The organism is Afipia massiliensis (genome assembly GCF_014203115.1).
GTDB lineage: Bacteria > Pseudomonadota > Alphaproteobacteria > Rhizobiales > Xanthobacteraceae > Afipia > Afipia massiliensis.
Genome location: NZ_JACHIJ010000002.1, coordinates 1 through 227,149, shown reverse-complemented (window position 1 = coordinate 227,149; position 227,149 = coordinate 1). Strand labels below are relative to the sequence as shown.

General features: G+C 61.3%; 225 protein-coding genes, 7 tRNA genes and 4 pseudogenes (1 of these 236 cut by a window edge). 147 read left to right on the top strand and 89 right to left on the bottom strand.

Annotated features, from left to right (window positions below; all coding sequences use genetic code 11):
- The 7 genes from sufB to HNQ36_RS05840 form a co-directional block, all read left to right on the top strand.
- Positions 1-340, top strand: partial view of a Fe-S cluster assembly protein SufB gene (sufB, locus tag HNQ36_RS05870; protein WP_184083005.1) — the end only. Its footprint begins 1,139 nt before the window's first position; only the last 340 of its 1,479 coding nucleotides appear in the window; its start codon lies beyond the left edge, outside the window; its stop codon occupies positions 338-340.
- A complete protein-coding gene (gene sufC, locus HNQ36_RS05865; RefSeq protein WP_184083003.1) occupies positions 337-1,095 on the top strand; it encodes a Fe-S cluster assembly ATPase SufC in 759 nt (252 codons plus the stop codon). Before sufB ends, sufC begins: the two co-directional genes overlap by 4 nt.
- Before the next feature lie 11 nt (positions 1,096-1,106).
- On the top strand, positions 1,107-2,432 hold the full coding sequence (gene sufD / locus HNQ36_RS05860; RefSeq protein WP_184083001.1) for a Fe-S cluster assembly protein SufD: 1,326 nt from the start codon (positions 1,107-1,109) through the stop codon (positions 2,430-2,432).
- Complete coding sequence (locus tag HNQ36_RS05855; RefSeq protein ID WP_184084072.1) at positions 2,429-3,676, top strand: cysteine desulfurase; 1,248 nt, start codon at positions 2,429-2,431, stop codon at positions 3,674-3,676. Before sufD ends, HNQ36_RS05855 begins: the two co-directional genes overlap by 4 nt.
- Positions 3,673-4,053, top strand: a complete 381-nt coding sequence (locus tag HNQ36_RS05850) for an SUF system Fe-S cluster assembly protein (RefSeq protein ID WP_184082999.1) — start codon at positions 3,673-3,675, stop codon at positions 4,051-4,053. Before HNQ36_RS05855 ends, HNQ36_RS05850 begins: the two co-directional genes overlap by 4 nt.
- A 68-nt stretch (positions 4,054-4,121) precedes the next feature.
- Positions 4,122-4,532 (top strand): HesB/IscA family protein, encoded by a 411-nt coding sequence (locus tag HNQ36_RS05845; protein ID WP_184082998.1) that lies wholly within the window; start codon positions 4,122-4,124, stop codon positions 4,530-4,532.
- 73 nt (positions 4,533-4,605) lie between these two features.
- A complete protein-coding gene (locus HNQ36_RS05840; RefSeq protein ID WP_184082996.1) occupies positions 4,606-5,100 on the top strand; it encodes a TfoX/Sxy family protein in 495 nt (164 codons plus the stop codon).
- Here HNQ36_RS05840 and HNQ36_RS05835 read toward each other — a convergent pair.
- Both HNQ36_RS05835 and HNQ36_RS05830 read right to left on the bottom strand, forming a co-directional pair.
- Positions 5,097-6,164, bottom strand: coding sequence for a diguanylate cyclase (locus HNQ36_RS05835; protein ID WP_184082994.1), 1,068 nt, complete (start codon positions 6,162-6,164; stop codon positions 5,097-5,099). The two genes, HNQ36_RS05840 and HNQ36_RS05835, sit on opposite strands and share 4 nt — an antisense overlap.
- A gap of 134 nt (positions 6,165-6,298) precedes the next feature.
- The gene (locus HNQ36_RS05830) at positions 6,299-7,714 is read right to left on the bottom strand and encodes a DEAD/DEAH box helicase (protein WP_184082993.1); all 1,416 of its coding nucleotides are present in this window, start codon (positions 7,712-7,714) and stop codon (positions 6,299-6,301) included.
- A 345-nt stretch (positions 7,715-8,059) separates the two neighbouring features.
- Here HNQ36_RS05830 and HNQ36_RS05825 point away from each other — a divergent pair, with 345 nt between their 5' ends.
- Both HNQ36_RS05825 and HNQ36_RS05820 read left to right on the top strand, forming a co-directional pair.
- On the top strand, positions 8,060-9,541 hold the full coding sequence (locus tag HNQ36_RS05825) for a caspase family protein (RefSeq protein WP_184082992.1): 1,482 nt from the start codon (positions 8,060-8,062) through the stop codon (positions 9,539-9,541).
- Positions 9,542-9,554: 13 nt separating this feature from the next.
- A pseudogene (locus HNQ36_RS05820) lies at positions 9,555-10,728 on the top strand (FAD-dependent oxidoreductase).
- Here the strand turns inward: HNQ36_RS05820 and HNQ36_RS05815 are convergent.
- From HNQ36_RS05815 to parE, 3 genes and pseudogenes are all read right to left on the bottom strand, one after another.
- Positions 10,729-11,482, bottom strand: a pseudogene (locus tag HNQ36_RS05815) (SDR family NAD(P)-dependent oxidoreductase). It lies immediately after the preceding pseudogene.
- A 60-nt stretch (positions 11,483-11,542) separates the two neighbouring features.
- Positions 11,543-11,731, bottom strand: a complete 189-nt coding sequence (locus tag HNQ36_RS05810) for a hypothetical protein (RefSeq protein WP_184082991.1) — start codon at positions 11,729-11,731, stop codon at positions 11,543-11,545.
- 49 nt (positions 11,732-11,780) lie between these two features.
- The gene (parE, locus tag HNQ36_RS05805; protein ID WP_184082990.1) at positions 11,781-13,832 is read right to left on the bottom strand and encodes a DNA topoisomerase IV subunit B; all 2,052 of its coding nucleotides are present in this window, start codon (positions 13,830-13,832) and stop codon (positions 11,781-11,783) included.
- A 173-nt stretch (positions 13,833-14,005) separates the two neighbouring features.
- Here parE and HNQ36_RS05800 point away from each other — a divergent pair, with 173 nt between their 5' ends.
- From HNQ36_RS05800 to argC, 4 genes are all read left to right on the top strand, one after another.
- The gene (locus tag HNQ36_RS05800; protein ID WP_046826419.1) at positions 14,006-14,524 is read left to right on the top strand and encodes a DedA family protein; all 519 of its coding nucleotides are present in this window, start codon (positions 14,006-14,008) and stop codon (positions 14,522-14,524) included.
- 169 nt (positions 14,525-14,693) lie between these two features.
- The gene (locus HNQ36_RS05795) at positions 14,694-15,683 is read left to right on the top strand and encodes an MBL fold metallo-hydrolase (RefSeq protein ID WP_184082989.1); all 990 of its coding nucleotides are present in this window, start codon (positions 14,694-14,696) and stop codon (positions 15,681-15,683) included.
- Positions 15,684-15,909: 226 nt separating this feature from the next.
- A complete protein-coding gene (locus HNQ36_RS05790) occupies positions 15,910-16,596 on the top strand; it encodes an FMN-binding negative transcriptional regulator (RefSeq protein ID WP_184082988.1) in 687 nt (228 codons plus the stop codon).
- The gene (gene argC, locus HNQ36_RS05785; RefSeq protein ID WP_184082986.1) at positions 16,593-17,651 is read left to right on the top strand and encodes an N-acetyl-gamma-glutamyl-phosphate reductase; all 1,059 of its coding nucleotides are present in this window, start codon (positions 16,593-16,595) and stop codon (positions 17,649-17,651) included. The genes HNQ36_RS05790 and argC overlap by 4 nt, the downstream gene beginning before the upstream one ends.
- Positions 17,652-17,732: 81 nt before the next feature.
- On the opposite strand, the gene HNQ36_RS05780 is transcribed toward argC, so the two are convergent.
- Both HNQ36_RS05780 and HNQ36_RS05775 read right to left on the bottom strand, forming a co-directional pair.
- Positions 17,733-18,131 carry an MAPEG family protein gene (locus tag HNQ36_RS05780; protein ID WP_184082984.1) on the bottom strand — a complete coding sequence of 133 codons (399 nt, stop codon included), beginning with the start codon at positions 18,129-18,131 and terminating at the stop codon, positions 17,733-17,735.
- 154 nt (positions 18,132-18,285) lie between these two features.
- Positions 18,286-20,103, bottom strand: coding sequence for a PHA/PHB synthase family protein (locus HNQ36_RS05775; RefSeq protein WP_184082982.1), 1,818 nt, complete (start codon positions 20,101-20,103; stop codon positions 18,286-18,288).
- 282 nt (positions 20,104-20,385) lie between these two features.
- Here HNQ36_RS05775 and HNQ36_RS05770 point away from each other — a divergent pair, with 282 nt between their 5' ends.
- The 7 genes from HNQ36_RS05770 (at position 20,386) to recJ (ending at position 27,756) form a co-directional block, all read left to right on the top strand.
- A complete protein-coding gene (locus tag HNQ36_RS05770; RefSeq protein ID WP_184082981.1) occupies positions 20,386-20,673 on the top strand; it encodes a hypothetical protein in 288 nt (95 codons plus the stop codon).
- Between the two features lie 220 nt (positions 20,674-20,893).
- Positions 20,894-22,111, top strand: coding sequence for an LL-diaminopimelate aminotransferase (locus HNQ36_RS05765; protein WP_024919170.1), 1,218 nt, complete (start codon positions 20,894-20,896; stop codon positions 22,109-22,111).
- Positions 22,112-22,135: 24 nt separating this feature from the next.
- Positions 22,136-23,458, top strand: a complete 1,323-nt coding sequence (locus tag HNQ36_RS05760) for a homoserine dehydrogenase (RefSeq protein ID WP_184082980.1) — start codon at positions 22,136-22,138, stop codon at positions 23,456-23,458.
- A 54-nt stretch (positions 23,459-23,512) separates the two neighbouring features.
- The gene (gene glpX / locus HNQ36_RS05755; protein WP_046826412.1) at positions 23,513-24,511 is read left to right on the top strand and encodes a class II fructose-bisphosphatase; all 999 of its coding nucleotides are present in this window, start codon (positions 23,513-23,515) and stop codon (positions 24,509-24,511) included.
- A gap of 14 nt (positions 24,512-24,525) precedes the next feature.
- Complete coding sequence (locus HNQ36_RS05750) at positions 24,526-24,975, top strand: GNAT family N-acetyltransferase (protein ID WP_184082979.1); 450 nt, start codon at positions 24,526-24,528, stop codon at positions 24,973-24,975.
- 171 nt (positions 24,976-25,146) lie between these two features.
- Positions 25,147-25,857, top strand: a complete 711-nt coding sequence (locus HNQ36_RS05745; RefSeq protein WP_184082978.1) for a haloacid dehalogenase type II — start codon at positions 25,147-25,149, stop codon at positions 25,855-25,857.
- 57 nt (positions 25,858-25,914) lie between these two features.
- A complete protein-coding gene (recJ, locus tag HNQ36_RS05740) occupies positions 25,915-27,756 on the top strand; it encodes a single-stranded-DNA-specific exonuclease RecJ (protein ID WP_184082977.1) in 1,842 nt (613 codons plus the stop codon).
- Between the two features lie 11 nt (positions 27,757-27,767).
- Here the strand turns inward: recJ and HNQ36_RS05735 are convergent, their stop codons facing one another.
- The 3 genes from HNQ36_RS05735 to efp all read right to left on the bottom strand — a co-directional run bounded on the left by HNQ36_RS05735 (position 27,768) and on the right by efp (position 31,428).
- Positions 27,768-29,006 (bottom strand): lytic murein transglycosylase, encoded by a 1,239-nt coding sequence (locus HNQ36_RS05735; RefSeq protein ID WP_184082976.1) that lies wholly within the window; start codon positions 29,004-29,006, stop codon positions 27,768-27,770.
- A gap of 99 nt (positions 29,007-29,105) precedes the next feature.
- Entirely contained in the window at positions 29,106-30,839 is a 1,734-nt protein-coding gene (locus HNQ36_RS05730) for a M23 family peptidase (protein WP_184082975.1), read from the bottom strand.
- Positions 30,840-30,861: 22 nt separating this feature from the next.
- A complete protein-coding gene (gene efp, locus HNQ36_RS05725) occupies positions 30,862-31,428 on the bottom strand; it encodes an elongation factor P (protein ID WP_019197229.1) in 567 nt (188 codons plus the stop codon).
- Between the two features lie 138 nt (positions 31,429-31,566).
- Here efp and epmA point away from each other — a divergent pair, with 138 nt between their 5' ends.
- Positions 31,567-32,619 carry an EF-P lysine aminoacylase EpmA gene (gene epmA / locus HNQ36_RS05720; RefSeq protein ID WP_184082974.1) on the top strand — a complete coding sequence of 351 codons (1,053 nt, stop codon included), beginning with the start codon at positions 31,567-31,569 and terminating at the stop codon, positions 32,617-32,619.
- The gene (locus HNQ36_RS05715; protein WP_184082973.1) at positions 32,616-33,683 is read left to right on the top strand and encodes a lysine-2,3-aminomutase-like protein; all 1,068 of its coding nucleotides are present in this window, start codon (positions 32,616-32,618) and stop codon (positions 33,681-33,683) included. Before epmA ends, HNQ36_RS05715 begins: the two co-directional genes overlap by 4 nt.
- Positions 33,684-33,688: 5 nt before the next feature.
- On the opposite strand, the gene HNQ36_RS05710 is transcribed toward HNQ36_RS05715, so the two are convergent.
- Positions 33,689-33,934: a hypothetical protein gene (locus tag HNQ36_RS05710; protein ID WP_184082972.1), complete on the bottom strand. Its 246-nt coding sequence runs from the start codon at positions 33,932-33,934 to the stop codon at positions 33,689-33,691.
- On the opposite strand from HNQ36_RS05710, the gene HNQ36_RS05705 reads away from it, so the two are divergent.
- Positions 33,933-34,193, top strand: coding sequence for a hypothetical protein (locus HNQ36_RS05705; RefSeq protein ID WP_184082971.1), 261 nt, complete (start codon positions 33,933-33,935; stop codon positions 34,191-34,193). The genes HNQ36_RS05710 and HNQ36_RS05705 overlap by 2 nt on opposite strands.
- A 17-nt stretch (positions 34,194-34,210) precedes the next feature.
- Here the strand turns inward: HNQ36_RS05705 and HNQ36_RS05700 are convergent, their stop codons facing one another.
- Positions 34,211-34,783, bottom strand: coding sequence for an HdeD family acid-resistance protein (locus HNQ36_RS05700; RefSeq protein WP_184082970.1), 573 nt, complete (start codon positions 34,781-34,783; stop codon positions 34,211-34,213).
- 87 nt (positions 34,784-34,870) lie between these two features.
- Positions 34,871-35,647 carry a cyclase family protein gene (locus HNQ36_RS05695; RefSeq protein ID WP_184082969.1) on the bottom strand — a complete coding sequence of 259 codons (777 nt, stop codon included), beginning with the start codon at positions 35,645-35,647 and terminating at the stop codon, positions 34,871-34,873.
- A gap of 281 nt (positions 35,648-35,928) precedes the next feature.
- On the opposite strand from HNQ36_RS05695, the gene HNQ36_RS05690 reads away from it, so the two are divergent.
- The 10 genes from HNQ36_RS05690 (at position 35,929) to paaE (ending at position 43,002) form a co-directional block, all read left to right on the top strand.
- Positions 35,929-36,003: transfer RNA gene (locus tag HNQ36_RS05690), tRNA-Glu, on the top strand.
- A 184-nt stretch (positions 36,004-36,187) separates the two neighbouring features.
- On the top strand, positions 36,188-37,720 hold the full coding sequence (gene amaB, locus HNQ36_RS05685) for an L-piperidine-6-carboxylate dehydrogenase (protein WP_210311939.1): 1,533 nt from the start codon (positions 36,188-36,190) through the stop codon (positions 37,718-37,720).
- Between the two features lie 101 nt (positions 37,721-37,821).
- Entirely contained in the window at positions 37,822-37,968 is a 147-nt protein-coding gene (locus HNQ36_RS05680; protein ID WP_184082968.1) for a hypothetical protein, read from the top strand.
- 23 nt (positions 37,969-37,991) lie between these two features.
- Positions 37,992-38,189: a hypothetical protein gene (locus HNQ36_RS05675; RefSeq protein WP_184082967.1), complete on the top strand. Its 198-nt coding sequence runs from the start codon at positions 37,992-37,994 to the stop codon at positions 38,187-38,189.
- Between the two features lie 54 nt (positions 38,190-38,243).
- On the top strand, positions 38,244-39,137 hold the full coding sequence (gene paaX / locus HNQ36_RS05670) for a phenylacetic acid degradation operon negative regulatory protein PaaX (protein ID WP_184082966.1): 894 nt from the start codon (positions 38,244-38,246) through the stop codon (positions 39,135-39,137).
- Positions 39,138-39,193: 56 nt separating this feature from the next.
- Complete coding sequence (paaA, locus tag HNQ36_RS05665) at positions 39,194-40,189, top strand: 1,2-phenylacetyl-CoA epoxidase subunit PaaA (protein ID WP_184082965.1); 996 nt, start codon at positions 39,194-39,196, stop codon at positions 40,187-40,189.
- A gap of 8 nt (positions 40,190-40,197) precedes the next feature.
- Positions 40,198-40,485 (top strand): 1,2-phenylacetyl-CoA epoxidase subunit PaaB, encoded by a 288-nt coding sequence (gene paaB / locus HNQ36_RS05660; RefSeq protein ID WP_006020444.1) that lies wholly within the window; start codon positions 40,198-40,200, stop codon positions 40,483-40,485.
- A 129-nt stretch (positions 40,486-40,614) separates the two neighbouring features.
- Positions 40,615-41,391, top strand: coding sequence for a 1,2-phenylacetyl-CoA epoxidase subunit PaaC (paaC, locus tag HNQ36_RS05655; RefSeq protein WP_184082964.1), 777 nt, complete (start codon positions 40,615-40,617; stop codon positions 41,389-41,391).
- Positions 41,385-41,885: a 1,2-phenylacetyl-CoA epoxidase subunit PaaD gene (gene paaD / locus HNQ36_RS05650; protein WP_184082963.1), complete on the top strand. Its 501-nt coding sequence runs from the start codon at positions 41,385-41,387 to the stop codon at positions 41,883-41,885. The genes paaC and paaD overlap by 7 nt, the downstream gene beginning before the upstream one ends.
- 37 nt (positions 41,886-41,922) lie before the next feature.
- Positions 41,923-43,002: a 1,2-phenylacetyl-CoA epoxidase subunit PaaE gene (paaE, locus tag HNQ36_RS05645; RefSeq protein ID WP_184082962.1), complete on the top strand. Its 1,080-nt coding sequence runs from the start codon at positions 41,923-41,925 to the stop codon at positions 43,000-43,002.
- On the opposite strand, the gene HNQ36_RS05640 is transcribed toward paaE, so the two are convergent.
- From HNQ36_RS05640 to paaG, 8 genes are read right to left on the bottom strand one after another with little or no spacing between them, the layout of a single operon-like run.
- Positions 43,003-43,428, bottom strand: coding sequence for a PaaI family thioesterase (locus HNQ36_RS05640; RefSeq protein ID WP_184082961.1), 426 nt, complete (start codon positions 43,426-43,428; stop codon positions 43,003-43,005). It abuts the gene before it with no gap.
- Positions 43,429-43,449: 21 nt separating this feature from the next.
- Complete coding sequence (locus HNQ36_RS05635) at positions 43,450-44,721, bottom strand: cytochrome P450 (RefSeq protein WP_184082960.1); 1,272 nt, start codon at positions 44,719-44,721, stop codon at positions 43,450-43,452.
- Positions 44,722-44,737: 16 nt separating this feature from the next.
- Positions 44,738-45,043 (bottom strand): EthD family reductase, encoded by a 306-nt coding sequence (locus HNQ36_RS05630; protein WP_184082959.1) that lies wholly within the window; start codon positions 45,041-45,043, stop codon positions 44,738-44,740.
- Between the two features lie 29 nt (positions 45,044-45,072).
- Positions 45,073-47,106, bottom strand: coding sequence for a phenylacetic acid degradation bifunctional protein PaaZ (gene paaZ / locus HNQ36_RS05625; protein WP_184082958.1), 2,034 nt, complete (start codon positions 47,104-47,106; stop codon positions 45,073-45,075).
- 48 nt (positions 47,107-47,154) lie between these two features.
- The gene (locus tag HNQ36_RS05620; protein WP_184082957.1) at positions 47,155-47,790 is read right to left on the bottom strand and encodes a TetR/AcrR family transcriptional regulator; all 636 of its coding nucleotides are present in this window, start codon (positions 47,788-47,790) and stop codon (positions 47,155-47,157) included.
- 8 nt (positions 47,791-47,798) lie between these two features.
- Entirely contained in the window at positions 47,799-49,130 is a 1,332-nt protein-coding gene (gene paaK, locus HNQ36_RS05615) for a phenylacetate--CoA ligase PaaK (RefSeq protein WP_184082956.1), read from the bottom strand.
- 15 nt (positions 49,131-49,145) lie between these two features.
- On the bottom strand, positions 49,146-49,613 hold the full coding sequence (paaI, locus tag HNQ36_RS05610; protein ID WP_184082955.1) for a hydroxyphenylacetyl-CoA thioesterase PaaI: 468 nt from the start codon (positions 49,611-49,613) through the stop codon (positions 49,146-49,148).
- The gene (gene paaG, locus HNQ36_RS05605; protein WP_184082954.1) at positions 49,613-50,404 is read right to left on the bottom strand and encodes a 2-(1,2-epoxy-1,2-dihydrophenyl)acetyl-CoA isomerase PaaG; all 792 of its coding nucleotides are present in this window, start codon (positions 50,402-50,404) and stop codon (positions 49,613-49,615) included. Before paaG ends, paaI begins: the two co-directional genes overlap by 1 nt.
- A 204-nt stretch (positions 50,405-50,608) precedes the next feature.
- Between paaG and HNQ36_RS05600 the strand changes: the two genes are divergently transcribed.
- From HNQ36_RS05600 to HNQ36_RS05580, 5 genes are all read left to right on the top strand, one after another.
- Positions 50,609-51,775: an ABC transporter substrate-binding protein gene (locus HNQ36_RS05600; RefSeq protein ID WP_184082953.1), complete on the top strand. Its 1,167-nt coding sequence runs from the start codon at positions 50,609-50,611 to the stop codon at positions 51,773-51,775.
- A gap of 132 nt (positions 51,776-51,907) precedes the next feature.
- Positions 51,908-52,780, top strand: coding sequence for a branched-chain amino acid ABC transporter permease (locus tag HNQ36_RS05595; RefSeq protein ID WP_046826388.1), 873 nt, complete (start codon positions 51,908-51,910; stop codon positions 52,778-52,780).
- A gap of 3 nt (positions 52,781-52,783) precedes the next feature.
- Entirely contained in the window at positions 52,784-53,731 is a 948-nt protein-coding gene (locus HNQ36_RS05590; RefSeq protein WP_184082952.1) for an ABC transporter permease subunit, read from the top strand.
- Positions 53,728-54,510 (top strand): ABC transporter ATP-binding protein, encoded by a 783-nt coding sequence (locus tag HNQ36_RS05585; RefSeq protein WP_184082951.1) that lies wholly within the window; start codon positions 53,728-53,730, stop codon positions 54,508-54,510. The genes HNQ36_RS05590 and HNQ36_RS05585 overlap by 4 nt, the downstream gene beginning before the upstream one ends.
- A complete protein-coding gene (locus tag HNQ36_RS05580; protein WP_184082950.1) occupies positions 54,503-55,207 on the top strand; it encodes an ATP-binding cassette domain-containing protein in 705 nt (234 codons plus the stop codon). Before HNQ36_RS05585 ends, HNQ36_RS05580 begins: the two co-directional genes overlap by 8 nt.
- 6 nt (positions 55,208-55,213) lie before the next feature.
- Here HNQ36_RS05580 and HNQ36_RS05575 read toward each other — a convergent pair whose 3' ends face one another.
- From HNQ36_RS05575 to HNQ36_RS05550, 6 genes are all read right to left on the bottom strand, one after another.
- The gene (locus tag HNQ36_RS05575; RefSeq protein ID WP_184082949.1) at positions 55,214-58,459 is read right to left on the bottom strand and encodes an efflux RND transporter permease subunit; all 3,246 of its coding nucleotides are present in this window, start codon (positions 58,457-58,459) and stop codon (positions 55,214-55,216) included.
- Positions 58,460-58,468: 9 nt separating this feature from the next.
- Entirely contained in the window at positions 58,469-59,653 is a 1,185-nt protein-coding gene (locus tag HNQ36_RS05570; RefSeq protein ID WP_184082948.1) for an efflux RND transporter periplasmic adaptor subunit, read from the bottom strand.
- A 137-nt stretch (positions 59,654-59,790) separates the two neighbouring features.
- Positions 59,791-60,162 (bottom strand): ferrichrome ABC transporter substrate-binding protein, encoded by a 372-nt coding sequence (locus HNQ36_RS05565; RefSeq protein ID WP_184082947.1) that lies wholly within the window; start codon positions 60,160-60,162, stop codon positions 59,791-59,793.
- A gap of 41 nt (positions 60,163-60,203) precedes the next feature.
- Entirely contained in the window at positions 60,204-61,178 is a 975-nt protein-coding gene (locus HNQ36_RS05560; protein WP_246395293.1) for a cation diffusion facilitator family transporter, read from the bottom strand.
- Positions 61,179-61,298: 120 nt separating this feature from the next.
- Complete coding sequence (locus HNQ36_RS05555; RefSeq protein WP_184084066.1) at positions 61,299-62,162, bottom strand: SGNH/GDSL hydrolase family protein; 864 nt, start codon at positions 62,160-62,162, stop codon at positions 61,299-61,301.
- 199 nt (positions 62,163-62,361) lie between these two features.
- Positions 62,362-63,012, bottom strand: coding sequence for a MarC family protein (locus HNQ36_RS05550; protein WP_184082946.1), 651 nt, complete (start codon positions 63,010-63,012; stop codon positions 62,362-62,364).
- A gap of 182 nt (positions 63,013-63,194) precedes the next feature.
- On the opposite strand from HNQ36_RS05550, the gene HNQ36_RS05545 reads away from it, so the two are divergent.
- Entirely contained in the window at positions 63,195-63,518 is a 324-nt protein-coding gene (locus HNQ36_RS05545) for a hypothetical protein (protein ID WP_184082945.1), read from the top strand.
- Between the two features lie 239 nt (positions 63,519-63,757).
- Here HNQ36_RS05545 and HNQ36_RS05540 read toward each other — a convergent pair whose 3' ends face one another.
- On the bottom strand, positions 63,758-64,207 hold the full coding sequence (locus HNQ36_RS05540; protein ID WP_046826379.1) for a VOC family protein: 450 nt from the start codon (positions 64,205-64,207) through the stop codon (positions 63,758-63,760).
- Positions 64,208-64,673: 466 nt separating this feature from the next.
- Here HNQ36_RS05540 and HNQ36_RS05535 point away from each other — a divergent pair, with 466 nt between their 5' ends.
- From HNQ36_RS05535 to HNQ36_RS05520, 4 genes are all read left to right on the top strand, one after another.
- A complete protein-coding gene (locus HNQ36_RS05535) occupies positions 64,674-64,928 on the top strand; it encodes a hypothetical protein (protein WP_246395291.1) in 255 nt (84 codons plus the stop codon).
- A 95-nt stretch (positions 64,929-65,023) separates the two neighbouring features.
- On the top strand, positions 65,024-65,785 hold the full coding sequence (locus tag HNQ36_RS05530) for an SIR2 family NAD-dependent protein deacylase (RefSeq protein WP_184082944.1): 762 nt from the start codon (positions 65,024-65,026) through the stop codon (positions 65,783-65,785).
- A gap of 218 nt (positions 65,786-66,003) precedes the next feature.
- Positions 66,004-66,639 (top strand): cold-shock protein, encoded by a 636-nt coding sequence (locus tag HNQ36_RS05525; RefSeq protein ID WP_184082943.1) that lies wholly within the window; start codon positions 66,004-66,006, stop codon positions 66,637-66,639.
- A gap of 152 nt (positions 66,640-66,791) precedes the next feature.
- Positions 66,792-67,283 carry a DUF192 domain-containing protein gene (locus HNQ36_RS05520; RefSeq protein ID WP_184082942.1) on the top strand — a complete coding sequence of 164 codons (492 nt, stop codon included), beginning with the start codon at positions 66,792-66,794 and terminating at the stop codon, positions 67,281-67,283.
- A 201-nt stretch (positions 67,284-67,484) separates the two neighbouring features.
- On the opposite strand, the gene HNQ36_RS05515 is transcribed toward HNQ36_RS05520, so the two are convergent.
- The 9 genes from HNQ36_RS05515 to HNQ36_RS05470 form a co-directional block, all read right to left on the bottom strand.
- Positions 67,485-68,705 (bottom strand): hypothetical protein, encoded by a 1,221-nt coding sequence (locus tag HNQ36_RS05515; protein ID WP_347339946.1) that lies wholly within the window; start codon positions 68,703-68,705, stop codon positions 67,485-67,487.
- Positions 68,644-69,048 (bottom strand): hypothetical protein, encoded by a 405-nt coding sequence (locus HNQ36_RS05510; protein ID WP_184082941.1) that lies wholly within the window; start codon positions 69,046-69,048, stop codon positions 68,644-68,646. The genes HNQ36_RS05515 and HNQ36_RS05510 overlap by 62 nt, the downstream gene beginning before the upstream one ends.
- Entirely contained in the window at positions 69,045-69,302 is a 258-nt protein-coding gene (locus HNQ36_RS05505; RefSeq protein ID WP_184082940.1) for a hypothetical protein, read from the bottom strand. Before HNQ36_RS05505 ends, HNQ36_RS05510 begins: the two co-directional genes overlap by 4 nt.
- Positions 69,299-69,553 carry a hypothetical protein gene (locus HNQ36_RS05500; RefSeq protein ID WP_184082939.1) on the bottom strand — a complete coding sequence of 85 codons (255 nt, stop codon included), beginning with the start codon at positions 69,551-69,553 and terminating at the stop codon, positions 69,299-69,301. Before HNQ36_RS05500 ends, HNQ36_RS05505 begins: the two co-directional genes overlap by 4 nt.
- A 402-nt stretch (positions 69,554-69,955) precedes the next feature.
- Positions 69,956-70,031, bottom strand: a tRNA-Gly gene (locus tag HNQ36_RS05490).
- A gap of 8 nt (positions 70,032-70,039) precedes the next feature.
- Positions 70,040-70,258 carry a DUF7706 family protein gene (locus tag HNQ36_RS05485; RefSeq protein ID WP_184082937.1) on the bottom strand — a complete coding sequence of 73 codons (219 nt, stop codon included), beginning with the start codon at positions 70,256-70,258 and terminating at the stop codon, positions 70,040-70,042.
- Positions 70,258-70,458 carry a sigma factor-like helix-turn-helix DNA-binding protein gene (locus HNQ36_RS05480; RefSeq protein WP_184082936.1) on the bottom strand — a complete coding sequence of 67 codons (201 nt, stop codon included), beginning with the start codon at positions 70,456-70,458 and terminating at the stop codon, positions 70,258-70,260. The genes HNQ36_RS05485 and HNQ36_RS05480 overlap by 1 nt, the downstream gene beginning before the upstream one ends.
- The gene (locus tag HNQ36_RS05475; RefSeq protein WP_184082935.1) at positions 70,455-70,913 is read right to left on the bottom strand and encodes a hypothetical protein; all 459 of its coding nucleotides are present in this window, start codon (positions 70,911-70,913) and stop codon (positions 70,455-70,457) included. Before HNQ36_RS05475 ends, HNQ36_RS05480 begins: the two co-directional genes overlap by 4 nt.
- Before the next feature lie 343 nt (positions 70,914-71,256).
- The gene (locus tag HNQ36_RS05470; protein ID WP_184082934.1) at positions 71,257-71,628 is read right to left on the bottom strand and encodes a helix-turn-helix transcriptional regulator; all 372 of its coding nucleotides are present in this window, start codon (positions 71,626-71,628) and stop codon (positions 71,257-71,259) included.
- A gap of 44 nt (positions 71,629-71,672) precedes the next feature.
- On the opposite strand from HNQ36_RS05470, the gene HNQ36_RS05465 reads away from it, so the two are divergent.
- The 38 genes from HNQ36_RS05465 to HNQ36_RS05280 all read left to right on the top strand — a co-directional run bounded on the left by HNQ36_RS05465 (position 71,673) and on the right by HNQ36_RS05280 (position 103,236).
- Positions 71,673-71,963, top strand: a complete 291-nt coding sequence (locus tag HNQ36_RS05465) for a hypothetical protein (RefSeq protein ID WP_184082933.1) — start codon at positions 71,673-71,675, stop codon at positions 71,961-71,963.
- 172 nt (positions 71,964-72,135) lie between these two features.
- Positions 72,136-72,285, top strand: a complete 150-nt coding sequence (locus tag HNQ36_RS05460) for a hypothetical protein (protein WP_184082932.1) — start codon at positions 72,136-72,138, stop codon at positions 72,283-72,285.
- The gene (locus HNQ36_RS05455) at positions 72,286-73,170 is read left to right on the top strand and encodes an MT-A70 family methyltransferase (protein WP_246395290.1); all 885 of its coding nucleotides are present in this window, start codon (positions 72,286-72,288) and stop codon (positions 73,168-73,170) included.
- A 176-nt stretch (positions 73,171-73,346) separates the two neighbouring features.
- Positions 73,347-74,189, top strand: a complete 843-nt coding sequence (locus HNQ36_RS05450; protein WP_210311937.1) for a hypothetical protein — start codon at positions 73,347-73,349, stop codon at positions 74,187-74,189.
- Positions 74,182-74,511 carry a hypothetical protein gene (locus HNQ36_RS05445; protein WP_184082930.1) on the top strand — a complete coding sequence of 110 codons (330 nt, stop codon included), beginning with the start codon at positions 74,182-74,184 and terminating at the stop codon, positions 74,509-74,511. The genes HNQ36_RS05450 and HNQ36_RS05445 overlap by 8 nt, the downstream gene beginning before the upstream one ends.
- Positions 74,511-74,708 (top strand): hypothetical protein, encoded by a 198-nt coding sequence (locus HNQ36_RS05440; RefSeq protein WP_184082929.1) that lies wholly within the window; start codon positions 74,511-74,513, stop codon positions 74,706-74,708. The genes HNQ36_RS05445 and HNQ36_RS05440 overlap by 1 nt, the downstream gene beginning before the upstream one ends.
- A 2-nt stretch (positions 74,709-74,710) precedes the next feature.
- The gene (locus tag HNQ36_RS05435; RefSeq protein WP_430641349.1) at positions 74,711-74,980 is read left to right on the top strand and encodes a DUF2312 domain-containing protein; all 270 of its coding nucleotides are present in this window, start codon (positions 74,711-74,713) and stop codon (positions 74,978-74,980) included.
- Positions 74,981-75,070: 90 nt separating this feature from the next.
- Positions 75,071-75,280, top strand: a complete 210-nt coding sequence (locus HNQ36_RS05430) for a hypothetical protein (protein ID WP_184082927.1) — start codon at positions 75,071-75,073, stop codon at positions 75,278-75,280.
- A 51-nt stretch (positions 75,281-75,331) separates the two neighbouring features.
- Positions 75,332-75,670 (top strand): hypothetical protein, encoded by a 339-nt coding sequence (locus HNQ36_RS05425; protein ID WP_184082926.1) that lies wholly within the window; start codon positions 75,332-75,334, stop codon positions 75,668-75,670.
- A 62-nt stretch (positions 75,671-75,732) separates the two neighbouring features.
- Positions 75,733-75,879, top strand: coding sequence for a hypothetical protein (locus HNQ36_RS05420; protein WP_184082925.1), 147 nt, complete (start codon positions 75,733-75,735; stop codon positions 75,877-75,879).
- Complete coding sequence (gene nusG / locus HNQ36_RS05415; RefSeq protein WP_184082924.1) at positions 75,866-76,471, top strand: transcription termination/antitermination protein NusG; 606 nt, start codon at positions 75,866-75,868, stop codon at positions 76,469-76,471. The genes HNQ36_RS05420 and nusG overlap by 14 nt, the downstream gene beginning before the upstream one ends.
- A gap of 313 nt (positions 76,472-76,784) precedes the next feature.
- Positions 76,785-77,579: a DNA-methyltransferase gene (locus HNQ36_RS05410; protein WP_347339945.1), complete on the top strand. Its 795-nt coding sequence runs from the start codon at positions 76,785-76,787 to the stop codon at positions 77,577-77,579.
- A gap of 116 nt (positions 77,580-77,695) precedes the next feature.
- The gene (locus tag HNQ36_RS05405; protein WP_246395289.1) at positions 77,696-78,598 is read left to right on the top strand and encodes a site-specific integrase; all 903 of its coding nucleotides are present in this window, start codon (positions 77,696-77,698) and stop codon (positions 78,596-78,598) included.
- Between the two features lie 117 nt (positions 78,599-78,715).
- Complete coding sequence (locus HNQ36_RS05400; RefSeq protein WP_184082922.1) at positions 78,716-78,958, top strand: hypothetical protein; 243 nt, start codon at positions 78,716-78,718, stop codon at positions 78,956-78,958.
- Between the two features lie 118 nt (positions 78,959-79,076).
- Positions 79,077-79,712, top strand: coding sequence for a terminase small subunit (locus tag HNQ36_RS05395; RefSeq protein ID WP_210311936.1), 636 nt, complete (start codon positions 79,077-79,079; stop codon positions 79,710-79,712).
- On the top strand, positions 79,690-81,204 hold the full coding sequence (locus tag HNQ36_RS05390; protein ID WP_184082920.1) for a terminase family protein: 1,515 nt from the start codon (positions 79,690-79,692) through the stop codon (positions 81,202-81,204). The genes HNQ36_RS05395 and HNQ36_RS05390 overlap by 23 nt, the downstream gene beginning before the upstream one ends.
- A complete protein-coding gene (locus HNQ36_RS05385; protein WP_184082919.1) occupies positions 81,201-81,470 on the top strand; it encodes a hypothetical protein in 270 nt (89 codons plus the stop codon). The genes HNQ36_RS05390 and HNQ36_RS05385 overlap by 4 nt, the downstream gene beginning before the upstream one ends.
- Entirely contained in the window at positions 81,467-84,019 is a 2,553-nt protein-coding gene (locus HNQ36_RS05380; RefSeq protein ID WP_184082918.1) for a hypothetical protein, read from the top strand. The genes HNQ36_RS05385 and HNQ36_RS05380 overlap by 4 nt, the downstream gene beginning before the upstream one ends.
- Positions 84,019-84,411 (top strand): hypothetical protein, encoded by a 393-nt coding sequence (locus tag HNQ36_RS05375; protein WP_184082917.1) that lies wholly within the window; start codon positions 84,019-84,021, stop codon positions 84,409-84,411. The genes HNQ36_RS05380 and HNQ36_RS05375 overlap by 1 nt, the downstream gene beginning before the upstream one ends.
- Positions 84,412-84,443: 32 nt before the next feature.
- Positions 84,444-86,447, top strand: coding sequence for a hypothetical protein (locus HNQ36_RS26405; protein WP_184082916.1), 2,004 nt, complete (start codon positions 84,444-84,446; stop codon positions 86,445-86,447).
- A gap of 15 nt (positions 86,448-86,462) precedes the next feature.
- Positions 86,463-86,633 carry a hypothetical protein gene (locus HNQ36_RS05365; RefSeq protein ID WP_184082915.1) on the top strand — a complete coding sequence of 57 codons (171 nt, stop codon included), beginning with the start codon at positions 86,463-86,465 and terminating at the stop codon, positions 86,631-86,633.
- Positions 86,634-86,644: 11 nt separating this feature from the next.
- On the top strand, positions 86,645-86,977 hold the full coding sequence (locus HNQ36_RS05360) for a hypothetical protein (RefSeq protein WP_184082914.1): 333 nt from the start codon (positions 86,645-86,647) through the stop codon (positions 86,975-86,977).
- A gap of 24 nt (positions 86,978-87,001) precedes the next feature.
- Positions 87,002-88,228, top strand: a complete 1,227-nt coding sequence (locus HNQ36_RS05355; protein WP_184082913.1) for a hypothetical protein — start codon at positions 87,002-87,004, stop codon at positions 88,226-88,228.
- Between the two features lie 22 nt (positions 88,229-88,250).
- Positions 88,251-89,267, top strand: coding sequence for a phage major capsid protein (locus HNQ36_RS05350; protein ID WP_184082912.1), 1,017 nt, complete (start codon positions 88,251-88,253; stop codon positions 89,265-89,267).
- Between the two features lie 92 nt (positions 89,268-89,359).
- A complete protein-coding gene (locus HNQ36_RS05345; protein WP_184082911.1) occupies positions 89,360-89,875 on the top strand; it encodes a hypothetical protein in 516 nt (171 codons plus the stop codon).
- Between the two features lie 78 nt (positions 89,876-89,953).
- Entirely contained in the window at positions 89,954-90,814 is an 861-nt protein-coding gene (locus HNQ36_RS05340; RefSeq protein WP_184082910.1) for a hypothetical protein, read from the top strand.
- Entirely contained in the window at positions 90,811-91,515 is a 705-nt protein-coding gene (locus tag HNQ36_RS05335) for a phage adaptor protein (RefSeq protein WP_184082909.1), read from the top strand. The genes HNQ36_RS05340 and HNQ36_RS05335 overlap by 4 nt, the downstream gene beginning before the upstream one ends.
- Entirely contained in the window at positions 91,515-93,104 is a 1,590-nt protein-coding gene (locus tag HNQ36_RS05330) for a hypothetical protein (RefSeq protein WP_184082908.1), read from the top strand. The genes HNQ36_RS05335 and HNQ36_RS05330 overlap by 1 nt, the downstream gene beginning before the upstream one ends.
- A complete protein-coding gene (locus HNQ36_RS05325; protein WP_210311935.1) occupies positions 93,101-93,559 on the top strand; it encodes a GNAT family protein in 459 nt (152 codons plus the stop codon). The genes HNQ36_RS05330 and HNQ36_RS05325 overlap by 4 nt, the downstream gene beginning before the upstream one ends.
- On the top strand, positions 93,559-94,590 hold the full coding sequence (locus HNQ36_RS05320; RefSeq protein WP_184082907.1) for a tail fiber domain-containing protein: 1,032 nt from the start codon (positions 93,559-93,561) through the stop codon (positions 94,588-94,590). The genes HNQ36_RS05325 and HNQ36_RS05320 overlap by 1 nt, the downstream gene beginning before the upstream one ends.
- Positions 94,590-96,578, top strand: coding sequence for a cell wall hydrolase (locus HNQ36_RS05315; protein WP_184082906.1), 1,989 nt, complete (start codon positions 94,590-94,592; stop codon positions 96,576-96,578). Before HNQ36_RS05320 ends, HNQ36_RS05315 begins: the two co-directional genes overlap by 1 nt.
- Positions 96,578-98,701: a hypothetical protein gene (locus HNQ36_RS05310; protein WP_184082905.1), complete on the top strand. Its 2,124-nt coding sequence runs from the start codon at positions 96,578-96,580 to the stop codon at positions 98,699-98,701. Before HNQ36_RS05315 ends, HNQ36_RS05310 begins: the two co-directional genes overlap by 1 nt.
- 247 nt (positions 98,702-98,948) lie before the next feature.
- A complete protein-coding gene (locus HNQ36_RS05305; protein ID WP_184082904.1) occupies positions 98,949-100,400 on the top strand; it encodes a hypothetical protein in 1,452 nt (483 codons plus the stop codon).
- A 43-nt stretch (positions 100,401-100,443) separates the two neighbouring features.
- Complete coding sequence (locus tag HNQ36_RS05300; RefSeq protein WP_184082903.1) at positions 100,444-101,334, top strand: acyltransferase family protein; 891 nt, start codon at positions 100,444-100,446, stop codon at positions 101,332-101,334.
- 65 nt (positions 101,335-101,399) lie between these two features.
- Entirely contained in the window at positions 101,400-102,317 is a 918-nt protein-coding gene (locus HNQ36_RS05295; RefSeq protein WP_184082902.1) for a glycoside hydrolase family 108 protein, read from the top strand.
- Complete coding sequence (locus HNQ36_RS05290; RefSeq protein ID WP_184082901.1) at positions 102,314-102,808, top strand: hypothetical protein; 495 nt, start codon at positions 102,314-102,316, stop codon at positions 102,806-102,808. The genes HNQ36_RS05295 and HNQ36_RS05290 overlap by 4 nt, the downstream gene beginning before the upstream one ends.
- Before the next feature lies 1 nt (position 102,809).
- Positions 102,810-102,995, top strand: coding sequence for a hypothetical protein (locus tag HNQ36_RS05285; protein ID WP_184082900.1), 186 nt, complete (start codon positions 102,810-102,812; stop codon positions 102,993-102,995).
- Position 102,996: 1 nt separating this feature from the next.
- The gene (locus HNQ36_RS05280) at positions 102,997-103,236 is read left to right on the top strand and encodes a hypothetical protein (protein WP_184082899.1); all 240 of its coding nucleotides are present in this window, start codon (positions 102,997-102,999) and stop codon (positions 103,234-103,236) included.
- 293 nt (positions 103,237-103,529) lie between these two features.
- On the opposite strand, the gene HNQ36_RS05275 is transcribed toward HNQ36_RS05280, so the two are convergent.
- From HNQ36_RS05275 to HNQ36_RS05200, 16 genes are all read right to left on the bottom strand, one after another.
- Positions 103,530-103,907, bottom strand: coding sequence for a Gp49 family protein (locus HNQ36_RS05275; RefSeq protein ID WP_184082898.1), 378 nt, complete (start codon positions 103,905-103,907; stop codon positions 103,530-103,532).
- A 77-nt stretch (positions 103,908-103,984) separates the two neighbouring features.
- The gene (locus tag HNQ36_RS05270; RefSeq protein WP_184082897.1) at positions 103,985-104,410 is read right to left on the bottom strand and encodes a hypothetical protein; all 426 of its coding nucleotides are present in this window, start codon (positions 104,408-104,410) and stop codon (positions 103,985-103,987) included.
- Entirely contained in the window at positions 104,407-104,847 is a 441-nt protein-coding gene (locus HNQ36_RS05265) for a hypothetical protein (RefSeq protein ID WP_184082896.1), read from the bottom strand. The genes HNQ36_RS05270 and HNQ36_RS05265 overlap by 4 nt, the downstream gene beginning before the upstream one ends.
- 22 nt (positions 104,848-104,869) lie before the next feature.
- Positions 104,870-105,253 (bottom strand): hypothetical protein, encoded by a 384-nt coding sequence (locus HNQ36_RS05260; RefSeq protein ID WP_184082895.1) that lies wholly within the window; start codon positions 105,251-105,253, stop codon positions 104,870-104,872.
- Positions 105,254-105,340: 87 nt separating this feature from the next.
- The gene (locus HNQ36_RS05255; RefSeq protein WP_184084162.1) at positions 105,341-105,526 is read right to left on the bottom strand and encodes a hypothetical protein; all 186 of its coding nucleotides are present in this window, start codon (positions 105,524-105,526) and stop codon (positions 105,341-105,343) included.
- Complete coding sequence (locus HNQ36_RS05250; RefSeq protein ID WP_184082894.1) at positions 105,502-105,786, bottom strand: hypothetical protein; 285 nt, start codon at positions 105,784-105,786, stop codon at positions 105,502-105,504. The genes HNQ36_RS05255 and HNQ36_RS05250 overlap by 25 nt, the downstream gene beginning before the upstream one ends.
- 57 nt (positions 105,787-105,843) lie before the next feature.
- Positions 105,844-106,119, bottom strand: coding sequence for a hypothetical protein (locus tag HNQ36_RS05245; RefSeq protein WP_184082893.1), 276 nt, complete (start codon positions 106,117-106,119; stop codon positions 105,844-105,846).
- 33 nt (positions 106,120-106,152) lie between these two features.
- Positions 106,153-106,581 (bottom strand): hypothetical protein, encoded by a 429-nt coding sequence (locus HNQ36_RS05240; RefSeq protein WP_184082892.1) that lies wholly within the window; start codon positions 106,579-106,581, stop codon positions 106,153-106,155.
- Between the two features lie 112 nt (positions 106,582-106,693).
- Positions 106,694-106,912, bottom strand: coding sequence for a hypothetical protein (locus tag HNQ36_RS05235; protein ID WP_184082891.1), 219 nt, complete (start codon positions 106,910-106,912; stop codon positions 106,694-106,696).
- Positions 106,909-107,142 carry a hypothetical protein gene (locus HNQ36_RS05230; protein WP_184082890.1) on the bottom strand — a complete coding sequence of 78 codons (234 nt, stop codon included), beginning with the start codon at positions 107,140-107,142 and terminating at the stop codon, positions 106,909-106,911. The genes HNQ36_RS05235 and HNQ36_RS05230 overlap by 4 nt, the downstream gene beginning before the upstream one ends.
- On the bottom strand, positions 107,139-107,351 hold the full coding sequence (locus HNQ36_RS05225) for a hypothetical protein (RefSeq protein WP_184082889.1): 213 nt from the start codon (positions 107,349-107,351) through the stop codon (positions 107,139-107,141). Before HNQ36_RS05225 ends, HNQ36_RS05230 begins: the two co-directional genes overlap by 4 nt.
- Entirely contained in the window at positions 107,348-107,647 is a 300-nt protein-coding gene (locus HNQ36_RS05220) for a hypothetical protein (protein ID WP_184082888.1), read from the bottom strand. The genes HNQ36_RS05225 and HNQ36_RS05220 overlap by 4 nt, the downstream gene beginning before the upstream one ends.
- Positions 107,644-107,853: a hypothetical protein gene (locus HNQ36_RS05215; protein ID WP_184082887.1), complete on the bottom strand. Its 210-nt coding sequence runs from the start codon at positions 107,851-107,853 to the stop codon at positions 107,644-107,646. The genes HNQ36_RS05220 and HNQ36_RS05215 overlap by 4 nt, the downstream gene beginning before the upstream one ends.
- On the bottom strand, positions 107,850-109,511 hold the full coding sequence (locus HNQ36_RS05210) for an ATP-binding protein (RefSeq protein WP_184082886.1): 1,662 nt from the start codon (positions 109,509-109,511) through the stop codon (positions 107,850-107,852). The genes HNQ36_RS05215 and HNQ36_RS05210 overlap by 4 nt, the downstream gene beginning before the upstream one ends.
- Positions 109,512-109,794: 283 nt before the next feature.
- Positions 109,795-109,871: transfer RNA gene (locus tag HNQ36_RS05205), tRNA-Pro, on the bottom strand.
- Positions 109,872-109,972: 101 nt separating this feature from the next.
- The gene (locus HNQ36_RS05200; RefSeq protein WP_184082885.1) at positions 109,973-111,151 is read right to left on the bottom strand and encodes an OpgC domain-containing protein; all 1,179 of its coding nucleotides are present in this window, start codon (positions 111,149-111,151) and stop codon (positions 109,973-109,975) included.
- 227 nt (positions 111,152-111,378) lie between these two features.
- Between HNQ36_RS05200 and HNQ36_RS05195 the strand changes: the two genes are divergently transcribed.
- The 6 genes from HNQ36_RS05195 (at position 111,379) to HNQ36_RS05170 (ending at position 117,715) form a co-directional block, all read left to right on the top strand.
- Positions 111,379-111,684: an ETC complex I subunit gene (locus HNQ36_RS05195; RefSeq protein WP_184082884.1), complete on the top strand. Its 306-nt coding sequence runs from the start codon at positions 111,379-111,381 to the stop codon at positions 111,682-111,684.
- Between the two features lie 299 nt (positions 111,685-111,983).
- Positions 111,984-113,588: a carboxyl transferase domain-containing protein gene (locus tag HNQ36_RS05190; RefSeq protein ID WP_184082883.1), complete on the top strand. Its 1,605-nt coding sequence runs from the start codon at positions 111,984-111,986 to the stop codon at positions 113,586-113,588.
- A 14-nt stretch (positions 113,589-113,602) separates the two neighbouring features.
- The gene (locus tag HNQ36_RS05185; protein WP_184082882.1) at positions 113,603-114,382 is read left to right on the top strand and encodes an enoyl-CoA hydratase/isomerase family protein; all 780 of its coding nucleotides are present in this window, start codon (positions 113,603-113,605) and stop codon (positions 114,380-114,382) included.
- 4 nt (positions 114,383-114,386) lie between these two features.
- The gene (locus tag HNQ36_RS05180) at positions 114,387-116,408 is read left to right on the top strand and encodes an acetyl/propionyl/methylcrotonyl-CoA carboxylase subunit alpha (RefSeq protein ID WP_184082881.1); all 2,022 of its coding nucleotides are present in this window, start codon (positions 114,387-114,389) and stop codon (positions 116,406-116,408) included.
- A gap of 4 nt (positions 116,409-116,412) precedes the next feature.
- A complete protein-coding gene (locus HNQ36_RS05175) occupies positions 116,413-117,315 on the top strand; it encodes a hydroxymethylglutaryl-CoA lyase (RefSeq protein ID WP_184082880.1) in 903 nt (300 codons plus the stop codon).
- A gap of 175 nt (positions 117,316-117,490) precedes the next feature.
- Complete coding sequence (locus HNQ36_RS05170; RefSeq protein WP_184082879.1) at positions 117,491-117,715, top strand: pentapeptide MXKDX repeat protein; 225 nt, start codon at positions 117,491-117,493, stop codon at positions 117,713-117,715.
- A gap of 88 nt (positions 117,716-117,803) precedes the next feature.
- Here the strand turns inward: HNQ36_RS05170 and HNQ36_RS05165 are convergent, their stop codons facing one another.
- Entirely contained in the window at positions 117,804-118,145 is a 342-nt protein-coding gene (locus HNQ36_RS05165) for a DUF6481 family protein (RefSeq protein ID WP_019197182.1), read from the bottom strand.
- A gap of 230 nt (positions 118,146-118,375) precedes the next feature.
- On the opposite strand from HNQ36_RS05165, the gene HNQ36_RS05160 reads away from it, so the two are divergent.
- From HNQ36_RS05160 to HNQ36_RS05150, 3 genes are all read left to right on the top strand, one after another.
- Entirely contained in the window at positions 118,376-119,134 is a 759-nt protein-coding gene (locus HNQ36_RS05160) for an outer membrane protein (protein ID WP_184082878.1), read from the top strand.
- Positions 119,135-119,307: 173 nt separating this feature from the next.
- Positions 119,308-119,526: a hypothetical protein gene (locus tag HNQ36_RS05155; protein ID WP_184082877.1), complete on the top strand. Its 219-nt coding sequence runs from the start codon at positions 119,308-119,310 to the stop codon at positions 119,524-119,526.
- A 182-nt stretch (positions 119,527-119,708) separates the two neighbouring features.
- Positions 119,709-120,011 carry a hypothetical protein gene (locus HNQ36_RS05150; RefSeq protein ID WP_184082876.1) on the top strand — a complete coding sequence of 101 codons (303 nt, stop codon included), beginning with the start codon at positions 119,709-119,711 and terminating at the stop codon, positions 120,009-120,011.
- A gap of 610 nt (positions 120,012-120,621) precedes the next feature.
- On the opposite strand, the pseudogene HNQ36_RS26535 reads toward HNQ36_RS05150, so the two are convergent.
- Positions 120,622-120,842, bottom strand: a pseudogene (locus HNQ36_RS26535) (hypothetical protein).
- Positions 120,843-120,860: 18 nt separating this feature from the next.
- Positions 120,861-122,942, bottom strand: coding sequence for a lysylphosphatidylglycerol synthase domain-containing protein (locus HNQ36_RS05145; protein WP_184082875.1), 2,082 nt, complete (start codon positions 122,940-122,942; stop codon positions 120,861-120,863).
- 438 nt (positions 122,943-123,380) lie between these two features.
- On the opposite strand from HNQ36_RS05145, the gene HNQ36_RS05135 reads away from it, so the two are divergent.
- From HNQ36_RS05135 to HNQ36_RS05120, 4 genes are all read left to right on the top strand, one after another.
- Complete coding sequence (locus HNQ36_RS05135; protein ID WP_184082873.1) at positions 123,381-123,971, top strand: recombinase family protein; 591 nt, start codon at positions 123,381-123,383, stop codon at positions 123,969-123,971.
- On the top strand, positions 123,968-124,207 hold the full coding sequence (locus HNQ36_RS05130; RefSeq protein WP_184082872.1) for a hypothetical protein: 240 nt from the start codon (positions 123,968-123,970) through the stop codon (positions 124,205-124,207). The genes HNQ36_RS05135 and HNQ36_RS05130 overlap by 4 nt, the downstream gene beginning before the upstream one ends.
- 460 nt (positions 124,208-124,667) lie before the next feature.
- Positions 124,668-124,916, top strand: a complete 249-nt coding sequence (locus HNQ36_RS05125) for a helix-turn-helix transcriptional regulator (RefSeq protein ID WP_184082871.1) — start codon at positions 124,668-124,670, stop codon at positions 124,914-124,916.
- Positions 124,913-126,013, top strand: a complete 1,101-nt coding sequence (locus HNQ36_RS05120) for a tyrosine-type recombinase/integrase (protein ID WP_184082870.1) — start codon at positions 124,913-124,915, stop codon at positions 126,011-126,013. The genes HNQ36_RS05125 and HNQ36_RS05120 overlap by 4 nt, the downstream gene beginning before the upstream one ends.
- A 2-nt stretch (positions 126,014-126,015) precedes the next feature.
- Here the strand turns inward: HNQ36_RS05120 and HNQ36_RS05115 are convergent.
- Positions 126,016-126,092, bottom strand: a tRNA-Arg gene (locus HNQ36_RS05115).
- 308 nt (positions 126,093-126,400) lie between these two features.
- On the opposite strand from HNQ36_RS05115, the gene HNQ36_RS05110 reads away from it, so the two are divergent.
- From HNQ36_RS05110 to HNQ36_RS05085, 6 genes are all read left to right on the top strand, one after another.
- A complete protein-coding gene (locus HNQ36_RS05110; protein ID WP_184082869.1) occupies positions 126,401-131,623 on the top strand; it encodes an alpha-2-macroglobulin family protein in 5,223 nt (1,740 codons plus the stop codon).
- Between the two features lie 209 nt (positions 131,624-131,832).
- Positions 131,833-133,950 (top strand): penicillin-binding protein 1C, encoded by a 2,118-nt coding sequence (gene pbpC, locus HNQ36_RS05105; RefSeq protein WP_184082868.1) that lies wholly within the window; start codon positions 131,833-131,835, stop codon positions 133,948-133,950.
- 50 nt (positions 133,951-134,000) lie between these two features.
- The gene (locus tag HNQ36_RS05100) at positions 134,001-135,746 is read left to right on the top strand and encodes an ArnT family glycosyltransferase (protein WP_184082867.1); all 1,746 of its coding nucleotides are present in this window, start codon (positions 134,001-134,003) and stop codon (positions 135,744-135,746) included.
- A gap of 1 nt (position 135,747) precedes the next feature.
- Complete coding sequence (locus tag HNQ36_RS05095; protein ID WP_184082866.1) at positions 135,748-136,593, top strand: phosphatase PAP2 family protein; 846 nt, start codon at positions 135,748-135,750, stop codon at positions 136,591-136,593.
- Between the two features lie 59 nt (positions 136,594-136,652).
- Positions 136,653-137,408 (top strand): glycosyltransferase family 2 protein, encoded by a 756-nt coding sequence (locus HNQ36_RS05090; RefSeq protein WP_184082865.1) that lies wholly within the window; start codon positions 136,653-136,655, stop codon positions 137,406-137,408.
- Positions 137,408-137,746, top strand: coding sequence for a lipid-A-disaccharide synthase N-terminal domain-containing protein (locus HNQ36_RS05085; protein WP_184082864.1), 339 nt, complete (start codon positions 137,408-137,410; stop codon positions 137,744-137,746). The genes HNQ36_RS05090 and HNQ36_RS05085 overlap by 1 nt, the downstream gene beginning before the upstream one ends.
- 124 nt (positions 137,747-137,870) lie before the next feature.
- Here the strand turns inward: HNQ36_RS05085 and metC are convergent, their stop codons facing one another.
- Positions 137,871-139,070 (bottom strand): cystathionine beta-lyase, encoded by a 1,200-nt coding sequence (metC, locus tag HNQ36_RS05080; protein ID WP_184082863.1) that lies wholly within the window; start codon positions 139,068-139,070, stop codon positions 137,871-137,873.
- Between the two features lie 242 nt (positions 139,071-139,312).
- Between metC and HNQ36_RS05075 the strand changes: the two genes are divergently transcribed.
- Genes HNQ36_RS05075 through HNQ36_RS05060 form a run of 4 tightly spaced genes read left to right on the top strand, consistent with a single transcriptional unit; the run spans position 139,313 to position 143,848 of the window.
- A complete protein-coding gene (locus tag HNQ36_RS05075) occupies positions 139,313-140,353 on the top strand; it encodes an amino acid ABC transporter substrate-binding protein (protein WP_184082862.1) in 1,041 nt (346 codons plus the stop codon).
- A gap of 19 nt (positions 140,354-140,372) precedes the next feature.
- Positions 140,373-141,578 (top strand): amino acid ABC transporter permease, encoded by a 1,206-nt coding sequence (locus tag HNQ36_RS05070; protein ID WP_184082861.1) that lies wholly within the window; start codon positions 140,373-140,375, stop codon positions 141,576-141,578.
- Positions 141,575-143,098, top strand: coding sequence for an amino acid ABC transporter permease (locus HNQ36_RS05065; protein ID WP_184082860.1), 1,524 nt, complete (start codon positions 141,575-141,577; stop codon positions 143,096-143,098). The genes HNQ36_RS05070 and HNQ36_RS05065 overlap by 4 nt, the downstream gene beginning before the upstream one ends.
- Positions 143,099-143,107: 9 nt before the next feature.
- On the top strand, positions 143,108-143,848 hold the full coding sequence (locus HNQ36_RS05060) for an amino acid ABC transporter ATP-binding protein (protein WP_184082859.1): 741 nt from the start codon (positions 143,108-143,110) through the stop codon (positions 143,846-143,848).
- A gap of 92 nt (positions 143,849-143,940) precedes the next feature.
- On the opposite strand, the gene HNQ36_RS05055 is transcribed toward HNQ36_RS05060, so the two are convergent.
- The 4 genes from HNQ36_RS05055 to HNQ36_RS05040 all read right to left on the bottom strand — a co-directional run bounded on the left by HNQ36_RS05055 (position 143,941) and on the right by HNQ36_RS05040 (position 148,540).
- Positions 143,941-144,981, bottom strand: coding sequence for a cysteine synthase A (locus HNQ36_RS05055; protein WP_184082858.1), 1,041 nt, complete (start codon positions 144,979-144,981; stop codon positions 143,941-143,943).
- A 134-nt stretch (positions 144,982-145,115) separates the two neighbouring features.
- Positions 145,116-146,345, bottom strand: coding sequence for an SAM-dependent methyltransferase (locus HNQ36_RS05050; protein ID WP_184082857.1), 1,230 nt, complete (start codon positions 146,343-146,345; stop codon positions 145,116-145,118).
- A gap of 12 nt (positions 146,346-146,357) precedes the next feature.
- A complete protein-coding gene (locus HNQ36_RS05045) occupies positions 146,358-147,224 on the bottom strand; it encodes a DUF1365 domain-containing protein (RefSeq protein WP_184082856.1) in 867 nt (288 codons plus the stop codon).
- Between the two features lie 2 nt (positions 147,225-147,226).
- Positions 147,227-148,540, bottom strand: a complete 1,314-nt coding sequence (locus HNQ36_RS05040) for an NAD(P)/FAD-dependent oxidoreductase (protein ID WP_184082855.1) — start codon at positions 148,538-148,540, stop codon at positions 147,227-147,229.
- Between the two features lie 298 nt (positions 148,541-148,838).
- Here HNQ36_RS05040 and HNQ36_RS05035 point away from each other — a divergent pair, with 298 nt between their 5' ends.
- From HNQ36_RS05035 to HNQ36_RS05010, 6 genes are all read left to right on the top strand, one after another.
- A complete protein-coding gene (locus HNQ36_RS05035; protein WP_246395324.1) occupies positions 148,839-150,308 on the top strand; it encodes an efflux transporter outer membrane subunit in 1,470 nt (489 codons plus the stop codon).
- Entirely contained in the window at positions 150,298-151,650 is a 1,353-nt protein-coding gene (locus HNQ36_RS05030; protein ID WP_184082854.1) for an efflux RND transporter periplasmic adaptor subunit, read from the top strand. The genes HNQ36_RS05035 and HNQ36_RS05030 overlap by 11 nt, the downstream gene beginning before the upstream one ends.
- Before the next feature lie 38 nt (positions 151,651-151,688).
- The gene (locus HNQ36_RS05025; RefSeq protein ID WP_184082853.1) at positions 151,689-154,841 is read left to right on the top strand and encodes an efflux RND transporter permease subunit; all 3,153 of its coding nucleotides are present in this window, start codon (positions 151,689-151,691) and stop codon (positions 154,839-154,841) included.
- Complete coding sequence (locus tag HNQ36_RS05020) at positions 154,841-157,945, top strand: efflux RND transporter permease subunit (RefSeq protein WP_184082852.1); 3,105 nt, start codon at positions 154,841-154,843, stop codon at positions 157,943-157,945. Before HNQ36_RS05025 ends, HNQ36_RS05020 begins: the two co-directional genes overlap by 1 nt.
- A 62-nt stretch (positions 157,946-158,007) precedes the next feature.
- Positions 158,008-159,939: an ABC transporter ATP-binding protein/permease gene (locus HNQ36_RS05015; RefSeq protein WP_184082851.1), complete on the top strand. Its 1,932-nt coding sequence runs from the start codon at positions 158,008-158,010 to the stop codon at positions 159,937-159,939.
- 66 nt (positions 159,940-160,005) lie between these two features.
- Positions 160,006-160,764 carry a tRNA-uridine aminocarboxypropyltransferase gene (locus HNQ36_RS05010; protein WP_184082850.1) on the top strand — a complete coding sequence of 253 codons (759 nt, stop codon included), beginning with the start codon at positions 160,006-160,008 and terminating at the stop codon, positions 160,762-160,764.
- A gap of 51 nt (positions 160,765-160,815) precedes the next feature.
- Here HNQ36_RS05010 and HNQ36_RS05005 read toward each other — a convergent pair whose 3' ends face one another.
- The 7 genes from HNQ36_RS05005 to HNQ36_RS04975 form a co-directional block, all read right to left on the bottom strand.
- Positions 160,816-162,348, bottom strand: a complete 1,533-nt coding sequence (locus tag HNQ36_RS05005) for a porin (RefSeq protein WP_184082849.1) — start codon at positions 162,346-162,348, stop codon at positions 160,816-160,818.
- Positions 162,349-162,476: 128 nt separating this feature from the next.
- Complete coding sequence (locus HNQ36_RS05000; protein WP_170978712.1) at positions 162,477-162,638, bottom strand: hypothetical protein; 162 nt, start codon at positions 162,636-162,638, stop codon at positions 162,477-162,479.
- Positions 162,639-162,640: 2 nt separating this feature from the next.
- Positions 162,641-162,946 (bottom strand): hypothetical protein, encoded by a 306-nt coding sequence (locus HNQ36_RS04995; RefSeq protein WP_184082848.1) that lies wholly within the window; start codon positions 162,944-162,946, stop codon positions 162,641-162,643.
- A gap of 117 nt (positions 162,947-163,063) precedes the next feature.
- Positions 163,064-163,138, bottom strand: a tRNA-Asn gene (locus HNQ36_RS04990).
- Between the two features lie 104 nt (positions 163,139-163,242).
- Positions 163,243-163,316, bottom strand: a tRNA-Cys gene (locus tag HNQ36_RS04985).
- 122 nt (positions 163,317-163,438) lie between these two features.
- A complete protein-coding gene (locus tag HNQ36_RS04980) occupies positions 163,439-163,726 on the bottom strand; it encodes a hypothetical protein (RefSeq protein WP_184082847.1) in 288 nt (95 codons plus the stop codon).
- A complete protein-coding gene (locus tag HNQ36_RS04975) occupies positions 163,723-164,370 on the bottom strand; it encodes a hypothetical protein (RefSeq protein WP_246395287.1) in 648 nt (215 codons plus the stop codon). The genes HNQ36_RS04980 and HNQ36_RS04975 overlap by 4 nt, the downstream gene beginning before the upstream one ends.
- Before the next feature lie 159 nt (positions 164,371-164,529).
- Here HNQ36_RS04975 and HNQ36_RS04970 point away from each other — a divergent pair, with 159 nt between their 5' ends.
- The 6 genes from HNQ36_RS04970 (at position 164,530) to HNQ36_RS04945 (ending at position 172,549) form a co-directional block, all read left to right on the top strand.
- The gene (locus tag HNQ36_RS04970; RefSeq protein ID WP_184082845.1) at positions 164,530-165,195 is read left to right on the top strand and encodes a protein-L-isoaspartate O-methyltransferase family protein; all 666 of its coding nucleotides are present in this window, start codon (positions 164,530-164,532) and stop codon (positions 165,193-165,195) included.
- A 194-nt stretch (positions 165,196-165,389) separates the two neighbouring features.
- Positions 165,390-166,802, top strand: a complete 1,413-nt coding sequence (locus HNQ36_RS04965) for a TolC family outer membrane protein (protein ID WP_184082844.1) — start codon at positions 165,390-165,392, stop codon at positions 166,800-166,802.
- A gap of 251 nt (positions 166,803-167,053) precedes the next feature.
- Positions 167,054-167,872 carry a PopZ family protein gene (locus HNQ36_RS04960; protein WP_184082843.1) on the top strand — a complete coding sequence of 273 codons (819 nt, stop codon included), beginning with the start codon at positions 167,054-167,056 and terminating at the stop codon, positions 167,870-167,872.
- A 219-nt stretch (positions 167,873-168,091) separates the two neighbouring features.
- A complete protein-coding gene (locus HNQ36_RS04955; RefSeq protein ID WP_184082842.1) occupies positions 168,092-170,950 on the top strand; it encodes a valine--tRNA ligase in 2,859 nt (952 codons plus the stop codon).
- Positions 170,947-172,113, top strand: a complete 1,167-nt coding sequence (locus HNQ36_RS04950) for an MFS transporter (RefSeq protein ID WP_184082841.1) — start codon at positions 170,947-170,949, stop codon at positions 172,111-172,113. Before HNQ36_RS04955 ends, HNQ36_RS04950 begins: the two co-directional genes overlap by 4 nt.
- 49 nt (positions 172,114-172,162) lie before the next feature.
- Complete coding sequence (locus HNQ36_RS04945) at positions 172,163-172,549, top strand: VOC family protein (protein WP_184082840.1); 387 nt, start codon at positions 172,163-172,165, stop codon at positions 172,547-172,549.
- A 348-nt stretch (positions 172,550-172,897) separates the two neighbouring features.
- Here HNQ36_RS04945 and HNQ36_RS04940 read toward each other — a convergent pair whose 3' ends face one another.
- Entirely contained in the window at positions 172,898-173,494 is a 597-nt protein-coding gene (locus HNQ36_RS04940; protein WP_184082839.1) for a DNA-3-methyladenine glycosylase, read from the bottom strand.
- 139 nt (positions 173,495-173,633) lie between these two features.
- Between HNQ36_RS04940 and lipA the strand changes: the two genes are divergently transcribed.
- Both lipA and HNQ36_RS04930 read left to right on the top strand, forming a co-directional pair.
- The gene (lipA, locus tag HNQ36_RS04935) at positions 173,634-174,593 is read left to right on the top strand and encodes a lipoyl synthase (RefSeq protein WP_184082838.1); all 960 of its coding nucleotides are present in this window, start codon (positions 173,634-173,636) and stop codon (positions 174,591-174,593) included.
- Positions 174,594-174,602: 9 nt separating this feature from the next.
- Positions 174,603-175,073 carry a type II toxin-antitoxin system RatA family toxin gene (locus HNQ36_RS04930; RefSeq protein WP_430641348.1) on the top strand — a complete coding sequence of 157 codons (471 nt, stop codon included), beginning with the start codon at positions 174,603-174,605 and terminating at the stop codon, positions 175,071-175,073.
- Positions 175,074-175,107: 34 nt separating this feature from the next.
- Here the strand turns inward: HNQ36_RS04930 and HNQ36_RS04925 are convergent.
- Positions 175,108-175,578 (bottom strand): annotated as a pseudogene (locus HNQ36_RS04925) (CinA family protein); the annotation flags it as partial.
- Entirely contained in the window at positions 175,575-176,774 is a 1,200-nt protein-coding gene (locus HNQ36_RS04920) for a bifunctional 2-C-methyl-D-erythritol 4-phosphate cytidylyltransferase/2-C-methyl-D-erythritol 2,4-cyclodiphosphate synthase (protein ID WP_184082836.1), read from the bottom strand. The gene HNQ36_RS04920 and the pseudogene HNQ36_RS04925, both read right to left, overlap by 4 nt.
- 255 nt (positions 176,775-177,029) lie before the next feature.
- Here HNQ36_RS04920 and dusB point away from each other — a divergent pair, with 255 nt between their 5' ends.
- The 8 genes from dusB to hflX all read left to right on the top strand — a co-directional run bounded on the left by dusB (position 177,030) and on the right by hflX (position 187,389).
- Complete coding sequence (gene dusB, locus HNQ36_RS04915) at positions 177,030-178,055, top strand: tRNA dihydrouridine synthase DusB (protein WP_184084051.1); 1,026 nt, start codon at positions 177,030-177,032, stop codon at positions 178,053-178,055.
- Entirely contained in the window at positions 178,052-179,221 is a 1,170-nt protein-coding gene (locus tag HNQ36_RS04910; RefSeq protein ID WP_184082835.1) for a two-component system sensor histidine kinase NtrB, read from the top strand. Before dusB ends, HNQ36_RS04910 begins: the two co-directional genes overlap by 4 nt.
- A gap of 2 nt (positions 179,222-179,223) precedes the next feature.
- Positions 179,224-180,666 (top strand): nitrogen regulation protein NR(I), encoded by a 1,443-nt coding sequence (gene ntrC, locus HNQ36_RS04905; protein ID WP_046826329.1) that lies wholly within the window; start codon positions 179,224-179,226, stop codon positions 180,664-180,666.
- A 239-nt stretch (positions 180,667-180,905) separates the two neighbouring features.
- On the top strand, positions 180,906-183,176 hold the full coding sequence (locus HNQ36_RS04900) for a sensor histidine kinase NtrY-like (protein WP_184082834.1): 2,271 nt from the start codon (positions 180,906-180,908) through the stop codon (positions 183,174-183,176).
- A 17-nt stretch (positions 183,177-183,193) separates the two neighbouring features.
- Positions 183,194-184,564, top strand: a complete 1,371-nt coding sequence (gene ntrX / locus HNQ36_RS04895; RefSeq protein WP_046826327.1) for a nitrogen assimilation response regulator NtrX — start codon at positions 183,194-183,196, stop codon at positions 184,562-184,564.
- Between the two features lie 2 nt (positions 184,565-184,566).
- Positions 184,567-185,424 (top strand): D-amino-acid transaminase, encoded by an 858-nt coding sequence (locus HNQ36_RS04890; RefSeq protein WP_184082833.1) that lies wholly within the window; start codon positions 184,567-184,569, stop codon positions 185,422-185,424.
- A 169-nt stretch (positions 185,425-185,593) separates the two neighbouring features.
- Positions 185,594-185,842, top strand: a complete 249-nt coding sequence (gene hfq / locus HNQ36_RS04885; RefSeq protein ID WP_006020546.1) for an RNA chaperone Hfq — start codon at positions 185,594-185,596, stop codon at positions 185,840-185,842.
- A 170-nt stretch (positions 185,843-186,012) separates the two neighbouring features.
- Positions 186,013-187,389 carry a GTPase HflX gene (gene hflX, locus HNQ36_RS04880; RefSeq protein ID WP_184082832.1) on the top strand — a complete coding sequence of 459 codons (1,377 nt, stop codon included), beginning with the start codon at positions 186,013-186,015 and terminating at the stop codon, positions 187,387-187,389.
- 19 nt (positions 187,390-187,408) lie between these two features.
- On the opposite strand, the gene mazG is transcribed toward hflX, so the two are convergent.
- Positions 187,409-188,224, bottom strand: coding sequence for a nucleoside triphosphate pyrophosphohydrolase (gene mazG, locus HNQ36_RS04875; RefSeq protein WP_184082831.1), 816 nt, complete (start codon positions 188,222-188,224; stop codon positions 187,409-187,411).
- Positions 188,225-188,320: 96 nt separating this feature from the next.
- Between mazG and queC the strand changes: the two genes are divergently transcribed.
- A complete protein-coding gene (gene queC / locus HNQ36_RS04870; RefSeq protein WP_184082830.1) occupies positions 188,321-189,049 on the top strand; it encodes a 7-cyano-7-deazaguanine synthase QueC in 729 nt (242 codons plus the stop codon).
- Positions 189,046-189,603: a VUT family protein gene (locus HNQ36_RS04865; protein WP_184082829.1), complete on the top strand. Its 558-nt coding sequence runs from the start codon at positions 189,046-189,048 to the stop codon at positions 189,601-189,603. Before queC ends, HNQ36_RS04865 begins: the two co-directional genes overlap by 4 nt.
- Positions 189,604-189,605: 2 nt before the next feature.
- On the opposite strand, the gene HNQ36_RS04860 is transcribed toward HNQ36_RS04865, so the two are convergent.
- Positions 189,606-190,319: an enoyl-CoA hydratase/isomerase family protein gene (locus tag HNQ36_RS04860; protein WP_184082828.1), complete on the bottom strand. Its 714-nt coding sequence runs from the start codon at positions 190,317-190,319 to the stop codon at positions 189,606-189,608.
- Positions 190,320-190,455: 136 nt separating this feature from the next.
- Between HNQ36_RS04860 and HNQ36_RS04855 the strand changes: the two genes are divergently transcribed.
- Complete coding sequence (locus HNQ36_RS04855) at positions 190,456-190,707, top strand: DUF1272 domain-containing protein (RefSeq protein ID WP_184082827.1); 252 nt, start codon at positions 190,456-190,458, stop codon at positions 190,705-190,707.
- Between the two features lie 62 nt (positions 190,708-190,769).
- On the opposite strand, the gene HNQ36_RS04850 is transcribed toward HNQ36_RS04855, so the two are convergent.
- Complete coding sequence (locus HNQ36_RS04850; protein WP_184082826.1) at positions 190,770-191,348, bottom strand: thermonuclease family protein; 579 nt, start codon at positions 191,346-191,348, stop codon at positions 190,770-190,772.
- A gap of 178 nt (positions 191,349-191,526) precedes the next feature.
- Here HNQ36_RS04850 and HNQ36_RS04845 point away from each other — a divergent pair, with 178 nt between their 5' ends.
- From HNQ36_RS04845 to HNQ36_RS04790, 12 genes are all read left to right on the top strand, one after another.
- Positions 191,527-193,119 (top strand): alpha-amylase family glycosyl hydrolase, encoded by a 1,593-nt coding sequence (locus HNQ36_RS04845; protein WP_184082825.1) that lies wholly within the window; start codon positions 191,527-191,529, stop codon positions 193,117-193,119.
- A 223-nt stretch (positions 193,120-193,342) separates the two neighbouring features.
- Entirely contained in the window at positions 193,343-194,557 is a 1,215-nt protein-coding gene (locus tag HNQ36_RS04840; protein WP_184082824.1) for a site-specific integrase, read from the top strand.
- Positions 194,554-196,083, top strand: a complete 1,530-nt coding sequence (locus tag HNQ36_RS04835; RefSeq protein WP_246395286.1) for a site-specific integrase — start codon at positions 194,554-194,556, stop codon at positions 196,081-196,083. Before HNQ36_RS04840 ends, HNQ36_RS04835 begins: the two co-directional genes overlap by 4 nt.
- The gene (locus tag HNQ36_RS04830) at positions 196,080-198,440 is read left to right on the top strand and encodes a hypothetical protein (RefSeq protein ID WP_184082823.1); all 2,361 of its coding nucleotides are present in this window, start codon (positions 196,080-196,082) and stop codon (positions 198,438-198,440) included. The genes HNQ36_RS04835 and HNQ36_RS04830 overlap by 4 nt, the downstream gene beginning before the upstream one ends.
- Positions 198,437-198,892, top strand: a complete 456-nt coding sequence (locus tag HNQ36_RS04825) for a hypothetical protein (RefSeq protein WP_184082822.1) — start codon at positions 198,437-198,439, stop codon at positions 198,890-198,892. Before HNQ36_RS04830 ends, HNQ36_RS04825 begins: the two co-directional genes overlap by 4 nt.
- A complete protein-coding gene (locus tag HNQ36_RS04820) occupies positions 198,892-199,299 on the top strand; it encodes a hypothetical protein (protein ID WP_184082821.1) in 408 nt (135 codons plus the stop codon). Before HNQ36_RS04825 ends, HNQ36_RS04820 begins: the two co-directional genes overlap by 1 nt.
- 278 nt (positions 199,300-199,577) lie before the next feature.
- Positions 199,578-201,797: an ATP-dependent DNA helicase gene (locus HNQ36_RS04815; RefSeq protein WP_246395285.1), complete on the top strand. Its 2,220-nt coding sequence runs from the start codon at positions 199,578-199,580 to the stop codon at positions 201,795-201,797.
- 408 nt (positions 201,798-202,205) lie between these two features.
- On the top strand, positions 202,206-202,469 hold the full coding sequence (locus HNQ36_RS04810; RefSeq protein ID WP_184082819.1) for a hypothetical protein: 264 nt from the start codon (positions 202,206-202,208) through the stop codon (positions 202,467-202,469).
- A 69-nt stretch (positions 202,470-202,538) separates the two neighbouring features.
- Positions 202,539-202,718 carry a hypothetical protein gene (locus HNQ36_RS26075; RefSeq protein WP_246395284.1) on the top strand — a complete coding sequence of 60 codons (180 nt, stop codon included), beginning with the start codon at positions 202,539-202,541 and terminating at the stop codon, positions 202,716-202,718.
- Positions 202,719-202,839: 121 nt separating this feature from the next.
- A complete protein-coding gene (gene dapA / locus HNQ36_RS04800) occupies positions 202,840-203,796 on the top strand; it encodes a 4-hydroxy-tetrahydrodipicolinate synthase (protein WP_246395283.1) in 957 nt (318 codons plus the stop codon).
- On the top strand, positions 203,793-204,218 hold the full coding sequence (locus HNQ36_RS04795; RefSeq protein WP_210311933.1) for a hypothetical protein: 426 nt from the start codon (positions 203,793-203,795) through the stop codon (positions 204,216-204,218). Before dapA ends, HNQ36_RS04795 begins: the two co-directional genes overlap by 4 nt.
- 243 nt (positions 204,219-204,461) lie before the next feature.
- The gene (locus HNQ36_RS04790) at positions 204,462-206,108 is read left to right on the top strand and encodes an acyl-CoA synthetase (protein ID WP_184082816.1); all 1,647 of its coding nucleotides are present in this window, start codon (positions 204,462-204,464) and stop codon (positions 206,106-206,108) included.
- A gap of 3 nt (positions 206,109-206,111) precedes the next feature.
- On the opposite strand, the gene HNQ36_RS04785 is transcribed toward HNQ36_RS04790, so the two are convergent.
- The 6 genes from HNQ36_RS04785 to HNQ36_RS04760 form a co-directional block, all read right to left on the bottom strand.
- Positions 206,112-206,912, bottom strand: coding sequence for an MBL fold metallo-hydrolase (locus HNQ36_RS04785; RefSeq protein ID WP_184082815.1), 801 nt, complete (start codon positions 206,910-206,912; stop codon positions 206,112-206,114).
- On the bottom strand, positions 206,909-207,703 hold the full coding sequence (locus tag HNQ36_RS04780; protein ID WP_184082814.1) for a TatD family hydrolase: 795 nt from the start codon (positions 207,701-207,703) through the stop codon (positions 206,909-206,911). The genes HNQ36_RS04785 and HNQ36_RS04780 overlap by 4 nt, the downstream gene beginning before the upstream one ends.
- A gap of 5 nt (positions 207,704-207,708) precedes the next feature.
- Entirely contained in the window at positions 207,709-209,655 is a 1,947-nt protein-coding gene (gene metG, locus HNQ36_RS04775) for a methionine--tRNA ligase (protein ID WP_184082813.1), read from the bottom strand.
- Positions 209,656-209,739: 84 nt separating this feature from the next.
- On the bottom strand, positions 209,740-210,801 hold the full coding sequence (locus HNQ36_RS04770; protein WP_184082812.1) for a DNA polymerase III subunit delta': 1,062 nt from the start codon (positions 210,799-210,801) through the stop codon (positions 209,740-209,742).
- Positions 210,798-211,490: a dTMP kinase gene (gene tmk, locus HNQ36_RS04765; protein WP_184082811.1), complete on the bottom strand. Its 693-nt coding sequence runs from the start codon at positions 211,488-211,490 to the stop codon at positions 210,798-210,800. Before tmk ends, HNQ36_RS04770 begins: the two co-directional genes overlap by 4 nt.
- Before the next feature lies 1 nt (position 211,491).
- The gene (locus tag HNQ36_RS04760; RefSeq protein ID WP_184082810.1) at positions 211,492-212,742 is read right to left on the bottom strand and encodes a D-alanyl-D-alanine carboxypeptidase family protein; all 1,251 of its coding nucleotides are present in this window, start codon (positions 212,740-212,742) and stop codon (positions 211,492-211,494) included.
- Positions 212,743-212,855: 113 nt separating this feature from the next.
- Here HNQ36_RS04760 and HNQ36_RS04755 point away from each other — a divergent pair, with 113 nt between their 5' ends.
- Positions 212,856-213,794: an alpha/beta fold hydrolase gene (locus HNQ36_RS04755; RefSeq protein WP_184082809.1), complete on the top strand. Its 939-nt coding sequence runs from the start codon at positions 212,856-212,858 to the stop codon at positions 213,792-213,794.
- Between the two features lie 20 nt (positions 213,795-213,814).
- Here HNQ36_RS04755 and HNQ36_RS04750 read toward each other — a convergent pair whose 3' ends face one another.
- Complete coding sequence (locus tag HNQ36_RS04750; protein ID WP_184082808.1) at positions 213,815-214,738, bottom strand: septal ring lytic transglycosylase RlpA family protein; 924 nt, start codon at positions 214,736-214,738, stop codon at positions 213,815-213,817.
- 232 nt (positions 214,739-214,970) lie between these two features.
- On the opposite strand from HNQ36_RS04750, the gene HNQ36_RS04745 reads away from it, so the two are divergent.
- The 3 genes from HNQ36_RS04745 to HNQ36_RS04735 all read left to right on the top strand — a co-directional run bounded on the left by HNQ36_RS04745 (position 214,971) and on the right by HNQ36_RS04735 (position 216,418).
- A complete protein-coding gene (locus HNQ36_RS04745; RefSeq protein WP_184082807.1) occupies positions 214,971-215,288 on the top strand; it encodes a hypothetical protein in 318 nt (105 codons plus the stop codon).
- A gap of 131 nt (positions 215,289-215,419) precedes the next feature.
- The gene (locus HNQ36_RS04740; RefSeq protein WP_184082806.1) at positions 215,420-216,163 is read left to right on the top strand and encodes an outer membrane protein; all 744 of its coding nucleotides are present in this window, start codon (positions 215,420-215,422) and stop codon (positions 216,161-216,163) included.
- A gap of 165 nt (positions 216,164-216,328) precedes the next feature.
- A tRNA-Ser gene (locus tag HNQ36_RS04735) sits at positions 216,329-216,418 on the top strand.
- A 428-nt stretch (positions 216,419-216,846) separates the two neighbouring features.
- On the opposite strand, the gene HNQ36_RS04730 is transcribed toward HNQ36_RS04735, so the two are convergent.
- The 7 genes from HNQ36_RS04730 to HNQ36_RS04700 form a co-directional block, all read right to left on the bottom strand.
- Positions 216,847-218,019 (bottom strand): hypothetical protein, encoded by a 1,173-nt coding sequence (locus tag HNQ36_RS04730; protein ID WP_184082805.1) that lies wholly within the window; start codon positions 218,017-218,019, stop codon positions 216,847-216,849.
- A gap of 234 nt (positions 218,020-218,253) precedes the next feature.
- Positions 218,254-218,691 (bottom strand): hypothetical protein, encoded by a 438-nt coding sequence (locus HNQ36_RS04725; protein ID WP_210311932.1) that lies wholly within the window; start codon positions 218,689-218,691, stop codon positions 218,254-218,256.
- Between the two features lie 80 nt (positions 218,692-218,771).
- Complete coding sequence (locus HNQ36_RS04720) at positions 218,772-219,953, bottom strand: GIY-YIG nuclease family protein (protein WP_184082803.1); 1,182 nt, start codon at positions 219,951-219,953, stop codon at positions 218,772-218,774.
- Positions 219,943-222,018 carry a DEAD/DEAH box helicase gene (locus HNQ36_RS04715; protein WP_184082802.1) on the bottom strand — a complete coding sequence of 692 codons (2,076 nt, stop codon included), beginning with the start codon at positions 222,016-222,018 and terminating at the stop codon, positions 219,943-219,945. Before HNQ36_RS04715 ends, HNQ36_RS04720 begins: the two co-directional genes overlap by 11 nt.
- Entirely contained in the window at positions 222,015-224,807 is a 2,793-nt protein-coding gene (locus HNQ36_RS04710) for a class I SAM-dependent DNA methyltransferase (RefSeq protein ID WP_184082801.1), read from the bottom strand. The genes HNQ36_RS04715 and HNQ36_RS04710 overlap by 4 nt, the downstream gene beginning before the upstream one ends.
- 77 nt (positions 224,808-224,884) lie before the next feature.
- Complete coding sequence (locus tag HNQ36_RS04705) at positions 224,885-225,427, bottom strand: recombinase family protein (protein WP_246395282.1); 543 nt, start codon at positions 225,425-225,427, stop codon at positions 224,885-224,887.
- Between the two features lie 113 nt (positions 225,428-225,540).
- Positions 225,541-225,777, bottom strand: a complete 237-nt coding sequence (locus HNQ36_RS04700) for a helix-turn-helix domain-containing protein (RefSeq protein WP_184082800.1) — start codon at positions 225,775-225,777, stop codon at positions 225,541-225,543.
- Between the two features lie 87 nt (positions 225,778-225,864).
- Here HNQ36_RS04700 and HNQ36_RS04695 point away from each other — a divergent pair, with 87 nt between their 5' ends.
- Both HNQ36_RS04695 and HNQ36_RS04690 read left to right on the top strand, forming a co-directional pair.
- Positions 225,865-226,755: a COG3904 family protein gene (locus HNQ36_RS04695; protein ID WP_184082799.1), complete on the top strand. Its 891-nt coding sequence runs from the start codon at positions 225,865-225,867 to the stop codon at positions 226,753-226,755.
- A 59-nt stretch (positions 226,756-226,814) separates the two neighbouring features.
- Complete coding sequence (locus tag HNQ36_RS04690; RefSeq protein ID WP_184082798.1) at positions 226,815-227,015, top strand: hypothetical protein; 201 nt, start codon at positions 226,815-226,817, stop codon at positions 227,013-227,015.
- Positions 227,016-227,149: the final 134 nt, after the last annotated feature.

Sequence of the window (227,149 nt, the reverse complement as noted above, 5' to 3'; positions counted from 1 at the left end):
GAACACCTATCGCGGCCTCGTTACCGCCCATCGCAAGGCAACCGGCGCGCGCAACTTCACAGCCTGCGACTCGCTGCTGATCGGCGACAAGTGCGGCGCGCACACCGTGCCGTATATCGAAGCCAAGAATGCATCGGCGCTGTTCGAGCACGAAGCGACCACGTCGAAGATTTCCGAAGACATGCTGTTCTATTGCGTGCAGCGCGGACTAAGCCAGGAAGAAGCCGTGGCGCTGGTCGTCAACGGCTTCGTCAAGGATGTGCTGCAGCAATTGCCGATGGAATTTGCGGTCGAAGCTCAGAAGCTGATCTCGATCTCGCTGGAAGGAAGTGTTGGATGACCGCGTTACTGCAAGTCAAAGGCCTCAAGGTTCAGGTGGAAGATAACGAGATCCTGCATGGTCTCGACCTCACGGTGAATCAGGGCGAAGTTCATGCAATCATGGGGCCGAACGGCTCCGGCAAATCGACGCTGAGCCACGTCATTGCCGGCAAGCCGGGCTACGACGTGACCGCTGGCGAAATCCTGTTCAAGGGCGAAGACGTTCTGGAGATGGCGCCGGATGAGCGCGCCGCCAAGGGCGTATTCCTCGCGTTCCAGTATCCGGTGGAAATTCCCGGCGTCACCACCATGAACTTCCTGCGCACCGCTTTGAATGCCCAGCGCAAGGCGCGTGGCGAAGCCGAGCTTCTGGTCCCTGATTTTCTGAAGAAGGTGCGTTCCGTCGCGGACTCGCTCAACATTCCGATGGATATGCTGAAGCGCGGCGTCAACGTCGGCTTCTCCGGCGGCGAGAAGAAGCGCAATGAAGTGTTGCAGATGGCGCTGTTCCAGCCGAGCCTGTGCATCCTCGATGAAATGGATTCCGGTCTCGACATCGACGCACTGCGTGTCGCCGCCGACGGCGTCAACGCGCTGCGCTCGAAGGATCGCGCGATGGTCGTTATCACGCACTATCAGCGGCTGCTGAACTATATCACCCCGGACTTCGTCCACGTGATGTCGAAGGGGCGCGTCGTGAAGAGCGGCGGCAAGGAACTGGCGCTGGAGCTGGAAGAGTCCGGTTACGCCCAGTTCGAAGACAAGGCAGCGTAAGCGGGTCCATCATGAACGTTGCATTGGTTAAGCCCACGACGGAGCATGCGCTCAGCGAGTTATTCGCCGCGGCGCGCGGCCGTCTGCCAGGATCGGGCATCGTTGCCGAAGTCCGGCAGAATGCTTTCGACGACTTTGCGCGTCGCGGCCTGCCGCATCGGCGTATCGAGGAATGGAAGTATACCGACCTACGCGCGTTGCTGCGCGAGGTGGCACCGCTGGCCCCTGCGCCGGATCAGGCTGACCTTGCGCGCGCTGCGAAAGCGATCAAGTCGCTCGGCATCGATGGCACGCAGAATCTGGTGCTCGTCGACGGCGTGTTCGCGCCGCAACTGTCGGATGTGACGGCGCTCGAAGCGGGCGTTCATGTGAAGGCGTTGCGCGAGGTTCTTGAGGATAACGACAACAAGGTGCGCGCCGACCTGCTGATCACCAGCGTTGCATCGGACGCGATGATTTCGCTGAACGCCGCGCTCGCGACGGATGGCGTCGTGATCGACGTGGCCGAAGGCGCTGTGCTCGCCAAACCAATTCATATCGTTCATGTAGCCACCGATTCAGGAACGTCGCTTGTCACGCGTTCGTTGCTGAAGATCGGGAAGGGTGCACGCGCCACGTTCGTCGAAAGCTTCGTTGCAGCGGAAGGTGCTGCGTCCTACCAGACCCACGACTCCGTCGTTATCTGGGTTGGTGACGACGCTGAGCTTCAGCATGTCCGCCTGATGGAAGACGCGCTCGACGCGGCCCACATCGCGACCGGCATCTTCACCATCGGTGCGAAGGCGAAGCTGAATACATTCAACCTGACCAATGGCGGCAATGTCAGCCGCTATCAGGGCTTCATCACGTTTGCAGGCGAAGGCAGCGAGCTCACCACCAACGGCGTCAATCTGCTCGGCGCTCGCCGGCATGGTGACACCACGCTGGTGGTCGATCATGCGGTTCCGCACTGCGCGAGCCGCGAGGTGTTCCGCGCGGTTCTCGATGATCGCGCGCATTCGGTGTTTCAGGGGCGCATCATTGTGCGCCCGGACGCGCAGAAGACCGACGGCAAGATGATGACTCGTGCTCTGTTGCTGTCTGACGAGGCCGAAGCATCTAACAAGCCGGAGCTGGAAATCTTCGCGGACGATGTGACCTGCGGTCACGGCGCGACCACGGGAGCGCTGGACGAGAGTTTGTTGTTCTACCTGCGCGCCCGCGGTCTGCCTGAGAAGGAAGCGCAGGCACTTCTGATCGCAGCTTTCGTCGGGGAGGCTATCGAGTCGATCGTGGATGACAATCTTCGCGACTTCGCGATCGCCGCTGCCGAGCGATGGCTGGCGACGCGAGGCTGATCATGCATCCGGCAGTTGCCAACGGTTCATATGATGTGGAGCGCGTCCGGCAGGATTTTCCGGCGCTCGCGCTGAAAGTCTATGGCAAGCCGCTGGTGTACCTCGACAACGCGGCCTCGGCGCAGAAGCCGAATGCCGTGCTTGACCGCATGATGGAAGCCTACAAGTCCGAATACGCCAACGTCCATCGCGGCCTGCATTATCTCGCCAACGCGGCGACGGACGCCTACGAGGGCGGCCGCACCAAGGTTGCGCAGTTCATTAACGCGAAGCGCAACGAAGAGATCATCTTCACACGCAATGCCACTGAGGCCATCAACCTCGTGGCGTCGTCATGGGGTGAGCCGAACATCAAGGCAGGCGACGAGATCGTGCTCTCGATCATGGAGCATCACTCGAACATCGTGCCGTGGCATTTCTTGCGAGAGCGGCACGGAGCGGTCATCAAGTGGGCGCCGGTCGATGATGAAGGCAACTTCCTGATCGACGAATTCGAAAAGCTGCTGACAGCGAACACCAAGCTCGTCGCCATCACGCAGATGTCGAATGCGCTCGGCACCGTCGTGCCGGTCAAGGACGTCGTGAAGCTCGCGCATGCGCGCGGCATTCCGGTGCTGGTGGACGGCAGCCAGGCGGCCGTGCATATGGCTATCGACGTGCAGGACATCGATTGCGATTTCTATATCTTCACCGGTCACAAGCTCTACGGGCCGACCGGGATCGGCGTGCTGTACGCAAAGTACGATCACCTCGTTGCGATGCGCCCTTATAACGGCGGCGGTGAAATGATCCGCGAGGTCGCGAAGGACTGGGTGACCTACGGCGATCCGCCGCATAAGTTCGAGGCCGGCACGCCGGCCATCGTCGAGTCGATCGGGCTCGGTGCGGCGATCGACTATGTGAATTCGATCGGCAAGGACCGTATCGCGAAGCACGAGCACGATCTGCTGACCTATGCGACCGACCGGCTGCGCGAGATCAATTCGCTTCGCATTATCGGCACGGCGAAGGGGAAAGGGCCGGTTATCTCTTTCGAAATGACGGGCGCACACCCACATGATGTGGCGACGGTCATCGACCGTGGCGGCATCGCGGTCCGGGCAGGCACCCATTGCGTCATGCCACTTCTGGAGCGATTCAACGTGACGGCGACGTGCCGTGCCTCATTTGGCATGTATAATACGCGCGCTGAAGTCGATCAGTTGGCGCAGGCGCTTATCAAGGCGCGGGAGCTATTCTCATGAACGACACCATCCAGACGGCCGAACCGGCGGCCCTGAAATTCGATACCCAGTCGGCGCTTCCTCCCGAGGAAACCGAGCGGCTCGGCATCGACATCGTGGCCGCGCTGAAGACCGTGTTCGACCCTGAAATCCCGGCGGACATCTATGAGCTCGGCCTGATCTACAAGGTCGATATCAAGGACGACCGCTCCGTGGACGTGCAGATGACGCTGACCACGCCGAACTGTCCGGCCGCTGGCGAATTGCCGACCATGGTGGAGAACGCTGTGGCGAGTGTCGCAGGTGTCGGTCCTGTCAGCGTCGCCGTCGTTTGGGAGCCGAGCTGGACGCCCGACCGGATGTCAGACGAGGCACGCCTCGTCCTCAACATGTGGTGATTTGAAGATCGTTACCGACTCGGCATGTAATCTGAAGGCGGCATTGAATCGCCGCGGGAAATGACCAAATGACCGGTATGACGCCAAGCACTCCGACACCCGCCGCAAAGCCGGCTGTTCGTCCCCGTCCGCAGGTCATGCGACTGACGGATGCAGCGGCGTCGCGGGTCAAGGAACTGTCGGCGCGCGCCGACTCCGAGATCGTCGGCCTTCGCGTCGGCATCAAGAATGGCGGCTGCGCGGGCCAGTCCTACACCGTCGAGTATGCCCATGAAGTGCGCCCGACCGACGAGGTGGTCGAGGATAAGGGCGTGAAGGTTCTCGTCGATCCGAAGGCTGTTCTGTTCCTGCTCGGCACCGAGATGGACTACAAGGCCGACAAGATGCAGGCGCAGTTCATCTTCAACAATCCCAATCAGGTCAGCGCCTGCGGTTGCGGCGAGTCGGTTCAGTTGACCGCCGCAAAAATCGACGGCTGATCGATCCGGTCCGGCTTTTTTAGTTTCGCGTATTCTGGTCGCAAAACCGGTACCCACTTTTGCGGATTACGCGATGGACCGCGACTATCTCATCGACCTTTTTTCGGAATTCGGACCCGTCGTGCTGCGGCGGATGTTCAGCGGCTATGGCATCGCTGCTGATGGCGTGAACTTCGCCATGGCGTTGCGCGCAGGTGTCATCTTCAGAGTCGATGATCTGACAATCCCTCGCTACGAAGCCGAGGGCGCCAAGCCGTTCCAGTACGAAACTAAAAACAAGACGGTCGTGGTGAAATCGTATCGACATTTGCCGGAGCGGCTCTACGACGATCCTGAAGAACTGGCTGCGTGGGCGCGCGAGGCCGTGGGCGCGGCGAAACGGGCTGCGGCGAAGAAGTCCGGGGCAAAAAAACGGACAACCAAGCAGGCTGCGAAGCCCGTCCCGGCCAAGGTCAGGACGAGCAACGCAAAGCCGTCCGCAGGAAAGAAGGCGCGGGCGAAAGCTGCCAAGAGAACGACTAAGAGCAAGAAGATAAGCCCGAAACGGGCTACCGCGAAAAAGCGTTAAGCGACCTGAATGCGGTCTGTCGGCGAGAATTCGGGATCGGCTTCGCAGATCACCCGATTGCGGCCGTTGCGTTTGGCTGCATAGAGGCAAGCATCCGCGCGCTCAATCAGTCTTTCGCGGTCATCGCCGGGCTGCAGCATCGACACTCCGACCGAAATGGTCACGCGGCCGAGAATTTCGCCTGTCGATTTCTTTTTCAACTGCTTGGACATTACGGCGCGGCGGATGTTGTCGGCGACCGTCAGCGCCTGACGCAGGGCCGTATTTGGCAGCACCACGGCGAACTCTTCGCCGCCGTAACGCGCAGTGATGTCCTGGCCCTTAGTGGTCTGCTTCAGCGACATCGCGACGAGGCGCAGTACCTGGTCGCCGGTGAGATGACCGTAGTTGTCGTTGAAGGATTTGAAATGATCGATGTCGAGCATCAGCAAGGACAGCGGCTCGCCGCATTCGGCCGCGTGCGCAACCGCGTTTTCGATGGCGCGGTCGAAGAACTTCCGATTCCCGAGCGAGGTGAGGGGGTCGGTCAGGCTTTCGTTGCGAATGGCTTCAAGACTGTGCTGGAGGCTACTGATCTGCTGCTTGGACGTGGCGAGGCGGGCTTCCAGCGCTTTGTTCGTTTCCTGCATCTCCCGCGTCGATGCCACAAGCGCTTCGACCACGGCCTTCACCTGTTCGCGATCCTTGGCGCCGGACAGTTTCTGGGTGGCTCCTTCGAGGTTGCGCCCGAACGTGGACGTCATTCCCAGAGCATCCGTGATGAGATTCATCACGTCGTCGATTTCATTGATCACCCGAGTACCGACCGTGTCGATACGCTCAGTGGTCCGGTTCTGGGAGAGATAGGTTTCGTAAATCTGCTCGAGGTCGGCCTCGGTCAGTTTGCCGTTGCGACCCAGCGTTTCGTTGATGATCTTGTTGAGCGCGGCGTTGTAGCCGGTCGCGTAGATGTACCAAATCTCGTAATTGCGAGGCACTGCATTCTGCCGCAAGGATCGGATTTGACCCAAAGCAACTTCGGCGAACGCCATGGTGCGCTCGTATTCTTCCAGCAGGCCAATCACGTTCGGTGTCCTTCAAGGCGGGCTTCTGCCAGCCTTTGTCAACGAAATGGCTAAAAATATCGAAGGCACGTTAAGGGAGGAGAATGAATGACCCGTAAACGACATAATCGGCAGACGGGTCAAATAGTTGTAGCTTAGCCGCGGGCGCGGACTGGCCTTAGCAGGAACGCAGGAAGATGTGAGTGGTCTCCCGGCTCCGCATGTTGTTCGCGCGCTGCCGGCGGCATTGCGCGTCCGATTGACGGCGGCTGGGACTGTGCGGGTTTTTCGACTGCCTGAGGTTTCCGGTCTGCGCCTTCAGGCTTGCGGGACTTGTTACGGCCACCACGGGTTCGCTGGGAATCGCGGCGAGGCTTGCGGTCTTCCGGTGCACGCTCGGCCTGCTGTTCGCGGGCTGGCGATGGGGGCGCATCGCTGTTCTCAAGGGGGACGAAATCGGCGCGGGCGATCGGCTGGCCAATCAGCTTCTCGATAGCGGTGACAGATTTCTGGTCCGCTGGGCTGACGATCGAAATTGCCGTCCCGGAGCGGCCCGCCCGGCCGGTGCGGCCGATGCGATGGACGTAATCATCCGGATGGTGAGGAACGTCGAAATTGAAGACATGGCTGACTTCGGGGATGTCGAGGCCGCGAGCGGCGACGTCGGAGGCCACCAGCAGCGGAAGTTCACCCTTGCGGAATTGGTCGAGTGAGGCGGTTCGAGCCGACTGATCCATGTCGCCATGAAGGGCCCCGACGCTGAAACCGTGCTTTTGAAGGGATTTGTAAAGCAGCGCGACTTCGCGCTTGCGGTTGCAGAAGATGATCGCGTTCTTGAGATCCTTGGCGTCGCGCAGCAACTGCCTGAGCACTTCACGCTTTTCGTGAGGCTCGCGGCCCACGCTGACCTGCGACTGGGTCACGGTGGTCGCGGTCGATGCCGGCTTGGAGACTTCGACCTTTTCCGGATTGTGCAGGAAGGTCTCGGTGATGCGCCGGATTTCCGGCGGCATGGTCGCGGTGAAAAACAGGGTCTGGCGGGTGAACGGCACCAGCTTGCAGATGCGTTCGATGTCAGGAATGAAGCCCATGTCGAGCATGCGGTCGGCTTCGTCGATCACCAGCAGTTCGACGCCGGTGAGGAGCAGGCCACCGCGCTCGGTGTGATCCAGCAACCGGCCTGGCGTCGCGATCAGCACGTCGACGCCGCGCGTCAGCTTGGTGTCCTGATCGCCGAATGACACGCCGCCGATCAGAAGGGCGACGTTCAGTTTCTGGCCGGCGCCGTACTTGTCGAAGTTTTCCTTTACCTGCGCGGCGAGTTCGCGCGTCGGCTCGAGGATGAGGGTACGCGGCATCCGCGCGCGGGCCCGGCCTTTTTCCAGCAGCGTCAGCATCGGAAGCACGAAGGCGGCGGTCTTGCCGGTGCCGGTCTGCGCGATGCCGAGCACGTCGCGCCGGGCGAGAACGTGGGGGATCGCTTGTTCTTGGATGGGGGTAGGGGTCGTGTAACCAGTCGCTGCCACGGCAGCGAGAACCTTGTCGGACAGGCCGAGATTGGAAAAGGACATTGAGCCTCGAGTCGAAATCGCCGTTCGGACTCTGGAAATTTCTGTCGCGCTCACCCCGGAACGGCACGCTTTAAGGGCACGGGGAGGAGATATTTGCCGACAGGCGGCTGGCCAGGGAATCGCGTCTCGATTCTGACCGCGTTGCAGCGGAACATAGGCATGAAACGGCGAAAGTCAATGAATTTGAGGGTTAAAACCGCGAAAAACCTTAATACGACAACAAGTTGAATGGGTTTCCTACCCTCTGGCAGGGGTGCATGAACCGCCTTCTTGTCCTTGACGACTATGACATACTGACCGCCGGAACCGGGCCTTGCCCTTCGGGCGGCCTGAGGGGACAGGATCATGACCATATTTCGGATCAGGACGCTGCTGATCGGCCTTGTCGCGTTGGTGGCGTTTGCCGCGCCAGCTTCCGCCGAAAGGCGCGTGGCGCTGGTGATCGGCAACAACGACTATCGCAACGTGCCACGGCTGCAGAAGGCTGTGAACGACGCGCGGACCATGACCGATGCGCTGAAGCAGCTCGGCTTCAATGTGCTGTTCGCCGAAAATCAGACCCGCAAGGCGTTCAGCGAAACGATGCTGGCGTTCGATAAGATCGTCGAGCCGGGCGACACGGCATTTTTCTTTTTTGCCGGACACGGATTCGAAATCAACGGCCAGAACTATCTGCTGCCGACGGATATCGCTGCGGTCACGCAAGGGCAGGAAGAGTTGATCCGGGATGGCGCATTCTCGGCCGAGCGCGTGATTTCACGGCTTCAGGCTCGTGGTGCACGAACCTCGATTTTCGTATTCGATGCCTGCCGCAATAATCCCTTCGAGGCGACAGGCACGCGCGCTCTCGGGGGGAGCGGGGGACTCGCGCCGATCTCGCCACCGGAAGGTGTGTTCGTGATTTTTTCCGCAGGTGCAAAGCAGACCGCGCTCGACCGCCTGAACGACAACGATCCCAATCCCAATTCGGTGTTCACCCGCAGTTTCGTGCGCGAACTGGCGCAACCGGGTCTCAATCTCGTGCAGATCGCAAAGCGGACCCAGTCCGATGTCCGTCAGATGACGGTGGCGGCGAGCCGGATGCAGACGCCCGCTTATTACGATCAGATCGTCGGTGACTACATTTTGAAGCCAGCGAAGGACGGCAATCGCGCCATCGCGGTTGAGGCGCAAACGCAAGTGGCAGCGCTCCCAGTGCAGCCGACGCCGCCGATCGTGATCGACAACGGCAACGCGCCGATCGCGAGCTTCATGCGCCACAACGGCGGTTGGTCGATTGCGTTCTCCATCGCCGACCCGACACTGGCGATCTCGTGGCGGCTTGGCGAGAGCGGCGAATTCAAGGAAACCGGTTTCACCGATGCGCTCGATCCGCGCACCCGGCGGCGCATGCCGAACCCTTCGATAGAACTGCCGAACGACGCGCCGGCGGCCACGATTCAGGTGCGTTATGTCGATCCGACCGGCCAGATGCAGGGACCGTTTCCGATCAAGTTCGATCCCGAAGTGGCGCTCATCGCTAGCCATCGCAAGCTGCTGGACATGACGTCGAACAGCTGGCTTTCGTTTGGCGGATACAGCGGCCCGCTGGTTTATTACTCGCAGATATTGTCGTTCCGCTGCGCCGTGCGGGAAATGCGGATCGGCATCGACACGACGGTGCCGAACCAGGTGGTGAAAATTCCGCCATGTAATCCTAGGGATCCGTCCGCCATTCCGGAAAACGCGGCGTCGTACATGAAGATTCCCGCGTCGACCCGATCCGTTTCAGTCGAACTGACTTATCAGGACGGCAGCCTTTCGGAGATCAAGAACTTCCGGCGGTAAGAAGGAACGTCCGATGTCCTTCGAGAGTGCGAGCGAATCTGCCGGGCGATCCCTCTCGGTGCAATGTTGCATTGTAGGCGGCGGGCCTGCGGGCATGATGCTTGGCTATCTGCTCGGCCGCTCCGGAATCAGAACCGTCGTTTTGGAGAAGCACGCCGACTTCTTCCGCGATTTTCGCGGCGACACGGTTCATCCCTCGACCATGCAGGTGATGCAGGAGTTGGGTCTGCTCGACGATTTCCTGAAGATCCCGCATCAGCAATTGACCCACATGCAAGGCCTGTTCGGCGCGACGCCGATCCGGATTGCTGACCTGTCGCGACTAAAAACCCAGTGTCCGTTCATTGCGCTCATGCCGCAATGGGACTTTCTCAATTTTCTTGAAACCAAAGGCGCGCGGTTTCCAAGTCTTCAGATCATGAAGTCCACCGAGGCAACGGAACTGGTCAGGGACAGCGAGCGGATAACCGGCGTCGTTGCTGCCACGCCGCAAGGGCCGCTTCATATTTCGGCTGACCTGACGGTGGCTTGCGATGGCCGTCATTCGATCCTGCGGGAGCAGGCAGGCCTCCAGATCGAAGACATTGGTGCGCCGATCGATGTGCTCTGGTTTCGCGTCGGAAAGCAAAAGACCGACAGCGACGGCATATTCGCGCGCCTGCAGCGCGGGCAGATGATGGTGACCATCGATCGTGATGACTACTGAGAATGTCGCATCGCTGGTGCCGATTTTGCGCGATCAGATCGGCGACGTAAACAGCTGGGATGACGTCAAGCAGCTCACAGTTCGGATCGATCGGCTGACGCAATGGGCGTTACCGGGACTGCTCTGTATTGGCGACGCTGCACATGCGATGTCTCCGGTCGGGGGCGTCGGCGTCAATCTTGCGGTTCAGGATGCGGTCGCGGCCGCAAACATCCTGTTCGACAAATTTGGGGCCGGGGAGCCATCGCTGGACGACCTCGAAGACGTTCAGCAACGTCGTCTGTTTCCGACGCAGGTGACGCAGGTCATGCAAACCGTCGTTCAGGATCGCATTATTAATCGCGCACTGTCCGGTGAAGATCTAAAGCCACCGTTCGTCGTCCGCGTGATCAATGCACTGCCGTGGCTACAGGGGCTCACAGCCCGCTTGTTCGGCATCGGTGTTCGACCGGAACACGTCCGCTCTCCCGAGAAGACATGATCATCCTTGTGTGGAATAGCCGCCATCCACGGGAATCGCCGTGCCGGTGACGAAATCGGACGCGGACGACGCGAGAAATACCGCGGCGCCCGCGAGATCGTCGATGTTGCCCCAGCGTTTCGCCGGCGTGCGGTTCAGCACATTCTCGTTGAGCCCCGGAATCTGCTCGCGCGCGGTTCGGGTAAGGGCGGTGTCGATCCAGCCGGGCAGGATCGCATTGGCCTGAATGTTATCGGCCGCCCACGACAACGCGATGGACTTGGTGAACTGCACGATGCCGCCTTTGCTGGCGGCATAAGCGGGCGCGAAGCTCGCGCCGAAAATCGACATCATTGAGCCGATGTTGATGATCTTGCCGCCACCGGCTTCTTTCATCGCCGGATAGGCGGCTTTTGAGCAGGTTGGTGTCGATAACCGTGTGCCAATCCTCGAGGCTAAGCATGTGAGCGGGATGGCGGACGCTCGTTCCCGCATTGTTGATGAGAATGTCGAGACGACCCAGCTGCTTCAACGTGGTTTCGACCATGTCTGCGACGGATACTTTGTCAGTCACATCGACCGTGACCGCCAGCGCCTTTGCGCCGAGCATTTCGATGTCACGAACAGCGTCTTCGGATTTCGCCTTGTTGCGCCCGGCAATGACGATGCTTGCGCCTGCACGGGCAAGACCGCGGGCCATGCCGAGGCCGATGCCGCCATTGCCGCCGGTGACGATGGCGACCTTGCCGGTCAGATCGAAGGGCGTTGTTTGCATGTTGTCTCCGTTGCGGTCTTCGCCGCTCGCGGAGATCAAATCATATCGAGGCCATATCGCCTAGCGGCCTCGCGCGAACGTCATCATGAGCACTCCGACGAGGCTCAGTGCCATGCCGTAGTACGCCCATTGGATCTGGCTGATCATGAAGCTGGACTGCGGCCAGTTCACATAGCCCGTGCCTTGGCCGATCCAGAGCAGACCGATGACTATCGCGAATGCGCCGATGGTGAGGAAGAGTGTTCGCATATGAACACTACGCCTCGTTCCTGAATTGGTTTCATCCGCGCATGGCGGTTTACACGTCCAGCAGATCCTCGCTGGCGAACTCCGCCTTGTCGGAAATGAAGGCGAATCGTGCTTCGGCCTTGGTGCCCATCAGGCGCTCGACCGAATCCGCAGTGCCTTCGCGGTCGTCCGGCAGCAGCACCACGCGCAGCATGGAGCGCTTCGTCGGGTCCATCGTGGTTTCCTTCAACTGCGCCGGCATCATCTCGCCGAGGCCTTTGAAGCGGCCGATATCGACCTTGGCGTTGGCGTGAAACTCCCTTTTCAGGAGTTCATCGCGATGCGCTTCGTCGCGGGCATAGACCGTCTTGGAGCCGTGCGTGAGACGATAGAGCGGGGGCACGGCGAGATAGAGATGACCTTCGTCGATCAGGCGCGGCATCTGTCGGTAGAAGAACGTGATCAACAGCGAGGCGATGTGCGCGCCATCCACGTCCGCGTCGGTCATGATGATGATGCGTGAGTAGCGCAAATCCTCTTCGCGATATTGTGCACCGATCCCGGCTCCGATGGCCTGAATCAGATCGGCAAGCTGCGCGTTCGAGGTCAGCTTGTCCTTGGTTGCCGAAGCGACGTTGAGGATCTTTCCGCGCAGCGGCAGGATCGCCTGCGTCTTGCGGTCGCGTGCCTGCTTGGCGCTGCCGCCTGCCGAGTCACCTTCGACGATGAAGAGTTCGGAGCCTTCCGTTGCGCTGTTGGTGCAGTCGGCGAGCTTGCCGGGCAACCGCAGCTTCTTCACTGCGGTCTTGCGCGAGGTTTCCTTCTCGGCGCGGCGGCGCAGCCGCTCGTCGGCTCGCTCCACCACAAATTCCAGCAGCTTGTTGGCCTGCAGGGGATTGCCCGTCAGCCAGTGATCGAATGGGTCCTTGATGGCCTGTTCGACAATCTTCTGCGCTTCGGCGGTTGCCAGACGGTCCTTGGTCTGGCCCTGAAATTCGGGTTCGCGCACGAACACCGAGAGCATGGCGGCTGCGCCAACCATCACGTCTTCGGACGTGATCGACGAGCCCTTCTTGCCCTGACCGATGCGCTCTGCGTAATCCTTCAAGCCACGCAGCAGGGCGCTGCGGAAACCTGCTTCGTGTGTGCCGCCATCCGGCGTTGGAACCGTGTTGGTGTAGGACGACAGGAAGCCGTCCGCGTCCGCGGTCCATGCGACCGCCCATTCGCAAGCGCCGTGTGCGCCGTTGCGCCCGGACTTGCCGGAGAAAATATCCGGGTGCACCAGTGTGTCCGCGTGGATCGCTGCCGCCAGATAGTCTTTCAAGCCGCCGGGGAAATGGAAGGTGTCTTCCGCCGGCACGTCATCGACGCCCTTGAGCAATTCCTTGTCGCAACGCCAGCGGATTTCGACGCCGCCGAACAGATAGGCTTTCGAGCGAGCCATCTTGAACAGGCGCTGCGGTTTGAACACAGCCTTCACGCCGAAAATGTCGGTATCGGGCTTGAAGCGGATGCTGGTGCCGCGGCGATTGTTGATCTTGCCGAGTTCTTCGAGCTTGCCCTTCGGCTTTCCGCGCTCGAAGGTCATCTTGTAGAGCTGCTGATTGCGCGCGACTTCGACCACGAGCTGCGAGGAGAGGGCGTTCACGACCGATACACCGACGCCATGCAGACCGCCCGAGGTCTCGTAGACCTTGGAGTCGAACTTACCGCCCGCATGCAGCGTGCACATGATGATTTCGAGAGCGGACTTCTTCGGGAATTTCGGATGCGGGTCGACCGGAATGCCACGCCCGTTGTCGACGACAGTGAGGTAACCGTCGGCCCCGAGATGCACCTCGATGAAAGTCGCGTGACCGGCCAGCGCCTCGTCCATCGAGTTGTCGATGACTTCCGCGAATAGGTGATGCAGCGCCTTCTCGTCGGTACCGCCGATATACATGCCGGGGCGACGGCGTACCGGCTCCAGACCCTCGAGCACCTCGATGTCGCGCGCGGTATAGCCAGCCTCCGCGCCTGATGGCTTGGCGGTGGCTTTTGCGGCCGCACGGGGCTTCCGGTCCGATGAGGCGAACAGATCGGTGTCTGTTTTATCTTTCTTTTTCAAAGGCTTCCGCATATCTCTTAAATCTTGATAGATCGTGATCAGGGGACGAATCGCTGGCTGTTACTATGCCACGGTTGGGGCGGTAAATGTGACGCAGGCGGTTCCCGAACAAGGCAGTTCCAGTCGTGGTACTTGGAATTAAGGGGAACCGGCAGATTCGATAAAAGTCGGGATTGGGACATTGCATGACGTTCGAGGAAATGACTCGCGGGATCGCCGAATTTGTCCGCGACCATCAGATGTGGGCCGTGCCCGTCGTGTTCGCGCTCGCGTTCGCGGAATCTCTCGCGTTTCTTTCGCTGGTCATTCCGGCGTGGGGCGCACTGGTATCGATCGGCGCACTGATCGGCGTCAGCGGCATCAGCTTCTGGCCGGTGTGGATTGCGGGCGGGCTCGGTGCGGCGATGGGGGACTGGGTCTCCTACTGGATCGGGGTCAGGTTTCACGACCGAATAGCTCACATGTGGCCGATGTCGAGTTTTCCCGACATGCTGCCGCGCGCGGAACGGTTTATGCAAAAGTGGGGTGTGCTTGGCATTTTTATCGGCCGCTTTTCCGGGCCGTTGCGCGCGACCGTGCCGCTCGTCGCGGGCATTGTCGAAATGGAGTACTGGCACTTCCAGTTTGCGAACTTCGCCTCCGCATTCCTGTGGGCTGGCCTGTTGATGGCGCCAGGCATGCTCGGCGTCAAACTGCTCATGTGACCGGGCCATTTCAAACTGTTTGTGATCGGGAATAGCTGTCGCGAAGTGGTGTTAAACTGACGCGCCGGTTGTCGTGCGTGGGCGTGCTGCGAATGGTTTGCAACAGGGCGGCATGTGAAGGACCGCGAAAAACAGCGGCATTTGAATTTCACAAACCGGGAGAAACACGATGGATCTCACACGACGTCACGCGCTGACCAGTGCTGCTGCTCTCGCGGCCACCCCTTTGTTACCCGTACTTCCTGTTAAGGCGGCGGCACCCGTTGCCGGCAAGCAGAACGCGAGCTTCTATCGTTACAAGGTCGGCGACGCCGAAGTGACCGTGGTTTCGGACGGGGCCGCCACATTTCCGCTGGCCGAAAATTTTGTGACGAATGCGAAGAAAGAGGAAGTGAACGCCTCGCTCGAAAAAGCATTTCGGCCACGCGACTCCGTAACGGTGTATTTCGGACCGCTTGTCATCAACACCGGCGGCAAACTCATCGTCATCGATACGGGCAACGGACCTGCAACCTTCGCCAGCAGCAAAGGCGCTGCGGGACAGTTTGCCAGCAACCTTGCCGCCGCAGGGATCGATTCCAAGGCGATCGACATGGTTGTGATTTCACATTTCCATGGCGACCACGTGAACGGATTGCTGACTGCTGACGGTCAGCCGGCATTTACGAACGCAGAGGTTCTCGTGCCGGCGGTCGAATGGAAATATTGGATGGACGATGGCGAGATGAGCCGCGCTCCTGCTGGCCGCATGGAAGGCCTGTTCAAGAACAACCGTCGCGTCTTTGAGGCAGGGCTGAAGAAGAAAGTCACGCCCTATGAGTGGGGCAAGGATATCGCGCCGGGACTGCTTGCGGTCGAAACCATTGGCCATACCCCCGGCCACACGTCGTACGTGCTGTCTTCTGGCGCCGACAAGGTGTTCGTCCAGTCTGATGTCACCAACATTCCGGATATTTTCGTGCGAAATCCCGGCTGGCAGGCGTCGTTCGATCAGGACGGACCTCAGGCGGAAAAGACGCGTCGCAAGGTCTATGACATGCTCGCGGCGGACAGGATGCGCGTGCAGGGCTTCCATTACCCGTTCCCGGGACTCGCCAACATCGAGAAGGATGGCACCGGGTATCGCTGGGTGCCGGCACCCTGGAATCCGTCCATCTGAGCCGACGGAACACGACTTGACGGGAATTGGGCGCGGATTTATATCCGCGCCCATGACTTTGAACGCAACCATCATCGCTGCCCGCCGCCGCCGCATTCTCGCGGTATGGGCGGTTGATCGCGTTTAAGATCACCTTTCGTGCCGCCGGAGACGGTCCGCGGCATGCTTTACTCCCAAAACACGCGGTTTGATCTCAGGCGGCTCCTCGCTGAAGCAGGAGTTTGCAATGTACGTTCCGCCCGCCTTCCGAGTTGATCGAGCTGCTTGCCTCGCGTTTGCTTCCGCGCGTGGATTTGGGCTGGCCTGCGCTCACGACGGCCAAAAGCCGGTCGCGTCTCCGGTGCCGTTCCACATCGAGTATGCAAGCGATGGGACGCCGCTGCTTTGCTTTCATCTTGCTCGTCACAATCCCCTTATCGGCCACGCCGACGGCGTGACGCCGTGGCTGTTCGCCGTAAGCGATGCGGATGCGTATGTGTCACCGGATTGGTACGTTTCGCCCGATCAGGTGCCGACATGGCTCTATCAGACGGTTCACATGACGGGTCCGGTTCGGGTGATGACAGGACAACAACTGCCTGATCACCTGAACCAGGCCAGTGCCCGGTTCGAAAGCGACCTTGCGCCGAAGCGGCCCTGGACGATGGACAAGATGTCGGCAGGCCGTCGCGAGGCGATGATGAAAGCGATCGTGGGATTGGTCATGACCGTCGAGGAGATTGAGGGCAGCTTCAAGCTGAACCAGCACAAATCGGATGCGGACCATGTTGCGGTGACCGGCGCTTTGGCCTTACAGAAGTCGGCGGGCGCACAAACACTGTCGGCTGCGATGCGCGCCGCGCGCCCGCAGGCTTTTGTTGCCATTGAAGAAAACGAAATGTTGAGCACTGTGCACGAAGGGATCGCGCCATGAGCACGAAGAAGAAGATCGGCATCCTTGGCGCCTCCGGCTACACCGGGGCGGAGCTCGTGCGGCTGTTGCTGCGCCATCCCCGAGTGGAAATCGCTGTGCTGACTGCCGACCGGCGTGCCGGGCAGATGATGGGCGACGTGTTCCCGCAATTCGCGCCATACGATCTTCCGCGCTTGGTGACGATCGACGAGGTCGACTGGGCCAACGCCGGGCTCGATCTGGTGTTCTGCGCGCTGCCGCACGCCACCACGCAGAAGGTGTTGAAGGACGTTTTTGCCAAGGACCCTGACATCAAGATCGTCGATCTGTCGGCGGACTTCCGGCTGGAAGATCCTGCGGCCTACGCCAAGTGGTATGGCCACGAGCATTACGCGCTCGACCTGCAGAAGGAGGCCGTCTACGGGCTGGCGGAAATCTATCGGCGCGACATCAAGAGGGCGCGGCTGGTTGCCAATCCCGGTTGCTACACGACCTGCGCACAGTTGCCGCTGATCCCGTTGCTGAAGGCCAAGGCGATCGAGCCGGACGAAATCGTCATCGACGCCAAGTCGGGCATGACCGGAGCTGGGCGTTCGGCGAAAGAGGAGATGCTGTTCTCGGAAGTTTCCGAGGGCTTCAATGCCTATGGCGTCGGCCAGCATCGGCATATGGCCGAACTCGATCAGGAGTTCTCAAAGGCTGCCGGCAAGGATGTCGTCGTGTCATTTACGCCGCATCTTCTTCCCATGAACCGCGGCATCTTCTCGACCATCTACGTGCGGGGCCGGCGAGGGAAGATTGCACAGGATCTTCACGAGATTTTGGTCAAGCAATACGAGAAGGAACCGTTCGTTCACGTCCTGCCGTTCGGCAAGACACCGCATTCGCGGCATGTGCGCGGCTCGAACATGACGTTCATCGGTGTGGCTGCTGACCGTATCGCTGGCCGGGCGATCATCATCTCGACGCTCGACAACCTTACCAAGGGTGCCTCGGGCCAGGCCGTGCAGAACATGAATCTGGTGCTTGGCTTTCCGGAGACGGTGGGCATCGACCAGCCGCCGATGTTCCCGTAAGACATCACATAGCGGACATACGAAAGAAAAAAGGGACGGCGATCAGCCGTCCCTTTTTGTTTGACCGGCGATGTCGCGCGATCAGAGGATCTTGAAAATCGCCAGCGCGAGAACGGCCTGTGCGATAAATCCGACGGTGAAGGCGAGTGTGCGCAGGACAGGAACACCGATCGTGTAAACAATCAGATGCGCAACGCGGGACCAGAAGTAAACGGCGCAGGCAAGCACGGTCCATTTGGTCGAATAGTCGACCGCATTGAGGATCAGGACCAGCGGCGCGAAGATCACAAGATTTTCGACGGCGTTGTCATGGGCAAACATCAGGCGGTTGGCCCATTCGGCCTGTGGCTTGTCGTTGCGCGACGGGTTCGCCAGGGTGCCGCTAAGGCCGCGCACCTGGCAGCGATTGAGAATGTAGGGCACCCAGAGCAAGCCTGTGAAAATAACGGTCAGCGTCAGCCAGAACAGTTCACGTGTCATCGACGTTTTTCCTTCCAATCTTGCAAGGCCTGCCCGGAGGCGGGTGGAAATGCCTTCACCGTCCCGTCATGGGACGGGGCGAGTCGACGAAGCAATAACGTGTGAAGTCATAGACGATTGACGATGCGAGGCCAATGTCGGGCAGGTGTTATTCTCAGGCGCGGACCCGGACATAGCTTCCCGGCGCGTCTTCGATGGCTTCCAGAGGTCCGGTGCCGGGAATGCGTGCGGGCACCTGTTCGGCGTCGATCGACTCGACCCACGAGCGCCAGTCCGGCCACCATGAGCCTTTGTGCTCCTGCGCATCCTTGACCCAGTCGGCGAGCGTGATGTCACCGGTGCGGTCATTGGTCCAGTACTGGTATTTTTCCAGCTCCGGCGGATTGACCACGCCTGCAATGTGGCCCGATCCGGCCAGTACGTATTTGACCGGGCCGCCGAAGAACTGCGAGCCATAGAGCACGGATTCAGCTGGCGCGATGTGATCTTCCTTGGTGGCGAGATTGTAGATCGGCACTTTCACCTTGGAGAGATCGAGTTGGGTGTTGTCGATCGCCATGGTGCCAGTGGACAGCCGGTTCTCGAGATAGCAATTGCGCAGGTAGTAGGAATGGTTCGCCGCCGGCATCCGGGTAGCGTCCGAATTCCAGTGCAGCAGGTCGAATGCCGCCGGCTCCTTGCCCTTGAGATAATTGCTGACGACGTACGACCAGATCAGGTCGTTCGAACGCAGCATGTTGAAGGCCATCGCCATCTTGCTGCCTTCGAGCACGCCGGTTTGTTTCATGTCGCGTTCAAGATTCGAAATCTGGCTCTCGTCGACGAATACAAGCAGGTCGCCGGCATGGGTGAAATCGACCTGGGCGGCGAGGAACGTTGCTGAGGTCACGCGGACCTGGCGCTTCTCCGCGAGCCACGCCAGCGTCGTCGCCAGCAGCGTGCCGCCCACGCAGTAGCCTATGGTGTGAACGCGCATCTCGCCCGTGGCCTTTTCGATGACGTCCATCGCCGTCAGCGGGCCTTCGCGCATGTAATCTTCGAAGGTCTTGCCGCCGAGCGTTTTGTCGGGGTTGACCCATGAGATCAGGAACACCGTGATGCCCTGATTGACGCACCATTGGACGAATGACTTCTGCCTGTTGAGATCGAGAATGTAGAACTTGTTGATCCACGGCGGCACGACCAGCAATGGCGTGCGCAGGACGGTTTCCGTCGCCGGCGAATATTGAATGAGTTGCATGATCGCATTCTGGTAGATGACCTTGCCCGGTGTCAGCGCGACATCGCGGCCGACTTCGAGGTTGCCAGCGGACTGACGGATCTTGAGCGTGCCGTGTCCGGCCTCGATGTCTTCCGCAAGCATCGTCATGCCGCGAACGAGGTTATCGGCATTGCTTGCCAGCGTTTGCCGCAGCACTTCCGGATTGGTCAGCACAAAGTTGGACGGCGAAATCGCGTTGGTGACCTGCTGAACGTAGAACTCCGCTTTCTTGCGGGTATGCGGATCGAGGCCGTCGGCATTCTTGACGAGGTCGTTCGCGCACTGCGTGGTGAGCAGATAGGCCTGCATCATGAAATCAAAAAACTGATTGGTCTTCCATTCAGGATCATGGAAACGCTTGTCGCGCGGCGACGGTTCGGCTGCGGGTGTCGTTGCCTCGCCCGACAGACGGCGCGCGGCGCTGGTCAGCAAGTCCAGATAGGCCTTGCCGAACTTCTTCTGCACGTCGGCGGCACGATCCTTGTCGGAAAGCCAGTACTCGGCGACCGACGTAAACGTCTTCACCACTTCGTTGAGTTCGCCGGGTGGCCGGCCCTTTTCCTCACCGTTTTCACGCGGCTTCAGATAGGCGGAGAGGGCGCGACCGCTTGATTCAAGAGCGCGCGCAAGATTTGCCGAGAATGCCTCCGGATCGAAGCTTTTCGTGGAGCCATTCTCGCCGGTCTTGGTGCTTAGCAGGGTGTCACTCATCGCTTACTTCTGAACTTTCGTTTCGATCAGCCACGAACTTTGTGAGTTCGCACGATCATCATGGCATAGTTCGGATCGGCTTGCTGATTTGCATGTGCTGCGTTGCGGCATGATTAATACTTCGGTCACATTAGAGCCTCATGAACACTGTCTGCTCAGCGGCAACGATTATCCGGGGTTAACGCTCTCCGCCGATGATAAGTTCGCATCGCCTGCCCATCCACGGAGCAGGAATCGTGCCGATCGAAACCAGAGGACGTAAGTATTTCCGTGCGACGTCAAATGCAGCGGGTTCGGCAGTCGCCGGCTTGGGCCGGCTTGCTGCTGCTGGGCGTTGCGCTCGGCGGTTGCGCGTCCACGATCGCTGACGCACCCTTGGTCGGGCTGCCTGCAAATACGCCAGCGCGGCCTGCAACCCCGGCAGAGTATTTGCCCGTCCATGACCTGCCGGCGCCCCGTCAGGAAACGGTGCTGGATCAGGCCCAGCAGGACAGGCTGGAGAAGGATTTGCTCGCGGCCCGCGATCGGCAGGCCTCCGGCGCCAAAGCCGCCCAGCGCCGCACCAACTGAGATTTGCGCTTCGCCGCAACCCCCGGTGGTGCTAAAAAGACCACGATTCAATCGCAAAAATGCAAATTCTGGTGCGGGTCCTCCCGCATTGCGTCCGAATCCGCGTAATATGCTGAAATTCCGCACCTTCTAGCCAACGTGCCGAATTCCACTTCGGTGCAAAACACGTTACTGATCTCGTCTGTTACCGCCGGTTTTACCGGCCTTCGGAGCCCGACCCATGGAAGAGTTTTACCGTATCCGCCGTCTGCCGCCTTACGTGTTCGAGCAAGTCAATCGGGCCAAGGCGGCCGCGCGGAACGCCGGGGCCGACATCATCGATCTCGGGATGGGAAATCCGGACCTGCCGACACCGCCGCATGTGATCGAGAAGCTCAAGGAGACCCTCGGCAAGCCGCGCACCGACCGTTATTCCGCGTCGAAGGGCATCACAGGCCTGCGTCGTGCGCAGGCTGCCTATTACGAGCGCCGTTTCGGCGTGAAACTCAATCCGGAAACCCAGGTCGTTGCGACACTCGGTTCCAAGGAAGGCTTCGCCAACGTTGCGCAGGCGATCACGTCGCCCGGTGACGTGGTGCTGGTGCCGAACCCGAGCTATCCGATCCACGCCTTCGGCTTCCTGATGGCGGGCGGCGTGGTTCGCTCTGTTCCTGCCGAGCCGACTCCAGAACTGTTCAGCGCGCTCGAGAAGGCGATTATTCACTCGATCCCCAAGCCGATTGCGATGATCGCGTGTTATCCGTCGAACCCGACGGCTTATGTCGCCTCACTTGATTTCTACAAGGACCTCGTCGCGTTCGCGAAGAAGCACGAGATATTTATTCTGTCCGATCTGGCCTATGCGGAGCTTTATTTCGACGGCGTGCCGCCGCCATCCGTTTTGCAGGTGCCGGGTGCAATCGATGTCACGGTCGAATTCACGTCGATGTCGAAGACGTTCTCGATGGCCGGCTGGCGCATGGGCTTTGCGGTGGGCAATGAGCGGATCATCGCTGCGCTGACCCGCGTCAAATCATACCTCGACTACGGTGCGTTCACACCGGTTCAGGTCGCCGCCACGGCTGCGCTGAATGGTCCGCAGGATTGCATCAAGGAAATGCGTGACACCTACCGCAAGCGCCGCGACGTGCTGGTGGAAACCTTTGGCCGCGCGGGCTGGGATATTCCGCCGCCGGCTGCGTCAATGTTCGCCTGGGCGCCGCTGCCGGAGAAGTTCCGCGAAGTCGGCAGCATGCAGTTCGCCACACTCATGGTGGAAAAATCCGGTGTCGTTGTGTCGCCCGGCGTCGCCTTCGGCGAGCATGGCGAGGGCTATGTCCGCATCGCGATGGTGGAAAACGAGCAGCGCATTCGCCAGGCAGCCCGCAATATCCGGCGCTTCCTTGAAACTGGCGTTGAATCGTTGCACAACGTGGTTCCGCTCGCCAATCGGCGGTAATTTTTCCGGCAGGTTTTCAGCAAAATGGTCGCACCACTCAAGGTGGGTATCGCGGGCCTCGGCACCGTGGGTGCCGAGGTAGTCCGCCTGATCGAAAGTCAGAGCAGGGTCTTGTCGGCGCGGTGTGGCCGTGGCGTCCGGGTTGTCGCAGTGTCAGCGCGTTCAAAAGCCAAGAAGCGCGGGCTCAATCTGCGCGGCCTCGAGTGGGCGAAGAACCCGCTGGCGCTCGCCAACGATCCGAAGATCGACTGCTTCGTCGAACTGATGGGCGGTTCCGGTGAACCGGCGTTGTCGGCTATCGAAGCGGCTCTGCGGAACGGCAAATCGGTGGTCACCGCGAACAAGGCGCTGATCGCCAAGCACGGTTCTCGCTTGGCTGCGCTGGCCGAAAAACACGGCGGCGCACTCAACTACGAAGCCGCGGTGGGCGCGGCAATTCCCGTCATCAAGACGTTGCGCGAAGGTCTCGCGGGCACCGACATTCATCGCGTCTACGGCATTCTCAACGGCACCTGCAATTACATCCTGACACGGATGGAGCGCGAGGGATTGTCGTTCGCGGAATGCCTCAAGGATGCGCAGCGGCTCGGCTATGCCGAAGCCAATCCGTCGTTCGACGTCGATGGACATGATACCGCGCAGAAGCTCGCCATTCTCGCGAGCCTTGCGTTCGGCACCAAAGTCAATCAGAGCGCGGTTTACGTCGAAGGCATTTCATCGATTGCGCCGGAAGATCTGCGCGCGGCCGAGGAACTCGGTTATCGCGTCAAGCTGCTTGGCGTCGCGGTGCGCACCGAGTCCGGAATCGAGCAGCGCGTACATCCGACCATGGTGCCGAAGTCATCCTCGATTGCGCAGGTCATGGATGTGACCAATGCGGTCACCATCGACGGCGAGGGATTTCCGCCGATCACGCTGGTCGGCCCCGGCGCCGGTGGTGCAGCGACCGCGTCGGCGGTGCTCGCCGACATCGCGGATGTCGCACGTGGTATTCGTGCTGCGCCGTTCGGACGGCCGATTGCGAAGCTAAAAACCACAACCAAGGCGCCGATGAAGCGTCATGAAGGTGGCTACTATATTCGCCTGATGGCGCGCGACCTTGCCGGAACGGCTGCGACCATCGCGACGCGTCTCGCCGAGCAGAAAATTTCCATTGAATCGATCGTGCAGCGTCATCCTGATGGCACAGTCGAACCGACAAATACGCGCGGCAAACCATCGCCGGTGCCTGTCATCCTCATTACCTACGCCACCACTGAGGATGCGGTGCGCCGTGCCCTGCATGCCGTCCAGCAAGATCGGGTGATAACCGGCCGTCCGCAGGTCATCCGCATCGAAAAGAACTGATAGGGTCCGGTCAGCCGGGTCCGTCGCCACGTTTGTTGTCTTGGGAGTTAGCCTATGTCCGTTACGATTTCCGTTCCGCCGCAGCTTCTGCTGGAACGCATCCTCACACTCGAAATCGTCCGCGTGACTGAGCGTGCCGCAGTGTCCGCAGCGCGCCTCCGGGGCCACGGCAACGAGAAGGCCGCCGACCAGGCGGCGGTGGACGCGATGCGGCGCGAGCTCAACAAGATTCCAATTCAGGGCACGGTGGTGATCGGCGAGGGCGAACGCGACGAAGCGCCGATGCTGTTCATCGGTGAAAAGGTCGGCTCGGATGCCGGTCCGGAAGTCGATATCGCGGTCGATCCGCTCGAAGGCACCACGCTGTGCGCCAAGAACATGCCGGGCGCGATTGCGACCATGGCGATGGCGGAAGGCGGCACGCTGCTGAATGCCCCGGACGTCTATATGCAGAAGATCGCCATCGGTCCCGGCTACCCGAAGCATGTTGTGGAACTAGATGCATCGCCTGCCGAAAACATTCGTCGCCTTGCACGCGCCAAGGACGTGCATCCGTCAGCGATCACGGCGCTCGTGCTTGACCGTCCGCGTCACGCCGACATCATCAACGCTATCCGCAGCACCGGCGCGGCGGTTCGTCTTATCACCGACGGCGACGTTGCGGGCGTGATCCACACCGCAGACCCGGACAATACCGGCGTCGACATCTACATGGGCACCGGTGGCGCGCCGGAAGGCGTGCTGGCTGCGGCCGCGCTGCGCTGCATCGGCGGCCAGATGCAGTGCCGTCTCATTCTCGATACCGACGAGAAGCGCGAGCGCGCTCTGAAGATGGGTGTGACCGATCCCAAGATGATCTACGGCATCGAGGACATGGCGCGCGGCGATTGCCTGTTCGCGGCAACCGGCGTCACCGATGGCTCGCTGCTGTCCGGCGTCAAATTCCGCAAGAACGTCATCGAAACCGAGACCGTCGTGATGCGCTCGGTGACCGGCACCGTTCGCATCATCAAGGGCGAACATCGCCAGTTCGAGAAATTCCACCTCGATTGAGCAGGACATAATCCATGACCGAGCGCGTTGTCATCCGGCCTCTTCGCGTGGATGAGCGCGAAGCGTGGGAGCCTTTGTGGGCCGGTTATCTCAAGTTCTACAAGGCCACGGTTCCGGCTGAGACAACTGCCGTGACGTGGGAGCGCTTTCACGACGATGCGGAGCCTATGTACGTGCTCGGCGCATTCGTCGATGAAGAGATGACCGGCATTGTCCATTTCCTCTATCACCGCTCCTGCTGGACGGTCGGCAACTACTGCTATCTGCAGGACCTGTTCGTGAACGAAGGCGCTCGCGGGCACGGTGTTGGCCGCAAGCTGATCGAAGCCGTCTACGAGAAGGCGAAGGCCGCCGGTGCGAGCAGGGTGCACTGGCTGACGCAGTTCGAGAATGCGCGTGCGCAGATCCTGTACGATGAAGTCGCCGACCGGTCCGGATTCATGCAATACCGCAAGATTCTCTAGTGTGGTGGTTCGCAAGTCCGCATCATGTCTACGGCGCGTCGCTTGCGGACTTGCGAACCGAAACCACACTAGAATAATTAGCAGTTCTAGTGTCCTTTGAATCCGAAGTTCGCTATGGAGCGTGCTACAAAATGAAGCGAACTTCGGATTCAGGACACTAGGGGGAGTTCGATGTCCGAGATCAAGGCGCTGGTGTTCGATGTCTTCGGGACCGTGGTCGATTGGCGAACCAGCCTGATCGATAATTTCACCGCATGGGGCAAGGCGAAGGGCATCAAGGGCGATTGGACAGCGCTGGTCGATGGCTGGCGCGCCGCGTACATGCCGTCCATGGACGAGGTTCGCAAACAGCCGGAACGGGGCTTCGTGATCCTCGACGACCTGCAGCGGCAGTCCATCGAGCCGCTCACGGCAAAGCTCGGCATCACCGGTCTGACACCGGCCGATTTCGATTATCTCACCCGAGGCTGGCACAGCCTCAACCCGTGGCCGGACAGCGTCGGCGGCCTGACGCGGCTGAAGACGAAGTTCATCATCAGTCCGCTGTCGAACGGCAACGTCGCACTCCTGACCAACATGGCGAAGCACGCCGGCCTGCCGTGGGATCTGGTGCTGAGTGCCGAGATCTTCCGCCACTACAAGCCCGACCCCGAAGCCTATCTGGGAGCGGCGAAAATTCTCGGCCTGACGCCTCAGCAGGTGATGATGGTCGCCGCTCACAATAACGATCTGGCGGCGGCACAGGCACTCGGCCTGAAAACGGCTTTCGTCCCGCGCATCACGGAGTATGGTCCGTTTCAGAACCGTGATTTCAAGGCTGAGGGAAACTGGGATTTTGTCGTCAAGGATTTCAACGATCTCGCCGACAAGCTCGGCTGCTAAGCTCGTCGCGGCGAACCATTGAACGTCGACGCTTCGTGCTTACCTGCGGAAGGCATCATGACGCTCCCTGCATCCGCATTGCCTGCTGAGTCGGTCCCGGCTTTCCTTGGCGTAACCCGGTCCGCGACCGGCCGCGTGTGGCGCGACCGGCTGGACCCGCGCGGCGCGGCGAGGGCGCTTGCCATCGCGCAGCGTTATCAGGTGCCGGAAATGCTGGCGCGGATCATTGCGGGCCGCGGCATCGACATCGATGCCGTCGATGACTTTCTCGATCCGACCATCCGCAAACTGTTGCCGGATCCATTGACGGTAACGGAAATGGAAGCCGCTGCGAAACGCATTGCCGATGCGGCGACGCGCGGCGAGAAGGTCGCGATCTTCGGAGACTATGACGTGGACGGTGCGACCTCGGCGGCACTGCTGACCTGGCATTTGCGTCACTGCGGCCTCGATCCACTGATCCATATTCCCGACCGCATCTTCGAGGGTTACGGTCCCAATGTAGAAGCCGTGCGAGGTCTCGCCAACAAGGGCGCGACGCTGCTGGTCACGGTGGACTGCGGTACGACAAGCATCGAGCCGCTTGCGGAAGCCAAGCGCCTCGGCATGGACGTGGTCGTGATCGATCATCACCAGTGCGGTGATGAACTTCCCGTGGTGGATGCGCTGGTCAATCCGAACCGGCTCGACGATCTGTCGGGCCTCGGGCATCTCGCCGCTGTCGGTCTTGTGTTCGTTACGTTGGTGGCGGTGAACCGCGAGTTGCGTGCGCGCAACTTCTGGAGCGATGTTCGGCCCGAACCCAATCTGCTCGATGTGCTCCACCACGTCGCGCTCGGCACCGTCGCTGACGTGGCTTCTCTCACTGGACTCAACCGCGCCTTCGTCGCCAAAGGTCTGATCGCGCTGCGTCGCCGCGATCACGTCGGCCACACCGCGTTGATGGATGTTTCCCGGCTCAGCGGTCCGCCTGAAGCGTGGCATCTGGGGTTCATGCTGGGGCCGCGCATCAATGCCGGCGGCCGTATCGGGCGCGCTGACCTGGGGGTGCGGCTGCTGCTGGAAGGCGACATTTCGGAAGCCGCCCGAATTGCCGCCGAACTGGATCGTCTCAACACCGAGCGCCGCGTCATCGAACAGATGGCCGAAGCGCAGGCCGAGGCCGAGGCGCTGGCGTCGCTCGGGCTCGACGACAAGGGCTCGGTGATCGTCACGGCGTCCGAGGGCTGGCATCCGGGCGTGGTTGGCCTTGTGGCCTCTCGCCTGAAGGAGAAGTTTTCGCGGCCTGCTTTTGCCATTGCGCTGGAGCCAGGCGGCATCGGCACCGGATCAGGGCGCTCCATTCCCGGCGTCGACCTCGGCAAGGTGGTGCGCGAGGCGGTGAACGAAGGAATTCTGCTGAAGGGCGGCGGCCATGCGATGGCCGCTGGCGTGACGCTGAAGAAGGAAAACCTTGCGGAGTTTCGGGCCTTCGTTGAAACCGCACTGGCCGCGACCGTTGCCGATGCGCGGCACGCGAATGAACTGTTTATCGACGGCGCGGTGAGCGCGCGCGCGGTGACGACCGATTTCGTCAACACCATGAACCGCGCCGGACCATATGGTGCGGGCAATCCCGAACCGCTGATCGCATTGCCGTCGCATCAACTGGTTTTCGCAGATGAAGTGGGGCAGGCGCATCTGCGATTGCGGTTCAAGTCCGGTGACGGGTCTTTCGTCAACGGCATCGCGTTCCGCTCCATCGGCCAGAAACTCGGCAATGCGCTGATCGAAAATCGCGGCCAGATGCTGCATGTCGCAGGATCGTTGACGGTCGATCGCTGGCAGGGCTCCGAGCGCGTACAGATGCGGGTGACGGATGTCGCCGTGCCGGACCTTGGGCCTAGCGTTATTCGCTAGCGCCTGCAGCGCTACGATCCCTGCCGCAGCCGCGCCAACACCTTCAATCCGGCATAACCATCCGCAGGAAGCAATCCAGCCTTGGTCTGGAAATCTCTGACTGCTTTCATGGTGTCGTTGCCGACGCGGCCATCGGTGCCACCGGTGTCGAACCCCGCCTTGGTGAGGCGGGTCTGGACTTCCTGGATTTCGGCCAGCGTGAGCGCGCGTTCCGATCCGGGGAAGGGCTGGATGAACGGCCCGCCGCCCTGAATGCGATCGCCGAGATGCACGATGGCGAGCGCGTAGTTCATCGACGGATTGTAGCTCTTCACGGCGTAAAAATTCGGTCCCAGCAGGAACGATGGTCCGCCTTGAACTGGTACCCAGAGCTGCGCTGAATCATTGGGACGCGGAAACGGCTGACCGTCCGCGCGGGTCACGCCGGAGGCAGCCCATTTGGCGTAGGACTGGCTGCCGCTCTTCGACGCGGTCGCGCCCTTCACCTCATAACCCCAATGTTCGCCGCGTCGATACTTGCCGCGGTTCACGAGATACCGCGCGCTGGAGCCGAGCGCGTCGTCGGGGCGGCCAAACGGCGAAACGCGGCCGTCGCCGTCATAGTCAAATCCGACATTGAGCCAGACTTCCGGCATCCACTGGGTGTGGCCCATCGCGCCAGCCCATGAGCCGCGCATTTCCTCGGGCGTGCTCCAATGCTTGTCGACAATGCGTAGCGCGTTGATGAGTTCGGTTTCCCAATAGGCCTTGCGGCGGGGCTCGTTCCACGCCAGCGCCGCCAGCGAGGGAAACACCGGCCGCATATGATTCTGCTGTACCAGCGGATCGCCATAAGCCGTTTCGACGCCCCACAGCGCCAGCAGCGTGCCGCGTTCGACGCCGAAATCCTTTTCGATCCGTGCAAACAGGGTGCCGTATTTCTGAAGCGCCACCTTGCCCGCGGCCAGACGCCAGTCCGAGACGCGGCGGTTGATGTATTGCCAGAGCTGTTCGTTGAACTCGGGCTGCTTGCGCATCTTCTGGAACACGCTCATGTCCGGTTCGATGCGGCTCAGCACGCGAATGTAGGTGCCTTCGGAAATGCCGCGCGCGAGGGCGCGGGCACGAAATCCTTCGCGCCATTGATCGAAGCCGGGAGGGCTCGCGAGCGCGCGAAGCGGATTGGCAAACAGCGCGCCTGCGCTAAGCGCGGAGCCCAGCAACGTTCGTCGCGTGAGGAAGGTCGGATTCCGAGAATCTCTGTGTGTCATGCGGTCAGTCTAGCGTGGCTTTGCAGAATGGGCCAAAGGCCAATCTGCCGCGAATTTGTATGGGAATGATCTTGCGTGGAAACCGGTTCCCGTTCAGCGCTAGCGGCCTCCGCCTTCCTTAACAGCATTTGGCGGGAGATCCGCAGGCGGTTGGGCATGCGCCATCGCAGGTGCCTCAGGAGGCGGCTGGATGTATTCCCGGCCGCGGCCGCCGATCAGGCGTTCATAGGACGAGATCAGGGTGACGTAGGGATTAACCCAGAGCCAGCCGTCGCGCGTGAACACCTGGACGTCGAAATGCAGATGGTTTGTCGTTCCGCCGGGGCGATCCTGAAAGTTCGAGACCACACCGATCCGTTCGCCCTCGGTCACGTGCCGTCCATAGATCACGCCGTCAGCGTCGAGGCGCGCCGGGTTCATGTGCATGTAGCGGAAGCGGACGTGCTCGTTGCGTGTGTTGACCAGCAGGAATACCGCCTGTTGCTTCGGCGACCTGATCAGCACGCCCTCGCGGACCGCGACAACCGGGAAAAGATCGGGGATGCAGCGATCCGCGCCATCGTTGCGCAGGTGACAGGTCGATGGGCGGATATCCTGACCCTGATGCCCCATTCCATTGGCGCACTGTCCGACCTCGAAGTCGCGTGTCTCGCAGAAGTTGTCCTGCCAGGGGTAGCTGTAGTTCTCCTTGGCCGATTCATCGAACACCAACTGCTTGTCATTGCGCTTGCAGCGATATGGATCGCCTTTGGTCGGCGCAAACGAGACCCGTCCCGTGAGATTGCAGTCACCCCAATTCATGAACGACTGCGAGTTGGCGAATGCGGGAGCTTTCTCGATAGGAAAGCGGATCTGCGAGTAGACCGTAAAGTCCTGATGGCCGCCTTGCCCGCGATAGCCGCTGTTAGCGATGATCTCGCCCGGCGGGCGATAGGTGAAGTCCGCGTCGTATGCGATCGGCCGCTCAGAGGCGTAGGAAGCGATGTTGTAACGGGGATCACGCGGGGTGCCGCCTGCGACGCGAAGGGCTTTGAGGAAACGCTCGGCGACCGGCACGGCTTCGCGGCAGGAGAGGCGCTTGCTGCGCGCGACGCTGTCGAGGCAATGGATTGAAACGACATAGGGAACGCCGAACCGTGTGAACGCGTAGCGTACATACCCTTCACGGATCACCCGGCGGAGGTTCGGGAATTGGGTCGCCAGCGATTTGACCGGCTCGCCCTTTCCAGCAAGCGGGTCCTTGATGTCGTAAATCAGCAGTGACGCGGTGATCTGAACCTCAACGGGTCGCGAATAGACCCTGGATGGCATGTTGTCGTCGGCGCCATGGTCGAACAGGAAGACTGCATCGTAGCCGGACGGCCCGGCCTCGAACATGCTGGCGGCGCGGAAGCCGGCCTGATAGCGCGGGATCAGAAGATTGACCGCACCGCTCCGGCGATCGGCGAGATACAGCGCGCTGTCGAACGGCAACAATACCGGGACCGGACTTAGTTCGATGCCGGAGAAAATCGGCGACGTGACAGTGTTGATCTGTGAGATCGCCGAGATGCGTTGCGTCTTGACCTGACGTGACGGACGTCGGCCCGTGAAACTGAAATTGTCGACCACAACCGGCTGTGAGTCGATTTCGGTCTTGAGCTGGTTGACAGCGGCGGACCAGTCCGGCCTGACGAGCGATATCGAGGGAGTTTTGAATTCGCCGGCTCGAGCAGGTTGCGCGAGCAGGCCAAAGAAGAGCGAGGTAACGGAGAGCGAGGCAAGGGACAGAAAGCAGCACCAGAAATTCCCCGATGCCGTCCTTCTGTTGTTCGCTGCCCGCGCCGTCGTCACTACGTCCTCACGGGATCTGCGCTCAGTCTTTCGCGCGCTCGACGTAAGAACCGTCTTCGGTCATCACGACGATGCGCGTGCCGGTGCCGATGTGCGGTGGGACCAGCGTGCGGACGCCGTTCGACAGCATTGCAGGCTTGTAGGATGACGACGCCGTTTGTCCCTTGGTCACCGGTTCGGTGTCGACCACTTCCAGCGTGGTGCGCTGGGGCAGGGTGATCGCGACCGCGATGTTGTCGTGGATCGACAGCTTCACGGTCATGTTTTCCTGCAGGTAAGGAGCCTGCGTGCCGACCACATCCTTGGGCACCAGGAGCTGGTCGTAGTTCTCGTTGTTCATGAAATGGAAGCCGTCGCCGTCTTCGTACAGATAGTTGTAGTCGCGGTCCTCGACGAACGCGCGCTCGACCTGATCGGTCGTTTTGTAGCGTTCGGAGACCTTGGTGCCGTCGCTGATTCGGCGCATTTCGATCTGGCTGACCGGAGTTCCTTTGCCGGGGTGGATGTTCTCCGCAGTCAGAACGACATATAGCTTGCCGTCCTGCTCAATGATGTTGCCCTTGCGGATCGAACTGGCGATGACTTTCACAGATAGGTTTCCTAATGTTCAGGGCCGGTTGCGGTGCCGGGTCGGCGCTTCGAGGTCCGGCAAGGCGGTTTCGGGCCGCAACATAACGATTTGGAGCGCCAAAGCCAGCATTTTGCTAGGGAATCAGGCATTTCGCGCATGAATGCGGGACAGGAACCTTCCCCCTGGTGGATGCCCGGTCGCCATGTGGACCGCAAGCCGTTTTTGCAGGCGCGGAGCGCCATTACCCGGGCTACGCGAGAGTGGTTCGGAGGTGAGGGGTTCACCGAGGTCGAAACCGGAATTCTTCAGAAATCGCCCGGAAACGAGACACATCTTCATGCCCCCTCGGCGGACCTGACATCGGCTTCAGGCGACAAGACGAGGCACTATCTCCGAACCTCCCCCGAATTTGCCTGCAAGAAGCTGCTGGCCGCCGGTGAGACAAGGATTGTGGAGTTCGCCCGGGTATTCAGGGATCGCGAGCGCGGCCTGCTGCATCTGCCGGAATTTACAATGCTGGAATGGTACCGCGCCAATGAGGGCTACGAAGCGGTCATGGCCGATTGCATCGTCGTGATTGCGCGCGCGGCACAGGAGACGGGAATCGGGACGTTCTCATTCCGCGGCAAGAGCGCCGACCCGTTTGCCGCGCCGGAATTGCTGACCGTTGCGGATGCATTCTCGCGCTTCGCGTCCATCGATTTGCTTGCAACGATTCCCGAAGGACAGGCGGACCGCAATGCGCTCGCAGTGATGGCGGGACATCACGTCCGCATCACCGAGGACGACACGTGGTCGGACATCTTCAGCAAGGTTCTGGTCGAGCATATTGAACCGAATCTCGGGCTGGGCCGCTTGACGATTCTCTATGAGTATCCGGCGCCGGAATCGGCGCTGGCGCGCGCCAAGCCGTCCGATCCGCGCGTCGCCGAGCGGTTCGAGGTTTATGCCTGCGGGGTCGAACTCGCGAACGGCTTCGGCGAATTGATCGACGCAGGCGAACAACGGCTGCGCTTCACCGCGGCGATGGACGAGAAGGAGCGGCGGTACGGCGAACGCTATCCGCTTGACGAGGATTTCCTCGCGGCGATGACGCGGATGCCGGAGGCCTGTGGCGTGGCGCTGGGGTTCGACCGCCTTGTGATGCTGGCCAGCGGCGCAACGCGGGTCGATCAGGTGGTCTGGACGCCGCAGGAAGGTGACGCATGACCCGCCGCGCCGCTGCAACATTGCGAACTGTAACCGGCCTGATCGAGCATGGCCTCGTGTCTCCTGAGCAGCTACCCGCGCTGGAAAAGGTCGCGGCGCGCTACGCGGTCGCAGTGACACCCGCTGTGGCCGCGCTGATCGATACGTCCGATCCGCACGATCCGATCGCACGCCAATACGTTCCCTCCGCCGATGAACTGGTCACTCAGCCTCATGAAAACGCCGATCCCATCGGCGATCATGCGCATTCGCCGGTCAGCGGCATTGTGCACCGCTATCCGGATCGCGTGCTGTTCAAGCTCGTGCATGTCTGCGCGGTGTATTGCCGGTTCTGCTTCCGCCGCGAAATGGTCGGGCCGGGCAAGGAGACCGCGCTTTCCGACGAGGCCTATGCCGGTGCTTTGGATTACATCCGCACACATCCGGAAATCTGGGAGGTGATCCTGACCGGCGGCGATCCGCTGATGCTGTCGGCGCGCAGGTTGAAAGAGATCATGAATGATCTCGCCGCGATCGATCATGTCAGGATCATTCGTATTCATACCCGCGTGCCGGTTGCCGATCCGGGCCGCGTGACGGATGAGACCGTGGCCGCCTTGCGCGTGAGCGGCGCGACCACATGGGTCGCGGTCCACGCCAACCATCCGCGCGAACTGACGACTGAGGCGCGTGGCGCCTGCGCGCGGATCATCGACGCGGGTATTCCGATGGTCAGCCAGTCGGTGCTGCTGCGCGGGGTCAACGACGATCCGGAGACGCTGGAGGCGCTGATGCGCGGTTTCGTCGAATGCCGCATCAAGCCGTATTATTTGCATCACGGCGACCTTGCGCCGGGCACGGCGCATTTGCGCACGACGCTGGAGGAAGGGCAGAAGTTGATGCAGCATCTGCGCGGGCGTGTGTCGGGACTGTGCCAGCCGGATTACGTGCTCGACATTCCGGGCGGTCACGGCAAGGCGCCGGTCGGGCCGCAGTATCTCTCGCGGATAAGTGAAGACGCGGAAGACCGTTATCGTGTTGCGGACTACTGCGGTGATGTTCATCTTTATCCGCCTGCAGAGTAGGCAGCTCAACGATGGCGGGACCCGAACCTCCCGAAAACGACGGCAATCGAGCTGTCGAAAATGCGGTGATGTTCGGCTTTTTCGTCCTGCTTGTGGTCGCCGGTATCTGGCTGCTCGGATCGATGGCGGATCTGCGCAAGGTGCAGGATTGTGCGGCGCAAGGAAGACGCAACTGCGGAACGATAGAAAATCCCAATCGTTCCCAGTAGAGTGATCTCGCGCTGAGGAATCACATTGGTGAGGTGTGACATGAGAAAATCCATCCCGATGGCCATGATGGTCCTGCTGCTGGCCACGTCAGGTGCACTGGCGCAAAGCAAAAGTGGAACAACATCCGGTCCCGCGACACCCTCGGCGACGACGAATTCGGGCGGCATTCCGCAGGCACCTGTCGGACATCGGCAGCCGCGCGCGAGCGATGTGCCGACCCTTGAGGAAAAGAACTATACGGAATCGGCCGAAGACAAGGCGCTCGATCGCAAGATCAAGAGCATTTGCCGAGGCTGTTAGGCAGCAGTCTCGAACCGTCAGGCCTTTCGCGCGGCGAGCGCCATCCCGATCAGGGAGGTGCCGCCGAACACGAGGTTGATGCCGACGAGCAGTCCGATGGCCCACGCGGCTGATCCGGGAAGCCCTGCGATGATCAGCGCAGCCACCACCAGATCGACGATGCCCGACACGAGCAGCCATCCCCAGCGCCCGGAAAGTTCACTGCGATGGGCGAGGGCATACATGATTGTGGTGATGCCTTCGGCGATGAAGTAGGCGCTGACCACGAGCGTGAGCGTCAGCGTTCCCGCCACAGGCTGAACAATCAGGATGATGCCAGCGGCAAGTGCGAGCACTGCCGAGAGCAGCGACCACCAGAAGCCGGGCATGTCGCGCGTGGTGAAGGTGAGGTAGAGCCCGACCGCGCCGCTGATCAGGAACAGCCAGCCGAGGAAGATCGTGACTGCGATGCTGGCGAGCAACGGAATCGCAATCGCAGCCATCCCCAAGATCACCAGAACGATGCCCTCGATCAGGAAGGCTTTCCAGTTCGCCTTGACGGCTTCCTTCATTCGCTCATGAAGCCCGGCGACATCCTGAGGCATCGTCATGGACGGTCTCCTGTTCCTGGTTTCGGTCTGCCGTTACGGCCAGCTTAGTCCTGGGCTGATGGGGTTGTAAGCGCCACCCGGCTCAGTCTACGCGTCGAGGATCGCGACTGCGCGGGTCCAGCCGGCTGATGCACGCTCGATCTTAACCGGGAAGCATGACACGGTGAATCCGGTCGATGGCAATTGTTCTAAATTGTGCAGCTTTTCGAGGTGGCAATAGCCGATGTGGCGGCCGGCCTTGTGACCTTCCCAGATCAGGCTGGCGTCTTTAGTCTCGGCATACTTCTTCGCGGTGTAGACGAACGGCGCGTCCCAGCTCCAGCCATCGATGCCGGTGAGCCGCACGCCGCGCTCCAGCAGATACATCGTTGCCTCGTAGCCCATCCCGCAACCGGACGTGACGTAATCCTGCCGGCCGTACTTCGCGCCGGCGCTGGTGTTGACGACGACGATCTCGAGCGGTTTGAGGGTGTGTTCGATCCGCTTCAGTTCGCTTTCGACATCGGCGGCGGTCGCGACATAGCCGTCGGGAAAATGACGGAAGTCCAGTTTCACGCCGGGCTGGAAACACCATTCCAGCGGAACTTCATCGATCGTCCATGAGCGCTCGCCGCGGTTCATGGTCGGATGAAAGTGATAGGGCGCATCGAGGTGGGTGCCGTTGTGCGTGGAGAGGCTGACCTGCTCCACGGCCCAGCCCTGGCCGTCGGGCAGGTCTTCTTTCTTCAATCCGTCGAAGAACTGCAGCATTCGCGGCAATCCCTGCTGATGGTCGATATACTGGATCGTGGGATGGCCGCCCGGAGGATCCGCTGGCACGTCGTTTTGCAGCGGTACGGAAATGTCGATCAGCTTGCGGGTCATGCTTGGCGCTCCGGCGGCCCGGCCCACTGCGGGCGGCAGGTCTCAAGGGAGTGTGCATGAAGTTACGCACACCGCTCAAGCCGGGGCATCTGGCGGCTTGCCGCAGTCGCGAAACGCCTTTATACGTTCCCCCGCGTCGGCCAAATCACCTCACGGGGTTGCGGTTCGTTGCCACTCAGGTCAATGCTAACGCATTGATTTTGTGCGATTAAATGACTTGATCCAAGGCGAAAAGACAACGGTCCACGTACCACCCGGTGCGCAGCGGTTGCAGCCTTTTCGCTCCCTTCGTCTATCGGTTAGGACGCCACCCTTTCACGGTGGAGAGAGCGGTTCGATTCCGCTAGGGAGCGCCATTCTTCATACAACTACGAACCCGGCGTACTGTAGCTCTGCGATGATGATCGCAAGAGGCTGCGGTCTTCGCTTGTCGAAGAACGCGCAATATTTGAACGGCGGAAACGCGGGTCGTGTCTCGATGACACGGAACTGCTTGAGCCTGATCATCTCTTTGGTGAAGTCGCCGAGTGGGAGTCGGAAATGAGTGCTCGCATGGAACGTTCGACCGTTGCTCATGAAGCAATTGATCTGTTGAAGAAGCTCGGTGCAGCCCCGCCGTTTGCAGCGCAGGGCAGTCTCGTCGCGCGGTCGCCTATCGATGGCCTGACTGTCGGTCATCTACCGGAGGCAAGTGCAGATGACGTGCGCAGGACGATCGAGCAGGCGCATGCGGCATACCTGATTTGGCGCAGCGTTCCGGCACCGCGCCGTGGCGAACTGGTGCGGCTTCTGGGTGAGGAACTGCGCCGGTCCAAGGAGGATTTGGGTCGTCTGGTGACCATCGAGACCGGCAAGATCCTCTCCGAAGGATTGGGCGAAGTACAGGAGATGATCGATATCTGCGACTTTGCCGTCGGATTGTCGCGGCAGCTCTATGGCCTCACCATCGCCACCGAACGGCCGGGTCATCGCATGATGGAAACTTGGCATCCTGCCGGTGTCTGCGGAATCGTGACGGCGTTCAATTTTCCGGTTGCCGTTTGGTGCTGGAATGCGGCTCTCGCTCTGGTGTGCGGCGATTCCGTCATCTGGAAGCCGTCGGAAAAGACGCCGCTGACGGCCTATGCGGTGCAGGCTGTCATTGAGCGCGCGCTGGTGCGGTTTGCCGCTGCGCCGCTTGGGCTTGCCGGACTTGTTCAGGGCGGCCGGGCTGTTGGCGAGGCTCTCGTCGATCATCCGAAGGTTGCGATCGTATCCGCGACCGGTTCGACGCGTATGGGCCGGGACGTGGGGCCGCGGGTCGCGGCGCGTTTCGGCCGCTGTATTCTCGAGCTGGGCGGCAACAACGCGGCGATTGTCACGCCGTCCGCCAATCAGGATCTCGCGCTGCGCAGCATCGCGTTCTCCGCCATGGGGACCGCAGGACAGCGTTGTACCTCGCTGCGGCGGCTGTTCGTTCATGAAAGCATCGCGGAGGGGTTCATCGCGAAGCTGCGCAATGTTTATGCTTCGGTCGCGATCGGCGATCCGTCCCAGCCGTCGACCTTGATCGGCCCGTTGATCGATGCGGCAGCTTACGAGGCGATGGAGAAATCACTGACAGAAGCGCAGGCGCTCGGCGGCAAGGTTCATGGGGGCGGGCGCGTCGATCGCGCTCTGCCATCGGCTTACTATGTAACGCCGGCGCTCGTGGAAATGCCGGGGCAGCAGGGGCCTGTCCTGCGCGAGACCTTCGCGCCAGTTCTCTATGTCATCCGTTATCGCGACCTGACCGACGTGATCGCCATGCACAACGGCGTTCCGCAGGGGCTCGCGTCATCGATCTTCACAACCGACATTCAGGAAGCTGAAACCTTCATGTCGTCGGCCGGGTCCGATTGCGGCATCGTCAACGTCAATATCGGCCCGTCTGGCGCCGAGATTGGCGGCGCGTTCGGCGGCGAGAAGGAGACGGGGGGCGGGCGTGAATCCGGATCGGATGCGTGGAAGGGCTATATGCGCCGGGCCACCAATACGATCAATTATTCGCGCGACCTGCCGCTCGCCCAGGGCGTCAAGTTCGACGTCGGATGACTCTCCGATAACAAGGCCGCCTCGCCGAATTTAGGTGAGTAGCGGAACCTCCATGCAGGTTCGCGATTGTCTCTCACAGGGAGGCTTCATTGGAGGCTGCGATGGCTGACCATTGGCGTGTCCACCAGGTGCCGACAGAGAACATGCACGATCTGGGTCTTGAGAACGCCGCTTACGTTGCCGGCTGGGTACTCAGCGGCGCAGCGGTGTTGGGCGTCGTTCTGCTGGTTTGGCATTTTCACGTCTGATCGCCCGGTTTGAGGCGGTCGCTATGGACAAAGCGCTCTCTGCGCTGACGATGTCCCTTGGCGTCAATATGGATGGAAGCCTAGCGGCCGTAGACTGGCAATCAGGGCAGTCTCTCCCTGAAATTCCTCAGATTTTAGATGAAGAAGCTCATCTAGCTTGTCCGGAATGGACGGTAAGATGCTTGTTTGCCGCGCTGATTACCGAAGCAGCGTTTCTTTAGCGTGCTTCTCTTCCGGGCTCGCCCGCCCGATGGAATGCACTATGCTGCGGGGCCATGAGTCACCCATCGCTTTCCCGCATCGTCAGCCGATTCAAACGCGAACCGTCTCGCACCGGCTCCCTCATCATCACGTTCTACGGCGATGCGATTCTGCCACGCGGCGGGTCGGTCTGGCTGGGAACGCTTCTGCAGTTCCTGGACATGCTGGGAACCGACGGGGGCGTGGTACGGACTGCGGTGTCGCGGCTCGCCACCGATGGCTGGCTCGACCGGGACAAGGTGGGCCGGAAGAGCTTCTACAAGCTCGCAAAGAGCGGGCGCGAGCGGTTCGAAACGGCCGTCGAGCATGTCTATAACCCGCATTCGTCGGACTGGGCCGGGCGCTTCGAGCTCCTGCTGATCGGAAACGGAGCGGACCGCGAAGCATCGCGCACGGCTTTGACCGAGGCTGGCTTCGGCAGCCCGATGCCTGGCGTCTGGGTGGCGCCGTCCAATGTTTCGCTGCCGTCGATCGCCGCCGGCGCGATCCGGCTTGAGGTGTCGGCTGACGATGCCACGGGGCGGCGGCTGGTCGATGCGAGCTGGTCACTGGAGCGGACCGCAGAGTCGTATCGCGAGTTCATGAAAACCTTTGCGCCGCTGGAGGCTTGGGTCAGCGATGCCGACAACATGGTTCCGGCGGATGCCATCCTCGCCCGGGTGCTTTTGATCCATCACTACAGGCGGGTGATCCTGCGCGATCCGCTGCTTCCCGCGTCGTTGTTGCCGCCCGCATGGCCTGCGCTCGAAGCGCGGCAATTCTGTGCTCGGCTTTATCAAGCCCTTCTGCCTGCTTCCGAATCCTGGCTGGACGCGCATGGGGAGAGCGCAACAGGTTCGCTGCGTCCGCCGGGGCCGGAACTCAAGCGTCGGTTTTCGGACGTGCAGCGCAATATGTTACAGAAATAACTTGCGATACGATATTTTTGTTATATTTTAATCGGCGTCTCCTGGAGGAAACGGCGATGTACACGCAAGCGCTCAACACATCGGAAGCCGAAGTCGTTCATGTCGAGGACGCGGAACGTGCGGCGCATTTCCAGGCGCGCATTGATGCCGATGATCGCATCGAGGCGAACGACTGGATGCCGGCCGCGTATCGCAAGACGCTGACGCGCCAGATTTCCCAGCACGCCCATTCCGAAATCGTCGGCATGCTGCCGGAAGGCAACTGGATCACCCGTGCGCCGACGCTGCGCCGCAAGGCCGCGCTTCTGGCCAAGGTGCAGGATGAGTGCGGTCACGGGCTCTATCTCTACGCGGCGGCCGAGACGCTTGGCTCATCGCGTGAAGAACTTGTCGACCTGATGCTGAGCGGCAAGGCGAAGTATTCCTCGATCTTCAATTATCCGACGCCGACCTGGGCCGACATCGGCGCGATCGGCTGGCTGGTCGATGGCGCGGCCATCATGAACCAGATCCCGCTCTGCCGTTGTTCGTACGGTCCTTACGCGCGCGCGATGATCCGCGTCTGCAAGGAAGAGTCGTTCCACCAGCGTCAGGGCTACGAGATCATGCTGACGCTGTCGCGTGGCACCGAGGAGCAGAAGGCCATGGCGCAAAACGCGCTGGACCGCTGGTGGTGGCCCTGCCTGATGATGTTCGGTCCGCCGGACCAGCTCAGCCAGCACAGCGATCAGTCCACGCAGTGGAAGATCAAGCGGTTCTCGAACGACGACCTGCGTCAGAAGTTCATCGATGCGACCGTCCCTCAGGCCCACTATCTCGGCCTCACGATCCCGGACGCCGACCTGAAGTGGAACGAGGCGACCGGCCACTGGGACTACGGCGCGATCGACTGGAACGAATTCAAGCAGGTGCTTTCGGGCAACGGCCCATGCAACCGTGACCGCATCGCCGCGCGCCGCAAAGCCCACGACGAAGGCGCGTGGGTGCGTGAAGCGGCGGCCGCTTATGCGGAGAAACAACAGGCGCGCCGCACCGCTGCGGTTGCGGCTTAGGAGGTGTCATGACCACTCAGAACACCCAGCTTTGGGAAGTTTTCATCCGCAGCCGGAACGGCCTTGCCCACAAGCATGTCGGATCGTTGCATGCTGCTGACGCGACGCTGGCGCTTCAGGCGGCGCGGGACATCTACACGCGGCGCGGCGAGGGACTGTCGATCTGGATCGTGCCGTCGAACGCGATCATCGCGTCCGATCCGTCCGAGAAGGGCATGATGTTCGAGCCGGCGATGTCGAAGATCTATCGCCATCCGACCTTCTATGACGTGCCCGACGAAGTCGGCCATATGTAATTGGCATTCACTCGTCATTCCGGGGCGCGAGTGAAACGAGCGAACCCGGAATCCATACCATCGCTGGCACATGGATTCCGGGTCTGCGCCAAGAGGCGCATCCCGGAATGACATCGCGAGTATTGAACCATGGCAACGTCTTCCATCAGTATTTCTGAAAGTCCGCTCGTGCTTTACGCGCTGCGCCGGGCCGATGACGCGCTGATCCTCGGGCACCGCGTGTCCGAATGGTGCGGACACGCCCCGATGATGGAAGAGGACATGGCGCTCGCCAATATGGGCCTCGATCTGATCGGGCAGGCGCGCGAGCTCTACACCTACGCTGCCAAGGTCGAAGGCGTGGGCAACGACGAAGACAAGTATGCCTACCTGCGCGACGTCCGGCAGTATCGCAACCTTCTGCTGGTCGAGCAGCCGAACGGCGATTTTGCGCGCACCATTGTGCGGCAGTTTTTCTACTCAGCCTTCGCCGATCCCTATTGGCGCGCGATGATGAAATCCAAGGATGAGACGCTGGCGGCGATCGCTGCGAAATCCGAGAAGGAAAGCGCCTATCATCTGCGGCATACATCGGAGTGGATGATCCGGCTCGGGGACGGAACGGAAGAAAGCCATCGCCGCGCGCAAACCGCGATTGACGACCTCTGGGCTTTCACCGGAGAACTGTTCCACGCCGATCAAAGCGATGCGGACCTGATTTCGTCCGGTATCGCCATTGATCCGGAAAGCCTGCGCGGTCGCTGGGTGGAGACGGTCTCCAATGTTCTGGGCGTGGCGACGCTGAAGCGTCCGGCCAGCGACTGGATGCAAAAGGGCGGCCGATCAGGTAACCACACCGAACATCTCGGGCATCTGCTCAGCGAACTGCAATCGATGCAGCGAACCTTCCCGAACGCGACATGGTAACCGGCAGCAACATGCACGATCTCCGACAGACCGCATGGAACGCGGCAGCACAGGTGGTCGACCCTGAAATTCCGGTGCTGACCATCGCCGATCTTGGCGTGCTGCGTGACGTGACCGTGACCGACGGTGCGGTCGAAGTTGCAATTACGCCGACCTATTCCGGCTGCCCGGCTATGAACATGATTGCGCTGGAAATCGAGCTGGCGCTTGAACGCGAAGGCATCCGCAATCCCAAGATTCGCACGGTGTTGTCACCGGCCTGGACCACGGACTGGATGAGCGAGCAGGGCCGCCAGAAGCTGAAAGAGTATGGCATCGCGCCGCCTCAGACTGGAGGTGGACGTCGTGCGCTGTTCGGCGAGCAGGAAGTGGCCTGTCCGCAATGCGGATCGGTGAACACCGAAGTGCTTTCCGAATTTGGCTCGACCTCCTGCAAGGCGCTATGGCGCTGCAAGGCGTGCCGTGAGCCGTTCGATTATTTTAAGTGTCACTAGCCCAGCCGAGAGCATGAGCGGACCAGAGCGATCTCAAATGTCACACGTTCCAAAATTCCATCGTCTTGCCGTCGACGATCTGCGCCGCGAGACCGCCGATGCGGTGTCGATGACGTTCGCAATTCCGGGCGAACTGGCGCAGGATTATGCCTTCGCGCCCGGCCAGTATCTGACGCTGCGCACGACCATGGATGGCGAGGAAGTACGACGTTCGTATTCGATCTGCTCGAGCCCCGACGATCACGAACTGCGTATCGCGGTCAAGAAAGTCGACGGCGGCGCGTTCTCAAGCTGGGCGCTGGACGAACTGAAATCCGGCGATGAGCTTGACGTGATGACGCCCACCGGCCGCTTCGGCGTGGCACATGCGCCTGATCAGGCACGTATCCATGTCGGCTTTGCAGCCGGCTCCGGCATCACGCCGATCATGTCCATCGTGCGCGGCTTCCTCGCGCGCGAACCCAACAGCCGCTTCTTTCTGTTCTACGGCAACCGTGCGACCAACGGCATTCTGTTCCGCGAAGCGCTGGAAGAACTCAAGGACCGGTTCATGGGCCGCCTGTCGGTGTTCCATGTGCTGTCGCAGGAGGAGCAGGATCTGCCGATCCTGTATGGCCGGCTCGACCGTGCGAAGGTCGAGGTGTTGCTGCGCGCGATGGTGCCGGCGGCTGCGGTCGATCATGTGTTCGTCTGCGGGCCGGTTGCCATGAGCGAAGAGATCGAGGCGACCTGCATCGATCTCGGCATTCCCAAAGATCACGTGCACGTCGAGCGCTTTGTATCGGAATTCGGCGGCAAGCCGCGTCCGAAGATTCAGATCGTGCCGGAAGCGCCGCCTAAGGCGGTCGCATCGCTGATCGTGGACGGCAAGCGCAAGGATGTGCCGATCGCCGACGGCGAAGCCATTCTCGACGCCGCGTTGCGCGCCGGAATGGACCTTCCATATGCCTGCAAGGGCGGCATGTGCAGCACCTGCCGCGCCAAGATCGTCGAAGGCGAGACGCGGATGGACGTCAACTATTCGCTCGAGCCGTGGGAGCTTGAAGCCGGGTTCGTGCTGACATGCCAGGCACACCCGGTCTCAAGCCGCGTCGTGGTTGATTACGACCAGATGTGACTATTTGGCGTCGCGGAGCAGGGCGTAGGCTGTCTGGGCCATCGCCACGGGCCGCGCGTCGGCGTCCGTCCGGATCGACACGCTGCCGTAAGCCATGGTTTTCCCCATCCGCACGACGCGTGCTTCCGCCAGCAGATCCGTGCGCATGGCCGGACGCATGAAGTGGATGGTCTGATCCACCGTGGTCATCGGAAAATATTCGCCCGCTGCGGAGCAGATCGCAAACACCATCGAGGTATCGGCCAGACTCATCAAGGCCTGACCGCAGACAACGCCGTTGTCGCGGCAGAGCTTGTCCGAGAAGCGCATGCGCAGCACGGCGCCGTCGCCCTCAATGCTTTCAATCGACAGGTCGAGGTCTTGCACCCACTGCGCGAAGACTGATTTGAGCAAGGTTGTAGCGGCTGGCTTATCGAATGTCGGCATGCGGTGTCCTGTGAATGAAGCCTAGGCGAGGGTAACGGGAAGCGATGTGAAGCCGCGGAAGCGCACGCGTCGCGCCCTGTGGGTAGGCCCACTGGCTTTGAAGTTCGGGAAGCGCGCGAGAAACCGGCTGATCGCGATCCTGCCTTCGAGGCGGGCGAGGGTGAGGCCGACGCAGGCGTGCGCGCCGGTGGCGAACGCGAGGTGCCGGTTCGGAGAGCGGCCGACGTCGAGCTGCCCCGGTTGCGCGAATACGTCAGGATCCCGGTTCGCCGCGCCGATGCACAGCGTAATCAGTGCACCTTCCGAGAGTGCCACGCCATCGAGTTCGGTGTCTTGCACGACGCGACGGTTTCCAAGCTGGTTCGAGGACTCAAAACGCAGGAACTCCTCAACCGCAGGCTTGATCAATGCCGGCTCGTCGATCAGGCGTTGTCGTTCCTGCGGGAAACGCAGCAGCAGTTCCAGCCCGTTACCGATCAGGTTGGTCGTCGTCTCGTGACCTGCGTTCAGGATGAAAATGCAGTTCTGCAGAAGCTCGATCTCGCTCAGCCGCTCGCCGCTGGTAGCTTCACCTTCGATCAGGCGGGTCAGGACGTCGCGCTCTGCGTCGCCGGGCCGTGCGCGGCGATCGGCCACCAGACAGCGGAGGTAATCGAGAAATTCGCTGACCGCGCGTTCGCCACGTGCCTGCACATCCTCTGAAAGGAAGGGCTCCAGCGCGCCAAGAATCGCCAGCGACCAGCCGCGCAGCGGCGCGCGATCCTCATGGGGAATGGCAAGCAGGTTGCCGATCACTTCGACGGGAATAGCGGACGCAAAATCCTCGATGAGGTCGGCATTGCCGCGCGCCTGCATATCGTCCAGCAGCCGGTCGACGAGCGCGATCAGTCCCGGCTCCATCTCGGCGATGGCGCGTGGATTCAGAGCGCCTGCGATCAGACGGCGCACACGGGTATGCAGCGGCGGATCGTTGAAAACGAGACTTGTGGTGTGGTGCTGGAAGAGCAGCGAGCTCGCGCCATACTTTGGTGCGAACTCGACTTTCTTGTCGGAACTGAAGCGTGTCGTGTCCTTGTAGATAGCTTCCAGATCGCGATGGCGGGTGAGGAACAGCGATCCGTCCGGCATGCGATGGATCGGATCGGCAGACTGCAGCGCGCGATAGGTCGGGTAAGGATCATCGTAGAATGCGTCGGGAAGGTCCTTGAGCGAGAAGGCGCGCGCAATCGCGGCATCATCGCCGGAAACCGAACGACGTGCACTCTCAGGATCTGTTCGATCCGTTGATGACACCTGACCAGCCTAAGATCTAGAAGACGACGTCGTTGATCTGCACCACGGCCTGCGCCTTGGTGAAATTGGGAATGTCGGCGAAGATTTCCTTGCCATGGGCCTTACCGGCGGCCTTGAAATCATCCATCGATCCGAATGTCAGCAGCGCAGTCATCTGATAATCGGGCGCGCTGCCGTCAGCTTTCACGATACCCTTGATGGCTTGCGCGCTTTTGAGTCCAAGCGGACCCCAACGATCCTTCACCAGCGGCATGTGCGTCTTGAGATAGTAGTTGGTGTCGAATGCTTCGCCGGCCGGATACATCACTGTCACGAGGATCATCGGGTCTCTCCCTGTCGTTGTTGTTTTAGTTATGCCTGAGGCCGCACTGCGTTCATGGTCAGCAATTCGTAGGTTGCCGCAGACTCGTCTTTGTCGGTCAGGATTTCCACATCCCAACGCACTTCGCCGTACTGCTTGTTGCGCGGCGATTTTTCTTTTGCCGTAAGCCGGACCTTGATGGTTTCACCCGGCTGGATCGGCTTGATGAAGCGCAATGAATCGAGGCCGTAGTTGGCGAGCACCGGACCTGGATCGGGGTCGACGAACAGGCCAGCAGCGAACGACAGCAAAAGGTAGCCGTGCGCGACACGCCCGGGAAAGAACGGATGGCCCTTCGTGGCTTCTTCGTCCATGTGGGCATAGAACGTGTCGCCCGTGAAATGGGCGAAATGTTCGATGTCCTCGAGCGTGATGGTGCGCTCCTTCGAATAGAACGTCTGTCCGACGTCCAGATCCTCGAAATGAAACCGAAACGGATGCCGGTCCTTCTCGATGACGGGCGCATTCTTCGTCCAACTTCCGGTGATGCCCGTCAGCATCGTAGGTGAGCCCTGCAACGCGGTGCGCTGCATGTAATGATGCACGCTGCGTACGCCGCCCAGTTCCTCGCCGCCTCCTGCGCGGCCGGGGCCGCCATGAACCATCTGCGGCATCGGCGAGCCATGACCAGTTTGTTCCTTGGCGCAGTCGCGATCAATCATCACAAGCCGGCCGTGGAAGCTGCCGACGCCGAACACGAGGTCCGACGCCACCTTGGGATCGTGAGTATAGACCGATGCAACCAGACTGCCGCCGCCGCGATTGGTGAGTGTTATGGCTTCCTCGAGGTCGCCGTAACCCATCACGGTGCAGACCGGGCCGAAGGCCTCGATCGAATGAACATTCGTCGCGCGAATAGGATTGGCACAATGCAGCAGCAGGGGCGGAAGGAACGCGCCACGCGTGACATCCGCTCCCTGAATGTCGAAATTGTCGGGATCGCCTGCGACAAGCTGCGCTTCGGTCCGCAACGTCTTCACGTGAGCAAGGACATCGCGGCGCTGGTCGAGGCCGACCACGGGGCCCATGCGAACGGTTTCCAGTTCAGGATTTCCGATGGCCACCTTCGCGAGCCGTTCGCGCAGGGCATCGATGACGGCCCCGACACTGGCCGACGGCGCGAGTGCGCGGCGGATCGCCGTGCATTTCTGCCCGGCCTTGACCGTCATCTCCTTGGCGACTTCCTTGACGAACAGGTCGAACTCCGGCGTGCCGGGTTTGGCGTCCGGCGCGAGGATAGCGGCGTTGAGCGAATCCCGCTCTGCGATGAAGCGGACGGCTTCCCGCGCGATGACCGGATGCCGCTGAAGCTTCTCGGATGTATCGGCGGAGCCGGTGAACGACACAACGTCCTGGCAGGTGAGGTGATCGAACAGATCGCCGGTGCTGCCGACGATGAATTGAAACGCGCCTTCGGGAAGAATTCCGGATTCGGCGATCATGCGCGCGAGCGCGTGGGCGACATAGGAGGTGACAGTTGCGGGCTTTGAGACGACCGGAACGCCCGCTAGCAGCGCGGGCGCAAGCTTTTCAAGCAATCCCCAGCAGGGGAAATTGAATGCGTTGATGTGAACTGCGGCGCCATGCAGCGAGGTGACGATGTGCTGGCCTGCGAATGTTCCGCCTTTGCCCATCGGCTCGACCGCGCCGTCCAGCAGGAAGGTGGAATTCGGAAGCTCGCGGCGTCCCTTGCCGGCGTAGACGAACAGCGTGCCGATGCCGCCATCGACATCGATCAGGTTATCTGTGCGCGTCGCGCCGGTCTGGAACGACAGTTTGTAAAGCTGGTCTTTGCGCTCCGTCAGGTATTGCGCAAGCTTCTTCAGTAGATCCGCGCGCTGGTGGAACGTCAGCTTGCGTAGATTCTTCCCGCCGACAGTGCGGGCATATGCGAGGACGCTATGCATATCCAGCCCGCCGCTTGTTGCTTCTGCGACCACATCGCCGGTAACGGCGCTGCGCACTTCGACGAGGTCGCGCCCCGGTGCGGCCCACTGTCCGTTGACGTAGCTATCGAGTTTCATGCGATCACTTCGATGTTGGGTGCGGGCAGCACCGGTTGAGAAATGAGTCTATTCCGCCGCTGCAGTGCGTTTGGACGTCTTTGACGGTTGCTTGAGAACATTACGAGCGCCGTCAACGATCAGCCTGGTCACGAGATCGGCGTATTCCGCGCGGCTGACCGATCCGGTGCTTCTGAACCAGAGGTAATGCCAGTTGACCATGCCGAACAGCGACATGGTCACCGGTGTCAACATCTTGGTTCCCTTGAGGTGAGGCGCGACGCCGACGACGGCCGATGAAAAGATGGTGACGAGATCGCGCTCCATCCTTTTAAGTTCGGTCTGACGCTCGTGAGGCAGAAACCGCATGCTGCTGATCTGCACGTTGTGCTGGGAATCGGCGTCCCGGTAGGCTTCCAGTAGAGCCGCGATCAGTCCACGCAAACGCGCCTCGGGCGGCGCGCCCGGATCGTCCGCTGTTTCGACGACTTCCAACAGTTCCTCGAGATGGAAGCGGATGACGTCGAACAGCAGACCTTCCTTGTCCTTGTAGTAATGATAGAGATTGGCCTTGGACACGCCGCAGGCTTCGGCGATCTTGTTCATCGACGCGCGGTCGTAACCGTGCGCCGAGAAAAGCTCCGCCGAGCGATCAAGGATCGCCTGTCGTTTGTCGTCGTAGTCGTTGGCGCGGCTGCGTGCCATATGAAGTTCTATTCCTTTGGCCTGCGATCGATGATGCGCTTGGCCTTGCCGACAGAGCGTTCAATACTTCCCGGATCGAGAACGGTGACGACTGCCGTAATGCCGATGGTGTCTTTCACCGATTGCACCAATTGCTTCGTCGCAGCCTCGCGTGCGGGAAAGCTGGCTTCTGGTCGCGCTTCGACCTGGATTTCCATATTGTCCATGCGGCCGTCGCGCGTCAGCACAAGCTGATAGTGCAGGGAAAGATCGTGAATGGTGAGCAGCTTTTCCTCGATCTGGGTAGGAAATACGTTAACGCCGCGAACGATCATCATGTCGTCGGAGCGTCCCGTGACCTTTTCCATCCGCCGCAGCGATCGCGCGGTGCCGGGCAGCAGCCGTGTCAGATCGCGAGTTCTGTAACGGATGACGGGCATAGCTTCCTTCGTCAGCGAGGTGAAGACCAGTTCGCCTTTTTCACCGTCGGGCAACACTTCGCCGGTCGCGGGATTGATGACCTCAGGATAGAAATGATCTTCCCAGATGTGCAGGCCATCCTTGGTTTCGACGCACTCGCTCGCGACGCCCGGGCCCATCACCTCTGACAGCCCGTAGATATCGACGGCGTGAAGATCGAAGGCCTCTTCGATTTCCTCGCGCATGGCGTTGGTCCACGGCTCCGCACCGAAGATGCCGATACGCAGCGATGACTTCCGCGGGTCGAGACCCTGCTTCCTGAATTCGTCGAGGATCGCCAGCATGTAGGAGGGCGTCACCATGATGACTTCGGGTTTGAAGTCGTTGATGAGCTGGACCTGCCGCTCTGTCATGCCGCCTGAGATCGGGATGACAGTGCAGCCCAGACGCTCCGCGCCGTAATGAGCACCGAGACCGCCGGTAAACAGCCCATAGCCATAGGCGATATGGACCTTCATGCCCGCACGTCCACCTGCGGCGCGGATCGAGCGTGCGACCACGTCGCTCCAGGTTTCGATGTCGCGCTTGGTGTAGCCGACAACGGTTGGCTTGCCGGTCGTTCCTGACGATGCATGGATGCGTGCAACATCCTTTTCAGGTACGGCGAACATGCCGAACGGATAGTTGTCCCGCAGGTCGGTCTTGATCGTGAAGGGAAATTTCGCCAGATCGGGAAGATCCTTGAATGAATCCGGGGTGACGCCCGCGGCGTCGAATTTCGCGCGGTAGTGCGGCACGTTCTCATACGCATGACGGAGCGACCATGCCAGACGCTCGCGCTGAAGTGCGCGGATTTCATCGCGGGAGGCGATCTCGTAACGATCGAGCTCCGTCGGTTCGGGCGTCAACCGGTCGAGCTTGCGTAGCGGTATCTGAAGCAACGTTCTCTCCCAATCCTACTTGTGGTCTTGCTGCTGGTTATCGAGCAACTGGCCCGAGATCGTCCGCGAATGCCCGCGAAATTCGGCGATCACCTTGTTGCTGCTGTCGCGAACGGTGACGTCGTAAATGCCGCCGCGCCCGGCGCGGGTACGTTCGACGGCGTGCGCGGTGAGCGTCTCGCCCTCGCGGACCGGCTGGAGAAAGGTTACTGCGCATTGCTGCGCGACCGTGCGCTGGTCATAGGTGTTGCAGGCAAACGCAAACGTGGAGTCAGCCAGCGTGAAGATAAAACCGCCGTGGCAGATGCCGTGACCATTCGTCATTTCCTTTCGGACGGTCATCGAGAGAACGGCTTCGCCCGGCGCGATCCGCTGCAGGCTCATGCCGAGGCCCTTGCTGGCCCGATCGTCCTGCCACATCTTGTTGGCACAAGCCTGGGCGATCGCATGTGGATCTCTATCACCAGCAATAGAGGCGTCCATCACATGCCTCCGACGAAACGAGGCGCGCGCTTTTCGAGGAATGCGTTGACGCCTTCCGCAAAATCCGGAGCACGACCTGCTGCACCCTGAAGATCGCGTTCAAGATCGAGCTGTTGATCGAGCGTATTGGTCTCTGACGCGTCGAGTGCCTGCTTGGTGAGTGCCAGTGCGCCGGTCGGCTGTTTGGCGAGATGAGCGGCGAGGCGGTGTGCTTCCGCCATCAGGCCCGCATCGTCCACCACCTTCCAGATCATGCCCCATGCTTCGGTCTGCTCGGCGGTGACAGGTTCGGCCAGCATCGAGAGGGCACGAGCGCGCGCACTTCCTGCAAGGCGCGGCAGGAACCATGTGCCGCCGCAGTCCGGCACAAGGGCGATCTTGGAAAAGGCCTGGATGAATTTTGCGGATCGCGCTGCCAGTACGATGTCGCACGCAAACGCAATATTGGCGCCGCCGCCGGCAGCCACGCCATTCACCGCGCAGACGATAGGCAGCGGCAGTTTTCGCAATCGGCGAATGAAAGGATTGTAGTGCCGATCCAGCGTGACAGTGAGGTCTGGCTTCTGGCCGGGGGTGAAATCCACTTCCGACAAATCCTGTCCGGCGCAGAACCCGCGTCCCGCGCCTGTGAGGACCAATGCACGGCATGCCTTGTCGGCTTCCGCATCGGTCAATGCCGCATCCATTGCGGCATGCACGCTTGCGTTGAACGAGTTGAGGCTGTCGGGCCTGTTGAGCGTGATGACGCGATATCCTTCGCGGATCTCGGTCAGGACCACATCTTTGTCCACAGCGTCCTCCCAATCGGCCTGTTTCTGTCAGCCGTTGGAAAGCATATTACTATTGACCAACCGTTCGGTCAATTATATTGATGGGGTCAGAAGCGCATCAGATCACATGAGACGATTTGTCTGGGACAATTCGCCGATGTGACGAACAAGATGCGCCGGGCAAGCTCTCCAAAAAACGGGCGCCCATCATTCAGGGAGGAAACCATGAAGCCGACTTCAGCATTGAAACTATTATTGGCCGCCGGCGCCGCCGGATTGGCGCTCAGCAGTCCCGCATTCGCGCAGCAGACCGTAAAAATCGGTTCCGTCCTTTCGGTGACGGGTCCGGCTTCTTTCCTCGGCGAGCCTGAAGACAAAACGCTGCGGATGTATGTCGAGAAAATCAACGCGGCTGGCGGCGTCAACGGCAAGAAAATCGAACTCATCGTTTATGACGATGGCGGCGACGCCAACAAGGCGCGCACATTCGCCACGCGTTTGATCGAGGACGACAAGGTTATTGCAATGGCGGGCGGTTCGACCACCGGAACAACCATGGCGATGATCCCGGTTTTCGAGGAAGCACAGGTTCCGTTTATTTCGTTCGGCGGTGCGGTCGAAATCATCGACCCGGTCCGCAAGTATGTCTTCAAGACGCCGCACACCGATAAGATGGCGTGCGAAAAGATTTTCGAAAATCTGAAGGAGCGTAAGCTCACGAACATCGCCATGATCTCGGGCACCGACGGCTTCGGCGCTTCGATGAAGGCCCAGTGCACCAAGGTCGCACTGAACTACGGTATCAAGATCGTCACCGAGGAAAGCTACGGTCCGCGCGACAGCGACATGACCGGCCAGCTGACCAAGATCAAGAACACCGCTGGTGTTCAGGCCATCGTCAATCCTGGCTTCGGGCAGGGACCTGCGATCGTCACCCGCAACTATGCGCAGCTCGGCATGACCGCGACGCCGCTTTATCAGAGCCACGGCGTGGCCTCGAAGAGCTTCATCGATCTCGCAGGTGCCGCTGCTGACGGCATCCGCCTGCCGGCGGCCGCGCTGCTGGTCGGTGACAAGCTGCCGGACAGCGATCCGCAGAAGAAGGTCGTGGTCGACTACAAGAAGACCTACGAGGACACCGCGAAAAGCCCGGTCTCGACCTTCGGCGGCCATGCCTATGACGGCCTGTACATCCTGATCGACGCCATGAAGCGCGCCGGTTCAAACGACCCGAAGAAGATCCGTGACGAAATCGAGAAGACCAAGGGCTTTGTCGGCACCGGCGGTATTGTGAACATGACGCCGACCGATCACCTTGGCCTCGATCTCTCTGCGTTCCGCATGCTGGAAATCAAGGGCGGCGACTGGTCGCTGATCAAGCCGGGCTCGTAAGCCCGCCGCGTCGGTATTGATGCTCCCGGATGGTTTGGATTGCTCCGTCCGGGAGCACCATCTCTCTGCCTGAATGAATTATATCGCCGGGAACGGCAGCCCTCGGCTGCCATCGTCGTTCGTGGAGCGTGAATGCCAGAGTTTGTCCAATTTCTTGTTTCCGGACTGACCGTGGGCGCGGTGTACGCGCTCGTCGCTCTTGGGTTCACGCTCGTCTACAATGCATCCGACGTCGTCAATTTCGCCCAGGGCGAGTTTGTGATGCTGGGCGGGATGGTGACGGTGTTCGCCGCTGCGGCAGGCGTTCCGCTGCCGCTCGCAGCTCTTCTTGCGGTGTGCGTGGCTGTTGTCGTCGGTCTTTTGTTGTACTGGCTCGCCATCGAGCCCGCTCGCGATGCATCGCCGGTCACGCTGATCATCATCACAATTGGCGCCTCGATCTTGTTGCGTGGCGTGGCGCAGGTCTTGTTCGACAAGCAGTTCCACAAGCTTCCGAGTATCTCCGGCGACACGCCGGTCAATCTGCTCGGAGCTGCCATCCAGCCGCAGAGCTTCTGGGTGCTCGGCGGAACGGGCGTGATCGTGCTTCTGCTGTATGTGTTTCTGGAGCGCACGGTGCTCGGTAAAGCCGTGCTTGCGACCGCCGCGAACAAGCTTGCCGCGCGGCTGGTCGGCATCAACACGGCGACGGTCATGGCGCTGGCGTTCGGAGGGTCTGCCGCGATCGGCGCGGTCGCCGGTGTCCTGATCACGCCGATCACACTCACGAGCTACGATGTGGGAACATTGCTCGCATTGAAGGGATTTGCTGCCGCGATGCTGGGCGGCATGGGTAATCCGCTTGGCGCGGTCGCAGGCGGATTGCTGCTTGGCCTGCTTGAAGCGTTCGGGGTCGGTTATATCAGTTCGACCTACAAGGACGCCTTTGCCTTCATCGTTATCCTTCTCGTCCTGTTCGCCATGCCGCAAGGCCTGTTTGGCCGGCGGACCGTGGAAAGGGTCTGAGCGGTGTTGCAGAAGATTGGCCATCGTTATCTGACATTGATTGTGCTCGCGGTAATCGTCGCAGCGCTGCCGCTGATATTTCCGTCGAGCTACTACTTTCGCGTGGCGTCGCTGGTCTGGGTGTCCGCATTCGCGGCCATCGGTCTCAACATTCTGATGGGATCGGCCGGGCAGGTCAGCCTCGGCCATGCCGGCTTTTTCGGAATCGGCGCCTATGCCGTCGCTATCGGACCAGCGCACCTCGGAATTCCGACATGGGCTGCGCTTCTGATCGGCTGCGTGCTGTCGTCGGTGCTGGCCTATCTCGTCGGCCGTCCGATCCTCAAGCTGAAGGGTCACTATCTTGCCATCGCCACGCTTGGCCTCGGCGTTCTGGTGGCGTTGGTCATCACCACAGAGAGCCGTTGGACCGGTGGTCCCGACGGCATGCCTGTGGCGAAACTCGTGCTGTTCGGCTGGCGCGTCAGCGGATCGGACACCTGGTACTGGATCTCGGGCGGACTTCTGCTGCTGGGAACATGGATCGCTCTCAACCTGAACAATACGCCGACCGGACGCGCTTTTCGCGCGCTTCATGACAGCGAGGTCGCGGCCAGGGTCGCCGGTATCGACGTTGCGCGCTTCAAGCTGCAGGCGTTCGTCATCGCAGCCGCATACGCATCGATCGCCGGGTCCGTGCTCGCGCTGATGAACGGCTTCACCAATCCCGATCAGGCGGGTTTCCTGCACTCGGTGGAAATGGTGACAATGGTGGTGCTCGGCGGCCTCGGTTCGGTCGTCGGGAGCATCGTGGGCGCAGCGGTGCTGATCACGCTGCCGCAGGTTCTCACCGTCTTTCAGGAATACGAGCATCTGCTGCTCGGCTTCCTCATCATCGTGTCGATGATCTTCATGCGCGACGGGATCGTCCCGACGCTGTCGCGCGTGCTGGCGAAGAGGACACAGTCATGACGATCCTTGCAGCCAAGGACATCGGCATTTCGTTCGGAGGCATCAAGGCGATTGATAGCGTGAGCTTCAGCGTCAGCCCGGGACAGATTCTCTCCATCATCGGACCGAACGGAGCGGGCAAGACAACGCTTTTCAACGTCGTTTCCGGTGTATATACGCAAGATCAAGGGCGGGTCGAACTGTCCGGCGAAGACGTCACGGGATTGACGCCGGACAAGCTTGCCGCGCGCGGCCTGTCGCGTACGTTCCAGAACCTCCAGATATTCCAGCGCATGACCGCGGCGGAAAACGTCATGGTCGGCCGTCATCTGCGCGAGCGCTGCAATCTTCTCGCAGACATGTTCCGGCTGCCGTCGGTGACGCGGCAGAACAGCGAGACCCGCGACGCAGCGCTGACCTTGCTCGACGATGTCGGCTTGCATGGTAGCGCCGATGTTACGGCGGGTTCGCTGTCGTATGGAGCCTGCAAGCGCCTTGAGATTGCCCGCGCACTCGCCGCCGAACCGCGCGTGCTTTTGCTCGACGAGCCGGCTGCCGGATGCAACGCAGTCGAGACCGAGGAAATCGATGGGCTCATTCGCCGTGTTGCCGCCAAGGGCATCGCGGTGGTTCTTGTCGAGCATGACATGAAGCTGGTGATGAAGATTTCAGACCAAATTCTCGTTCTGAATCGTGGCAAGCCGATCGCCGAGGGCAAGCCGCGTGAGGTCCGCGACAATCCCGCCGTGCTTGAAGCCTATCTCGGCAAACATGGCGCGAAGGAGGCTGCGCGTGCTTGAGGTCGCCAATCTCCGGAGCGCCTATGGCCGTATTGAGGTGCTGCACGGCGTCAACCTCAACGTGCGTTCAGGCGAGGTCGTGGCGCTGATCGGCTCCAATGGCGCGGGAAAGACCACGCTGCTCCGTGCGCTGTCGGGAGTGCAGCCGATCACCGCCGGTGAGATCAGCTTTCTGGGTGATCGTATCGACCGCCTCCCGCCGCATCGGCGGGTGGAGCGCGGCATGACGCAATCCCCGGAGGGACGTCAGGTTTTCGGACCGCTGAGCGTCGAGGACAATCTGCGTCTCGGGGCCTACATGCGCCGCGACAAGGACATCGACAGCGACCGCGATCGTGTTTTCGAGATGTTCCCGATTCTGGCCGAGAAGCGGAAGCTTCTGGCGGGAGGATTGTCCGGCGGCCAGCAGCAAATGCTTGCGATCGGACGCGCCTTGATGGGTAAACCGAAGTTGCTCCTTCTGGACGAGCCATCGCTGGGTCTGTCGCCCACACTGGTCGATCAGATCCTTGCCGCCATCGTCGATCTTCGAAGCAACGGCGTCACCGTGTTGCTGGTCGAGCAGAACGCGAGCGCGGCCCTTGAGATTGCCGACCGCGGTTACGTGCTGGAAACGGGCAAGGTCGCATTTGAAGGTGCCGGTGCGACGCTGTTGTCAGATCCGAAAGTGAAGGCCGCGTATCTCGGCGCGGCCTAGCAGTCATTAACTTCGCGACGGCTCAATAGCCGTTCGCGGCTCCTTTGGCGAAGAGATAGTATCTGTTGCGGCGCTTTCGCTCACCGGAGCGCGCCCGAACCACGCATAAAGCGCCGGCAATACAAAGAGCGTTAGCAGCGTCGCGCTAATGAGGCCGCCGATGACGACGGTCGCAATTGGCCTTTGAACTTCTGCTCCGGTTCCGGTTGCTAGCGCCATCGGGACAAACCCGAGCGACGCGACCAGCGCTGTCATGGCGACAGGGCGAAGCCGGGTGAGGGCACCGACAAAGATAGCGTCTGTCTTCTCGTACCCCTTCGCCATCAACTGCTTGATGTAGGTCAGCATCACTAGCCCGTTGAGGACGGCGACGCCGGACAAGGCGATGAACCCGACCGCGGCTGAGACCGAAAACGGAATTCCCCGCAGCCACAGCGCGACAACGCCGCCGGTCAGCGCCAGCGGCACGGCGCTGAAGACCATGAGTGCATCCCGCGCTGTGCCGAGTGCCCCCATGAGCAACAGGAAAATCAGGACGAAGCAGACCGGAACCACGATCGCGAGTTTCGCGCGCGCCGCCGCGAGGTTCTCGAACTGGCCGCCCCATGACATCCAGTAACCGGCCGGTAATGTCACGGCGGTCTCGATCTGCGATCGCGCGTCATTGACGACGGCGGCGATGTCACGGTCCCGCACATTGGCGGTGACGACGACCCGCCGCTTGCCGTTTTCGCGGCTGATCTGATTGGGGCCTTCGCTGATCTTGAAGGTTGCCAGTTGACCCAGCGGTACGGTCAACGGCGTGACGCCTGCCGTCGGCAGCGAGACCGGCAGATTCTTCAGGGCATCAAGATCGCCGCGGATGTCCTCCGGTAACCGGACCACGATGTCGAAGCTGCGATCTCCTTCAAACACGGCTCCGGCGGCTCGCCCGCCGATGGCGGTGCCGATCACATCCTGAACTGCTGCAAGGCTAAGGCCGCGCCGCGCGATCTCCATCTTGTCCACGGTGATATCCAGCACCGACAGGCCGCTGACCTGTTCGATTTTAACGTCGGTTGCGCCCTTGGTTTTCTTCAGGATGTTTGCAATCTGCCCCGCGCTGCGCAACAGCGGTTCGAACTCGTCGCCGAAAACCTTCACGGCGAGATCGCCGCGAACACCGGCCAGCAGTTCGTTGAAGCGCATCTGGATTGGCTGGGTGAATTCGTAATTGTTGCCGGGCAACTCACGCACCGCGTCTTCAATTTGCTCAAGCAGCGCAGCCTTGCTCAATTTTGGATCAGGCCATTGGTCCTGCGGCTTGAGGATAATGAAGGTATCTGATGCACTGGGCGGCATCGGATCGGACGCGACTTCGGCGGTGCCGGTCTTGGAGAACACGTAGGAGACTTGCGGGAACGCGCTGATAGCTTTCTCGACGTCAAGTTGCATCGTCTGCGATTGCGCCAGGCTGGTGCTGGGAATCCGCAGCGCGTGCATGGCGATGTTCTTTTCGTCCAGCGTCGGGATGAATTCCTGACCGAGCCGGGAAAACAGCAGCAAGGCTCCGACGAACAGGACCAGTCCGGTCGCAACAGCAGGAGCAGGCCGTTTGATGGCGCGCTTGAGCAGCGGTGCGTAAGACGCCTTAAGGCTGCGCACGAGCCGGCTGTCGGATTCAGTGACCCGGCCTGTCACCGCAATGGCGATCAGCGCAGGAACGAAGGTGAGGGATAGCACGAAGGCTGAGACGAGCGCGAGGATGACCGTCAAGGCCATCGGCTCGAACATTTTTCCTTCGACGCCGCTGAACGTCAGCAGTGGAACATAAACCAGGATGATGATCGCCTGACCGTAGACGCTGGGGGCGATCATCTCTTCGGCTGATGTTTTCACAACCGCGAGACGCTCGGGCAGCGACAGTGTCCGGCCGGCGGCGGTCTGCTTTTCGGCCAGGTGACGCAGCGCATTTTCGGTAATGATGACCGCGCCGTCGACGATCAAGCCGAAATCGAGCGCGCCGAGGCTCATGAGGTTCGCGCTGATCCGGCCTTGCAGCATGCCAAAGGCTGTCATCAGCATCGCCAGCGGAATGACGAGCGCCGTGATGAATGCTGCGCGGAAGTTGCCGAGCAGCAGGAACAGGACGGCGATGACGAGCAGGGCGCCTTCGCCCAGATTCCATGCCACTGTGGTGATCGTCGCATCGACAAGTTGCGTGCGGTTGAGAACTGTTTCGACCATCACGCCGGCGGGGAGCGTGCGGCGGACGTCCTGCATTTTGGCATCGACCGCGGCGGAGACCGTTCGGCTGTTGTTTCCGATCAGCATGAGAGCGGTTCCGACGACCACCTCATGCCCATCGCGGCTGGCGCTGCCGGTTCGGATTTCACCTCCGATCGTCACGTCCGCGACATCGCGAATCCGTACAGGAACCGCACCGCGGGTGATGATGGTCACGTCGCCGATGTCGGCGATCTTTTCCAGACGGCCGCCGGTCCGGACCGCGATGCCTTCGCCGTTGCGGTCGATGGTGCTGGCCCCACGGCTGATATTGTTCACCTCGATGGCGCGCACGACATCGCTGAACGAAAGACCCAGTGCGATCAGCTTCGCAGGGTCTGGTTTCACCTGAAACTGCTTGATGAACCCGCCGATGGCGTCGACACCCGCCACACCCGGTACCGTCTTGATCTGGGGCCGGATGATCCAGTCCTGCACTGTTCGCAGATATGCGCCGCGCTCGACATCGGTTTTCAGCAGTTCGCCTTCGGCTGTCAGGAACGAGCCGTCTGCCTGCCAGCCCGACTTGCCGTCGCCGGATTTCGCGCCGAGCGAAACTGTCCACATGTAGATTTCGCCAAGACCAGTGGAGATCGGCCCCATCTTCGGATCGGCCCCGGGCGGCAGGCTGGCGCGCACGTCGATCAACCGCTCGTTGATCTGCTGTCGTGCGAAATAGATGTCGGTCTTCTCGCTGAAGATCGCTGTGACCTGCGAAAATCCATTGCGGGACAGCGAGCGGGTGGTTTGCAGTCCGGCGATGCCGGCCAGCGCGGTTTCGATACGGAATGTGACCTGCTTTTCGATCTCCACCGGCGACAGCGCCGGCGCCGTGGTGTTGATTTGCACCTGCTTGTTGGTGATGTCGGGCACTGCATCGACAGGGAGACGCGCGAGCGACCACACGCCAAGACCGACGAAGCCGAGACTGAGCAGGACGACGATCCAGCGATGCTGGATGGATAGATCGAGAATGCGCTTGATCATGACTATTACCTAGTGCGCGTGTGCAGCTTCGCCGCGGCCGAGATCGGCCTTCAGGACGAAGGTATTGGCCGTTGCGATCCGGTCACCGGGAGTGAGGCCGGACGTTACCTCGAATGATTTGCTGTCTTCGCGGCCCGTCACGATCTTGCGGGGCTCGAAGCCTTCCGATGTCCGGACGAACACAGCGCTTTGGCCCTCCACGGTCTGCACGGCGCTTTTCGGCACCACGATGTCTGCTTTGATCTGCTGGAACGGAATGTGGGCGGTGACGAACATTCCCGGCCGCAGGATATGAGAAGGATTGTCGACCGAGGCGACGACGCGCGCCAGACGAGTGTCCTTGTCCAGCAAAGGGCTGACAAACATGATTGTCGCGGGAAGAGGCTCCGCGCCGGAACCGGTCTCGACGCTGATTTGCTGACCCTCCCTGACCACGGCAAGGTCAGTCGCGGGCAGCGCCAGCTCGGCCCACACCACGCGCGAGTCGACAATCACGAACAGTTCGCTTTCCTGACCTTCGCGGCCCACCAGCGATCCGAGATCGACGCGACGCTCTGCGATCCTGCCGCTCATCGGCGCACGCAGTTCCTGCAGCCTCAGGCTTTCGACAGGTTGCTTGGGCAGTGCTGCAATCTGGTCACCGGTCAGGCCCAGCGCAAAGAGCTTCTGGCGCGCGACATCGAACTTGATCCGCATGTCTTCGTACAGGGTCTTCGCACGCAGGAAATCATTCTCGCTGCTGACCTTGGACTCGAAAAGACTCTTCGAGCGAGTAAATAGCGTTTCCTGAAGCTCAAATGCGACACGCGCGGCGAGGTACTCGCTTTTGGCGTCGGCAACCTCACGGCTTTCGATAATCGCCAGAACGTCGCCCTCGCGGACGGTATCTCCGAGCCGTTTGCGCAATTCCGCGACAGTGCCGAGCAATCGCACGGAGACCTTGGCGAAATGCTCGCCGCTGGGGACGATCGTGCCCGGCACGACGATGCGTTTGCTCAAAGTGCCGGCGGTCGCCTCGCGGATCGCGAAATTTCCGGCTGCGATCTGTCGTTCGCTGAGTTTCACGCCGGCTTCTTCATGCTGCTCGGCTTTGTTTTGCGCCGCTGGAGCTTCATGCGCGTGTGCGGTGGTGAGAAAAATGCTCGCGAATGCGCCAAGAGCGCCGCCTGCAACACGTAATCGAAGTCTTGTCATTGTTAAAATCCCGCGAGCGGTCAGGCTCGTTCCACGATCAATTCAACGAATTGCTGTGCCTGCAAAGTTGATGCAGACAGGCTGTCGCGCAGCCGTCGCGGCTGCGGACATGCCAGCGGGCCTTTCGGCCTCGGGATTTAGGCGCGGGGTGGTTTGAAAAGGGGCAGGCCGGCCAGCGACGGGGGCGTCTGTTCCCGGCCAATGGGCGGTGCCTGGTGGCTGATGTCAGCCGGGAGACTCACGGCAAAGGTCGCTTGCCCGGTGACGTGGTTCAGGCAATGGCCGCAATGCGCGGGCATTTTCTGATCGGGCGTATCGGGCGGGGTGCCCGCGTCGAAATCCATCGCGATCGCCGTTGGATTCGAGCCCGCAAAGGCCAGATCGCAGCTTCCGCAATGGATCAGGGATGCCAGCAGTCCAAGCATCAACGCCAGGACCAGCGACAGACGGCGGCGCCGTCCATTGCGTCCGGAGCCGAGGCTCGCATCGATTTGAAGACCGCTGGTCATGTTCTATCAGTAGGTTTTCTGTCAGGCCTTTTCAAGGCCGGTTAAACGGTCCCGGCCGGTGCCAGTGCACAGGCCGTGACCGGACTGGTCACGATCTGGATGGTTGTGTGCTGGATACCGAAATCTTCATTCAAATGATGTGTCGCCTCCACGAGGAAGGCATCGCCCGGATGGCCGGACGGCATGACCAGATGGCAGGTCAGCGCAACCTCGGTTGTGCTCATGGGCCAGATATGAAGGTCGCAAACCTCCGTCACGCCCGGACGCTGTTCAAGGTAACGGCGGACTGCGGCAGGATCGATGGCTGACGGCACCGCGCCAAGCGACATCGCCGTGCTGTCGCGCAGAAGTCCCCATGTGCCCCACACGATGACCGCGACAATCGCAAGGCTTGTGACAGCGTCGATCCACAGCCACCCGGTGAACATGATCACCAGTGCCGCGATGACAACGCCGGCCGAAACCGCAGCGTCAGCCGCCATGTGCAGGTAGGCGCCCTGGATGTTGAGATCGCTCTTGCGGCCGGATGCGAACAGCAAGGCCGTGAATCCGTTGATGACGATCCCGATGGCAGCGACGATCATGACGGTCATTTCCGCGACCGGTTCGGGATTGAACAATCGCAGCACGGCCTGCCAGCCGATCGCGCCGACAGCGATCAGCAGAAAGACCGCATTGAACAGCGCAGCCAGGATCGAGGATCCTCGCAGACCATAGGTGTAGCGCTCAGAAGGCGGCCGCTTCGACAGGATGACCGCGATCCAGGCGACGATCAGTCCCAGGACATCGGAGAGGTTGTGTCCGGCGTCGGCGATCAGGGCCGTCGAGTTGCTGATGTAGCCGTAGAACGCTTCGATAACGATGAAGATCGTGTTGAGCACGATGCCGACCGCGAAGGCCATCCCGAAATTCGCAGGCGCGTGCACGTGTCCGCCGAGCCCGTGATCATGTCCATGGGCATGGCCGTGATGCTGATGATCAGCATGATCGTGAGCGGCGTGAAGCGAATGCGTCATGCGGTTCCCATACAGGGCGGCGCCCGAAGCGCCGGTTGCTGCAAGGGATATGCGTCATCCGGAAACCGAATACTATCACAGTGGGGAAGCAATCAGAGAGCGTCGATGGCACTCGGGGTCTTACTGGAACGGCTTCACACCCGCGACGGCGCGCGATCGGGCAACGGTGGCCGTGATGTTTTCGGCAAGCAGGCGGGCGAGGCAGGAGTAGCCCCAGTCGTTCATATGCAGGCCATCCGCGGTGATGAATCGGTCGAACGCGATGGCCTGATCTTCATGCCAGTGCCGCATGGCCACGTAACGCCGAAACAGCGGGACGTGCGTCTGCTTCGCGACATAAGCGATCAGCCCGACCATTTCGCTGACCGCGGGCTTGGCATTGACGCGAGGCGCGAACTGCGGGTCGATCAGCAGAACGTCCGAGCCGCTTTTCTTGATACGCGTGATCCCGGCCTGCAACACGTTCGCAGTCTCCGGGATGTTCCCGTCGCGAAGCACGGTATTGGTGCCGAGTTGCCAGATCACCAGATCGGGCTTGGGCTCGAGAACCGCGTCCATCCGCGCCATCATTGAGTTGGCGTCTTCGCCGTTGATGCCCTGATTGATGACGGTCACAGGTGTGTCCGGAAACCTTTGACGCAACTCGCGCTCAAGGCGGCTGGGATATGAGAACGCCGGTGTGCTGGCGCCTGCACCACCGGTCGAGGACGAACCGACAGCGACAATCGTGACGGGATCGTGCGCTTCCAGACGTTTGGCGACGCGCGCGAGCGGAGCATCGAGCTGCGCGAGCGACTTCGCCTGCACGCACGGTTGAGTCTTGAAAACGCTGTTCAGATCGTCCGGTAGGGAGGAATTGGTCTTCGCCTGTTCGGCGCGCGACGCAGTAGGGCATCCGACAAGCGCCGAGATACCAAGCGCAAGCGCACCAACGCTGGCGGCGATCGTCGAAGCCGTTTTCCGGCCGGGCGAGGGGCTGAACATCAAGAAGCGAACCCTGGCGTAGCGGCCATCGAAGGTCCGCGTCGATCAACACCTAACGAAATTTACCACCGTATTCAATGCGCCCTTCGGAGGTAGGGAACTCATGCTTAATCAAAATTGTCCCACAAAACAGCGGGTTGAGTTCATGTTCCGAGTGCTGCGATGCACAAGGGTGTGAACGGGGTGCCGTTATGCGTCCTCAGAGGGTCTTGCCGAGAAGCGCGCTCAATCCGTTCCAGATGATCTGAATGCCGATACAAAACAGGATGAAGGCCGACAGCCGCATCACGACATCCGTTCCGCGCGCGCCGAGAAACATAATGATGCGATCGGCGAAGCGATAACTAACGAAGATCGTGATGGCGATGGCCGCCAGACCGGCCACGGCTGCGCCTCCGAGCATTGCCAGATGCGTGAGATCGTCGGCGGCCATTGGCCGTTGGCTTCCCAGCGTGACTGCAACGGAAATCGAGCCGGGTCCGACCGTCAGCGGCATGGTCAACGGATAGAACGCATCGATCGTAGGCCCGGTGTCGACCTTTGGGTTGTTCAGGTCCGGCTCTACAGGGGCGTGGAGCAGCCGCCATCCAAACGCCGCGACCACGAGGCCACCGGCGACCCGGACGACGGGCAGGGTGATCCCGAAGAACTCGAGCACATGAGAGCCGATAAACAACGAGCCGAGCAGAAGGAAGAAACTGTTGCGCGCCACGCTCTGCGCGAGGACGCTGCGCTCGGCTGTGGTGCGTCCGCGGGTCATGCGCAGGAAGAGCGGCGCGCTTCCGATCGGGTTGACGATTGGAAACAGCGCGGCATAGACCAGCAAAAATGCGTTGATGATGTTTTGCACGACGTCCGTCCCAGCGGCACCTGGCCCGATCACCGATTTCGAACAGAGATCGCGGATATTTGCAACTCGGACGGACGGTCCGAATTCGTCGAACGTCTCTCCGAACCGCGACCGTCTATGAAGCGCTCGTCTTGGGCGAGCGTTCTTGATACCCTGCCGACCGGAGTAACGACGGTCGATTCATGCAGCGCAAACTGGTTATGATTTTCCTGACGGGCCTGATCGGAAGCCTACCATCTACGCTGTGTGCGGAGCCGGTCCCGATTACCTGTACGATCCTGCCGGGCGAGGAATCGGCAAGCGTGCTGCTGACCAACTCGCTCAGCTATGCCGCGTCATGTCAGGCGAACTGCAAATTCTCGACTGCCGTGTACGACGATAATCCTCAGATCATCTGCGCAAAGCCGGTGCCGGCCGGCAAGCAAGTCGAGATGTGCATACTCAAGGCTGCGGGCAACAAGCTCGTCAAACTTGTCGAAGCGACCGCTGATTGCAAAAAACCCTGAGCGGTCGTGCCTGGAATCAACTTGCAGAAACGATGAAAGCCCCGCGATGCGGGAGCTTTCATATGATGCGGCTAGCGGCCGAAAAACAGCCAGAGCAGGATGATCACTGGGATCGGCACGCCGATCAGCCATAACAAGAGTCCGCGTCCCATTTTCGCCTCCATATCAACCTCAGGGACATGGAGAACGTGAAAGCGATGCGCTTGTTCCAACAATACGGTCTGACGCGACTGCTGAAGTCACCAATGTCCGGTATTCGGCATTGAGCTCCAGGGTTCTTTCGGTGCGAGCGCGTCGCCCTTCTGCAGAAGCTCGATGGAATGCAGATCGGGTGACCGGATGAATGCCATCTGGCCGTCGCGCGGCGGGCGATTGATGGTGATGCCGAGCTTCATCAGCCGATCGCATGTCGCATAGATATCGTCGACCTCATAGGCGAGATGTCCGAAGTAGCGATCCTCGCCATACGTTTCTTCATCCCAGTTGTAGGTCAGCTCGACCAGCGGAGCGCCGCGCCCCTTGACCTGCTTGAGCAGGTGCTCGTCTTCGGCGGCGCACAGAAACACCAGCGTAAATCGGCCTTTCTCGCTTTCGGTGCGGCGGACTTCCTTCAGGCCGAGCGCGTCGCTGTAGAACTTGAGCGCAGTGTCGAGGTTGCGGACGCGCAGCATGGTGTGGAGGTAACGCATGGTTCTTATCCTTCTTCGGACATTGCCGGAGTTTGATGTCGTCAAGCGAGAGTGGCGATCAAATAGCAGCAAAAGGAGTCGGATGGAGCGGAACTTTTATGCTGCGTCGCCGTTGTCTCTCACAACTTCGAGATGATGGGGGCGCTTTTTGAACGAGGTAATTGACCGGGTTATCCATACATTCGGGATGATGCGTAACTTGAGCGAAGACGCGTTACGCGAAGCGAGAGAGAGTCTCGGCAGTTACATCGAAACGCTTACGTCCGCCGGAGAGACCGATCCGCAACGTCTGGCGGTGTATGGCTTGGCCTATCTCCGTAATCGTCATGACGGCTCCTCGCCAAAATTCACGGGTTGCTGACGTTTTCAGGCGGCCACTAGCCCAATGACAGTGGATAAGAAACCGCGTCAACTGGCGAGGTGTGGTCCTTCTTGGTACCTCCGTGAGCATTCAACGGAGACGACCATGCAAAAAGTAGATCTGGATTCGATGTCGATCGACGATCTGGCGAAGCTGCGCGATCAGGCGAGCGAAAAGTTGGCCGAGAAGGTTGCCACGCGCCAGCTTGAACTCGCCGCAGAGATGGAAAAGCTCGCTGCGTTCGGTGGAGGCAAGAAGGCCAAGACCATCGTGCCGAAAAAGGACCTGAAGGACGTCAAGGAAGCCTTGAAGCCGCAGCTTCAGGAGGCACCGAAACCGCAGGCGACCAAGGCGGCCTGAGGCGCAACGCTCTGTGATCGATGACCAATGGGGGCTTCGCGCCCCCATTTTTGTTGAGCTATACTTCGCGCAAACCCATCATTCAGGCGCTTGAGATGATTGCATCCGATCTTCGCAGCGGAATCGAAATGCTCGGCGACATGATCGCCGCGGCACGCACGATCGTGCCGTTTACGGGCGCCGGCATTTCCACGGAATGCGGAATTCCCGATTTCCGTTCGCCGGGTGGCTTGTGGACACGTAACCGGCCGATTCCGTTCGATGAATTCGTCGCGAGTCAGGAGGCGAGGGACGAATCCTGGCGGCGGCGGTTTGCGATGGAGTCGAGCCTTGCAACGGCGCGGCCGGGGCGGGGGCACCGAGCGCTGGCTTCGCTGTACAAGGCCGGCAAGGTGCCCGCGATCGTGACGCAGAACATCGACAACCTGCATCAGGCATCGGGGTTTTCCGCCGAACATGTCGTCGAATTGCATGGCAACACCACTTACGCCCGGTGCATCGGATGCGGAACGCGTTTCGAGATCGCCTGGGTCAAGGAACGCTTTGATCCGGAAGGTATTGCGCCATCCTGTACGAGATGCGGCGAGCCGGTAAAGTCAGCGACGATTTCCTTCGGCCAATCAATGCCGGAGGAGGAAATGCGCCGGGCAACGGAACTGGCGCAGCACTGTGATCTGTTCCTAGCGATCGGATCGTCGCTGGTGGTGTGGCCTGCGGCCGGTTTTCCGGCGCTGGCGCGGAACTGCGGCGCTAAGCTCGTGATCATCAACAACGAACCGACCGATCAGGACGACATCGCCGATCTGGTGATCCGCTACGACATCGGCGAAACACTCGGACCGTTCGTCGGGAATTGACCAGCCCAATTGATTCGCAATCGTTCAAGGCTGTTCATAGGTCGCTGCTGATTTCTTTTTTGTCTTTCAGCCCTGTTCCGGAGTGTTATCGTTCAATCAAGGATTCGCGTTTCTCAGTTTTGATTCGTCACGACGAGAAATGCGAAGCGAGCTTCGTCGCATAACGTACTTGGTCATGTCGGTGACTGACTGCAGATTTTGTTTGGGGTCCGGGGGTCATGGGTTCGGACGCATTTGAGTCCAAGAAGGCAGGCGGTTCGCTGATGGGGGCTGGACCCGACAGGTTCGCTCCAGGCGAGGCTGCCGACAGCTTCGCAGCCGCCGATGGAGCGGCCGTCAATCTCGTCGAGATTTCCGGCGTCATCAAATGGTTCGACGCCTCCAAGGGTTACGGCTTTATCGTCCCCGACAATGGCTCGCCCGATGTGTTGCTCCACGTCACGGTGTTGCGCCGCGACGGCTACCAGACCGCCTATGAAGGCGCGCGTCTGGTCTGCGAATGTGTGCAGCGCCAGAAGGGCTATCAGGCCTTCCGCATTGTCTCGATGGACGAATCGACGGCCATCCATCCGGCGCAGATGCTTCCGCCGCGAACCCACGTCAGCGTTACCCCGACGAGCGGGCTGGAGCGGGCTCAGGTCAAATGGTTCAACCGGCTTCGCGGCTTCGGCTTCCTCAGTTGCGGTGAGGGAACGCCGGATATCTTCGTGCACATGGAAACTCTTCGCCGGTACGGCATGACCGAGCTGCGCCCCGGCCAGTATGTGCTGGTCCGCTTCGGGCCCGGTTCCAAGGGCATGATGGCGGCTGAGATCCAGCCCGAGACCGGCGCCCCCGGACTGTCCTCACACTGAGACCACGCAACGCCGGCAGTACTGCCGCCTTCGCGCTGGTCTGTCTCGACCACATCCACGTGATCCTCCAACGAGGCCAGACCCGTGTCTGGCCTTTGCCATGATTGCCGCGCTAGGGTGCAGTGGTCATTGGTTCAGGACATTGCTCGCGAATGCTGTTTGGTCGTCTGCCGAAATCCCCAAATCTGAAAACGAATATCCGGATCGTCCTCGCGGCGGCGATCGCATTTCTTGCGGCTGCGGTGAGCAACGTCTCCGCCGCCGAGATGCAGCCTCTGGAGATCGTCACCAAATCTGGCGTGCATGTGTTTACGGTTGAGGTGGCGAAGACCGAGCAGGAGCGGGCCACCGGCCTGATGTATCGCAAGGAGCTGCCCGAGGGGCGGGGCATGCTGTTCGATTTTTCCCCGGAGCAGCCGGTTTCGATGTGGATGAAGAACACCTTCATCCCGCTCGACATGATTTTCATCCGGAGCGATGGCCGGATCCTGCGGATCGCGGAAAACACCGAACCGCATTCCGAGAAAATTATTTCGTCCGGAGGACTGGCCAAGGGTGTGCTTGAGGTGATCGGGGGCACCGCCCGGAAGTACGGGATCCAGGCCGGCGACCGGGTCGCCCATCCGCTGTTTGGAACGCGGTGAATCCGCGCCACAGCGAGCATTTGCCGGGCACGCGGCGTGGCCGGTAAAACTATATAAAATTCAATGATTTAGATGGTCGGGGCACGAGGATTCGAACCTCCTACAACCCATTGGAATCGTTCACTGCGATTCTGACGGACATCGTCGCGGCGGCCTGATCGGACGCCAAACGCGCTTTGCGATTCTGACAATTCGACCATTTCAGCTGCTCGGCTTTTCGGATGCGCGGAACTGTTGCCGCATATCGGCCACGTCGGCGATTTTCTTATTTCGACGGCGGATGTACCGGATCGTCGTCGAAGATTTCGAGTGCGTGAGGGCGTTCTGGATCTGGTCGAGCGCCGCTCCAGCCTCTTCGGCCTCGGTCGCACCGCCGGCGCGCGCGTCCATGTTCTGGACGTCGCTGGGAATACCGGCGACCTCGGCGATCTGGCGAAACCACTTGACGAAGCTCCGATAGCGTACCGGCAGGCCATGCTCGCCTTTGACGATCGGCCCGGTGCGATCGACCCCGGCCGGCACCGCCTCGAGCAGCGGCATCAGCAGGCTATACTTTGTCAGGTCGAAGTCGGCGGCGGCTTTGTACTTCGACTTTGACGTCTTCATGCGCCAGCGCCAGCCTGCGATGGCCTCCCAGGTAAAAAACCCGGTCCATGTCTCGCTTTCGTGATGCAGCACCGTGATGCCTGCCGGCATCCGCCGATCGGCCCTTGTCGGCTCCCAGCCTCCGATGATGTCCTTTTGCCGAACCATCATTTCGAATTGAGCCGCCGTCGCGATCGCCATGTTCAACGCGCGGTCATAAGGCATGATGCCCTTCTGACCCAACGAGATCGCGGTCTGGATAAACGAACTGACGTGCTGGTAGGTGAGCTCCTGCTCCCGCGCGCCGCCCTTCTCGAATTTGATCTGTTTCAATTCGAACGCCAGCACCTTGCAATCGGCGTGGCGCAGCGCGGCCATGAAGTAGATCACGGTTCTAAACATCGAAACGGCATCGTGGGCGCGATCAATGCGCTCGGGGCCGATTTCCTTGTTGCCATCTTCGTCGATCGTTAAGGCACCCTTGCGCCACTCGTCATACCAATGCTGGACATCGAGTACCGTCACGTTGCGGATCAGTCGCGCGCCGACGGTCAACTCGAGCAGCTTGATGCTCACGAGGTAAGTTTTCCGGGTGCCGTGCCCAACCTTGTGAAACTTCGAAAGCGGATGTTCCTGATAAATCCGGCAGGCGGCTTTGACTGTGCCGTCGTATCGCGTTTTTGTCAGCGATGGCTCGGCTGTCTCCGCATCGACCTTGGCGATATGGGCGCGAAGCCGCGCGGTGTGTTCGTGACAGAGCTGCGCGAGCAACTCGTCATTGGCGTCCGGTGGCAACGGAATGCAGGTGTCGGGAAAGCCCTTCGGGTCGCGCGTCACCTGGTTGGCGTACCAGTACGGCAGGTTGTGGCGACCGCGCTTGAGGCCGGGCTTTTTTCCGCGAGGAGGCATCCGCGGCTCCGAAGTCTTCCTGCCCGTCCTGGGCGCCTGCGACGACTTCATGGTTCTCGACCTCGTTGTCCTTGTCCAGCCAGTGCTTGACCTTCGGCCAGTACCAGCCGCCCCAAATTGTGCTTTTCCTGGGGAAACCTCGTTCCTCGGCTTCTTTGATCGTCGCCCGGAACCGACCCAGCCCCATTTTCGGGCTGACGCGCCGGCGCAATTCTTCAATGGTGACGAACTGGGCGGACGATTCGCCGGCGTCGGTTTCGGCCTCGATCATGCGGCTTTCCTTTTCCGCTTGGCGGCGACGTCCTCGTCGATCACATCGCGCCAGTGAAAAAAGACCGCGTCGTCTTGTTCTTTGTGGCCCCAGCCCGGGCCGACTTCGACGCGGCTGCACCAGCCGCACTGACAGGTCGCGACCGAGATTGTCGCGCCGCCCTCGTAGTCGCGGGTCATGCTGACGACGTGCTTGCCGACGACGGCCGGATGCTCCCAGGGTTTCGGCAGGCCGAGGTTTTTCCTTCCCTTCATGCAGCGTCCCCGTTGCTCTTGCCCAGGTTCAAGACCAGGCGAACGTTCTTGAGCTCGCGAAGCAGTTCCTCAGCGTTGCTAATCGCCTCGTCCAAATGTTTGTGTCGCGCCTCGAGCGGGCCGTGCTCAGCCTTCACCGCTGCGCGCGTGATCAGCGGGCACCGATTTGTGACGGCGAGAACTGCTCGGCTCAATGTGACGCGATCGCGCTTCACGCGGCGAGCCTTTCGCCACAGGCTGCGCAATGACATGAGTGCGCGTCCGTCCAGAGCGGCTTATGCGGTGCAGGGATCGGAGCCGCGCGGCAGATGAATTCGCTGTCTTCGATCTCGGCACCGCCAGCGAATGAACCTTCGACGCAAGCCGAGCAGACCGGCGGATTGGTAGATACCCAGCTGCAGCCGCCGGGGCAGGCTTGTTCGTTCGTGCAGCCGCAGCCGCTACAAATAAGGGGCATGATGCCTCGCGTGGTTAGGGGCCGAAACGCTTGCCTTCGAGATACCCAGACGCATACGCGAACAAGTCGACCTGACCGGAAAGGAGATCGACAACAGAAAAACGCCAGGGCAGGCCTGCGGCGCCGTCGGCACGGCCGAGCGCGCGCGTTTCAGGATCCTGCTGCAGGCCTGCGCCTGCGGCCTGGATGATCGACGTGGAGCGGGGGACCGGATTTGCGCACGGCATCTCCGACAGGGAACGTCGGCGCTCTAAGAGTTGAGCTACCCCCGCAGAACTTTTCATCGCGGTGCAAATCCTTCGTCACGGAGAGCACGAGCGAGGACCGCCTCGGCTTCCATCATGTGATCGATCTCGAGGCGACCGTCGGGATATTTTGAAAAGCGGCTCGACAGCTCTACGAAATGCGAATGACACATCCGCTTGCACATCTGCGCGAGCGCCTCGGCCTGATCCTCGGTGAGATCGAGTTTGATTTTCACGCGGGTTTCGTTCGCCATCAGCGCACCGCCTGCGCGGCGCGCATCGCGGCGACGCGGGCGCGAGCACGATGTAACCGGCTGCGGACCGTGCCGAGCGGAACTGACAGAGTTGCCGCGATGCTCAGATAATTCAGCCCGAGGCACGCCAATGAGAGAATGTCCTGCGCATTGCGCGGAAGCTGCTCGAGCTCAGCGTCCGTAGCTGTCAGCCCTTTCATGGCGATACCTCGCCGGTGTCCTCGATCGGCACGATCGCGCGGCGCTGCAGGAAAAGTTCATGCCGCTGTTTCGATGACAGTCGCGGCTGCACGCCGTGGCTGAATGTCTTACTGATGAGCGATCGGCGACCGCCTTGCATGGGATGCTTGCCGAGGCCGGGACCGGTGATGCCGCAATTGAACTTGCGGACCCGCTCGGCTTTGCTGAAAGCCGGGATCACAACAGAAGTGTTGTCTTGCTGGTTGCACTTACGGTGGCCGCAGCCGACGGACTTGCCGCCGAAGGTGCGCGGGACGGTGACGTGCGAGACATCCCAAGCTTGGTCGATCTGGACTGGCTGATCGCAATGAACGCAGATCGGAAGTTCGCCGCGGCCAGCGCGATAGGCCGCCAGCTTCTCTAGTGCCCAGGTCTGATCCCGGACCTTCGTCCCGAAACGGTATTTGTACGCCATGGTTTTCCCTCATGGAGTGAGCTGCAACGACTCAGAGGATAATCAAAATTATTTTGATCCGCAAGAAATCTATCAAATTAATTTTGATGTCTAGGCGGCTTATAGGCGTTTTGTCGCGCTTTTGAGCCCGCAACCTGTGGATGAAGATCGCCCGCGATGGGAAGTGTTGGGAAGTACAGGGGGCGTAAATGGAGCCGACAAACTGGCACCGGCGGCAGGCGATGAATATTGCATCGCAGCTTCCGGAAGAACCGGAACACGCGTGGGCAATCCTTAGCTGTGTCGAGCAGCTGATCGCTTTTTTTGAGGGGCCACCGCCTCCGGCGGAGCCGGAAACGGCCGGTCAGGCCGTGGTGCGCTTCCCCGGTGGCCCGAGTTCTCCCAGGCGTCGCGCGAGGGCAACAGGCAAGCCATCGGCGTTTCCGAAGTAAAGCCAGTCACTGGTGAGGCCAGGTACGGCCCGGACCAGCTGGAAGACAATCTCCCGGCTTAACGGCTTGCCGTTCTCGAAATGGTTCCAGCGCTGGGCGCTGATACCGAGAAAACCAGTCGCAAAGCTTGCGGAGGTGTCAAAGCCGAGCATCTCGCGGAGCCGCTTGAGGCGCTCGGCTTGCTCTTCCAATTCGGCAGGCATGCGAGATGCCGGCGAGCTTGATTTCTTCTTGACCATACCGCGCGAAATTGCGGCGGGCTGAGATTCGAAGCTATCAAGCATTTTTTGTCCGTTGCGGATCAAAAGAAATTTGATTATTCCGAATCATGGCCAGAAATTCCCCCGAGTCGCGGCTTCTCGAGACAAAGGCCGAAGTGATGAAGGAGCTGGGCGGTATTCATCCCGTCGCAGCTCTAACGGGCGCCGATTGGAAAAATGTCGAGACGTGGAATAGGGCGGCGACTTTTCCGTCGCGCTACTTCCTCGTGATGTTCTGGGCGCTTCGGCGCAAGCGGCTGTCAGCTCCGCCGGAGCTATGGGGCATGGTGACGCCTGTCGAACGAAAGCAGGCGTTGTCGGCAATGGTCTCGATTCAAAAAGATCGGCTCGCGTCATGATTGGACACGCCCTAATACGCAGGAACTTTCGCGAACTTGCGCGCCGCGCTGTCCGAGAGTCGAGTCACAATCAAGGGCATTTGTGCCCTGTGGAAAACTAATTTTCTGCGGTCGTTTTTTGTTCAGTGTCGTTGCGTTTGCGTTCCTATCCTCTCAAGCCCTTGAGTCCGCAATGGCATTTCTGCGCGATCAGCGCGACCCCGTCGCGCAACTGCTCAAATCAAACCGCGACGTTCGCTCGGTGCTTATCCCGGCGATCGCCGGTGCTGTCGCCGGAATGATCGGCGTCGGCGCCGCGATCTACTTCGCGATGCCGGGTTAGATGCTGGCGCTCGGCGACATCGAGCTCGAGCGACGCAGGTTCGAGCTGCTGTCGCCGATCGAGCACTGGACGCCGGGCGCGAAGGCGCGCCTGATCGCGGCGATTTTAGACGGCTATGTCGGCCTTCAAGAGGCCAGCCTCGCGCACCGTCTTTCCTCGAGCGAGCTATCGCGACTGTTGCGGGCATTCAGCGGAGGCTGCGAGCCCGCACGCCTTCCTCGCTTTACGCCAGTGGCATCGGCGTGGCCCTTCAACGGGCTCAAGATGTTCGGTTACGACCTGATCATGATCGATCCGCCGTGGCCGACCGAGATGCGCTCGCAGAAGGGCGAGAAGAAAAGCTCTGCCGGAAAATACGGCAGTATGAGCTTTGCCGAAATAGCAGCAATGCCCGTCGGCCAGTTGGCGTCGACGCCTTGCGTTCTGTTTGTGTGGGCTGTCTGGCCGCATGTGATGTATGGCGGCAATCCGAAGCTGAGGTATTCCGATTTCGACGCGTCACGATCGCCGATCGGCGAGTGCATCCACGCCTGGGGAGCGCGCGTCGTCACAGGCGGCGCATGGCGCAAGATGACGGTGAACGGACATGTAGCTTTCGGGCCCGGCTATCGTGTCAGGTCGAGCTGCGAGCCGTGGTTCATGGCAGTGTTTGGCAACCCGCAAGAAACCTCGCTGTCGGCGCGGAATATTTTCGACGGCCTTCGGAGGGAGCATTCGCGCAAGCCCGAGCAAGCCTATGCGTGGTGCGAGGCCTACATGCCCGAAGCGCGCCGCGTGGAGATTTTTTCGCGGACATCACGTCCCGGCTGGGACACCTGGGGCTTTGAAGCCGGGAAATTCGATCCCGTCGTGACAGTTGCCGAACGCGAAGAGGCGGCGGCATGAGCAGGATCAGCGGCCTGCAGAACGTGCGCAATATGCAAGCCGCCGTGGATGCAATCGCGGAGCGGTCGCCCGGATTGAAGAAGCCATCGCTGCGTCGGTTCGCATGGAGCCGCCTGCACACCGATCTGCTCGATGACTTCCGCTGGTCGCTGGTGGCGAAGCGGGCGAACGCTCCGTTGCCGCTGGTCGAGGCGGTTTTGATCCGATTGGAGAACCATGCGAACCGCAGCCATCCGCGGGGTTACGTCGGGGACTTCAGCGCGGAAGGCTTGGCCGCGCGCTGGCATGTCGACGCGGACACCATTGGCCGCATCTATGCCCAGCTCGAGGAGCCGGACATCGGCTGGATCGACCAAGACCAGATCGTCACGTTCTGGGACCGAAACCCCGACAAGATCGACGAAACGGCCAAGGACCGCCAGCAGCGCGTCCGTGACCGCAAGAAAGGCTACAAGCAGCTGGCGCAGCAGGCTGCCCAAGGCCTCATAACGCCCCAGCAGCGCCTCGAGCGCGAGATCGCGCTCAAGGACAGTATGGAGCCGAAGGCGCTCATGACTGCCTGGGCAGAGTTGTCCGCAAGTCCAGCGCGTCACGGTGCGTCACGCCGTGACTCCGTGACCGTCACGCCCAGAGCAGACCAAAACATAAATCAAGATGTTCGGGAAAAAGCGCAAAGCGGCTCGGCAGGGCAGGGAACCGAAGACGCTAAATCCGGGGAAATTGTGCATATCGGCGAGGCCGAGCTCTGGATCGCAATCGAAGGCCGCCGGATCATCACCGAGCGCATGCGCATCACGACACAGCTCGCGGAAACGACAATCGCGCGCTGGCGCCGCGAGCTAGCCGACGACGTCGTGTTTCTCGCCTCGATCATCCAGGCTGCCGCGGCCACATCGCTGATCTCAGCGCAATTCCACGTTCTGATCTCGGAGCAGATCAAGCGTCGGCAACAAGAAGAAAAAGGGCCAGCACTTCCGCTGCCGCCCGTTTCTCTGAAGAGGAGCAACGATCGTGCCTGACGCTGACCAACTGTCGGCCGCCCCCGCGGATCCCGCGCGCATAGATCCAGCTGCTGAGCAGCAGCTTGCAAAGTCCGATGGTCAACAGCTGCTCGAGCGGCTGCTGACGACTCATAAGCGGCTCAGCAAGATCGCGGGCGAGCTCGATCTTCTCCGCTACAACGTGACCGGCAAGGTTCAATCCAAGGACAGGGTTATCTCAGGGTTGCAGGCCACGCCTATCACCGTCTTTTTCGTCGCGCTCGAGCGGATGGCCGATGAGTTCAATCGTGTTTCCGACGATATTGAGGCCAGTGTCAAAGACATAGCGGCAAAGTTCTGATGATCGATGTTCCCGCACTGTCAAAAAGGATCGCTGCGGATCTTATGGTGGATCTGCGATCGGGAAAGCTGGCGAAGGTCGGAATCGAGGAAGTCCGCGAGGCGATCGCTAAGGAAACAGCAAACCTTTCCCTGGATCCTTGGACTATCGAGAGCCTCGAAATCCGAACACTTCGTGCATTCATCTCCGGAGTTTGATGATGGCCGCCACGGCAGCACTAAAGGAGGAGGGCACGCACGCGTTTGCCGTCGGCCAGCTCAAGGCCATCATCGAGCGCATCGAGCGGCTCGAAGAAGAAAAGAAGACCGTCAGCGACGACATCAAGGACATCTATGGCGAAGCCAAAGGCAGCGGTTTCGACGTGAAGGTGCTGCGGACGATCATCCGCATGCGCAAGCAGGACGCCGACGAGCGCCAAGAGCAGGAAACGATCCTCGAAACCTACATGCAGGCGCTGGGAATGCTCTAAGGCCGGTCGAGCCTTGAGCGCCAAGTGATTGCAATTGCCCAATTTTCGCCCATCTGTATGATGGCGGCCGGTTCGCCGGGAGGGGCAATCATGCCATCGCGACTGTATCAGGCCGGAGACATTGTCTTCGTGCGCGCGGTCGTGATTGATCCGTGTGCGGATGTCTTCCAGGTCCGGATCGAGGACTATCCGAAGATCGCGATCACCACCTGGGTGCCGGCGTCCGAGATCGCCAAGGCCGAGGACATCGATCGGCTGCGGCCGATGCGCTTTCCCAGGGCGCCGCTATTGGCCCGTTAACGCCTCAGAAACGAGCCTGACGTAACCCTTTCCAGCCAAGGGGTTATAGTCATGCGTTCACCCCCCGGATTATTCCGCCTCTCGTTCATGCTGCCTGCCGGCGTTGCCGTCGATTCCGGGCGCGGCTTGCTATCGGAGAACGGCAGCACACTCAACGTCGCCAGCGGCCTGGTCGAGATCCTCGGCCCGTCCCGCGAGGCTGTCTTTGAAACCGCCGCCTTGTTCCTGCGCGTCATCCAGCGGGCCAAACCCAGCGTCTCGATCGCGGCGACGCTGGAATCGCCGCTGCCGGTCCGCGGCCGCGACGGCTGGCGCATCATCGTCGGCGCGCCGATCGCCTTCTCGCCGACGTCGCTCGATCCCTATTTCCCGGCGAGCTTCTCGCAATGAAGCGATGGAAGAAACCCGGCCGCGGATCCGCGCATCGGCGGCAGGAGGTGAGGCGGATTCCGGTGAGCTTCGACGACGAAACATTCGACGAGGTGCGCCACCTGGCTGAGAAGGCCGGCATCAGCTTTGCCGAACAGAACCGCCAGCTCGTCGAATTCGGGCTCGAGGCCGTTCGCGCCGACAAGAGGAACCGGAATGCAGGTAGGTGATATCGTCGGCTATGTGGATCTGACAAAGCCGGAGCCGCTCGACAATGAAGGCCCTTCGCTTTGGCACGTCGTGGTGACGGATCCAGCGCGCGAGCGGTCTACAGTCGAGCGGATTAATGACATCGAGGATAGGCGCCTCGATCCATATCTGCCGATCGTTCATCGCACTGAGCTCGCCGGCCGCGGCCGCAAACGTGATGTCCAGGCCGCCATGTTTCCTTGTTACTTCTTTATCAGGATGCCGGCGAATGCCGATCGCTGGCGCCAGCTGCGCGGAATCCGCGGCGTCCAGGATTTTATGGCTTTCGCGTCGGGCCGGCCGAAGGTGATGGCGTCGGCTGCGATCGAGGCAATCCGGATCAAGGAAATGGAGCTCGACAACAAGCGGCTGATGCGGCTCGCGTCGGGAGGCGAGATACCTTGGAAGCCCGGCCAGTCAGTGTGGGTCGATATTCTCCCATATCACCGCATGCTGGCCAACATCGGCACCGCTCACGACAAGGGCAAGATCGAGGTGCTGCTCGAAATGGAAATGTTCGGTCGCAAGGCCTGGAAGGTCGAACCGAAACAGATCCTCAATATCGACGTGTGATCCACTGCGATTCAGAGCTGAGCCATCATAGCTCCACATGAACGCGCCGGCCGATCGGCGCGGGCTTCGGCGGCTCCCGATCAAAAGGGAAACGCTGAGCGCAGTCGTTTTGCCAAGGTGTTCCTATGTGAAACGCTGTCAGGGACTAGCCGTGAAGGTTAGCTACGCGCGAAGCGTGCCCTTTGCGATATTCTCCGCTCGAAAGAGACGGGGGCTAGGGTGCTGAAACACCCGAGCCGCGAGCTCACACTCGCATGACCTGATCCGGCCGCTATCCGGCCATCCCGCCACCGCGCACGCGGCGGGACAGTTTGTGTCTCAGATCATGCATCAGTCCGAGTCCCCGGCCTTCGTTCCGCCGGCAAAGTTTGTTCGCGTCGTTAACGGCGACATATGGCACCTGGGTAAACACCGCCTAGCCTGCGGAGACGCCACCGATCCGGAGCTTGTCCGCCGATTGCTAGGCCGCACCAAGCCGCGGTTGATGGTGACGGATCCGCCATATGGCGTCGAATACGATCCGTCCTGGCGCCGAAAGCTAGGCGACAACGCCGCTCGCGCCGTCGGCACCGTTCTCAATGATGACCGCGTCGACTGGCGCGAGGCCTGGAAGCTCTTCCCAGGCGACGTGGTTTACTGCTGGCATTCCGGCAAGCACGGATCTTCGGTTGAGGAAAGCCTGGCAGCGGCGGAATTCAGGGTCCGCGCACAGATCATCTGGGACAAGGGCCGGCTGATCATTTCGCGCGGCCACTACCACTGGCGCCACGAGGCCTGCTGGTATGCCGTCCGCAAGCTCAAGACGGCGAATTGGAAGGGCGACCGCAAGCAGGTGACGGTCTGGCAGATCCCGCACCGCCGATCGGCTACCGGTCATGGCACGCAGAAGCCGATCGATTGCATGCGCCGACCGATGCTGAATCACACGCTGCAGGGCGACGCGGTTTACGATCCGTTCGTCGGCAGCGGCACTTCAATCATCGCGGCCGAAACGATCGGCCGCATCTGCTTCGCGATCGAGCTCAGTCCCGAATATGTCGGCCTGGCGATCGCGCGGTGGGAACAGCATACCGGCCGCAAGGCCGTCCTGAATTCGAGATGCGCGTAAGCGCAAGGGCAGCCCATTAGCGCGGAGGGCTGCGGCCGCGGCTCATACCCGTCGGCCGGTTGGTGCTATCTCGATGTTTTTGAGGGCGCTGCATGTCGAACGCCCTTGTCGATCCGATGACCTCGGTCCGCTCCTACCTCGCGGCCGAGAAATCCGCCAACACCCGGCGGGCTTATGCAAAAGATTGGGCCGATTTTTCCTCTTTTTGCAAAACCCGGAATGAGGGCGATCTGCCGGCGACGGCCATCCTGGTCGCGCAATACCTGGCGCAGCTCGCCGACGGCGGGAAGAAAGCTTCCACAATCGAGCGGCGAGTCGCTGCCATCCGCTACGTGCACAAGGCCGCGGGCCATGAGCCGCCGACGAACGCCGAGGGCGTTAAAGCTGTAATGCGCGGGATCCGGCGGCGTCTCGGCAAGAAACAGGTGCGCAAGGCGCCGGCGACGGCCGAGCTGCTCGAGCTGGTTCTTGCAAAGCTGCCGGCGACCACCGCAGGCCTGCGCGATCGCGCGCTGCTTTTGATCGGCTTCGCAGCCGCGCTCCGGAGATCTGAGCTTGTTGACTTAAATGTCAACGACATCACCTGGCGCACCCGAGGCATCATTCTCAATATCGGTCGCTCCAAGACCGACCAGGCTGGCGAGGGTGCTGATATCCCCGTTCCACGGGGCGGCAAGCTGAAGCCCGTCCAGGCCCTCGAGGCCTGGATCGCCACCGCCGGAATCATCGAGGGCCCGATCTTCCGCGAAGTCGATCGACACGGCCGCGTCGGATCTTCTGCTCTCAGCGATCGCTCGGTCGCGCGCATCGTGAAGCGCGCGTTCGCCGCGATCGGCGCCAACGTCGACGATTTCGCAGGCCACTCGCTGCGCGCCGGCTTTGTCACGACCTCGCTCGAGTACGGCATTGATGCCTTCAAGATCATGGGCATCACCAGGCACGTGAAGGTCGACACGCTCAAAACCTACGATCGCCGCGAGCGCGGTTTCGACGATCACGCCGGCGATGATTTTCTCTGACGTCGTGAGGGCGCAACGCGCGCGAAAAAGGGGCTGCAGTAGCCTTCGGAAACCAGTGACCCTGAAAGACCCGCAGGCCGCGAGGCCGGTTGAAGCTGTAGGCCGAGGTCTCACGACATGAATTATGCGATCGCCAACTATCTGCCTTATGTGCTTTCAGCGATCACCATTTGGATGACGCTGCTCGCAGGCAATCTGCATCGCAAGGCTTGGCTTGTCGGTCTTTTAAACCAGGCGCTCTGGCTGCTCTGGATCCTGACGACTGCCTCGTGGGGATTCATCCCGCTCAATATCGCGCTGTGGATTGTGTATGCGCGTAATCACTTTCGATGGGCGCGATCGGCGCCTGGTGTCCGATAACCGCCCTTAACGGACACCAGAATTCTGCGCATTTCGCCGCTTTCATAACGGCAGTTTTTGTTGGCGTTCTTTTGACCAGGCGGACTAGGGAGCGCGTGCTCAGACCACGCGGTACCACATGTCTAAAGCTGCTAAAATTGCTGTAAAACCGCTCTCCAATGCTAAGCATGAGGCGGTTTTGCAGGCCTACATTTCGGATCCTCAGCGCGTAGGCTACAAGGCTTATCTCGTTGTTTATCCAAGTTCTTCGGAGGCCGCGGCCAAGTCTGGTTTCAGCCGCCTGCTCACGAAAGCTAACGTCAAGACCCGGCTGGCTCATCTTGAGAGCCGCGTCACAGAGAAAGTCGTAGAGCTCGCGGCCGTCACTACCGAGCAGGTGCTCGAGGAGCTCGCCAAGATCGGCTTCGCCAACATGCTCGATTATTCGCGCGTCAACGAGGACGGCGATCCGATCATCGATCTGTCAGAGCTTTCCCGAAACCAGGCTGCAGCGATTCAGCAGATATCGATAGAGGAGTTCACTGACGGCAAGCAGCCGCCTGACAAGCTGCTCGAACCGCAGGCGAAGGGTGGAGCGCTCCGCCGGCGTAAAGGACGCGCTGTACGCAAAACCACATTCAAGCTTTACGATAAACGCGCCGCGCTGGTCGATATCGGTCGCCACCTGGGCATGTTCGTCGACAAGGTCGAGCATAGCGGCAAGGTCGATCTCGTTCCGATCATCAACGTGAATGGCCGCCGCACTAGCGGCTGAGGCCGCCGAGCTGAACTTCGACCTGCATCCCAAGCAGGATCTGGCGTTCAACTCACCAGCGACCGAGATCCTCTACGGTGGCGCCGCCGGCGGCGGCAAATCGCACCTGATGCGCATCGTCGCGATTCTGTGGTGCGCGTCTATTCCAGGCCTGCAGGTCTATCTGTTCCGCCGGCTGCGCGATGACCTGATCAAAAACCACATGGAAGGGCCGAGCGGCTTCCGCAATCTTCTGTCCGGCTGGGTGGCGTGCGGCTTCTGCGTCATCATCGAGGATCAGATCAGGTTCTGGAACGGCTCGAAGATCTATCTTTGCCACTGCAAGGACGAGGCGCACCGGTTCAAATACCAGGGCGCCGAGATCCACGTCCTTATTATCGACGAGCTGACGCACTTCACCGAGAAGATCTATCGGTTCCTGCGTAACCGCGTCCGCATGGTCGGCATCACGCTGCCGGCGCAGTACAGGGGCAAGTTCCCGCGGATCCTCTGCGGCGCGAACCCTGGCGGTATCGGCCACCAGTTTGTGAAGGCCACCTTTATCGACGGCGTCGCACCGCTGCGGATCTATCGCGCGGCGAACGACGAAGGCGGCATGCTCCGCCAGTACATTCCGGCCAAGCTCGAGGACAACCCCTCGATGGCCGACCAGGATCCCGGTTACGAGAACCGGCTCAACGGCCTCGGATCAGAAGCGCTCGTGAAGGCGATGCGCGACGGCGACTGGGACATCATCGAGGGCGCATTCTTCGACTGCTGGGCGCGCAACAAGCACGTCGTAAAGCCGTTCACGATCCCAAAGCACTGGACCCGGCTTCGTGCCGGCGACTGGGGATCTGCCAAGCCTGGCGCGTACGGCTGGTTTGCCGTCGTGGAAGACGATTTCCTGACGCCGGACGGCCGAGTACTGCCGCGCGGCTGCATGGTGATGTATCGCGAGTACTACCAGATCGCGAAAGACAAGCAGGGCAAGTTCAAGCCGGACGTCGGATTGAAAATGTCAGCTGAGGCGACCGGCAAAGCAATCCGGTTGCTCGATTGCGGCGAGATCATCTCCGACGCTGTGCTGGATCCTGCCGCGTTCGCTGTGAACGGCGGAAAGTCGATCGCCGAGATGATGCAGGCGGACGGCGCGGGCGCCAGCTTCCGACCTGCAGATAACACCCGCGTCACCGGCCGTGGAGCCATGAGCGGCTGGATGCAGATGCGCGGCCGCCTGATCGGTGACGAAGACGGTCGGCCGATGCTCGTTTTCTTCGACACCTGTGTGCACTCGATCCGGACGATTCCGGCGCTGATGCACGATGAGACGAAACCGGAAGATCTGGACACCAGCCAGGAAGATCACCCAGCGGACATGGTTCGCTACGGCTGCATGTCCAGGCCATGGATCCGGAAAGCTCCCGAATCCGAAGCACCGAAACCCAAGCCCGGCCAGGTGCCGCTGCCGCAGGCGCCGATGCCCTCGAGCGGAAAGAGGATCAGACTATGAAGAGCTTAAAATGCATCGGCGGCCCCAGTGACGGCCGTCGTCAGGCTGTTCGAGACGGTGAAAAATCCATTGTTGTCCGACGCTATATCTCAGCGCCGGCTGCGGCCGACTTCAACAGTAATGCTCCCGTTATGGAGTCGAACGTTAAGTACGTCGACACCATCTATGTCGAGGATAGTGTCCACGGCGTGGATGGCGCCATCGTCAAATATCTGCGGCCACAGGATTGGACCGCCGCGCAGGCGTTGAGGCACGCTCTCTCGTGACCGACGCGACCATGTCGGACGAGATCGAGGATCTGGAAGAGGGCAGCGGCGGCGACTCGTCGTCGGCCTTGGCCGAGCCGAAGTCGTCGAAGCTATGGCTCGACAAGATCACAGAGGCCGAGCGCATCTTCCGCACGTACCAGGACAAGGCCGACAGCATCGATAAGCTGTATGCCAATCTTGAGCGGCTTTCGAAGACGGAACGCGATCGGGAATTCCAGCTGTTCTGGGCGAACATCGAGGTTCTCAAGCCCTCGATCTATTCCCGCGCACCGGTGCCGGTGGTTGTCCCGCTGTTCAAGGATCGCAAGCCGCTCGTTCGCACCACCGCCGAGCTGCTCGAGCGCTGCGCGATCGTCGGCTTCAAGGGCGAGCAGATCAACGACGTCATGCTCGGGATCCGGGATGACCTGGTCATCAATGCCCGCGGGCAGGCCTGGCTGCGGTATGAGGCCGCCAGCAAGAACGGCAAGGTTGCGGAAAGGGTCTGTATCGATCACGCCGATCGAAAGGACTTCCTGCACGATCCGGCCCGCGGCTGGAAGGAAGTCGATTGGGTCGCCAAGCGCTCATGGCTCGCGAAGTCGGCGATGCGCAAGCGCTTTAAGAAGACGTCCGGCGACGCATACAAGAACGCCACCTATTCGGTCCGGACAGATGACGCCGATTCCGACGACGGCAAGCAGAAGGCCGGCGTTTGGGAGCTCTGGTGCAAAAGCCAGAACAAGGTTGTCTGGGTCGGTGAGGGCTGCGACGTCGTTCTCGACGAGGGCAAGCCGCACCTGCAGCTCGAGGGCTTCTTCCCCTGTCCGAAGCCGGCCTATGCGACGCTGCAGCGTCGGTCGCTGATCCCGGTACCGGACGCGGTTTTCTACAAAGACCAGCTCGAGGAAATTAACGAGCTCACGTCCCGGATCGCCGCGCTGTCAGATGCGCTGCGCGTTCGCGGCTTCTATCCAGCCGGCGCCGGCGATATCGGCGACGCGATCGAAGCTGCCATTAAGAATACCAGCGACAACCAGGTCCTGGTGCCGATATCGAACTGGACGGCGCTGGGCGGCTCGGCGCCGAAGGACACGATCGTCTGGCTGCCGCTCGAGCAGATCGCAACCACGATCACCCAATGCGTCACGCTACGCAAAGAGCTGATGGAGGACGTCTATCAGGTCACCGGACTGTCCGACATCATGCGCGGGCAGACTGAGGCCAGCGAAACCCTCGGCGCCCAGAAGCTCAAGAGCCAGTACGGTTCGGTTCGCATCCGCGACAAGCAGGCCGAAATGGTCCGCATCGCGCTCGACATCACCCAGATCTCGGCCGAGATCATGGCGGAGAACTTCTCGCCTGCGACGCTCCTCGAGATGTCGCAGCTCGATATCCCGACCGACGCCATGATTGCCGCCCAGGTGGCGCCGATCGAGCAGCAGATCCTCGCGGTCCTTGCCCAGGTCGAGAAGGCGAAGACGGATCCTCAGCTGCAGCAGCAGGCCCAGCAAAACCCGCAGCAGGCCCAGCAGCTCCTCACCCAGGCGAAACAGCAGGTCGACGGCCTCAAGGGCCAGATCGACAAGCTGAAGCAGACGCCCACGATCGAAGCTGTGATGAAGCTCCTGCGCTCACAGCGCACGCGGGCTTTCACCCTCGATATTGAAACCGACTCGACCATTCAGCCGGACGAGGATGCCGCCAAGCAGCGCGCCACTGAGTTTGTCACGGCCGTCGGCGGTTTCATGGAGAAGACGCTGCCACTGGTCGCTGCGCAGCCCCAAGCGGCCGAACTCGCGGCCGAGCTGCTCAAGTATGTCGCCGGCCAATTCCGGGCAGGGCGCCAGCTCGAGGGCGTGATCGATGAATTCGCCGATCGGATGAAACAGGTCGCCAGCCAGCCGAAGCCGCCGGATCCTGAAGTCGTGAAGGCACAGGCGAAGGCACAGCAGGATGCCGAGGCGGCCAAGGTCGACAATGCCGAGCGGATGGCGAATGCCCAAAAGACCACGCTCGAGGCCCAGACAAACGCGGCGAACGCCGAGAGCGAACGCAAGATCAACGAGCAGCGCGAGGCGGATGCGTCCGAAGCGCGCCGCATGGAGCGCATGGACAAATCCAGGCTCACAGACAAGCAGATCGAGCTGCTCGACGCCAAGCGAGCGGACGAGGCCGAGCGCCATGCCCAGGAGATGACGAAGGGCGATCTCGCGCTGGAGAAGCTCGATCGAGAAATTGAGCATGTCGGCATCAAGACGGAAGCCACCACCGCGGCGGCCGACGCAAAGCTTGATGTGATCGACGCCGAGGCCGATGCGGCCGCTGCCGGCGACGGATCCGAGCCCGCACCACCGGCGCCGAGAAAGCCGCGGGCGGCTCGGCAGCCGCGCGCCGCCGGTAGCTACAAGCGGCCCCACGATCTCATGGCCGACATGTTGAGCACCTTTACCGATCAGATGGCCCAGCAGAATGCCGCACTCGTGTCGGCGCTGACGGCCCCGAAAATGATCGTGAGCGATTCCCAGGGCAACCCGATCGGGGTTCAAACCGCAGGAGCTAACTAATGGCTGTTATCTATGCTGCAGGCCTGCGCACTTCGCGCATGCAGGCCGTGCTTGACGCAATCAATGCCGGGTCAGGCCCGGGCTTCATCGAGATCGGAACAACGGCCATGGCCCTCGTTCTCGCAACGATCCCGCTCGAGGATCCCGCTGGCTCGGTTTCAGGCGATGTTCTGACCTTCGACTTTTCGCCGCCTGTCCAGGACACCGCTGCTGACGCGAGCGGTACTGCCGCGGCGGCTCGTATCAAGGACTCCGCCGGCAACATCGTCGTCTCGGGCCTGACCGTCGGCACGTCTGGCAGCAACATCAATCTCGACTCGGTTTCGATCACGGCGGGCCAGACCGTCCAGCTGACTTCGGGCACGCTCACCCATAACACCAGCGGCGTCTGATGATCAGGCGACGTAGGCGGTAGGAATAGACCTTGGCTACAAAGGTCGTCTTCCTCACCTCGGGTTCGACGTGGACGGTTCCCGGTGATTGGAATTCGTCTGACAACTCGATTGAAGTCGTCGGCGCTGGCGGCGGCGGCGGGTTCGGTTCTGGCGGCGGCACTACGGCTGCTGGCGGCGGCGGCGGTGGCGCATATTCCAAGATTGCCAATCTCGCCCTCACGCCCGCTGCATCCGTTGCGATCGCTGTCGGCGTTGGCGGCAATGGCGGAAATCCTAGCGGGGCTACTGGTGGCGACACCTGGTTCAACGGCGCCAGTCTCGCGGCTTCCAGTGTGGGCGCGAAAGGCGGCACCGGCGGAACGGGTGGCTCGGGCGGCACCGGTGGCGCCTCTGCTTCAGGCATCGGCGCGACACGTCGATCCGGCGGCAATGGTGGTGCGCAGGGTGGCGCGTACGTTTCCGGCACGGGCGGCGGCGGCGCCGCAGGCCCTAACGGCAATGGTGCAAACGGAGGGCAGAACACAGGGGCGGGCAATGCTGGCGCGGGCGGCGGTGGCGGTGCCAGCGGCGGCGCAGTCGGAGGAAATGGTTCGTCCACAGCCGGCGGTACGGGCGGAAATAACTTCGCCGGTTCGGGCGGCGGTACCGGACAAACAGCCGGAGCAGCAGCTGGGCTCGCAGGTCCAGGTGCCGGCGGCGGCGGTGGCGTTCTGTCGGGCGGTGGTGGCGTCACGGGTCGCGGCTCGGCCGGCGGTAACGGCACCGAGTGGGATTCGACACATGGCTCGGGCGGCGGTGGCGGCGGCGGTGTAGGCGCGTCTTATACGGGCGGCAACGGCGGCCTCTATGGCGGGGCCGGTGGCGGCGGTGGCTATACGGTTTCCGGAGTCGGCACGCCTGGCAATGGTGCGCCAGGTCTCATCGTCATCACCTACAACGCGATCGTTCGGACCGGCACTATAGCTGCGACGGAAGGCGCTGACAGTTGTGCAATCGCCGGCGATATTCTGGTCAAAGGCCCTTTAACCGGCATCGAAGGTTCGGACACCGGCAGTATTGCCGGGAGCGTTCGCTACGTCGGCACATTTGCCGCGATCGATGGCGCTGACTCGGGCGATTTCTCGGGCATCGGCGCGCTATCGGGCAGCTTGAGCGCCACCGATGGCGCGGACGCTGCAGATATCAGCGGCAACGTCATCGTTGCCGGTACGCTCTCTGCCGTCGAAGGGGCAGATGCTGTAGCCAGCGGAGGCGACGCGATCGTCGCCGGAACGATCGCTGCGATCGACGGAGCCGACCAGAGTTCAATTTCCGGCCAGGTGATTGTATCCGGCGGGCTGGACGCGCCGGACGCCGCAGACATCGCCGCGATCGGCGGACGCGTTCTCCTTCTGGGATCGGTCGCTGGCACTGATGGCGCCGACGCCGTAGCGTTGCTTGGCAGTGTTCCTGCGAGCGGCACGCTTTCAGGGTCCGATATCGCCGACGCCGGTTCGTTTGAAGGCCTGGGGACACAAACCGGAGATCTTGCTGCCGGCGAGGGCGCCGACCAGGCAGCCGTGCTCGGCCATGTCCTCGTTCAAGGTTCGCTTGCTGGTGCTGATGGAGCGGACGAAGGCCGGCTCCTGGGCGGACGTCCGGTCGCCATCGATCAGGCTGACGGCTATCCGCGGGACCATGATGCTGAATATGACGCGATCGAGCGCGTTCATGAGCGGCGGGAACAACGCGACAAGGACAATCAAGAACGGCTCGATCGCGCGCTCGATCGAGCATTTCGGGAAGTCCTCGAGGAGCCTGAAACACCGGTTGAAACGATCACGCCGGCTGTCGAGCGCAAGATTGCGCGTGTGGCCATTCAGGTCATGCGAGATCAAGGGCTCGAGGATCTGCGCGTCTCGCTGGCGCAGGCGCTGCAGCTCGTCCGCCAGTTCGAACAACAGCGGCTAGAGGCCCGACAGCGGGCCGAAATCATCGAGCAAGCGCGCATCCGGAAGAACCGCGCCTTGGCTGTTCTTCTGCTCGCGGCATGAAATCGGGGAACGCGCATGGCTTGGCCGATCGTGATCGTTGAGAGCGGCGGCATTCCGGTCACCGAGGCCGCGAACGGTCTCGGCACGCCGGTTGAGGTCGCCGCCAACGGCGCCGGCACCGCCGTGACCATCGTCGAAAGCGGGGGGCTTCCTGTCGTCGGCACACCGCCGCCGGAAGAACCGTAGGAGATCGCGGGATGTCATATCGCGAAAATTACAAGTTGATCGACTTCTCCCAGGAGATTGTCATTCCGCAGAAAGTGCGGCCGCAGCCCAAGCGCTCGCATTTGCCATGCCCGCGGATTGCGTCAGATCACATGGAGCCAGTCCAGTCTCAGCTCGACGGCAAGATGTACGAGTCGAAGTCGGCATTGCGCGCGACCTACCGCGCCGCCGGCGTCATAGAAGTTGGAAACGATCCGGCCAGGCTTCGCCCTAGAAAGAAGAAGCCGATCGACGACAAGGCCATTGCGGACACGGTCGACAAGGCCGTCGCCAAGTTCAACCGCGGCGAGCGGGTTTCTCGCTAGCACCCTCTCAGACAGGAAAATCACATGACCATCGATACCGGTGGCGCTGCGGCGTCGGCTGATCCCATTGACGTGTCCGGCAGTGACCAGGTGGTTACGCCGCCGAATCCGATCTCGACCGAGCGCGAGCCTGCAGCACCTGCAGCTGACAAATCGAAGCCGGTTACGCTAGACGACGCGCTCGATCGCGCCATCGCGAAGGTCGATGAAGACGAAAAGGCGGGCAAGGACGCTCCGAAGCCGATCAAGTCCGAGCAGCCGCGCGATAATGGCAAATTTGCCGGTAAGGATCCCAAGGACGCGCCGGCGAAGGATGCCAAGGACGTCAAAGATCCTGCCGCAAAACCTGCAGCTGCAGAACCAGCGGTAAAGCCAGGCGATCAGCCTGGCGCGAAGCCGGCGGCCACTGATAAGCCCGCGGCGGTCGATCCTGCTGCCAAGCCTGCAGCTTCGACGTCGCCGGCGCCGGCCAGGTTCTCCGCCGATGCCAAGGCCGTATGGGATACGGCTCCGGAGCCGGTGAAGGCAGAAGTCGCGCGCATGGAGCGCGAGCTCACCGCCGGCATCGAGAAGCACCGCGTCGCCGCCGAGCGAGACAGCAAGATCGCGCCGTTTCATCAGATGGCCGAAGAGAGCGGCACCGACGTCCATACGGCGCTGACGAAATACACCAACTTGGAGAAGCTTCTCCGGACCAACCCGCTCAAGGGCATCGAGGCGGTCTGCGAGAACATCGGCGTTTCGCTCAAGGAAGTCGCGCAGATCGTTCTCGGTCAAACACCCGACCAGGAGCGCAGCCAGCAGGAAGCGACGATCCGCGACTTGCGGGCCACGGTGCAGCGGCTCGAGCAGAGCGTCACCGGAATCACGAAGAACACCGAACAGCAACACGTCAAAGCGATCGAAACTCATATCGGCGAGTGGGCCGAGAGCAGGCCTTACTTCGAAGCGATCGCGCCGCACATTGCCAACGAAATGCGCGAAGGTGCAGCCAATCTCGACGACGCCGAAGCTCGGGTCTTTCAGAAATTCCCGGCACTCGCGTCGCTGAAAACGACGGCCACCAAGGCCGACAAGGATCCGCCGGCAGCCTCATCCGCTGCGGCGAACGCTGAGGAGCTCGCGGCTCAAACCCGTAAAGGCTCATTGTCTATCACCAGTTCTCCCTCGGCTGGCTCAGACCCAGCGCCAAAGAAGAACTCCAAATCAATCGACGAAGCCATCGATCGCGCGTTCGCGGCCGCTGGATAGTCATTTCTCATAGGAGGGCGGCATGCCCTTGACCACTGTCGAGAAGAATCAGGAAATCCTGTCTCTGGCCCTCGAGGACCGTTCGGCCGGCTACCAGGACCTGGTGTCCAATTCCAACGCGTTGCTCGCAACGCTCAAGCGCAAGGGTTTGTGGGAGCCGTACTCGGGTCCTAAAATCCGTCAGCGCCTGCTCTATAACAAGACCGGATCGGCTGTCTGGTACAACGGTTTCGACTTCTTGAACCCGCGTCCGGCCGAGCTGTTCAACGACGCTGAGTATACGCCGAAGATGCTGGCGGTGGCTGTTGTGCTCTCCAACGAGGAGATCCTCAACAACTCCGGCACCAACCAGCTCAAGGACGTCATGAAGTCGCACATCAAGGCGGCCGAAGGCGAGCTCGAGGACGTCACCGACGCGTCCCTGCATTCCAACGGCTCCGGCTTTGGCGGCAAGGAACTCGGCGGCCTGCAGCTGGCGATCCCGACGGTCACGAACGCAGGTTCGTACGGCGGTATCAGCCGTGTCGACAATGCGATCTGGCGCACGTCGTATTTCGACGCGCACACCTTCGCGACCGATATCGGCACTCAGGTCAACGCGACCACCATCCGCCCGATGTTCAACCGGATCATGACGCAGCGGTCCCGCAATAAGCGCGGCGCCGATCTGCTGTTGTGCTCGGCCGAGCACTATGCGGCCTATGACGCGGCGACCGTCGCGATCCAGCGCATCAACGACGAAACCGAGCTCGGAAAGCTGGGCTTCCAGTCGCTGAAGTACTTCGGCGCCGGCCGCAAGGCAGAGATCGTCCAGGACGGCGGCATCGGATCGAACATGCCGTCGAACACGACCTACGGCATCGAAACCGCTTCGATGCGCATGCGCTACCACCCGGAGCGTAACTTCTCGAAGATTGGTTCTTCGATGATGCCGATCAACCAGGACGCTGTTGTCCAGTACATCGGCCTCATGGGCGAGCTGACCATGGAGAACCCGCTCTTCCAGTGGAAGCTCGGCGACAGCAACCCGGCCGCCTAAGCCTCCTGATCCGGCGGTCTCGCGCCGCCGGGCCTCGAGCTCAAGGCAATTCAACCGATCACATTGATCAGAACGCGTGAGGAGATTCGCGCATGTCGAACTTTGTTCCTGTAACCCCGAGCCTCGGCTTTCCGCCGATCGCATCCAGCAACGCGGACGGCGCGATCGCTGGCCGCAGCTCGTACGGCCCTTGGCTGGGCCGCACCATCGAGGCCATCGATGCCACCTACGGCAACGGTGAATTCATCTTCCTGAAGGGCGTCGCCGATACCGAGGTCGGCTCGGCCGTCCTTTACAATCCCGACGACTGGTCGACGTCGCTCCTGGCCGCCAATGACATCGGCTCGGTGGCGATCGCCATGTCGGCGAACGGCGCCAACAAAGGCGGCTGGTACCAGATCCGCGGCAAGGCCGTGGTGAAGGCCGGCACCGTGTCGGACAACGGCAACGTCTATTCGACCGCCACCGCCGGCACGCTCGACGACGCCGTCGTGGCGGGCGATCGGGTCAAAAACGCGAAGTTCGCCTCTGCAAACGGCACGCCGTCCGCCGGCCTGGCAGAGATCGAAATCGATCATCCGTTCGTCGACGACGCGGTCGCGGCCTAACGGCTTCGCGACAGATCCCGCCGCGGATCAGCCGCGGCGGGTTTTTCCCCTTGCACTCCCTCAGACGGAAGGTTTCCCATGCCCAAGATTGACAAGCTCGCCACCGAGAACCTCACGGTCGCGATTTTCCGCATGCACTCGACCAAGGACGACGTCGCGTCGAAGAAGGCCGGCCGCCCGATCTATGTCGACATGGAGGTCTGCGAGCTGCGCTTTGCCGCGAACCGTCAGACCGTCGGCGTGTTTCCGGCGCACGAAATTTTCAAATGGAACGATGATGCCGAAACCGGCGAGCGCGAACCGCTGACGTACGCGCTGGCGTATCCAGAACAGTATCGGAAATTCAAGAATGGCGAGGCGCAGGTTGCGTCCGGCACGCCGCTGTCGGAGTTGCCGTTCCTTACCCAGGGTAAGCGCCTCGAGCTCAAGGCGCTCAATATCCACACAGCCGAAGCGCTGGCCGCCCTCGACGGCACGCCGCTCAAGCAGCTCGGGCAGGGCGGTCGCACTCTGAAAGAGCAGGCGCAGGCCTATATCGACAAGGCCGCCGGTACCGCGGATGTGTCCTCCTATGCAGCGGAGAACGTCGAGCTCAAGCGCCGTCTGGCCGCCCTGGAAGCCAAGGTGTCTGCATCAACTGCCAAACCGGTAACGGCAACTGCCACATCGGCAGCGGCGAGCGACGACGACGTCGGCACCGCCGGTGATGATGCAGTCGGTGAAGGTGAGGACGACGATTTTGAAGCCGGCGAAGGTCCGGGCAAGGAAGGCGACTCGCCATTCTTTGTCATGGCGGCCGAAGACATCGTCAACTGGCTCAAGGAAACGACCGGCAAGAAACCGCGGGCCGGAACCAGCCATGCCGCGCTGGTGAAACTGGCCGACGAAGTGAACGCTGCGCTCGCCGAAAAGGCGAAGGGCACTGAGGCGGCCGCGTGACCGTTCTCTCTGCCGCACAATCGGCCGGAATAAGGTTGCTGGGCGTCAAACCCACGACCTTGTTCTCGACCAGCGATGCCTTCGCGATGGAGTTGGCGGATCTCGCCACCGAAGTCGCGACGGACATCGCTGAGCAGTACGACTGGCGGCAGCTTCATGAACTCGCCCAGTTCACCGGCGACGGCGCTGCGATCGCCTTCAACCTGCCGAGCAACTACGACCGCATGCTGAAGAAGGCGGAGGTCCATTCGAAGGACTGGCAGACGTCGAATTTCCGGCGAGTGCGGGATCTCGACGAATGGATCTATATCCAGCAGACCGCCATCAGCGGCACGCCTGGCAACTGGATCATTCTCGGCGGCAAGTTTCAAAGCTTCCCGCCGCTGCCGATCGCGGAGATGGCCAAATTTTACTACATCCGCAAGGCGATCGTAACCGGAACCGGAACCGGCGGCGCTTCGAAGCCAGCGTTCACCGATGATAGCGATACATTCGACTTGTCCGAGCGCTTGCTGACACTCGGCTTGATCTGGCGCTGGCGATCGCAGAAGCGGATGGAATATGCCGAGGATCTGAAAAACTACGAACTCGCGCTCGAGAAGGCTATTGCCAAGGACAAGGGCTCCAACATCCTCACGGTCGGGACGCAGCGCGTGCCGTCGAGCTCGACACTTGCCTATCCCGGCGTGCTGGTTCGGTAATGCGAAAGCCAGCCGCCGCGAACAAGCCACGTATTGCCAAGCCGGCGAGCTTCCCCGCGCCGGTCGGCGGCTGGATCAAAAACCAGAATCTCGCCACGCCTGGTGCGAGGCGTCCGGACGGATCGAAGGTCAATGGCGCCTTCGTCCTGGAAAATTACTTCCCGACGGCGACCGGCATTCGCATTCGGAAGGGCTCGAGTGTTTTCTCCACCATCGCCGCCGGCGTTGGCACGGTCGACTCGCTGTTCGCTTATGTGAACGGCGGCAATGAGAAGCTATTCGCGGCCAACGAGACCGACATCTGGGATATTTCGACGCCGGGCTCTCCGGCTTCGGTAGTTTCAGGCCTCACGTCGGGCGAGTGGTCCGTCGCGCAATCATCGACGCCTGGCGGGATATTCCTCCGGGCTGTCAATGGCGCCGACGATCCGCAGCTCTTTGACGGGACGTCCTGGGGAACTGGAACGCCGATCTCAGCCGCCGGGCTCGATCCAAAGACGCTGGCCACGGTATGGATTTACAAACAGCGTGCGTTCTTCACGCAGAAGGACTCGCTCAACGCCTGGTATCTTCCGGTCGATAGCCTCGGAGGCACTGCGGTACTGCTTCCGCTCGGCGGAGTTTTCACCAAGGGCGGCTCACTGCTGTTCGGCGCGACCTGGTCAATCGAAAGCGGTAACGGTCCGAACGAGTATTGCGTGTTCGTCTCGACCAAGGGCGAGGCGGCTGTCTTCACCGGTGCTGATCCGAGCTCGGCTGCGACCTGGACTAAAGTCGGCGTGTATCGGATAGGGCGGCCGCTGGGCCCGAAGGCACACATTCCGGCCGGCGGTGACCTGGTCATCGCGACCGATATCGGTTTCGTTCCGCTGTCCCAGGCCATGCAGCGGGATTATTCGGCACTTTCGCCGGCGGCGATCTCCTATTCGATCGAGGTTGCCTGGAATGAAACGGTCGCGGCTCGCGCGGGCACCGGCTGGGCCTGCGAGGTTTGGCCGACCGAACAGATGGTCGTGGTGGCAATCCCGACCGGAGTGAACGATCAGCCGCAGATGTTCGTGGCGAATGCGCGTACCGGCGCCTGGGGACTTTACACCGGATGGAACGGCCGCTGCCTGCAGCTCTTCAAGGATCGGCTGTTCTTTGGATCGACCGACGGCAAGATCATCGAGGCCGAGGTCACCGGCGCCGACCAGGAGCTGCCGTATACCGCGACCTGCGTTCCGCTGTTCGACCCACTCAAAGCGCCGGCCTCGCTGAAGACGTCGCTGCTGATGCGCGCCACGATCCGAGCCTCGGCGGAAGTCATTCCGAAACTATCGCTGCAAGCCGACTACAAGCTGAATCTGCCGACGGCACCGGATGACGGCACTGTCGCCACCGGTAACGTCTGGGGCGTCGGTGTCTGGGGCGTTGCGACGTGGAGCGCGCCGGCGCAGAAAAACATCTATCAGCGCTGGCAGCCGGTCGGCGGCAGCGGCTACGCGATCGCGCCGGCTATGCAGATCACCAGCGGCAGCCTTGTTCCTCCCGATGCCGAGCTCGTGGTGATCGATATGACCTATGACCAGGGCGATATCGCTTCGTGATCGGGGTCAAGTTCTCGGATCCGCAAAAGAGCCCGGAATTCAACGAAGCCGTCGGCGAGTTTGTCTCAAACGTGATCTACGGCGAGGGCGGGCATTTCTCGAGCTTCTGCTCGCTTGCTGTCCTCGATGGCGGGGATCTGATCGCCGGCGTGCTGTACCACCACTTCAGTCGGCGCGACGGCGTGATGGAAATGAGCGCCGCGTCGATCGACAAGCGCTGGCTGACGCGGCCGGTTCTCAAGGCAATGTTCACCGTGCCGTTTGAGCTGTTTGGCTGTCAGCTCGCAGTGCTGCGGGTCTCTGAGCATAACGCGCCCATGCTGCGCATCGCGAAGGCCTACGGTTTCAAAGAATACGTCATCCCCAGGCTGCGCGGCCGATCTGAGGCCGAGCACATCCTGACGCTTGCGGATGATGACTGGCGTGCGAACCGATTTGATAGGGGCAGAAGCTAATGGCGAAAGACACTCCCGCACCGCCGGTTGCTCCGGATCCGATGGCCACGGCGCAAGCCCAGGGCCAGATGAACCAGAACACGGCCGTCACGCAGCAGCTGCTGAACATGACCGACCAGGTCACGCCGGACGGCTCGCTGAAGTACGATCAGACCGGCACTTCCACGTTCACCGGCGCCGACGGCAAAACCTATACCGTGCCGAAGTTCACGGCGACGCAGACGCTATCGCCGGCGCAGCAGGCGCTGCTTGATCTGACAAACAAAACCAAGTCGAACATCGGACAGATCGGCGTCGATCAATCCGCCAAGATCGGGGACTTGCTCGGAACGAATTTGAAGCTCGGCAACGAGGCGACCGAAGCGCGATTGATGGAGCTTGGCTCCGCGCGGCTGGATCCGCGATTTGCCAAAGATGAGGATGCACTGCGCACGCGCCTGTCTAACCAGGGCATCCAGCCCGGCTCGGCGGCCTGGAACGCGGAAATGACGCGCTTCACCGAAGGCAAGAACGACGCATTTAATCAGCTGCTGCTGACCGGCCGCGGGCAGGCCAACAGCGAGATCATGGCCGAACGCAATTCACCCATTAACGAGATATCGGCGTTGATGTCGGGATCCCAAGTCTCCGCGCCAAGCTTCACGAACACGCCGAACACCAGCGTCGGCGGCGTCGACTACGCCGGCATGGTCAATAACAACTTCAATGCGCAGACCTCGCAATACAACACGGCGGTCGGCAATCAGAACGCAGCCATGGGCGGCATGTTCGGCCTCGCCGGCACGCTCGGTAGTGCCGCGATGAAGTACGGACCCGGCTTGATGGCGATGTCCGATCGGCGGCTCAAATCGAACATCGTTCGCATTGGTACGACCGTCCTCGACCTGCCGACCTACGAATACACGATCATGGGCCGACGCGAGCGCGGCGTGATGGCGGACGAAGTCGAGAAGGTGATGCCGGCGGCCGTCGGCAAGCATTGGACCGGTTATCGCATGGTCGATTACGCGATGTTGATGGGAGCTGGCTAATGGCAACTGAAGTCGCGGCTCCATTCGTCTGGGGCGATGCCGGCGCGCAGCTCACGCCTTCGCAGATCGCAGCTCGCCGCCAGGTCGCCGCGGCGATGATGCAGCAGGGCATGGATTACAGCCCGGTGAAGTCAGCCTGGCAGGGCGCGGCGCGGGTGGCGCAATCGCTGCTCGGCACTGCCGACAGCATGTCCGCCGATTCCGCCGAGGAGAAGGGCAAGCGCGAAGCGATCGCACAGGCCCTCGAGGTTTTCCGCGGTGGTCAGCCTGGCGCGACCTCGAGCCCAGCGGCTACACCGACCGGTGATGTCTCGATCGGCCCGGTGGCGACGCCGGCACCGGATCCGGTGCGGCCTGCGCCGGCGAACACGTCCATGAAGATTTACGGGCCGAACGAGTCTTCGCCGCTGGATCCGCCGGTTGGCGCGGATCGGGATCTCATGATCCGGACGGTTTACGGCGAGGCGGGCAACGAACCGACGGCCGGCCAGCTGGCGGTCGCCAGCGTTATCCGGAATCGGGCGGTCGATGGCGGCTATGGCGGCGATACCATCCCGGGCGTCACGCTGGCTAAAAACCAGTTCGAACCCTGGAACGGCGGCGTCGCCAAACAGCGCATGCTGGCGCTGTCGCCGGATGATCCGAAGTACAAGGCGATCGGTGACCAGGTCGACGCGGCCTATTTCGGGGCCAATGACCCGACCGAGGGGGCGACGCATTTCTTCTCCCCCGGCGGGCAGGCCGCGCTCGGCCGGCGAGATCCGTCGTGGGCGAAGGGCGATTTCACCGAAATCGGCGGTCACCGGTTCTACAGTCCCGACGATGAACCGCCGGCGGCGCCCGTCAGGGTCGCGTCCGCAATGCCGTTCGCACCGGCCGGCGCTTCGGCGCTCCCGCCGGGAATGCCAACCGGTGGACTCCCTGAGGCCGCCCAGCCGCCTTCCGGACCATCGCCTGGAACGGCCACGTTGGCCCAGGCAATGCAGCCTCAGTCCCGGCCAGCACCCGCCGCGCCCGCACAGGCGCGTCCTGGCGTCGACGCCATCGCCCGGGTGATGGCAAATCCGTTCCTACCGGCACCGCTCGCCACGGCGTTGAGCGCCCAGCTCAAGCCGCGGGACCGCCACACCCAAGAGACGGATGCTGCGGGCAACATCTGGGACGTGAACCAGCTCACCGGCCAGCGAACCGTCGCCCTCAAGAAGGATCCGGCCTACACCGCGCCGTACCGGGACGAAGACGGTAACCTGGTGCAGAAGGATGCCAGCGGGAAGATCTCGGTGGTTTCGGCCGCCGAGAAGTCGCCGCAGAGCGTCCAGGAGCACGAACACTACAAAAAGAACTTCCAGCCGACCGAGCTGACGCCGAAGCCAATGCCCTACGAGGCATGGGTGACGGCGAAGGCGCGCGCCAGCGCCACGACCGTGAACATGGGCGGCGGCAGCGACAAGCAGATCTTCGACACGATGGACGCAGGAGCCAAGGAAGCCCGCTCAACCGCAACCGGCCTGGTCGCGCTTCGATCCGCGCGCGCCGCCCTCGATGGCGACGGCGGCACCATCACCGGCTTCCGGGCCAACGAGCGCCTGGCGCTGCAGAAGGCCGGCGCATTCCTCGGCGTGACGGATCCGAAAGCCATTCAGAACACGGAAACCTTCCGCTCCGCGATCGCGCCGCAGGTAGCCGCAGTCCTGAAAGCGACCGTCGGTACCGCAAACATTTCGAACAGCGATCGCGAGTTCGCCGAAAAGGCCGCCGGCGGATCGATCACGCTGGACGAAGGCTCGATCAAGCGGCTGCTCGACATCATGGAGCGCGCTTCGGTCGCGCGCCTGCAACTCCATCAGGAACAGCTCGACGCGGTTTATCCTGATCCGGTCGCCAACAAGCGAGAACGCGCGCTGTTCGGCATCAAGGTGCCGGCGGCAGATGCACCGGCGCCGCCTGCCGGCGCGACCTCCAGCGGAATCAAATGGAGCGTTAAATAATGCCGACGCTCGATATTGGCGGACGTCAGGTCGAGATAGACGACGGCTTTCTCAAGCTGTCGCCGGCCGAGCAGAACGCAACCGTTGAAGAAATCGCGAAGTCGATCGGCGCGCAGCCCGCGGCCGCAGCGCCAGCTGCAGCTGCTCCTGCGCCGATGGCTGAGAAGGCAGCGCCGCCAACGCCGGACGTCACGCCGGCGGACGCAGAAAGCCGCGTGCTCGGATTGATGAAGGCCGGCGGTACCGGCGTTGCCAAGGGCGCGATCGGTCTGGCTGGCCTGGTGCCGATGCTCTCGGATCTGGCGCATACGGGCGCGAATAAATTTCTGTTCGACCCGCTTTTCAACGCGATCAGCGGTCCCCGCAAAGACGCACCGATGCCTGCGGACATCAACAAGCTGGCGTCGCCGGATTCGATCGAGCACGGCATCGAAAAGGTCACCGGCGAATTCTACAAACCGAAGAACACCGCTGAGGAGTACGCCCAGACGATCGGCAGTTTTCTGCCGAACGCGGTCGGCGGCCCGGGCACTGTCGGCACCAGGCTGATCACACAGGCGATGCTGCCGGGCGCCGCGAGCGAAGCGGCTGGGCAGGCCACGAAGGGTACGATGTTCGAAACGCCGGCGCGCATCGGCGCCGCGATCCTGTCACCAGTCGCGACCACGGCGGCCGCGCGCGGCTTCGATGCGGTCCGCAACGTCGCCGACGGCATGTCGCGCCGAGCATCCAATCACATGGTCAAGGCGATGGAAGCCGATACGCCGGCGGCGGTGCGCGCTGAAGTCGATCGACTTGGCCCAGATGCCATGCTCGCCGATGCCGGTCCGGCCTTTCTCGGCAAAGCTCAAGGCGCGTCGCTCAATAGCGACCAGGGCCGATCAGTGATGCAGACGGCTCTCACGCAGCGCGATCGCGGAACAAATTCCCGGATCATGGGTGACGTCGATCGAGCGTTGGGCCCGGCCGAAGATCCGCTGACGGTCACGAACGCCATCAAGGCGCGCCGTTCGGAAGTCGACGGTGTTGCCTACCCGCAGGCCCTGGATAATGCGCCGGCTGTTCGGACCGCGCCTATCCTTGCTCAACTCGACGATATGATTCCGCAGTCTGTCGGCCTCGAGCAACGGGCGCTGCAGACACTGCGCGACATGATGACCCGATATGAACGGCGACCCCGAGTCGATGCCGAAGGTTTTCCGCAATACGACGGCCGAGGAAATCAGCTTTGGGATGACGTCCCGGTATCGCAGAACAATGCTTCTGTGTTGCACAAGGTAAAGCAGGAACTCGACAACGTCATCGAATACGATGCGCCCGGGCTCGGCGTGCCGGCATCGGCGTTCCGCACGCAGCAGGCCTCGCTGAAGGAACTGCGCTTTCGTCTTAACGAGGCGCTCGAGCGTCAGGTGCCCGGCTATGCCGAAGCCAACCGCGCGTCCTCTTCGCTCGCTCGCCGCGCTGATGCGGTCGATCTCGGTACAAAGTACCTCGGCGACGGCAAAACAACGGCGTCGCCGGGACGCTTCCTGGACGAATTCGAGCAGCTCGAGGCCGGGGAGCGCATCGCCTTCGCGAAGGGGAGCCGAGGCGATATCGAGCGGAAGCTTGGTACCAAGGCCAACGACCTGCAGGCGTTACGCGGTGAGCTGCAGGGCGAGGGCGGCTGGAATACAGCAAAGATCGCGACCGTTCACGGTGATGACGCGGCCGCGGAGCTGATGCGCACCGTCGAGCGTAACCTCAAATTCCGCGATACCCATCACAAGGTGGTCGAGAATTCGCAGACTGCGCAGCGCCTTTCGGCGGCAGCTGCAATGAAGCCATCGACGCTCAACGAAAATTCCATCGTCACGCCGGCGGGCAACTGGCTGGGCATGGCCTTAACCGCTGCAAAGCGCGGCGGCATAAAAGCCGTCAATGCGTTGACTGAGCGCGCGCAAAATCAAGCCCGCGTGGACGTCGCGCGGATACTGACGGCGCAAGGCCCAGAACGAGATCGGCATATTCAGGCGATTATTGATGCTCTCGATCGGCGCCAGGCAAGTGCTGCAAAGCATTCGGCCGCATCGGCGGGACAGAAGGCGCTGGCCGCGGCGCTGATGGCGCAGATCGGCCGCTGATCTTTCGAAGGCGATCCTGCACCTCAACGATGATCGCCGTCGCGAAGATCGTCGCAAGCAAAGCGACAACGAACGCTGCCAGATCGCGCTGCGCCCAGTGATAGGCGCCCTGCGAGAGCAGCACTCCGAAGAAGACGGCGGCTTGCATGATTTTCAAGGTCATCGCCCGCCACACCTAACCCGATTCCCGCGTTCTTGAAAGGTTCTCTTTCCGAGAGCCGCGCGCCGCTGTGGGGAAAACCGCCTAATGCCCAGTGATAGCAACGGAAATTACTCGCTCCCGCCTGGCTATCTGGCCGAAGTAGGCGAGACGATCCAGCCAAGCCAGCACAATCCGCCGCTCGAGGACATCCGCGACGCCCTGACGGCGCGCCTGATGCGCTCCGGAGCCGCGCCGATGGCCGGCCCGCTCAAACTGACCGACGGCACGGTCGGCGCGCCGGCGGTGATCTTCAATTCCGCGCAGACGACGGGCTTCTACAAGACGGCCACTGGCGTCGGCCTTGCGATCAGCGGATCTCTCATTGCCGAATGGAAATCGACGGGGCTTGAAATTGGTGGCCGCGTGGACTTTGTCACGGAAACGCTGCTGGCTGACAAGGCAGTCACGCTTCGAAAGCTCTACAAGCCGAGTGGTCCCTCGAAGCTGTTGGGTACTAACTCGAATGCCGCGCTTACGATCACCGGGGCAGCGAACAACGGATCTGGGCTGATCCGGCTGAGCGTCGCCGACTCGTCGACTTTCGCGACCGGTCAGAAGAAGACCGTTTTCGATGTCCTGGGCACCACGGAAGCCAATGGCACTTGGACCATCACGGTGGTCGACGCGACGCATATTGATCTTCAAGGCTCTACTTTCACCAACGCCTGGACCAGCGGGGGAACGATCGGCGGTGGCGTCGACGAACTGGGCCTCGGCGCGGGCCTGCAGTTGACCGGATCGACGCTGTCGGCCTCGCTTTCGCCGGAAGGAACGACGCGAAAACTTGCGGTCGACGTCCTCACCAATACGACGTTGTCGGTTACCGCCGACGCCGTGGTCATGTCGGATGGGACCAGCACGCTCACGCGGCCGATAAACTCGACCGGGGTCAATCTCGGGACGAACGGCGGCGTCGACGCGCTTCAGGGCTCGCTCACGATCGCCAGCGGCACGATGTATTCGCTTTGGGCAATCGGGAAGGCAGACGGCACCACGAAGGTTTTGGTCAACACCTCGGACACCGCGGTCACATTCCCGACCGGATACACCTTCAAGGCGCTGATCGGCCATGTGCGTACCGTCTCAGGTTCCGCAAACTTGATGGGGACGAAACAGCGAGGCAAGAAGGTTCGCTATATAGTAGGCCTCGCACAGACGACGACCGGCTTGGTGTTGATTACGGGCGCATCAGGCAGCATCTCGACCCCCACGTGGACGGCGGTAAGCCTATCTGGCCTTATCCCGGCGGCCGCTGTCTCAGTCGTTGTGTCTGTCACCAATAATGGACAGGCAAACGGCATTGCGCTGGTCGCGCCGAGCAATAGCTATGGATCTCCAACGAGTTCGAACCCTCCGCCTATCGTGGCCGGCGCTTCGTCTTCGCCGGCTATCCAGGGGTACGTCGCAGCGATCTCAGAAATCCTGCTCGAAAGCATGAACCTTTACTATGCGGCGACGGCGGGTTCGATGATGCTATTGGGCTGGGAAGAGCCATAGCTGCTCCGGTGACATTGAGGTGCCGTTGGGGAATGCTGTCGGCATGGGGCAGAACCGACATGATTCGTTGCTTGACGCCGTGCGTGGCATCGCCGCGCAGGCGGTTGTTATCGGACACGCCTCTTCGGCCGTGCTTGGCGAGTCGCCATTGAATACCGTGCTGGGCTGGGCGTCATATACGGCGGTATTGGTCTTTTTCGTGCTCAGCGGCTACGTGATTTGCGGCAGCGTCCTGCGGGAATATCGAGTAACCGGGTCCGTGGACACCGTGGACTTCGCCATCCGCCGCATCGCTCGCATCATGCCGCCCTATCTTGCGACCTTGGCCCTGGTTGGCCTGTTTTTTACGATGACCGAGATCGGCCGAGAAATGTCGGCCAGATACGATCTCTCGCTCCTGGGCTTTGTCCGTTCGGTATTCTTCGGCTTTACGAGCCACGATGCTGTCGTGCTCACACCCGTATGGTCGCTGCGGCTTGAGGTCGTTCTCTACGGCATGATCGCCCTGGCCGCAGCCGCGTTCGCCGCAGAGGGGAACTGGCGAACAGTCTGGTGCTTTGCACTCGGCTTGATCGTCACTTTCGGTATGCTTCGCTTAGCCTTCATGCCGACGGCCATCATAACGTTTGCCCTGGGAGGCCTGATGGCATGGGCCAGGCCGAACCGCTCGGCGGCGCTGTTGTCTGCCGGTCCCATGACGTCAGCACTCGCGGCGCTCGGTGCATTTTCTTACACGCTTTACCTAATCCACATGCCGGTGATCCTTTGTGTTTCATCGGGGCTGGCCGGCCAAAATAGGGTTCTGATCTATTTCGTCGCCGTGCTGAGCTCTAGCGCCGCAGCGTTCCTGGTTGCTCGTGTCGTGGAACGGCCGAAAACTTTTGCGGATCTTATCCGTCGCCGCCTAGCGGTGCTTAGACCGCAAGTCTCCTAGAAATCCCGCAGCTTTTTGACAGCCAGCCCCCGCAATTCGCGGGCCGCTTTAGTATGGGGCATCGCATGGAAAACCGGTTTCCGGAATCACTTCGCCGCGTCGGGATCGCCGAGGGCGGCTTTAGCAACGATCCGGACGATCCGGGCGCGCGCACGCTCAACGGAATTACGCAGGTGGTTTACGACGCCGATCGGCGCCGGCGCGGCCTTGCCAGGGTGACGCTGTCGCCTCAGATGATTGGTCATCCGCTTTGGATTGCGGAGCGGGATGCGCTTTACAAACATCAGTTTTGGGACGCGGTACGCGGGGACGAATTGCCCGACGGCGTCGATTACGTCGTGTTCGATGGCGGAGTGAATTCGGGGCCTGTTCAATCTGTGAAGTGGCTGCAGCGTGCGCTGGCGCAGCTCGGCCTATACCGTGGCGCGATCGACGGTCATGTCGGTACCGGCACGCTCGATGCGCTCGCAGCTGTGAATGACAATGATGCGCTGATCGCGTTGATCTGTCAGCGGCGCGTTGAGTTCCTGCGCCAGCTCAAGGGATTTCCGAAGTTCGGCCGCGGCTGGCTCACGCGAGTCGCCAACGTGCGATCGGCCGGCCAGGCCTGGGCGAAGGGATCTGTTGGGCCGGGGCCAGTGTACGCCGACAATGGTCATCGAAAGGCCAAGATCGAAACGGCCAAGCAACCGCCGAGCGCAGCCGTTGGCGACCTGGCGACTGGCGTCGGCACGGCCTCCGGAGTGGGCGGCGGTGCACTGCAATCCGCCAACAACTCCGACGTCGCCGGCACGCTTCTGCAGGCGCAGGATGCTCTGACGCCGTTGTCATACGGCAGCGAGATCATTTCTCACATCGTGCTCAGCCTGGTCGTCATCGGCGCGGTCCTCACGATCGGCGGCTTGGCCTGGCGCTTCTATGCCAACTGGAAACGGGCCAAGGTTGTTGACGCGCTCGATCTCGGCGTCGCGGTGCCGCTATGAGCTCCTGGATCTGGTGGCTGATCGGGACCTTCGGCTTCGCGGGCATGGTCTACTTTTGCGTGGCCTTTCCTTTGACGGCCGTTCTGGTGGGAAAAGCGATCGCCGGCTTCATCCGACACATGCTGCAAACTCGTGTCGGGGTCGCCATCCTGGTGGCGGTCCTGGCGACGATCGCGACGTGGATCTGGCGCGACGGCGTGCTCGATGAGCGCTGGGCCCAGAGATACGCCGACGATAAGGCGCTGGCGGCGACGGCCAGCAAGGCCCGCGACGATCAGATCGCCGAGGACCTCACCAAGAAGTACCAGCCGAAAATCCAGTCCCTCGAGCAACTCTCGAAATCACTGCAGAAACAGGTGGCCGATTATGCGAAGCGCAAACCCGTCCTTGTGGCTGGAAAGACCGTCACTGCTAGCTCTTGCCAGCTTGGCGACGCTGCTGGGTGGCTGCGTTCACGATCTGCCAGCTCTGGCTCCGCCGCTGCGCGTTGAGGTGCCGGAAATCTGCGAGAAGATCCTCGAGCCCGTTGACGTTGTCGAGTTTGGGCCGGCCGATGACGCGGTCGGCGCCTATCTCGAGCGCGACGCCGAGGTGACCGTCGCCAACGAGCGGATTAAGGCGGGGAAGGCCTGCGTCCGCGATCAGCGCCAGGAGTATGCCGGCCATGGGGGTAACTAGAATGTCCACGCGTCCGCGCCTGGCGACAACCAACGAGCGAGTTGCGATCCTCGAGGAGAAAGACGCCAAGACCGACGAACGGCTGGAGTCGATCGAGAAGAAGCTCGATGACGTCTACACGCTACTGATCCAGGCCAAAGGGATCATTTGGCTGGCGACGAAGATCCTGGGCGGGGTAGGCGGCCTGGTGGCGATCGCTGCCGGCACCGTCGCGGTGCTTCGCTACGTCAAGGGTATGTAGCCGCCGCCCATAGCGCACTTCCGGAATAAACATACGCCGCTGGCCCATGGCCGGCGGCGTTTCTGTTTGTGGATCTCCGAAAAGGCCCAGCTGGGCCACGGCCTCGAGGTTTGCCGTCTCGAGCAGCTCGACGTCGTCGGACAGCTTCACGATCGCTTTCGTGATACCGCGCGCGCATCGGCTTTCGAGATCTCCGGAGATCCAGCCGGTGCGGCCGCGGTGGCGGCCGCGCAGCACGCGGACGGTGGTCTTCATACCCTACACGCAACTGACGCCGGCGGCGCCGGCAGGGACTATCCCGCCAGTCTGTCGCGCAACGAGAAGCCCATCAAGGGCCAGATCTCGCGGATCGCGTCTTCGTACGCGAACTTGCGGCCGAGCTCGGCGTTGAAGTTCTCGGCCGACGCCGGCGCACTCTTGCCGATGACGGTAAAGCCGTTCTTCATCACAAGGAGGCAGACTGAGAAGCACTTCAGCGACTGAACCACATCGTATGACGGTGGCGAACCGTCGCCGCCGTTCTCCGTGCTCACAGCGCCCAGCGCCGTGAAAAGGGCGTTAGGACCGAGATCGAACCGCGCCGAGATTGCGCCTTCGATGTCGGCCAGCGTGACGCGTGGTGCGACCGCTACCGCGCCGGCGGCCGCGTCAGTGACTTTGAGACTGTCCATCGTGGATCCTCTGGTTGGCGGACGACAGTTGATCGCACCGCAATTGGGCGTCTTTATTCCGGGCGTGCACCAGCACATCAGTACGTCACCCAGTGTTTCCGCGCCGGCCGCGAAAGATCGCGGTCATAGGCCATAGCCATGGTGTTGCAGCCCGCGCGACCGTCTTCGCGGTAGCCATTCGGCTCATGAAAAACTGTCGGCTTTCGCTTCGGCACAAGCCGCGCCTCGCCGTCCAGTTCGCCAACAGTGACCAGTTCCTCCCGAACAACGTCGTCTTCCTGGACGCGCGCCAGATAACCGCGCATGCGCTGGTTTTCGGCCTCTGAAAGCGCCAGACGCTCCTTGAGTTCGTCGACTGCCTTGCGCGCAGCCTCATATTCGCCGAGTGCGGTCTTGAAGTTTGCCATGCGACTGTCGAGCAGCTGCTGAAGCTCGATGCGCGCCGCGCCCTCAGCCTGTAATGCGGCCTCGAGATGGGCGCGGGTTTTGCGTTTGGCGTTCAAGTTGCGGTCTCCGTGGTGGCTTCCGCGGCGGGAGCTGCAGCGGCCGCGGGGGGCGATGCAGCCGCTGCAGCCTGATCCGCTTCCTGCGCGCCTGGCGCGGGGGCGGCGACCGTGTGATTGGCGAGTCGGCCGGTGAGCTCGGCCGGGCCGGTGCCGGCGGTGACCTGCGCCTGCAAGGCCTCTGTCTTTGCCGCCTGGCCCTTCTGGAAGGGCATCCATTCACAGAACGGCTGCTCGAGATCGATCTCGTCATCATCCTGCAGGAGCGGGACGTTCTGCATGGCGAACGTGGTGCCGTCGCCGCGGAAGACGCCGAGGTTCACTGCGTGATCGCTCAGCACCTTGGCGACGATCGCGGCCAGCGGCTGCGCATTCGGATCGCGCTCGCTGATGTGCGGATGAAACCAGACGATGCGTCCGATCGACGGCGAGATCATGAGCAGCTCCTGCGCTGTTACTTCAGAAAAGCTTGACGGTGACGGCGCCGTAATACTTGCCGCCGTATTGGGCCTCGATCTTCACCACGCCCGTCTCGAGCAGCTTGTCCTGCTGCGCCGATTTCAGGCCTTTCCAAGCGTCGACCTGCAGAATGGGGAAGTCGCCCTTGAACGAGCCTTCCTTTTCGCCGGCGACGTGCACGGTGCCTTTGCCGGGAATCGTCTCTTTGAAGTTTGCTCCGGCGTCGGTGGCCATTGTCTTGAGCTCGGCCTTGATCTCGTCGATCCTGGCAAAGACGGTCTCGTGCTTTTTGTGGATACCGACGAGCTCGCTACAGAGATCGAGGCGCTTGGCCGCGATCCTCTTTTCGGACATCGGTGCCGGTTTGGCGGCGGCGTGGCTCATTGGCACTCTCGGGCTGTGAGTGCCAGAACCTTCCATTGATCGGTTAATTGTTCGTTTCAAGCCTTTGCGACGGCTTGACGAATCCGGTCACTGCGGCCGGTTGGGGTGGGGAAGAGGTCCCTCGTGGTCGAAGACGGCGCCGAGATCCCGGCAGTCGATCCAGCCGCCACAGGCGGCGCATTTGATGAAATGCTCTGCCTCGGCGACAGGCCGGCCGTCGCGCTTTCCGATGTATTTGCCGCGCGGAATCAGACCGGCTTTCGTCGCATCCATGGGCGCTCTCTTTTCATCCTGGGCAGCGCCTTCGGCGGCTGGTGCCGGTTTAGCGCCCTCATGATGCCCATGCGGGCGAACATCGCGGGGCCATCGCCTTCGATGACAACGATCAGCGCGCGCATGGCATCCTCCCACTCTGCGGCCGATTGTTCTGATTTGGGAAGCTTCTCGATGTAGCTGACGGCTTCGCCGATCGTTCGCAGCGGTCGCCCGTTCGGGACCGGGATCGGCGGCTCAAACCGCTTTCGAGCAGGCACAACGCAACTCCACGCAAGGCAACTTGTGGAGTCAACTGCTGGCGCGCACGGCGGTTCCTAGGCGTCCTCGCCATCCGGCAGCAGGAAAACCCGCGTGCCGCTCTCGTCGATCCGGAACCATTTCTGAGCGATCCCGAAATCCCGCCCGGCTGCGTATTCCTCGACGCTTCCGCCAGCGTCATAGATGAACTCGCGGTTGGTGATGCCGGTATAGGTGTGCGTCCCGCCGTCCTTCAGCACAGCGCGATAGATGCGCAGCAGCTCGCGGGCGGCGGCCTCAGGGTTGGAATACGGGCGATTTTCTTTGAATTTCTGGAACGGCTTTTCAGACATCGACCGGCAATATCAGATTCGCATCGTCGGTCATTAAGCGCTCTCGCCACCGTTTGCCGCTTGCCATCTTCGCCTGTACCGATCGGCCACGGTTTCCGGCGGAGTTGCTTTTAGCTCGAGGATCTTCGCCGTCGGTCCATTGCCACGGCACCGCTCGCACCGCAGGCGCGCGGCGATGTTGACCACCTTCGTCAACGGATGGACGTTGAGCGCAGCCAGGTCGATCGACGCGACCTGGCGACAGCCGCCGCAATAGACCTCCATCCAGCCAAAGCCAGCGATGCAGGCCACGCCCATGGACGGGCAGGGCTCGGCCTCGTGCCATGCCTTGAGCTGCAGATTGTAGGCCTTCACGGATTCGATGCAGCGCCGGCGCTCGGCCTCGGCCACGACGACGTCCGGGTTTTCGATGATCCCGGCGACGCGGCGACGATCGTTGTCATTTCTGCGGCTACCACCCATGCCGACATTCAAGCGCAGCCTGAGGCGCTAGGCAAACAGTCCTAGATATAGTTGTGGGTGGCGTTGAGTCCTACAGCGCGTCGGGGCAGGGAACAGACCGCTCGAATCGAGGCTAGAGGATCATTCGCATGTCGATCGAGACCAGCTCACGACGGACCTCGATCTCGTTGAGCTCGCGCTCAAACTCGGCGTTATCGGCGTCCCTTCGGGTTTGCACGATCGGGATCCAGCAAGTGACCTCAATTCCGCTTTCGGTGCGGCCCTTCCAGACGCGCGCCGGAAAGCCGTGTATGTGCTCTATCGTGCCGGTCGCTTCGATGATGAGCTTCATGACTTGAGCCTTTTATCGATGTTCACTTTCGTGTCTGGCCCGATCATGTCGCTCATTGCCTCGAGCAGAATGCCTTCGTTCGGCGCGGCTGTGATGTAGATATCGAAATCGAGCAATAGCTCGGCGCCTTTGATGTGAATTCCGCCCTTAACGCCATCGGCGCGAAGTCGATCGAGATTGGCGTGGGATAGCCCAAGCAAGATCTGGTTGTTCATTCGGGCTTTGATCATGGCGTTGCCGGCTTCGGCTGGTTGATCGTCATCGTGTGGCCCTTGCAGCACTTCGGCCAGCCGGAGCGGAGGCATTCCGCAGGATCCACGCGGCGTGACTTGTTGCAGTGTCGGCACCAGACCAGGCCGCCGGCGAGGGAAGGATGCTTTGTGGCGATTTCGTCATGCAGCGATTGATGACGTGAGAACGTGTGAGCGATGGTGGTCATGCTGCGGCTCCGGATTGTTGCTTGAGGATCTGCTCGCAATAGTCGGCGGTCGACACCGCGAGCTCAGGGGACGCATTACTGAATTGATAGCTGCGCAACGCGTGCATCGCTGCGGTAAGGGCTTTCGTTGTTTCGGCGTGGCCATTGGCGATCGCCGCCAGGCGCGCGGCGAGCTCGGCCGCGCCGGTGCATTCGATCCGGATGGTTTCCTCCTCGTGGCCGTCGATCAGGATCACGGCTTCGTCGAAGTCCGACGGCGTCGGGTCGAGCTCTAGGCGGGGAAGCGCGGCCGTCATCGCAGGAGCTCGCGCGCGGTCGGCGAACGGCGGACAAATTCCCGAAAGTCATCGCCTTTGAAATAGCCCGCTTCCCGCAGCCGTTTGAACAACTCATATTTTGCGGCCGCCGGCGTCGCGGCTTGGATATCCGCCTCGAAACTATCGGCGCGCACCGAATATCGCCTGATCGGTAACCTCAGCTGATTTTTGTTTCGCCGGCTCATGACACCACCCAATCCTGCAGGGAGACCATTCCCTTGCCCGGGTAGGAAATGACCTCTATCGCGCTGAGCTCGCTGAGACGGCCGCGCATGTTGCTGCCGGCAGGCTCCCAGCCGACGGCGCCGGCGAGATCCTCGCGCGTGATCGGCGTCGCGCCGGATTGCAGCAAATGGTTGAAAAGCTGCAGCTGCGGATTAGTCAGCATCGCCTTGATGCTATCGACCAGCGTAGCGCTCATGTCCGGCGCCGGCGCGGCCGCTTGCCCCGCTTCCGTCAGGGCAACGACGCCAGACGCCGGATAGTGGATAAGCCCGGCCGAGGACAACTCGCTGAGGCGTCCCCGCATGTTGCTGCCGCCGACCTTCCAGCCTGCGATCGCGGCGAGCTGGCTGCGCGACGGCTGCGGATGGCCCATTTGCAACCACCACGCCAGCGCGCGCAGAAGGTGCGCCTGGGGATTTGATAGAGAGCCATCACCGCTCGCCGCAGCCGGTGATGATGCGCGCGGCGCTGGGGAAACCGTCGCGCGCGGCGGGGCGGGAGGCGGGGGTGCTACCGCCGGCGAGCCCGATTTCTTGGCGGCTTCCTTCGTTGCCGCCTTGACGTGTTTCGCTGATGCGCGATCGATCACTGATTGGATTTGCGGAACGATAAGGTCGACGTTAGCGACGATCGATTTGATTGGCGTGATCGCCTTCATAATCAGATCCGTGGCCTTTGCGACGTCGGTCACGCCGGCGGCGTAGCCTTCAACCTTGCCGATCGCGCGGCCGCGAGCCTCGGCGTCAGAGACGGTTTTCTTGTCAATCGGCGCGGAAGTCGGCTTTTGCATAATGAGGGATTTCGATGCCAAATCTTTGCGTAATGCGGCGATCGTGGCGCGAAGCTCCCTCGGGTCGTTGGCCTTGGCCTCCTCTACGACGGTCGCGAGTTGCTCTTTGAGCTTCCCGACGTTGAGCGGCTTCAGTTTTCGGTTCTTCAGCTTTTCCCCGCGTTTGGGCTTGCGGGAGCTGTCGAAAGTCACCTTCTTTGGAAACTGGCTTCGTTGCAGAATGCCGTGCGAGGGCAGCCAGACGACACCTTCGCCGATCGGGAAGGTCGGCAGCGAGTCCTTGATAGCTTTGCCCTGGGCTTTGTCTGCCTGACCCTCGATCCAGGCATCGAGCGCGTCACGGTCTTGCGAGGACGTCAGCTTGAATGCCAGTAGGCCGTCGACCTGGCTGAGGACGTTCTTATTCAGCACGGCGGGCCGTTGCGTGATCAGCCAAGGAATGAAACCGCGCAGTCGACCGCGCCGGACAATGTTGTCCATATGGCCGAGCAGCGCTTCGTCGCCCTTCTGCGGGTTTTGTGGCGCGAATAGATCGGCCTCGTCGACGATCAGGTGAAACAGTTCGCCGCCGGCCTTACGGTAAATCGTCTCGAGGAAGGCCACCATAAACCGGCGTTCCGCGGCGCGGCTTGGCAGCTTGCTCAGATCGATGATGCAGCTTTCCGCCATCGTGGCGGCGGTCTCACCGAGGAGAGCCCCAGCCTGTTCGTTGAGGGGCAAATCGGCATGGTCGCCGCCAAAGATCACGACATTGAATTTCGAATCGGTTTTGCCGTCGGCAAGGAGCCGCAGGCCCCACCAGGCGCCCAGCGGATCGATGATGATCACGCGGGCCTTATGAGCGGCCAGCAGGATCTCGACCGCAGTACCGGCGTTGTAGGTTTTGCCGGAACCAGACGTTCCGATGAAGCCGAGCCGATCGTCCAAGGCTTCGCGGGGAATGGGATGTTTCATCAGCCGTCCTGTTGGAGTGAGAGGGGAAACTCACACGCAACGAACGCCAGGCGCGCGATCAAGCGCGCAGTTTCACGGCCAAGAACGCCGTAAGAACCGCGTGTCAGAATCGCGTCAGAATCGCATTTGAAAAGTTGAGGAGATTCAACAGGGTAGATGGTCGGGGCACGAGGATTCGAACCTCGGACCTGCAGTACCCAAAACTGCCGCGCTACCAGGCTACGCTATACCCCGATGAATGCAGTCGATACACGCTTCGCATGGCGTCAGCAAGGCGGAATGGCGCATCGCGGGCGGCAAAAAACCGCCCGCAGATGCAGTCCTCCAGCCGCAGATCAAGCCCCCGGCGCCGCCGAAGTCTGCGTCCCGGCCGCCTTTGGAGATGCCGTGCGCGCTGACGGCTTGTCCTGCTTCTTGGACCAGCTTCCGTAATACGCCACGGCAGTCAGGATTGCGACGCCACCGATGGAGACGCCCAGCTGCGCCCAGACAGTGCCCCAGCTCAGCATCAGGATGAAGTGCGCGACAAAAGACAGGAAGATACCGACGCAGAAAACCTGCAGTGACTGCTGACCGCACTTGATCACGGGTTCGAGCCACTTCGATTCGAGTAAACTCCAGTCCTTGGGCACAAAGCGGGTGATGAAGAATGCAATCACCACGAAATGGATGACGCGATATGGCGCGAGGAACGTCTTGTCGTTCGGGTTGAAGGCGTCATAGAGCCACTTCGGAAACAGCGCGCCGAAGGATTCAAAGCGCCCGGCCATCGTCATGATCATCGCGAAGATGAGATAGATCGTGCCGGCAATCAGCAGCCATTGCGACTTGATCACCGACCGGGATTCGTTTGCCCCGCCGAGCGCGAACCAGGCGCCGAATACGAACAGCAGCTGCCAGGTATAGGGATTGAAATACCAGGAGCCGGTCGGATAGGCCGAGAAATTCCAGCCGAACTGACGGGCCGCGAAATACAGCACCAGCGAAGCGATCATCACCATGTCGGGCTTGCGCAGCATCAGCCACAGCACTGGCGGGAAGAAGCCCATCAGGATGATGTAGAGCGGCAGCACGTCCAGATTGACCGGCTTGAAGCGCAGCAAAAGCCCCTGATCGAGTGTCTGGATCGGGTTCTCGATCAGGCCGGCGACGTTGAACTCGTTGAGGATGTCAGGATCGGCGTATCGCAGCGCGACCCAGCCGATCGCCGCGATATAGATCACGAACAGAATGACGTGCGCGACGTAGAGTTGCCAGACGCGCTTCCACAACCGTGTCGAGCCGACGATAAAGCCGCGATCGAGCATCATCTTGGCGTACACAAACGACGCCGTGTAGCCCGAGATGAACACGAACAGGTCGGCGGCGTCGCTGAAACCGTAGTTTCGCGGGGTGACCCAATTGATGATGTTGTTGGGAATGTGGTCGAGAAAAATCCACCAGTTGGCGATACCGCGGAAGAAATCGAGCCGCAGATCGCGGCCTTTTTCTGGGAGTGTTGCCTGAATTTCCATGGGTACCGTTTTGTGATGCGATCGAACTAAAATAACTTGAGCGGCCGCCTATCCGGACCCAAGCGGTCCGGCGTTGTCACCGCGTTTCGGACAGACTATACCAGAACCCACCGTAAAAAAGTCTCCTTCCGGGCATGCTCAACATCTTGATCTTGGCCGGCCACCGAATCGCACGCTTTTTACCTATCTGATCGATGCCACAGCGAGCAGGCCAGGACCCCGAATCCATGACAGCCAGAATATTCAAACCTGCCAAGAATGCGATGCAGTCCGGGTCCGCCAAGACCAAGGCGTGGCAGCTCGACTATGAGCCCGAACAGCCGCGCGTGATCGAGCCGCTGATGGGGTGGACCAGCTCCACCGACATGAAGCAGCAGCTGACCCTCCATTTCCATACCAAGGAAGACGCGGTTGCCTATTGCGAGCGGGAAGGCATCCCGTACCAGGTGCTTGAGCCGAAGGAGTTGCAGCCGCGCGTGAAGGCCTATGCGGACAACTTCGCATTCCGCCGCGTCGAGCCCTGGACGCACTGAGCCCGCAGCGGGTCTTGTCCCATTTGTTCTGCGGGAGGCGCGCCGCCGGCCGGGCGCGTGCGGCCTTGCATCCAGACCGGCAAGCCGTTGCTTGTGAAATGCCTCAACAAATGTCGGGGACATGACATTTCAGATGATCGCTTTGCCCTATTGAGGGCGTCTGACCCGACGCAAGTCTCTCCAATATCGTCGCAAAAGTTGTGGTTGCATTCAGCCGCCAAGCAGTGACACCTTGCGGGTCGAAGCCGTCCGGAATGGACGGAAGCAAGCAAGATCAAAACGTTACGCGGCGGGAAACAATGGCACTTCGTTCCGGACTCGATCCCAAGTCGTCCGATTTCACGCGCAATGCGGAAGCGATGCGTACTCTGGTCGCTGACCTGCGGGACAAGCTTTCGCAAGTCGCGGGCGGGGGCGGTGAAGCGTCTCGCGCCAAGCACTCGGCGCGCGGCAAGATGCTGGCGCGTGACCGCGTCGATCTTCTGATCGATCCCGGCACCGCGTTTCTGGAATTCTCGCCGATGGCCGCCTACGGCCTCTACGGCGGCGCGGTGCATTCGGCCAGCATCGTCACCGGCATCGGCCGGGTGTCGGGCCGCGAATGCGTCATCGTCGCCAACGACGCGACCATCAGCGGCGGCACTTATTACCCGATGACGGTGAAGAAGCATCTGCGTGCGCAGGACATCGCCCGCCAGAACAATCTGCCGTGCATCTACATGGTGGATTCCGGCGGCGCCTTCCTGCCGCAGCAGGACGAAATCTTCCCGGATGAAAAGCACTTCGGGCGTATTTTCTACAATCAGGCCAACATGTCGGCGCAGGGCATTCCGCAGATCGCCATCGTCATGGGATCGTGCACCGCCGGCGGCGCGTATGTGCCCGCCATGTCGGACGAAAGCATCATCGTCCGCAATCAGGGCACCATCTTCCTCGGCGGCCCGCCGCTGGTGAAGGCCGCGACCGGTGAAGTGGTGACAGCGGAAGAACTCGGCGGCGCGGATGTCCACAGCCGCCAGTCCGGCGTGACCGATCACTACGCGCAGAACGACAGCCATGCCATCGGCATCGCGCGGCGCATTGTCGGCAATCTCAATCCTGCTAAATCCTCCGCTACCGGATTGCGCGATCCGCGCGATCCGTTGTTCGAGCGCGAAGACATCTACGGTGTGGTGCCTGCTGACGCCCGCAAGCCGTTCGACGTGCGCGAGATCATCGCGCGGATTGTCGATGGTTCGGAATTCGAGGAGTTCAAGAAGCTTTACGGAACGACCCTCATTTGCGGCTTCGCGCATATCTGGGGTTATCCGGTCGGCATCATCGCCAACAACGGCATCCTGTTCAGCGAGAGTTCGCTCAAGGGCGCACACTTCATCGAACTGTGCTGCCAGCGCGGCATCCCGCTGCTGTTCCTGCAGAACATCACCGGCTTCATGGTCGGCAAGAAATACGAAGCCGGCGGCATTGCGCGCGATGGCGCGAAACTCGTCACAGCGGTTGCGACCGCGTCGGTGCCGAAGTTCACCGTGGTGATCGGCGGCTCCTACGGCGCGGGCAACTACGGCATGTGCGGCCGTGCCTATAGCCCCAGATTCCTCTGGATGTGGCCGAACGCGCGCATCTCGGTGATGGGCGGCGAGCAGGCATCGATGGTGCTGAGCCAATTGCGCCGCGACAACATCGAGGCCAAGGGCGGAATGTGGTCGGCCAAGGAAGAAGATGCGTTCCGCAGCCCGATCCGCGAGCAGTACGAAACGCAGGGTCATCCGTATTACGCCACCGCGCGGCTGTGGGACGATGGCGTGATAGATCCCGCCGACACGCGGCTGGTGCTTGGGCTTGGTTTGTCTGCCGCGGCGAATGCACCGATCGAGCCGCCGAAGTTCGGCGTGTTCAGAATGTGATGCAAGGCATAACGATGAGCGATCTTGTCCGCATCGAACGCGATCACGACGTGGCGCGTGTCACGTTGAACCGCCCGGAACTGAACAACGCCCTCAACAAGGCGCTGATCGAGGAACTGCGTGCCGCGTTCGAGAGCATCGCCGCCGATCGCTCGATTGCGACGCTGGTGCTTGCGGGCGAGGGCAAGAGCCTCTGCGCCGGGGCCGACATCAACGCGATGCGCGAAGCGGGCACATACACGCGCGACGAGAACATCAAGGATGCGTTGCCGCTGGTGCGGATGCTGTCCGCGCTCGATCGGATGCCCCAGACCACCATCGGCCGGGTGCAAGGTCCGATCTACGGCGGCGGTGTCGGCGTAGTCGCTGCCTGCGACATTGCCATCGGAACATCGAGCGCGACGTTCTGCCTGTCCGAGGTTCGTCTCGGCATCGTACCGGGCATGATCAGCCCTTACGTTCTGCGCGCCATCGGCGAGCGCACCGCGCGGCGATATTTCCAGACCGCGGAAGTGTTCGATGCGAACGAAGCAATGCGCATCGGCCTGCTGCATGAGGTGGTGGAGCCCGATGCGCTGGACGAGCGCATCGGCAAGCTGCTCAAGCAATTGAAGTCCGCAGCGCCGGGAGCGCGCAGCATTGCCAAGAAGCTCGCAGGCGACATCGCCAGCCGTCCCATTGACGAAGCCTTGATGACCGAGACCGCGCAGTTGATCGCCGATGTGCGCGCCAAGCCAGAGGCCCGCGAAGGCCTCTCCGCATTTCTTGAAAAGCGCAAACCGTCGTGGACCTGATCCGATGAACGCCAAAGCCGCCACCAAGTCCGCAGCGCTGTATCGCCGCTTCAACACGTTGCTGATCGCCAACCGCGGCGAGATCGCCTGCCGGGTGATCAAGACCGCGCGCGCCATGGGACTGCGCACGGTCGCGGTCTATTCTGAAGCGGATGCGGATGCGCTTCATGTCGCGATGGCCGACGATGCCGTGCTGCTGGGACCGGCACGGGCGCGCGACAGCTATCTCAATGTCGATCGCATCCTTGAAGCAGCAAGGAAGACCGGCGCCGAAGCGATCCACCCCGGATACGGTTTTCTGTCGGAGAATGCCGAGTTCGCGCGCCGCTGCGCTGCGGAGGGCATCGTATTCGTCGGCCCGACCGCCGAAATGATGGAAGCGATGGGCTCGAAGTCCGGCTCCAAGGCGCTGATGGAAAAGGCCGGCGTGCCGCTGGTGCCCGGCTATCACGGCGACGCGCAGGACGACGCGACCTTGGCGAAGGCAGCCGAGAAGGCGGGCTATCCGGTTCTGGTCAAAGCATCGGCGGGCGGCGGCGGGCGCGGCATGCGTGTTGTTCGCAGCGCCGATGAACTGGCGGCGGCGATCGTCAGCGCCAAGCGCGAAGCGCTGGCGGCATTCGGCGACGACCGCATGCTGATCGAGAAGTTCGTTCAAAACCCGCGTCACATCGAAGTTCAGATCATCGGCGACAGCCATGGCAACCTGCTGTCGTTGTTCGAGCGCGAATGCACCCTTCAGCGCCGCCATCAGAAGGTGATCGAGGAGGCGCCGTCGCCGACGCTCGATCCGGCACAGCGCGAGGCTGTGTGTGCGGCAGCACGCAAGGCCGCAGCAGCGGTCAGCTATGTTGGAGCAGGAACCATCGAGTTTGTGTCGGACGGCCGCGAGGTGTTTTTCATCGAGATGAACACCCGCCTTCAGGTCGAGCATCCGGTGACCGAACTGATCACCGGCATTGATCTGGTGGAATGGCAATTGCGGGTCGCGTTCGGCGAGAAGCTGCCGCTGACGCAGGATCAGATCAAGCTCAACGGTCACGCCATCGAGGCGCGCGTTTACGCCGAGAACCCGAACAAGAACTTCATGCCGTCGGTCGGCCGCATCCGGACGTGGCATACGCCGGATGAAGTCGACGGCCTGCGCATCGACGCCGGTTACGGAGAGGGCAAGACGGTATCGCCGAACTACGACGCCATGCTGGCCAAGGTGATCGCATGGGCGCCGACGCGCGATCTCGCGATCTCGCGGCTCAATCGCGGCCTGCAGGAAACCGACGTTCGCGGCATCGTCACCAATATCCCGTTCCTGTCGGCGCTGATTACCCATCCGGATGTCCGTGCCAACACCATCGACACCAGCTTCATCGAACGCGAACTGGCGAAGCTGACGCCGGCCGAAGCCGAACTGACTGAACTCGAACTTGCCGCTGCCGTGGCCTCGATCCTGCGCAGCGAGGAAATCGCCGCGGGCCGGGACGCGAACTCGCCATGGCGGGCGTCGTCGGGATGGGCGGCTGTGGGCGCGCGCCATCGCCGGTTCCTGTTCAAGCAGTCCGGCGGTGAGCGCAAGGTGTCGCTGCGCTACGGGCAGGGTCCTTCGACGCTGGCTATCGATGGAAAGATTCTCTCCTTCGCGAGTTCAGCGTCGCCGCGCGGCGGCATCGATGTCGTGCTCGATGGCGTCAAGCATCATGTTACGGGTCTGCTTGACGGCCACGAGGTCTATGTCCGCACCCGCAACGGCCGGTTTGAAGTGCACTGGGTCGATCCGTTCGGCACCGAGGACGAAGAGCAGGTGGGCGCCGACCGCGTGGTTGCACCGCTACCGGGCACCGTGGTTGCGATCCTTGTCGAAGAGGGCGCGTCGGTCGAGAAGGGTGCTGCGATTCTCACGCTGGAAGTGATGAAGATGGAGCAGACACTGCGCGCGCCGTTCGCTGGCACCGTGAAGCAATTGAAGTGCAAGGTCGGCGACATCGTGCAGGAAGGCGTCGAACTCGCAGAGATCGAGCCGAAAGCGTAGGTTCATGAGCGATCAGGTCCGCATTGTCGAAGTCGGCCCCCGTGACGGGCTGCAGAACGAAAAGACGCCGGTCACCGCCGAGGCGCGCATCGCGTTTATCGAGGACCTGATCAAGGCGGGCCTGCACACCATCGAAGTCGGAAGTTTTGTTTCGCCCAAGGCGATTCCACAGATGGTCAATTCCGATCAGGTGCTGCGCGCGGTGAACCACCATCCCGACCGCGAGTTTCATGTCCTCGTTCCCAACGAGAAGGGTTATGAGGGCGCGAAGGCGGCGGGCGCGAAAGTGATCGCGGTGTTCGCTTCTGCCTCGGAAGGTTTCTCGAAGGCCAACATCAACTGCACCGTTGCGGAATCGATCGAGCGTTTTGTCCCGGTGCTGGAGCGCGCCAAGGCCGACGGCATCAAGGTGCGCGGTTACGTGTCGTGCGTGCTCGGTTGTCCTTATGACGGCGAGGTCAAGCCATCCGCTGTCGTGGACGTGACGAAGAAGCTGTGGGATCTCGGCTGCTATGAAGTTTCGCTGGGTGACACCATCGGCGTCGGCACGCCGGCGAAGGCGCGGCAATTGCTGCGCGCGGTCGCGGCCGAAGTCCCGATGAAAAATCTCGCTATGCATTTCCACGACACCTATGGGCAGGCGCTCGCCAATCTCTATGCGGGCTTGGAAGAAGGCGCGCGGGTGATCGATTCCGCCGCAGGCGGACTGGGCGGCTGTCCGTACGCACCGGGTGCGACAGGCAATGTCGCGACCGAGGATGTCGTCTACATGCTGGAAGGCATGGGCATCGCGACCGGCGTGGACATGAAGCAACTCGTTGCGGCCACCAACGGCATCGCCAGGCTGCTCGGCAAATCGCCGGTCAGCCGGGTGGCTTCGGCACTTAATGCCAAGGCACGCAACTAACCGATCCGCCATCGTTAGCTGATTGTCTGCCCAGTCGCGCGTGCGACCGGAGGTTGTTGCGCTGCACTGATCCGGGAATATTTTTCAGGCGCGATGTAACGAAATCCGATCTCTCCCGAACATCCAGAAGCGGCACACGTCGCGCAACGCAACTGGATTCAAAGGACTGCTTCACATGGCACGCACCACCCATTTCGCGCTCGGCGCAGCGACACTTCTTTCGCTTGGCCTGGCCTTCGCGCCGGCCGCTCTTGCTCAGGACAAGATGTCCAAGGACGGAATGAAGAAGGAAGACACCATGTCCAAGGACGGCATGAAGAAAGATACGATGTCGAAGGATGGTATGAAGAAAGACACGATGTCGAAGGACGGCATGAAAAAAGACGAGATGAAGAAGTAACTTCATCTCGCCTTTGCGTTTCTGCAGGCTCGCTCTCATCGGGCGGGCCTGTCGCATTTTGAAATCGTCGCGGGACGTATCCGCGGTGTTACTTCTTCGCCTTGCGTGCGGCGTAGCGCGCGTCGCGGGCAGCCTTCTGCTGAGCCTTCAGCTCAGCTTCTGCAGCCTCTTTCTCGGCCTGAAGGCGGCGCGCTTCCGCAGCCGCCTGGGCTGCGAGTTCAGCTTCGCGGGCAAGCTTTTCAACCCGGGCTGCCTCACGCTGCTTCTGGGCTTCGGCACGCGCGGCGGCTTGCGCCTGCCGCTCGGCAGCCTTTTTCAGCACAGCAGGATCGTCAGGCCCCGGCTTGGCCTTGAACTTTTCGACGATGTTCTTCCTGGCGTTCTGCGCGGCGGCCTGCCGGTCCGCAAAACTCGGCTCCTTAAAACCCATACGGTCGATGTCTTTCTGTTCGATGTTGTGTCGGGCAGCTTGTAGCAGATTTCCGGGACGTGTCAGGGGCGAGCTGTCGGCTGCTTCATACATCCACGGTTTGAATGGCTTGCCTTGGAAAAGTCGTATGTGTGGCTTTCCGGTGACAGACTCCGCGGACCCCGGCGTGGTGGTATCCCGGGACGGCGCGGTACGCCAGTATTTTTGATCCATTTTCAGAAGAGAGTGTCATGCGCAATATTTTGATCGCGGCGTCTGTCGTCACGGCGCTTTCCACAGGTGTTGCTTCCGCTGCCGATATCGCCGCCAAGCCTTATGTGAAGGCTCCGCCGATTGTGCAGGTCTACAACTGGACCGGTTTCTATGTCGGCGCCCATGTCGGTGGCGGCTGGGGCAACAAGGACTGGGAGTTTTATAGAACCTCAGTGGGTCCGCTCGTTCCGCCGACCTTCACCAGCCACAATGTAAATGGCGCGCTGGCCGGCGGTCAGTTTGGCTACAACTATCAGGTCGGTGCCTGGGTTTTCGGTATTGAGGGCGAAGGTTCCTGGGCGGACCTGAAGGGCGATAGCGCATGCCCGAATCCGGCAGCCAATTGCTCAACCAAGGTCGAGTGGATGGCGAGCATCGCCGGTCGTCTCGGCTACGCCTGGGATAACGTGTTGCTGTACGTCAAGGGCGGCGGCGCCTGGGCTGGCGAACGGCACGATATCAGCTTCGCAGCTCTGCCTGCCGGTAACGAGACCACCGGAGATGTGACGCGAAGCGGTTATACGATCGGCGCCGGACTTGAATACGGGTTTACACCGAACTGGACCGCGAAGCTCGAATACATGTACTCGGATTTCGGCAATCGCAGCGTCGACTTCACCCGCATCGCAACTGGCGCATTCGTTGAATCAGCGCGCGTTGATCAGCAGATCCATACGCTCAAGTTGGGCGTCAACTATCGCTTCGGTTGGGGCGGACCTGTGGTTGCTAAGAATTGATCCACGACTGATTGATACTCACTATCGACGACGCTTGGCATTCACCAGTTCAAACTAAAGCCCGGCCTCGCGTCGGGCTTTTTGCTTTTGTAATGTAACTTCACGAGCATGCTGGCCGTAGCTGTTTAAGCAATCGCTGGCAGATGAAACCAGCGGCTCGAGGGAGAAAACCAATGAACAGGATGATCGTCGTCGCTGTTTGTGTGCTCTTGCTGTCGGTGTCGGGAGCCGTGGCGAAGCAGAAAAAGAGCAAAACAACGACGCAGCCAGCGGCCACTGAGACGTCGCGTGCGCAAGGCGGTTTCAATCCATACGCTGGTGGCGGACCGAGCGGTGCGAACCAGGCGACGAACAACCCCAAAGCGAGCAACGAAATCGGTGGCGGCATGTAAGGATGGGTTCGACCGCTCGCCCTCAGGATGGAGCGGCTTCGGCGAAGATTGGCGATCCCAGCAGAACTGCCAGAATGGCCAGAATCAGCCCCTTGGGCTGGCTCACCCGTTCAAAACGCCAGATTGGCTTGAAACGGCTTTTCTGGATGGTGGCTCACCGGTAGCCGCGGGGAGAGAACGCTATGCGACCTCCTAAAAAGCAAAGACCCGCCGGGGAGGGCGGGCCTAGCAAAATCTCAAAGAGCTTTGGCGAACTCATCGAAGGCCCAGCATACGACACGGCCAAATCAGTTTCAAGAGTCGCGACTGGCTCATTGCAGATCGGCGAAATCGAATACATCGGCGTTGATGTTTGGGCCGCTCGGGGGATCGACAACTCCGAGCTTGGCTTCCATCACACGTTTGCCGACGCCCACAGCGCCGTCTGGCGGGCTTACCTCCGAACATTCACCGGCGCCCCCGATTCATCCGGCCACACGCACTGACCGAACCACCGCGTTCAGTCGGTCGCGTGCGCCCTGGCTGCTGGTGCTCGGAGGTCCCGCCATTTGCCATCCCACATGATCGACCCGCGCGAGAATTGCGGCGGGTTTTGATCCTGTCTTTTCCCACCGCCGGCGAGCCTACGGGCTGCCGTTGATAAACGACCGCAAGGCGCCGCACCTAAACGCGGCAGCGCGCCGTAGCGCTACACAGCTCAGAGCTGAGCGGAAACAAAACACCGGATTCCCGTGGCCCATAGGGACCGGCCCGACAGAAACTGCGCAACCCGCAGGACGGTTGAACGGCTTCAAGAGCCGTCGGCAGGATGACAACCTGACCCGGCTTTTGCGGCGAGCGAGCCGAAAAAATCGCTCAGGAGGCGTCGAAGGGACAATTCGACGAGTCGGCATCGCCGGCGAAGGGAAACGAGTACTCGGTGCATCGGATTTGATGTGCTCTGCCTAGTCAGCGGCCGCCGGTCAACCAGACTGTCGGGAGGAAAGGGCGAAGCTATGCTTGACGGAGTGTTTCACAGAGCTGGATAGTTCTCTGATGAATTGGAAGCCAGAAGTCTGGGTTGCGATATTCGCTGCTAACATGGCGCGGGAAGGGTCAATCCGCCGACTTCAGTCTGCGCATTGTGAATTCGATCCGGTCGCCCGGAAGCTTCCGCCAAGTACCGACGGCGGTCATATAGGCCTCCTTCGGTATCTTTTGAAGAATTCTCGGGCCTTCGCGCGAGCCGACGGGCGAGGAAGACTGACGCTCTCGCGCAAATAGCCGTCGTCCCGCTGTTGCCGCTTGCTCTCGGCAAGATCGCGGGGCGTCTTTATTTGGCAGCCTCCTTAGACTTAGCCGCGCTCCTTAACCGGGGTACGGCTTTTTTCTTTTGTGACTGTCGCTAGGCTAGCGCCAAGCAAGAACCAAAACGTGCGCTGATTGAACAATTCGTGGAAACACGACATTGCAGAGAATCCGGCAATGATCAGCAGGAGAAGGTTTCCGGCAACGTCATCCCGTCGGAACCGGCACAGCTCTCCGAACGCGATTCGAACGATCGGTACTAAGAACAGCGCGGCGCCGACGATCCCGAACTCCGCCAGGAGCCACACCGGCGTCGAGTGGATGACGAGCTTATACGTCGCGGGCCACTCCGCGATGAAGACTCCGAGCCCCGCGCCGAACACCGGGCTTTCCAGAAACATTCGGAATCCCGAGTACATCGTGGCGTAGTGGTCAGCATCCGACACGGAGCGCTCAGCCAGCACGCTCATTGTCCCTGAAGCCATGCCGCCGCTGATCTGGATGAAGTAGACGATCACGCAGGCAATAATCGTCGCGTCTAGGACTTTCCTCCAAATAGCCGGAATGAAGATGATAGCAGTTACTAGTACGACGAAGGCTGACCCGATCGCCGCACGCGACCCGGCTATGGTGATCGCCGCCAGAGCGAGGCCGATCACGAGCCGATTGCGCGGATCGCGGGCGAGTGACGCAGCAAGCACCATTAGGCATTGGAATGAAAAAGCGTTCACGTTCTGCGCAAAGCCGTCGAGAAAATACTTTTTGGTAAAGCCCGAGGCGCTGACAAGCACCCCAACCAATTCAGCAGCGATGATGATCGCGCCGACCACCGTCACTGTGGTAAGAATTCGGCTCAAATCGATCCGGGTGCCCATCGCGCCGGTTGCGCCGAACGCAAGAAGCACGAACCAACCTAAAAATTTTGTCGTCACTGCCCATTCAGTCCAGCCAACCCGGCTTGCTCCGATTAAGAGCGCAACGAGCATCGCAAGGCTGCATGCCAGGATATGAAAATTCAAATACGATAGACGCCAGACTGGCGGGGATCTCCACGCAGAAAACAACAGCAGAAATCCGGCGACGATTGCGAACGGGTCGGCCAAGTTCACGTTGATTACGCTCTTGGTGGTCGGAACGTGCACTTGAAAGAACATCAACAGGGCGACGGAGACCGGGAGAAATCCGGCAAGAAATGCTTCCGGCCGCAGCTTACCCGCCGTAGTCGAGACAATTGAATGCGATGCACCCTTTTCCAAGGTGCGGGCTGATACTGCAGCCAGAAGTCCCGCCGTCACGATCGATATAATCCCGACAGCCAACGCCACACACACCGCCCGCTCGTCGGTCATCCCGATCGCGCCGAGCGCAACAACGGCGCTCATTTCGCGGATGCCCCAGCCTGCAAAACTGATTGGAATGCTCGCCGCGAACATGACCAGGGCAGAAGCAGCGGCGAGGTCTGTCAGCGAGTGTGACGCGCCAAACGCCCGGCCGGCACTGACGTAGGCCGCCATCATTGCAAGCTGAACAGCCAGCGATAGGCCGACGTTTTGAACGACCCGCAGCAAATCGGTCCTTGTTACGGTCGAAAGGTACGAAGCGATTTCGCGTTTCCAGATTATGATCGGCGCGATGGAGGCGATGAGCACGCCAGCAATAGCCTCAAGCAGGTCGGACGCTGCCACGGCGTCAAACGACAAATGCCGGAAAAGGTAGATCGCGCCGGCCGCAGCCAAGGCAAGTGACACGAGGGCCGCCGCTATGCGCTCTTGTGTCGTGATTAAGACGGTGCCGGCGAACGGAACGCTGCGGCGCCCGAGGTAGGAACTGCGCGCCGCGAGTTGTCCGAATATCTGGAAGAACAGGAGCCCGCCGATCTGGCCGAGGCTCAACGTCGCTACCGCTTCGCGTGCCGTCAGTTTATAGCCGTACCCGGCCGCGATGAGCTGAAGTCGCATAGCCGCCAGCATCGAACTGACGATGACCGCAAAGCCGGCGAGCGCGAGTTGTGGGTACTGGATAGCCGACAGCGACGTCTTGAAATCGGCCGGATTGAAGCCTCGAAAGGCGAGCCACAAGGCCACCGCCAGCAGCGACGCCGACAGGCCAATTTGCACAATTCGCTTCAAGATGTATCGATTCCAGCCCGCCGTTCGCCCTATGAACGCGTATACTCCGGCGGGATTCACCGCGCCAGCACAACCTGGTCGAAATGCTATAATATTAAGCGGGTTAAAAGGGAGTGCGTGCTGGCCGCGTCATCCTTCGGGGTGGTGCGGCTTTTTATTTCGGTACGATGCTGACCAGGTGCATCGACCTCGCCGCCGATGAATTGACGGAGAGTCCATTCCTCGCGCGCATGGGGCCGCACGGGCGCGCTCCAGTTCGCGGACGTAACGGAACGCGGTCTTTCGCTCATGGAGCCCGCTATACCGAAAACCCCTTCGATTTCAGCAACGAGAATCAACAATCCGCCAGCGATTTTCATTATCGTCTTTGCCCATACGTTATACAGTTGATTTCCGTATAGGTGAGATTATGATTCAGGCCTTAGGAGAGGGCAGCACATGAAGCGTGTCGGAATTTACCTTCGAGTTTCAACCGATACCCAAACAACGGACAATCAGCGCAGAGAGCTTGAGGCTGTGGCTGCTCGCTCAGGCTGGTGCGTCGTGGGCTTTTACGAGGACGCAGGCATTAGCGGTGCCAAGGATCGGGACAAGCGCCCTGGCTTCGATCGCTTGCTTAGAGATGCAACTAACCGGAAGTTGGATATGATTGCCGCGTGGTCCGTCGATCGTCTCGGTCGGAGCCTACAGGATTTGATCGGCTTTCTCACTGAACTGCAGGCCTTGCGCTGTGACCTCTACCTGCATCAGCAGGCGCTCGATACGAGCACGCCATCTGGTAAGGCGATGTTTCAGATGCTTGGCGTGTTCGCGGAATTTGAGCGAGGCATGATCCGCGAGCGCGTGAATGCTGGCCTTGTGAGGGCCAGGGCGAACGGAATAAAACTAGGGCGCCGCCCTGTGGATGCAAAGATTGAGGCGCGCATACGAGCACTCAAGGCTGGGGGAATGGGCATCCTGAAAATTGGAAAGACTGTGGGAGTTGGGACAAGTGTGGTCCAGCGTGTGACGGCGGCGGCGCCAAAATGAGGCTTTACACCGTCGTGACCTATCACCCCGACGGGACCCAACGAGAAGTGTGGCATGCGGACGATGTTATCGAAGCACGAGCAGCAGCATACAAGGCATATCGGGAAGAATGCTCGTCATCAGCGGGCTATCCCATGCACGGTGTTCAGGTCTTAGGAATTGCCGGCGACGTCGTACTTGACCTCAACATTGGGGCAGAGCTTGCTTTTGGCACGCCCATCATCGAGGAACGATAGCGCATCAGTCCCGGGGACGAATGACGCCAGGTCAGAGCAGTGGACCAACGACCATTGTGTCCCGCGATCTCACCCGCAGCTGCCAGCAAAAAATCTAAGTATGCACTGACCTTATGACGTCTCGCTATGAAGGAATTGATGCTTCCGCTTATCCGATGCTCGGCTCTTCGTTGATACAGGTTCTCGCTGCCGGGGTCCGCTGGCAACCAGATGAGAGATTGATGCTAACAGCGTTCAAAGGCTTAGAAGTCTTGACACCTGCATTTTCCTGATTATCGTTTCTAGCGACCACGGGTCTCCGCCCTGAGCTAGGTGAGCTTTAAAGTCTCCGTTGGTGGGTGACATTAAGCAACGCCCAAAGCACAGGTAGCTGGGTGATAACTGGCAATCCGACAATCAATCTGGATGCTCCGCACATGTCCGCGGTGAGCTGGATTCCCTTTGCGCCAGGATTTCCCCTATGTCCGTGCATGCCAGTAATTCGGTTACCTTACCTGAGCGTTGGCTAAATGGCCGTCAAGCTGCAAAGCACCTCGGGGTCAGCTATGGCACGCTCCGAAAGCTGATCAGGCTGGGTCATATTCCACATCCAATTCGTCGAAGAGGCTGTGGTCGCCAGTTCTTTGATAAGCTGGCGCTCGATGGTTCATTAGTGGCTTCGGCTCCCAATGAAGGCAGTACTTTGAACGAATGGGACACTGTGAAATGAAGTGGAAGCTTCCGCCGCAGGTTCATGGCTATACGAACCGCCACGACAATCCGGTTTTCTATCTGCGGCGTCCTGGGATGCCAAAGATTAGGCTGTACGGCTTTCCCGGGTCGCCGGAGTTCATGGCTGCGTATGAGGCCGCGAAGGCGGGGCATTGGGATAAACCTGAGATTGGAGCGAGCAAAACCATCGCAGGTACCGTAAACGCCGCCCTCGTGAGTTATTATCAATCAACAGCATTCACGGTCGGTCTGGCCAAGAGCTCTCAGCGGATGCGCCGCGCGATTCTAGAGCGGTTTCGGCAGGAGCACGGCGACAAGCGTATTGCACTCATGGGCAAGACGCACCTGCAAATCATCCTGAACAAGAAGTCGCCGGCAGCATCGCGTAATTGGAAGAAGGCGCTCCGCGGCCTAATTGATCATTGCCTGTCGTTGAACATGGTCACTGTCGATCCGCTTGCGGGCATCAAGCTCACCAAGATGAAATCTGACGGTCACCACACGTGGAGCGGTGAGGAAGTTTTGCAGTTCGAGGCCCGGCATCCAGTCGGATCGACAGCGCGACTAGCATTAGTGCTGCTTCTCCAGACGGGGCATGCTCGCGCCGACGTCGTCAGGATGGGACGCCAGCATGTCCGAGGTGGCGTTCTCTCGATGAGACGCCAGAAGACGGGCGTTCAGTTCGATATTCCGGTGCTGCCCGTGCTCAAAGCGGAGATCGACCACTTGCCAAAATCCGAACAGCTGGCATTTCTTACCACCGAAAAGGGCAAGCCCTTTAGTGCGGCGGGGTTTGGAAATAAGTTTCGAGAATGGTGCGATGAAGCGAACTTGCACCATTGTAGCGCTCACGGCCTTCGTAAGGCGGCCGCCGCGCGTCACGCACTAAATGGCGCAACTGCTCCGGAATTGATGGCGTGGTTTGGGTGGAAGAGCATCGGTGAGGCTCAGCGTTACATTGAAGAGGCGAACCGCGTCAGGCTCGCACAGAGCGCAGGCGCGAAGATCATAGCTGGAACAAGTGTTGGCTCACCCGCTGACCCGGTGAGCCAAAACAACGCTCAACCTATTGAGAATACTGGAGGCGGAAAATGAGATGGCGATCCCAGCAGGATTCGAACCTGCAACCCACGGAGTAGAAATCCGTTACTCTATCCAGTTGAGCTATGGGACCGTTGGCCCTCTCATATCACCCGGATCGTGAAAAATCCGCCACCCTGCGGTGAAATTTCTGAACCTTTCCACGCGTCCGGCCGACAAACCTGCGGGGTTTGCCCGAGGGGCCGCATTGTCTTCGGCATCCCCCGGCCTAAAGTCATGCTGCCGCCGGGTCAATGGTTTGACGCGCCGTCTCGCGCCCGTCGGCGCGTGACCGTCGCGCAGAATCTTTCGACCCGATATCGGTACGACCATGAGTCCGTCACGATTCGCGCATTGTCTTGATACCAAGGCGGCCTTCGCTCGCCGGCAGGGAGTTTCACCATGATTGGTCTGGTTCGCGCCATTTCGGTTTGCGCCGCGCTGGCGCTTGGCCTCGTCACGGCCCAGGCGGCCGACAAGGCCTTCAAGCGGGACGATTTGGCTGACTCCGCGATCCGGCTCGAGGTCCAGATCAAGACCGAGGCCGGGATCATCAACAAAACCGCGGCGACGCTGAAGACCGATACCGATGCAGCCTTCAAGCGCAGCGACCTGCGCGGCGCGCTGGTCCTGCTGGGACAGACGGCAGCGGTCGCGCCCGAGGACAGCGGCAACTGGCTGCGGCTGGCCAAGACCGTTTTCCAGATCCGCCCCTCGGATAACCGGGAGCGGACTTTCTTCCATGAGCGCGCATCGACCGCAGCCTACATTGCCTATCAGCGCGCGGCGAATGCGAGCGAGGAGGCGGACGCGCTGGCTGTGTTGGGCAGTGTCTTGGCTGAACGCAAGCTCTGGCGTCCGGCGCTCGATGCGCTGCGCCTGTCGCTCGATCAGAAGGAGGTCGCTGACGTTCGCGGCCAGTATGAAAAGCTGCGCGATGAGAAGGGCTTCCGGCTGCTGGATTACAGCGTGGATTCGGATTCAGCATCGCCGCGCGCCTGCTTCCAGTTCTCGGAAGATCTCGCCAAGCGGGTGGACTTCAATCCCTTCGTGGCGCTGGCCGGCACTGACAGCCCGGCGCTGACCTCCGAAGCGAAGCAGCTTTGCGTCGAGGGTCTCAAGCACGGCGAGCGCTACACCATCAACCTGCGCGCCGGCATGCCGTCGACCGTCAAGGAAACCCTGCCGAAGTCGGCGGAATTCAACATCTACGTGCGGGACCGCAAGCCGTTCGTGCGCTTCACCGGCCGCGCCTATGTGCTGCCGCGCACCGGCCAGCGCGGCATCCCGCTGGTCAGCGTCAACACGCCGTCGGTGTCGGTGAACATCTTCCGGATCGGCGACCGCAACCTGATCAACTCGGTGCTGGGCAGCGACTTCCAGCGCAGCCTGTCGAGCTATGAACTGTCGGACCTCGGCAACGAGAAGGGCGTCAAGGTCTGGACCGGCGAGGTCGCCACCGCGCAGACCCTGAACGCCGATGTCGTCACCGCATTCCCGGTCGATCAGGCCGTGGGTGAGATGCAGCCCGGCGTCTATGTGATGACGGCTGCCGCGAAGGGGCCGGGATCCTCCAGCGACGACGATTCAGGTCAGCTTGCGACCCAGTGGTTCATCGTCTCGGACATGGGCCTGACTGCCTATTCGGGCAACGATGGCGTCCACGTGTTCGTCAACTCGCTGGCGACAACGCAGCCGACGCCCGGCGCGGAAGTCCGGCTGGTGTCCCGCAGCAATGAAGTGCTCGCCACCCGCAAGACCGACAGCGCGGGTCACGTGCTGTTCGAGGCCGGGCTGGCGCGCGGCGAGGGCGGATTGTCTCCGGCGCTGCTCTCGGTTTCGGGCGACAAGGGCGACTACGCCTTCCTGAGCCTCAAATCCAATGCGTTCGATCTGTCCGATCGCGGCGTCTCCGGACGCGCGGTGCCGGCAGGGCCGGATGCGTTCGTCTATGCCGAACGCGGTGTCTATCGCTCCGGCGAGACCGTGTACCTCACCGCGCTGTTGCGCGACGGCAAAGGCAATGGCGTCACCGGCACGCCGCTGACACTGGTGGTCGAGCGTCCAGATGGCGTGGAATTCCGCCGCAGCGTGGTCCCGGACCAAGGCGCGGGCGGCCGCAGTCTCACCTTGCCACTGAATTCGGCGGTGCCGACCGGCACATGGCGGGTGCGGGCGTTCACCGACCCGAAGGCGCCTTCCGTGGGTGAAACCACCTTCATGGTCGAGGATTACATCGCTGACCGGATCGAATTCTCCTTAATTTCCAAAGCAAAGCAAATAACGGCTGAACTTCCTGCAGAACTTGAAGTCGATGGCCGCTTCCTTTACGGCGCACCTGCGTCCGGGCTTGCCCTCGAGGGCGATATGCTGGTCGCACCGGCGTCGGATCGTCCGGGCTTTGCCGGCTACAAGTTCGGCGTTGCGGACGAGGAAACGTCCAGCAACGAGCGCACGCCCCTGGAAAACCTTCCCGAGGCAGACGCCAACGGCAAGGCGACCTTCAAGGTCAGCCTTCCCAAGCCGCCTTCTTCTACGCGTCCGCAGGAGGCGCAGATCTTCGTCCGCATGGTGGAAACCGGCGGCCGCGCGGTCGAGCGCAAGCTGACGATTCCGGTCGCGCCAAATGATGCGATGATCGGGGTGAAGCCGCTATTCGCCGACAAGAACGTCGCCGAGGGTGACCCTGCCAACTTCGACGTTGTGTTCGCCGCGCCCGACGGAAAGTCGCTGGCGCGCAGCGGGCTTCGCTATGAACTGCTGAAACTTGAGTCACGCTATCAGTGGTACCGGCAGGGCTCATCCTGGGACTACGAGCCGGTGAAATCTACCAAGCGCGTGGCCGATGGCGACGTGACCATCGCCGCCGACAAGCCGGCGCGCATCACGGTGTCGCCGCAGCCCGGCCGTTACCGGCTCGACGTGAAATCGACCGAGCAGGATGGACCGCTCACCTCGGTGCAGTTCGACGTCGGCTGGTACTCCGACGGCAGTGCCGATACGCCGGACCTGCTGGAGACCTCCATCGACAAGCCGGAATACAAGTCCGGCGACACGATGGTTGTGTCAGTCAACGCGCGCACCGCCGGCAAGCTGACCATCAACGTGCTCGGCGATCGCCTGCTGACGACACAATCCACCGACATCAAGGAAGGCCAGAGCAAGATCAACATTGCCGTCGGCAAGGACTGGGGCACCGGCGCCTATGTGGTGGCGACGCTGCGCCGTCCGCTCGATGCCGCAGCTCAGCGGATGCCGGGCCGGGCCATCGGTCTGAAATGGTTCGGGATCGACAAATCGGAGCGCACGCTCAAGGTGAGTCTCACTCCGCCTGCGCTGGTTCGCCCGGGCACGATGCTGAAGTTGCCGGTGAAGATCGAGGGTCTCAGTCGCGGCGAGGACGCCAAGATCGTGGTCGCCGCCGTCGACGTCGGTATTCTGAATCTCACCAACTACAAGCCGCCCGCGCCGGATGATTACTATCTCGGCCAGCGCCGTATGACGTCCGAAATCCGCGACCTCTATGGGCAACTGATCGACGGCATGCAGGGCACACGCGGCCAGATCCGCACCGGCGGTGACGGTGCTGCGGCCGAACTGCAGGGCAGCCCTCCGACGCAGAAGCCGCTGGCGCTCTATTCGGGCATCGTCACGGTCGGACCGAACGGCACGGCGGAAGTCTCCTTCGAGATTCCGGAGTTCGCCGGCACCGCGCGCATCATGGCGGTTGCCTGGACGGCGACCAAAGTGGGCCGCGCCAACACCGACGTTACGGTTCGCGATCCTGTCGTGCTGACCGCAACGCTGCCGCGCTTCTTGCTGAGCGGCGATCGCGGCACCATGAACCTCGATCTGGATAACGTGGAGGGTGCCGCTGGCGATTACGTCATCAGCGTCAAGACATCGGGTCCGGTGAAGCTCACCGGCAATCCGGCGACCACCATGCGGCTGGCTGCAAAGCAGCGCAGCACCGTCGCGCTCGCCATCGATGCCGCGGGCGGAGCGGGGCAGGCGGCGCTTGATGTCGATATCAAGGGGCCGAACGGGCTGACGCTGGCGCGCCACTACGCGCTCGACGTCAAGGCGGCGACCCAGATTCTGGCGCGGCGCTCGGTGCGGACGCTGGCGAAGGGCGAGAGCCTCACGCTCACGTCGGATATGTTCTCTGACTTGGTGCAAGGCACCGGCGGCGTTCAACTGTCTGTCGGTCTGTCGACCGCGCTTGACGCGGCGACGATCCTGAAGGCGCTGGACCGTTATCCGTTCGGATGCTCCGAGCAGATCACCAGCCGCGCGATGCCGCTGCTGTACGTCAACGATCTCGCGGCGGAGAACCATCTGGCGCTGGATACCGCGGTCGATCAGCGCATCAAGGACGCCATCGACAAGCTGCTCGCACGACAGGGCTCGAACGGTTCGTTCGGGCTGTGGTCGTCCGGCGGCGACGATGCCTGGCTCGATGCCTACGTGACCGACTTCCTGACGCGCGCGCGCGAAAAGGGCTTTGCCGTGCCGGACATCCTGTTCAGGACGGCGCTGGACCGTATCCGCAACTCGGTGGTCAACGCCGACGAGCCGGAGAAGGACGGCGGGCGCGATCTCGCCTACGGGCTCTATGTGCTGGCGAAGAACGGCACCGCGCCGATCGGCGACCTGCGTTATCTCGCCGACACCAAGCTGAACAATATCGCCACGCCGATTGCCAAGGCCCAGCTCGCTGCGGCTCTGGCACTGGTCGGCGATCGGGCGCGCGCGGAGCGCGTCTATTCAGCAGCGGTGAACAGCCTCAATCCGAAGCCGGTGCTTGAGTTCGGCCGCAGCGACTACGGCTCGTCGCTGCGCGATGCGGCGGCGATGGTGTCGCTCGCCAGCGAGGGCAGTGCGCCGAAGGCGACACTGAGCCTTGCGGTCGAACGGGTCGAGGCCGCGCGCGGTCTGACGCCGTACACCTCGACACAGGAGAATGCGTGGCTGGTACTGGCGTCGCGAGCGCTGGCGAAAGAGGCGAACAGCCTTGCGGTGACGGTCAACGGCGAAGTCGCGAAAAACGCGGTCTACCGCAACTATCGCAGCACCGACGTTGCGGCGAAGCCGGTCACCATCACCAATACCGGCGACACACCGGTGCAGGCGGTGGTCTCGGTCACCGGCGCTCCGGTCACGCCCGAGCCTGCGGCGTCGAATGGCTTCAAGATTGAGCGCAATTACTTCACGCTCGACGGCAAGCCTGCCGATGTTTCGAAGGCGAAGCAGAACGACCGCTTCGCTGTGGTGTTGAAGGTCACTGAAGGCAAGCCGGAGTTTGGCCAGATCATGGTGGTTGATTATCTGCCGGCCGGTCTGGAGATCGACAATCCGAAACTGGTGTCGTCGGGCGACAGCGGAACGCTCGACTGGATCGAGGACGGCGAAGACCCGCAGAACACGGAATTCCGGGATGATCGCTTCAGTGCCGCCATCGAGCGTGCGAGCGACGACACCGCCGTGTTCACGGTCGCCTACATCGTGCGCGCAGTGTCGCCCGGCAAATACGTGCTGCCGCAGGCCTATGTCGAGGACATGTACAATCCCTCACGCTACGGCCGCACCGGCACCGGAACAGTCGAGGTGACGAAGGCGAAATGAGCGAGAGGGCCGACCATAACTCTCGGGTTGTCCCGGCGCAGGCTGGGACCCATCACCTCTGTCAGAATTCATCGGAACGGAACGTTCAATCATCGTCTCCAACCGATGAGCCGGTGGCGCTCCCTAGCGGAATCGAACCGCTCTCTCCACCGTCATCCCCGGGCTTGTCCCGGGGATTCACGTCTTCCCTTTGTGAGGTGAAACAAGACGTGGATGGCCGGGACAAGCCCGGCCATGACGGGTTGATAGGCTGGCGAGCTATTCGGACATTGGTAGCCTCGGCTGCGATCATGCTGGTCATCGTACTTGGTGCCGCTGCAATCTGGATCGCATCCCTCCCGCCGCTGCCGTTCGAGCAGACGCGGCAGATCTCGACCACCGTCGTGGACCGCAACGGCAAACTGCTGCGCGCGTTTGCGATGGCCGACGGGCGCTGGCGGCTGCCCGCCCACGCGAAAGACGTCGATCCGGGTTATCTCAACCTGCTGCTGAACTACGAAGACAAGCGTTTCCGCTCGCACATCGGCGTCGATCCGCTGGCGATAGGGCGTGCCGCGATTCAGTTGGTGACGCGCGGACACATCGTCTCCGGCGGCTCGACCATCACCATGCAGGTGGCGCGATTGATGGAGCCGCGACAGGAGCGCTCGATCTCCGCCAAGCTGCGCCAGATGGTGCGCGCCGTGCAACTCGAACAAAAGCTCAGCAAGGACGAAATCCTCGATCTGTATCTCACGCTCGCACCATTCGGCGGCAATCTTGAAGGCGCGCGCGCGGCGTCGTTCGCTTATTTCGGCAAGGAGCCGAAGCGATTGTCGCTCGCAGAGTCGGCGCTGCTGGTGGCGCTGCCGCAGTCGCCGGAGACACGACGTCTCGACCGCCATCCGGATGCGGCGCGCGCTGCGCGCGATCGTGTTCTGTCGCGCATGGTGGAACATCGACACGTCTCCGCCGACGACGCAATCCATGCGAAGCGCGAACCGGTGCCGCGCATGCGCAAGCCGATGCCATTGCTCGCGCCGCATTCGACCGACCAGTCGCTTGCGATCATGAAAGATGCAACGCGAATTCAACTCACGCTGGACTCCAACATCCAAAGCGCGCTGGAATCGCTGGCGCGCGATCGCGCCATTGCGCTGGGGCCTGATGTATCGGTCGGCCTTCTTGCGGTCGACAACGAGACCGGCGACGTGCTGGCGCATGTCGGATCGTCCGATTACTTCGATACGCGGCGGGCGGGGCAGGTGGATATGACCCGCGCAGTCCGCTCGCCGGGTTCGACGCTGAAGCCCTTTATCTACGGCCTCGCTTTCGAGGACGGCTTCGTGCATCCCGAAAGCCTGATCGAGGATCGTCCGATCCGTTACGGCAGCTACGCGCCGGAAAACTTCGATATGACGTTCCAGGGCACTGTCACCGTCCGGAAGTCCCTGCAGATGTCGTTGAACGTCCCGGCCATCGCCTTGCTCGACCGGATCGGCTCGAACCGGCTGACGGCGCGGATCAAACAGGCGGGCGCCAACCTGATCCTGCCCAAGGACGAAACGCCCGGTCTCGCGATGGGGCTTGGCGGCGTTGGTATCACCCTCAACGATCTCGTCCGGCTTTATACTGGCCTGGCCCGCTCCGGCGACACGGTCGCCCTGCGGGAGATCGTGCGTCCGGACGACAAGGATGAGCCAGAGACGCGGCGGTTGCTCGATCCTTCCGCGGCCTGGCTGATCGGCAACGTCCTGATGGGAACGCCGCCGCCGGACAATGCCCCCAGAAACCGGCTCGCGTTTAAAACTGGCACCAGCTACGGCTACCGCGATGCGTGGTCGGTCGGCTTCGACGGCCGGATGACCATCGGGGTCTGGGTCGGCCGCCCGGATGGCGCACCGGTTCCGGGACTTGTCGGCCGGACCGCAGCGGCTCCGATCCTGTTCGATGCCTTTGCGCGGACGGGAAAGCTCCCGATGGCATTGCCAAAGGCCCCGAAGGGAACGCTGATGGCGAGCAATGCCAAGTTGCCGCTGCCGCTGCGGCGGTTCAGGGCGTCGGGGGAATTCGTCCGGACCGGGAGCGAACAGGCGCTGCGCATCCAGTTTCCGCTGAACGGGTCGCGGATCGACGCCTATGGCGGCGGAGAGGCGAGCCAGTCGGCGATGCCGGTCAAGGTTGCGGGAGGGGTGCTCCCCCTGACCATGATGGTTAACGGAATAGCCGTGGGAAGCATCGACAGCCGGCGCCAGAAACTGGTCGATCCGCCGGGTCCGGGCTTCGTTCGGCTGACGGTGATGGATGCGACTGGCGCGGCGGACACAGTTGTCGTGAGAATTCAGTAGAACCGGTCCAAGCTGTTGTCCGGGTGTCGGTTTCAGCGTATGCGGAACCGATGGCTGAGACCTACCCAAGACCCCGATTTGGCGCGCCGCGCGAACCCGTGGAACAGAAGAATCCCGGCAGCGGACTTGTGCGCGTCGTCGATTTCGCCGTTGGCAGCCATACCCGCGCGGTCTTTCTGCTGATCGTGGTCGGCCTGCTGTTTTTCTTACCCGGCTTCTTCACCATTCCGCCTGTGGACCGCGACGAGGCCCGCTTCGCGCAGGCCACCAAGCAGATGGTCGAAACCGGCGATTTCGTCGACATCCGTTTCCAGGACGAGGTGCGCTACAAAAAGCCGGTCGGCATCTACTGGGCGCAGGCGGCCGTCGTGGAGACCGCATCCAAGCTCGGTCTGCCGCGCGCGCAGGTTCGCATCTGGCTGTATCGCGTTCCGTCGCTGATCGGCGCCATTGGAGCCGTGCTGCTGACATACTGGACGGCGCTGGCGTTCGTGACACGCCGCGGTGCGCTGCTTGCCGGTCTGATCATGTGCAGCTCGATCCTGCTGGGAGTCGAAGCGCGGCTGGCCAAGACCGACGCCATGCTGCTGCTGACGACAACGGCCGTGATGGGCGCGATGGCGCGTGCCTATCTCTCTTGGCAGCGCGGAGACGACGGGCCGCAGCCGTGGAGATGGGCTGCGATTTTCTGGACGGCGCTGGCCGGCGGTATTTTGCTGAAGGGTCCGCTGATCCTGATGTTCGTTGCGCTGACAGTGGTGACCCTGGCGATCCTCGATCGCTCGGCGGCCTGGCTGTGGCGTCTGCGCCCGGTCTGGGGATTGATGTGGACCCTCGTGCTGGTGCTGCCGTGGTTCATCATGATCTTCCTCAAGGCGGGCGATACGTTCTTTGCCGATTCACTCGGCCGCGACATGCTCAGCAAGGTGGCCAGTCCGCAGGAGACGCACGGCGCACCGCCGGGACTTTACTTCGTGCTGTTCTGGGTGACGTTCTGGCCGGGCGCGGCGATGGCGGGCATGGCGACGCCTGCGGTCTGGCGCGCACGCCGCGAGCCCGGTGCGCAGTTCCTGCTCGCCTGGCTTCTGCCGGCGTGGATCATTTTCGAACTCGTCATCACCAAGCTGCCGCACTACGTGCTGCCGCTCTATCCGGCCATCGCCATCCTGATCGTTGGCGCGCTCGAGCGAAAAGTCCTGTCGCGCACCGCATGGATCGTGCGCGGCTCGGCGTGGTGGTTCGTGTTGCCGCTGGTCATTACCGTTGCGTCGATCATCGGCGCGATGACGCTGTTGCGGCAGCCGGAATTCCTGGCGTGGCCGTTCGCTGCCGGTGCGCTGATCTTCGGGCTTTTCGCATGGTGGATGTATGACGACCAGCGCGCCGAGCGCTCGCTGCTGAACGCGATCGGCGCGTCGTGGTTTCTGGCGGTCTGCATTTACGGAGTTGTCGTGCCGTCGCTCGCGCCGCTGTTCCCGAGCGTCCAGGTGGCGCGTGCATTGCGTAATGTCGAGTGCGTCGGTCCGGCAGCGGCGGCTGCAGGCTTCCATGAGCCGAGCCTCGTGTTCATGGTCGGCACATCGACGAAGTTGACCAATGGTTCGGGTGCGGCTGACTTCCTGCTGCAGGGAAGCTGCCGCTTTGCGCTGGTCGAATGGCGCGAGGAGCGCGCTTTTGCGCAGCGCGCCGAAACCATCGGCCTGCGCTACAACGTGGCCACGCGTATCGACGGCTATAACTTCTCGCAGGGCCGGGCGATTTCGATCGCCGTATTCCGCTCGGAAGCGACCCAATAGGATGGCGACCGACATTAGCGGCAGCCATCCGCGCAATTACGTCACTCAGGTAGGCTCAGCCGCGTGGCAGTCGGTCACGCGCCTCGTGCGCACGCCTTCGCATTCGCGGCGTGCCGAAGCGCGGCGTGCTCTGGCCCTGCGATGGCTGGGCCTCGCGGTGCTGACGGCACTCACCATCGGAATTCTGATGGTCGCCGCCGACGTCGCCGCCATCAAGCTGATGCCGGTGCGGGGAACAGCCAGCCTCTGGCCGTTGCGATGGTTCACCGAACTTGGGAAATCGACCTACGTGCTGTGGGCGCTGGCAGGCGGGCTCATCATCATCTTGCTGATGCTGCCACGGCTGGCCGGTATATCGCGGCAGGTGCTGATCGCATTCGGCGTGCGCGTTCAGTACATTTTCTTCTCGGTGCTGACCGCCGTTTTGTGCGCCGAATTGCTCAAATACATCATCGGCAGGAGCCGGCCGTTCGTCGGCGGCGAGGCCAATGCTTTCTATTTCAGCCATTTCGCTGGAAACCCGGCGTTCGAGAGCCTGCCGTCCGGACATGCGACCACGGCGTTCGCACTGGCCTTTGCGGTCTCCGCAGTATGGCGAAAAGCGACGCTCGTCATGCTGGTCTATGCGGTGCTGATCTGCATCAGCCGGGTCATCCTGCTTGCGCATCATCCAAGCGATGTCGTCGGTGGCGCCTTGACCGGCGTTATCTGCGCGATGTTCGTCCGCTACTGGTTCGCGGCCCGCCGCCTCGGGTTCTCGATTGGTCGGGACGGCTCCATTGAGCCCCTCGCCGGGCCGTCCGGGGCCTCCCTGAAAAGGGTTGCCCGAGAGGCGTTGGCACCATAAGAAGCGGTCGCCCGGCGCAGCTTTTGACTGCTTTTACGGGCTTTCGGACCCATCGGGACATGAGCGAGCACCAGACAAACCCCGGCCTGCCGGCCCCCGACGTATCGATTGTGGTTCCTGTCCGCAACGAGCAGGACAACGTCGCGCCGCTGATCGCCGAGATCGCGGCGGCGCTCGATGGCCGCTGGGCGTATGAGATCATCTACGTCAATGACGGATCGACGGATGCGACCGGTGAGCGGCTCGCTGCCGAGATGCTCGTGCGGAACAACCTGCGCCAGATCCGCCATGCGGCGTCGAGCGGCCAATCGGCTGCGGTGCGGACCGGCATTCGTGCCGCGCGGGGCCGGATTGTCGCCACGCTCGACGGCGACGGACAGAACAATCCCGCATTCCTTCCGGATTTGATTGAAGCGATCGAGAAGGGTGGCGACAAGGTCGGCCTGGCAGCAGGTCAGCGTGTCGGCCGCAAGGATACCGGCTTCAAGAAATTTCAGTCGCGCACGGCCAACGGCGTGCGAAACGCAATCCTGCACGATGGCACCCGCGACACCGGATGCGGATTGAAGGCGCTGCGGCGCGATGTCTTCCTTGCCTTGCCATATTTCGATGGTCTGCACCGCTTTCTGCCGGCGCTGGTGCGGCGGGAAGGGTATGACATCGTCTATGTCGATGTGATCGATCGCCCGCGCCATTCAGGCGTCTCGAACTATGGCTTCTTTGACCGGCTCTGGATCGGGATCATGGATCTCGCCGGCGTGTGGTGGCTGATCCGCCGCAAGAAATCCACGCCGGTCGCGACGGAGGTGATCTGATGCTGATTCAGTTCGGTCAGGATCTCGGCAATTATCTCTACGATGTGTTCGTCGCGAAGTTCGACTTCTGGCTCGCGTTCGGGCTCGTCGCGCAATTGCTGTTCACGGCGCGCTTCCTCGTGCAGTGGATCTCGAGCGAGCGTGCAGGCCAGAGCGTGGTGCCGATGGCGTTCTGGTTCTTCTCGATGGCCGGCGGATTGATGACGCTGATCTATGGCGTCGCCAAGCGCGAGCCGGTCATCATTCTCGGCCAGTCGCTGGCGACGATCATCTACATCCGCAACATCATGCTCATTGTGAAGAGCCGCGGTTCGGGCTCGAAGGTCGAAAAGAACTGACGTCATAGCGAGGAGCGCCAGCGACGAAGCAATCCACTCTTGAGAAAATTCTGGATTGCTTCGTGGAGCCTGTCATCGGGCCGGCGAAGCCGGACCCGTTGGCTCGCAATGACGAAAGGTAAGATCACTTCGCCGCGGCATTAAGCGCGTCAAAGCCGCGCGCCAGATCGGCTTTCAGGTCATCCAGGTTCTCAAGACCGATGTGGAAGCGAAGGGTGGGACCGCCCGGATTCCATGTCGTTGCGGTTCGATACGACGAACAGTCGAACGGGATGACGAGGCTTTCGAAGCCGCCCCACGAATAACCCATGCCGAACAGCGTGACCGTGTCGAGAAACGCGTCGACCGCCTGCTTCGATGCAGGCTTCAGCACGATGCTGAACAGGCCCGTGGCGCCGGTGAAATCGCGCTTCCAGATCGCATGCCCCGGATCGCTTTCGAGCGCAGGGTGAATCACCCGCTGAACCTCGGGACGCGCAGCGAACCAGCGCGCCATGTCGAGACCTGCCTGCTGGTGATGAGCAAGGCGCACGGCCAATGTCCGGAGCCCGCGCAAGGCAAGAAACACATCGTCAGGTCCGGCGCACACGCCGAGCAGACGGATCGCTTCGGTGATCAGGGGCCACGTCTTTGCGTTGGCGGAAATGGTCCCGAACATGATGTCGGAATGCCCGCCGATATATTTCGTTCCGGCCTGGATGCTGATGTCGACGCCCTGATCGAGCGAGCGGTGAAACAGCGGCGTTGCCCAGGTGTTGTCATCGACGACGAGCGCACCCTTGGCATGAGCGACGGCGGCGATGGCCGGTATGTCCGGCATCTCGAATGACTGAGATCCCGGCGCTTCGACCAGGACGGCCCGGGTGTTAGACTTGAACAGCTTTTCGATCCCGGCCCCGATCAGCGGGTCGAAGTAAGTGGTTTCGATGCCATAGCGCTTGAGCAGGCTGTCGCAGAAATTCCGGGTGGGACGGTACGAACTGTCGATGACGAGCAAGTGATCGCCGGCCTTGAGAATCGCCAATAACGCTGTGGAAATTGCCGCGACGCCTGACGGCGCAAGTCCCACGCCGGCACAGTTCGGTCCTTCCAGCGCCATCAAGGCTTGCTGAAGCGCCTTGGTGGTCGGCGTCCCATGCCGGCCGTACTGATACTCTCCGCGATGGGCGTGGAGATCTTCGGCGGTCGGATAGAGCACCGTTGAACCGCGCACGATGGGCGGATTGATGAAACCCTTTTGCGCAAGGGTGTCGCGACCGGAGGTCACCAGCTCGGTCTGCGGATCGAGCGATACGGAAGGTCGGTCGTCTTTTCGGGAAATCATGTGATGATCACTTGTGGAAGACATCTTGCCGCAGCGTTGCTCGACAATGACCAATACGCTGCCTATGAGTGGTATGCTCAGTAAGCTGACCGTGATGGCCGACGTCAACCCCTTGACCCGTCACGCGCGGCGTTCTGTTATGCAGACCAGATATTTAGCTGGGTCTGTATACATCAGCAGGATCGTTTAGCCCCGCGCGACGTTGTCGTCGCCAGTGCCGAACTATCGGGAAAGGTCTTTCTATGAAACGGGTATCTCTCGCTCTTATTTCGATTGTCTCGGCATTTGCCGTCCAGTCCGCCCTTGCCCAGACTCAGGACAAGCCCAAGGACCGGGGAACGCTGCAGGGCGTGAAGGACCGGGGCACTCTGTCCTGTGGCGTCAGCCAGGGATTGCCCGGTTTTTCGGCACCCGATGACAAGGGCAACTGGATAGGCCTCGATGTCGATGTCTGCCGCGCCCTCGCGGCTGCGATCTTCAATGATCCGACCAAAGTGAAATTCGTGCCGCTGTCGGCGAAGGATCGCTTCACGGCTCTCCAGTCGGGCGAGATCGATGTGCTCTCGCGCAACTCGACATGGACCCTGTCGCGCGACACATCGCTGGGCCTGAACTACACCGGCATTTCCTATTATGACGGGCAGGGCTTCATGATCCGCAAGTCGCTCAAGGTCAATTCGGCGCTGGAACTGAACGGCGCGTCGATTTGCGTTCAGACCGGCACGACGAACGAACAGAACACCTCGGATTACTTCAAGGGCAACAACATGAAGTACGAGCTGATCGCGTTCGGCACCGCGGACGAGACACTGAAGGCCTATGAGTCGGGGCGTTGCGATGTGTTCACGTCCGACGTCTCGCAGCTGTATGCCGAGCGCCTCAAGGTTGCCGCACCGAACGATCACGCCGTCCTGCCCGAAGTGATCTCCAAGGAACCGCTCGGTCCCGTGGTGCGTCACGGCGACGACCAGTGGTTCGATATCGTGAAGTGGACGCTGTTCGCGATGATCAATGCGGAGGAGTATGCCATCACGCAGAAGAACGTCGACGAGATGGCGAAGTCGAGCAAGCCAGAACTGAAGCGGATGTTCGGCACCGACGGCAACCTCGGCGAGCAACTCGGCCTGACGAAGGATTGGGTCACGCGAATCATCAAGGCGACAGGCAACTACGGTGAATCCTTCGATCGCAATGTTGGCGCCGGCTCGAAGCTCAACATTGCGCGCGGATTGAACAAGCTCTGGAATCAGGGCGGGCTGCAGTACGCGCCGCCCATTCGCTAAGCGTCGCCGGACGCGGCGAATGGCCAATGAGCCCCGCAAGCCCCCACTGCAACTGGTCGCACGGCTTCGCCGTGCGCTGGGCGGCCAGGCGGGGTGGAGCGGTGTGGTCGTACAGATCCTGTTCGTCGCGCTCGTCGTCTGGGTCGGTTACGAAATCGTCGATAATGCAAGGGCCAATCTTCAGACCCAGCGGATCGCGTCCGGTTTCGGATTCATGTCCAACACGTCGGGTTTCGCGGTCAGTCAGGCGCTGATCCCGTTTACGGAAAGCGATTCCTACGCGCGCGTTTTCGTTGTTGGCCTGCTGAACACGCTGCTGGTGTCCATCGTCGGCATCGTGATCGCGACGATCATCGGCGTACTCGTCGCGCTGGGACGCCTGTCGCCGAACTGGCTGCTGGCGCGGATAGCCGGCGGCTATGTCGAACTGATCCGCAATCTGCCGCTGCTGTTCCAGATTCTGTTCTGGTACCTGGCCGTGCTGGCGACGCTGCCCAGCCCGCGCCAGAGCATCTCGCTGTTCGGCACTGTGTTTCTGAGCAATCGCGGACTGATCGTCCCCAATCCCGTTCCGTTGCAAGCGTTCGGCGTGTTCGTCGTGGCCATTGCGATCGGCATCGTTGCGTCGCTTGCGATGCGCGCCTACGCACGTCGCCAGTTGTTCGTCGCCGGAGAGAAGCTCACGATCTGGCCGTTTGTGCTGGCCATGCTGATCGGCTTGCCCGCGCTGGCCATCGCGATGTTCGGCGCGCCTGTCACCTTCGACATGCCGCAGTTGAGGGGCTTCAACTTCGTCGGTGGCGCGAAGGTTTTGCCGGAATTCGCGGCCTTGACCATCGCACTGTCGACCTACACCGCCGCATTCATCGCTGAAATCGTCCGTGCCGGTTTGCAATCAGTGCCGAAGGGCCAGATGGAGGCGGGCGCGTCGCTCGGTCTGTCGCGCGGCGAGACCTTGCGGCTGGTCATCATTCCGCAGGCGATGCGCGTGATCCTGCCGCCGCTGACCAACCAGTATCTCAATCTCACCAAGAACTCGTCGCTAGCGGTTGCGATCGGTTATCCCGACCTGTTCTCGGTATTTGCCGGAACGGCATTGAGCCAGACCGGGCAGGCGGTTGAGATCATCGCTCTCACCATGGGCGTCTATCTGCTGATCTCGCTGGTCACGAGCGCAATCATGAGTTTCTACGGCTGGCGTCTGAACAGGAGCCTTGCCGCATGACCGAGCAGGCAGCCTTCATCCGGCAAAACATCGTCGAGCCGCGCCGCGCTCCCGTCAGGACGACGGGCGTGATCGGCTTTGCGCGCGAACGGCTGTTCAATTCACCGCTCAACATCGCAATGACGCTCATCGGAGCTGTGCTGCTGTGGCTGATCCTTGTGCCTGTCGTGAAGTTCCTGCTGGTCGATGCGGTGTGGCAGGGCAGCGATCGAAACGCCTGCCTTGAGTCGAACGTGGGGCGCGTGGTCGGGGCATGCTGGCCATACATTCAGGCGAAGTTTGACCAGTTCATCTACGGCTTCTATCCGGCGGAGGAACGCTGGCGGGTCAACCTCACGTTCGCGCTCGGCGCGCTGCTGCTGTTGCCGCTGCTGATCCCGCGCGCGCCTGCCAAAGCTCTTAACTCCGGGCTGTTTTTCGCAGCCTATCCCGTGATCGGTTTCTTTCTGCTGCGCGGCGGCGGTGTGAAAGCTTTTGCCGTGCACTGGGTCGCCGATCTTGGATCGGGATTCGCGTCCAGCCTTGTAGACGCGGGTAACCAGCTCGCGGGCGCGGGAGCAACGATCAGTCGAGGCTGGTTAAGCCAACCGGTCGCATGGGTCGGAAAGGCGCTTGCGTGGTTCGGCGAGGGGCTCGGCTGGCTGGTGTGGCCGCTGGAGTGGCTGCGCGATTACACCGAGCGGTTCCATTCGCCGCTGTGGGCGGATCTGACGGCAACCGCCGTCATCGTATCGCTGCTTGTGTTCTTCTTCACCGGCGGATTTCGCAACGGCTGGCGGGCGCTGTTTCGCAGCATTGCGATCTTTATCGGCATCGCCGTCGTCATCAAGGTGATGCGCCTCGATCAGGGCGGCCTGCCGATTGTCGATACACGGTCGTGGGGCGGTCTGCTTGTGACGCTCGTTGTGTCGGTCACCGGCATCGTCGCGTCGATGCCGGTCGGCATCGTGCTTGCGCTTGGCCGCCGTTCGACCATCCCGCTGATCCGCGTGTTTTCGATTGCCTTCATCGAATTCTGGCGCGGCGTGCCGCTGATCACGGTGCTGTTTTTTGCGACCTACATGCTGCCGCTGTTCCTGCCGGGCAACTTCACCGTCGATGGTCTGGTGCGCGTCCTGATCGGCATCGCGCTCTTTGCCGGCGCATACAACGCCGAGGTCATTCGCGGCGGTTTGCAGGCCGTCCCGCGCGGACAGCCGGAAGCAGCCAACGCGCTCGGCCTGTCGTACTGGAAAACCACTGGCCTGATCGTGATGCCGCAGGCGTTGCGGAATGTCATTCCGGCTCTGGTCAACAGCTTCATCGCGCTGTTCAAGGACACCACGCTGGTGCTGATCGTGGCGATCTTCGATCTGCTCGGACAGTTGCGCGCGTCTTTCGCCGATCCGAACTGGGCGACGCCGTCGACATTGTTCACCGGCTTTGCCTTCACCGGCATGATCTATTTCGTTTTCTGCTTTGGAATGTCGCGTTACTCGCTGTTCGTGGAACGCCGCCTGAACGTTCACAAGAATGTCTGAGATGAAATCATGACCGCAGATCCCATTGTCAGCATCTCGGGCCTCAACAAGTGGTTCGGCGACTTCCATGTGCTGCGCGACGTCGATATGGCGGTCGGCCGCGGCGAGCGCATCGTGGTTTGCGGACCGTCGGGCTCGGGCAAATCGACGCTGATCCGCTGCGTCAATGCGCTGGAGGAATTTCAGGAAGGCCGCATCGTCATCGATGGCATCGAGCTTGGGCCGAATCTGCGCCGCGTCGATGACGTGCGCCGCGAGGTTGGCATGGTGTTCCAGAGTTTCAATCTGTTCCCGCATCTGACCGTGCTGGAAAACTGCACGCTGGCGCCGATCTGGGTGCGCAACATCCCGAAGAAGGATGCGGAAGCCGCGGCGATGAAATATCTCGAGCGCGTCCGGATACCCGACAAGGCCGACAAGTATCCCGGCCAGATTTCAGGCGGGCAGCAGCAGCGCGTGGCGATTGCGCGCGCGCTGACGATGAATCCGAAGGTGATGCTGTTCGACGAGCCGACGTCTGCGCTCGACCCTGAAATGGTCAAGGAAGTGCTCGACACCATGGTCGATCTGGCCAGGGAAGGCATGACCATGCTGGTGGTCACCCACGAAATGGGCTTCGCCCGCGAAGTCGCCGACCGCGTCGTGTTTATGGATGCCGGTCAGATCGTCGAAGCGAATACGCCGGACAGGTTCTTCTCGAACCCGCAGCACGCACGGACGAAGTTGTTTCTCAGCCAGATTTTAAGGTAGCCCCTCGTCATTGCGAGGAGCACTTGCGACGACGCAATCCAGTTCTTTCTTATGTTCTGGATTGCTTCGCTTCGCTCGCAATGACGAAGAATTCACATCTTCTCAAACGGCGGTTTGATCGTGCTCTTGCGCTCGAGCCACGCCGGCACCGGCAGGTTCTTCGAGCGCAGGAATTCCGGATTGAACAGCTTCGACTGATACCGTGTGCCGTAGTCGGCAAGGACGGTCACGATGGTGTGGCCGGGACCAAGGTCTTTCGCGAGACGGATGGCGCCCGCGATATTGATGCCGGAGGAGCCGCCGACGCAGATGCCTTCATGCTCAAGAAGATCGAACACGATCGGCACGGCTTCCGCGTCTTCGATGAGATAGGCCTTGTCGACCTTGACGTCTTCGATGATCGCGGTGACGCGACCGAGGCCGATGCCTTCGGTCACCGAACCGCCTTCGGTCGATTTGACCTCGCCATGATCGAAGTAGTTGTACATCGCAGCGCCGCGCGGATCGGCCACGCCGATCATGATGTCCTTCTTCTTCTCGCGCAGGAACGTCGCCGTTCCCGCAAGCGTGCCACCGCTGCCGATGGAGCAGATGAAGCCGTCGACCTTGCCGTCCGTCTGGTCCCAGATTTCGGGGCCGGTCGAAACGTAATGCGCCTTGCGGTTATCCAGGTTGTTCCACTGGTCGGCGAAGATCACGCCGTTCTTCTCGGTCTTGCGCAGTTCATCCGCGAGCCGGCGACCGACGTGCTGATAATTGTCCGGATTGCTGTAGGGCAGCGCCGGCACTTCCACCAGTTCGGCGCCGAGCAGCCGCAGCACGTCCTTCTTTTCCTGGCTTTGCGTTTCCGGGATCACGATGATGGTACGGTAGCCGCGCGCGGCGGCGACGAGAGCGAGGCCGATTCCGGTGTTGCCAGCCGTGCTTTCAACGACCAGGCCGCCGGGCCTCAGTTCGCCGCGCTTCTCCGCTTCGAGGATCATCTGCTTCCCGGCGCGGTCCTTCACCGACTGGCCAGGATTCATGAACTCAGCCTTGCCGAGGATGGTGCAACCGGTCTCTTCGGAGGCGCGCTTCAGCTTGATGAGGGGAGTGTTTCCGATAGCGTCGATGACGTCTTTGCGAATGTGCATGATATTGAAGGACCCGGGACCGGCTGTGTCAGGAGGCAAAGGAAGGATGAGCTTGTGCCCCACAACCTAGAGGCCACCCATCGTTCCGACAAGGGCAGCACGTGCAGGCGTGATCTGCTGTGTTCCGGCCGTGGTTAACCCGATTTGGCGAACACGACCTGACGAACGTCGATGTTGCCGGACAGGAATCCGGCCTCGCAATAGGCGAGGTAGTATTCCCACAGCCGCCGGAAGCGTTCATCGAATCCCAGCGGCATCAGGTTCGGCCACGCTGCGCGGAAGTTGTCTCTCCATGTCGCGAGCGTCTTGGCATAATCTTCTCCAAAAATGCGCTCGCGGATAACAGGAACACCGAACTTCTCGCCGAGCGATTTCAGCACCTGCGGCGACGGCAGCATCCCGCCGGGGAAAACGTAGCGTTGGATGAAGTCGACCTCGCGCCGGTAGGCGTGAAAGAACTTGTCCTGAATGGTAATCGCCTGAATTCCCGCGAAACCACCCGGGACGAGGCGATCTCGCAACTGGGTGAAGTACTGCGGCCAGAATTGCTCGCCGACGGCCTCGATCATTTCGATGGAGGCAATGCGGTCATATTGCCCGCGCTCGTCGCGGTAGTCCTGAAACCTGATTTCGACCTTGTCGCTCAGCCCTGCGGCCTGCATCCGCTTCTGCGCGAAGTCGCGCTGCTCGGTGCTGATGGTGAGCCCAACGACTTTTACGTCGTAGTTCTTGGCGGCATACTCCGCGAAGCCGCCCCAGCCGCAGCCGATCTCAAGCACTTTCTGTCCGGGCTGCAGGTTGATCGCCTCCGCGAGACGCCGGTACTTGTTGTGCTGTGCGGCGGTGAGATCGCTGGTGCCGTCCTCGAACAGCGCCGACGAATAGGTCATGCTCGGGTCGAGCCATGCCGAGTAGAACGAGTTGCCGATGTCGTAATGCGCATAAATGTTGCGGCGCGCTTGCCGCTTGGTGTTGCGGTTGAACCAGTGACGAACCGACTGCACGAACCGCGCAATCGGTTTGTCGCCGAGCATGGTCTGGATCAGGTCGTGATTGACGCAGAAAATATAAAGGAACTGCGTCAGGTCGGGCGTGTCCCATTCGCGGCGCAGATAGGATTCGGCAATGCCGATGTCGCCGCCGCGGGCAAGCCGCCATGCAAAACCGTAGTTGTAGACCGTCATCTGCGCGGCGGGGCCGGGCTCAAGTCCGCCGCAGCGCACCACGCGGCCATCCGGCAGGGTGATGTCGAGCGTGCCGCGCCGGAGATTGGATGCGAACGTGAGTGCGAATTGGACCAGTTTGGGCACGTCAGGCAAGACCGCCTCGACGTTGTCGGGGGTCAGGGTGATCAGGTCAGACATCGCGCAATTCCATCAGTGTGATGTGGCTCTGGGTCCAAATCTTCTGCTCGCGTGTGCCGGCCGTTTGTCTGCCGAACTGTCCTTCTCTGTTGGTCTTGCCACAATTCTTGCGCCTTTGATCCAAAGACGCAAGGCCTCCCAATGTATCGCCGCCATGATTTTGAAAGTTACGAACGGTAGCGCACCGAAGGTCCGGATCAGCGCGGCAGAGGTCAGTCGCCGCCGCTTACCGTTGAACGTCGCCGCCAGAACGGGGCCTTCCGCGTCGGATTCCAGGATGCGCAGTTTCACGCGGTCCCCCGGCGGCGTGACGCGGAAACGGTATCGCATGGCCATGTCGATGAAGGGGGAGACGTAGAACAGCTTGTCCTGCTCCTGCCGGACGCCGGCTTCGCTGATCTCGTTCGGGGCAACGGGAAGCGCGTAGGAATGGATTTCGCCGAACGTGTTGCGGACCTCGTAGATCAGCATCGCGAGCGTGCCGTCCGCGCGATGGCAAAAGTAGAACGACAGCGGATTGAAGGTGTAGCCGAGCAGCCGCGGATAACACAGCAACAGGACTTTGCCGCCGGCGAGATCAATCCCGCGCTCAGTGGCGCAGCGATGGACGTAAGCTTGCAGCGGCGAGCCGTCGCGGTCGCCATGATCGGATTCATGGAAGCTGTAGAGCGCCGCGCGATTGACACCGAACAGCCGTGACTGCCGGTCCGCCGCGTCCAGCCGGTCGAGGTCGATCAGCAGACTCATGACCCGGTAGCTGAAGCGGTGGCCCGTGAATCTGGAATTTATGGGTTTGAGCCGCGCATGCATGACGTCGCCGAGATACAGCGCCGCTGCCTCGTCGGGTTTCGCCTGCTTGCTCGTCTCGTCCGGCAGCATGATCACTCCGCTGCTTGTGCAAGCTCTTGGGGCGGCTCGCGCCATGGGATCGATGCCCCCAAGGCTTCGGCGACCGTGAACCCCGATCGCAAGCCGTCTTCATGAAAGCCGTAACCGGTCCATGCGCCGCAGAACCAGGTATGGCGCTTGCCCTGAATGTCCGGCAAGCGCGTCTGCGCCGCGAACGCCGCCGTATCGAACTGCGGATGATCGCACAGATGGCGGCCGAAGGTGAGCGCCGGATCGGGTGCGAAGGGCGGATTGAGGCTGACGAACAGCGGCAGTGCATTGTCGAGGCCCTGCAGCGGGTTCATCCAGTAAGTCACCGCGACATCATTGACCGGCGCGCCGTCGCGCTTCCAGCGCAGGAAGTTCCACGAGGCCCAGGCGTTCCTGCGCTTCGGCATCAGCCGGGGATCGCGATGCAGATAGACGGTGTTCGGGGCGTAGCGAATGTCGCCAAGCACGCTGCGCTCGTTCGCGTCGGCGTCGGACAGCATCTTCAGGGCCTGATCGCTATGCGCGGCGATCACGACATGATCATAGGTGTCGGTATGCCCGAGGCTGTCTTCGACCACAACGCCGTGCCCGGTGCGCTTGATCGACGTCACCGCGCAGCCGAGACGCAGGCGATCGCGGAATGCAGCCGTTAGCTTGTCGACATATACCTGGCTGCCGCCCTTGATCGATCGCCATTTCGGGCGATCGTATTGCAGCAGGCGGTGATTGTTGAAGAACACGACGAAGTTCTCGGCGGGAAAATCGAGAATTCGATCCGCCGGCGCCGACCAGATCGAAGCCCCCATCGGCGCGAGGTAGTCCGATAGCAAGCGCGGAGCGAAACCGCGCATCGTGAAGTAGTCGCCGAGTGACAGATCCTTGAGTGTTCCGTCTGCGTGATCCTTCACGCTCGTCTCGTTGAAGATGAGAATGTCCCGCAGCATCCAGAGGTATGACGGGGAGAGCAGGTTGCGCGGCTGCGCGAACAGGCCTTTCGTCGTCTCTTTCCAGGTATCGCCGCCACCCTTCCACTCGAAGCGGCCCGCGTCTGCGGTGACCGCGAAACTCATGCAACTCTCGACGGTCTCCACGCCGAGATGAGCCAGCATCGCGGTGAAACCGGGATAGTTCATTTCGTTGTAAACGATGAAACCGGTGTCTACGGCGACCGTTGTTCCATCGTAATCGAGGGTGACAGTGTGACTGTGACCGCCGGGGCGAAGTTCGCGTTCATAAACTGTGACCGGGTATCGCCGCGACAAGGCCCACGCTGCGGCGTTGCCGGCAATTCCCGTTCCAATAATCGCGACTCGCATTCCAACCCCCGTTGTCAAAACCGTGTTTGAGATACGGGAGTGTGCTGTTGAGGTTTCAGGAGCGCGCGAACCGCCGAATCGGCACATGAAATCTTGGTAACGCTTGTCAATGCACAAGCGCGCGAAATTCGGAAAGTCCCCTGTTTATGGGGCCAACTGCAATTCCAGATGTGACACTGCGGAGACACAGGTGGCCCTTGTCTTGGGGGCGGCGATGGAACATCCCTGTGCGCCGCCAGAACGGCCCGCTACAATAGGATTCTGGCCCTGTTGGAGAGTATTCGCCCCGGTGTTCGAGTTGCCCCTCAAGCTGAAACGTGGCGCATTTCCGCTGCCTTCGCTCGCGCTATGCGCGGCGCTGGCATTGGCGGCCACGTCGGGCGGCTGCATCCTCACGACCGACCTGCCTGATCCGGCGCTCGACATCCCGGCTGCCTATAAATCCGCATCGGGTGCGGCCGACACCAAACCGCCGACGCTGGACTGGTGGCGTGGCTTCCGCTCGCAGGAACTGACGGTCCTCATGGAAGAGGCCCAGACCGTCAATCTCGACATCGCCGCCGCGGTCGCCCGCATTCGACAGGCGGACGCGCTCGCGCAGACGGCAGGCGCAGCGCTGCTGCCGAACGTCACCGGCAGTTTTTCCGGCTCGCGTTCGCGTTCATCGAGCACGACCGGCACGATCACGAGCGCTACTCCGATCACCGGACGCGGCGAGGTCACCAACCACACGGCGTCGCTCAGCGCGAGCTACGAGATCGATTTCTGGGGCAAGAACCGCGACGCCCTGCTGGCCGCCGAAGAGACAGCGAACGCCAACCGCTTCGATCGCGACGTCGTCGCGCTGACGACATTGGCGAGCGTCGCCAACGCCTACTTCAACGTGGTCGCTGCGCAGGAGCGGATCAGGATCGCGACGCGCAACATCGCCAGCGCGCAGCGCATCTACGATGCGATCAAGGCGCGCGTCGATGCGGGAACGGGGTCCGACCTCGATCTGGCGCAACAGGAAAGCCTGCTGGCGAACCAGAAGGCGGCGGTGCCGCCGCTGCGGCAGGCGCTGGCAGAGAATGCCAACATTCTCGCCACGCTGGTGGCCCGCCCGCCGGAGCGGGTGCAACTGGCCGGCGGCTCGCTTGGAGGGATTGCAATTCCTCGCGTGACGCCGGGCATCCCGTCGGACCTGCTGACGCAGCGGCCCGACATCCGGCGTCAGGAAAACCAGCTCGCTTCTGCGACCGCAAATGTCGGCAGCGCGCGAGCGCAGTTCTTCCCGAGCATTCAACTGACCGGACAGGGTGGCTATCAGAGCGCGGCGCTGGCGGCGCTGTTCACCCCGCAATCGGCGTTCTTCAACGTGGCGGCGGGACTGACGCAACCGATTTTCGATGCAGGCCGGATCCAGGCCAACTTCGACCTGCAACAGGCGCGGCAGGATGAGTTGTTGCAAACCTATCGCAAGACCGTGGTCTCGGCGTTTGCCGATGTGAACACGGCGCTCTCGACGCTCAAGCAGGCGAACGAGCGGCTGCGGCTGCAGCGCATCGTGGTGGCGGCGTCGCGGCGGGCATTTGAGCTGTCGGAACGGCAGCTTGGCGCGGGCACGGCAGACATCGTGACTGTGCTAAACACGCAATTGACGCTATTTCAGGCTGAAGATTCGCTGGCGCAGTTCCAACTCGCCCGGCTGCTGGCGGTCGTCAGTCTCTATCAGGCATTGGGCGGGGGTTGGTCGCCAAGGACGGAAGGGCCGGCGAATGCTCTTTAAGCCCGATCTGAATGAAAAGGCCAAAGCGGCCGGCGAGGGAGTCGCGCGCGTTGCGTCGGGCGCGCGGCGGCGAACCGTGTCGATCGCGGTATGGCTGCTTATCATCGGCGGCCTCGGTTATCTCGGCTGGACCTATTTTAAGAAAACCGAGACGGCGGCGCGGACACGGCCTGATTTTCCGATCCCGGTGCTTGCCGCATCGCCTCGTATCGAGGACGTGCCGGTCTACATCGACGGCGTCGGCACCGTTCGCGCGCTGAACAACGTAACGGTGCGCGCGCAGGTCGATGGAAAACTGCTGTCGGTGAAATTCAAGGAAGGTCAGGACGTCAAGGCGGGTGACGTGCTCGCCGAAATCGATCCGGTTATCTACCAGGCGCAGTACGATCAGGCCGTCGCCAAGAAGGCGCAGGACGAGGCGACGCTCGCCAACGCGCGAATGGATATGGTCCGTTATCAGCAACTGGCGACAGCCAAGGCAGGCTCGGCGCAGCAGGCGGACACCCAGAAGGCACTGGTTGCGCAGCTTGAGGCGCTCGTGAAATCCGATCAGGCGGCGATCGACAATGCGCAGGCAACGCTCGGCTATACCAAGGTCGTGGCGCCCTTGTCGGGCCGCGTCGGGCTTCGTCAGGTTGATCAGGGCAATATCATACGCGCGTCGGACGCCACCGGTCTGGTCGTCATCACACAGCTGCAGCCGATCGCCGTTCAGTTCAGCTTGCCGCAGCAGCAGATCTTCCGCGTCAACACGGCATCGGCGAAGGGACCATTGGCCGTCGATGTGTTCGGGAATGACGGCAAGACCGTCGTCGATACCGGCACCGTGTCCGGCATCGACAACCAGGTCGATCAGACCACCGGCACCGTGAAGGTGAAGGCGGAATTTCCCAACACCAATTTTCAGTTGTGGCCCGGACAATTCGTCAACGTGCGCCTGAAGGTGCAGACACTGGACAAGGCCATCGTTATTCCGACGGCTGCGGTTCAGCGCGGCCCGGCGGGGACGTTCGTTTACGTCATCGGCGCCAACGACGTCGTTACCGCGAAGACCGTATCCGTCGTCCAGCAGAACGAAACCATTGCCGTGATCGCGTCGGGCCTCGCCGTCGAGGATCGCGTGGTCACGACCGGGTTCGCCAATCTGTCCGACGGCGCGAAGGTCGCCATCAGCAAGGACTATCAGGCTCCGACGCCTGACCTCGCGCCGCGCAAGCGGCAGGGACCGGGTGGCGGCGAGAAAGGCCCACGGGCTGAAGGCCGCAGTGGTCAGAAGGAGCAAGGGGCTGCACCGCAAGGCGGGCAACAACCAGCGGGCAGCGGCGCGAAAGCGCCGCAGTGAGTGTCCGCGCATGACGTCGAACCTGTGAGCGCGCATCGATGAGCGTCTCTGAGCCATTTATCCATCGGCCGATCGCGACCTCGCTGCTCGGCATCGCACTGATGATCGGCGGCGCGCTCGGATACTGGGCGCTGCCGGTGTCGGCTTTGCCGCAGGTTGACTTCCCGACAGTGCAGGTCACGACCCAGTTGCCGGGCGCAAGTCCCGACGTGGCCGCGTCGCTGATCACCGCGCCGCTCGAGCGACAACTCGGGCAGATCCCGTCGCTGGTGTCGATGACGTCAACGAGTTCGTTCGGCGTCAGCCAGATCTCGCTGCAGTTCGATCTCAACCGCGACATCGACGGCGCGACGCAGGACGTACAGGCCGCGATCAATGCCGCAGCAGGCGTGCTGCCGAGAAACCTGCCGTATCCGCCGACCTATGCAAAGGTCAATCCCGCCGATGCGCCGGTGCTGACGCTGGCGATGACCTCGGAGACGTCGCCGTTGCGGGCGATGAGCGATCTTGCCGACACCATGATGGCTCAGCGGCTGGCGCAGATTTCCGGCGTCGGCCGCGTGTCCATTCTGGGCGGATTGAAACCCGCTGTTCGTGTGCAGGCCGATCTGGCCCGTCTCGCGGCTTACGGCATCTCGATGGAAGACCTGCGCACGGCGATTGCGGGCGCGAACGTCTCCGGCCCGAAAGGATCGCTCGACGGCGCGCAGCAGGCTTACACCATCGCAGCCAACGACCAGATCGCCACCGCCGAGGCCTACAAGCCGATCATCATTGCCTATCGCAACAGTTCGCCGGTCACCATCGGCGACGTCGCGAGGATCATCGACGGGCTGGAGAACGAGAAGACCGGCGCCTGGTATCAGGGCAAGCCAGCGGTCGTGATCGAAATCCAGCGCCAGCCGGGCGCGAACGTCATCGAGGTCGTGCGGCAGATCCGCGAGGAAATACCCAAGCTGCAGAAAGCCGTTCCGGCCGGCATCGACGTCGCCATCGTCAGCGACCGCACCGTCACCATTCGCGCCTCGGTTCATGACGTGCAGTTCACGCTGGTGCTCAGCGTGGTGCTGGTGACGCTGGTGGTCCTGATCTTCCTGCGTTCGCTGCGCGCAACGCTGATCGCGGGCGTGGCGCTGCCGCTGTCGCTGATCACCAGCTTCGGCGTGATGTACTTCGCCGGCTTCAGCCTCGACAACCTGTCGCTGATGGCGCTGACCATCGGAACCGGGTTCGTGGTCGACGATGCCATCGTGATGATCGAGAACATCGTCCGTCACATGGAAAATGGCGAGAGCGCCATGGAGGCGTCGCTGCGCGGCGCGAAAGAAATCGGCTTCACGGTGATCTCGCTGACGGTGTCGTTGATCGCGGTGTTCATCCCGCTGCTGTTCATGTCAGGTCTGGTCGGGCGCATGTTCCGGGAGTTCGCGCTGACGCTCACAATTGCCGTCGTCACATCGGCGGTCGTGTCGCTGACCCTGACGCCGATGATGTGCTCGCGGCTGTTGAAGCGGCATGACGAGGAATTCAAGGTTCCGGGTCTCGCCACGCTCAGTGGCTGGATCGACAAGATGGTTGCGTTTTACGAGCGCACGCTGCTGGTGGTGCTGCGGCATCAGCGCGCGACGCTGGTTGTGACTTTCCTGACGATCATTGCAACGCTCGCGCTTTATGTCGTCGCGCCGAAGGGGTTCCTGCCGCTGCAGGACACCGCGTCGATCACGGCGGTGACCGAAGCCGGCCCCGAAGTGTCCTTCGCGGACATGCGGTTGCGGCAGACCCAGGTCGCCGATGTCATCAAGGCCGATCCCGACATTGTCGGCGTCGTCTCGGTGATCGGGGCGGGATCGGTCAACCCGACAACCAATGTCGGCCGCCTTGTCCTGACGCTGAAGCCGCGCGGCGAACGCGACACCGATATCACCGTGGTGATCGCACGGCTGAAACAGCGTGTGGCCGCCGTTCCCGGCATGACGGTCTATTTCCAGGCGGTGCAGGACGTCCAGATCAGTACACGCGCCAGCAGGTCGCAATATCAGTACACATTGAGCGCGACCGACTCGCCCTCCGTCATCGAATGGTCGAACAAGCTCGTGCAGGAGATGCGGCGTGATCCGCTGTTCCGCGACGTATCGTCGGACGGGCAGGAGGGCGGTCTGCGCGCTCTGGTCAATGTCGACCGCCAGCGTGCCGGCCAGCTTGGCGTCTCGGTGCAGGCCGTCAACGACACGCTGAACGACGCTTTTGCCCAGCGCCAGATTTCAACGATCTTCGGTCAGGCAAATCAGTACCGTGTCGTGCTCGAAGCGCTGCCGGAGTATCAGCGGGATCCGTCGGTGCTGTCGAAGCTGTATGTGCCGGGCGCCGCCGGTGCATCAGGGGCGCCCACTGCACAGGTGCCGATCGACGCCGTGGCCACGATCACCCGCACCACGGCGCCGCTGTCGATTTCGCATCAGTCGCAGTTTCCATCGGTCTCGCTGTCGTTCAATCTTGCGCCGGGCGAGGCGCTCGGCAATGCCGTTCAGCGGGTCGCGGAGATCGAGAAGCGCATCGGCATGCCGGGAAACATCGTCGGCCTGTATTCGGGCGACGCTGCGGAGTTCTCCAAGTCGCTGTCGGGACAGCCGTGGCTGATCCTCGCCGCGCTGGTGACGATCTACATCGTCCTCGGCGTGCTGTACGAAAGCTACATCCATCCGATCACCATTCTCTCGACGCTGCCGTCGGCGGGCGTCGGCGCGATCCTGGCGCTGATCCTCTGCGGGCAGGACCTGTCGGTGATCGGCCTGATCGGCATTATTCTCCTCATGGGCATCGTGAAGAAGAACGCGATCATGATGATCGACTTCGCGCTTGAAGCGGAGCGGCATCAGGGCCTGTCGTCTTACGATGCCATCGTGAAGGCGTGCCTGCTGCGGTTCCGCCCGATCATGATGACGACGCTGGCCGCGCTGTTCGGCGCCTTGCCGCTGGCGCTTGAGAGCGGGACGGGGTCGGAGCTGCGGTTTCCGCTGGGCGTCTCGATCATCGGCGGCCTGATCGTCTCGCAGATCCTGACGCTCTACACCACGCCGGTGATCTATCTCGCGCTCGACCGGATCAACCGCCGGATCGAAGCCACGGTGCCGCCGGATGAGCCCGGCAAGCCGTCGCCTCCGATCGCGGGAGCCACGGAGGGCGTTCAGTAATGGCGTCGATCTCCGAACCATTCATCCGAAGGCCGGTCGGCACCACGCTGCTGGCGATCGGCCTGTTTCTGGTCGGAGCGGTCGCCTACAATTTCCTGCCGGTCGCAAGCATTCCGTCGGTCGATTTTCCGTCGATCCGCGTGTCGGCGTCGCGTCCCGGCGCCGATCCGACCATCATGGCCTCGACCGTCGCAGCACCGTTGGAGCGGCGGCTCGGCGAGATCGCCGGTGTCGATCAGATCACGTCCACAAGCTCGCTCGGCTCGACCAGTATTTCGCTTCAGTTCGCGATCGGCCGCAACATCGACCGCGCGGCGCGCGACGTGCAGGCGGCGATCAATGCCTCGCTCGCGGATCTGCCGACCGATCTGCCGACCCTGCCGCGGTTTCGCAAGGCCAATCCGGCAGCCTCTCCGGTTCTGATCATTGCGCTGACCTCGAAGACCATGTTGCCGAGCGCGATCTACGACATCGCGGATACGGTCATCAATCAGCGCATCTCGCAGGTTCCGGGTGTCGGTGAGGCCACCGTCAGCGGCGCGGACCAGCCGGCGGTCCGGATTCAACTCAATCCGGGTGCACTGGCAACGGCGGGTATCTCCAGCGACGATGTCCGCACCGCCATCATCAATGCCAACGCGATCGGACCTGTCGGCGCGTTCAACGGTTCTGCGCTGAGCGAAACCATCGCCACAAATCCGCAGATGCGGACCGCCGCCCAGTTCCGCGACATCGTCATCAAGTCTGCGAACGGCAACTTCGTGCGGCTGTCGGATGTGGCGGACGTCAGCGACGCGACCCGCAACAGCCGTTCCATCGCCTGGTTCAACAAGCAGCCCGCAGTTCTCATCACCGTGACCAAGCAGCAGGACGCGAACGTCATCGAGACGGTGGATCGCGTCAAGGCGCTGCTGCCCGAGCTGAAGCAATGGATTCCCGGCGGGGTCGAGATTTCAATTCTCTCCGACCGCACCGGAACCATCCGCGCCAACGTCGAAGACATGGAGTGGACGCTGGGCGCGACCGCGCTTCTCGTGATGCTCGTGGTGTTCGTGTTCGTGCGCCGGCTGACGCCGACCATCGCGGCAGGCATTTCGGTGCCGCTGGCGCTGGCGGGTACATGCGCGATGATGTGGGTCGCAGGGTTCTCGATCAACAACCTGTCGCTGATGGCGCTGGCAGTTTCCGTCGGCTTCGTGGTCGACGATGCCATCGTCATGATCGAGAACATGTACCGCAACCTCGAGGAGGGCATGAAGCCCTATCAGGCGGCGCTGCTCGGCGCGAAGCAGATCGGCTTCACCGTGCTGTCGATCAGCATCTCGCTGGTGGCGGCATTCATTCCGCTGATCTTCATGGACGGGATCGTCGGGCGGCTGTTCCGCGAATTCTCGCTGACCCTGACGTTCGCCATCCTGGTGTCGATGGTGGTGTCGTTGACCGTGACGCCGATGATCTGCGCGCACTACATCAAGACCACGGTGTCGCCTGATGCGACATGGTTCGACCGGCTGGTCGAAGGCAGCCTGTCGGGAATAGTCAGGTTCTACGAGCGGACGTTGCATGTCGTGCTGCGGTTTCCGTTTCTGACCATGGTGGTCTTCGTCGCAACCATCGCCCTGACGATTACACTCTATATCAAGACGCCGAAGGGCTACTTCCCGCAGGACGACAGTGGCCTTGTGATCGGCGCAACGCGCGCGTCGCCCGACGTGTCGTTTCAGGCGATGCTCGGTCTCCAGCAGCGCGTTGCGGATATCGTCATGGCTGATCCTGCTGTCGCCGGAATTGGTTCGAGCCTCGGGAGCGCCAGCGGCTTCGGCGGCTCCAACACCGGCCGCATGTTCATCAGTCTCAAGGAACCTGCGGAGCGCGCGGGAGTGAGCACCCAGCAGGTGATCGATCGGCTGAGGCGAAAGCTCGGGGCGGTGCCCGGCATTCGCCTCTTCATGTTCGCCGCGCAGGATCTGCGGACCGGCGGACGTCAAAGCGACTCCAACTACCAGTACACGCTGATCAGTGCCGATCTCGACCTTCTGTCGAAATGGGCGCCGATCGTTGCGAAGAAACTGGAGAGCGTCGAGGGCATCACGGATATTTCCAGCGACCGCGAAGCATCGGGTTTGGCGCTCAACCTCACGATCGACCGGAAGACGGCAGCGAGCCTCGGCGTGCAGGCTCAGGACATCGACAACGCGCTGAACAACGCTTTCTCGCAGCGGCAGATATCGATCATCTACACGCAGCGGAACCAGTATCAGGTCATTCTGGAAACGGCTCAGCGGCTGCAGGGCGATCCGTCCTCGCTCGACAAGATCTACGTCGCCGGGGCGGGGGACACGCAGGTGCCGTTGTCGGCAGTCGTGCGGATGGAGCGTGGCCTGTCGCCGCTCTCCGTGTACCATCAGGGCTCGTTCCCCTCGAACACGATCTCGTTCAATGTTCCCGACGGCGTCCCGCTGCAGACCGCGACCGACAACATCCTGCGCGCGGTCGAGGAACTGCACATGCCGGAAGGCATCCGGGGCGAGTTCGCGGGCAACGCCGCCGACAGCCAGAAAACCGCAGGCAAGCAACCGTTGCTCATTCTCGGCGCGTTGATCGCCGTCTACATCGTTCTGGGTGTTCTGTATGAAAGCCTCGCGCATCCGCTGACGATCATTTCGACATTGCCGTCGGCGGGACTGGGCGCGCTGCTCGCCCTGCAACTCACCAACACGCCGCTCACCGTGATCGCGTTTATCGGCATCATCCTTCTCATCGGCATCGTGAAGAAGAACGGCATTATGATCGTCGACTTTGCGCTCGAAGGGGAACGGCAGCGTGGCCTGGGATCGGAGGAGGCGATCTTTGAAGCCTGCCTCGCGCGCTTCCGGCCGATCCTGATGACCACCATGGCCGCGCTGCTGGCGGCGGTCCCGCTGGTGCTGGCCACAGGGCCGGGCACTGAGTTGCGCAGGCCGCTCGGCATCACCATCATCGGCGGGCTGATAGTCTCCCAGATACTCACTCTCTATACGACGCCGGTCATTTATCTGCTGATCGATCGGTTGCGGGGACGCGATAGACCGAGGCCGCTGCCGCAGGCTGCACCTGCCGAATAATTGCATTTTGTGGCGGCGCACTGCGTGATGGAACTTTGCGGTTCCATCAGCGTTGGGCCGGTATGAATAAACCGCCGATTCAAGAAGTTGTCGCAGAAACCGGAAAGCCGGTTGAGGCTCCCCCGCCCGAAATGCTTGAGCCGGACCCGGCTCTGTCGCCTGAAGAACTCGAACAACTCAAACGCGATTATCTGCTGACCAGATTCTGGATCAGCGCGCGCGGCTTTTGGGGCACTGGCGGAGGCCGGCTCTCGCGGGTGTTGAGTGTCGGCCTGTTCGGACTCATCATCCTGCAGATTTCCTTTCAGTACGGCATCAACGTCTGGAACAGGGCGATCTTCGACGCGATCGAGAAGAAGGACGCCTCCACGGTGTTCTATCTGACCGGCGTCTTTTTCCCGCTCGCCATCGGCAGCGTCGCCGTCGGTGTCGTGCAGGTTTATACCCGCATGAACATTCAGCGGCGCTGGCGCGCGTGGCTGACGAATTCCGTCGTCTCGCGCTGGCTGGCCAACGGCCGCTACTACCAGCTCAATCTGGTCGACGGCGATCATCAAAATCCCGAGTACCGGATCGCGGAGGATTTGCGGGTCGCGACGGATGCGCCGGTTGATTTCGCAGCGGGTGTTACGCAGGCGTTTCTCTCAGCGACGACCTTCATCGTCGTGTTGTGGACCATCGGCGGCGCGCTGACACTGTCGGTCGGCGGCAGCACCGTCACCATTCCCGGCTTCCTCGTGATCGCGGCCGTTCTGTACGCGGCGATTGCCAGCAGTTCGATGGCGATCATCGGCAGAAACTTCGTCTCGGTGTCCGAAGGCAAGAACCAGGCGGAAGCCGAGTATCGCTATGCGTTGACGCGCGTGCGCGAGAATGGCGAAAGCATCGCGTTGCTGGGCGGCGAGGAAGAAGAACGCTCAGGCATCGACAGGTCGCTCGGCAATGTTCTGCTGCAATGGGCGAGGCTTTGCGGGCAGCACATGCGCACCACGGTCGTGTCGCAGGGATCGAGCCTGATCGCGCCCGTCATTCCGATCCTGCTGTGCGCGCCGAAGTTTCTGGATGGAAGCATGTCGCTGGGTCAGGTCATGCAGGCTGCGTCGGCATTCACGATCGTGCAGGCGGCGTTCGGCTGGCTGGTGGACAATTATCCGCGCCTTGCGGAATGGAATGCGGGCGCGCGGCGCATCGCGTCGCTGATGATGTCGCTCGACGGCCTCGAGCGCGCCGAAACCGGCGACGGCATTAACCGCATCCAGCGCGGCGAGACCGAGGGCGATGCGATGCTCCGTCTCAATGAATTGTCCGTCACGCTGAACGACGGCACCGCCGTCGTCGGCGAGTCGGAAGTGCTGATCGGCCCCGGTGAGCGTGTCCTTGTCGCCGGCGAATCCGGCACCGGCAAGAGCACGCTGGTGCGTGCCATTGCCGGGCTCTGGCCGTGGGGCGGCGGCAGCGTCGATTTCCATCCCGACCGCCGGATTTTCATGCTGCCGCAAAAGCCCTATGTGCCGTCCGGAACGCTGCGGCGCGCGATTGCCTATCCCGGCGCGGCGGACGACTGGACCGTCGAAACCATGGCGGAGACGCTCGAGAAAGTCGGGCTGGCGCATCTGAACGAGAAGATCGAGGAGGACGCTCCCTGGGACCAGACGTTGTCGGGCGGCGAGAAGCAGCGGCTGGCGTTCGCGCGGTTGCTCCTGCATCACCCTGACATCATTGTCCTCGATGAAGCGACATCCGCGCTCGATGCGACCGGGCAGGACAAGATGATGCAGTTGCTTCAGGACGAACTCAAGGAAGCGACCGTCATCAGCGTTGCGCACCGCGCCGAGTTGGAAGAGTTTCACAGCCGCAAGATCACGCTCGAGCGGCGAAAGGGCGGCGCGAAGCTCGTCAGCGACATCGAACTCATTCCGCGCCACGGCAAGCGGCGGTTGCTGGGGGGGTGGCTTCGGCACCGCCGGCCCCCGCCGCCCAGCAAGGCGGCTTGATGGAATTATTGTCAGCCGGTGCCTGACAGGTTGCCGTCATCTGGTGCGCAGCGTATAGCCGGACCCATGTCAAAAGCCGCCAAAGCCAAGCCGGGCGCCGATGCGCCTGAAGAGATCGAAGAGTGCCCTCGCTGCGGCAAGCCGCTGCCGCTGTGCATCTGCGACAGCGTCACGCCCATCGCCAACCGGGTCGAACTCCTGATCCTGCAGCATCCGCAGGAGCAGGACAGGGCGCTTGGCACGGCGCGGCTGACGGCACAGCATTTCAAGAAAGTGACCCACAAGATTGGACTGTCGTGGCCGAGCCTGTCCAAGGCGCTGGGCCGTTCCGTCGATCCGCTCGACTGGGCGATCCTCTATCTCGGCTCGGCGAAGGTCGCCGATCTGGCGACCGAACGGGACATCGTCGCTATCGACCGCAAGGGTGAGCTCGAGGAGAGCCAGCGATCGATCCTGAAGGACATCGAGGGCGTGGTACTGCTCGACGGGACGTGGAGCCAGGCCAAGGCGCTGTGGTGGCGCAATGCGTGGATGCTGAAATGCCGGCGCATCATCCTTGGACCGGCGCAGCCGTCGCTCTACGGCAAGCTGCGCAAGGAGCCGCGGCGCGACGGGCTGTCGACCATTGAAGCTGCGGGCATGGTGCTCAGCAGGCTTGAAGGACGTCCGGACATCGAGACGGAACTCAATGCGACGTTCCAGCGGATGCTGACACAGTATCGCGCCGTTCAGTCGACCATGCCTGAACTTGCGCCGAAGCCTCGGCCCAAGCGCGATTACCGGCGTCCGGAAAACCGGCGGGGCAAGGGCGCGGGCGCTTCGTAACCGAGCGACCATCGTGCCGGTCGTGACCGCGCTCGTTCCGATGAGTGCCGTTCAGAACGTGCGGCGGACACCGACGGTCCCCGAGATCAGGCCCTGATCCTTGAAGTCGTAGACGGCGGTCGGCTTGAACGTGCCGGTCAACGCCCCCGGATTTGTCAGCGTTTGCGAACCGGTATGGGACTGATCGAGCACCGTGTACATCACCTCAATTCCGAACGTCAGGTTCTTGACGGGAGTCCATGCCGTGCGCGTGCCGACCTGCCAGATGTTGAAATCCGGATTGCATGTGAAGCCGTTCGACTTCGGAGATAGTGCAGTGAACATGGCGCAGAACGCTGCGGTCGCGTTCCCGTTGTACTCGATGTGCGTGTAGCTGCCGAACACGCTGGTTTGCCAGGTCGGCGACCAGTTGTGCAGGAAGCCGCCGCGGAACCCCCAGCCCGTCGTCTTCTCGATCCGGCTGCCCGTCGTGTAGACGCCGTCGAGCAGCGACAGCACCGCCATGCCGTTATAGCTGCCGGCGAAATTCGTACCGCCGCTGAACGCATCGAAGCTGCTGCCGGTCACGCCGCTGATGAGATATTTCGCGGCGCCATCGATGTAGGTGAAATCCAGCGACAGCTTGTCGCCGGGACCGGTCGGCAAATCCTTCAGTTGAAGGCCGCCCATGATGGCGAAGCCCCATACGTCGGACGGGTGGCCGTCGGTTTCGACGGGCGCGATGCCGCCGGGGCCGGCGTAATAGTTGGCATGGATGTTATGGGCGGCAGCGGAAAGTTGCGCCGTGAAGGATTTCTGGTCGATCCGGATGTTGCCAACGAAGTCAGGGGCAACATTGCCGCCATAGGAGTTGGTGAAGACGCCGCTGAACACGCCCGTCGCGGGTTGCACCAGACTGGCATTGAGCAGCGGTGCGCGGTTGATAACGCGGTTATCTTCTATGGCCACCTGCGCCGAAACCCCGTTGCCGAATTCCCACGTGTAGGCGATCTGCGAGATGCCGTTGATATTATCGTAGCCGCCGATCAGGAAGGATGTGCTGCTGTTGGCGCCGGACGATCCCCACGGGGTCTGGAAGGCCGAAACCGCCTTGCCGAGCGTGAAGCCCGCGAACTGGACGAAACCATAATCAAGTGTGATGACGCCGCTCGAAGGCCCGGCGCCGGTATCGAACTGAAATCTCGGATTCATGTAGGTGCGCACCACGCCGTACTCAGTCATGGTGCGGGTATCGATCTGCAGCTCGGTGCGCACGCGGGTTGTGAAGTAATCGCGATCGCGTGACTTGGTGCCTTCCGCATTGCCCTGATCCCAGCCGGGCTTGTTGTAGTTGCCGCCGAGGAAGTTCGCATCGGCGCGCACATAGCCGCTCAGTTTGATGCAGGTGTCGGTGCCGGGGATGTAGTAGTAGCCAGCGCCGTACAGGGAACAGATCTTCACATACTCGACGGCCTTGGCCTTGACCGGGAGATCGGCCGCTGACGCTGCCGTGATCGCGACGAGGCTGGCCGCTGCGCCAAGCACAAGATGTCTGATCGTGTACGCCGGCCTTGCAGAGCCGCTTACTGAATGGATGATGCTCATCGACTCAGCCTCCGTGCGGTAACATTTGCGGAGTGTTACCGGGAGAGGTGTTGGCGGCAAGTGCGGGGAAACCACACAACCCGCCGACTTCGCGCCCCTGAAATGGAACCTGCCTTACGACAACCGCGTCAGCGCCATCCGGCGTTCTGTACCAGCAACACGCCGACGATGACCGCGAGTGTCACTGCAGTGGCGATCAACATCGACCGTCCGCCCATGCCACGGCCGATCCACCACAGCAGCGCCGCGCCCATCAGGATCGGAACAATGATGTCGAGAGGTGAGTTCATTGCTAGGGCTGTCCGTTCTTCCGGCCCAGCCATTTTCGCTCGACCCATCCAAGCGCATGGGCAAGCGGCCGCTGAAGGAACGGCACGTCCTGGGCAATCAGCATCAGCCCGAGCGGCAACATCCAGAGGCCCAGAATGGGCAGGAAACTGAAAATGCCGCCAACGACAAGAAAAAGGGCGAGGGGAATCCGCACCAGTCGCGATGACGGTTGACGCAACCAGCGCACGAAACGCCCGCCTTTTTCCGGAAGCCGATCCGCGATCCACTCGAAGTGGCGGTTAAGCTCGGCCCTGGATTCTGCACTCACTTCAAAACCGCCTGTTCCATCCTGGGATTGCCCGCCGCGCCCTTCGAGAAGCTAGGCACGTGCGCAGGCCCCCGCAAGGCAGGGATGGATCGGAAACAGCTAAGTGATTGATTTGATTGGCTCCCCGGGCTGGATTCGAACCAGCGACCATTCGATTAACAGTCGAATGCTCTACCGCTGAGCTACCGAGGAATACTGCTGAAGCAGCAATGGGCCGCCTATAGCAAAGGCCCCGAGTCTTGCAAAGCGTAAATCGCCGAAAAAAGCGCGATGTGCGTGAATGGATAAGAGAATATTGGAGGCCACGACCGGAATTGAACCGGTGTACACGGTTTTGCAGACCGTTGCGTAACCACTCCGCCACGTGGCCCCACTCGCGCGACTAGTTACAAGGGCACAGGCACTTATGCAATCCCGTGACCGGGGCCCGTCTTTATGCCGCAGCCGAGCCCGGTTGGGCGGATTTGCGGCGGTGATAACCAAGCCCTCAATTTAGCTGCTGCCCTTGGCGTTGCTTGCCGTGATCACCTTCATCAGGGCTTCGACCGGAAAACCACTGCGATGCATGGTGCAGAGGACATCGATCATCTGATCGCTGGGCTCGTTCGCGGACATCAATGCCGCGCGCACCTCGGGCGGCAGGTCGTCGAACTCTCCCATCTGCCGCCGGACAGTCGACAAGCCGGTTGCGGACAGCGCGCCGGACCCAGACTCCGGAACAGATGTGTCCGTACCCGATGCCGGCATTCCGCCGCGACGTTTGCGCTGATCTTTCTTCATTTGAATGAATTGGCTGCCACGTCATAGGTCCATGTCAGGCGGCCGTCCGTGAAGATCACGGACCGGAATCCGAGATCGCGCGCCCTGTCGAATATCTTGCCGGATCTCGCGAGACTGAGAACCGTCGGCCGATCCATCTTGAAATACTTGATGCTCAACACCGTCTCGTGCTCGTCGGACGTGCCGATATCCATTGAAAGCCCCCGCCGCGACATCTGCTTGCGGGTATCGGTTGCGAATTTCCTGCGGCCCTCGACGTTGCCGGCGAGCGAATCAAGTTTGGCATCGATGTTGTTGGACCCGAGCTTGCGGACATATTCACGCTCGTTCTTCTGCATCGCCGCCAGCAGCTTCTTGGCCCGCGGCGCTTCCGGAGCGGACGGATCGATCGACTTGAGGTCGGCCTTGGCGGCGTAATAGTCGGCCAGCGCCGGGAGTTTCTGCCCGCGCTTCGCTGAAGCATCTCCGAGCGCCTTCATGACGGCGGCGGCGCGCTCGACCATCTTCTTGCGCTTGGGAGCCTGATCCGCGGGGTCCATCGGTGTCGCCGCCGTCTGCGCAGGGGCGGGGATGATGCTTGCGCCAATCAGCAGTGCAGCCAGCACCAGGCCAGAAATGTGAAAGCGGAACGGAAGTGTCGTCATATGATGTGCCATCATTTCCCACCATGCCCCGGCATGCTGCCATCGGCCGTAAGCCCATACCATAGACAGGCTTGCAACGTATTCTGCCTTGCCGCAAATATGCCCGCGCCGGATACGTCGATCCGGCTGTCCCAATCAGTTCCGTCTTGAGGTTATCCCATGTCAGATTTCACGGCCCAGCGGCAGAATATGGTCGACTGTCAGGTGCGGCCGAGCGATGTGACGGACCTGCGTATCATTGACGCGATGCTCGCGGTGCCGCGCGAACAGTTCGTGCCGGATGGCAAGCGTCCGATCGCCTATCTGGATATGGATATCGATGTTGCCGCGGACGGGCAGGCGAAACGCCACCTGATCAAGCCGGTCGTGCTCGCGAAAATGATTCAGGCCGCCGCGATTTCCGAAACGGACCGCGTGCTGGTGGTCGGCTGCGCGACCGGCTATTCGGCCGCTGTCCTTGCCCATATCGTCGCCGAGGTGTTCGCGACCGAGCCGGATCCGGCGCTGGCTGCTGCAGCGACAAAGAATCTGGCCGCTCTGGGCCTCGCCAATGTGACCATCACCACCGCCGCACCGGCCGAGGGCGACCGCGCCCATGGGCCGTATGACGTCATCGTCATGGACGGCGCCACCGAGATCGAGCCTGACGGGCTGTATGAGCAGTTGAAGGTGGGCGGGCGGCTCGTCGGTGTGTTTGCAACCAGCAGGCCTCCGCGGGCCAATCTGGTAGCGCGATCGCCGGCGGATTTCGGCAGCCGGGTGCTTTTTGATGCCTCCGCGCCGGTCCTGACGGGTCTGGAGCGCCGTCCGGCGTTCACTTTCTAGGATCGTTTTCCTCGGAATTACGCAGGTGTGGCTACAATGTCCCAGCCACACTGTTTCGGTTGCGTCCAGGCGGGACGGGGTTTCACCCCGGCTTGCCGATGCATACACTGACGCGGGACGGCATAGCCCGACTCAGTTGCCCGGTTTTTGAGCGCGCCTCAGATGGCGAGCGGAGCCGGTTTGGGGAACGAAGAATGCAAGCTAACTATCGGATGAAGCTTAGTGCTGGTGCCGCTTTGGCCGCGCTCCTGGTGTGCTCGGTCATGGCGACTCCTGTCATGGCTGACACCATCGAAGCCGCACTGGTGCGTGCCTACCAGAATAACCCGCAATTGAACGCTCAGCGCGCATCGGTCCGCGCCACTGACGAAAGCGTGCCACAGGCATTGTCCGGTTATCGTCCACGCGTCGCCGTGACGGCCAGCGCCGGAACGCAGTACACCGACACCGCGCAAAACACCCAAGTTGGTGGGCGCGTGAGCACCACCAGCATCGCGGGCGTAAATGCGCCGCGTTCGGTCGGTGCGACGGTGACCCAGACGTTGTTCAACGGCGGACAGACCGGCAACCGCACCCGCGCCGCGGAAAGTCAGGTCTCCGCTGCGCGCGAAGGTTTGCGCGTGCTCGAACAGACCGTGCTGTTCTCGGCTGCGACGATCTACATGGACTATCTGCGCGACTCGGCCATCGTCGAAGTGCAGAAGAGCAACGTCCGCGTGCTCGAGCAGACGCTGAAGCAGACCCGCGATCGCTTCAATGTCGGCGAAGTGACGCGCACCGACGTGGCCCAGTCCGAAGCGCAGCTTGCCGCAGGCAAGACGCAGCTTTTGACGGCGGAATCCAACCTGACGACGACGCGCGCGAACTTCCGCCGCATCATCGGCAACGACCCCGTCAATCTTGCGCCCGGTTCGCCCGTCGATCGTTTCCTGCCGACCACGCTGAACGGCGCGATCGATCGCGGCCTCCTGGAAAACCCCAACGTCACAGCCGCCATGTACGGCATCGACGTGAGCTTCCTTCAGGTGAAGGTCAGCGAAGGCGCGCTGTTCCCGGTTGTCACGCTTCAGGGCAGCGTTCAGCAGTCCTATGAAAGCACGATGGCCACGTACCGGGCCTTCGGCGCATCCGCCGTCGCCCAGTTGACCGTGCCGGTCTATCAAGGCGGCGCGGAATACTCGCTGATCCGTCAGTCGAAAGAATCGCTGGCGCAGCAGCGCCTCAACCTCGAACAGGTTCGCGATCAGACCCGCGCGACCGTTGCGCAGGCGTGGGGCCAGCTTACTGCCGGCAAGGCGCAGGTTCAGTCGGCGCAATCGCAGGTGGCCGCATCTGAAATCGCGCTCAACGGCGTTCGCGAAGAGGCGAGGGTCGGGCAGCGCACGACGCTCGACGTCTTGAACGCGCAGCAGGCACTGGTGAACGCACGCGTCGCGCTGGTGACGGCGCAGCACGATCGCGTCGTCGCGTCCTACAGCGTGCTGAACTCCATCGGCCGTCTGTCGCCGAGCGTCCTGAAACTCGCGACCAACGTCTACGATCCGAGCGTCCACTATCACCAGGTTCGCGATAGCTGGTTCGGCGTACGGACTCCCGACGGCCGCTAGTGAGTTTCTCGTAGGGTTCTGGATTTGATATTCGCGTCGGGAAACCGGCGCGAATTTCTTATCCGCTCCACGAGGCCGCCGGTTAACCGTCTCACGTCAGCGCTGTGATCAACCGGCCGAGTTTGCAGGCCGTTGCTTGCAATCAATTGTTGCCATGACATACCGTTCTGAAGGGTCGCTAAAGCGATTCGTGACGGTGGTGTGCGGCTCTGCAGGTCCGATGATCTGGAGCCGAGGATTTGGAGTCGGAGATGACGCAACCGGCAAAGGCGCAGGAGCCCTCCATGGAGGAGATTCTGGCGTCGATCAGGCGCATCATTTCGGATGACGAAGCGAAACCGGCTGCAGGAACTGCCGCACCGGCTGCGGCGGCTCCGGTTGCCGCTGTTCCGGCTGCCGCGCCTCCAAAGACGGAAGTTCCCAAGGCGGAAATGTCCCGTCCCGCACCGGCGCGTCCGGTGATGTCGGGAATTCCGCCGTCCAAGATCGCACCGGCTAAACCGGCTGTTGCTGCGGCGCCTGCACCTAAGCCGGCCCCTGCACCTGCAGCAAAGAACAGCCAGGACGAAATCGACGCGATGATGGCGAGCTTTGATGCGCCCGCCGCGCTGCCAAAGGCCGAAGAGCCTGAGGAAGACAATGACGTGTTCGAACTGACTGAACAAATGGCGGTGCCGGAAACGCCTCCGCCGTCGTTCAACAAGATCGAACCCGAGGATGATCTGGAGTTTACCGAGTCGCCGATGGTTCAAGTTTCTCCTCACCGAGCCCCGGCGATGGAAGCGCCCAGCTTCACCGAGCGGGCGCCGCCGCGCGAAATGCTTTCGCCCCAGATGTCGTCGCCACAGATGTCATCGCAGCAGATTCTGTCCGGCTCGACGGTGTCCGCGGTCGAGTCCGCTTTCAACGCGCTGCAGAACACTGTTCTGAGTAACAACGCGCGGACGCTGGAGGATCTCGTCAAGGAGATGCTCCGTCCGATGCTGAAGTCCTGGCTGGACGATAATCTGCCCAATCTGGTCGAGCGGATCGTCAAGGCCGAGATCGAACGGGTCTCCCGCGGCCGCTGACCGCGCGCCAAGCCAAACCATCCCAGGTAGGCGGCTTTACCCAGAACCTTCAATTCCTGGCAGGAAGTGCCCGGAATACCGCAGGTTTTGCTTTCAGGGCCAACACCCAATATAGTTATGCTCGCGTTTCCGAACGCATTCCGGATTTCACAACGCCTGAAAACGCGCTAGAGCGCGCTGGATGCGTTCCAGCGCGATAAACCGACGATTGCACGCAAGATGATCGAGAAAAATTACCAGCCCGCCGAAATCGAGACCCGTATCGCCAGCGCCTGGGAAGACGCCGGTGCGTTCAAGGCCGGACGGCCCGAGCGGCGCGAGGCCGAGCCCTTCACCATCGTGATCCCGCCGCCGAACGTCACCGGCTCGCTGCACATGGGACACGCGCTGAACAACACGCTGCAGGACATCCTGTGCCGTTTCGAGCGCATGCGCGGCCGCGACGTGCTGTGGCAGCCCGGCACCGATCACGCCGGCATCGCCACCCAGATGGTGGTGGAGCGGCAGTTGATGGAACGGCAGGAGCCGGGCCGCCGCGACATGGGACGCGCGAAATTTCTGGAGCGGGTCTGGCAATGGAAGGCCGAATCCGGCGGCGTCATCGTCAACCAGCTCAAGCGCCTCGGCGCATCGTGCGACTGGTCGCGCGAGCGCTTCACGATGGACGAGGGGCTGTCGCGCGCCGTCGCGAAAGTGTTCGTCGAGCTGTACGCGCAGGGCCTGATCTACAAGGACAAGCGCCTGGTCAACTGGGACCCGAAGCTGCTGACCGCGATCTCCGATCTCGAAGTGCAGCAGATTGAGGTCAAGGGTAGCCTCTGGCACCTGCGGTACCCGCTCGAGGGCGTCGCCTACAACGTGGAGGATCCGTCGACCTACATCGTGGTCGCAACCACACGCCCCGAGACCATGCTCGGCGACACGGCGGTCGCGGTGAACCCGGATGACGATCGTTACAGGCATCTCGTCGGCAAGAGAGCGGTGCTGCCGCTGGTCGGCCGCCTGATTCCGATCGTCGCCGACGAGTATTCCGATCCCGAGAAGGGTTCAGGCGCGGTGAAGATCACGCCGGCGCACGACTTCAACGACTTCGAGGTCGGACGCCGCCACAATCTGCCGTCGATCAGCGTGCTCGATCAGGAAGGGCGCATGTCGCTTTCGGGCAATGAAGATTACCTGCGCGGACTGCCCGAAGGCGCGCTGATGTTTGCCGAAGAGCTTGACGGCAAGGATCGCTTTGCCGCGCGCAAGCTAATCGTGGCGCGGCTGGAGGAAACCGGTTTCCTCGACAAGATCGAACCCAACACGCACATGGTGCCGCACGGGGACCGTTCCGGCGTCGTCATCGAGCCGTATCTGACTGACCAGTGGTACGTCGACGCGAAGACGCTTGCCGCGCCCGCCATTGCTGCGGTGCGCAGCGGTGAGACGGCGTTCGTGCCGAAGAACTGGGAGAAGACCTACTTCGAGTGGATGGAGAACATCCAGCCGTGGTGCATCTCGCGCCAGCTCTGGTGGGGTCACCAGATTCCGGCGTGGTATGGGCCGGACGGCAAGGTGTTCGTTGCCGAGACCGAAGACGAAGCGGTCGGCAAGGCGCTCGGTTATTACGTCGAGCAGGAAATCATCACGGCGGAGCAGGGCCATGACATGGCCGTCGATCCGGCGAAGCGTGAGGGCTTCATTACGCGCGACGAGGACGTGCTCGACACCTGGTTCTCGTCGGCGCTGTGGCCGTTCTCGACGCTCGGCTGGCCGGACACCGACGTCGATGTGAAGCGCTATTACCCGACCAACGTGCTCGTGACGGGCTTCGACATCATCTTCTTCTGGGTGGCCCGCATGATGATGATGGGCAAGCACTTCATGAAGGACGTGCCGTTTCCGACCGTCTACATCCATGCGCTCGTCCGCGACGAGAAGGGCGCGAAGATGTCGAAGTCGAAAGGCAACGTCATCGATCCGCTGCATCTCATTGACGACTACGGCGCGGACGCGCTGCGCTTCACGCTGGCCGCGATGGCCGCGCAGGGCCGCGACATCAAGCTCTCCACCCAGCGGGTCGAAGGCTATCGCAACTTTGCGACCAAGCTCTGGAACGCGTCGCGCTTCGCAGAAATGAACGGCTGCGCGCTGGCCGACGGGTTCGACCCGTCGAAAGCGAAGGAGACGCTCAACCGCTGGATCGCGCATGAAACCGCGCGCGCCACGCGCGAGGTCACCGACGCCATTCAGGCCTATCGTTTCAACGACGCAGCCGGCAGCATGTACCGCTTCGTCTGGAACATTTATTGCGACTGGTATCTCGAACTCGCAAAGCCCGTGCTGATGGGCGCGGACAGTCCGGCCAAGGCCGAGACTCAGGCCAGCATCGCCTGGGCGCGCGACGAAATCCTGAAGCTGCTGCATCCGTTCATGCCGTTCCTCACGGAAGAACTCTGGGCAGTGACGGCGCAGCGCGACGGGCTGCTCGCACTGGCTGAATGGCCGCTGAAGGCACCGGCTGCGCCGGTCATCGCGCCGGCAATCGCCGGCGATCCGATGGCGATGCCGGTCATCGTTGTGCCGGCGCCGGAGATTGAACAGTTCAGCGATCCTGCGGCCGAGGCTGAAATCGGCTGGCTGATCGAACTCATCTCGGCAATCCGCTCGATGCGCGCCGAAATGAACATCCCGCCAGCTACGCTGTTCCCGCTGGTGCTGGTCGGTGCATCCGCCGACATCAAGTCGCGCGCGGAGCGCTGGAGCGATGTAATGAAGCGCCTTGCGCGGCTCGGCGACATTTCGTTTGCCGATCGCGCGCCGGACGGTTCGGTGCAGTTGCTGGTGCGCGGCGAAGTGGCTGCGATCCCGCTCAAGGGCGTGATCGATCTTGCTGCCGAGAAGGTGCGTCTCGACAAGGAACTGGCCAAGGCCGATGCCGACATCAAGCGTGTCGATGCCAAGCTCGGCAACGAGAAGTTCGTCGCCAACGCGCCGGAAGAGGTGATCGACGAACAGCGCGAGAAGCGCGACGAAGCCGAAGCCCGCAAGGCGAAGATTCTCGAAGCACTGGAGCGGCTGAAGGACGTGGCGTGAGCTCGGCACGCTCGACATTCGGCGCGCTCTTTCTTCTTTGGCTGGCAGGGAATGGTCTTCGTCTGACCATCCTTGCGATCCCGCCGGTGCTGGCGCTTATTATTCTCGATCTCAAGCTTTCCGGCACGGAAGTCGGAATTCTCAACGCCATTCCGGTTTTCCTGTTCGCCCTGGTCGCGATCCCGGGCTCGCTGCTGATCGCGCGTGTCGGTGCCGTGCCCGCGCTGATCATCGGGCTTTTGATCGCTGCGGCGGGTTCGGCCTTGCGCGGCCTGACGTCCGATACGATCGTGCTTTACATCACAACCATCGTCATGGCGGCGGGGATCGCGGTGATGCAACCGGCGATGCCGCCGATCGTGCGCCAATGGGTGCCGAGGCAGATCGGCTTCGCCACCGCCGTTTACACCAACGGACTTCTGTTCGGCGAAATCTTCCCGGTGCTTCTTGCCGCCGTGATATTGCCGGTCGTTGGCGGAAGCTGGCGGGCCAGCCTCGTGCTGTGGTCAATTCCGCTGGTCGTCATCGCGCTCGTCATCTTCTGGTTTCAGCCGGGAGGGAAGAGCGCGCCGGTCTCCCGCCCACGCCAGTGGATGCCGGACTGGCGCGATCCGTTGCTCTGGAAGCTTGGCCTGATGATGAGCACCAGCAACCAGCTTTACTTCTGCTCCAACGCATTCCTTCCCGGATTTTTGCTCCACACCGAGCGTACGGACCTGATTGGTCCCGCGCTCACCGCGCTGAACGTCGGGCAGCTGCCTGCGTCGTTCATTCTGCTGGTCATGTCGAGCCGATGGGAACGAAAGAAGTGGCCGCTCATTGGTGGCGCGGTGATTGGACTCGCCGCCATTGCAGGCGTTTTGTTCGCAACGAGCCTGTGGGGCGTTCTGGCGGCAGCCGCCTTTATCGGCTTTTCCTGCGCGGTTGTGCTGACCCTCGTTCTGACGCTGCCCGCTCTGCTGGTTGCATCCGATGACGTGCCCCGCATGTCTGCGGGGGTATTCACGATCGGTTATGGCCTCGCGATGCTCATCTCAATCATTGGCGGGATCGCGTGGGACGCCAGCGGAAATCCGGCGTTTGCATTCATCCCCATCGCAGTAGCAACGCTTCCCGTCATCTTGTTTGCATTGCTGACTGACTTCTCAAAACGCCGGGCCTGAATGTAGTCTGGCTAATGAACATCACGGAGTGATAATCCCGGAGTAACCGATGCTCGATCATGTTTCGATTACCGTCTCCGACATAGCTGCTGCCGAGCGGTTCTATGATGCGATCATGAATGCGCTTGGCGTCGTCAAGGTCGGACGCCGAGACGATTGGCTGGGCTACGGCGAACGTTCGCGTTCCGCCTATCCGGATCGCGTCTACATCTCGATCCGCAAGGGGGCGAAGCCCGAGGACGCCGCCGGCCGGCACTGGTGCTTCAAGGCGAAGTGGCAAACTCAGGTCGACGCGTTTTGGGATGCGGGGCTCGCAGCAGGCGGCAGCGACGACGGCGCACCGGGCCTGCGCAATTACCACGCGTCCTACTACGCCGCGTTCCTGCGCGACCCGGACGGCAACCGGATCGAGGCCGTCTGCCACGCGGCGATTTGATCGGACGCCGAAGCGCGGCGTGCGGTCGTCATCCTGAGGTGCGAGCCATCTTGGGCGAGCCTCGAAGGATGATGAAAGGTTTTCCTCAGTCATCCTTCGAGGCGCGCAAGAGCGCGTACCTCAGGATGACGATCCCGCAGTCGGAAAAACTGGCGTGTCTTGGCTGCCTGTATTCTGATGGATGCACGTTTTCGAGGCGTGCGTGCCGTTACACCCATGCTCACTACGCATAACGAGCACTCGCTCCGACGGAACGACGTCACCGCGATGCAAACATCGCGAAATTCCGAGATGTCGAGGTTACGTCACCGCTTCGCCCTTTGCAGCGAAGTTCGTCACCGTTTCGCCTTATGCCGGAAATGGCTTGCTGAGAAATCGCGAGCCCTTCAATCCGTATCGCCACGGCAGTTCGACCGCCTTGGTGATGCCGATACGGATGCCGCTGACGATCTCGGGCTTTCGCGGTCGCATGTGAATCGCAATCGGCGGCGCGTCGAGCGGCAGCGCGTTGTGTTTGTCGCTCACGGCCATTGCTTCGCAGAGCTTGCCTGGCCCCGAACACAGCGTTCGCTCGTCGTGCAGTCCGCGACGGCGGCGCATCGCCGGGATGCCGTGGGTAGGCTCAATCGCCCGGATCAGCACCGCACTGGCGGAGCCTTCCTTTTCGCAAACGATATTCATGCACCAGTGGATGCCGTAGGAGCGATAGACGTAGAGAAACCCCGGCGGGCCGAACATCACCATGTTGCGGGGCGTCGGTCCGTTGAAGGAGTGCGCCGCCGGCTCGGTGTGGTGATAGGCCTCGACCTCGGTGATGATGCCGCCGACGCCATCCACCAGCAGCGTCGCCCCGATCAGGTCGGGCGCAACCTCATGGACGCTGCGGGCAAAGAATTTGCGCGTCAGCAGGCGTCCGGCAGGGGCGGAAAGGCGGTTTTCAGCCATTTATGGGCAGGGGATGTGCGCGGAGGGGCATGCTGGATTGCTTCAGGACGTGATATGCATTCCAAAGTAGCACGGCGAGGGCGGCTTGCACCAACGAACCGGCAGGCTTAGGTAAGTCGAAGGAAAACGCGGACTTTTCATGGTTGTTCTGATCGATACGGTGTCTTCCAATCAGGTGCGCCCGCGCCATCCGGAGAAGGTCAACCGGCCGGATTCGAAGTCGCCGGCGAAGCCTGACTGGATTCGGGTGCGTGCGCCCAATTCGCGCGGCTATGCCAACACCCGCAACATCGTCAAGGAAAACGGCCTCGTCACCGTATGCGAGGAAGCGGGCTGCCCGAACATCGGCGAATGCTGGGACAAGAAGCACGCCACCTTCATGATCATGGGTGACACCTGCACCCGGGCTTGCGCCTTCTGCAACGTCAAAACAGGAATGCCGAACGCGCTCGATGCGTCCGAGCCGGAGCATGTTGCACTGGCCGTCTCGAAGCTCGGCCTGAACCATGTCGTTATCACCTCGGTGGACCGCGATGATCTCGCCGACGGCGGCGCCGATCATTTCGCGAAAACCATCCGCGCGATTCGCGCGAGCTGCCCGACCACGACGATCGAGATTCTTACGCCGGATTTCCTGCGCAAGGACGGCGCACTGGAGCAGGTCGTTGCGGCCAAGCCCGATGTGTTCAATCATAATCTGGAAACCGTGCCGTCGCGCTATCTGACCGTACGTCCCGGCGCGCGCTATTTCCATTCGATCCGGCTGCTGCAGCGGGTCAAGGAAATGGACCCGACCATCTTCACCAAGTCCGGCATCATGGTCGGCCTCGGCGAAGAACGCCACGAAGTGCTGCAGGTGATGGACGACCTGCGCTCGGCGGATGTCGATTTTCTCACCATCGGCCAGTACCTGCAGCCGAGCCTCAAGCATCACGCCGTGATGCGCTACGTGACGCCGGATGAATTCGGCGGTTACGAGAAGGTTGCCTACACCAAGGGCTTCCTGATGGTATCTGCGAGCCCGCTGACACGCTCGTCGCATCACGCCGGCGAGGATTTTGCCAAGCTGCAAACAGCGCGTGCGGCAGCCGGACGCTAGCCTTCCACGATGCCACACTTTTCAAACAAGCGCCGCGTGCATCACAGCGCAGAGAAAATGTTCGATCTGGTCGCCGACGTCGAACGCTATCCCGAATTCGTGCCGTTATGCCAGTCGTTGAAAGTCCGCCAGCGGACAGCGAAGCCTGACGGCCGCGAGGTCATCGTCGCCGACATGACGGTGTCGTTTCAGCTTGTCCGCGAGAAATTCACAAGCCGGGTGACGCTCGATCGTCCGGACCTGAAAATCATGGTCGAGTATTTGCAAGGTCCGTTCAGCAAGTTCGAGAACCGCTGGACCTTCGAGGCGAAATCCGATGATGCCTGCATCGTCGGATTCTTTATCGCCTACGAGTTCAAGAGTCGGATACTCGCGGTGCTGATGGGCGCGATGTTCGACGCAGCTTTCCACCGCTTCGCCGCGGCGTTCGAGAAACGCGCGGACGCAATCTATGGGCGGCCGCGCGCGGGCGCTTCTTGAGCGGCGGCTGCGGTCCGCGCGCCATCTCTGCCAGCATCTTCAGCGCTTCCACGACCGACTGTTCGCGGACATTGTTGCGGCCGACGGCCCCGAAGCGGCATTCCTTGTGCGCGATACGGCCATCGCGCGCGGCGACCGCCAGATGCACCAGTCCCACAGGTTTTCCCGGCGTTGCGCCGCCGGGGCCTGCGATCCCGGTAATGGAAACCGCCAGATCGACATCGGCATGTTCGAGCGCACCGAATGCCATCGCAGTCGCGGTTTCCTTGCTCACCGCACCGAATGTTTCGAGCGTCGAGGTCTCGACACCTAGCATCGCGTGCTTGGCCTCGTTGGAATAGGTGACGAAGCCGCGATCGACCACATCGGAAGAGCCGGGAATTTCGGTCAATGCCGCTGCGACCAGACCGCCGGTGCAGGATTCGGCGGTCGCAATCGTCAGCTTGCGCATCCGGCACAGATCCAGCAACGAGCGGGAGAGGGCGCGAATGGCGCTGGTGCTCATGCGAACTGCCCGTCGTTAGCGTCCCAAGGCAACCGGATGGTCGCGCTCGCGGTCGCGGCAATGCCTTCCTGGCGTCCCGTGAAACCGAGCCGCTCGCTTGTCGTTGCTTTCACTGCAACGCGCGACTGCGGAAGCCCGGTGATCTCGGCGATCTTCGCGCGCATCGCGTCACGCAGCGGACCAATTTTAGGCGCTTCGCAAATCATCGTTACTTCGAGATGCGCGATACGCCCGCCGCGCTTGCCGACGAGTTCGACGGCATGTTTCAGGAACTGATCGGACGCAGCGCCCTTCCACTTCGGATCGCTCGGCGGAAAGTGCGAGCCGATGTCGCCGTCGGCCAGCGCGCCGAGGATGGCGTCGACAATCGCATGCAGTCCGACGTCGCCGTCGGAGTGAGCAAGAAAGCCGCGATTGAACGGCACGCGCACGCCGCACAGCATCAGGTGATCGCCGTCGGTCAGCGCATGCACATCGTAGCCGGTGCCGGTGCGGATATCGCCCAGCATGGCGCCGAGGCGCGCTTCTTCGCGTGCAAAATCTTCGGGGGTGGTCAGCTTCATGTTCGCAGCATCGCCTTCAAAGGTCGCGACGGTCAATCCTGCCCATTCGGCAATTGCAGCGTCGTCGGTGAAATCGTCGCGGCCCTCGCGCGCGGCGCGGCGATGGGCTTCCAGAATCACATCGAAACGAAACGCCTGCGGCGTCTGCGCGATCCGCAAGTTCGCGCGATCAGGCGTCGCCTGTACCGCGCCCGATCCATCTACGACCTTGATGGTGTCTGTTACCGCAACGACCGGGATCGCAGCACCCGTGATCAGCGCCGCATCGATGGCGCGCGAGATCACTTTGTCGGTGACGAACGCGCGCGCCGCATCGTGAATAAGAACGATGTCCGGCGCCTCACTCGCAAGCGCTTCAAGACCGGCACGAACGGAAGCCTGCCGCGTCGCGCCGCCGCTTACAGGCGTCTGATATTTGAGGTGGCAGACAGCCTGGTCGAAAATATCGGCGTCATCCGGGTTGCGCACCGGCTGAACGGCGAAGACATCCGGATGTGTGCAGAACGGCTCCATCGCCCTCGAAAGGACGGTTTTACCGCCGATGGATCGGTATTGCTTGGGGCCGCCAGTGCCGGCGCGAAGCCCGCGGCCGGCGGCAACGATGATAGCGGCAGTCCGTTTTGAAGTTGGCATGAGTAGGTAACGACCGTCCGAGCAGGGTAGATGAGCCGAATGTTGGCGGGTTTGGGTGCTGCCCTTAGCATATTTGGGCCGGGAACAGCACGATTCCCAACCCTGTGAAGAATTTGGAAGAATTGGTGCGTTGCACTTGCGTGCCGCCCATAAATGGCTAAAGTGTAGGCATGATTTTCGATGCTTAGAAATTGAGCTATGCGCCCTCCGCAATGAGGCGGGGTTCGTCAGAAAACGGGATACGCGGTGATCGGCATGGCACCGGCACGTCAGGCAGCGCTGACCATCGGCGACATCGAAGTTGCCAATCGCGTCCTGCTCGCACCGATGTCGGGCGTGACCGACGCTCCGTTTCGCCGCATCGCCGCCGAGCTGGGAGCCGGTCTCGTCGTCTCCGAAATGACGGCCAGCGACGATCTGGCGCGCGGCCGCCCAATGTCCGTCCTGCGCTGTGAGGCCGCCGGTATCGGCCCGCATGTAGTTCAGCTCGCCGGCTGTGAAACGCACTGGATGGCCGAGGGCGCGCGAATCTCGGAAGCCGCCGGCGCCGACATCATCGACATCAACATGGGCTGCCCGGCGCGCCACGTGACCGGCGGCCAGTCCGGCTCTGCGCTGATGCGCGATCTAGATCATGCGCTGCGGCTTGTTGAGGCCACGGTGTCTGCGGTCAGCGTCCCGGTGACGCTGAAGATGCGGCTGGGCTGGGACGACACGTCGCTCAACGCACCAGAGCTTGCACGCCGCGCGGAAGCGGCAGGCGTGAAAATGATCACCGTCCACGGCCGCACGCGCTGCCAGTTCTACAAGGGAAGCGCCGACTGGACTGCGGTGCGGCCGGTCAAGGATGCTGTGACCGTGCCTGTGGTGGTCAACGGCGATATCACCTCGTTCGAACAAGCCGCTATCGCGCTCGAAGCTTCTGGCGCGGACGCGGTCATGATCGGACGCGGCGCGCAGGGGCAGCCGTGGCTGCCCGGACAGATCGCCCGCCGTCTCGACGGCGGCGAGCTGGAACAGACGCCGCAACTCAGCACGCAACTGGACCATCTCTGCAATCTCTACGATCAGGTGGTGGAGCACTACGGACCTCGTGTCGGCACACGCCACGCGCGAAAGCATCTCGGCTGGGCGCTCGATGTGGCCGCGAAGGGGAGTGCTGCGTCCGGCGATGTCCTCAAGCGATGGCGGCAAATCATCCTGACTGCAACTGACCCGGCTCACGTGCGCCGCTCGCTTCATGATGCCTTTGGCGAATTTTCCTGGAGCGCTGCTGCATGAGCAACGTCGCCGAGCAACGCGTTCCGCAGCTCGCCAACAGCGACGCGATTCTCAACGCGCTACCCAATCCGGTGATGCTGATTGCTCCGGATGGCAAGATCCTCGATGCGAATATCGCGGCCGAATCTTTCTTTGAAACATCTATCCCGCATTTGCAGCGGCAGATGCTGCGCGAACTTGTCCCGTTCGGCAGCCCGCTGCTGGCGTTGATCGATCAGGTCCGTCGCACCGGCTCCGCGGTGAACGAATACAAGGTCGATCTCGGAACGCCACGCATCGGCGGCGACCGTCAGGTCGATCTGCATGTCGCGCCGCTGGGCGAGCATCCGGGGCACATCGTTGTGATGCTTCAGGAACGCACCATCGCCGACAAGATGGACCGGCAGCTTACCCATCGAAGTGCTGCGCGTTCGGTGATCGCGCTGGCCGCGATGCTCGCGCACGAGATCAAGAACCCGCTGTCGGGTATCCGTGGAGCCGCGCAACTGCTCGAACAAGCGGCATCTCCCGAAGATCGCACGCTGACGCGACTGATCTGCGATGAAGCGGACCGGATCGTGACCTTGGTCGATCGCATGGAAGTATTCGGTGACGAGCGGCCGGTGGCGCGGGGGCCTGTCAACATCCACTCCGTATTCGATCACGTAAAGCGGCTCGCGCAGTCGGGCTTTGCGCGCAACGTCAAGTTCGTCGAGGAATACGATCCATCGCTGCCGCCGGTGCTGGCCAATCAGGATCAGCTAATTCAGGTGTTTCTGAATCTCGTGAAGAATGCCGCCGAAGCCGTTGCCGAGCTTGGCACCGATGGCGAAATCCATCTTACCACGGCGTTCCGGCCCGGCGTGCGCCTTTCCGTTCCAGGCAAGAAATCGCGGGTCTCGCTGCCGCTTGAATTTTGCGTCAAGGATAACGGACCAGGCGTCCCCGACGATCTGCTGCCCAACCTGTTCGATCCGTTCGTCACCACGAAGCCGACGGGAAGCGGGCTCGGTCTTGCACTCGTTGCCAAGATCGTCGGTGATCATGGCGGAATCATCGAGTGTGAATCTCTGCCGCGGAAAACGGTATTCCGCGTGCTGCTGCCAATGTTCAACCCAACCAAAAGCAATAGCGACGCGCGCCCGGGAACGCCGTTGCATGCCTCACAGACTGCAGATGAGGACTAAAAATGCCCGCAGGTAGCATACTTGTCGCTGACGACGACACAGCCATCCGAACCGTCCTCAATCAGGCGCTGTCACGCGCCGGATACGAGGTGCGGTTGACCGGAAATGCCGCCACGCTGTGGCGCTGGGTCAGCCAGGGCGAGGGGGATCTCGTCATCACCGACGTCGTGATGCCTGATGAGAACGCTTTCGATCTGCTACCGCGGATCAAGAAGATGCGTCCCAATCTGCCGGTCATCGTCATGAGCGCGCAAAACACTTTCATGACGGCGATCAGGGCGTCGGAACGTGGCGCGTATGAGTATCTGCCGAAGCCGTTCGATCTGAAGGAACTGATCGCAATCGTCGGCCGAGCCCTGTCAGAACCGAAGGAGCGTCCGGCCTCGGTCAAGGACGAGGGTGAATTCGATTCCATTCCGCTGGTCGGCCGTTCGCCGGCGATGCAGGAAATCTATCGCGTGCTCGCACGCCTGATGCAGACCGATCTGACGGTGATGATCTCCGGCGAGTCCGGCACCGGCAAGGAATTGGTCGCACGCGCGCTTCATGACTATGGCAAGCGCCGCAATGGTCCATTCGTCGCCGTCAACATGGCGGCAATCCCGCGTGACCTCATCGAGTCCGAACTATTCGGTCATGAACGCGGCGCGTTCACCGGCGCGAATGCCCGCGCGACCGGCCGCTTCGAACAGGCCGAGGGCGGCACCCTGTTCCTCGACGAAATCGGCGACATGCCTATGGAGGCGCAGACCCGCTTGCTGCGCGTGCTGCAGCAGGGCGAGTACACCACGGTCGGCGGCCGCACCCCCATCAAGACCGATGTGCGGATCGTCGCGGCCAGCAACAAGGACCTGCGCATCCTGATTCAGCAGGGCCTGTTCCGCGAAGATCTGTTCTTCCGTCTCAACGTGGTACCGCTGCGGCTTCCGCCGCTGCGCGAGCGCATCGAGGATTTGCCTGACCTGATCCGGCACTTCTTTGCTCTGGCGGAGAAGGATGGCCTGCCGCCGAAGAAACTCGACGCGCAGGCGCTGGAGCGGCTCAAGCAGCATCGCTGGCCTGGCAACGTCCGCGAGCTTGAAAACCTCGCGCGCCGGCTTGCCGCGCTCTATCCGCAGGACGTCATTACAGGCTCGGTCATCGAGGGTGAACTGGCGCCACCTGCTGTCGTCTCCGGTGGCAGCATGCCGCAAAATGTCGACAACCTCGGCGGCGCGGTCGAGATGTACCTGGCATCGCATTTCGCCGGTTTTCCGAACGGGCTGCCACCGCCCGGACTCTACCATCGCATCCTGAAGGAGATCGAAATCCCGCTGTTGACTGCAGCGCTGGCGGCCAATCGCGGCAACCAGATCAGGGCTGCGGATCTGCTGGGCTTGAACCGGAACACCCTGCGCAAGAAGATCCGGGATCTCGATATTCAGGTCTATCGCAGCGGCAGCTAGTTCATTCCTTGGCGCTCTTTCCCGGGGACAGCTAATTCTGCTCGAGGCAGGTCGCGTGGCATTCCGGTAACTGGATCGGTGCTGAAAGCCCTTTGCTCGGGTTAGAACCGGTTGAAGGTGTTGCTTTGTTCGTTAGCACGCCTAGGAATTGTCGCAATTCAGCAACATTGTGATATGAATGCATCACTGGATACGGCAACCGCCGTGTTCCGGCAAAATTGGCCTGACACGATCCCCGCATGAGCGCAGCAGAGGCGTCGGCCCAATCCATTGAACCGTCGGCTGTCGAGCCGGCCAGCCGGCCGTGGCATCGGCTATTGGCCCCGTTTGCGGTCGCGCTTGCGCTGCTGTCCGCATTCCTGACCTTCGTGGTGCTGACCGGGCTGACCCCGATCGCACCGACCCACGAAATCGTCGTCACGTTCCTCCTGATCAACGGCGCAACCATCCTGTTGCTGCTCGGAATCATCGCGCGCGAGGTGTGGCAAGTCGTTCAGGCCCGGCGACGCGGCCGGGCTGCCGCGCGCCTCCATGTTCAGATCGTGAGCCTGTTCTCGGTGATCGCGGTGTTGCCTGCGGTGCTGGTGTCGATCGTTGCCAATGTCACCATCGATCGCGGTCTGGATCGATTGTTTTCGGTTCGCACCCGTGCGGTGATCGAGAATTCGCTGATCGTCGCCAATGCCTATGTCTACGAGCACGCCCAACTCATTCGCGGCGACATCCTTGGGATGTCGAACGACATTGCGCGTGCGCGGCCACTGTACGATCAGGACCGGCAAACCTTCCGCAGCGTGCTGACGTCGAGCGCGAAGTCGCGCAATCTTCCCGGTGCCATGATCATCGATAAGGACCGCAATATCCTCGAGACGGCGGCAACCGGAATCCGGCAGGACTTCCAGACACCGGCCGCAGACTTCCTCAAGAACGTCACGGAGGAAGACCCCCAGATCGCGGTGTTCATCGAACAAAATTATGTTGCCGCGGTCATCCGCCTGCGCGCGTTTCAGGACACGTTTCTCTACGTGGCGCGGTTGCTCGACCCGCGTGTCGTTGCCCAGTTGCAGCAGACACAGGCGAGCGTGAAGGAATACGCCGAACTCGAATCGCGGCGTCTCGGAATTCAGGTCGCCTTCGCACTGATGTTCACGGTGATCGCGCTGACCGTGCTGATGTCGTCGGTGCTGATTGGCCTGAATTTCGCCAACTGGCTGGTTGCTCCGATCCGGCGACTGATGGGTGCCGCGAATCTCGTCTCCACCGGTGACCTCCACGTTCAGGTCCCCGTCATTAAATCCGAGGGCGACCTCGCCAGTCTAGGCGAGACTTTCAACAAAATGACGCAGGAGTTGCGGACACAGCGCGACGATCTCATGAATGCGAGCGGACTGATCGACAGCCGCCGGCGGTTCATCGAGGCCGTTCTCTCATCCGCGAGCGCCGGCATCATCGGCGTCGATGGCGCTGGCAAGATTGCTGTCCTCAATCGCTCTGCGGAGAAATTGATCGGGCATTCGGAATCCGAGGTCTTGAGCAAGCCGTTGTCCGAGATCGTGCCTGAACTGAACGATCTGATGGCGACGGCGCGCAGCAGTGCGCAACGGCTGTTGCAGGGCCAGATCGAGATCAGCCGCGATAGCGTCGAACGCAACCTGTCGGTGCGCGTCAGTTCCGAACAGACCGGACAATCCAACGAGAGCTACATCATTACCCTCGACGACATTACCGAGCTTGTCACGGCTCAGCGTACCTCGGCATGGGCCGACGTCGCGCGCCGCATCGCTCACGAAATCAAGAATCCGCTGACGCCGATCCAGTTGTCCGCCGAGCGCATTCGCCGCAAGTTCGGCAAGGTGATCACCGAGGACCGGCTGATCTTCGATCAGTGCACGGATACGATTATCCGTCAGGTCGACGACATTCGCAGGATGGTGGACGAATTCTCGAAATTCGCGCGCATGCCCAAGCCGGTGATCGAGGGCGAGGATGTCGCGGACACCGTTCGTCAGGTCGTGTTCCTGATGCGCGTCGGGCATCCCGATGTCGATATCGAAGCCGATATCAAGCAGGAGCCGATGCATGCGAAGTTCGACCGGCGGCTGATCTCGCAAGGGCTGACCAACATTATCAAGAACGCGACCGAAGCTATCGGCGCGGTTCCTCCCGGAGAGATCGAGCGCGGACACATTAATGTCATCGCCGCGCGCGAGAACGACGATATCGTGATCGACGTTGTGGACAACGGAATCGGGCTGCCCAAAGAAAGCCGCGCGCGCCTGCTTGAGCCGTATGTCACCACCCGCGAGAAAGGCACCGGGCTGGGCCTCGCGATTGTTGGCCGTGTTCTGGAAGATCACGGCGGACGCATCGAACTGAACGACGCATCCACCCTTCGTTCCGGTGCACGGGGTGCCTGGGTGCGAATGAGATTCTCCGTCTTCGGCCAGGCGAAGGACGCCGGTGCCGCGGAATCCAATGAAATAAAAGCAGAAGCCGTAACCGGCAATTGACAGAACGGGCATGATTTATGGCCAATGACATTTTGATCGTCGATGACGAAGCAGACATTCGAGACCTCGTAGCGGGTATTCTCGATGACGAAGGTTTCAAGACGCGTACCGCGCGCGACAGCGATACCGCGCTGGCAGAAATTTCGGGCCGCCGGCCGAACCTGATATTCCTCGACATCTGGCTTCAGGGCAGCCGTCTGGATGGGTTGCAACTGCTTGAACAGATCAAGCTCGAGCATCCCGAAGTGCCGGTCGTGATGATTTCGGGACACGGCAATATCGAAACAGCGGTCGCGGCAATCAAACGCGGTGCCTACGACTTCATCGAGAAGCCGTTCAAGGCGGACCGGTTGATTCTCGTCGCCAACCGCGCGCTGGAAACGTCGCGGCTCAAACGTGAGGTGCGCGAACTCAAACAGCATGCGCCGTCGTCCGGAACGCTGGTTGGCCGCTCCCCCAGTATGAACCAACTGCGTCAGACCATCGATCGTGCAGCCAAGGCCAATAGCCGCATCATGATCGTCGGCCCGTCAGGGGGCGGCAAGGAGCTCGCGGCGCGCACGCTGCATGCGATGTCCAGCCGCGCCGATGGACCGTTCGTCGTCATCAATGCCGCGGCGATTACGCCCGAGCGGATGGAAGTCGAACTGTTCGGTGTCGAGTTGTCGGACGGCGAGACCGGCCGCAAGCCGGGGGCGCTCGAAGAGGCGCACGGCGGCACCTTGTTTATCGATGAGATCGCCGACATGCCGCGCGAAACCCAGAACAGGATTCTACGTGTACTGGTCGATCAGACGTTCCAGCGGGCAGGCGGCACCACCAAAGTCAGCGTCGATGTCCGCATCGTGTCCTCGACGGCGCGCAATCTCGAAGCCGAGATCGCTGAGGGGAAATTCCGCGAAGATCTTTATCATCGGCTTTCCGTCGTTCCGATCCGCGTGCCGCCGCTCTCGGAGCGCCGCGAGGACATTCCGGACCTCGTCGAGTATTTCATGGACCAGATCTCGTCCGCGACCGGTCTGCCGAAACGGCGGATCGGAGAGGACGCGATGGCGGTTCTGCAATCGCACGTCTGGCCGGGCAACGTCCGGCAACTTCGCAACAACGTCGAGCGCGTGATGATTCTGGCCGGCGGCGATGCCGAGGCGGCCATCACCGCGGACATGCTGCCGCAGGATGTCGGCTCGATGATCCCGGCCATGCCGACCGGTAACAACGGCGAGCACATCATGGGTCTACCGCTGCGCGAAGCCCGCGAAGTGTTCGAGCGCGATTACCTGATTGCGCAGATCAGCCGCTTCTCGGGCAACATCTCGCGAACAGCTGAATTCGTCGGCATGGAACGCTCCGCCCTGCATCGCAAGCTCAAGGCGCTGGGTGTAGGTTAAACATGTCCCGCATCGCCTATGTGAACGGCCAATACCGCGACATGCGGGACGCCAGCGTGAATATCGAGGACCGCGGCTATCAGTTTTCCGATGGCGTCTACGAGGTCTGCGAGATCAGGGGCGGCAAAGTCGTCGACATGCCGCGCCACCTCACGCGGCTGCAGCGCTCGCTGCGTGAATTGCGGATCGACATGCCGATGCCGCTGGCCGCGCTAGAAATCGTGATCCATGAGACTGTGCGGCGGAATCGCGTCAGTTACGGAATCGTCTATCTGCAGGTCACGCGCGGCGTCGCACGGCGCGATCATGCATTCCCGGTCAATCCGGTGAAACCGGCCCTGGTGGTGACTGCGCGCGGTCTCAATTTTCAGAAGAATCAGGACACCGCTGCGAAGGGCATCGGCGTCATCACCGTGCCCGAGAACCGCTGGCCGCGCGTCGACATCAAATCCGTGTCGCTATTGCCCAACGTGCTGGCGAAACAGCAGGCGCGCGAGAACAACGCCTATGAAGCCTGGTTTGTCGATCACGACGGTCATGTCACCGAAGGCTCATCGAGCAATGCATGGATCGTGACCACGGATGGCAAAGTGATCACCCGATCAGTTGACAGCGGCATCCTGGCCGGGATCACCCGCGCCGTGCTGATGGAGGTGCTGGCGGCGCTCCAGATCAAGCTCGAGGAACGGCCGTTCACCCCTGCCGAGGCTTATGAAGCGGCTGAGGCGTTCGTGACGGCTTCCAGCCAGATCGTCATGCCGGTGGTCCGGATCGACGGCCGCAACATCGGAGACGGCAAGCCGGGCTCCATTTCCATGCGGTTGCGTGAAGAATTCCACCGTTTTTCAGCATTTTCGTAAGTTTTTCCGCCCTTTGGCCGCTTAGCCGGGTACCACGGTCTTGCCTAACAACCGGGCGTGTCCTTTAATCGCGCTGCAGCACCCGGAGGGGGATCTCAGGGACGCCGGCAGCCAGACCACGCCCCGAAGAGGGCAGGCTGGCCCAAAAACAAGAATGCGGGATAAGAAAATGGCGGCAGACCGCGCACAAAACCTACAAGACACTTTTCTCAATCACGTTCGCAAAACCAAAACGCCACTGACGATCTTTCTGGTCAATGGAGTGAAGCTGCAGGGCATTGTTACCTGGTTCGACAATTTCTGCCTGCTGCTTCGGCGCGATGGTCACTCGCAGCTTGTCTACAAGCATGCGATCTCGACGATCATGCCGGGCGCTCCGATCCAGTTGTTCGAAGGCGGCGAGGACGCGCCAGCTTGAGATTGAACTAGTGTCCCGTATCCGACGTTCGCTTCATCTTGCAGCACGTCCGGAGCGAACGTCGGATACGAAAGGACACTAGCAATCATAATTCTAGTGATCCTTTGGTTCTGACATTCGTAAAGGTATAAGCTGAGAAATGATACGAATGTCAGAACCGGATCACTAGTTTGGAACCCCGGAACTTCGACGGGGCCGCTGATCGTCCGCGGTCGGCGAGGGGCGATACAGGACGGGTGCTGGTCATCGGTCCTTATAAACGTGCGCGGCGGGGCGATCCTGACGCGCCAACGATGTCCCATGGCACACGCAATCCCGACGCCCGGCTTGAAGAAGCCGTCGGTCTGGCGCGCGCCATCGATCTGACCGTGGCGGAAGCGGTTGTGGCGCCGCTGAGCGAGATCCGGCCCGCTACCTATCTCGGCAAGGGCAAGGTCGAGGAGATGATCGGCCTGATCAAGGCCAACGATGTCGATCTGGTCGTGATGGATTGCGCGCTCTCGCCGGTTCAGCAGCGCAACCTCGAAAAGGAATGGAATGCGAAGGTGCTCGACCGCACCGGACTCATTCTGGAAATCTTCGGCCGCCGTGCGAAGACCCGCGAAGGCACGTTGCAGGTCGAGCTCGCTCACCTGAACTACCAACGCAGCCGTCTCGTCCGGTCATGGACCCATCTCGAACGCCAGCGCGGCGGCTTCGGCTTCATGGGCGGCCCCGGAGAAACCCAGATCGAAGCCGACCGCCGGATGATCGGCGAGCGCATCACGCGCATCGAGAACGAAATCAAGAAGGTGCAGGCCACGCGCCGCTTGCACCGGGCAGGGCGCCAGCGTGTGCCTTACCGCGTCGTCGCGCTGGTCGGTTATACCAATGCCGGCAAGTCCACGCTGTTCAACCGGCTGACCCGCGCCGACGTACAAGCCGCCGACATGCTGTTCGCGACGCTGGACCCGACGTTACGCGCACTGACATTGCCGCACGGCGGCAAGGCGATGCTGTCGGATACCGTCGGCTTTATCTCGGATTTGCCGACCATGCTGGTGGCAGCGTTCCGCGCCACGCTGGAAGAGGTCATTGAGGCCGACGTCATCCTGCATGTGCGCGATATTTCGCATGAAGATGCCGAAGCCCAGCAGCACGACGTCGAAGGCGTGCTGCGCCAGCTCGGCATCGATCCGGACAGCGGTCAGCGCATCCTGGAAGTCTGGAACAAGATCGATCGCTTCGACGAAGACGAGCGCGCCAACCTCGCGAATATTGCCGCGCGTCGGCCAGCCGAGCGGCCGTGCTTTCCGGTCTCAGCCGAGACGGGTGAGGGCGTCGAAGCCCTGCTCGCGGCCATCGAGGATCGTCTTGCGACCACGCGCGTGACGCTCGAACTCTCCATCGATGCCTCAGACGGCGCAGGCATCAGTTGGCTGCACCGGAACGCTGAGGTGCTCGACAAGCAGATGCTGGACGGCCGGTTTGCGATGACCGTGCGCGTCGATGAAACCAAGCGCGACATCACCATTGCCAAGTTCGGCGCGGTGCCAAGCACGCACTGAAAGGCGCTTGCTGCGAAAACTATTTCGCGGTCTTCGCCTCGTTCCACAGCGCATCCATCTCGGCCACGGTTGCCGCTTCCAGCGATGAACCGCGCGCGGCGAGGGTGCGTTCGATGTAGGCGAAGCGCCGCTCGAACTTCGCATTGGTGGCGCGCAGGGCCATCTCGGGATCGGCTTTAGCATGGCGCGCCAGATTGACGACGGCGAACAGCAGATCGCCGGTCTCCTCGGCAATGTGGGCATCGTTACCGCTGTCCAGCGCCGCTTCGATTTCGTCGGCTTCCTCGCGGATCTTCGCCAGCACCGCGCGCGGGTCGTTCCAGTCGAAGCCGACGGTCGAGGCAGTGCGCTGCAAATCCATCGCCCGCGCCAATGCAGGCTGGCTCTTCTTCACGCCGTCCAGCAGGCCGGGCTTTGCATCGGGGGTTTCACCGCGCAACGCTGCACGCTCGGCTTTCTCCTCCGCCTTGATGCTGTGCCACAGACCCTTCACTTCGTCGGGCGTCATGTGTCCGGCTTTTTCGCCGAACACATGGGGATGGCGCCGGGTCATCTTCGTTGTGATGGCATTGACGACGTCACCGAAGACGAATGCGCCTTGCTCCTCGGCCATCCGTGCATGAAACACCACCTGAAGCAGCAGATCACCGAGTTCCTCCTTCAGGTCCTCGAGATCGTCCCGGGCGATGGCCTCCGCAACCTCATAGGCTTCCTCGATGGTGTAGGGCGCTATGGTCGCGAAGGTCTGCTCCAGATCCCATGGGCATCCGGTTTCGGGCGTGCGCAGCGCCGCCATGATGTCGAGGAGTTTGGAGATGTGATGGGAAGCAGGCATGGCGCACCATGGGCATGAAAAGGGCTTGCCCTCTATGCCGCAATGACGGTCTGGAGACAATTGGCGGCACGATGTCCGGATGCTAAGTGCAATCCCATGACGGATTTGGGCCAAAACAACGCAGCCTTGGTGCTGTTCTCCGGCGGGCAGGATTCCGCGACCTGCCTGGCGTGGGCGCTGGCGCGTTTTGCGCGCGTGGAAACCATCGGGTTTTCCTATGGCCAGCGCCACGCCGTTGAACTCGATAGCCGGGCGAAACTGATCGACGGTATGGTGGCGCTCCGGCCCGAATGGGCTTCGAAACTGGGTGAAAACCACACGCTGGATATTCCGACGCTCGGCGACATCTCGGAGACCGCGCTGACGCGCGATACGGCGATAGAGATGGGCGAGGGCGGCCTGCCCAACACCTTCGTACCCGGCCGCAATCTGGTGTTCCTGACCTTCGCCGCCGCGCTGGCTTACCGGCGGGGCATCACCCACATTGTCGGCGGTATGTGTGAGACGGATTTCTCCGGCTATCCCGATTGCCGCGACGAGACCATCAAGGCGCTCAATGTAGCGCTCAATCTCGGCATGGCGCGTCCGTTCGAACTGCACACGCCGCTGATGTGGCGCGACAAGGCGGACACCTGGGCGCTGGCGGAAGAACTCGGCGGCAAAGGGCTGGTCGATCTCATCGTTGAACACTCCCACACCTGCTATCTCGGTGAACGCGGTGCGCGTCATGACTGGGGCTACGGCTGTGGCGAATGTCCCGCCTGCAGCCTGCGCGCCAGGGGCTGGGCGGCTTACGCTGCACACGCCGTCCCTGAGGTGCGATGACATTCGCTCGGCGTCTTCGCGCGGAAGGCTTGGTTTTCCTTGCCGCCTATATCGCCTGCATCCCGATCGCGAACTGGCTGATCCAGCATGTAGGCACGGTCTGCCCACCGAACGGTCCGTGTCTTATCCCGGTGGCACCGGGCCTGATGGCTCCGAGCGGGGTGCTTATGGCCGGCCTCGCACTGGTGCTGCGCGATCTGGTGCAGCGGCGGCTTGGTGTGACCTATGGATTAGCAGCGATCGGAGCAGGGACTGTGCTCTCGGCGGCGCTGGCCCCCGCGCCGCTGGTGGTCGCGTCAGCGGTTGCGTTCCTGTTGTCGGAACTGGCCGACTTCGCGGTCTATACGCCGTTGCAGAAGCGCGGGCTTGTGCTCGCCGTCGCGGCGAGCAGCCTCGTTGGACTGGTGGCGGACTCGCTGCTGTTTCTGTGGCTCGCCTTCGACAGTCTCGATTTTCTGTCGGGTCAGATCGTCGGCAAGGCCGTGATGGTGTTGCTCACGCTGCCGGCGATCCGCTGGATGCGCAACAGGGACCAGCGCCTGGGTGTGACGTAGGCTCAGCGCCCCTTGAAATCGGCTGGCCGCTTTTCGAGGAACGATGCAAGACCTTCACGAAAATCCTGCGTTCGCATCAAGGGCAGCAGTTGCAGGAAGACGTGATGGACATGATCGTTGAAGTTCTCGGAAAGCCCGACACGCATCATGCGCTTGGCCGACAGCGTGCGCCCCGTGAAGATGATTTCGGCGGCCTTTGCCCAGCCGAGCATGCGCGGCAGAAACCATGTGCCGCCTGACTCAGGCACGATGCCGCGCTTGACGAAGGCGGCTGCGAACTTCGCGCTTTCGGCCATGATGCGAATATCGCAGCCCAGCGCTGTGTCCATGCCGTAACCAGCCGCGGCGCCATTGAGCGCGCAGATTGTCGGCTTCTCCATGTTGAACAGGATTGTTGGAGGCGCGGTCTTGAGGTCGAGTGTTGTCCGTGCGCCATCGGTATCATTCTGTGAGCCGATTCCAGTGCCGCTGGATGCGCTGGCCACATCAAGGCCGGCACAGAAGGCGCGTCCGGTCGCGGTGAGGATGACAACGCGCACCGCAGGATCGTTGTCCGCCTGCAGAAGCAATTGGCCGAGCAGCTCCAGCATCGGACGCGAGATCGTGTTCAGCCGCTCCGGGCGATTGAGCGTAATGGTGGCGATGTTGCCGTCGATCGCATAGAGCACTTCCGACTCGGCGATACGGGATTCCGGCACTCTTTCGGTCTTCGACATTTGGCATTTCCTCTTTTTTTCTGCGCGCAGGTAAGATCAAAAGCCGCCACTGCGCAAGCGCTGGACACCGCTCGGCTGCCTTGCGCGCGCTGTGGCAGCCGCATAGGCTCGGCAAGCCGCGCACGGGAGAAGCACAATGATGAAGCTCAAGCCGAACTGCGAATGTTGCGACAAGGACCTGCCGCCGGAGAGCGACGAAGCTGTGATCTGCACGTTCGAGTGCACATTCTGCGCAACCTGCGCGGATACGGTGTTTGGCGGCGCCTGTCCGAACTGCGGCGGAAATTTCGTGCCGCGCCCGATCAGGCCTGCAGCGATGCTGCGGAAGTATCCGGCTTCGACCGAACGACATCTGCGCGAACAGCCGTGCCTCGCGAAAGCGGGCTGAGCATGATCCGGAAAAGTGGGAACCGGTTTTCCGACAAGATCATGCTCGTATAATCAAAGCCCTCAATCTTTGCGATTGTCTGTTCGCGGATGCTGCTGCCGCCACTCGCGCGGCGGCGTGAACGATCCAGCCCACAATCCGCGCTTCGCGGATTTCGCCTCGTCCTGCTGCGGGTCATAGACATTCGCGGCGCCTGACGTCACGGCCCAGCCCTGCCGGACCATCCAGGCGTTGATGTCGGTGCCGTCGGGCAGGGTGCAGGTGGCCAGCGAGCGCCCATACTTGTCGGTCGACTTCGGCTGGCACGTCAGGTCGTGGCCGCGCACGCGGCTTCGCAGTTGAGCTGAGGCCTGCCGCCCGCAGGGCCAGTCGCGGCCCTGGGCATCCAGACACGTCTGATCGAGTTCAGGTGCATCGATGTCGACGAGGCGAATCCGCGTCCCGGAAATTGTCAGCGTATCGCCGTCGGCAACAAAGGCATTGCCGGCAATGGGCGCGTCCGGGGTCCGCATCCAACGCTCGGCCGCATAGACACCGAGCGAGCCGATCAGCACGATCAGCATCACGCCCCAACGCCTTGTGTCCGAACTGAGCCGAACCGGTCCGCGTGGCTGCCGCCGCTGCGGTGTTTGAAAAATCATGCGCGAATGCAACTCGGCTCTGTGTGAAGTTTTTATGTCGCGCAGTCGCGCAATTGCGATTCATTACCTGAATTATGTACTTGCGCGCGCCGGGTTCAAGACAATCTTGCCAACGGCTGTGCGCTGCGACTAAGTGCCGATTACCGACCATTCAACCACCAGTCATCCGGCACAGCGCATGCAAGAGAGTCGTCCATGGTGGATGTCCGGAATCCTGTATCAGATCTATCCACGTTCGTTTCAGGATTCGGACGGCGATGGTGTAGGCGACCTACGCGGCGTCATTCAGCGATTGCCCTATCTGGTTGAGCTTGGCGTCAATGCGCTTTGGCTGTCACCGATCTTTCCATCGCCGATGGAAGATTTCGGCTACGACATCTCGGACTATACCGGGATCGATCCGCTGTTCGGCACGTTTGCGGACTTCGATGCGTTGATCGCGGCGGCGCACGAGTGTGGGCTGAAAGTCATTCTGGATCTGGTGCCCAATCACACGTCAGATCAGCATCCATGGTTCATCGAAAGCCGCAGTTCGAAGACCAATCCCAAGCGCGACTGGTACATCTGGCGTGATCCCAGCGGTGAGGGCGGCCCACCCAACAACTGGCTTTCCGAATTTGGCGGCAGTTCCTGGGAGTTCGACGCGCAGACGGGGCAATATTACTATCATGCCTTCCTGCGCAGCCAGCCGGACCTGAACTGGCGCAATCCGGCCGTGCGCAGGGCGATGCACGATGCCATGCGGTTCTGGCTGCGGCGCGGTGTCGATGGCTTCCGCGTCGATGTAATGTGGCACCTCATCAAGGACGAACATCTGCGCGACAATCCGCCGAACCCTGACTTTGTGCAGGGGCAGCAGCCTTATCAGCAGTTGATCCCGCTATATTCGACGGACAGGCCAGAGGTGCATGGCGTCGTTGCCGAACTTCGACAGGCGATCGAGGAATTCGATAATCGTGTGTTGATCGGAGAAATCTACCTGCCGCCGCAAAAGCTCGTGGCCTATTACGGGCGCGACCTCGGCGGCGCGCAATTGCCATTCAACTTTGCGCTGATCTCGACGCCGTGGAACGCGCGTGCCGTCGCCAAGCTAATCGATGACTATGAAGCCGCACTGCCGCCGGGCGCATGGCCCAACTGGGTGCTCGGCAACCACGACCGCCAGCGCATCGCCAGCCGGGTCGACGGCGATCAAGCCCGCGTCGCGGCGATGTTGCTGCTGACGCTCCGGGGAACGCCGACGCTGTATTACGGCGACGAGATCGGCATGCCGCAGGTCGACGTTCAGCCGGATCAGGTGAGGGACCCATGGGAGAAAAATCTGCCCGGTCTTGGTGTCGGCCGTGACGGTTGCCGGACGCCGATGCAATGGGATTCGACGCCGCAGGCAGGCTTCAGCACCGGCGCGCTGTGGCTCCCGCTGAGCCCGAATTCTGCATTGGAAAACGTCGCCACGGAGCGCCAGGATCCGGCATCCATACTCAGCCTGTACCAGGCGCTGATCCGGCTACGCCGCGCGAGGCCTGAGCTTGCGCTCGGCACGTACAAGCCCGTGAGTGCCGCCGACGATCTGCTGATGTTCGAGCGCGAGCATCACGATCGGCGCGCGCTGGTGGCTCTGAACTTTGGACAAGAACCAGTATCGTACGAAACGAACCGCTTGCGCGGCCGGATTGTGCTGTCGACCTTCATGGACCGCCGGGACGAGGTCGTGGACGGAAGGCTGGCTCTACGGGGCTCTGAAGGCCTCGTTGTGGAGCCCTTGGGCTGAGGTGGAGACAGCTGCAAACCCGTATCCGTGGTCAGGCTTGGCCACGCCTCGGATTCGCATAAGGTATATTATGGAATGGGCAGGCGGTTTTGAAACTGTAGCTTTTTAATCGAAACCGCTGATTCCGCTGCAACAAAGTATCTGTTGAAAGGCGGTTTTGGCCGTTGCGAATAGCCATCGTGCACCGGACCTTAGTCGGTACGCCCACAGCAGCGGTCCGTCCATGTCCACCAGTAACCTTCGATCAGCGCTTGTTCCGTCGTCGCTTGTCGGCCGGGTCTGCCTTGGACCATCTGGCGTTCCGAGGTTCTGGGCATCTATCTGGATCGATGTGCTCAAGGGGTCGCTGGACGGATCAACCAAGCTGCGGCACCTAGGCGCACTGGGACGGCTCTACGAGTCCGCGCAGCGCCAGCGAGGTACCGACTGCCTCGACCAGCTTCTGGCAGAACTGGACTTCGATGTGATCGAGGATGTCCTGATGGGCTTCTTGGCCCAGCTCAGGAACGAGGCCGCTGTTGATGGTGCGGATCGATCTCAGACCTGGGCTTCGGCGCTGGCCTTCGTGATGGACATCTTGCGGCACGGCAGTTCGTCCGCTGGAATCCGGGCAGGGCTAATCGAGACCCGGCTGCTGCGCCTGGAGCGCCTGTACAGCCAGTTAAGCCCGGCCCCCGTTCGCGCCCCTCCTCCAATCCGCGCTTTGCCGCCGACCGTCATCGACGACCTATATGCGATCTTCGATCCCGCTTCGGATCGCAACCCGTTCAAGACCGAAACGCTGCGCTGGCGCAATCTGTTGGTCTTCATGCTGCTGCTTCGATTGGGTCTGCGACGCGGCGAGGCCGCGTTGCTGTCGGCAAACGCCATCAAGGACGACACCGATCCGACATCCGGCCAAAGCGTCACGTGGATCGATGTCGAAACTGCTCCTGACGACGACCCTCGGTACGAGGAGCCAGGGCTGAAAACCGCGTTCTCAAGGCGGCAGCTTCCCGTTCCCCAGGAGCTTCCGCTGCTGGCCGACATGTACGTCCAGAATTATCGAGGGCGAACGCATTATCCGCACCTGCTGATGTCCCAGAAAGGCCGGCCGTTGTCACTGCGGGCCATGAACGAGATCTTCGAGACTGCAACAGAAGCGCTCTCGGAAACGGCCCGCCGATCCCTCGAAAAGCAAAGGCTTTCGAGCGTCTCCTGCCACGACCTGCGACACACATGCGCGGTTGTCCGGATGCGGCGCTATCAGGACGCCGGCGACGGCTTAGACCGTGCAATGGAAAAGCTCCGCCTGTTTTTTGGGTGGTCTCCCGAGTCCGACATGCCACGCCTCTATGCACGAGCATACTTCGAGACCGAACTCGCCGAAGTCTGGAATGAGAAGTTCGATCGCTTTGTCGACGCTCTGCGTCGTTCAGTTCATCGGAGCGACGCATGATTGCGGCAGGAAAGGCCGATCAGGACCTCGAGACCGCGATGACGGCCATCGTCGGGTCGTTGCCGCCTCTCCCGGCGCTCGTCCGATATCACGACGACTTTGCCGACGAAGTCCGATCTTTGAGGGACTGGTCGGAAGCGCTGTCTGTGGCCATCACTTTGGATGGTAGACGTCAAAACATCGAGTTCAGTCTGTATGGATTGGCCTCCCACGTCGCAAAACACGTGTTAGTCGATTGGTTTGCGCGTCATGACCCGCACACCGTTGTGTCCTATGCGAGCAGCCTCGCGGCGTACGTACGTGACAACGGTCTTTGGTCCCTCAACACGCTGATCTCGGCTCCAATCTTCGATGCCCGCTCGCATTGGGATGTCTTCGCCCGCGTAAAATCGACCCCAGGTCAGGCCGCAGCTTTACGGGCAATGCTTCAATCCCTCTGCAGCTTGTCGATTGGACACTGGAATCCGGCCAGCACGCCGCTTGTTCGCAGACTGACGAGCCCCAAGCGCGACCAGCACCGTGTCATCCGGACGGGCGAATGCTTCCTGCCGCTCGACCATCAAGCGGCCATCATCGACTACATCGACGAGATCTGCGGACTTTTATCTAAATCCAATGCAGCAGTGGATGGCAATGAGCTCCGGGATGCTTGTGTCCTGGTGATCGCCTACCAGTACGCCTTCCGACCTGGGCAGATCGCCCGGATAGAGGTCGCTGACGTTCGCGTGTTCTCGACCGGCGCGGTGCACGTGGCCGTCATCGCCGCCAAACAGCGCGATAAGAAAAAGCGCGTGCGTGTGACCCGGCGGATCAAGCGCGAATGGGCACCGCTGTTTATCGAGCTTCTTCGTCGCTGCGGACTCGATAACGGCCTTCCGATCAATCAAGAAACGCCCGAACGGCTGCTCTTTAGACTCACGCCAGATGAGATCAGTGACGTCCTAACGGACCTCTGTGAGAACCTGACCGGCGAACCATGGACACCGACCGATCTGCGCCACACGGCCGCTCAGCGCCTTGCGGACGCCGGTGTTGCCCACATCGCTCTTTCGGAGTTCATGGTGCACGCCGACTACCGGACCGCGAACGTCTACTTCGACACTTCTCCGACGCAAGCTCAGCGAGTGAACCAGGCGCTGGCGATCTCTCCGATCTACGCCAATGTGGCAAGGATCGCCCGCACCCGGTCGATCGACAAAGAAATGCTGCTCCGGCTTCCGGCCAACAAGCAGATCGGCGGCGTCCCACACGGGATCCCGATCGCCGGGATCGGCGGCTGCGAGGTCGGACAGAGCGTCTGTAGCAAGAATCCGGTGCTGTCTTGTTACACATGCCGACGCTTTATGCCGCTGCGGGACCACGCGATCCACGAGCAGGTCCTCAAGGACCTGCGACCCGTGGTCCTCGAGTTCGCTGGGGCCTCACGCAACAACGAGCAATCGCCGGCCTTTGTGCAACTCCGCACCACGCTCGACGGAGTTCGCCGGGTGGTCGAGAGTCTGAAAGCGGAGAGCACCGCATCATGAACGCGGCGTTCGCAGCCTACGTGGCTTCCGCCAAGGTGTTGGCCGCTGATCGTGGCCTCAAGTGGGATCTGCCGTGCGATGACACCGGCAAGATCGCCAAGGCAAGCCGCTGGGATTTGACCGCTCTGGTGGGAATGATCCCACCACCTTCCATCTACGTCACCGACCTTGGCGTCATCGAGGGATCCTTTGAGCGCCTGAACGAAGTCAGGCGACAGATGGGGCAACCCGAGCTCGAGCCCGCACCGATGAGCCAATCATGGCGAGACCTGTACCTCGCCATAATCATCCATCATCTGTTGGTGCGGAAAAACAAGCCAGCCAGCGCGATGGTGCCGGCCCGCTGGATCAGGCACCTCGCCTCGGCCGCGCGCGATACGCAGCCGTGGGCCGTCACGCCAGACCAGGTACGGCAAGCGTATAACGCAGCCCTCCTTGCTGGTGAGTCCGGCAAGAATGCGCTCAACTTTGAAATGACAGTCCGGAACGAACTGGACGATCAGCACCTGGCTGACATCCCTGCTCTTGCCCGGTTCTGCCTACCGCTTGAATGGGAGCAGACACGCGAAGGGCACCAGCGCACGCGGGGCGAACGCTCACGCGTGGGAGGCATGTTCAGTGCGAGTCGCCTTCGGAGCACGTTGTCAGAGCGCAAATCCGCCGCGAAACTTCCCGAAGAACAGGCCTTCTGGGAGATGATACGGATCATCTTCACAGAAACGCCCCGAACATTCTCCGACGTGATCCGCTTCGCAATCCTGAAGCTCGGCGTGATCTCTGGGCTTCGCGTCGGTGAGATCGTTTTGCTGCCGTTCGACTGTATCCGATGGCGCGAATACGTCGACGGTGACGGCCTACCTGCCGGCAGCAAGGGCGGCACATCGCGATCTCTCATGCTGCGCCACTTCGCCGAGAAGCAGGTCGAAGACGAGACCATCGATGGCGTGTGTCTGTACGAAAACGCCCAGCATGTCCCGCCGATGTTCGAGGAGCTCGTTTTGGAGACACTCTCGACCGTCCGGGAGTTAACCGCCCCCGTGCGGGAACGACTGCGTCTGCAAATCGAAACCGGACGCTTGATCCCGGAATATCCCCCGGAGGCGCTGGTCCCGGCGCACGAGATGTTTACCCGGATGAGCGGCAGCGCTTTGTTCTCGAAGGCTGAGGTACCGGCCGAACTAGAAGCGAGATATCGAAAAACGCTGGACCCCCGCGTGTTCGAGGACATCCGTGCTGTTCAGCTCGCCAGCGATGCCCCCTTCCAAGCTACATCCGTCTTCTGGCTCGGACGACGCAAGGCCGGCCAGATCGCCATCCGAAACAGCACCGGCGACGAGATCGTCGACGGCCGCATCGAGTGGAAGCGCGCCTTCCTGCGTGTTGGCGAGGTCGAGGCCTGCATGCGGGCCACTAGCCCGACAATACACCCCGATTTGCAGCCCGCGACGCTTACCAACGGGACTTCGATACATCCCCACGAACTGATGTTCCTGTTGCCGATCCGAAACCTCATCGAGGGACGAAACGAAGGCTTGCTGGATCCGACCCGCTACTTCGCATTTGGTCGAATAGCTACACGAGACATAAACAGAGCGCTGGAAGACTCTCGATCTATCTTCCGCCGGTATGGCGCCTCAGAGCAGGACCGCCAGCTCAGTCTCAATCCCCACGCGCTTCGACATCTGCAAACGACAGAACTGTTCCGGCTAGGTGTTGCCGACACGATCATCACAAAGCGCTTCAACCGGCGGAGCGTCGCCCAGAGCTATGAGTATGATCATCGGAGCCTGGCGGAAGATCTGGCCAACATCGATACCCCCGAGCCGGCCGAGGAAGCCCTTAGCGGCAACGCGCGGCAAGTCTATCGCTTGATTGCCGCCAACAAGGTCAGCGGCCCCATCATTGACGAGTTCCGTCGCATCCAACGCCAACACGGCGATGACGTGGCGTTCGAGTACCTGAACGCCGAGGCGGACGGCCTGCATGTGACGCCGTATGGGTTCTGCGTAAACAGCTTCGCCGTCGACCCCTGCCCCAAGCACCTCGAGTGCTTCAACGGCTGCAGGCACCTTGCCAGGTCGGACGTTGACAAGGAACGGGAGAATCTCGAACGCCTGCGCGACCGTATGACCGGAACGGTCAAGACGCTGGAAGCTCTGCCCGAGCATCAACGCTCGGCCGGATGGCACAACCAGATTGCGCACGCGCAAACTCGGCTCTCCAACATTTTGACGGCAATCGACACGCGGCCGGGCGAGAAGCCGTTCCCCGAGGGCCCGGATCTCTATCAATCTGCGGAGAGCCGACGCGGCACCTCCGTTCTCGATACAGTGACCTTCTTGCAGGATGGCCAATGACCGACAAAATTGCTCGTCTTGAAGAGGTGCTTGAGGCAATGCTCGTCGATGACGAGAAGATCACAGCACGGGCCGTGATCCGCCGAATGAGCGGTGTCCTCAAGTATCCGACCGACATTACCCGAAACGAGAAGCGAAAGGCGCTCGTTGCGGATTACGCCGGTCGGCAGGACAAAATCCGGTCCGCTGTCGAGCGATCGAGCAAGTCGTCGCGCGTTGAATTGGAACGCCAAATCTCTCTGAAGAACAGCGAGATCGAGCGCCTTCGCGGCGAGAAGGAGCTCCTGATCGCGTCTCACCGGGCGATGATCCTGTCGACCGCGGAGATGGGCGGTTTTGGCACCTGGAAGCGGTTCTTCGACAAGTACCAAGCGGCTATCGATGCCTTGGACGGCATGGGCGCCCTCCCGCGGGCTGAGGTCGTGCGTCATCCACTCTCGGAGCAACCCTGATGGCCAAGGGGACCGGCAAGAGCGGCATCGAGCTCGCCCACGAGAACGTCGATGCGCTCATCGAATACCTGGAAGGTCAGCGCGGGAAGCCTCTCCCCCGCTATGGTGTCGAACTCAATCGAAGCGCGATCGCCAAGGCCTGCGGCTTCGATCGCAAAGTGTTCCAGACCAATCCACGGTGCGCCCGCATTCTCGATGAGGCCGAAGCAGCCGACCGGAAAGTGAACCTGACCCGGCTGGAGCAGGCCGAAGCGGTTCGCGAGCAGAAGGGCAAGGTGGACGCAGACCGAGCCGAACTCGAGGCGCAGAATCTGCGGTTGATGGCCGAGAACGCCTCGCTCCGCCGAGAATCGGAACGTTGGCGTCGTATGAACGCCCTGATGACTGAAACGGGGAAGCTTCCTTAATGCTGGGTGAGAAGTCTGGTCCTCGGAGCCGCTCCGTCGCAGCCCCGAAAAGCCACAGCGAGCGGCTCGCAGTGAACGAGGCGCAGGGACCCGCGGCCGGTACGGCGTGGGTGGCCGCAGTGAACGGAGAGACGAGCGCTGTGGCAGGGGCTGAAAAGCGACGGAGTGGCTTAGGGGATCAGACGCCCGGTCTGGTCCTTGGTGAGCGACCCGAGCAAACTTCCCCGTCATCGTTCGAACTTTGCATCACGTCGGTACATCGAAGTGGATACGGCGGCTTGATCCTGATCGGCCGCGACGAAGCGGGAGCTCTTAGGCGGGCGGTTACGCCAGCTAAGATCAGTGCCCGGGATCCTGCCGTGGGTGAATCGTGGAGGCTGACTGGGACCGAGCGCGTACATTCCGAGTACGGCCTTCAACTCTACGCTGATATAGCGCTACCGCTCATCCCCAAGGGTCGGGCGCTGATCCGCTATCTGGCGACCGATAAGCGTTTTGTCGGGGTCGGCTGGTCGACGGCGGAGAAGCTCTGGTCGGCCCTCGGAGACGACATCTACGCGCACGTGCAAGCCAGACAACTGGCGCCGATCGCCGCCGTCGTCGGGCCCGAGAAAGCGGCCGCGATCGTTGATGGCTTCGGGCTCCTCGCCGATGAGGTTGAGGTGTTCCGATGGCTTGATCGATATGGCGTCTCGCCGCGCGTGGCGGGCGCGACCGCAAGCCTCTGGGGCCTGCAGGCCATCGAGCGGATTAAAGCGGATCCGTACGCCCTGACGCTCCTTGAGCCATGGGCCGAAGTGGATGCCCGGGCATTACGCCTGGGCCTGCCGCTCGACGACGAGCGGCGTCTGTGCTCGGTCGTCGAGGAGGCCCTCGCGGTCCGCTTCCGCCAGGGTCACATGGCAGCGCCCTCCTCGTCGATCCTGCCGCTGGTGAAACACCTTGCAACGCCTTGGAGCGGCGACCCGGGGCAGGCCCTGGCGATTGCGATTCAGGCCGGGCGGATCATTGCGATCGGCAACGACCTGCTGCAGTCCCGCGCCTGCTGGTTCATGGAGCACGAGCTCGAGCGGTTCTTCCGCGAGCGGCTCACGCGAGACGTCGAGCCTATAGATCCCGCAGCCATCGACGATGCCATCAGCAAGGTCGAGGCGGAGGTCGGCTACCAACTCACGAAGCTGCAGCGCGAAGCTGTGTTCATGGCAACGTCAAGCGCGGTCAGCGTCATCACCGGCGGCGCCGGGACCGGCAAGACCACGGTCGTCAGAGCCGTTCTCCGGGCGTCGGAAGCGCGCCGTGCCGTCCTCCCCACTGCTGAGCAAAGCAGCTTCGAGTACCCCCAGGTCGCCCTGGCCGGACGGGCCGTTCGGCGAATTGCCGAGGCGACTGGCAAGGAAGCGACCACGATCGCTCGCTTCCTTCATCAGATCGAAAGTGGCGGCCGGCGACTTCAACGAGGGCTGATGATCTTCGACGAGGCGTCCATGCTGGACACGCCCTCGGTGTACCGCATCCTCTCGCAGATCCCGGTCGAGGTCGATCTCGTCTTCATCGGCGACCCTGCCCAGCTTCCGCCGATCGGCCCAGGCATCTTGTTCCGCTCGATGGTCGCCGCGGACGCGATCCCGCGCGTGGCTCTCGACGTCATCCATCGGCAAGCAGATCAGACGGGCATCCCGTGTGCCGGCGGGATGATCCGGGCGGGCGCCGTCCCCTCGTTCCTTCCCTTCAACGAGACAGCACCACTTGCGCCGGGAGTGTTCCTCGTGCCGGCCAGGCAAGACGACGACATCGCCTCGAAAACCCTGCAGGTGTTCCGAGCAATGTGCGGTCCCGCTCCGGATGCTGATCAGGCAGAGCGATTGCACGCTCTCGACGTGCAAATCCTCACTCAGACGAAGAACGGCCCTGCCGGCGCAAAAGCGCTCAACCAATGTATCGAGGCAGAGTACATGGCCCGACAAGCCCGCATTCGGGATTGGGGGCTGAGCACCGGGTCAAAGATCCTGTGGCTGAAGAACGACTACCGCAAGGCCCCTCTCCGCGATCGGGACGGCAACGTGGTGCTCAACCCGCTTACGAACGAACCGACCTACTCCGGCTTCATGAACGGGGCTATCGGGACGATCAGGCACCCTCATCAGGATGGCGCGTGGGTAGCCTTCGACGATGGCACCGCAGACGCGATCTTGGCGGCCGACCTCGAGAAGCTCACTCACGGCTGGGCGATCAGCGTCCACAAGGCGCAGGGATCGGCCTTCAGGCGCGTCATCCTGCCGATCGCGCGGTCTCGGCTTCTCGATCGGACGATGATCTACACAGCCGCAACGCGAGCCGTTGAAACGGTCGTGCTCATCGGCGACCCCGACGTGATCAGCAACGCGATCCACACGGCTCCGAAAACAACCAATCGAGCATCGGGGCTCCAACTGGAGGACATGCTAGATGAGCAACAAATTGGTTCTTCGGTGCGCTTCACAGAAGCACTCTCGGAATAGCGTGTTGCGTTGTCGGGGTCTGATGAAGCAACGATCTAGGCTTCCGCCCGTCAGCAACAGGCCCGAAACACACCGAGTGAGAATTAGGTCGTCGATTCAACGAGAGTCGCCCACTCACTCACCCAGCTCCTCGATCGAAACCGCATACTTTGCGAAATAAATATATCTGTTTTTCCATGATGTTGAGCGGAAAACCCGGCTCAGGCGGTCGCCACACGGCTTCTGGGCGGCGTTATTGGCGAACGTAACTGATTGCCGTCATTTATGTCCCGCTAATGAGATCACCCCAGATTCCATCTCGAATTCATATGGGCCCCACATGACATTGCCGGTGTGATTGCGCGGCGGCTTTTCGATTCTCGAAGGTCGGGCGCGACGTCCCAGAAAATGACTTTTCGAGGCCACTAAATGACGATCCAGACTGAACCTCCGTCGTGCAGTTCCGCGTTGGTTTTCATCGGCAAGAACAGCCGCGGCCAGTGGGTCGCGCAGGAGCAGAACGGGCTGTTCGGCGGTCTATTCATCAGCCGTGCCGCAGCCGTTCGCTACGCCCTCTTTGAGAACGGCCATCATCCCGAATCCATCATGGCAGCGCCCAGCACCCTAGAGCTCGATATGGGCGGCAGCACTTCGCACGGCCAAGAGAGCCTCGCGCTGCTTCGGGTTGCGTAACGCGTTCAGCGCCACGTTCAGGACATCGCAATGATTCAGCTAAATTTCGATCTAACACGTGAGCAGATCATGACGACCATGATTGATCTGACACGTCCGTCGATCCTCCATCGGATCATTCTTGCAGGTTGCGACAGCGCTGCAGCCGAACTCGATCTGCGGCGTCGTGGCTTCCTGCGCGTTTCGACGACAAGCCGAGGCATTCCGCGCGGCCGAGGGTTCAGGCATGCGAGTGCGGGAGAAGCTTGAAAGGCTCGGTTTCCATATCGAAGCCGGTGTGAGATGCCACGAGCAGTTTCTGCTGTCGGGACGACGGCATGACTTCAGCCACATGACCAAGGCAGCGTGACGGCATCTCATGACATATGCGATGAACCATCCCGCCACCTGGCTGGCGGGCTACATTCCCGATCTTCCGACACCCTTTGACAGCGCCGGCGAACTGGACCTCGCGGCCTTTCGGCGGCTCTGTGAACGGCAGATCGCAGCCGGCGCGACCGCGCTGGTGGTCGGCGAACTCACAGGCGAGGATTCAACGTTGAGCGATGCGGAACACTCCGCGCTCACCCGCATTGCTGTTCGCACGTCGCGAGGCCGCGCGGCCGTGATCACCGGGGCAGGTTCAAACTCCACGAGTGCCGCCATCGAACTGACCCAGCGGGCCGAGGCAGACGGCGCCGATGCTGTGCTGTCCGTAGTTCCGTATTACAACAAGCCGACGCAAGCGGGGCTCTACGCACATTTCTGCGCTATCGCCGAAGCGACACGCCTGCCCATTGTCCTGCACGACGTCCCTTCCCGCACTGTTCGCGAATTATCCGACGACACGGTTGCGCAGCTTTCGCAATCGGCGCAGTTCGTCGGTCTGAGAGATGCAACGGGCGATATTTCCCGTCCGCAGCGGCTGCGGTCATTGACCCGGCCCGAGTTTCGACTGTTGTCAGGTGACGACGCGACCGCGCCAGCTTTTCTGGTGCACGGTGGAGATGGCTGCATATCTGTCACGTCGAACCTGATGCCGGATCTGTGCCAGTATCTGTATCGGTGCTGCAAGGACGACGATTTGCAAAGCGCCAGAGCCTTGGCGATCAGGATCGGCCGCCTCACCGCGACGTTGCTGCGCGAGCCTCCATCCGTGTCCATCAAATACGCTCTGAGCCTGTTCGGCCTGATGACGCCCCACGTCCGCCTGCCGCTTCTAGAACTCACGGATACTGCCAAGGAGTCAGTCGCGGAGGCGATCCGCACGGCAGAGGAAGGTCCAGCCCGGCATGCCTTGAGGGGCATCGAAACGTCTAATGCACAGCCCGCCAATTCCGTCCGGTGAACGTCGTGACTGCCGCGTGTCTTCCTATCGACGATCGTTACGACAGGACAATCAGGGCATGGTTGTTGGCGCTGCTGCGGTACGCGATCACGCTGGACGACGAAGACCGGCTTGTAGCGCTGGCTGTAGCCTCGGAGATCGACAAATCGGGCACACGGCAATCCGGTGACTTTCGGTTCTTTCATCGTACCAGCGCCAGGCTTTGCGAAGCGATGGCAACCCCCGGTCGCGGTAGTACGGACGTCTTGCGCTGTCATCTGGACCGGATGAGCGACCAGCGCATGAAACGAGCGTTCGTCGCCGTTCTCGATCTGGATTTGGATCAAGCCGTCACCCAGCACGTAGCGAGAGCGCTGCGAGGGCCGGAACGTCCCGATTTGTGGAAGGGCTTGAACTCCAAACCCGCGCATCAAAGGATTTGACGGATAATAAAGCTATATAATTCAATATCTTATTGATTTACATCGAAATTGAATCTTAGGTATTTCAAGTAATTTATAAGAAGCTCTCGCCTCGTGAGAGCAAGATCCGACCTCACGCCGCCATTCACCACAAGCGCGGCCCGGCGCGATCATTGACCGGAAATGTCGCCGCTGTAGAACCAGATGCAAATGCCGCCGGCCTTGCGAGTTTGGGAACGGCAGCAGTACCGGGAGGTCCGAACCATGAGCAGCCAAGGCCAATACAGCATCGGTCTGGACAAGAACGCCGCCAATTACGTGCCGCTGTCGCCGTTGAGCTTCCTTGTCCGCAGCGCGAGCGTCTATCCGGACCATACCAGCGCCATCTATGAAGGCCGCAGCTTCACCTGGGCGCAGACCTATGAGCGCTGCAAGCGCTTTGCGTCGTTTCTCGCCCAGCGCGGCATCCAGCGTGGCGACACCGTCGCGGCCATGCTGCCGAACATTCCGGCGATGAACGAGGTCCATTTCGCCGTGCCGATGGCCGGCGGCGTGCTCAACGCGCTCAATATCCGGCTGGATGCGGCCTCGATTGCGTTCCAGCTCGACCACGGCGGCGCAAAGATCATTCTGGTCGATCCTGAATTCACAGGCGTGATCTCCGACGCGCTCGATCTCATGAAGGGCTCGAAGCCGTTGGTGATCGATGTCGACGACGCAGCGTTTCCCGGCGGCAAGCGGATCGGCGAACTGGAATACGAAGCCGCAGTCGCGTCGGGCGACCCTGAGTTTGCGTGGCTGCAGCCGCAGGACGAATGGGACGCCATTGCACTGGGTTATACGTCGGGCACCACCGGCAATCCCAAGGGTGTTGTGACCCATTATCGCGGCGCGTATCTCAACGCCGTCAGCAACATTCTCGCGGGTAATCTCGGCACGCATCCGATCTATCTCTGGACACTGCCGATGTTCCATTGCAACGGCTGGTGCTTCCCGTGGACCATCGCGGCATCGGCCGGAATCAACGTCTGCCTGCGCAAGGTCGATCCGGCCAAGATCTTCGAGCTGATCAAGGCCCACGGCGTGACCCACATGTGCGGCGCGCCGATTGTGTTCAACACGCTGATCAATGCGCCCAGCGCGCCCAAGGGCAAGTCCACAAAGCCGGTCGTCGGATTAATCGCTGGCGCAGCGCCGCCTGTGGCCGTGCTCGAGGGCGCGGAAAATATCGGGATCAAGCTGACCCACGTCTATGGGCTCACAGAGGTCTACGGCCCCGCCTCCGTGTGCGCCGAACAGCCCGGCTGGGATGACCTCCCGGCGGACCAGCGCGCGCAGCTCAAGCGCCGACAGGGCGTGCCCTATCCGCTTCAGGAAGCCGTCACTGTGCTCGATCCGGAGACCATGCAGCCGGTGCCGCGCGACGGCGAGACCATCGGCGAAGTCATGTTCCGCGGCAACATTGTCATGAAGGGCTATCTGAAGAACGAAAAAGCCACCAGGGAAGCGTTCGAAGGCGGCTGGTTTCACACCGGCGATCTCGGCGTGCTCGATGAGTTCGGCTACGTCATCATCAAGGACCGCTCGAAGGACATCATCATCTCCGGCGGCGAAAACATCTCGTCGGTCGAGGTCGAGGACGTTCTGTACAAGCACCCGGCGATTCTCTTTGCAGCCGTGGTCGCCAAGCCGGACCCCAAATGGGGCGAGGTGCCCTGCGCCTTCGTCGAGCTGAAGGAAGGCGCAACCGCAACCGAGGCTGAGATTCTCGCTTACTGCAAAAGCATCTTGCCGGGGTTCAAATCACCGAAGTCCGTGGTGTTCGGCGCGATCCCGAAGACATCGACCGGCAAGATCCAGAAATTCATGCTGCGCGATCAGGCGAATTCCGCGAAGGCGATTTCGGCTTAGTTCTTACGCCTCGATCGCCAACCGCATGCCGTCGTAGCCCACCTCGATACCCGGCGGCAATTTCGCCTTGAGCACGTCATAGTCCAGATCGGAATGCAGGTTCGTCAGCACCGCGCGGCGCGGCTTGAATCTCGCAATCCATGACAGCGCATCGTCAAGGCTGAAATGGCTCGGATGCGGCGCGTAGCGCAGCGCATCGATAATCCACAGATCGAGATTTTCCAGCGCGTGAAAACTCTCGGGTGGAATGTCGTGGAGGTCCGGCGTGTAGGCGGCGGCGCCGATGCGATAACCGAGCGCCGGGATATTGCCGTGCTGGACCTGAAATGCGGTCAGGGCGAGGGAGCCGCCCTTCCCCTCGATGCTCTGCGTTTCTCCGGCCTCGATCGATCGCTTTTCGAGGATCGCCGGATAGTCGCTGCCCGGCGCCTGCTCGAAGCAGTATGAGAAGCGCAGCAGGATATCCTTGCCGGTCGATATATTGAGATAAACTGGAATCCGTTTGCGCTGATGCAGCACGACGGAGCGCAGGTCGTCGATGCCGTGGGTCTGGTCAGCATGCTCATGGGTCAGGAATGTCGCTTCAAGATGATCCACGTTGGCGTCGATCAGCTGCTCGCGCAGATCCGGCGACGTATCGATCAGCACGCGCGTCAGACCGTTCGCGCCCCCCTTCTCGACCAGCAGCGAACAGCGGCGGCGGCGGTTCTTCGGATTGTTGGGATCGCAGGCGCCCCACCCCAGCGCGGGACGCGGCACGCCGGCGGACGATCCGGAGCCAAGGATTGTCAGTATCACCGTCATACGGCTTTTGCGTCCGGGCGCGGCACCTTGTCGAACAACCGGAAGAAGTTTTCCGTGGTCTGCTGCGCGATCTCGTCCTGCGAAACGCCGCGCGTTTCCGCCAGCACCCTGGCGGTCTCGGTCACGAAGGACGGTTCGTTGCGCTTGCCGCGGAATTTCCCCGGCGCGAGATACGGCGCGTCGGTCTCGACCATGATCCGGTCCGCCGGCAACTCGGCCGCGATGTCGCGGATCGCCTGCGAATTCTTGAACGTCAGGATTCCGGTGAAAGAAACCGACAGTCCGAGCGAGACAGCCTTCATTGCGAGCTCGCGGCCGCCGGTGTAGCAATGCAGCACAGCCTTGAACGGCCCCTTTGCGATCTCGTCCTCAAGAATGCGGCCGCAGGCCTCATCCGCTTCGCGGGTGTGGATCACGAGCGGCAGGCCGGTCGCCCGCGCCGCCGCGATGTGTGCACGAAAGCCCCGCTCCTGCGCCTCCGGCGATCCGTCCTTGTAGAAATTGTCCAGCCCCGCTTCGCCCAGCGCCACCACCTTCGGATGTTTCGTCAGCGCGATCAGCTCACTCGAGGTGATGCCGTCTTCTTCGTCGGCATTATGCGGGTGCGTGCCGACCGAACAATAGACGTTCGGAAACCGCGCGGTGATTGCCAGCAGCGCATCGACGCGGCGCACGCGCGTCGAGATCGTGACAATGCGCCCGACACCCGCAGCTTCGGCCCGCGCGACGATGGCGTCGAGATCGTCGGCGAAGTCGGGGAAATCGAGGTGGCAATGGCTATCGACAAGCATCAGGCTTAACTCGGCGCGTCTTCTTTGGGTTCGACGTAACGCGGAAAAATCGGTTCGGGCGGCGGCAATTGCGTGCCCCCCTTGATTCGCGTTCCGAGTGCCGCGAAGTCCCGCGCGTCCGGCGCGACACCGAGAATATCGAGCAGCTTGGCACATGCACCCGGCATCGCGGGCTGAGCGAGGATCGCAATCTGCCGCACAACCTCGGCGGTGACATACAGCACCGTCTGCTGGCGCGCGGGATCCGTCTTGGCGAGCGCCCACGGCGCCTCTCCCGCGAAGTAGCGGTTGGCTTCCGCCACCACAGCCCAGATCGCATTCAGCGCCTGATGGATCTGCTGCGTGCTCATGGCGATGCGCGCCTGCTCGAGCATGCCGTCCGCCATCGCGAGAATGGCCTTGTCGTTGTCGCTGAATTCGCCCGGCACCGGCAGCACGCCCTGATACTGCTTGCCGATCATCGACAGCGAACGCTGTGCCAGATTGCCGAGATCGTTGGCGAGGTCCGCATTGGTGCGTGCGACGATAGCTTCGTGATTGTAGTTGCCGTCCTGACCGAACGGCACTTCGCGGAGGAAGAAGTAGCGAAGCTGATCGACGCCATATGCATCAGCGAGACTGAACGGATCGACCACATTGCCGACCGACTTCGACATTTTCTCGCCGCGGTTGAACAGGAATCCGTGCGCGAACACGCGCTTCTGCACGGGAATGCCCGCCGACATCAGGAATGCCGGCCAGTACACCGCGTGAAAGCGGATGATGTCCTTGCCGATGATGTGAACATCCGCCGGCCAGTAATGCCAGTTCGCGTCGCCCTCGTCCGGAAACCCGACGCCGGTGATGTAGTTGGTCAGCGCATCAACCCAGACATACATCACGTGGCCTTCGTCGTCCGGCACCTTCACGCCCCAGTCGAACGTCGTGCGCGAAATCGACAGGTCCTTCAGCCCGCTTTTGACGAAGCTGATGACTTCGTTCTTGCGCGAGTCCGGTCCGATAAAGTCGGGCTGGTTTTCGTAAAGCGCGAGCAGCTTGTCCTGATAGGCGGAGAGCTTGAAGAAATAGCTCTTCTCCTCGACCCACTCGACCGGCGTGCCTTGCGGGCCGCGACGCACCTGGTCTTCGCCGACGACGGTTTCGTCCTCGGCGTAATAGGCTTCATCGCGCACGGAGTACCAGCCGGCGTAGCTGTCGAGATAGATGTCGTCGTTCGTCGTCATCCGCTTCCAGATTTCCTGCGTCGCCTGATGATGCACGGACTCCGAGGTGCGGATGAAACGGTCGTAGGAAACATTCAGGCGCTGATCCATCTCCATGAAACGCGCGGCGTTGCGCGTCGCAAGATCCATCGGCGTCATGTTTTCCTTCTGCGCCGTCTGGACCATCTTCTGACCGTGCTCGTCGGTGCCGGTGAGGAAGAACACATCCTTGCCGTCGAGACGCTGAAAGCGCGCGAGCGCATCGGTCGCAATCGCCTCATAGGCGTGACCGATGTGCGGCGCGCCGTTCGGGTAAGCGATCGCGGTCGTGATGTAGAACGAATTCTTCGAACGGACATTCGCGGCGCTCTGCGAAGCAGGCGTTTTTGGCTTCGCTGGTTTTGCCGGCGCTTTCTTTGTCACCTGCTTTGCAGGTTGCGCAGTTTTCGCGGTGACTTTCTCCGCAGGCTTTGTGACGGACTTTTTGACGGAGCTCTTCTTGGCGCCGGCTTTTTTGGCTGTAGCTTTCTTGCCTGGGCGCTTTGCGGCCGCTTTCTTCGCAACCTTCTTGGCCGTTTTCTTGACGGCTTTCTTTGTGGTTTTCGTGACAGCTTTCTTGGCCGTCTTTTTGGCGACCGCCTTGCGTCCCTTTTTATTCGGAGAAACCTTCGCGCGCCGGGACGCTACTTTGCCAGCCGTCTTGACTGCTTTCTTTTTCTTCTTCGCGGCGGTTGTCTTGGCTTTGGCCATTACGCTTCCTTAGAATTTCAAACGGCGCCGACGTGCGCGCGATCACTCAAACGGGGGTGCTGCGAAACCGCTGCGATTGTCCAGTTAGCGAGCCTGCGAGCGGGCCGCGGTGGCTTCGGCGAGCATGCCAAATACTGAGAAAACCAACGGTTTCCGCTCCAGATTGAAGCTTTCCGTGTCGCGCGCGGCACTGTTGATCTTTTCCCATACCTCGGCAAGCCGTGCAAGGCGCGGCAGATTTGCGCCAGCATCCGGCGCATGAAGGTGCCCCGTCAGCCAGCGGTCGATGGTGTCGACAAACGCTTTCAATCCAACACGGTCGTTGAGCGGAAGCGCATCGCCGAGAGCATGAAGTGCGCGCTGATCGAGCTGCGGTAGTCGGTTGAGGAGTTCGAGCGTGCGCTGGTGAAGCCCGAGCGATTGCCCTCCGAGCAGCGTTAGCGCGCGGGCAACGCTTCCCTCCGCAGCATCCGCCGCCTCGCCCAGCGCGGGATCGCGGCGAGTTAACCCGCCTGCTTCAGCCGCAGCCTGAACGACCTCGTCGGTTTCCAGCGGCCGCAACGACAGTTTCCGGCACCGCGACTGGATGGTGGCCAGCACACGCGCCGGCGCGTGACTGATCAGCAGGAACAGCGAACGTGCCGGGGGTTCTTCGAGAATCTTGAGCAATGCGTTGGAGGCGTTGGCGTTGAGTTCATCGACAATGTCGACCACGCAGACGCGCCAGCCGCCAACAGATGCCGCAGTCGAACCGAAAAATCCGATGGTTTCGCGCGACTCGTCTACCGTGATGACGGTGCGCATAGTGCCCTTCTCGTTGGCGGTGCGCTCCAGCGTCAGCAACCCGCCGTGACTTCCGTTGGCGACCTGTCGCGCCACAGGATGATCCTGATCGACATAGAGGTTGTCAGCACTCTGAACGGCTTGTGCCGCAGGATCGGAATGGGCCAGCACAAACCGCGCCATGCGATACGCTAGCGTCGCCTTGCCGATGCCTTGCGCACCGCCGATCAACCACGCGTGCGGAATACGTCCGCTGCGATAGGCCGTCAGCAACGTCTGCTCGGCGTCACGATGACCGAACAGCGCGGTTGTTTCACGCGGCGCGGGAACGGCAGTCTCTGGTTCGGATGACTTCGCGCTCATGCCTTGGTGGTCTCGCGAACCGTGGCCACCGTGAACAGATGGTCGCGCAAAGCTTTCCAGACCCGCTCGGCGACGGTCTTGGGATCGGCATTGGCATCCACCAGCGCACAACGCTGCGGATCGCCTTCGGCGATCTTGCGATAGGCATCGCGCAGCTTCTCGTGAAAGCTCACGCCCTCGCCTTCGAACCGATCCGGCACAGCCGTCCCGCGCCGCTTCAGCGCGCGCTCCATGCCGATTGCGACGGGCACGTCCAGAATGATCGTGAGATCAGGTTTGAGATTGCCGATGGTGACGCGCTCCATTGCCCGGATCAATTTCGGATCGACCTTGCCCAATTCGCCCTGATAGACCCGCGTGGAATCCGTGAAGCGGTCGCACAGCACCCACGTTCCCTGCGCCAGCGCCGGTTCGATCACCTGACTGACGTGGTCGTCGCGCGCAGCGGCGAACAGCAGGGATTCCGTTTCGGGACCGAACGCCTTGGCCATGCCGGAGAGCAACAGATGCCGGATGATTTCCGCGCCCGCCGATCCGCCGGGCTCGCGCGTCGTAATCGTCCGCAGCTTGGCGGCGTTGAGGCGATCCGCCAGCAGCTGGATCTGCGTTGATTTGCCGGAGCCCTCACCGCCTTCAAAGGTAATGAAGCGCCCGCGCGGCGGCTGTTTCGGTTTAACGGTGTCAGCCATACTACAGTTTCTCCGCGCCGGCGCGGAACAGGCCGATGACCAGTTCGCTGGCGCCGTCCATCGCGCGGCGGGTGGTTGAACCTGTCGCGACCGGTTCTGCGGCAACAAGCGGAGACTCCATCGCGATGTTGCTGCCGCGCCAGACTTTCAACACGCCGATCCGCTGGCCGGGCTCGACCGGCGCACGCACCGGGCCGGTGTAAACGATGCGCGCCACCAGCTTGTCGGTTCCGTTTCGCTGCACCATGACCTTGATAGGTTCGGGGCTTGCAAGCTTGACCGAACGGCTCTCGCCGCCAAACACGCGCGCGAAACCGACAGCTTGGTTCGCAGCGAACAGTGTCCGCGCCTCAAAATTGCGGAAACCCCATTCGAGCAGTTTTTTGGCTTCTGTCGCACGATCGTCCGGATCCGTCAGGCCGTTGACGACCACGATCAACCGCAGGCCGTTCTGCACGGCGGAGCCGACCATGCCATACCCGCCCTCCTTGGTATGGCCGGTCTTCATACCATCGGCACCTTCGAGCATCGTCAGCAGCGGGTTGCGGTTCTGCTGACGGATTTTGTTCCAGGTGAATTCGCGCTCGCCGAACAGCTTGTACTGATCCGGATAGGTCAGAACGATGTGGCGCGCGAGCATTGCAAGTTCGCGCACGGTCATCTTGTTGCCGGGGTCCGGCAAGCCGCTCGAATTCCCAAAGGTCGATTTCGTCAGCCCAAGTTCGCGCGCGCGTTTGGTCATTCGCTCGGCGAAGGCGGCTTCGGTGTTCGACAGTCCCTCGGCCAGCGCCATGCAGGAATCGTTGCCGCTCTGGATCACGGCGCCACGGAGCAAATCATCGACGCTGACACGGCTGTTGATCGCCGCGAACATGGTTGAGCCACCGGACGGCGCGCCGCCCTTGCGCCAGGTGTTCTCGCTGATCCTGAATTCATCGGTGGGCTTGATCTCGCCCTTCTTGAGCGCGTTGAAGACCACCTCGGCCGTCATCAGCTTCATCATGCTGGACGGCGCGCGTAATTCGTCAGCGTTCTTCTCGAACAGGATGCTGCCGGATTTTGCCTCGATCAGGATCGCGGTCGGCGCATCGATCTCGTATCCATCCTCTTTCTTGGCGCCCTGCACGCTGTTGTTGGCGGCATAGGCCATGCCGCTTAGCGCCACGCCGGCCGTCAGCACAACGGCGACGAGCGGCCAGAACCGCCCAGTCCGACGTCCGCGAATCCGGGATGCTATGAGAATGGCTGCCATGTCGAGATTCCTGAGGATCGCGTTGTAACAGTTGGGCTGGTACCAAACAACGTGTGGCGAGCCGTCACGGCGTGCCTGCAGCTGTCAAAATCCTGAAAAGAGGCAGAAAATCGATGTCGTCATCGCGGATGATCTCAGCCAACGGGATCGAGATTTTTGTGACCGAACAGGGCTCCGGACCGCTCGTGCTGCTCTGCCACGGCTGGCCCGAACTGTCCCATTCATGGCGGCACCAACTCCCCGCCATCGCGGCGGCCGGTTTCCATGTCGTCGCTCCCGACATGCGCGGGTTCGGCCGGACCTCGGCACCTCTGGGCGTCGAGGCCTATTCCATTTTCGATCTGGTCGGCGACATGGTCTCGTTGGTCGCAGCGCTAGGTGAAACCAAGGCGATCATCATCGGCCACGATTGGGGCGCGCCGGTCGCATGGCATGCCGCCCTGTTCAGGCCCGATATATTCACCGCCGTCGGCGGCCTGAGCGTCCCGCCGCCATGGCGAGGGCGCGAGCGGCCGCTGGAGACCCTGGCAAAGAGCGGGGTCAACAACTTCTACTGGCAATATTTCCAGAAGCCGGGTGTGGCGGAAGCCGAGTTCGAACGCGACGTCGATTTCACGATGCGTGCGGTCACCTTCGGCGTCGCCTCGTCCCTGTTCCTGAAAGACGGACAGGGTTTTCTGGGCGATCCTGCAAAGGCGCGACCCCGCCCAGCCTGGGTGAGCGAGCAGGATCTGGCACACGTCGTTGAAACCTATTCACGCACCGGGTTTCGAGGCGGCCTTAACTGGTATCGCAACATCGACCGGAACTGGGATCTGACCGCTCCGTGGCATCGCGCAAAGATCTATCAGCCGTCAATCTTCATCGCCGGTGCAAACGATTCCGTGGTCACTGGTATCATCGGTGGAAAGCGGGTTACCGAGATGGATCGTGTGCTGCCTAACCTGCGACGAAAATTGCTGATCGAAGGTGCCGGTCACTGGATTCAGCAGGAGCGCCCCGACGAGGTCAACGCGGCGCTGGTGGAATTCCTGAACGGCGTACGGGATTAGCCTGTCGACAGCGACTGGTCTCAGTAGAGACCGCGACCCGACATCAGGTTGTTGTTGCTGGTGCGCGGAGCTGCCACAAAGGAAGCGACAGGCTGAGAGGTCTCCTCCCCCTCAGCGTCAGCCTGAATGCTGCGTTCGAAACGCCGTCCGCCCGGCCGCGCGGCGCGTGATGCCGAGACTTCCGACGCGCCGGCTGCCGCAAAATCTTCCTTGGTATGGCCAAGCGTATAGGGACGCCCCGCCGGCAGCGGGATATCGCCCCGTACGACACCGCGTGTCGCCGGAACCTCAGGGATGAAGGCGTTTGCGGAGGCGACCCTGACAGTTGAAGGCGCCGGGGCCGGTTGCCCCGTTCGCAGCGTCGCCATCAACTGGCGGTCGTCCGATCCCTCCAGCGGCGCGCGCCCGACATATTCGACACGAACGCGCCCAACGCCATTCTCACGGAATTCCAAAAGCTTGGCCGCCGTATTTGAGACGTCGATCAAACGATTGCCGTGGTAAGGACCACGGTCGTTGACGCGCACGATTACCGATTTGCCGTTGGCTACATTGGTGACGCGCGCGTAGCTCGGGAGCGGCAGCGTTGGGTGGGCTGCAGTGAGCGACGTCATGTCGAACACCTCGCCGTTGGCCGTCAGGCGGCCGTGGAAAGCATCGCCGTACCAGGAGGCCATGCCTTCGGCGCGATAGTTCGGATCTTCTTCCGGCACATAAGTTTTACCGGCAACGACGTAGGGTTTGCCGACGCGATAGGTGCCGCCGCCCTTGGGAACGGCTTCGCCGAAATCGACCACCCGGGGGCTGCTGGACACGCCGTATTTCGGATCAACACGACTGGAGAGTTTGTTGGACGCGCCGCAATTGGCGACCAGCAGGCACGCGGCTCCGGCCGCTGCGACACGCAGGCCCGCCTTGCCTGATTCCCTGACGCTAATCCCCATAGAACCCCAAATAGCACTTTTTGCGCCGTCTTGCCTACCGGGCATCGCCAGGCCGGACGCTCGCACTTCATACGGCGATTACCTTAACCTATTGCTTCCATGCCCGGAACGGCGAGATACGCGAGGTGGTAAACCAGAGATTGATTTTCCTGGCGCTTACCGTCACCCGTTGCGCAGGCGATCTTCGCGCCCCTCGACCACCTTGGGGCGGTGGAAGCGTCTGAGATCCAACATGAACGGCTGGTTTTCGGTCCTGCTTATCGGCGCGTTTCTGATCGCCGCAGCGGTTGTTCTGATCCGTCGGGCCGTGCGGCGATGGTGGAACTATCTGCTGATCCTGGCGCGGGCCGGATTGCTGTTTCGACCCCTCTACAACCTCGTCAGCGGTGACGTGTCGCGCTACCTGCCTGCGTTCTTCTGGTCGGACGGCAGCGACGGAAAGGACCAGATCATTCTCGCCAGCGTCGCGAGCACATTCCTGCTGCCGCTCGTCGTCTCGGCCCTCATCCTGTTGATCGTGAAGTGGATTGTGGCCATCAGCCGTTCCTGACCGGCCAGAGAGGGACCGTTCGGCAGGCGCACTTTTTTTGCCGCCGGTGTTGCCGGGGCGTGACAGGTGGAGCGGTGATTCTAGATTACAAACGATGGAATTGAATTGTTTCGAACGCAGGACATTTTGATATGAAAAAGCTCCTCCTCGCCACGACAATTCTCGGCGCAGCCATCGCCTCCGCATCCGCCGCTGACATGAGCCGCCCCTACACGAAGGCTCCTGTCTATGTCGCGCCAGTCTACAACTGGACCGGATTCTACGTCGGCGCGCACATCGGCGCAGGTTTTGGCGATGACCGCGACGGCGTTTTCACCGGCGCTCCCGGCCCTGCACCGGCATTCACCAGCAATAACAGCGACGCTGTGTTCCTCGGCGGCGGACAGATCGGCGCTGACTACCAGTTCGCGCCGAACTGGCTGATCGGTATCGAAGGACAAATCTCCGCCCTCGCCAGCAACGACCGCTCGTTCACGGTTGGTGCGATTTCGCTCACCGATCGTACCGAATGGCTCGCTTCGGTCACCGGCCGCCTCGGCTACACTTGGGGTCCGGGCCTGATCTACGCCAAGGGCGGTGTCGCGTTCCGTGACGACAACGGCGTCAGCGTCAGCTTGGCGGGCGTCGCCCAGCCGTTCACCCTGAGCCGCGAGCAGACCGGCTACACTGTCGGCGGCGGCTTGGAGTACATGTTCGCTCCGTCCTGGTCGGCAAAGGTCGAGTACCAGTACTACAACTTCGACCGCACCGACGTGTTATCGCCACTGACATTCACACCCGCGACCGGCGTGTCCTATGAGACCGATATCCACACCGTGAAGGTCGGCCTGAACTACCGCTTCAACTGGGGTAGCCCGGTGGTCGCGAAGTACTAATCTTCGCCACTCCGGTTTTGAGATCAAAGCCCGGCCATCGTGCCGGGCTTTGTTTGCGGTCGGGTCAGCGACAAGGCTGAATGGTCATCAGGGCAGCGGTTTTGGAGGCAATCGCCTCTTTCGCTACCCCGTTCGCTTTGCTAAGTGCTTGGTTTCCAAAGCGCAGGAAGGGTGGCCGAGTGGTTTAAGGCACCGGTCTTGAAAACCGGCGTGCCTGCAAGGGCACCGTGGGTTCGAATCCCACCCCTTCCGCCACGGACGCCCCTCATGCCATTGCAATGATTCAACTATTCCGACTCTAAAATTTTACACCCCTCATTGCAGCCCACATTATCGTCGGGCACTTCCACTTCGCCTGCGTCTTCGTCGTAAATCTCAGTGGCTTCGTCATTGTCTTCGTGCGCAACGGCATGGCCATGGGACCTACTTCTATTTGGCCCCATCGCAGCCCCTGCAATCCTGAAAAAGTGGTCCAAAAGGCAGCGTTCATTTTTCGGAGGCAAAACCTAGCGCGAAGCCTTCCGCCCTCGATGCGTAGCCTCCCGCCGGTCGAATCGCTTCAGGTGGACTTCGGTCAGGTCGGCATTGGGACGCCGGGTCGGGGCAGTTTGCAATTTGTCGTCGGTGGCACCGCGATGCCGGCCAGAACGCGAACGATTTGATCTGCCTGTTAGGCGAGCAAGTTAGTTCTTGTAATTTTTTGCTACGAAATTGCCCTTGTCCCATGCTTCCGCGATGAGAGCTTGTTCGGCTAGGAAAAACTCTCCTCCAAGTGAGCAACCTCGTTTAGGAGTACAAAGCACCTGCTGCATCGCTCGCTCACCAGCCTTCGCATGATCGGAAGACGGATATGGCTCATAGCCTACCGACTGTCCTGACCAAAGAATTTCCCACCGAAACGCGCACTTCGGAAGCGCTCTATTATGGTCATCGCAACGAGTTTGCGGGCTCCTGGAAAATCCTGCTTTTACGACGATTTGGCCGTTGGATTCCTCGCCCAAAAAAGCATTGGTGTCTCCGACTAGCCTCAAAACGTAAAGATGCTTGGGTCCCTCAGATTCTCGAGTAACAAATGGACTTTGGGATACAGGGCCACCCCTGCTCGGAGCGAGGATTTCTTTTGCGCTTCCGGGCTGTGAACCAAAAATCGGATTTTCGCCGTAAACTTGCACTTCTTGAAGGTCAAGTTTTAGAACATTTAGTGCTTCCTGACGAGTAAGAGGTTCGCCGCGTGATCCAATATGCTGCCAAGCACCGCTCGCGGTCGCGCGCGGCGCAAATTCCCTTACATCCACTCGAGATTCAGGAGTCACACGCCAAGCACGAGTTGCCTTCACAGCAAAGTTCCAACGTCCTTTTCGGTTTGGGTCTAGTTCCTTCGCTTTCCAAGCGGCAGGCGACATGAAACTGCTAGTATGGCCCGTTTGATGCGAGCATTGTTGCACGCCGATAATTTTGTGAAGCTCATTCTTAGACGCTTCACCCGCGCCGTAGACCACGACAAGGACTCCGGGCTTGCTCCCTTCGATGAATCCGCGGCGACGACTGTCGTCCGCGAATCCGAGGAGGCCCCATTCTTCGGGCCGGAAGCCGTAGAAGCTCGTCAGCCATACATTCGGTGGATCAGAATAGATGGCTTGCATCGGCGACATCAACTCACCGGGTTCGTGCAGCTCTTCAAAACGTTTAATGCTGCCATAGGAGCTGACGATCAAGCTCGGAGCGGAGATCATCATCTTGTTACCTGGCACGTCCCACCCGTGCACATCGAACATATTCCGAAAGCTGCCATAGAAAGAGTGCGCGACCCGCTGGATCGCTTGAGCATCGCCGCCCTGAGTATACGCATCAGTCACTAAGCAGCTCCCTGCAAAGCAGTTGTCGTTGAGTATTTCCGATTCCAAACAGGCTCAAGATACGGTCTCTTCGGACCATGCTTCGCGGCACCCTAGCCGGAAACCAACACTCCCCGCGTATATACGATTGGTCACCGCATCGAAGAACGACCTAACTTTACCCAAATGAAAGGGGTATCACCTGACTTTAGCTAAAGTGAATTTGCATTTCGTTGTACTGAGCAGATTCGCGTATCACACATTTTTCCTGCGCTTCCTTGCTCCTCTCTTGGAGAACATAGGTGGAAAATGGGTGTCCTTTACTGCGTCAACTGCTTGCTGCAATTCCACCTTGAGAATAGCCGCGTCATTACCGGACAATTTTGAAAGATGGAATATGCAAATTTCTAGACAGTTGACCGCATTCCAAAGTCGATCGGGCCTTGTGCGTTCTGTCTTCCAGAAAAACTCGATTTGCAGATTCTTCGCGCGCAATGATTTCAATATCGACGGCCTTCTCACACCGCCGAGCGTAACACTAGCCGATAATCGACTGCGGTTTGCATCAGAACCTTGCGCCCAATCTGCCGCGTTCTCAAATTGCGCGTCCATTTCATCAGCAAGCTCTGATATTACTTCAAAAGCAGCGGTTACAGCGGCTTCCAATGAATGTGTAAGCAACTCAGACATCATTCAGCGCTCAGACCATTCACGCAGCGGGAAAGCTTAAAGCTGGTCGGGGGCCTCCCTCTTCACTCCCTGTCAGGTTCCACTCATCGATTCACCAACGCAGCGACCTTGGGGTCGTACTTATACTCTGTAATCGTTCCGTCCCTGATGCGTTCAACTGCTTCGTCAATTACGAACACAGGTACAAGAAACCATTCGCGTGGTATCACTAGCTGTCCGAAGCGATCCTTGATCTCGATGTCCAGGCGCGCCGAGTCGAAAACCCGGTGTATCAGGTTCTCAAGGCGCGTGCGGTTGATGTTGAACAGCTCGTAAGTAGCGAGCACGTCAACGTCGGCCATGAGAAACGTCGGATCTTGCCTTGCAGAGGCAATGCGGCGCGCAATGTCGCCGCCAGTGACGCCGATCTTGTGCAGCACATCGCGGTGGGCCGCAACGGTCGGATGGTCAGACTTGCTACGCAGCACGTAGATCGTGCCGCTGGCCAGGTCGCCGTCTTCGCTTTCGCCGGAAAACAGCGGCCCCGCCGTGGGGTCGGTGATGCGCCGGCCCGCCTCATCGCGGTGGAGGGCACGTTGCAACGAGCGCAATAGAACATCGCTCTCGGTGCCGTTGTCGTAGATCACCCGCAACCGGCTATCGCGACGGTCGTACTCGGTCACAAATTCCTTGCCGACTCCCGCGACATAGACGATCTGGCCACCGACGATGAAAAACTCGCCCTCCTTGATCTCGGCCATCGTCTGGAACCGCCGCGTCTGGCGTATGCCGGCATCGAGGTCTTTCTTTACCTGAACGAACAGCGGCTTGAAGTTATCGAAGTCCTTGCAGGGTGTGCGATTGGCGATTTCCTCAGCCGCACGCTTGTCGGCGGCGGTTCGCACATGGCGAAGCTCTGTAATGTCGGACGCGCCACCCACGCCTTCCAGTTCGGCAAGCAATACATCGTCATCCATCGATTCGACTGGCTCGGTGGCCGGCGTCACCGCATCTGCCAAGAGACCCTGCTTGTCGAGCGGAGCGAGAAGCGCACGGCACTCTTCCAGCCCGCGCAACCGGTCGAGCCGTACGGCATAAAGCCGCTCGAAGATGTCGTTGCTCTCGCCATGCGCTGGCGCGCGGCCGTGGACCTCAGCGAAGCGCTGGATTTCTTCAAAGCCCGCGATAATACGTTCCTCGCGTGCGCTACGGCCGCCTTTCTTGTCCGGTGGCGCGAAGTCAGCGAGGTCCGCCGCCAGTTCGTCAAGATCGAGGTCATCCGTCATAGCGGCCCTCCTTCTTGAAACGCATGAACGCCACGGCTCCTTCGGCCATGCGTCTTTCCCAGGGGTCCTGGGCGTCGATGGATGGCAGCCGGCTTCGCTCCTTCTTAAACCGCGACGCGCGGACGGCAAGCTCTTTGGCCTCCACCGGCGTCAGACTTGTGCGCTTGGCGGCGATCGCCGCCCCGACCTGCTTCAGACTTTCCTCGTTCATCGTCTTGGCGAGTATGGCGTAGGCCTCGCCGAACGGGTTGATGCGATCGATAAGGTCGATATCAAGTTCGGTTACACTCAGGGCAAATTTCCGCACGCCATCGATTAAGGCTGTATTGGCTTTTCGCTCAATATCGTTTTCGCTCCCAAGCGCGATCTGCTTGGCCTGCTGCGTTACGTTAAGCGCGGCGATCGCGTGCTGACGCACAGCTTCCTGATCTTCCTCGTCAAGTTCGGGATACTTGTCCTTGATGATCTTCCCCATACGCACTTGGGTCAGCTCCTCGGGAATCAGTTCCTCGTCGAACAGTCCGCGCTCAATGGTGGTTTTGTCCTGAACAAAGGCGGCGATGACTTCATTCAGATCCTCAGTGCAGATGCGTGCGGCTTCCTTGCTCTTGGGTTCTACAAGACCCTTGATCTCGATATGGAACTGCCCGGTCTGTTCATTGAAGCCGACGTTCCCCTTAATTGGGTCGTAGCCGCCCTCGCCATAGTCGAAGCCTTCAACCGGGCCGCTCTGCGGATTCTTCGGCGTAAAGTTGAAGCGTGGCGCGAGCACCTGCTCCATCAACAGGCTGGCGGCAATGGCTTTCAGCGTATCGTTGATGGCCTCGGTGACAGCTTCCTCGGAGGCGTCCGGCTCGGCGATCAGATTAGTGAACCGCGCCCGGGTTTTGCCCGGCGCGTCACGGGTGGCCCGGCCGATGATCTGCACGATCTCGGTAAGGCTCGATCGATATCCGACGGTCAGCGCGTGATCGCACCAAATCCAGTCGAAACCCTCCTTCGCCATGCCGAGCGCGATGATGATGTCCACGTGGTCGCGGTTGTTCTTCTGCGTCGAGTCTTTCAGTGCAGCAGAAACTTTGTCGCGCTTCGCGGGATCATCATCGACCAGATCGGCGATGTGCAGGACGCGACCGTCGGGCCGCTTGACCAACTGGAATCCGGTCGTGGGGTGGACGCCTTGCCACTCGCCCAACGCCTCGATGATGTGTTCCACCTCCCTAATCTTATCTTTCGTGCTTTCGCGCGAATTGACGCTTGGGATGTGGATGATGGTTTTTTCGTTCGGGTCCAGGACACTTAGTATGTCGTCGGCATAGGTCTCGGGGAAGGTACGGGAATAGAAGAAATAGCCGATGTCGAGTTGCTTGAGATATTCGTAGCCATTGAGTTGTTCGTAGTAGGTATAGGTGACACTATCGAACTTCGCCTCGTCGTGGGGGGCGAGCACCGGCACGGCATCGCCCCGAAAGTATGAGCCGGTCATGGCCACGATATGCACCTTGTCGCGGGCGATGAACGCGCCGAGATGCTGGCCGAGCTTGCTGTCGGGGTCGGCGGAAACGTGGTGAAACTCATCCACCGCGATCAGCCGGTTGTCGAACTTCTCGACCCCGAACTTGTCCACGGCGAAGCGGAAGGTCGCGTGGGTGCAGACCAGAACCTTATCATCGCTGTCGAGGAACGCACCGAGGGAATTGACCTTGCCGCCGTTGTCCGAGCCCGGCGCGTCGCAGAGGTTCCATTTGGGCACAACGATCCAATTGGCCGAAAAACCGTATTTGGTCAACGGCTCGTCATGGAAGCTCGCGCCGATGGATTTTTCCGGCACGACGATAATCGCCTGCTCGAGACCCTGATTGGCGAGCTTGTCGAGCGCTATGAACATGAGCGCCCGACTCTTCCCGGAAGCAGGCGGCGACTTGATGAGAAGGTACTGCTCGCCGCGCCGTTCATAAGCGCGCTCCTGCATCGGCCGCATGCCAAGCGCGTTGGCCTTGGTCGATGAACCGTTGCGGGCATAGGAAACCGAAACGGCAGGAATGGTTTTCTTGTCGTCGGTCACGCGCTTGCCCTTGCCCTATTCTTCTTCGCCGCCGTGCTCTTGCCAGCACCAGACGACGCAATCATTTTGGTGTAAAGATCGAACAGCTTTTCCAGTCGCTCCGTGTCATTGCGGAAGCGGCGGCCAATGTAGATACGTTCAAGCACTTCGTCGTTGCGTTCATGCGCCGCACGCAACTCGGCGGGCATATTCTCCGGATCGTAAAGGTCGGCAATCGTCGCCGGGAAATGCGCCTCGCGTGCCAGCAGAATGTCTTCCGCGCAGCGAGTCAGATCAGCCTTGTTTTTTTCGGTGAGCGCAGGGACCGGAAATGTATTCCAACCTAAAGTGCTGCCATAAGAGAAATCGGTTCGTAGTCTGACGCAGACTGCTCCGATCCACGTTCTATGCAATCTCGACGCAAGGAGTGCCACACACCAAATCGGACCGTCGTACATCGCGTAGTTCTTGTCGCCAATAACAGCATCACTCCCAACCAACCCGACAGGCAAGAACTGACGATTTTCCGAACTCACACGAGGAACAACAATGGTCTTCTCTCGACCAATATTCATCTCTCGCATCTGATGGGGTCGAGCTGCCATAGCAACCGTCCCGGCGTCGGTGGACGCTAATCGCATCTGCCTTACACCATCAATCCGTGCGGCGATTAGCGGGAGTGAAAGAGCATCCTGTAAGTTAGAATCGCTGATCCAGAGACAGTACCGCTCGATTCCACGAATGAATTCGGCCGAACCGAAAAACCGCCGGACAAACTCTCGTTTTTGCTCGGTACTCAAGCCTAGCCCCTCCAGATCACTCGGCGATAGGAGGAGATTTCCCCCATCATAGGGGACGTTACCCAGCGTCATCGCGGGCACTTCCGATATGGGCTTGGATGATTTCCCTATCTCAATGTTTTTGCCGGGTATTAAATAAGCATTGATGTTGTCACATTCTATGACGGATACACTCCCGACATCCCCCTCGTTGTAAATCTTGCGCGTGCTAGAGGACGATGAAGACAGTCCGATAATGGAAACAGTCACGCCAGCGTTCTTACTGGCCAGGTTGGACCATTTGAAACTCGGGTACGCAAACTTGATGATACGGCCGTGATCTAAAATCAACGGCCAGAGAATGGACACCTGTTGCCCTTGGCAAATGCTGTTGGTGGAGACGAATGCACTGTCAGACTTTGTACTCTGTGCGTAATCACATGCCTTTATGAACCAACCGGAAACATAGTCCAATGATTTCCATTGGCTACATCGATGAGAAAGTAACTCTCGCAAATCAGATTTCTGGGCTTCATTTTGCTTTTTGTCTCCTACGTAAGGAGGGTTTCCGCAGATGTAAGTCTCCCCGCCTTCGTTCTCAAAATCGATCTGCGTCTGATCTAGTGGCGTTTGGAACAAGTCCTCTGCTTGCAGCTTCACGCCCATTCCGGTCGGCGGACAGATGCTCAACCAATCGAGCCGCAGGGCGTTGCCGCAGGTGATCCAGTTCTGTGCGTCGAGCGGCAGGAAGTCCTGCAACGCCTCCTTCTGGCCACGATAAAGCACGTCACACTGAAACTCCGCGATGATGAGCGCGAGGCGCGCAACTTCGGACGGGAAGTCACGTAGTTCGATGCCGCGAAAATTGGTGAGCGGGATTTCCGTGCGCCGGTCTGGCTCGCCTCGCCGCTTGTTGATCTCGACCTCAATCTCACGCATCGCCTTGTAGGCGATGACAAGAAAATTACCGGAGCCGCAGGCCGGGTCGAACACTCTGATCTTCGCCATGCGATTACGGAGGTTTAGCAGCTTGCGCGAATTGTCGCCCGCTTCTTCAAGGCGGGCCCGCAGATCGTCGAGGAACAGCGGATTGAGAACTTTCAGAATGTTCGGCACGGACGTGTAGTGCATGCCAAGCGCGCCGCGTTCCTCGTCCTCGGCGACAGCTTGGATCATCGACCCGAAGATATCCGGATTGATCTTCGTCCAGTCGAGACTGCCGATATGCAGAAGATAGGCGCGGGCGATCTTGCTGAAATGCGGCGTTTCCACGCTGCCGGAGAACAGTTCGCCATTCACATAGGGAAAGGCGTCGGCCCATCGGGGAATGCCGGCGCTCGCTCGGTCCCCCCGCTTGGTGTTCATGGAGCGGAACAATTCGCCGATCACTTTATGGGTGTCGGACGAGTCCTTGGCGCTCATCCGAGCGATGGTGTCGGTGAATAGGCCGATGCCGTTAAAGATGTCGGTGCGCTCGGCGAAGAAGCAGAAGATCAACCGCGCCATGAAGTGGTTCATGTCGTGGCGTCGGGCCGCGGTACCCCAGTCGGGATTGTCTTTCAGAAGCTCGACATAGAGCCGGTTCATGCGGCTGGTGGCGCGGATGTCAAACGAGCTTTCGCGGACCTGCTTGACGGTGGTGATGCCCGCGAGCGGCAGGAAGAATCCGAAATAGTCGGGAAAATCGGCATAGGCACAGGCGACGGTTTCACCGGTGTCAAAATCCTCTGCCTCGAAGTCCGCGCCGTCGGTAGCGAGGGTAAAACGCGCCTTCGCCTTCGCCGTCGCCGGACTGGCTTTCAGCGCGGCCAGAGTCTTCGTGACCGCGCCCGGCGCGCAGACGGCGATGTGAATGTGGTTCCGTTGCAGGACGCCACCCAGGTCGGAGCTATTCGACGCGCCGGCCCGCAGCTTCTTGATTGTCGTTTCCTTGTTGCCGAAGGCTTGCAGGAACGCGAACGGAAACTCTTCGCCGTCGAAAGGCTGCTCGGCCAGAGCCGATATGGCTTCTTCAATTTCGACGGAGTTCAATTTCAACTCTCGCAACTCCGTGAGACAATTCGCACGAACCATTTCGGAAGTCGTGCGGCAGGAATGTGACACCCATGTTATAATCTGCTAATTGTGCTATGGCTTACATTATATGACCGCGCGATTTTGGTTAGAACTTCGCCAGCGTCGCGACGAGCAATCGCTTCTCTCTGTTGATGCTTCGTCAGCTTTGGCTTGCGACCTAGAACCACCCCCCGCGCTTTTGCTCGCTCTCTCCCTTCTCCTGTTCGTGCACGGATAAGCTCTCGCTCAAACTCAGCCAAGCCACCTAAAACAGTCAACATCAAGCGACCATGAGCTGTCGTAGTGTCAGCCCAGGCATCCCCTAGCGATTTAAATCCAGCGCCTTTCTCGGCAATTGCTGCAAGCACGTTGAGAAGGTCTCGCGTGGATCGCGCCAATCTGTCTAAGCGAGTAACTAGAACGACATCTCCTTTTGAAAGTTCTTTTATCAGCGCAGCAAGCTGCTTGCGATCTGTTCGCGCGCCGCTAACTTTTTCGCGAAATATCTTGGTGCAATTGGCCGCTTGAAGTTGCGTCAATTGCGCAGCTAAAGACTGGACTTCTGTACTAACGCGGGCATATCCAATGACCATCATGCTCTCTTTTTGCACGTATAATATGCACAATTTAAACTCATCAACATCAACGTCAACAGCGCTGTGCGTAATTCATGATTTTCGCACAGCGCCCTTATCTTGGAAGAGGCAGCCTAACGCACGTTGCGCCGCGGCTTATCGTCAACAAAAAGGGCATGGAGCGTGACGCCAAGTGCTTTCGTTACATGCCACAATGTCACGATTGTCGGATTGCGCTGACCTAATTCCAAGCCACTAACATATGCCCGATCCACACCCATACGTTCGGCAAGCGCAGCTTGTGTGAGGCCGGCTGCGATTCGCAGCCTCTTCACATTTCGCCCCACAGTGAGTCGCACATCCTCTGCCATGGACATAATCGGGCAGGACGTGCAATTAATTGCGACGCACTATATTGCTCGCCATAACGCGTTTGCACATTCATCGGAGTGACAGGCATGTCTGCATTGCTGAAATCACCAACTCTCGCGGTCCTAAGTACCGTTGTCATGTTGACCCTGGCACTCCAGCGGGCCGCGCACGGTGAGTCCGCAACCGTCAGCGGCAAAGTTTCATGTGCTGGCAGCTCTGTCGGCATTTCCATTGACATAGACGGCGAGCTAACTGCCGCCACCGCAGAGAGCATAAGAAAGCTGTTTGACGATTTTCATGAGAAAGAGAAGAAAACGAAATCGGGTTTCCAGTGCGATGACAGTGCCACGAAGGAAACTTTGCCAGACCTCAGTGCCTTCGGAACGCATTTTGAGATTAGTAGCCGGGGCGGCAGCATCAATGCTGCGATGGCAATTGGAAGAATGTTTAGAAATGAAGCTGTGTCGATTGGAGTGAACGGCGTTTGTTTTAGCGCATGCGTGCTAGTTTTGGCGGGCGCAGTGGATCGGCACGTTGGCAGTTCAAAAATCGGTATACACAGGCCATATCTTGGAACGACACCAAACACGCCGTTCGACGTAGATCGCCTAACGGAGGCATATAAGCGTGTATTGCAGGATATGCGGAGCTATCTGCGCGAAATGAACGTATCGCAACGGCTCGCTGATGACATGTTAGCTGTCGAACCCGAAAGTAATCGTATCCTAACAACTGAGGAGCTTAAGGGGTACCGATTAACGGGAGTGGATCCAGCAGAACAGCAAAAGAGAGCGGTCGCAAGAGAGGTTAGCGATATTGAGGAGGCAAAACAGTTAAACTTGGATCGCCGAGAATACACCCGACGCAAGTCGATTGGAGCAACCCTATGTCTATTCACAATGTCCGGTGAAGTCGTGACTGATCATCTTGAATACTCCAATTGCCAGAAAAGGGTGTTGGCAACGGGCCAAAGATAATTTGAGGACAACCTGCTTCGGCTTATCCCGTTTCCGTGAAGTTGAGTAAGGGCCAAATCATGGACGATCACGAATGGGAGAAAGGTATGCACGCCTTGGCGGCTGAGCTGGCCAGCAAACCCAACCGAGCCTACCGAACTTGGACATTAAGGATAGATGGCGGCAAGCCTACGTTCGAGTTATCGGAATTTGACGGGATGTTCGACGAGATATTGGACGAAGTCTACGGGGAAGCAGATAAGATCGGGGATTGGAAATAAAATGATTTCTTAGATTGATTGTCGTTAGCTGCGCTCTAGTTTGACCTGCACCCCTGATTGCCCTCGTTTATAAGTAGACTCTGTTCTGGTTTTCGTCCCTGTTTGAACGGTTGGCAAACTCGCTTGGTGTGAGC

Coding starts and splice junctions, on each gene's coding strand:
- HNQ36_RS05280 (WP_184082899.1), top strand. CDS start 102,997: ATGTCCACGCGTCCGCGCCTGGCGACAACCAACGAGCGAGTTGCGATC.
- HNQ36_RS05825 (WP_184082992.1), top strand. CDS start 8,060: ATGACCATATTTCGGATCAGGACGCTGCTGATCGGCCTTGTCGCGTTG.
- queC (WP_184082830.1), top strand. CDS start 188,321: ATGACGGATTTGGGCCAAAACAACGCAGCCTTGGTGCTGTTCTCCGGC.
- HNQ36_RS05355 (WP_184082913.1), top strand. CDS start 87,002: ATGACCATCGATACCGGTGGCGCTGCGGCGTCGGCTGATCCCATTGAC.
- HNQ36_RS05435 (WP_430641349.1), top strand. CDS start 74,711: ATGGCCGCCACGGCAGCACTAAAGGAGGAGGGCACGCACGCGTTTGCC.
- paaX (WP_184082966.1), top strand. CDS start 38,244: ATGAGTCACCCATCGCTTTCCCGCATCGTCAGCCGATTCAAACGCGAA.
- HNQ36_RS05235 (WP_184082891.1), bottom strand. CDS start 106,912: ATGAAGCTCATCATCGAAGCGACCGGCACGATAGAGCACATACACGGC.
- paaZ (WP_184082958.1), bottom strand. CDS start 47,106: ATGAAACTCGATAGCTACGTCAACGGACAGTGGGCCGCACCGGGGCGC.
- lipA (WP_184082838.1), top strand. CDS start 173,634: ATGGTTGTTCTGATCGATACGGTGTCTTCCAATCAGGTGCGCCCGCGC.
- paaI (WP_184082955.1), bottom strand. CDS start 49,613: ATGGACGCCTCTATTGCTGGTGATAGAGATCCACATGCGATCGCCCAG.
- HNQ36_RS04965 (WP_184082844.1), top strand. CDS start 165,390: ATGCAAGCTAACTATCGGATGAAGCTTAGTGCTGGTGCCGCTTTGGCC.
- dusB (WP_184084051.1), top strand. CDS start 177,030: ATGGCACCGGCACGTCAGGCAGCGCTGACCATCGGCGACATCGAAGTT.
- HNQ36_RS05775 (WP_184082982.1), bottom strand. CDS start 20,103: ATGAGTGACACCCTGCTAAGCACCAAGACCGGCGAGAATGGCTCCACG.
- HNQ36_RS05015 (WP_184082851.1), top strand. CDS start 158,008: ATGAATAAACCGCCGATTCAAGAAGTTGTCGCAGAAACCGGAAAGCCG.
- HNQ36_RS04960 (WP_184082843.1), top strand. CDS start 167,054: ATGACGCAACCGGCAAAGGCGCAGGAGCCCTCCATGGAGGAGATTCTG.
- HNQ36_RS05150 (WP_184082876.1), top strand. CDS start 119,709: ATGCGACCTCCTAAAAAGCAAAGACCCGCCGGGGAGGGCGGGCCTAGC.
- HNQ36_RS05010 (WP_184082850.1), top strand. CDS start 160,006: ATGTCAAAAGCCGCCAAAGCCAAGCCGGGCGCCGATGCGCCTGAAGAG.
- HNQ36_RS05765 (WP_024919170.1), top strand. CDS start 20,894: ATGGAAGAGTTTTACCGTATCCGCCGTCTGCCGCCTTACGTGTTCGAG.
- HNQ36_RS05710 (WP_184082972.1), bottom strand. CDS start 33,934: ATGTCACACCTCACCAATGTGATTCCTCAGCGCGAGATCACTCTACTG.
- HNQ36_RS04855 (WP_184082827.1), top strand. CDS start 190,456: ATGATGAAGCTCAAGCCGAACTGCGAATGTTGCGACAAGGACCTGCCG.
- HNQ36_RS05260 (WP_184082895.1), bottom strand. CDS start 105,253: ATGAGCCACGCCGCCGCCAAACCGGCACCGATGTCCGAAAAGAGGATC.
- HNQ36_RS04970 (WP_184082845.1), top strand. CDS start 164,530: ATGTCAGATTTCACGGCCCAGCGGCAGAATATGGTCGACTGTCAGGTG.
- HNQ36_RS05630 (WP_184082959.1), bottom strand. CDS start 45,043: ATGATCCTCGTGACAGTGATGTATCCGGCCGGCGAAGCATTCGACACC.
- tmk (WP_184082811.1), bottom strand. CDS start 211,490: ATGGCTGACACCGTTAAACCGAAACAGCCGCCGCGCGGGCGCTTCATT.
- HNQ36_RS05505 (WP_184082940.1), bottom strand. CDS start 69,302: ATGAAGGGAAGGAAAAACCTCGGCCTGCCGAAACCCTGGGAGCATCCG.
- metC (WP_184082863.1), bottom strand. CDS start 139,070: ATGATTTCCCGAAAAGACGACCGACCTTCCGTATCGCTCGATCCGCAG.
- HNQ36_RS05090 (WP_184082865.1), top strand. CDS start 136,653: ATGAGCGAGCACCAGACAAACCCCGGCCTGCCGGCCCCCGACGTATCG.
- HNQ36_RS05485 (WP_184082937.1), bottom strand. CDS start 70,258: ATGGCGAACGAAACCCGCGTGAAAATCAAACTCGATCTCACCGAGGAT.
- HNQ36_RS04845 (WP_184082825.1), top strand. CDS start 191,527: ATGCAAGAGAGTCGTCCATGGTGGATGTCCGGAATCCTGTATCAGATC.
- HNQ36_RS05065 (WP_184082860.1), top strand. CDS start 141,575: ATGACCGAGCAGGCAGCCTTCATCCGGCAAAACATCGTCGAGCCGCGC.
- HNQ36_RS05110 (WP_184082869.1), top strand. CDS start 126,401: ATGATTGGTCTGGTTCGCGCCATTTCGGTTTGCGCCGCGCTGGCGCTT.
- HNQ36_RS05395 (WP_210311936.1), top strand. CDS start 79,077: ATGTCTAAAGCTGCTAAAATTGCTGTAAAACCGCTCTCCAATGCTAAG.
- HNQ36_RS05290 (WP_184082901.1), top strand. CDS start 102,314: ATGAGCTCCTGGATCTGGTGGCTGATCGGGACCTTCGGCTTCGCGGGC.
- HNQ36_RS05175 (WP_184082880.1), top strand. CDS start 116,413: ATGAGCGATCAGGTCCGCATTGTCGAAGTCGGCCCCCGTGACGGGCTG.
- HNQ36_RS04900 (WP_184082834.1), top strand. CDS start 180,906: ATGAGCGCAGCAGAGGCGTCGGCCCAATCCATTGAACCGTCGGCTGTC.
- HNQ36_RS05315 (WP_184082906.1), top strand. CDS start 94,590: ATGGCAACTGAAGTCGCGGCTCCATTCGTCTGGGGCGATGCCGGCGCG.
- HNQ36_RS04890 (WP_184082833.1), top strand. CDS start 184,567: ATGTCCCGCATCGCCTATGTGAACGGCCAATACCGCGACATGCGGGAC.
- HNQ36_RS05460 (WP_184082932.1), top strand. CDS start 72,136: ATGGCATTTCTGCGCGATCAGCGCGACCCCGTCGCGCAACTGCTCAAA.
- HNQ36_RS04850 (WP_184082826.1), bottom strand. CDS start 191,348: ATGATTTTTCAAACACCGCAGCGGCGGCAGCCACGCGGACCGGTTCGG.
- HNQ36_RS05040 (WP_184082855.1), bottom strand. CDS start 148,540: ATGCGAGTCGCGATTATTGGAACGGGAATTGCCGGCAACGCCGCAGCG.
- HNQ36_RS05360 (WP_184082914.1), top strand. CDS start 86,645: ATGTCATATCGCGAAAATTACAAGTTGATCGACTTCTCCCAGGAGATT.
- HNQ36_RS05680 (WP_184082968.1), top strand. CDS start 37,822: ATGGCTGACCATTGGCGTGTCCACCAGGTGCCGACAGAGAACATGCAC.
- HNQ36_RS05675 (WP_184082967.1), top strand. CDS start 37,992: ATGGACAAAGCGCTCTCTGCGCTGACGATGTCCCTTGGCGTCAATATG.
- HNQ36_RS05220 (WP_184082888.1), bottom strand. CDS start 107,647: ATGACGGCCGCGCTTCCCCGCCTAGAGCTCGACCCGACGCCGTCGGAC.
- HNQ36_RS04700 (WP_184082800.1), bottom strand. CDS start 225,777: ATGGCAGAGGATGTGCGACTCACTGTGGGGCGAAATGTGAAGAGGCTG.
- HNQ36_RS04835 (WP_246395286.1), top strand. CDS start 194,554: ATGATTGCGGCAGGAAAGGCCGATCAGGACCTCGAGACCGCGATGACG.
- amaB (WP_210311939.1), top strand. CDS start 36,188: ATGAGTGCTCGCATGGAACGTTCGACCGTTGCTCATGAAGCAATTGAT.
- dapA (WP_246395283.1), top strand. CDS start 202,840: ATGAACCATCCCGCCACCTGGCTGGCGGGCTACATTCCCGATCTTCCG.
- HNQ36_RS04740 (WP_184082806.1), top strand. CDS start 215,420: ATGAAAAAGCTCCTCCTCGCCACGACAATTCTCGGCGCAGCCATCGCC.
- HNQ36_RS04955 (WP_184082842.1), top strand. CDS start 168,092: ATGATCGAGAAAAATTACCAGCCCGCCGAAATCGAGACCCGTATCGCC.
- HNQ36_RS04930 (WP_430641348.1), top strand. CDS start 174,603: ATGCCACACTTTTCAAACAAGCGCCGCGTGCATCACAGCGCAGAGAAA.
- HNQ36_RS05850 (WP_184082999.1), top strand. CDS start 3,673: ATGAACGACACCATCCAGACGGCCGAACCGGCGGCCCTGAAATTCGAT.
- HNQ36_RS05255 (WP_184084162.1), bottom strand. CDS start 105,526: ATGGATGCGACGAAAGCCGGTCTGATTCCGCGCGGCAAATACATCGGA.
- HNQ36_RS05480 (WP_184082936.1), bottom strand. CDS start 70,458: ATGAAAGGGCTGACAGCTACGGACGCTGAGCTCGAGCAGCTTCCGCGC.
- HNQ36_RS05470 (WP_184082934.1), bottom strand. CDS start 71,628: ATGCTTGATAGCTTCGAATCTCAGCCCGCCGCAATTTCGCGCGGTATG.
- HNQ36_RS05530 (WP_184082944.1), top strand. CDS start 65,024: ATGATTGCATCCGATCTTCGCAGCGGAATCGAAATGCTCGGCGACATG.
- HNQ36_RS05425 (WP_184082926.1), top strand. CDS start 75,332: ATGCGTTCACCCCCCGGATTATTCCGCCTCTCGTTCATGCTGCCTGCC.
- HNQ36_RS05465 (WP_184082933.1), top strand. CDS start 71,673: ATGGCCAGAAATTCCCCCGAGTCGCGGCTTCTCGAGACAAAGGCCGAA.
- HNQ36_RS04770 (WP_184082812.1), bottom strand. CDS start 210,801: ATGAGCGCGAAGTCATCCGAACCAGAGACTGCCGTTCCCGCGCCGCGT.
- HNQ36_RS05760 (WP_184082980.1), top strand. CDS start 22,136: ATGGTCGCACCACTCAAGGTGGGTATCGCGGGCCTCGGCACCGTGGGT.
- HNQ36_RS05560 (WP_246395293.1), bottom strand. CDS start 61,178: ATGACGCATTCGCTTCACGCCGCTCACGATCATGCTGATCATCAGCAT.
- HNQ36_RS05750 (WP_184082979.1), top strand. CDS start 24,526: ATGACCGAGCGCGTTGTCATCCGGCCTCTTCGCGTGGATGAGCGCGAA.
- HNQ36_RS05225 (WP_184082889.1), bottom strand. CDS start 107,351: ATGACCACCATCGCTCACACGTTCTCACGTCATCAATCGCTGCATGAC.
- HNQ36_RS05100 (WP_184082867.1), top strand. CDS start 134,001: ATGGCTGAGACCTACCCAAGACCCCGATTTGGCGCGCCGCGCGAACCC.
- metG (WP_184082813.1), bottom strand. CDS start 209,655: ATGGCCAAAGCCAAGACAACCGCCGCGAAGAAGAAAAAGAAAGCAGTC.
- HNQ36_RS04825 (WP_184082822.1), top strand. CDS start 198,437: ATGACCGACAAAATTGCTCGTCTTGAAGAGGTGCTTGAGGCAATGCTC.
- HNQ36_RS05215 (WP_184082887.1), bottom strand. CDS start 107,853: ATGAGCCGGCGAAACAAAAATCAGCTGAGGTTACCGATCAGGCGATAT.
- HNQ36_RS05120 (WP_184082870.1), top strand. CDS start 124,913: ATGAAGTGGAAGCTTCCGCCGCAGGTTCATGGCTATACGAACCGCCAC.
- HNQ36_RS05075 (WP_184082862.1), top strand. CDS start 139,313: ATGAAACGGGTATCTCTCGCTCTTATTTCGATTGTCTCGGCATTTGCC.
- HNQ36_RS05800 (WP_046826419.1), top strand. CDS start 14,006: ATGACGTTCGAGGAAATGACTCGCGGGATCGCCGAATTTGTCCGCGAC.
- HNQ36_RS05020 (WP_184082852.1), top strand. CDS start 154,841: ATGGCGTCGATCTCCGAACCATTCATCCGAAGGCCGGTCGGCACCACG.
- HNQ36_RS05525 (WP_184082943.1), top strand. CDS start 66,004: ATGGGTTCGGACGCATTTGAGTCCAAGAAGGCAGGCGGTTCGCTGATG.
- HNQ36_RS04810 (WP_184082819.1), top strand. CDS start 202,206: ATGACGATCCAGACTGAACCTCCGTCGTGCAGTTCCGCGTTGGTTTTC.
- HNQ36_RS04745 (WP_184082807.1), top strand. CDS start 214,971: ATGAACGGCTGGTTTTCGGTCCTGCTTATCGGCGCGTTTCTGATCGCC.
- HNQ36_RS05780 (WP_184082984.1), bottom strand. CDS start 18,131: ATGACACGTGAACTGTTCTGGCTGACGCTGACCGTTATTTTCACAGGC.
- HNQ36_RS05330 (WP_184082908.1), top strand. CDS start 91,515: ATGCGAAAGCCAGCCGCCGCGAACAAGCCACGTATTGCCAAGCCGGCG.
- sufD (WP_184083001.1), top strand. CDS start 1,107: ATGAACGTTGCATTGGTTAAGCCCACGACGGAGCATGCGCTCAGCGAG.
- HNQ36_RS04865 (WP_184082829.1), top strand. CDS start 189,046: ATGACATTCGCTCGGCGTCTTCGCGCGGAAGGCTTGGTTTTCCTTGCC.
- HNQ36_RS05535 (WP_246395291.1), top strand. CDS start 64,674: ATGCAAAAAGTAGATCTGGATTCGATGTCGATCGACGATCTGGCGAAG.
- HNQ36_RS05430 (WP_184082927.1), top strand. CDS start 75,071: ATGCCATCGCGACTGTATCAGGCCGGAGACATTGTCTTCGTGCGCGCG.
- HNQ36_RS05005 (WP_184082849.1), bottom strand. CDS start 162,348: ATGAGCATCATCCATTCAGTAAGCGGCTCTGCAAGGCCGGCGTACACG.
- HNQ36_RS05070 (WP_184082861.1), top strand. CDS start 140,373: ATGGCCAATGAGCCCCGCAAGCCCCCACTGCAACTGGTCGCACGGCTT.
- HNQ36_RS05030 (WP_184082854.1), top strand. CDS start 150,298: ATGCTCTTTAAGCCCGATCTGAATGAAAAGGCCAAAGCGGCCGGCGAG.
- HNQ36_RS05300 (WP_184082903.1), top strand. CDS start 100,444: ATGGGGCAGAACCGACATGATTCGTTGCTTGACGCCGTGCGTGGCATC.
- HNQ36_RS04945 (WP_184082840.1), top strand. CDS start 172,163: ATGCTCGATCATGTTTCGATTACCGTCTCCGACATAGCTGCTGCCGAG.
- paaD (WP_184082963.1), top strand. CDS start 41,385: ATGGTAACCGGCAGCAACATGCACGATCTCCGACAGACCGCATGGAAC.
- mazG (WP_184082831.1), bottom strand. CDS start 188,224: ATGCCTGCTTCCCATCACATCTCCAAACTCCTCGACATCATGGCGGCG.
- HNQ36_RS05545 (WP_184082945.1), top strand. CDS start 63,195: ATGCAGCGCAAACTGGTTATGATTTTCCTGACGGGCCTGATCGGAAGC.
- HNQ36_RS04790 (WP_184082816.1), top strand. CDS start 204,462: ATGAGCAGCCAAGGCCAATACAGCATCGGTCTGGACAAGAACGCCGCC.
- HNQ36_RS04920 (WP_184082836.1), bottom strand. CDS start 176,774: ATGCCAACTTCAAAACGGACTGCCGCTATCATCGTTGCCGCCGGCCGC.
- HNQ36_RS05595 (WP_046826388.1), top strand. CDS start 51,908: ATGCCAGAGTTTGTCCAATTTCTTGTTTCCGGACTGACCGTGGGCGCG.
- HNQ36_RS05310 (WP_184082905.1), top strand. CDS start 96,578: ATGCCGACGCTCGATATTGGCGGACGTCAGGTCGAGATAGACGACGGC.
- HNQ36_RS05170 (WP_184082879.1), top strand. CDS start 117,491: ATGGCACGCACCACCCATTTCGCGCTCGGCGCAGCGACACTTCTTTCG.
- HNQ36_RS05185 (WP_184082882.1), top strand. CDS start 113,603: ATGAGCGATCTTGTCCGCATCGAACGCGATCACGACGTGGCGCGTGTC.
- HNQ36_RS05295 (WP_184082902.1), top strand. CDS start 101,400: ATGGAAAACCGGTTTCCGGAATCACTTCGCCGCGTCGGGATCGCCGAG.
- HNQ36_RS05135 (WP_184082873.1), top strand. CDS start 123,381: ATGAAGCGTGTCGGAATTTACCTTCGAGTTTCAACCGATACCCAAACA.
- HNQ36_RS05320 (WP_184082907.1), top strand. CDS start 93,559: ATGGCGAAAGACACTCCCGCACCGCCGGTTGCTCCGGATCCGATGGCC.
- HNQ36_RS05130 (WP_184082872.1), top strand. CDS start 123,968: ATGAGGCTTTACACCGTCGTGACCTATCACCCCGACGGGACCCAACGA.
- HNQ36_RS04695 (WP_184082799.1), top strand. CDS start 225,865: ATGTCTGCATTGCTGAAATCACCAACTCTCGCGGTCCTAAGTACCGTT.
- HNQ36_RS05390 (WP_184082920.1), top strand. CDS start 79,690: ATGGCCGCCGCACTAGCGGCTGAGGCCGCCGAGCTGAACTTCGACCTG.
- HNQ36_RS05340 (WP_184082910.1), top strand. CDS start 89,954: ATGCCCAAGATTGACAAGCTCGCCACCGAGAACCTCACGGTCGCGATT.
- HNQ36_RS05585 (WP_184082951.1), top strand. CDS start 53,728: ATGACGATCCTTGCAGCCAAGGACATCGGCATTTCGTTCGGAGGCATC.
- HNQ36_RS05155 (WP_184082877.1), top strand. CDS start 119,308: ATGAACAGGATGATCGTCGTCGCTGTTTGTGTGCTCTTGCTGTCGGTG.
- argC (WP_184082986.1), top strand. CDS start 16,593: ATGAGCACGAAGAAGAAGATCGGCATCCTTGGCGCCTCCGGCTACACC.
- HNQ36_RS05510 (WP_184082941.1), bottom strand. CDS start 69,048: ATGATCGAGGCCGAAACCGACGCCGGCGAATCGTCCGCCCAGTTCGTC.
- HNQ36_RS05160 (WP_184082878.1), top strand. CDS start 118,376: ATGCGCAATATTTTGATCGCGGCGTCTGTCGTCACGGCGCTTTCCACA.
- nusG (WP_184082924.1), top strand. CDS start 75,866: ATGCAGGTAGGTGATATCGTCGGCTATGTGGATCTGACAAAGCCGGAG.
- HNQ36_RS04975 (WP_246395287.1), bottom strand. CDS start 164,370: ATGACGACACTTCCGTTCCGCTTTCACATTTCTGGCCTGGTGCTGGCT.
- paaC (WP_184082964.1), top strand. CDS start 40,615: ATGGCAACGTCTTCCATCAGTATTTCTGAAAGTCCGCTCGTGCTTTAC.
- HNQ36_RS05275 (WP_184082898.1), bottom strand. CDS start 103,907: ATGGACAGTCTCAAAGTCACTGACGCGGCCGCCGGCGCGGTAGCGGTC.
- HNQ36_RS04750 (WP_184082808.1), bottom strand. CDS start 214,738: ATGGGGATTAGCGTCAGGGAATCAGGCAAGGCGGGCCTGCGTGTCGCA.
- HNQ36_RS04705 (WP_246395282.1), bottom strand. CDS start 225,427: ATGATGGTCATTGGATATGCCCGCGTTAGTACAGAAGTCCAGTCTTTA.
- HNQ36_RS05705 (WP_184082971.1), top strand. CDS start 33,933: ATGAGAAAATCCATCCCGATGGCCATGATGGTCCTGCTGCTGGCCACG.
- HNQ36_RS05055 (WP_184082858.1), bottom strand. CDS start 144,981: ATGCACATTCGCAAAGACGTCATCGACGCTATCGGAAACACTCCCCTC.
- HNQ36_RS05600 (WP_184082953.1), top strand. CDS start 50,609: ATGAAGCCGACTTCAGCATTGAAACTATTATTGGCCGCCGGCGCCGCC.
- HNQ36_RS05125 (WP_184082871.1), top strand. CDS start 124,668: ATGTCCGTGCATGCCAGTAATTCGGTTACCTTACCTGAGCGTTGGCTA.
- HNQ36_RS05845 (WP_184082998.1), top strand. CDS start 4,122: ATGACCGGTATGACGCCAAGCACTCCGACACCCGCCGCAAAGCCGGCT.
- HNQ36_RS05500 (WP_184082939.1), bottom strand. CDS start 69,553: ATGTCATTGCGCAGCCTGTGGCGAAAGGCTCGCCGCGTGAAGCGCGAT.
- HNQ36_RS05305 (WP_184082904.1), top strand. CDS start 98,949: ATGCCCAGTGATAGCAACGGAAATTACTCGCTCCCGCCTGGCTATCTG.
- HNQ36_RS05165 (WP_019197182.1), bottom strand. CDS start 118,145: ATGGGTTTTAAGGAGCCGAGTTTTGCGGACCGGCAGGCCGCCGCGCAG.
- ntrX (WP_046826327.1), top strand. CDS start 183,194: ATGGCCAATGACATTTTGATCGTCGATGACGAAGCAGACATTCGAGAC.
- HNQ36_RS05405 (WP_246395289.1), top strand. CDS start 77,696: ATGACCTCGGTCCGCTCCTACCTCGCGGCCGAGAAATCCGCCAACACC.
- HNQ36_RS05190 (WP_184082883.1), top strand. CDS start 111,984: ATGGCACTTCGTTCCGGACTCGATCCCAAGTCGTCCGATTTCACGCGC.
- HNQ36_RS05200 (WP_184082885.1), bottom strand. CDS start 111,151: ATGGAAATTCAGGCAACACTCCCAGAAAAAGGCCGCGATCTGCGGCTC.
- paaE (WP_184082962.1), top strand. CDS start 41,923: ATGTCACACGTTCCAAAATTCCATCGTCTTGCCGTCGACGATCTGCGC.
- HNQ36_RS05265 (WP_184082896.1), bottom strand. CDS start 104,847: ATGATCTCGCCGTCGATCGGACGCATCGTCTGGTTTCATCCGCACATC.
- HNQ36_RS05735 (WP_184082976.1), bottom strand. CDS start 29,006: ATGACACACAGAGATTCTCGGAATCCGACCTTCCTCACGCGACGAACG.
- HNQ36_RS05795 (WP_184082989.1), top strand. CDS start 14,694: ATGGATCTCACACGACGTCACGCGCTGACCAGTGCTGCTGCTCTCGCG.
- HNQ36_RS05555 (WP_184084066.1), bottom strand. CDS start 62,162: ATGTTCAGCCCCTCGCCCGGCCGGAAAACGGCTTCGACGATCGCCGCC.
- HNQ36_RS05475 (WP_184082935.1), bottom strand. CDS start 70,913: ATGGCGTACAAATACCGTTTCGGGACGAAGGTCCGGGATCAGACCTGG.
- HNQ36_RS05440 (WP_184082929.1), top strand. CDS start 74,511: ATGATCGATGTTCCCGCACTGTCAAAAAGGATCGCTGCGGATCTTATG.
- HNQ36_RS04830 (WP_184082823.1), top strand. CDS start 196,080: ATGAACGCGGCGTTCGCAGCCTACGTGGCTTCCGCCAAGGTGTTGGCC.
- epmA (WP_184082974.1), top strand. CDS start 31,567: ATGAATGCGGGACAGGAACCTTCCCCCTGGTGGATGCCCGGTCGCCAT.
- HNQ36_RS05375 (WP_184082917.1), top strand. CDS start 84,019: ATGGCTGTTATCTATGCTGCAGGCCTGCGCACTTCGCGCATGCAGGCC.
- HNQ36_RS04910 (WP_184082835.1), top strand. CDS start 178,052: ATGAGCAACGTCGCCGAGCAACGCGTTCCGCAGCTCGCCAACAGCGAC.
- HNQ36_RS05365 (WP_184082915.1), top strand. CDS start 86,463: ATGGCTTGGCCGATCGTGATCGTTGAGAGCGGCGGCATTCCGGTCACC.
- HNQ36_RS04820 (WP_184082821.1), top strand. CDS start 198,892: ATGGCCAAGGGGACCGGCAAGAGCGGCATCGAGCTCGCCCACGAGAAC.
- HNQ36_RS05385 (WP_184082919.1), top strand. CDS start 81,201: ATGAAGAGCTTAAAATGCATCGGCGGCCCCAGTGACGGCCGTCGTCAG.
- HNQ36_RS05085 (WP_184082864.1), top strand. CDS start 137,408: ATGCTGATTCAGTTCGGTCAGGATCTCGGCAATTATCTCTACGATGTG.
- HNQ36_RS05770 (WP_184082981.1), top strand. CDS start 20,386: ATGCAGCGGGTTCGGCAGTCGCCGGCTTGGGCCGGCTTGCTGCTGCTG.
- HNQ36_RS05195 (WP_184082884.1), top strand. CDS start 111,379: ATGACAGCCAGAATATTCAAACCTGCCAAGAATGCGATGCAGTCCGGG.
- HNQ36_RS26075 (WP_246395284.1), top strand. CDS start 202,539: ATGACGACCATGATTGATCTGACACGTCCGTCGATCCTCCATCGGATC.
- paaA (WP_184082965.1), top strand. CDS start 39,194: ATGTACACGCAAGCGCTCAACACATCGGAAGCCGAAGTCGTTCATGTC.
- ntrC (WP_046826329.1), top strand. CDS start 179,224: ATGCCCGCAGGTAGCATACTTGTCGCTGACGACGACACAGCCATCCGA.
- hfq (WP_006020546.1), top strand. CDS start 185,594: ATGGCGGCAGACCGCGCACAAAACCTACAAGACACTTTTCTCAATCAC.
- HNQ36_RS05045 (WP_184082856.1), bottom strand. CDS start 147,224: ATGCTGCCGGACGAGACGAGCAAGCAGGCGAAACCCGACGAGGCAGCG.
- HNQ36_RS04980 (WP_184082847.1), bottom strand. CDS start 163,726: ATGAAGAAAGATCAGCGCAAACGTCGCGGCGGAATGCCGGCATCGGGT.
- paaB (WP_006020444.1), top strand. CDS start 40,198: ATGACCACTCAGAACACCCAGCTTTGGGAAGTTTTCATCCGCAGCCGG.
- HNQ36_RS05400 (WP_184082922.1), top strand. CDS start 78,716: ATGAATTATGCGATCGCCAACTATCTGCCTTATGTGCTTTCAGCGATC.
- HNQ36_RS05700 (WP_184082970.1), bottom strand. CDS start 34,783: ATGACGATGCCTCAGGATGTCGCCGGGCTTCATGAGCGAATGAAGGAA.
- HNQ36_RS05575 (WP_184082949.1), bottom strand. CDS start 58,459: ATGATCAAGCGCATTCTCGATCTATCCATCCAGCATCGCTGGATCGTC.
- HNQ36_RS05000 (WP_170978712.1), bottom strand. CDS start 162,638: ATGAACTCACCTCTCGACATCATTGTTCCGATCCTGATGGGCGCGGCG.
- HNQ36_RS04690 (WP_184082798.1), top strand. CDS start 226,815: ATGGACGATCACGAATGGGAGAAAGGTATGCACGCCTTGGCGGCTGAG.
- HNQ36_RS05520 (WP_184082942.1), top strand. CDS start 66,792: ATGCTGTTTGGTCGTCTGCCGAAATCCCCAAATCTGAAAACGAATATC.
- HNQ36_RS05455 (WP_246395290.1), top strand. CDS start 72,286: ATGCTGGCGCTCGGCGACATCGAGCTCGAGCGACGCAGGTTCGAGCTG.
- HNQ36_RS05810 (WP_184082991.1), bottom strand. CDS start 11,731: ATGCGAACACTCTTCCTCACCATCGGCGCATTCGCGATAGTCATCGGT.
- HNQ36_RS04940 (WP_184082839.1), bottom strand. CDS start 173,494: ATGGCTGAAAACCGCCTTTCCGCCCCTGCCGGACGCCTGCTGACGCGC.
- HNQ36_RS05240 (WP_184082892.1), bottom strand. CDS start 106,581: ATGGGTGGTAGCCGCAGAAATGACAACGATCGTCGCCGCGTCGCCGGG.
- HNQ36_RS04840 (WP_184082824.1), top strand. CDS start 193,343: ATGTCCACCAGTAACCTTCGATCAGCGCTTGTTCCGTCGTCGCTTGTC.
- HNQ36_RS05095 (WP_184082866.1), top strand. CDS start 135,748: ATGGCGACCGACATTAGCGGCAGCCATCCGCGCAATTACGTCACTCAG.
- HNQ36_RS05790 (WP_184082988.1), top strand. CDS start 15,910: ATGTACGTTCCGCCCGCCTTCCGAGTTGATCGAGCTGCTTGCCTCGCG.
- HNQ36_RS05715 (WP_184082973.1), top strand. CDS start 32,616: ATGACCCGCCGCGCCGCTGCAACATTGCGAACTGTAACCGGCCTGATC.
- HNQ36_RS04725 (WP_210311932.1), bottom strand. CDS start 218,691: ATGATGTCTGAGTTGCTTACACATTCATTGGAAGCCGCTGTAACCGCT.
- glpX (WP_046826412.1), top strand. CDS start 23,513: ATGTCCGTTACGATTTCCGTTCCGCCGCAGCTTCTGCTGGAACGCATC.
- HNQ36_RS05245 (WP_184082893.1), bottom strand. CDS start 106,119: ATGTCTGAAAAGCCGTTCCAGAAATTCAAAGAAAATCGCCCGTATTCC.
- HNQ36_RS05570 (WP_184082948.1), bottom strand. CDS start 59,653: ATGACAAGACTTCGATTACGTGTTGCAGGCGGCGCTCTTGGCGCATTC.
- parE (WP_184082990.1), bottom strand. CDS start 13,832: ATGCGGAAGCCTTTGAAAAAGAAAGATAAAACAGACACCGATCTGTTC.
- HNQ36_RS05060 (WP_184082859.1), top strand. CDS start 143,108: ATGACCGCAGATCCCATTGTCAGCATCTCGGGCCTCAACAAGTGGTTC.
- HNQ36_RS05180 (WP_184082881.1), top strand. CDS start 114,387: ATGAACGCCAAAGCCGCCACCAAGTCCGCAGCGCTGTATCGCCGCTTC.
- HNQ36_RS05050 (WP_184082857.1), bottom strand. CDS start 146,345: ATGTCTGACCTGATCACCCTGACCCCCGACAACGTCGAGGCGGTCTTG.
- HNQ36_RS04780 (WP_184082814.1), bottom strand. CDS start 207,703: ATGCTTGTCGATAGCCATTGCCACCTCGATTTCCCCGACTTCGCCGAC.
- HNQ36_RS05745 (WP_184082978.1), top strand. CDS start 25,147: ATGTCCGAGATCAAGGCGCTGGTGTTCGATGTCTTCGGGACCGTGGTC.
- HNQ36_RS05840 (WP_184082996.1), top strand. CDS start 4,606: ATGGACCGCGACTATCTCATCGACCTTTTTTCGGAATTCGGACCCGTC.
- HNQ36_RS04860 (WP_184082828.1), bottom strand. CDS start 190,319: ATGTCGAAGACCGAAAGAGTGCCGGAATCCCGTATCGCCGAGTCGGAA.
- HNQ36_RS05025 (WP_184082853.1), top strand. CDS start 151,689: ATGAGCGTCTCTGAGCCATTTATCCATCGGCCGATCGCGACCTCGCTG.
- HNQ36_RS04760 (WP_184082810.1), bottom strand. CDS start 212,742: ATGGCAGCCATTCTCATAGCATCCCGGATTCGCGGACGTCGGACTGGG.
- recJ (WP_184082977.1), top strand. CDS start 25,915: ATGACGCTCCCTGCATCCGCATTGCCTGCTGAGTCGGTCCCGGCTTTC.
- HNQ36_RS05230 (WP_184082890.1), bottom strand. CDS start 107,142: ATGATCAAAGCCCGAATGAACAACCAGATCTTGCTTGGGCTATCCCAC.
- HNQ36_RS05640 (WP_184082961.1), bottom strand. CDS start 43,428: ATGCCGACATTCGATAAGCCAGCCGCTACAACCTTGCTCAAATCAGTC.
- HNQ36_RS05565 (WP_184082947.1), bottom strand. CDS start 60,162: ATGACCAGCGGTCTTCAAATCGATGCGAGCCTCGGCTCCGGACGCAAT.
- HNQ36_RS05620 (WP_184082957.1), bottom strand. CDS start 47,790: ATGGCACGCAGCCGCGCCAACGACTACGACGACAAACGACAGGCGATC.
- HNQ36_RS04720 (WP_184082803.1), bottom strand. CDS start 219,953: ATGACGGATGACCTCGATCTTGACGAACTGGCGGCGGACCTCGCTGAC.
- HNQ36_RS04755 (WP_184082809.1), top strand. CDS start 212,856: ATGTCGTCATCGCGGATGATCTCAGCCAACGGGATCGAGATTTTTGTG.
- HNQ36_RS05830 (WP_184082993.1), bottom strand. CDS start 7,714: ATGTCCTTTTCCAATCTCGGCCTGTCCGACAAGGTTCTCGCTGCCGTG.
- HNQ36_RS05695 (WP_184082969.1), bottom strand. CDS start 35,647: ATGACCCGCAAGCTGATCGACATTTCCGTACCGCTGCAAAACGACGTG.
- HNQ36_RS05540 (WP_046826379.1), bottom strand. CDS start 64,207: ATGCGTTACCTCCACACCATGCTGCGCGTCCGCAACCTCGACACTGCG.
- HNQ36_RS05350 (WP_184082912.1), top strand. CDS start 88,251: ATGCCCTTGACCACTGTCGAGAAGAATCAGGAAATCCTGTCTCTGGCC.
- HNQ36_RS05345 (WP_184082911.1), top strand. CDS start 89,360: ATGTCGAACTTTGTTCCTGTAACCCCGAGCCTCGGCTTTCCGCCGATC.
- sufC (WP_184083003.1), top strand. CDS start 337: ATGACCGCGTTACTGCAAGTCAAAGGCCTCAAGGTTCAGGTGGAAGAT.
- HNQ36_RS04785 (WP_184082815.1), bottom strand. CDS start 206,912: ATGACGGTGATACTGACAATCCTTGGCTCCGGATCGTCCGCCGGCGTG.